General features: G+C 60.6%; 216 protein-coding genes, 4 tRNA genes, 4 pseudogenes and 1 riboswitch (2 of these 225 cut by a window edge). Of the genes and pseudogenes, 99 read left to right on the top strand and 125 right to left on the bottom strand.

Translation table 11 applies throughout. From position 1 onward, the window contains the following. Together ACZRN6_RS04330 and ttcA are read right to left on the bottom strand one after the other, a co-directional pair. A protein-coding gene (locus ACZRN6_RS04330; RefSeq protein ID WP_322146893.1) for a DNA-3-methyladenine glycosylase I crosses the window boundary here: on the bottom strand, positions 1–449 show its 5' portion. Its footprint begins 223 nt before the window's first position; 449 of the gene's 672 nt are visible here — the first part of the coding sequence; the start codon lies at positions 447–449; the stop codon falls past the left edge of the window. Positions 450–516: 67 nt separating this feature from the next. Then, the gene (gene ttcA / locus ACZRN6_RS04325) at positions 517–1341 is read right to left on the bottom strand and encodes a tRNA 2-thiocytidine(32) synthetase TtcA (protein ID WP_464007286.1); all 825 of its coding nucleotides are present in this window, start codon (positions 1339–1341) and stop codon (positions 517–519) included. 257 nt (positions 1342–1598) lie between these two features. Between ttcA and ACZRN6_RS04320 the strand changes: the two genes are divergently transcribed. Beyond that, the gene (locus ACZRN6_RS04320; RefSeq protein ID WP_322146896.1) at positions 1599–2201 is read left to right on the top strand and encodes a Yip1 family protein; all 603 of its coding nucleotides are present in this window, start codon (positions 1599–1601) and stop codon (positions 2199–2201) included. Between the two features lie 128 nt (positions 2202–2329). Then, positions 2330–2824 carry a SprT family zinc-dependent metalloprotease gene (locus ACZRN6_RS04315; RefSeq protein ID WP_322146898.1) on the top strand — a complete coding sequence of 165 codons (495 nt, stop codon included), beginning with the start codon at positions 2330–2332 and terminating at the stop codon, positions 2822–2824. Positions 2825–2912: 88 nt separating this feature from the next. Here the strand turns inward: ACZRN6_RS04315 and ACZRN6_RS04310 are convergent, their stop codons facing one another. Both ACZRN6_RS04310 and ACZRN6_RS04305 read right to left on the bottom strand, forming a co-directional pair. Beyond that, positions 2913–4094 carry a CaiB/BaiF CoA transferase family protein gene (locus tag ACZRN6_RS04310; protein WP_322146900.1) on the bottom strand — a complete coding sequence of 394 codons (1182 nt, stop codon included), beginning with the start codon at positions 4092–4094 and terminating at the stop codon, positions 2913–2915. Positions 4095–4243: 149 nt separating this feature from the next. After that, on the bottom strand, positions 4244–5578 hold the full coding sequence (locus ACZRN6_RS04305) for a dicarboxylate/amino acid:cation symporter (protein ID WP_076015043.1): 1335 nt from the start codon (positions 5576–5578) through the stop codon (positions 4244–4246). A gap of 339 nt (positions 5579–5917) precedes the next feature. On the opposite strand from ACZRN6_RS04305, the gene ACZRN6_RS04300 reads away from it, so the two are divergent. Next, positions 5918–6916: an AraC family transcriptional regulator gene (locus tag ACZRN6_RS04300; RefSeq protein WP_464007285.1), complete on the top strand. Its 999-nt coding sequence runs from the start codon at positions 5918–5920 to the stop codon at positions 6914–6916. 130 nt (positions 6917–7046) lie between these two features. Here the strand turns inward: ACZRN6_RS04300 and ACZRN6_RS04295 are convergent, their stop codons facing one another. The 3 genes from ACZRN6_RS04295 to ACZRN6_RS04285 are packed head-to-tail and all read right to left on the bottom strand — an operon-like array spanning position 7047 to position 9394. Next, positions 7047–8393 carry an ATP-binding protein gene (locus tag ACZRN6_RS04295; RefSeq protein WP_322146904.1) on the bottom strand — a complete coding sequence of 449 codons (1347 nt, stop codon included), beginning with the start codon at positions 8391–8393 and terminating at the stop codon, positions 7047–7049. Then, the gene (locus tag ACZRN6_RS04290) at positions 8390–9067 is read right to left on the bottom strand and encodes a response regulator transcription factor (protein ID WP_322146906.1); all 678 of its coding nucleotides are present in this window, start codon (positions 9065–9067) and stop codon (positions 8390–8392) included. Before ACZRN6_RS04290 ends, ACZRN6_RS04295 begins: the two co-directional genes overlap by 4 nt. Before the next feature lie 18 nt (positions 9068–9085). Beyond that, positions 9086–9394 carry a hypothetical protein gene (locus ACZRN6_RS04285; RefSeq protein WP_322146908.1) on the bottom strand — a complete coding sequence of 103 codons (309 nt, stop codon included), beginning with the start codon at positions 9392–9394 and terminating at the stop codon, positions 9086–9088. A 180-nt stretch (positions 9395–9574) separates the two neighbouring features. Between ACZRN6_RS04285 and ACZRN6_RS04280 the strand changes: the two genes are divergently transcribed. Beyond that, on the top strand, positions 9575–10300 hold the full coding sequence (locus ACZRN6_RS04280) for a 4'-phosphopantetheinyl transferase family protein (protein ID WP_322146910.1): 726 nt from the start codon (positions 9575–9577) through the stop codon (positions 10298–10300). 87 nt (positions 10301–10387) lie between these two features. On the opposite strand, the gene ACZRN6_RS04275 is transcribed toward ACZRN6_RS04280, so the two are convergent. Continuing rightward, a complete protein-coding gene (locus ACZRN6_RS04275; protein WP_322146912.1) occupies positions 10388–12004 on the bottom strand; it encodes an ATP-binding protein in 1617 nt (538 codons plus the stop codon). After that, positions 12001–12726, bottom strand: a complete 726-nt coding sequence (locus ACZRN6_RS04270) for a response regulator (protein WP_322146914.1) — start codon at positions 12724–12726, stop codon at positions 12001–12003. The genes ACZRN6_RS04275 and ACZRN6_RS04270 overlap by 4 nt, the downstream gene beginning before the upstream one ends. A gap of 808 nt (positions 12727–13534) precedes the next feature. Here ACZRN6_RS04270 and ACZRN6_RS04265 point away from each other — a divergent pair. Next, positions 13535–16432, top strand: a complete 2898-nt coding sequence (locus ACZRN6_RS04265; protein ID WP_464007284.1) for a ribonucleoside-diphosphate reductase subunit alpha — start codon at positions 13535–13537, stop codon at positions 16430–16432. A gap of 80 nt (positions 16433–16512) precedes the next feature. Here ACZRN6_RS04265 and ACZRN6_RS04260 read toward each other — a convergent pair whose 3' ends face one another. From ACZRN6_RS04260 to ACZRN6_RS04230, 7 genes are all read right to left on the bottom strand, one after another. Beyond that, positions 16513–17571 (bottom strand): hypothetical protein, encoded by a 1059-nt coding sequence (locus ACZRN6_RS04260; RefSeq protein WP_464007283.1) that lies wholly within the window; start codon positions 17569–17571, stop codon positions 16513–16515. A gap of 169 nt (positions 17572–17740) precedes the next feature. Next, on the bottom strand, positions 17741–19063 hold the full coding sequence (gene flgE / locus ACZRN6_RS04255) for a flagellar hook protein FlgE (RefSeq protein ID WP_322146930.1): 1323 nt from the start codon (positions 19061–19063) through the stop codon (positions 17741–17743). 31 nt (positions 19064–19094) lie between these two features. Beyond that, a complete protein-coding gene (gene flgD / locus ACZRN6_RS04250; RefSeq protein WP_322146932.1) occupies positions 19095–19823 on the bottom strand; it encodes a flagellar hook assembly protein FlgD in 729 nt (242 codons plus the stop codon). A 16-nt stretch (positions 19824–19839) separates the two neighbouring features. Further along, positions 19840–20292 (bottom strand): flagellar basal body rod protein FlgC, encoded by a 453-nt coding sequence (gene flgC, locus ACZRN6_RS04245; protein WP_017475856.1) that lies wholly within the window; start codon positions 20290–20292, stop codon positions 19840–19842. Between the two features lie 3 nt (positions 20293–20295). Beyond that, positions 20296–20703, bottom strand: a complete 408-nt coding sequence (gene flgB, locus ACZRN6_RS04240; protein WP_003214246.1) for a flagellar basal body rod protein FlgB — start codon at positions 20701–20703, stop codon at positions 20296–20298. A gap of 232 nt (positions 20704–20935) precedes the next feature. Continuing rightward, complete coding sequence (gene cheR / locus ACZRN6_RS04235; RefSeq protein ID WP_322146935.1) at positions 20936–21763, bottom strand: protein-glutamate O-methyltransferase CheR; 828 nt, start codon at positions 21761–21763, stop codon at positions 20936–20938. A gap of 43 nt (positions 21764–21806) precedes the next feature. Continuing rightward, positions 21807–22739, bottom strand: coding sequence for a chemotaxis protein CheV (locus tag ACZRN6_RS04230; protein WP_322146937.1), 933 nt, complete (start codon positions 22737–22739; stop codon positions 21807–21809). Between the two features lie 80 nt (positions 22740–22819). On the opposite strand from ACZRN6_RS04230, the gene flgA reads away from it, so the two are divergent. The 4 genes from flgA to ACZRN6_RS04210 all read left to right on the top strand — a co-directional run bounded on the left by flgA (position 22820) and on the right by ACZRN6_RS04210 (position 25410). Beyond that, entirely contained in the window at positions 22820–23584 is a 765-nt protein-coding gene (gene flgA, locus ACZRN6_RS04225) for a flagellar basal body P-ring formation chaperone FlgA (RefSeq protein ID WP_322146939.1), read from the top strand. Positions 23585–23725: 141 nt separating this feature from the next. Further along, a complete protein-coding gene (gene flgM / locus ACZRN6_RS04220; RefSeq protein WP_003214254.1) occupies positions 23726–24049 on the top strand; it encodes a flagellar biosynthesis anti-sigma factor FlgM in 324 nt (107 codons plus the stop codon). Positions 24050–24097: 48 nt separating this feature from the next. Then, on the top strand, positions 24098–24565 hold the full coding sequence (locus ACZRN6_RS04215) for a flagella synthesis protein FlgN (RefSeq protein ID WP_464007282.1): 468 nt from the start codon (positions 24098–24100) through the stop codon (positions 24563–24565). Positions 24566–24660: 95 nt separating this feature from the next. Next, on the top strand, positions 24661–25410 hold the full coding sequence (locus tag ACZRN6_RS04210) for a flagellar brake protein (RefSeq protein WP_322146945.1): 750 nt from the start codon (positions 24661–24663) through the stop codon (positions 25408–25410). A 63-nt stretch (positions 25411–25473) separates the two neighbouring features. Here the strand turns inward: ACZRN6_RS04210 and ACZRN6_RS04205 are convergent, their stop codons facing one another. Beyond that, positions 25474–26856: an MFS transporter gene (locus ACZRN6_RS04205; RefSeq protein WP_322146947.1), complete on the bottom strand. Its 1383-nt coding sequence runs from the start codon at positions 26854–26856 to the stop codon at positions 25474–25476. Positions 26857–27196: 340 nt separating this feature from the next. Beyond that, positions 27197–27273 (bottom strand) — tRNA-Arg (locus tag ACZRN6_RS04200). A 337-nt stretch (positions 27274–27610) separates the two neighbouring features. Between ACZRN6_RS04200 and ACZRN6_RS04195 the strand changes: the two genes are divergently transcribed. The 3 genes from ACZRN6_RS04195 (at position 27611) to ACZRN6_RS04185 (ending at position 28793) form a co-directional block, all read left to right on the top strand. Next, on the top strand, positions 27611–27838 hold the full coding sequence (locus tag ACZRN6_RS04195; RefSeq protein WP_464007281.1) for a hypothetical protein: 228 nt from the start codon (positions 27611–27613) through the stop codon (positions 27836–27838). A gap of 20 nt (positions 27839–27858) precedes the next feature. After that, positions 27859–28038, top strand: a complete 180-nt coding sequence (locus ACZRN6_RS04190) for a PA3371 family protein (protein WP_464007280.1) — start codon at positions 27859–27861, stop codon at positions 28036–28038. A gap of 428 nt (positions 28039–28466) precedes the next feature. Next, the gene (locus tag ACZRN6_RS04185) at positions 28467–28793 is read left to right on the top strand and encodes an Arc family DNA-binding protein (protein ID WP_003175643.1); all 327 of its coding nucleotides are present in this window, start codon (positions 28467–28469) and stop codon (positions 28791–28793) included. Positions 28794–28896: 103 nt separating this feature from the next. Here the strand turns inward: ACZRN6_RS04185 and mgtE are convergent, their stop codons facing one another. The 8 genes from mgtE to ltaE all read right to left on the bottom strand — a co-directional run bounded on the left by mgtE (position 28897) and on the right by ltaE (position 36645). Next, the gene (mgtE, locus tag ACZRN6_RS04180) at positions 28897–30339 is read right to left on the bottom strand and encodes a magnesium transporter (RefSeq protein ID WP_323571039.1); all 1443 of its coding nucleotides are present in this window, start codon (positions 30337–30339) and stop codon (positions 28897–28899) included. A gap of 338 nt (positions 30340–30677) precedes the next feature. Beyond that, positions 30678–30754: transfer RNA gene (locus ACZRN6_RS04175), tRNA-Arg, on the bottom strand. A 72-nt stretch (positions 30755–30826) separates the two neighbouring features. Further along, a tRNA-Arg gene (locus ACZRN6_RS04170) sits at positions 30827–30903 on the bottom strand. A gap of 108 nt (positions 30904–31011) precedes the next feature. Beyond that, positions 31012–31102, bottom strand: a tRNA-Ser gene (locus ACZRN6_RS04165). Positions 31103–31164: 62 nt separating this feature from the next. Then, positions 31165–31353, bottom strand: coding sequence for a carbon storage regulator CsrA (gene csrA, locus ACZRN6_RS04160; protein ID WP_002554426.1), 189 nt, complete (start codon positions 31351–31353; stop codon positions 31165–31167). 185 nt (positions 31354–31538) lie between these two features. Further along, complete coding sequence (locus ACZRN6_RS04155) at positions 31539–32780, bottom strand: aspartate kinase (RefSeq protein WP_010165647.1); 1242 nt, start codon at positions 32778–32780, stop codon at positions 31539–31541. Positions 32781–32875: 95 nt separating this feature from the next. Continuing rightward, positions 32876–35494 carry an alanine--tRNA ligase gene (gene alaS, locus ACZRN6_RS04150; RefSeq protein ID WP_322146959.1) on the bottom strand — a complete coding sequence of 873 codons (2619 nt, stop codon included), beginning with the start codon at positions 35492–35494 and terminating at the stop codon, positions 32876–32878. A gap of 146 nt (positions 35495–35640) precedes the next feature. Continuing rightward, positions 35641–36645: a low-specificity L-threonine aldolase gene (gene ltaE / locus ACZRN6_RS04145; RefSeq protein ID WP_464007279.1), complete on the bottom strand. Its 1005-nt coding sequence runs from the start codon at positions 36643–36645 to the stop codon at positions 35641–35643. A gap of 190 nt (positions 36646–36835) precedes the next feature. Further along, positions 36836–37005: riboswitch (FMN riboswitch) on the top strand. Between the two features lie 114 nt (positions 37006–37119). Between ltaE and ACZRN6_RS04140 the strand changes: the two genes are divergently transcribed. After that, complete coding sequence (locus tag ACZRN6_RS04140; protein ID WP_322146961.1) at positions 37120–37629, top strand: 6,7-dimethyl-8-ribityllumazine synthase; 510 nt, start codon at positions 37120–37122, stop codon at positions 37627–37629. A gap of 118 nt (positions 37630–37747) precedes the next feature. On the opposite strand, the gene astE is transcribed toward ACZRN6_RS04140, so the two are convergent. From astE to acs, 14 genes are all read right to left on the bottom strand, one after another. After that, positions 37748–38752, bottom strand: a complete 1005-nt coding sequence (astE, locus tag ACZRN6_RS04135) for a succinylglutamate desuccinylase (protein WP_464007278.1) — start codon at positions 38750–38752, stop codon at positions 37748–37750. 11 nt (positions 38753–38763) lie between these two features. Further along, positions 38764–39054, bottom strand: a complete 291-nt coding sequence (locus ACZRN6_RS04130; RefSeq protein WP_322146963.1) for a topoisomerase II — start codon at positions 39052–39054, stop codon at positions 38764–38766. Positions 39055–39077: 23 nt separating this feature from the next. Further along, entirely contained in the window at positions 39078–40424 is a 1347-nt protein-coding gene (gene astB, locus ACZRN6_RS04125; RefSeq protein WP_464007277.1) for an N-succinylarginine dihydrolase, read from the bottom strand. A gap of 165 nt (positions 40425–40589) precedes the next feature. Further along, complete coding sequence (gene astD, locus ACZRN6_RS04120) at positions 40590–42059, bottom strand: succinylglutamate-semialdehyde dehydrogenase (protein WP_322148737.1); 1470 nt, start codon at positions 42057–42059, stop codon at positions 40590–40592. Further along, entirely contained in the window at positions 42056–43081 is a 1026-nt protein-coding gene (gene astA, locus ACZRN6_RS04115; protein WP_322146965.1) for an arginine N-succinyltransferase, read from the bottom strand. The genes astD and astA overlap by 4 nt, the downstream gene beginning before the upstream one ends. A 47-nt stretch (positions 43082–43128) precedes the next feature. Then, positions 43129–44148, bottom strand: a complete 1020-nt coding sequence (aruF, locus tag ACZRN6_RS04110; RefSeq protein ID WP_322146966.1) for an arginine/ornithine succinyltransferase subunit alpha — start codon at positions 44146–44148, stop codon at positions 43129–43131. Positions 44149–44391: 243 nt separating this feature from the next. Then, positions 44392–45612, bottom strand: a complete 1221-nt coding sequence (locus ACZRN6_RS04105; protein ID WP_322146967.1) for an aspartate aminotransferase family protein — start codon at positions 45610–45612, stop codon at positions 44392–44394. Between the two features lie 223 nt (positions 45613–45835). After that, complete coding sequence (gene argR / locus ACZRN6_RS04100) at positions 45836–46816, bottom strand: transcriptional regulator ArgR (RefSeq protein ID WP_322146968.1); 981 nt, start codon at positions 46814–46816, stop codon at positions 45836–45838. A 246-nt stretch (positions 46817–47062) separates the two neighbouring features. Further along, positions 47063–47827, bottom strand: coding sequence for an ABC transporter ATP-binding protein (locus tag ACZRN6_RS04095; RefSeq protein ID WP_003214336.1), 765 nt, complete (start codon positions 47825–47827; stop codon positions 47063–47065). A gap of 27 nt (positions 47828–47854) precedes the next feature. After that, positions 47855–48967: a succinylglutamate desuccinylase/aspartoacylase family protein gene (locus ACZRN6_RS04090; protein ID WP_322146969.1), complete on the bottom strand. Its 1113-nt coding sequence runs from the start codon at positions 48965–48967 to the stop codon at positions 47855–47857. 1 nt (position 48968) lies between these two features. Beyond that, on the bottom strand, positions 48969–49667 hold the full coding sequence (locus tag ACZRN6_RS04085) for an ABC transporter permease (RefSeq protein WP_322146970.1): 699 nt from the start codon (positions 49665–49667) through the stop codon (positions 48969–48971). Further along, positions 49664–50353: an ABC transporter permease gene (locus ACZRN6_RS04080; protein WP_088426868.1), complete on the bottom strand. Its 690-nt coding sequence runs from the start codon at positions 50351–50353 to the stop codon at positions 49664–49666. The genes ACZRN6_RS04085 and ACZRN6_RS04080 overlap by 4 nt, the downstream gene beginning before the upstream one ends. Before the next feature lie 91 nt (positions 50354–50444). After that, the gene (locus ACZRN6_RS04075; protein ID WP_322146971.1) at positions 50445–51236 is read right to left on the bottom strand and encodes an ABC transporter substrate-binding protein; all 792 of its coding nucleotides are present in this window, start codon (positions 51234–51236) and stop codon (positions 50445–50447) included. Positions 51237–51993: 757 nt separating this feature from the next. Continuing rightward, positions 51994–53949: an acetate--CoA ligase gene (acs, locus tag ACZRN6_RS04070; RefSeq protein ID WP_464007276.1), complete on the bottom strand. Its 1956-nt coding sequence runs from the start codon at positions 53947–53949 to the stop codon at positions 51994–51996. A 394-nt stretch (positions 53950–54343) separates the two neighbouring features. Between acs and ACZRN6_RS04065 the strand changes: the two genes are divergently transcribed. The 4 genes from ACZRN6_RS04065 (at position 54344) to ACZRN6_RS04050 (ending at position 57926) form a co-directional block, all read left to right on the top strand. After that, positions 54344–54613 carry a DUF2790 domain-containing protein gene (locus tag ACZRN6_RS04065; RefSeq protein ID WP_178902594.1) on the top strand — a complete coding sequence of 90 codons (270 nt, stop codon included), beginning with the start codon at positions 54344–54346 and terminating at the stop codon, positions 54611–54613. 485 nt (positions 54614–55098) lie between these two features. Further along, on the top strand, positions 55099–56349 hold the full coding sequence (locus ACZRN6_RS04060) for a ribonucleotide-diphosphate reductase subunit beta (protein WP_167663725.1): 1251 nt from the start codon (positions 55099–55101) through the stop codon (positions 56347–56349). Positions 56350–56494: 145 nt separating this feature from the next. Further along, positions 56495–57208 (top strand): HNH endonuclease, encoded by a 714-nt coding sequence (locus ACZRN6_RS04055; RefSeq protein ID WP_322146975.1) that lies wholly within the window; start codon positions 56495–56497, stop codon positions 57206–57208. 73 nt (positions 57209–57281) lie between these two features. Further along, on the top strand, positions 57282–57926 hold the full coding sequence (locus tag ACZRN6_RS04050; RefSeq protein ID WP_322146976.1) for an HAD-IB family hydrolase: 645 nt from the start codon (positions 57282–57284) through the stop codon (positions 57924–57926). Positions 57927–58038: 112 nt separating this feature from the next. Here ACZRN6_RS04050 and ACZRN6_RS04045 read toward each other — a convergent pair whose 3' ends face one another. Beyond that, the gene (locus tag ACZRN6_RS04045) at positions 58039–58998 is read right to left on the bottom strand and encodes a LysR family transcriptional regulator (protein WP_464007275.1); all 960 of its coding nucleotides are present in this window, start codon (positions 58996–58998) and stop codon (positions 58039–58041) included. 261 nt (positions 58999–59259) lie between these two features. Between ACZRN6_RS04045 and argH the strand changes: the two genes are divergently transcribed. The 6 genes from argH to ACZRN6_RS04015 all read left to right on the top strand — a co-directional run bounded on the left by argH (position 59260) and on the right by ACZRN6_RS04015 (position 65680). Then, positions 59260–60687 (top strand): argininosuccinate lyase, encoded by a 1428-nt coding sequence (gene argH, locus ACZRN6_RS04040; protein ID WP_464007274.1) that lies wholly within the window; start codon positions 59260–59262, stop codon positions 60685–60687. A 120-nt stretch (positions 60688–60807) separates the two neighbouring features. Continuing rightward, the gene (locus ACZRN6_RS04035; RefSeq protein ID WP_063027828.1) at positions 60808–61686 is read left to right on the top strand and encodes an amino acid ABC transporter permease; all 879 of its coding nucleotides are present in this window, start codon (positions 60808–60810) and stop codon (positions 61684–61686) included. 24 nt (positions 61687–61710) lie between these two features. Beyond that, a complete protein-coding gene (locus tag ACZRN6_RS04030; protein WP_003211502.1) occupies positions 61711–62475 on the top strand; it encodes an amino acid ABC transporter ATP-binding protein in 765 nt (254 codons plus the stop codon). Positions 62476–62500: 25 nt separating this feature from the next. Continuing rightward, the gene (locus ACZRN6_RS04025) at positions 62501–63322 is read left to right on the top strand and encodes an ABC transporter substrate-binding protein (RefSeq protein ID WP_219406042.1); all 822 of its coding nucleotides are present in this window, start codon (positions 62501–62503) and stop codon (positions 63320–63322) included. A 176-nt stretch (positions 63323–63498) separates the two neighbouring features. Next, positions 63499–64668, top strand: a complete 1170-nt coding sequence (locus tag ACZRN6_RS04020) for an MFS transporter (protein ID WP_464007273.1) — start codon at positions 63499–63501, stop codon at positions 64666–64668. 64 nt (positions 64669–64732) lie between these two features. Continuing rightward, on the top strand, positions 64733–65680 hold the full coding sequence (locus ACZRN6_RS04015) for a hypothetical protein (RefSeq protein WP_464007272.1): 948 nt from the start codon (positions 64733–64735) through the stop codon (positions 65678–65680). On the opposite strand, the gene ACZRN6_RS04010 is transcribed toward ACZRN6_RS04015, so the two are convergent. Further along, complete coding sequence (locus tag ACZRN6_RS04010) at positions 65677–66483, bottom strand: sulfite exporter TauE/SafE family protein (RefSeq protein ID WP_464007271.1); 807 nt, start codon at positions 66481–66483, stop codon at positions 65677–65679. The genes ACZRN6_RS04015 and ACZRN6_RS04010 overlap by 4 nt on opposite strands. Positions 66484–66598: 115 nt before the next feature. Here ACZRN6_RS04010 and ACZRN6_RS04005 point away from each other — a divergent pair, with 115 nt between their 5' ends. Both ACZRN6_RS04005 and ACZRN6_RS04000 read left to right on the top strand, forming a co-directional pair. Next, positions 66599–67369: an AraC family transcriptional regulator gene (locus tag ACZRN6_RS04005; protein ID WP_464007270.1), complete on the top strand. Its 771-nt coding sequence runs from the start codon at positions 66599–66601 to the stop codon at positions 67367–67369. Positions 67370–67472: 103 nt separating this feature from the next. Continuing rightward, complete coding sequence (locus tag ACZRN6_RS04000) at positions 67473–67853, top strand: helix-turn-helix domain-containing protein (protein WP_464007269.1); 381 nt, start codon at positions 67473–67475, stop codon at positions 67851–67853. Between the two features lie 16 nt (positions 67854–67869). Here the strand turns inward: ACZRN6_RS04000 and ACZRN6_RS03995 are convergent, their stop codons facing one another. Then, positions 67870–68808: a GlxA family transcriptional regulator gene (locus tag ACZRN6_RS03995; protein ID WP_322146986.1), complete on the bottom strand. Its 939-nt coding sequence runs from the start codon at positions 68806–68808 to the stop codon at positions 67870–67872. A 115-nt stretch (positions 68809–68923) separates the two neighbouring features. Between ACZRN6_RS03995 and ACZRN6_RS03990 the strand changes: the two genes are divergently transcribed. Continuing rightward, positions 68924–69718, top strand: a complete 795-nt coding sequence (locus ACZRN6_RS03990) for an SDR family NAD(P)-dependent oxidoreductase (protein WP_464007268.1) — start codon at positions 68924–68926, stop codon at positions 69716–69718. A 6-nt stretch (positions 69719–69724) separates the two neighbouring features. Here ACZRN6_RS03990 and ACZRN6_RS03985 read toward each other — a convergent pair whose 3' ends face one another. The 3 genes from ACZRN6_RS03985 to ACZRN6_RS03975 all read right to left on the bottom strand — a co-directional run bounded on the left by ACZRN6_RS03985 (position 69725) and on the right by ACZRN6_RS03975 (position 73278). Continuing rightward, positions 69725–71107: an amidase family protein gene (locus ACZRN6_RS03985; RefSeq protein WP_464007267.1), complete on the bottom strand. Its 1383-nt coding sequence runs from the start codon at positions 71105–71107 to the stop codon at positions 69725–69727. Between the two features lie 216 nt (positions 71108–71323). Beyond that, positions 71324–72106 (bottom strand): hypothetical protein, encoded by a 783-nt coding sequence (locus ACZRN6_RS03980; RefSeq protein ID WP_322146989.1) that lies wholly within the window; start codon positions 72104–72106, stop codon positions 71324–71326. Positions 72107–72219: 113 nt separating this feature from the next. Continuing rightward, positions 72220–73278, bottom strand: a complete 1059-nt coding sequence (locus ACZRN6_RS03975) for an MBL fold metallo-hydrolase (RefSeq protein ID WP_464007266.1) — start codon at positions 73276–73278, stop codon at positions 72220–72222. Between the two features lie 124 nt (positions 73279–73402). Here ACZRN6_RS03975 and ACZRN6_RS03970 point away from each other — a divergent pair, with 124 nt between their 5' ends. From ACZRN6_RS03970 to ACZRN6_RS03955, 4 genes and pseudogenes are all read left to right on the top strand, one after another. Continuing rightward, entirely contained in the window at positions 73403–74023 is a 621-nt protein-coding gene (locus tag ACZRN6_RS03970) for a TetR/AcrR family transcriptional regulator (RefSeq protein ID WP_322146991.1), read from the top strand. 187 nt (positions 74024–74210) lie between these two features. Next, positions 74211–75269, top strand: coding sequence for a diguanylate cyclase (locus ACZRN6_RS03965; RefSeq protein WP_464007265.1), 1059 nt, complete (start codon positions 74211–74213; stop codon positions 75267–75269). A gap of 51 nt (positions 75270–75320) precedes the next feature. Further along, positions 75321–76142: pseudogene (locus ACZRN6_RS03960) on the top strand (methyl-accepting chemotaxis protein); the annotation flags it as partial. 79 nt (positions 76143–76221) lie between these two features. After that, positions 76222–76737, top strand: a complete 516-nt coding sequence (locus ACZRN6_RS03955) for a DUF1003 domain-containing protein (RefSeq protein ID WP_464007264.1) — start codon at positions 76222–76224, stop codon at positions 76735–76737. 20 nt (positions 76738–76757) lie between these two features. Here the strand turns inward: ACZRN6_RS03955 and ACZRN6_RS03950 are convergent, their stop codons facing one another. Then, positions 76758–77642, bottom strand: a complete 885-nt coding sequence (locus tag ACZRN6_RS03950; RefSeq protein ID WP_464007263.1) for a LysR family transcriptional regulator — start codon at positions 77640–77642, stop codon at positions 76758–76760. An 80-nt stretch (positions 77643–77722) separates the two neighbouring features. Here ACZRN6_RS03950 and ACZRN6_RS03945 point away from each other — a divergent pair, with 80 nt between their 5' ends. Next, positions 77723–78418 carry a CTP synthase C-terminal region-related (seleno)protein gene (locus tag ACZRN6_RS03945; RefSeq protein WP_464007262.1) on the top strand — a complete coding sequence of 232 codons (696 nt, stop codon included), beginning with the start codon at positions 77723–77725 and terminating at the stop codon, positions 78416–78418. Next, positions 78415–78738: an antibiotic biosynthesis monooxygenase family protein gene (locus tag ACZRN6_RS03940; RefSeq protein WP_464007261.1), complete on the top strand. Its 324-nt coding sequence runs from the start codon at positions 78415–78417 to the stop codon at positions 78736–78738. The genes ACZRN6_RS03945 and ACZRN6_RS03940 overlap by 4 nt, the downstream gene beginning before the upstream one ends. Positions 78739–78938: 200 nt before the next feature. On the opposite strand, the gene ACZRN6_RS03935 is transcribed toward ACZRN6_RS03940, so the two are convergent. Beyond that, positions 78939–79262, bottom strand: coding sequence for a DUF2025 family protein (locus tag ACZRN6_RS03935; RefSeq protein ID WP_322146997.1), 324 nt, complete (start codon positions 79260–79262; stop codon positions 78939–78941). A gap of 232 nt (positions 79263–79494) precedes the next feature. Here ACZRN6_RS03935 and ACZRN6_RS03930 point away from each other — a divergent pair, with 232 nt between their 5' ends. Further along, a complete protein-coding gene (locus ACZRN6_RS03930; RefSeq protein ID WP_464007260.1) occupies positions 79495–80652 on the top strand; it encodes a glycerophosphodiester phosphodiesterase in 1158 nt (385 codons plus the stop codon). Further along, entirely contained in the window at positions 80612–81292 is a 681-nt protein-coding gene (locus ACZRN6_RS03925; protein ID WP_464007259.1) for a helix-turn-helix domain-containing protein, read from the top strand. Before ACZRN6_RS03930 ends, ACZRN6_RS03925 begins: the two co-directional genes overlap by 41 nt. Here the strand turns inward: ACZRN6_RS03925 and ACZRN6_RS03920 are convergent. After that, a complete protein-coding gene (locus ACZRN6_RS03920) occupies positions 81284–82162 on the bottom strand; it encodes a sterol desaturase family protein (protein WP_464007258.1) in 879 nt (292 codons plus the stop codon). The genes ACZRN6_RS03925 and ACZRN6_RS03920 overlap by 9 nt on opposite strands. A gap of 140 nt (positions 82163–82302) precedes the next feature. On the opposite strand from ACZRN6_RS03920, the gene ACZRN6_RS03915 reads away from it, so the two are divergent. The 4 genes from ACZRN6_RS03915 (at position 82303) to ACZRN6_RS03900 (ending at position 86924) form a co-directional block, all read left to right on the top strand. Beyond that, positions 82303–82608 (top strand): PepSY domain-containing protein, encoded by a 306-nt coding sequence (locus ACZRN6_RS03915; RefSeq protein ID WP_322147001.1) that lies wholly within the window; start codon positions 82303–82305, stop codon positions 82606–82608. 186 nt (positions 82609–82794) lie between these two features. After that, on the top strand, positions 82795–83970 hold the full coding sequence (locus ACZRN6_RS03910; RefSeq protein WP_322147002.1) for a GAF domain-containing sensor histidine kinase: 1176 nt from the start codon (positions 82795–82797) through the stop codon (positions 83968–83970). 100 nt (positions 83971–84070) lie between these two features. Continuing rightward, complete coding sequence (locus ACZRN6_RS03905; protein ID WP_464007257.1) at positions 84071–85093, top strand: transporter; 1023 nt, start codon at positions 84071–84073, stop codon at positions 85091–85093. Positions 85094–85307: 214 nt separating this feature from the next. After that, entirely contained in the window at positions 85308–86924 is a 1617-nt protein-coding gene (locus ACZRN6_RS03900) for an inorganic phosphate transporter (RefSeq protein WP_322147004.1), read from the top strand. A 90-nt stretch (positions 86925–87014) separates the two neighbouring features. On the opposite strand, the gene ACZRN6_RS03895 is transcribed toward ACZRN6_RS03900, so the two are convergent. The 3 genes from ACZRN6_RS03895 to ACZRN6_RS03885 form a co-directional block, all read right to left on the bottom strand. Further along, entirely contained in the window at positions 87015–87989 is a 975-nt protein-coding gene (locus tag ACZRN6_RS03895) for a 5-oxoprolinase subunit C family protein (RefSeq protein ID WP_464007256.1), read from the bottom strand. Beyond that, positions 87986–88864 carry a 5-oxoprolinase subunit B family protein gene (locus tag ACZRN6_RS03890; protein WP_322147006.1) on the bottom strand — a complete coding sequence of 293 codons (879 nt, stop codon included), beginning with the start codon at positions 88862–88864 and terminating at the stop codon, positions 87986–87988. The genes ACZRN6_RS03895 and ACZRN6_RS03890 overlap by 4 nt, the downstream gene beginning before the upstream one ends. A 76-nt stretch (positions 88865–88940) precedes the next feature. Then, positions 88941–89699, bottom strand: coding sequence for a 5-oxoprolinase subunit PxpA (locus ACZRN6_RS03885; RefSeq protein ID WP_464007255.1), 759 nt, complete (start codon positions 89697–89699; stop codon positions 88941–88943). 106 nt (positions 89700–89805) lie between these two features. Between ACZRN6_RS03885 and ACZRN6_RS03880 the strand changes: the two genes are divergently transcribed. Further along, on the top strand, positions 89806–90723 hold the full coding sequence (locus ACZRN6_RS03880; RefSeq protein ID WP_322147008.1) for a LysR family transcriptional regulator: 918 nt from the start codon (positions 89806–89808) through the stop codon (positions 90721–90723). Here the strand turns inward: ACZRN6_RS03880 and ACZRN6_RS03875 are convergent. Further along, the gene (locus tag ACZRN6_RS03875) at positions 90720–91616 is read right to left on the bottom strand and encodes a LysR family transcriptional regulator (RefSeq protein ID WP_464007254.1); all 897 of its coding nucleotides are present in this window, start codon (positions 91614–91616) and stop codon (positions 90720–90722) included. The genes ACZRN6_RS03880 and ACZRN6_RS03875 overlap by 4 nt on opposite strands. Positions 91617–91728: 112 nt before the next feature. On the opposite strand from ACZRN6_RS03875, the gene ACZRN6_RS03870 reads away from it, so the two are divergent. Together ACZRN6_RS03870 and ACZRN6_RS03865 are read left to right on the top strand one after the other, a co-directional pair. Beyond that, positions 91729–92487, top strand: coding sequence for an SDR family NAD(P)-dependent oxidoreductase (locus ACZRN6_RS03870; RefSeq protein WP_464007253.1), 759 nt, complete (start codon positions 91729–91731; stop codon positions 92485–92487). Positions 92488–92544: 57 nt separating this feature from the next. Beyond that, positions 92545–93453: a LysR family transcriptional regulator gene (locus ACZRN6_RS03865; protein ID WP_464007252.1), complete on the top strand. Its 909-nt coding sequence runs from the start codon at positions 92545–92547 to the stop codon at positions 93451–93453. A gap of 146 nt (positions 93454–93599) precedes the next feature. Here the strand turns inward: ACZRN6_RS03865 and ACZRN6_RS03860 are convergent, their stop codons facing one another. Further along, entirely contained in the window at positions 93600–94043 is a 444-nt protein-coding gene (locus tag ACZRN6_RS03860) for a multidrug/biocide efflux PACE transporter (protein ID WP_464007251.1), read from the bottom strand. 89 nt (positions 94044–94132) lie between these two features. Here ACZRN6_RS03860 and ACZRN6_RS03855 point away from each other — a divergent pair, with 89 nt between their 5' ends. Beyond that, positions 94133–94987: a LysR family transcriptional regulator gene (locus ACZRN6_RS03855; protein WP_464007250.1), complete on the top strand. Its 855-nt coding sequence runs from the start codon at positions 94133–94135 to the stop codon at positions 94985–94987. A 69-nt stretch (positions 94988–95056) separates the two neighbouring features. Here ACZRN6_RS03855 and ACZRN6_RS03850 read toward each other — a convergent pair whose 3' ends face one another. Beyond that, entirely contained in the window at positions 95057–95929 is an 873-nt protein-coding gene (locus ACZRN6_RS03850) for a LysR family transcriptional regulator (protein WP_464007249.1), read from the bottom strand. A 111-nt stretch (positions 95930–96040) separates the two neighbouring features. Here ACZRN6_RS03850 and ACZRN6_RS03845 point away from each other — a divergent pair, with 111 nt between their 5' ends. Beyond that, a complete protein-coding gene (locus ACZRN6_RS03845; protein ID WP_322147015.1) occupies positions 96041–96766 on the top strand; it encodes an SDR family oxidoreductase in 726 nt (241 codons plus the stop codon). A gap of 197 nt (positions 96767–96963) precedes the next feature. Here ACZRN6_RS03845 and ACZRN6_RS03840 read toward each other — a convergent pair whose 3' ends face one another. Both ACZRN6_RS03840 and ACZRN6_RS03835 read right to left on the bottom strand, forming a co-directional pair. Further along, entirely contained in the window at positions 96964–97446 is a 483-nt protein-coding gene (locus ACZRN6_RS03840) for an SRPBCC family protein (protein WP_464007248.1), read from the bottom strand. A 30-nt stretch (positions 97447–97476) separates the two neighbouring features. Next, a pseudogene (locus tag ACZRN6_RS03835) lies at positions 97477–97752 on the bottom strand (YciI family protein). Positions 97753–97931: 179 nt separating this feature from the next. On the opposite strand from ACZRN6_RS03835, the gene ACZRN6_RS03830 reads away from it, so the two are divergent. Next, a complete protein-coding gene (locus tag ACZRN6_RS03830) occupies positions 97932–98426 on the top strand; it encodes a GNAT family N-acetyltransferase (RefSeq protein ID WP_464007247.1) in 495 nt (164 codons plus the stop codon). Positions 98427–98489: 63 nt separating this feature from the next. On the opposite strand, the gene ACZRN6_RS03825 is transcribed toward ACZRN6_RS03830, so the two are convergent. Beyond that, entirely contained in the window at positions 98490–98975 is a 486-nt protein-coding gene (locus tag ACZRN6_RS03825; protein WP_464007246.1) for a GyrI-like domain-containing protein, read from the bottom strand. 196 nt (positions 98976–99171) lie between these two features. On the opposite strand from ACZRN6_RS03825, the gene alaC reads away from it, so the two are divergent. After that, entirely contained in the window at positions 99172–100398 is a 1227-nt protein-coding gene (gene alaC, locus ACZRN6_RS03820) for an alanine transaminase (protein ID WP_177078647.1), read from the top strand. A 77-nt stretch (positions 100399–100475) separates the two neighbouring features. On the opposite strand, the gene ACZRN6_RS03815 is transcribed toward alaC, so the two are convergent. Continuing rightward, complete coding sequence (locus ACZRN6_RS03815) at positions 100476–101831, bottom strand: GntP family permease (protein ID WP_322147019.1); 1356 nt, start codon at positions 101829–101831, stop codon at positions 100476–100478. An 84-nt stretch (positions 101832–101915) separates the two neighbouring features. Beyond that, positions 101916–102449: a gluconokinase gene (locus tag ACZRN6_RS03810; protein WP_322147020.1), complete on the bottom strand. Its 534-nt coding sequence runs from the start codon at positions 102447–102449 to the stop codon at positions 101916–101918. A 213-nt stretch (positions 102450–102662) separates the two neighbouring features. On the opposite strand from ACZRN6_RS03810, the gene gntR reads away from it, so the two are divergent. The 7 genes from gntR to ACZRN6_RS03775 all read left to right on the top strand — a co-directional run bounded on the left by gntR (position 102663) and on the right by ACZRN6_RS03775 (position 108581). Continuing rightward, positions 102663–103694, top strand: coding sequence for an HTH-type transcriptional regulator GntR (gntR, locus tag ACZRN6_RS03805; RefSeq protein ID WP_464007339.1), 1032 nt, complete (start codon positions 102663–102665; stop codon positions 103692–103694). A gap of 340 nt (positions 103695–104034) precedes the next feature. Then, positions 104035–104271 (top strand): DUF6124 family protein, encoded by a 237-nt coding sequence (locus ACZRN6_RS03800; RefSeq protein WP_275964773.1) that lies wholly within the window; start codon positions 104035–104037, stop codon positions 104269–104271. A gap of 166 nt (positions 104272–104437) precedes the next feature. After that, positions 104438–105070 carry a glutathione S-transferase family protein gene (locus tag ACZRN6_RS03795; RefSeq protein ID WP_322147022.1) on the top strand — a complete coding sequence of 211 codons (633 nt, stop codon included), beginning with the start codon at positions 104438–104440 and terminating at the stop codon, positions 105068–105070. A gap of 16 nt (positions 105071–105086) precedes the next feature. Beyond that, positions 105087–105824 (top strand): NAD-dependent epimerase/dehydratase family protein, encoded by a 738-nt coding sequence (locus ACZRN6_RS03790; protein ID WP_464007245.1) that lies wholly within the window; start codon positions 105087–105089, stop codon positions 105822–105824. Between the two features lie 114 nt (positions 105825–105938). Then, positions 105939–106385, top strand: a complete 447-nt coding sequence (locus ACZRN6_RS03785) for a hypothetical protein (RefSeq protein ID WP_464007244.1) — start codon at positions 105939–105941, stop codon at positions 106383–106385. A gap of 144 nt (positions 106386–106529) precedes the next feature. Further along, complete coding sequence (locus tag ACZRN6_RS03780; protein WP_464007243.1) at positions 106530–107939, top strand: MFS transporter; 1410 nt, start codon at positions 106530–106532, stop codon at positions 107937–107939. A 135-nt stretch (positions 107940–108074) separates the two neighbouring features. After that, entirely contained in the window at positions 108075–108581 is a 507-nt protein-coding gene (locus ACZRN6_RS03775; RefSeq protein WP_322147026.1) for a hypothetical protein, read from the top strand. 262 nt (positions 108582–108843) lie between these two features. Here ACZRN6_RS03775 and ACZRN6_RS03770 read toward each other — a convergent pair. The 3 genes and pseudogenes from ACZRN6_RS03770 to ACZRN6_RS03760 form a co-directional block, all read right to left on the bottom strand. Beyond that, positions 108844–109272: pseudogene (locus tag ACZRN6_RS03770) on the bottom strand (methyl-accepting chemotaxis protein); the annotation flags it as partial. Positions 109273–109434: 162 nt separating this feature from the next. Next, positions 109435–110058, bottom strand: a pseudogene (locus ACZRN6_RS03765) (PAS domain-containing protein); the annotation flags it as partial. A 272-nt stretch (positions 110059–110330) separates the two neighbouring features. Continuing rightward, positions 110331–111200: a LysR family transcriptional regulator gene (locus ACZRN6_RS03760; protein ID WP_464007242.1), complete on the bottom strand. Its 870-nt coding sequence runs from the start codon at positions 111198–111200 to the stop codon at positions 110331–110333. A 96-nt stretch (positions 111201–111296) separates the two neighbouring features. Between ACZRN6_RS03760 and gstA the strand changes: the two genes are divergently transcribed. After that, positions 111297–111899 carry a glutathione transferase GstA gene (gene gstA / locus ACZRN6_RS03755; RefSeq protein WP_464007241.1) on the top strand — a complete coding sequence of 201 codons (603 nt, stop codon included), beginning with the start codon at positions 111297–111299 and terminating at the stop codon, positions 111897–111899. A 106-nt stretch (positions 111900–112005) separates the two neighbouring features. Here the strand turns inward: gstA and ACZRN6_RS03750 are convergent, their stop codons facing one another. From ACZRN6_RS03750 to ACZRN6_RS03710, 9 genes are all read right to left on the bottom strand, one after another. Beyond that, entirely contained in the window at positions 112006–113400 is a 1395-nt protein-coding gene (locus ACZRN6_RS03750; RefSeq protein ID WP_464007240.1) for an aromatic amino acid lyase, read from the bottom strand. Beyond that, entirely contained in the window at positions 113397–114401 is a 1005-nt protein-coding gene (locus tag ACZRN6_RS03745) for an ornithine cyclodeaminase family protein (RefSeq protein WP_464007239.1), read from the bottom strand. Before ACZRN6_RS03745 ends, ACZRN6_RS03750 begins: the two co-directional genes overlap by 4 nt. Positions 114402–114730: 329 nt before the next feature. After that, positions 114731–115657, bottom strand: a complete 927-nt coding sequence (locus ACZRN6_RS03740; protein WP_464007238.1) for an aliphatic sulfonate ABC transporter substrate-binding protein — start codon at positions 115655–115657, stop codon at positions 114731–114733. Next, on the bottom strand, positions 115657–116670 hold the full coding sequence (locus ACZRN6_RS03735; RefSeq protein ID WP_464007237.1) for an ABC transporter substrate-binding protein: 1014 nt from the start codon (positions 116668–116670) through the stop codon (positions 115657–115659). The genes ACZRN6_RS03740 and ACZRN6_RS03735 overlap by 1 nt, the downstream gene beginning before the upstream one ends. A 146-nt stretch (positions 116671–116816) precedes the next feature. Beyond that, positions 116817–119456 (bottom strand): TonB-dependent receptor domain-containing protein, encoded by a 2640-nt coding sequence (locus tag ACZRN6_RS03730; RefSeq protein ID WP_464007236.1) that lies wholly within the window; start codon positions 119454–119456, stop codon positions 116817–116819. A 259-nt stretch (positions 119457–119715) separates the two neighbouring features. Then, positions 119716–120651: a FecR domain-containing protein gene (locus ACZRN6_RS03725; RefSeq protein ID WP_464007235.1), complete on the bottom strand. Its 936-nt coding sequence runs from the start codon at positions 120649–120651 to the stop codon at positions 119716–119718. Next, positions 120648–121157, bottom strand: coding sequence for a sigma-70 family RNA polymerase sigma factor (locus tag ACZRN6_RS03720; protein WP_464007234.1), 510 nt, complete (start codon positions 121155–121157; stop codon positions 120648–120650). The genes ACZRN6_RS03725 and ACZRN6_RS03720 overlap by 4 nt, the downstream gene beginning before the upstream one ends. Before the next feature lie 108 nt (positions 121158–121265). Beyond that, on the bottom strand, positions 121266–122045 hold the full coding sequence (locus ACZRN6_RS03715; RefSeq protein ID WP_464007233.1) for a phosphate/phosphite/phosphonate ABC transporter substrate-binding protein: 780 nt from the start codon (positions 122043–122045) through the stop codon (positions 121266–121268). Between the two features lie 9 nt (positions 122046–122054). Beyond that, the gene (locus ACZRN6_RS03710) at positions 122055–122996 is read right to left on the bottom strand and encodes a fatty acid desaturase (protein WP_322147038.1); all 942 of its coding nucleotides are present in this window, start codon (positions 122994–122996) and stop codon (positions 122055–122057) included. 334 nt (positions 122997–123330) lie between these two features. On the opposite strand from ACZRN6_RS03710, the gene ACZRN6_RS03705 reads away from it, so the two are divergent. Together ACZRN6_RS03705 and ACZRN6_RS03700 are read left to right on the top strand one after the other, a co-directional pair. After that, positions 123331–123768: a GNAT family N-acetyltransferase gene (locus ACZRN6_RS03705; RefSeq protein WP_322147039.1), complete on the top strand. Its 438-nt coding sequence runs from the start codon at positions 123331–123333 to the stop codon at positions 123766–123768. 60 nt (positions 123769–123828) lie between these two features. Next, positions 123829–124647 (top strand): class I SAM-dependent methyltransferase, encoded by an 819-nt coding sequence (locus ACZRN6_RS03700; RefSeq protein ID WP_464007232.1) that lies wholly within the window; start codon positions 123829–123831, stop codon positions 124645–124647. 291 nt (positions 124648–124938) lie between these two features. Here ACZRN6_RS03700 and def read toward each other — a convergent pair whose 3' ends face one another. The 3 genes from def to ACZRN6_RS03685 form a co-directional block, all read right to left on the bottom strand. Continuing rightward, complete coding sequence (gene def, locus ACZRN6_RS03695) at positions 124939–125478, bottom strand: peptide deformylase (protein WP_322147041.1); 540 nt, start codon at positions 125476–125478, stop codon at positions 124939–124941. A gap of 3 nt (positions 125479–125481) precedes the next feature. Further along, positions 125482–126426: a YihY/virulence factor BrkB family protein gene (locus tag ACZRN6_RS03690; RefSeq protein WP_322147042.1), complete on the bottom strand. Its 945-nt coding sequence runs from the start codon at positions 126424–126426 to the stop codon at positions 125482–125484. A 181-nt stretch (positions 126427–126607) separates the two neighbouring features. Then, on the bottom strand, positions 126608–126793 hold the full coding sequence (locus ACZRN6_RS03685; RefSeq protein ID WP_322147043.1) for a CsbD family protein: 186 nt from the start codon (positions 126791–126793) through the stop codon (positions 126608–126610). 211 nt (positions 126794–127004) lie between these two features. Between ACZRN6_RS03685 and ACZRN6_RS03680 the strand changes: the two genes are divergently transcribed. Further along, complete coding sequence (locus ACZRN6_RS03680; RefSeq protein ID WP_464007231.1) at positions 127005–127382, top strand: hypothetical protein; 378 nt, start codon at positions 127005–127007, stop codon at positions 127380–127382. A 186-nt stretch (positions 127383–127568) separates the two neighbouring features. Here the strand turns inward: ACZRN6_RS03680 and fadD1 are convergent, their stop codons facing one another. After that, positions 127569–129260 carry a long-chain-fatty-acid--CoA ligase FadD1 gene (fadD1, locus tag ACZRN6_RS03675; protein ID WP_464007230.1) on the bottom strand — a complete coding sequence of 564 codons (1692 nt, stop codon included), beginning with the start codon at positions 129258–129260 and terminating at the stop codon, positions 127569–127571. A gap of 445 nt (positions 129261–129705) precedes the next feature. Beyond that, on the bottom strand, positions 129706–131394 hold the full coding sequence (gene fadD2 / locus ACZRN6_RS03670) for a long-chain-fatty-acid--CoA ligase FadD2 (protein ID WP_464007229.1): 1689 nt from the start codon (positions 131392–131394) through the stop codon (positions 129706–129708). A gap of 210 nt (positions 131395–131604) precedes the next feature. On the opposite strand from fadD2, the gene ACZRN6_RS03665 reads away from it, so the two are divergent. Both ACZRN6_RS03665 and ACZRN6_RS03660 read left to right on the top strand, forming a co-directional pair. Next, complete coding sequence (locus ACZRN6_RS03665) at positions 131605–132549, top strand: alpha/beta hydrolase (protein WP_464007228.1); 945 nt, start codon at positions 131605–131607, stop codon at positions 132547–132549. A gap of 58 nt (positions 132550–132607) precedes the next feature. Next, the gene (locus ACZRN6_RS03660) at positions 132608–133078 is read left to right on the top strand and encodes a MaoC family dehydratase (protein WP_322147051.1); all 471 of its coding nucleotides are present in this window, start codon (positions 132608–132610) and stop codon (positions 133076–133078) included. A 55-nt stretch (positions 133079–133133) separates the two neighbouring features. Here ACZRN6_RS03660 and ACZRN6_RS03655 read toward each other — a convergent pair whose 3' ends face one another. Beyond that, the gene (locus ACZRN6_RS03655; protein WP_076015853.1) at positions 133134–133601 is read right to left on the bottom strand and encodes a ferritin-like domain-containing protein; all 468 of its coding nucleotides are present in this window, start codon (positions 133599–133601) and stop codon (positions 133134–133136) included. Between the two features lie 205 nt (positions 133602–133806). Between ACZRN6_RS03655 and ACZRN6_RS03650 the strand changes: the two genes are divergently transcribed. Beyond that, complete coding sequence (locus ACZRN6_RS03650; RefSeq protein WP_003213031.1) at positions 133807–134043, top strand: DUF3820 family protein; 237 nt, start codon at positions 133807–133809, stop codon at positions 134041–134043. 12 nt (positions 134044–134055) lie between these two features. Next, entirely contained in the window at positions 134056–135231 is a 1176-nt protein-coding gene (locus ACZRN6_RS03645) for an aminotransferase class V-fold PLP-dependent enzyme (protein ID WP_464007227.1), read from the top strand. 924 nt (positions 135232–136155) lie between these two features. Here ACZRN6_RS03645 and ACZRN6_RS03640 read toward each other — a convergent pair. From ACZRN6_RS03640 to zwf, 3 genes are read right to left on the bottom strand one after another with little or no spacing between them, the layout of a single operon-like run. Then, positions 136156–136821, bottom strand: coding sequence for a bifunctional 4-hydroxy-2-oxoglutarate aldolase/2-dehydro-3-deoxy-phosphogluconate aldolase (locus tag ACZRN6_RS03640; protein WP_076015855.1), 666 nt, complete (start codon positions 136819–136821; stop codon positions 136156–136158). A 17-nt stretch (positions 136822–136838) separates the two neighbouring features. Continuing rightward, positions 136839–137552 carry a 6-phosphogluconolactonase gene (pgl, locus tag ACZRN6_RS03635; protein WP_322147056.1) on the bottom strand — a complete coding sequence of 238 codons (714 nt, stop codon included), beginning with the start codon at positions 137550–137552 and terminating at the stop codon, positions 136839–136841. Then, the gene (gene zwf / locus ACZRN6_RS03630) at positions 137539–139005 is read right to left on the bottom strand and encodes a glucose-6-phosphate dehydrogenase (RefSeq protein ID WP_464007226.1); all 1467 of its coding nucleotides are present in this window, start codon (positions 139003–139005) and stop codon (positions 137539–137541) included. The genes pgl and zwf overlap by 14 nt, the downstream gene beginning before the upstream one ends. A 218-nt stretch (positions 139006–139223) precedes the next feature. Between zwf and ACZRN6_RS03625 the strand changes: the two genes are divergently transcribed. Further along, a complete protein-coding gene (locus ACZRN6_RS03625; RefSeq protein WP_176438791.1) occupies positions 139224–140084 on the top strand; it encodes a MurR/RpiR family transcriptional regulator in 861 nt (286 codons plus the stop codon). A gap of 183 nt (positions 140085–140267) precedes the next feature. Here the strand turns inward: ACZRN6_RS03625 and ACZRN6_RS03620 are convergent, their stop codons facing one another. From ACZRN6_RS03620 to ACZRN6_RS03575, 10 genes are all read right to left on the bottom strand, one after another. Next, positions 140268–141113 (bottom strand): D-hexose-6-phosphate mutarotase, encoded by an 846-nt coding sequence (locus ACZRN6_RS03620; RefSeq protein WP_322147058.1) that lies wholly within the window; start codon positions 141111–141113, stop codon positions 140268–140270. Positions 141114–141291: 178 nt separating this feature from the next. Next, the gene (locus ACZRN6_RS03615) at positions 141292–142638 is read right to left on the bottom strand and encodes a carbohydrate porin (protein WP_464007225.1); all 1347 of its coding nucleotides are present in this window, start codon (positions 142636–142638) and stop codon (positions 141292–141294) included. Between the two features lie 104 nt (positions 142639–142742). Continuing rightward, positions 142743–143903: an ABC transporter ATP-binding protein gene (locus tag ACZRN6_RS03610; RefSeq protein ID WP_322147060.1), complete on the bottom strand. Its 1161-nt coding sequence runs from the start codon at positions 143901–143903 to the stop codon at positions 142743–142745. 2 nt (positions 143904–143905) lie between these two features. Continuing rightward, positions 143906–144751 (bottom strand): carbohydrate ABC transporter permease, encoded by an 846-nt coding sequence (locus ACZRN6_RS03605; protein WP_088426457.1) that lies wholly within the window; start codon positions 144749–144751, stop codon positions 143906–143908. Beyond that, positions 144744–145652, bottom strand: coding sequence for a carbohydrate ABC transporter permease (locus ACZRN6_RS03600; protein WP_010169866.1), 909 nt, complete (start codon positions 145650–145652; stop codon positions 144744–144746). Before ACZRN6_RS03600 ends, ACZRN6_RS03605 begins: the two co-directional genes overlap by 8 nt. Positions 145653–145740: 88 nt before the next feature. Beyond that, positions 145741–147027: an ABC transporter substrate-binding protein gene (locus ACZRN6_RS03595; protein WP_322147061.1), complete on the bottom strand. Its 1287-nt coding sequence runs from the start codon at positions 147025–147027 to the stop codon at positions 145741–145743. A 106-nt stretch (positions 147028–147133) separates the two neighbouring features. Further along, positions 147134–148393, bottom strand: a complete 1260-nt coding sequence (locus ACZRN6_RS03590; protein WP_464007224.1) for a D-mannose isomerase — start codon at positions 148391–148393, stop codon at positions 147134–147136. A 228-nt stretch (positions 148394–148621) separates the two neighbouring features. Next, on the bottom strand, positions 148622–149428 hold the full coding sequence (locus tag ACZRN6_RS03585; protein WP_322147065.1) for an ATPase: 807 nt from the start codon (positions 149426–149428) through the stop codon (positions 148622–148624). 118 nt (positions 149429–149546) lie between these two features. Next, positions 149547–150545 (bottom strand): NAD-dependent epimerase/dehydratase family protein, encoded by a 999-nt coding sequence (locus tag ACZRN6_RS03580; protein WP_177090617.1) that lies wholly within the window; start codon positions 150543–150545, stop codon positions 149547–149549. Positions 150546–150597: 52 nt separating this feature from the next. After that, positions 150598–151491, bottom strand: coding sequence for a LysR family transcriptional regulator ArgP (locus tag ACZRN6_RS03575; RefSeq protein ID WP_464007223.1), 894 nt, complete (start codon positions 151489–151491; stop codon positions 150598–150600). A 99-nt stretch (positions 151492–151590) separates the two neighbouring features. On the opposite strand from ACZRN6_RS03575, the gene ACZRN6_RS03570 reads away from it, so the two are divergent. The 6 genes from ACZRN6_RS03570 (at position 151591) to ACZRN6_RS03545 (ending at position 157444) form a co-directional block, all read left to right on the top strand. Continuing rightward, positions 151591–151992: an ACT domain-containing protein gene (locus tag ACZRN6_RS03570; protein WP_322147067.1), complete on the top strand. Its 402-nt coding sequence runs from the start codon at positions 151591–151593 to the stop codon at positions 151990–151992. A gap of 5 nt (positions 151993–151997) precedes the next feature. Continuing rightward, positions 151998–152600 carry a LysE/ArgO family amino acid transporter gene (locus ACZRN6_RS03565; protein WP_322147068.1) on the top strand — a complete coding sequence of 201 codons (603 nt, stop codon included), beginning with the start codon at positions 151998–152000 and terminating at the stop codon, positions 152598–152600. A gap of 175 nt (positions 152601–152775) precedes the next feature. Further along, positions 152776–153372, top strand: a complete 597-nt coding sequence (locus ACZRN6_RS03560) for a superoxide dismutase (RefSeq protein ID WP_322147070.1) — start codon at positions 152776–152778, stop codon at positions 153370–153372. Between the two features lie 127 nt (positions 153373–153499). Further along, a complete protein-coding gene (locus ACZRN6_RS03555; RefSeq protein WP_322147072.1) occupies positions 153500–153730 on the top strand; it encodes a hypothetical protein in 231 nt (76 codons plus the stop codon). Between the two features lie 162 nt (positions 153731–153892). Beyond that, positions 153893–155944 carry a putative bifunctional diguanylate cyclase/phosphodiesterase gene (locus tag ACZRN6_RS03550; RefSeq protein WP_322147073.1) on the top strand — a complete coding sequence of 684 codons (2052 nt, stop codon included), beginning with the start codon at positions 153893–153895 and terminating at the stop codon, positions 155942–155944. Positions 155945–156106: 162 nt separating this feature from the next. Then, complete coding sequence (locus ACZRN6_RS03545; RefSeq protein ID WP_322147074.1) at positions 156107–157444, top strand: imelysin family protein; 1338 nt, start codon at positions 156107–156109, stop codon at positions 157442–157444. 56 nt (positions 157445–157500) lie between these two features. On the opposite strand, the gene ACZRN6_RS03540 is transcribed toward ACZRN6_RS03545, so the two are convergent. After that, positions 157501–161634, bottom strand: a complete 4134-nt coding sequence (locus tag ACZRN6_RS03540; protein WP_464007222.1) for a dermonecrotic toxin domain-containing protein — start codon at positions 161632–161634, stop codon at positions 157501–157503. Positions 161635–161809: 175 nt separating this feature from the next. Here ACZRN6_RS03540 and ACZRN6_RS03535 point away from each other — a divergent pair, with 175 nt between their 5' ends. Then, positions 161810–163264 carry a TrkH family potassium uptake protein gene (locus ACZRN6_RS03535; RefSeq protein ID WP_322147078.1) on the top strand — a complete coding sequence of 485 codons (1455 nt, stop codon included), beginning with the start codon at positions 161810–161812 and terminating at the stop codon, positions 163262–163264. Here the strand turns inward: ACZRN6_RS03535 and ACZRN6_RS03530 are convergent. Further along, positions 163221–164276, bottom strand: a complete 1056-nt coding sequence (locus ACZRN6_RS03530) for an AraC family transcriptional regulator (RefSeq protein WP_322147079.1) — start codon at positions 164274–164276, stop codon at positions 163221–163223. The genes ACZRN6_RS03535 and ACZRN6_RS03530 overlap by 44 nt on opposite strands. Before the next feature lie 161 nt (positions 164277–164437). Between ACZRN6_RS03530 and ACZRN6_RS03525 the strand changes: the two genes are divergently transcribed. Both ACZRN6_RS03525 and ACZRN6_RS03520 read left to right on the top strand, forming a co-directional pair. Continuing rightward, on the top strand, positions 164438–164749 hold the full coding sequence (locus tag ACZRN6_RS03525) for an Mpo1-like protein (protein ID WP_322147080.1): 312 nt from the start codon (positions 164438–164440) through the stop codon (positions 164747–164749). Positions 164750–164782: 33 nt separating this feature from the next. Further along, positions 164783–165367: an HD domain-containing protein gene (locus ACZRN6_RS03520; RefSeq protein ID WP_322147081.1), complete on the top strand. Its 585-nt coding sequence runs from the start codon at positions 164783–164785 to the stop codon at positions 165365–165367. Here the strand turns inward: ACZRN6_RS03520 and ACZRN6_RS03515 are convergent. Then, on the bottom strand, positions 165364–166638 hold the full coding sequence (locus ACZRN6_RS03515) for an MFS transporter (RefSeq protein WP_464007338.1): 1275 nt from the start codon (positions 166636–166638) through the stop codon (positions 165364–165366). The two genes, ACZRN6_RS03520 and ACZRN6_RS03515, sit on opposite strands and share 4 nt — an antisense overlap. Positions 166639–167000: 362 nt before the next feature. On the opposite strand from ACZRN6_RS03515, the gene ACZRN6_RS03510 reads away from it, so the two are divergent. The 3 genes from ACZRN6_RS03510 (at position 167001) to ACZRN6_RS03500 (ending at position 168663) form a co-directional block, all read left to right on the top strand. Then, on the top strand, positions 167001–167129 hold the full coding sequence (locus ACZRN6_RS03510) for a hypothetical protein (protein WP_322147082.1): 129 nt from the start codon (positions 167001–167003) through the stop codon (positions 167127–167129). 74 nt (positions 167130–167203) lie between these two features. Further along, on the top strand, positions 167204–167377 hold the full coding sequence (locus ACZRN6_RS03505) for a hypothetical protein (RefSeq protein WP_322147083.1): 174 nt from the start codon (positions 167204–167206) through the stop codon (positions 167375–167377). A gap of 86 nt (positions 167378–167463) precedes the next feature. Next, a complete protein-coding gene (locus ACZRN6_RS03500) occupies positions 167464–168663 on the top strand; it encodes an MFS transporter (RefSeq protein ID WP_464007221.1) in 1200 nt (399 codons plus the stop codon). Here ACZRN6_RS03500 and arfB read toward each other — a convergent pair. Further along, positions 168660–169073 (bottom strand): alternative ribosome rescue aminoacyl-tRNA hydrolase ArfB, encoded by a 414-nt coding sequence (gene arfB, locus ACZRN6_RS03495; protein ID WP_322147085.1) that lies wholly within the window; start codon positions 169071–169073, stop codon positions 168660–168662. The two genes, ACZRN6_RS03500 and arfB, sit on opposite strands and share 4 nt — an antisense overlap. Positions 169074–169620: 547 nt before the next feature. Then, on the bottom strand, positions 169621–171033 hold the full coding sequence (locus ACZRN6_RS03490) for an amino acid permease (RefSeq protein WP_464007220.1): 1413 nt from the start codon (positions 171031–171033) through the stop codon (positions 169621–169623). A gap of 420 nt (positions 171034–171453) precedes the next feature. Between ACZRN6_RS03490 and ACZRN6_RS03485 the strand changes: the two genes are divergently transcribed. Then, entirely contained in the window at positions 171454–171591 is a 138-nt protein-coding gene (locus tag ACZRN6_RS03485; RefSeq protein WP_003175756.1) for a hypothetical protein, read from the top strand. A gap of 77 nt (positions 171592–171668) precedes the next feature. Further along, positions 171669–172628, top strand: coding sequence for a M29 family metallopeptidase (locus tag ACZRN6_RS03480; RefSeq protein WP_464007219.1), 960 nt, complete (start codon positions 171669–171671; stop codon positions 172626–172628). Positions 172629–172837: 209 nt separating this feature from the next. Here the strand turns inward: ACZRN6_RS03480 and rluB are convergent, their stop codons facing one another. The 6 genes from rluB to ACZRN6_RS03450 all read right to left on the bottom strand — a co-directional run bounded on the left by rluB (position 172838) and on the right by ACZRN6_RS03450 (position 177832). Next, positions 172838–174085, bottom strand: coding sequence for a 23S rRNA pseudouridine(2605) synthase RluB (gene rluB, locus ACZRN6_RS03475; RefSeq protein ID WP_322147089.1), 1248 nt, complete (start codon positions 174083–174085; stop codon positions 172838–172840). A gap of 143 nt (positions 174086–174228) precedes the next feature. Then, on the bottom strand, positions 174229–174420 hold the full coding sequence (locus ACZRN6_RS03470) for a DUF1289 domain-containing protein (RefSeq protein ID WP_322147090.1): 192 nt from the start codon (positions 174418–174420) through the stop codon (positions 174229–174231). 126 nt (positions 174421–174546) lie between these two features. Further along, on the bottom strand, positions 174547–175494 hold the full coding sequence (gene scpB, locus ACZRN6_RS03465) for an SMC-Scp complex subunit ScpB (RefSeq protein WP_464007218.1): 948 nt from the start codon (positions 175492–175494) through the stop codon (positions 174547–174549). 12 nt (positions 175495–175506) lie between these two features. Beyond that, positions 175507–176205 carry a segregation and condensation protein A gene (locus tag ACZRN6_RS03460; protein ID WP_173406103.1) on the bottom strand — a complete coding sequence of 233 codons (699 nt, stop codon included), beginning with the start codon at positions 176203–176205 and terminating at the stop codon, positions 175507–175509. Positions 176206–176325: 120 nt separating this feature from the next. Further along, entirely contained in the window at positions 176326–176955 is a 630-nt protein-coding gene (locus tag ACZRN6_RS03455; protein ID WP_322147093.1) for an L-threonylcarbamoyladenylate synthase, read from the bottom strand. 13 nt (positions 176956–176968) lie between these two features. Next, a complete protein-coding gene (locus tag ACZRN6_RS03450) occupies positions 176969–177832 on the bottom strand; it encodes a PHP domain-containing protein (protein WP_322147094.1) in 864 nt (287 codons plus the stop codon). A gap of 87 nt (positions 177833–177919) precedes the next feature. On the opposite strand from ACZRN6_RS03450, the gene ACZRN6_RS03445 reads away from it, so the two are divergent. The 7 genes from ACZRN6_RS03445 (at position 177920) to ACZRN6_RS03415 (ending at position 183550) form a co-directional block, all read left to right on the top strand. Beyond that, positions 177920–178516 (top strand): septation protein A, encoded by a 597-nt coding sequence (locus ACZRN6_RS03445; protein WP_464007217.1) that lies wholly within the window; start codon positions 177920–177922, stop codon positions 178514–178516. A gap of 1 nt (position 178517) precedes the next feature. Next, positions 178518–178817: a YciI family protein gene (locus ACZRN6_RS03440; protein WP_322147096.1), complete on the top strand. Its 300-nt coding sequence runs from the start codon at positions 178518–178520 to the stop codon at positions 178815–178817. Between the two features lie 106 nt (positions 178818–178923). Continuing rightward, complete coding sequence (locus ACZRN6_RS03435; RefSeq protein ID WP_464007216.1) at positions 178924–179331, top strand: SH3 domain-containing protein; 408 nt, start codon at positions 178924–178926, stop codon at positions 179329–179331. Positions 179332–179338: 7 nt separating this feature from the next. Further along, positions 179339–180016 carry a response regulator transcription factor gene (locus ACZRN6_RS03430; protein WP_322147098.1) on the top strand — a complete coding sequence of 226 codons (678 nt, stop codon included), beginning with the start codon at positions 179339–179341 and terminating at the stop codon, positions 180014–180016. Between the two features lie 270 nt (positions 180017–180286). Next, the gene (locus tag ACZRN6_RS03425; RefSeq protein ID WP_464007215.1) at positions 180287–180751 is read left to right on the top strand and encodes an LTXXQ domain protein; all 465 of its coding nucleotides are present in this window, start codon (positions 180287–180289) and stop codon (positions 180749–180751) included. Positions 180752–180816: 65 nt separating this feature from the next. After that, positions 180817–182160, top strand: coding sequence for a sensor histidine kinase (locus ACZRN6_RS03420; RefSeq protein WP_464007214.1), 1344 nt, complete (start codon positions 180817–180819; stop codon positions 182158–182160). A gap of 40 nt (positions 182161–182200) precedes the next feature. Further along, on the top strand, positions 182201–183550 hold the full coding sequence (locus tag ACZRN6_RS03415) for a CoA transferase (RefSeq protein ID WP_464007213.1): 1350 nt from the start codon (positions 182201–182203) through the stop codon (positions 183548–183550). A gap of 178 nt (positions 183551–183728) precedes the next feature. Here the strand turns inward: ACZRN6_RS03415 and arcD (ACZRN6_RS03410) are convergent, their stop codons facing one another. Beyond that, positions 183729–185156 carry an arginine-ornithine antiporter gene (gene arcD, locus ACZRN6_RS03410; RefSeq protein WP_464007212.1) on the bottom strand — a complete coding sequence of 476 codons (1428 nt, stop codon included), beginning with the start codon at positions 185154–185156 and terminating at the stop codon, positions 183729–183731. 412 nt (positions 185157–185568) lie between these two features. Between arcD (ACZRN6_RS03410) and arcD (ACZRN6_RS03405) the strand changes: the two genes are divergently transcribed. The 12 genes from arcD (ACZRN6_RS03405) to ACZRN6_RS03350 all read left to right on the top strand — a co-directional run bounded on the left by arcD (ACZRN6_RS03405) (position 185569) and on the right by ACZRN6_RS03350 (position 200074). After that, positions 185569–186996 (top strand): arginine-ornithine antiporter, encoded by a 1428-nt coding sequence (gene arcD / locus ACZRN6_RS03405; RefSeq protein ID WP_464007211.1) that lies wholly within the window; start codon positions 185569–185571, stop codon positions 186994–186996. A 24-nt stretch (positions 186997–187020) separates the two neighbouring features. Beyond that, positions 187021–188277, top strand: coding sequence for an arginine deiminase (gene arcA / locus ACZRN6_RS03400; RefSeq protein ID WP_017475703.1), 1257 nt, complete (start codon positions 187021–187023; stop codon positions 188275–188277). A gap of 11 nt (positions 188278–188288) precedes the next feature. Continuing rightward, positions 188289–189299: an ornithine carbamoyltransferase gene (locus ACZRN6_RS03395; RefSeq protein WP_322147104.1), complete on the top strand. Its 1011-nt coding sequence runs from the start codon at positions 188289–188291 to the stop codon at positions 189297–189299. A gap of 196 nt (positions 189300–189495) precedes the next feature. Then, complete coding sequence (gene arcC / locus ACZRN6_RS03390) at positions 189496–190425, top strand: carbamate kinase (RefSeq protein WP_322147105.1); 930 nt, start codon at positions 189496–189498, stop codon at positions 190423–190425. Between the two features lie 18 nt (positions 190426–190443). Then, positions 190444–190806: a DUF5064 family protein gene (locus ACZRN6_RS03385; protein ID WP_322147106.1), complete on the top strand. Its 363-nt coding sequence runs from the start codon at positions 190444–190446 to the stop codon at positions 190804–190806. A gap of 200 nt (positions 190807–191006) precedes the next feature. Beyond that, positions 191007–192515: a sigma-54-dependent transcriptional regulator gene (locus tag ACZRN6_RS03380; protein ID WP_464007210.1), complete on the top strand. Its 1509-nt coding sequence runs from the start codon at positions 191007–191009 to the stop codon at positions 192513–192515. A gap of 402 nt (positions 192516–192917) precedes the next feature. Beyond that, positions 192918–193301 carry a glycine cleavage system protein GcvH gene (gcvH, locus tag ACZRN6_RS03375; RefSeq protein WP_322147108.1) on the top strand — a complete coding sequence of 128 codons (384 nt, stop codon included), beginning with the start codon at positions 192918–192920 and terminating at the stop codon, positions 193299–193301. 10 nt (positions 193302–193311) lie between these two features. Then, positions 193312–196158, top strand: a complete 2847-nt coding sequence (gene gcvP, locus ACZRN6_RS03370) for an aminomethyl-transferring glycine dehydrogenase (RefSeq protein ID WP_464007209.1) — start codon at positions 193312–193314, stop codon at positions 196156–196158. A 189-nt stretch (positions 196159–196347) separates the two neighbouring features. Then, the gene (locus ACZRN6_RS03365; RefSeq protein WP_087692646.1) at positions 196348–197724 is read left to right on the top strand and encodes an L-serine ammonia-lyase; all 1377 of its coding nucleotides are present in this window, start codon (positions 196348–196350) and stop codon (positions 197722–197724) included. 39 nt (positions 197725–197763) lie between these two features. Further along, the gene (gcvT, locus tag ACZRN6_RS03360; protein WP_322147112.1) at positions 197764–198888 is read left to right on the top strand and encodes a glycine cleavage system aminomethyltransferase GcvT; all 1125 of its coding nucleotides are present in this window, start codon (positions 197764–197766) and stop codon (positions 198886–198888) included. 389 nt (positions 198889–199277) lie between these two features. Then, positions 199278–199490: a cold-shock protein gene (locus tag ACZRN6_RS03355; protein WP_003220045.1), complete on the top strand. Its 213-nt coding sequence runs from the start codon at positions 199278–199280 to the stop codon at positions 199488–199490. A gap of 95 nt (positions 199491–199585) precedes the next feature. Then, complete coding sequence (locus ACZRN6_RS03350; protein WP_322147113.1) at positions 199586–200074, top strand: RDD family protein; 489 nt, start codon at positions 199586–199588, stop codon at positions 200072–200074. Between the two features lie 185 nt (positions 200075–200259). Here ACZRN6_RS03350 and ACZRN6_RS03345 read toward each other — a convergent pair whose 3' ends face one another. Next, complete coding sequence (locus ACZRN6_RS03345) at positions 200260–201042, bottom strand: class I SAM-dependent methyltransferase (protein ID WP_322147115.1); 783 nt, start codon at positions 201040–201042, stop codon at positions 200260–200262. Positions 201043–201138: 96 nt separating this feature from the next. On the opposite strand from ACZRN6_RS03345, the gene ACZRN6_RS03340 reads away from it, so the two are divergent. Beyond that, positions 201139–201759, top strand: a complete 621-nt coding sequence (locus tag ACZRN6_RS03340) for an energy transducer TonB (protein ID WP_322147116.1) — start codon at positions 201139–201141, stop codon at positions 201757–201759. Between the two features lie 3 nt (positions 201760–201762). On the opposite strand, the gene ACZRN6_RS03335 is transcribed toward ACZRN6_RS03340, so the two are convergent. The 7 genes from ACZRN6_RS03335 to ppc form a co-directional block, all read right to left on the bottom strand. Continuing rightward, the gene (locus tag ACZRN6_RS03335) at positions 201763–202446 is read right to left on the bottom strand and encodes an extensin-like domain-containing protein (RefSeq protein WP_416152139.1); all 684 of its coding nucleotides are present in this window, start codon (positions 202444–202446) and stop codon (positions 201763–201765) included. 21 nt (positions 202447–202467) lie between these two features. Beyond that, positions 202468–203295 (bottom strand): isocitrate lyase/PEP mutase family protein, encoded by an 828-nt coding sequence (locus tag ACZRN6_RS03330; protein WP_464007208.1) that lies wholly within the window; start codon positions 203293–203295, stop codon positions 202468–202470. Between the two features lie 27 nt (positions 203296–203322). After that, on the bottom strand, positions 203323–204183 hold the full coding sequence (locus ACZRN6_RS03325) for a DUF72 domain-containing protein (RefSeq protein WP_464007207.1): 861 nt from the start codon (positions 204181–204183) through the stop codon (positions 203323–203325). Continuing rightward, positions 204183–204494 (bottom strand): hypothetical protein, encoded by a 312-nt coding sequence (locus ACZRN6_RS03320; RefSeq protein ID WP_322147124.1) that lies wholly within the window; start codon positions 204492–204494, stop codon positions 204183–204185. The genes ACZRN6_RS03325 and ACZRN6_RS03320 overlap by 1 nt, the downstream gene beginning before the upstream one ends. Before the next feature lie 160 nt (positions 204495–204654). Next, positions 204655–205341: a tRNA (adenosine(37)-N6)-threonylcarbamoyltransferase complex dimerization subunit type 1 TsaB gene (tsaB, locus tag ACZRN6_RS03315; protein ID WP_464007206.1), complete on the bottom strand. Its 687-nt coding sequence runs from the start codon at positions 205339–205341 to the stop codon at positions 204655–204657. A 100-nt stretch (positions 205342–205441) separates the two neighbouring features. Then, positions 205442–206089: an adenylate kinase gene (gene adk, locus ACZRN6_RS03310; protein WP_322147127.1), complete on the bottom strand. Its 648-nt coding sequence runs from the start codon at positions 206087–206089 to the stop codon at positions 205442–205444. 267 nt (positions 206090–206356) lie between these two features. Further along, positions 206357–209002 (bottom strand): phosphoenolpyruvate carboxylase, encoded by a 2646-nt coding sequence (gene ppc, locus ACZRN6_RS03305; protein WP_464007205.1) that lies wholly within the window; start codon positions 209000–209002, stop codon positions 206357–206359. A 187-nt stretch (positions 209003–209189) separates the two neighbouring features. Between ppc and ACZRN6_RS03300 the strand changes: the two genes are divergently transcribed. The 4 genes from ACZRN6_RS03300 to ACZRN6_RS03285 all read left to right on the top strand — a co-directional run bounded on the left by ACZRN6_RS03300 (position 209190) and on the right by ACZRN6_RS03285 (position 211333). Then, positions 209190–209534: a pilin assembly protein gene (locus tag ACZRN6_RS03300; protein ID WP_322147129.1), complete on the top strand. Its 345-nt coding sequence runs from the start codon at positions 209190–209192 to the stop codon at positions 209532–209534. A gap of 300 nt (positions 209535–209834) precedes the next feature. Beyond that, positions 209835–210251, top strand: coding sequence for a DUF4398 domain-containing protein (locus ACZRN6_RS03295; RefSeq protein WP_464007204.1), 417 nt, complete (start codon positions 209835–209837; stop codon positions 210249–210251). 55 nt (positions 210252–210306) lie between these two features. Continuing rightward, the gene (lptF, locus tag ACZRN6_RS03290) at positions 210307–211092 is read left to right on the top strand and encodes a lipotoxin F family OmpA-related protein LptF (protein ID WP_322147132.1); all 786 of its coding nucleotides are present in this window, start codon (positions 210307–210309) and stop codon (positions 211090–211092) included. A gap of 58 nt (positions 211093–211150) precedes the next feature. Further along, the gene (locus ACZRN6_RS03285) at positions 211151–211333 is read left to right on the top strand and encodes a hypothetical protein (protein ID WP_322147133.1); all 183 of its coding nucleotides are present in this window, start codon (positions 211151–211153) and stop codon (positions 211331–211333) included. Between the two features lie 183 nt (positions 211334–211516). Here the strand turns inward: ACZRN6_RS03285 and ACZRN6_RS03280 are convergent, their stop codons facing one another. The 14 genes from ACZRN6_RS03280 to ACZRN6_RS03215 all read right to left on the bottom strand — a co-directional run. Further along, complete coding sequence (locus ACZRN6_RS03280) at positions 211517–211843, bottom strand: hypothetical protein (RefSeq protein ID WP_076017482.1); 327 nt, start codon at positions 211841–211843, stop codon at positions 211517–211519. Next, a complete protein-coding gene (locus ACZRN6_RS03275; protein ID WP_464007203.1) occupies positions 211840–212745 on the bottom strand; it encodes an alpha/beta hydrolase in 906 nt (301 codons plus the stop codon). The genes ACZRN6_RS03280 and ACZRN6_RS03275 overlap by 4 nt, the downstream gene beginning before the upstream one ends. Before the next feature lie 157 nt (positions 212746–212902). Further along, positions 212903–214180, bottom strand: coding sequence for a flavohemoglobin expression-modulating QEGLA motif protein (locus tag ACZRN6_RS03270; protein ID WP_177047400.1), 1278 nt, complete (start codon positions 214178–214180; stop codon positions 212903–212905). A gap of 21 nt (positions 214181–214201) precedes the next feature. Next, the gene (locus tag ACZRN6_RS03265; RefSeq protein WP_464007202.1) at positions 214202–214750 is read right to left on the bottom strand and encodes a hypothetical protein; all 549 of its coding nucleotides are present in this window, start codon (positions 214748–214750) and stop codon (positions 214202–214204) included. 126 nt (positions 214751–214876) lie between these two features. Next, entirely contained in the window at positions 214877–215593 is a 717-nt protein-coding gene (locus tag ACZRN6_RS03260; protein WP_322147137.1) for a TetR/AcrR family transcriptional regulator, read from the bottom strand. 109 nt (positions 215594–215702) lie between these two features. Beyond that, the gene (gene lysS / locus ACZRN6_RS03255) at positions 215703–217205 is read right to left on the bottom strand and encodes a lysine--tRNA ligase (RefSeq protein WP_464007201.1); all 1503 of its coding nucleotides are present in this window, start codon (positions 217203–217205) and stop codon (positions 215703–215705) included. Between the two features lie 80 nt (positions 217206–217285). Continuing rightward, positions 217286–218381 (bottom strand): peptide chain release factor 2 gene (gene prfB, locus ACZRN6_RS03250; protein ID WP_322147140.1). Its coding sequence is split into 2 segments (ribosomal slippage): positions 217286–218308 and positions 218310–218381, totalling 1095 coding nucleotides; the frame shifts between segments, so codons are not numbered across the junction. A 291-nt stretch (positions 218382–218672) separates the two neighbouring features. Beyond that, on the bottom strand, positions 218673–219674 hold the full coding sequence (locus tag ACZRN6_RS03245) for a diguanylate cyclase (protein WP_322147141.1): 1002 nt from the start codon (positions 219672–219674) through the stop codon (positions 218673–218675). A gap of 51 nt (positions 219675–219725) precedes the next feature. Then, on the bottom strand, positions 219726–220736 hold the full coding sequence (gene cheB, locus ACZRN6_RS03240) for a chemotaxis response regulator protein-glutamate methylesterase (protein WP_322147142.1): 1011 nt from the start codon (positions 220734–220736) through the stop codon (positions 219726–219728). Further along, positions 220733–223018, bottom strand: a complete 2286-nt coding sequence (locus ACZRN6_RS03235) for a response regulator (RefSeq protein WP_464007200.1) — start codon at positions 223016–223018, stop codon at positions 220733–220735. The genes cheB and ACZRN6_RS03235 overlap by 4 nt, the downstream gene beginning before the upstream one ends. After that, positions 223015–223701, bottom strand: coding sequence for a chemotaxis protein CheW (locus tag ACZRN6_RS03230; protein WP_464007199.1), 687 nt, complete (start codon positions 223699–223701; stop codon positions 223015–223017). The genes ACZRN6_RS03235 and ACZRN6_RS03230 overlap by 4 nt, the downstream gene beginning before the upstream one ends. Beyond that, positions 223698–224960 (bottom strand): CheR family methyltransferase, encoded by a 1263-nt coding sequence (locus ACZRN6_RS03225; protein ID WP_464007198.1) that lies wholly within the window; start codon positions 224958–224960, stop codon positions 223698–223700. The genes ACZRN6_RS03230 and ACZRN6_RS03225 overlap by 4 nt, the downstream gene beginning before the upstream one ends. Further along, entirely contained in the window at positions 224960–225472 is a 513-nt protein-coding gene (locus ACZRN6_RS03220) for a chemotaxis protein CheW (RefSeq protein WP_464007197.1), read from the bottom strand. The genes ACZRN6_RS03225 and ACZRN6_RS03220 overlap by 1 nt, the downstream gene beginning before the upstream one ends. Continuing rightward, positions 225472–225951, bottom strand: the end of a protein-coding gene (locus tag ACZRN6_RS03215; protein WP_322147148.1) for a methyl-accepting chemotaxis protein. The gene runs 1143 nt beyond the window's last position; 480 of the gene's 1623 nt are visible here — the last part of the coding sequence; the start codon falls outside the window, past its right edge — the gene reads right to left on this strand; the stop codon is at positions 225472–225474. Before ACZRN6_RS03215 ends, ACZRN6_RS03220 begins: the two co-directional genes overlap by 1 nt.

Here is a 225951-nt window from a genome sequence, read left to right as displayed (position 1 = left end):
CCCAACTGGTGGCCGTGCTTGCTCAGGTATTTCCACAAGCCAACGATATCCGTCACTGGCCAGTCGGCAATAAACGCCGCGAAGCTACCCTTTTCCTGCTCGATATCCAGAATCATCTGCGCATTGCGCGGCACGCTCTTGAGCTTGCCAAGGTGGCGGATGATGCGCGTGTCCTGCATCAGCCGCTCCAGATGCTCGGCGCCCATCAGCACGACTTTTTCCGGGTCAAACCCAAAGAACACCTGCTCGAAGGCCGGCCACTTGGCGTCCACCACGCTGTGTTTGAGGCCTGCGCGAAATACCCGCAGTGACAGGGTCGACAAGTAGCGATCATCACTGATCTTGCGCAGTTTCGCCGGGGTCAGGGGCACAGGCAGGTGGGCTTCCAGCTCGGCCGCCGAACCAAACCGGTTCAGACAATATTCGTGCAGCCACTTGTAATCGCGCATGCCCTCTCCTAAGGATTGAAATGAAAACGGCGCCCAGGAGCGCGGTCTGTCAGAGCGGTGAAAGTGCTCAGAGGTTCACTACGTTGACGAAGCGCGATGCCGCGGTTTCGTCGATACGCAGGCTGGTGAAGTCGAACAGGTTACGGTCGGCCAACTGCGACGGCTGCACGTTCTGCAAGCTGCGGAAGATGCTGTCGACGCGGCCCGGGGTCTTGCGGTCCCAGTCCTGGAGCATGTCCTTGACCACCTGGCGTTGCAGGTTTTCCTGGGAGCCGCAGAGGTTGCACGGGATGATCGGGAATTGCTTGAGGTCGGCGTACGCCTGGATGTCCTTCTCGTGGCAGTACGCCAATGGGCGAATCACCACGTTGCGCCCGTCGTCGGCCCGCAGCTTGGGCGGCATGGCCTTTAGGCTGCCGTTGAAAAACATGTTGAGGAAGAAGGTTTCGACGATGTCATCGCGGTGGTGACCGAGGGCCATCTTGGTTGCGCCGATTTCATCGGCAAAGGTGTAGAGCGTGCCTCGGCGCAGGCGCGAGCACAGCGAGCAGGTGGTCTTGCCTTCCGGGATAAGCTCCTTGACCACCGAATAGGTGTCTTTTTCGACGATGTGGTACTCGACCCCCAATGCCTTGAGGTAGGCCGGCAGCACGTGCTCGGGGAAACCCGGCTGCTTCTGGTCCATGTTCACGGCGACAATCTCGAACTTGATCGGCGCGACCTTTTGCAGGTGCATCAGTACGTCAAGCAGGGTGTAGCTGTCTTTGCCGCCAGACAGGCAGACCATGACCTTGTCGCCCTCCTCGATCATGTTGAAATCGGCGACTGCCTCACCCGCCTGGCGACGCAGGCGTTTTTGCAGTTTGTTCTGGTTGACCGTAAGAGTGCCCATGGCGCTTGGATCCGCGAAAGGTGTGTGACGAAAAGCCGGGCATTTTAGCGGGATGGACGACCGAGTTTCAATTAACAGACCCCGCCGCGATTAAGCCCAATGTTTACAGCGCAATTTGCTCTAAAGCCCTACAGTTTTTCCGGTCATCACTTTCTATACTGCGACATAAGGTCGCACATATATCCAGACCTTTCAGGCCAATTGGCCCGTGGGCGCTCCGCTGGGGGGCGATGGTAATAACAACAGGAGTGACTGGCATGATCCATCACGTCGTGGGACTTTTCACCCACCCCGATCAGGAATGGCGGGAAATTCGTGGCGATAAAGAAGAAAGCATCAGCCACATGTACCTCACCCACACACTGATTCTCGCAGCGATCCCCGCGGTATCAGCCTTTATCGGGACCACGCAGGTGGGTTGGGTAATCGGCAGCCGCGCCCCGGTGATGCTCACGGTGGAAAGCGCGTTGTGGATGACCATCATGTCTTACGCCGCGATGCTCGGCGGCGTGGCGGTGATGGGCGCGTTCATTCACTGGATGGCCCGTACCTATGACGCCAACCCCAGCATGGCGCGCTGCGTGGCGTTTGCCACCTACACCGCGACGCCGCTGTTCGTCGGCGGGCTGGCCGCGCTGTACCCGCATATGTGGCTGGGCATGGTCGTCGGTACGGCCGCCATCTGCTACACGGTATACCTGCTGTATGTAGGCCTGCCGACCTTCATGAACATCAACCCGGACGAGGGCTTCCTGTTCTCCAGCTCGGTGCTGGCGGTAGGCCTGGTGGTGCTGGTGGCGATCATGGCCTTTACCGTGATCGTCTGGGGGCTGGGCGTAGGCCCGATCTACACCAACTGACGCGGTGTACCCGCAGGAAAAGCCACCGCACGGTGGCTTTGTGCGTTATGCATCACCATTCGGCGCCTGACAGATTCGGATACACCGTTGTTTGCGGCATACTGGACATCTCTGGAGATATGTACAGCATGCCCGAGCAACTCAATACCCGCGTCGAAGATTGTTTCCAACAAGCCGAATCCTTTTTCAAACGAAGCTTCAAACGCCCCCAGGTCAGCCTCAAGCTGCGGGGCCAGAAGGCCGGTGTCGCGCATTTGCACGAGAACCTGCTGCGCTTCAACCCGCAGCTGTACCGTGAAAACAGCCAACACTTCCTTAAACAGACAGTCGCCCATGAAGTGGCCCACCTGATTGCCCACCAATTGTTCGGCGAGCGCATCCAGCCCCATGGCGAGGAATGGCAGTTGATCATGCGTGGGGTTTACGAACTGCCGCCGGATCGCTGCCACACCTATGAAATCCAGCGGCGGCGCGTAACCCGGTATATCTACCGCTGCCCGTGTGCCGACAGCGACTTCCCGTTTTCGCCCCAGCGTCACGGGTTGGTGAGCCAGGGGCGGCGGTATTTGTGCCGCAGGTGCCGGCAGACGTTGGTGTTTACCGGCGAAACCCGGGTGGAGTGAGGGCCTCATCGCAGGCAAGCCAGCTCCCACAGTTGAAATGCATTCCCCTGTGGGAGCTGGCTTGCCTGCGATAGCGTCAGCCCAAGCGCTACTGAATCACCTTGGCACGCCGCAAATCATCTATTTGTTGAGGACTGAAGCCTAACCCCGCCAACACCTCATCCGTGTGGGCGCCCACCGCCGCGCCGATGTGCCTGGCCGCCGGCAAACCCTCGGAAAACTTCAACGGGCAAGCGATCTGCGCCTGGGCCGAACCATCGCCCCGCGGCACCTGGCTGACCAGCTCCCGGGCTTTCAACTGCGGGTGTTCAACCGCCTCGCTCAGATTCAGCACCGGCTCGACACACGCATCGATCCCGGCAAACAACGCACACAGCTCATCAAAGCTGCGCTTCTCGAACTCGACCTGCAACGCCAGCTTGAGGGCTTTCTGCTGCTCGGGCTTGGGCGACAAACCCTGCGCCGCCAACTCGGGGCGCCCAAGCGCTGCACACAACTGCTGCATAAAGGCCGGCTCCAGGCTTCCTACCGACAACCACCGCCCCTCCCGAGAGCGGTAATAGTCATAGAAGCTGCCACCATTGAGCACCTGGTTCTCCCACGCAGGTTCCACGCCACACGCCAGGTAACCCGCGCCGGCCATCGCATTCAGGCTGAAGGCGCAGTCAGTCATGCTCACATCCAGGTATTGCCCCACGCCGCTGTGCTGCCGGGCGATCACCGCCGCCAGCAAGCCGATCACCGCGTGCAACGAGCCACCGCCCACGTCCGCCAACTGCACGCCCAAAGGTAACGGCCCGCTGTCCTGGCGCCCGGTGTAACTGGCAATGCCCGCCAGGGCCAGGTAGTTGATGTCGTGGCCGGCGCGGTCCCTGTAGGGGCCGGTCTGGCCGTAGCCGGTGATGGAGACGTAGATCAACTTCGGGTTGATCGCCTTCAAGGCCTCGTAACCCAGGCCCAGGCGCTCCATCACCCCGGGGCGGAACTGCTCCAGCACGATGTCGTAGTCCGCCACCAACTGCCGCACGATCGCCACCGCCTCGGCCTGCTTGAGGTCGAGCGCCAGGCTGCGTTTATTGCGGTTGAGGTAGGCATGGCTGGCCGACACGCCCTGGTCATGGGGCGGCAACACCCGCAGCAGGTCCATGCGCGTGGGGGACTCGATGCGCAACACCTCGGCGCCCATGTCGGCCAGCAGCAACGAGGCGAACGGCCCCGGCAGCAAGGTAGAGAAATCCAGTACTTTGAGGGACGCCAAGGGGCCTGACATGCAAACTCCGATTCCGATTCGATTGGCCACAGAGTAGGCAAACCTGGCCGCAAGCGGCAATCACATAAAGCATCATCTGCAGTGACTGATGCTTCCCGCAGGTATAAAAAAACCCATCCGGAGATGGGTTTTTCACAAACGGTGCAGCCTTACTTGACGGCGGTTGGCGCCGGGCCTTCGGCCACGCCCAGGTCGTCTTCTTCACGGGTCTCGGAGATACCGCGACCACCGGAAGCCAGTTCGACTTGCAGCTTGTCTTCGTCCAGTTCCTTGACCCACTTGGCCACAACCAGGGTAGCAACAGCGTTGCCTACCAGGTTAGTCAGTGCGCGGGCTTCAGACATGAAGCGGTCGATACCCAGGATCAGCGCCAGGCCGGCAACCGGCAGGTGGCCAACAGCCGACAGGGTAGCGGCCAGTACGATGAAGCCACTACCCGTCACACCAGCAGCGCCCTTGGAGGACAGCAGCAGTACCAGCAACAGGGTGATCTGGTGGGTGATGTCCATGTGGGTGTCAGTCGCCTGGGCGATGAACACGGCAGCCATGGTCAGGTAGATCGAAGTACCGTCCAGGTTGAAGGAGTAGCCAGTCGGGATAACCAGGCCGACTACCGACTTCTTGGCGCCCAGGCGTTCCATCTTGATCAGCATGCGCGGCAGTGCGGATTCGGATGAGGAAGTACCCAGTACGATCAGCAGTTCTTCACGGATGTAGCGGATCAGTTTCAGCACGCTGAAGCCGTGTGCGCGGCAGATGGCGCCCAGCACCAGCACCACGAACAGGATGCAGGTGATGTAGAAGCAGATCATCAGCTGACCGAGCTGCACCAGCGAACCTACGCCGTAGGCACCGATGGTGAACGCCATGGCGCCCAGGGCACCGAGTGGCGCGAGCTTCATGATCATGTTGATGATGTTGAACATCACGTGGGCGAAGCGATCGATGAAGTCCAGCACCGGCTTGCCGTAGGCACCCAGGCGATGCAGGGCGAAACCGAAGATCACAGAGAACATCAGCACTTGCAGGATGTCGCCGGTAGCGAACGCGCCAACGATGGTGTTGGGGATCACGTTCAGCAGGAAGCCAACGATGCTCTGGTCTGCACCGGCAGTCACGTAGGCAGCTACTTTAGAGGCGTCCAGGGTAGCCACGTCGATGTGCATGCCGGCGCCCGGTTGCACAACGTTGACCACGATCAGGCCGATCAGCAGGGCGATGGTGGAGACGACTTCGAAGTACAGCAGCGCGTAGCCGCCGGTTTTGCCGACCGATTTCATGCTTTGCATGCCAGCGATACCGCTGACAACGGTGCAGAAGATGATCGGGGCGATGACCATTTTGATCAGCTTGATAAAGCCGTCACCCAGTGGCTTGAGGGCCACGCCGGTCTGCGGGTAGAAGTGACCGAGCAAAATACCGATAACGATTGCAACGATCACCTGGAAATACAGGGATTTGTACAGTGGCTGACGAGTCGTCATTGCAAAGTTCCTCAATCGTCCCGTGTGGCAAATATCCGCCATTGCCCACGACACTTGAATTGCGAACCCTCCTGCACTGGAGGGATTTGTTGTTTGAGAGCCTGCTCAAGGCCGGTCTCCCTGCGCTCTGTATCGCAAGCGTCGTGCCACTTTTGCCGAAAACCGCTGAAGGCCTTTAGACATCAGCCTTCGGGGTAGCTTTCGGCTTCAGGCTGCGCCTGCACAAGGTGGCGACTTTCCGCCACCCTCTCTGATCTCGTCCTACAATTTGGCGGATATCCGCCTTGTCGCACCCACTCAGGGTGGCTACCATCCGCCACTCAATGGACGAGGCCCCTCATGCGCGAACGTACCATCGCCAGTCATTACGCCCGGGCCGCCCTTGGCGGTGCGCGCCGGGCCGGCTACGACTATTCGGGCCTGCTGCCGCAAGTGGGCATCACCCCCGAACTGCTGAACGAACCCCGCGCCCGTATCGCCCCGGAGCAATTCACCCGGCTGCTGCAAATGCTCTGGCTGGCGCTGGATGACGAATACCTGGGCTTCGCCGAAGGCCCGAGCAAGCGCGGCACCTTCGCCATGATGTGCCACGCGCTGATTCACTGCCGCACCCTGGAGAAAGCGCTGGAACGCGGCTTATTATTTTATAGCCTATTCCCGCAGGGTCCGCGCTGGCGCCTGACACGCGAAGGGGAAATGGCCCGCCTGAGCCTGGACGATTCGCAGCTCTGGGACCCGGATCACTTCCTCAGTGAATGCCTGCTGGTGATCTGGCATCGCCTCGGCAGTTGGCTGGTCGGCCAGCGTATCCGCCTGGACCAGGCCACGTTCAGCTACCCAATGCCGCCCCACGCCGCTGAATATGATTTGCTGTTCCCCTGCCCGCAGGTATTCGCGGCGCCCAGCAGCAGCCTGGTGTTTCCCAGCCGTTACCTGAGCCTGCCGCTGTTGCAGGACGAGCGCACGCTCAAGCACTTTCTCGAACGCTCACCGGCCGACCTGTTGTCGCGGCCAGATGAAGGCGACAGTTTGAGCAGCCAGTTGCGCCGTTTATTGAGCCGCGACCGCACACCCTGGCCCGACCTGGAAGCCGTCGCCCAGCACCTGCATATCAGCCCGCAGACCCTGCGTCGGCATTTGCGGGAGGAAGGCACCAGCTTTCAGGCGCTCAAGGATGAATTACGCCGGGACATTGCGATTTATCATCTGGGGCGGGCGGATTTGTCGTTGCAGGAGATCGCCGAGCAGTTGGGGTTTTCCGAACCGTCGGCGTTTCATCGGGCGTTCAAGAAGTGGACCGGGTTGACGCCGGGGGCCTATAGAGCACAAGAAACCTAACCGTAGCAGCTGTCGACCCTTGGCGAGGCTGCGTTGGGCGCGCCGCCAATATCGAGCCAGGCGCAAGGCCGAGTGGGGGCCCTACGCAGCCTCGCTAAAGCTCGACAGCTGCTACGGGGAGATAGCGGAATCAGACAGCCGGGAAATGGATCTTGAACGCGGCACCACCCAGCGGTGAATCCCCCAGGGTCAGCCGTGCGCCGTAGCTTTCAATGATGTCCTTGACCACCGCCAGGCCAATCCCCTGCCCCGGGTGCTGGCGGTCCAGCCGCTCGCCCCGTTGCAGGATGCGCGCACGCTGGTCTGGTGGCACGCCGGGGCCGTCGTCTTCGATGCACAGTTCGGTGCCTTCCAGGCTTTCCTGCAAGGTAATGCGCACTTTGCTCAGGCACAGGCGGTAGGCGTTTTCCAGCAGGTTGCCGAGCAACTCGAGCAAGGCGCCCTTCTCGATCGGTACGTCGCACTCGTCCGGCAAATCGAAGGCGACCTTCACGCCTTTGTCGCGGTAGACCTTGTCCAGGGTGTCGCACAAACTTTGCAGCACCGGTTCCAGCCGGACCTGGTGACGCACCAGGCCGCTTTTACGCAGGCTGGCGCGCTGCAACTGGTAGCTGATCTGCTGGCTCATGCGTTCGATCTGCGATTGCAGCACCCAAGCCTGGTCACGGTCTTCGGGGCGCTGCGCCATGTCTTCGCTCACGCCCTGGAGCACCGCCAACGGGGTTTTCAGGCTGTGGGCCAGGTCGTCCAGGGAGTCACGGTAACGGGTACGTTGCTCGCGTTCGCTATGGAGCAACCGGTTGAGGGAGCCGGTCAGGCGCAGCAGTTCGCGGGGGTGTTGCTCGCTGAGGCTTTCCCGGGTGCCGCCTTCGATTTCATCCAGTTCCTGGCTCAGGCGGCGCAGCGCTTGCAAGCCCCAGGTCAGGCCCAGCCACAACAGGGTCAGCAACACCAGCAATGCGGCGCCAAAGCCCAGGTAGAGGTTTTCGCGCAGGCCTTCGAGGGTCAGTTGGTATTCACGCACCGGTTGCAGGGCGACGATACTGAACGCCGCGCTCTTGCCGCCCAGCAGCTTGACCTCGACGTCATAGACAAAAAATTCCTGGCCGTTGGCCTCGCGAATTCGCGCAAATTCGTTGCCGCGCCCGTCATAGCGCGGTTTGTAGTTGATGTTCTCTTCCTGGGTCGCGCGCGAACGCCATACCAGGTGGCCTTCGCGGTCATAGATGTAGCCCAGCAGGCGGCTGTCGGTGAGGTTGAAGCGCTCATCCGGCAACTGCGCAGGCATCAGCAGGCGATTGTTTTCAACCCGGGCAGCCGAAATCAGCGTGGTGACATCCGACGCCAGGCGCTGCTCGATGGAGTCCTGCAGGGCCAGGCTGAAGGCGCCCTGCATGGCCGGCAACAAGGCCAGCATAAACAGCACGGCCAGGGTGGTGGCCGCGAGCATCAAACGCACACGTAACGAGCGAATCAACGGCAGCGCTCATTGAACAGGTAGCCCAGGCCACGCACGGTGTCGATCGGCTTGAACCCCGCCGGGCCTTCCAGCTTGCGGCGCAAGCGGCCTACCAGCACCTCGATGACGTTCGGATCGCGCTCGTCGTCGTCGGGGTAGAGCTGTTCCATCAGGCGGTCCTTGGCGACCACTTGCTGGTGGTGACGCATCAGGTATTCGAGGATGCGGTATTCGTAGGCGGTCAGCGCCAGCGGCTGCTCGTCGAGGGACGCCTGCTTGCGATTGAGGTCCAGCAACAAAGGCCCGGCGACGATGGTCGATTGGGTGAAACCGCTGGAGCGGCGCAGCAGTGCGTTCATCCGCGCTTCCAGCTCTTCGAACTGGAACGGCTTGACCACGTAGTCGTCGGCACCCGCGGCCAGGCCTTCGACCTTGTCCTGCCAATTGCCGCGGGCGGTCAGGATCAGGATAGGGAACGTCTTGGCCTGGGCGCGCAGTTGGCGGATCAGGTCCAGGCCGCCCATGCCGGGCAGGCCCAGGTCGATGATCGCCAGGTCGTGGTTGAATTGCCCGGTCTGGTACAGCGCCTCTTCGGCATTGCCCACGGCCTCGACCACGTGACCGCTGTCGGTAAGGCGGGTCAACAGGTGATGACGCAGCAACGCCTCATCTTCGACAACCAGCAATTTCATAAAGCTCTCCACGGCAAATCAACTTTCCGACTGGGGTATATCATAGCGGCCTTGCAGGTCTTGCTGGCGCAGTTTACTGCCGTTGAAGTGACCTGACAGGTTTTCATTGCCCACGCGATAGTCCGACTGCGGGGTTCGCTGACCCAGGGATTCGCCCCAAGGCGCGGCCTGTTCCCCCGCATCCTCGAAGCTCACCCGCTGAAGCAGGCTGTAGGGCTTTTTGCTCTTCTCTTTAGTGAAACCCGCGAAACTCGCGTCAGAGGCCTGGACACCAGCAGTGGCGCTGAGCATGGTTAACGCCAACATCAGCTTCTTGATCGCAGTCATGGTGCTACCTCACACGCTTTGGCTTTGGGTACAGGGCCAGACTACGCAGACGCCCCTGAACTCCCCCTGAACACTCTCTGAACCTGGGCTGAACCGAAGCCGGCTACTGTGTAACAAGTTATTTACGTGCCCCTGGACGCAGGCTATCCAGCAGCCCTGCAACTCGGCAAAATACCCGGCATGAATTCCCTACCCGCCTGCTGCACCCCACTTGACGCCCATTGGCCGTTGCCCGTCGCCTTGCCCGGCACGGTATTGCTGCGTACCCGTTTTGACCCGGCCTTGCTGGCCAACGGCGACTTCCAGCGCAGCGCCGTGCCGCCACCCGCGAGCATCCAGCGTTCGGTGGCCAAGCGGCAGGCGGAGTTTCTTGCCGGTCGCCTGTGTGCCCGCGCAGCGTTGCAACTACTGGATGGGCTCGATTGCGTGCCGGCGATTGGCGAGGACCGCGCACCGGTCTGGCCAGCACACATCAGCGGTTCGATCACCCACAGCACCGGGCATGCGGCAGCCATCGTCGCGCACAAGGCCCAGTGGCGCGGGTTGGGGATGGACCTTGAGAACCTGCTGACCCTGGAGCGGGCGGAACGCCTGGCCGGGGAAATTTTGACCGCAGATGAATTGCAGCGCATGGCCGCCGGGCCGCGGGAGCAAATTGCGCAGTTGGTGACGTTGACGTTTTCGGCGAAGGAAAGCCTGTTCAAGGCGCTCTACCCGATTGTGCACAAGCGCTTTTATTTTGAGCATGCCGAGTTGCTGGAATGGTCGGATACCGGCCATGCGCGGCTGCGGTTGCTGACGGATTTGTCTGCAGAGTGGTGCCATGGCAAGGAGCTGCAAGCGCAGTTTGCGGTGGATGACGGGCAGTTGTTGAGCCTGGTGGCCGTAGCAGCTGTCGAGCCTTAGCGAGGCTGCGTCGGGAGCGCCGCCGATGTTGAGCCAGGCGCGAAACCGAGTTGGGTCCAACGCAGCCTCGCCAGGGCTCGACAGCTGCTACGGGCGGGGTTTCTCTTGGTCTCTTGGCCAGCTCAGGCTGAAACACGCACCCCCCAGGTTGTTGCTCTTGCTGATCAACGCCCGCCCGCCGTGCCAATGAATGATCCGCCGCACAATCGACAACCCCAACCCGTGCCCGCCCGACGCACGGGTGCGGCTGTCATCCAGGCGCAGGAACGGGGTGAAGATGCGCTCCCAGGCACTTTCCGGTACTCCCGGCCCGTCGTCTTCCACGTCGATGCGGCAACGCACCTGGCCCACCTGGTAACTGATCAGTACCTGGCCCTGGGCATGGCGCATGGCGTTGCTCACCAGGTTTTGCAGGGCACGGTGCAAGTAGCGCGGCTCGGCCTCCACCCATGCGTCGTCCCAATGGGCTGAAGACAGGCAGATGCCCCGCGCTACGGTTATTTGCGGGCGTAGCGGGGAGAGTTCATCAATCACTTGGTCGAGCAACGCGCTGAGGTCGACCCGCTGGAAGTTCAGTGCCGGCGAACCCTGCTCCAGCCGTGCGTAGGTGAGCATCTCGTCCACCAGGCCATCGAGGTCCTGGATGTCGCTGTCCATGCCTTCCATGTACTTGCGCCGCGCCTCAGGCGTGGCCGCGTCGCTGATCATCTCCAGGCCGAACCGCAGGCGCGCCACCGGCGTGCGCAGCTCGTGAGACACCGCGCGCACCAATTCGCGCTGGATCGCCAAGAGGCGTTGCAGGTGTTCGGCCATGCCATTGAACGCTGCTGCCAGGCGCCCCACCGAATCAGCACCGCGGGCCGGCACACGTACTTCCAGGCTGCCTTTGGCGATGCGCGTGGCGGCGGCTTCCAGGCCACTCAAGCGCCGCTCCAGCTGGCGCACCAATAGATAGACGATCAAGCCGATCAGGGTCAGGCTGATCAGTGCAATCAAAATCAGCCATTGCGGCGGGTATGGGTTCATCTGGTACAGCGGGCCGATTTCCAACACCCACGGCGTGCCGACCATGCCGGCAAACACCCGGATCGAATCGCCGCCCTTGCCCAGGGCCATCACCGTGTCGCCCTCGGACACGCGACGGCGCTGGTCGTCGTCCATATCAGCCTGGTCGAGCATCATCAGGTGCATCTCGAAGCCAAAACCCTTGGCCTGCTTGAGGTCTGCAAGCTTTTGCGGTTGCTCGGCCACCGGGAAACGCACCAGCTCATCGGCCAACAGGTAAATGGTCGCCCGTGCCAGCTGTTCGCTGATTTGCTGCACTTCACCGGTAAGCAGCAGTTGCTCCTGATCACTGACCAGCCTCAGCACCCTGGCCGCGTGAGGGCCGGTTTGCTCCACCAGCACCTGCCCGCGTTGCAGGCGGGTACGCTGGCTCAGGTCCAGGTGCGCCTCGGCCACGGTTTGCAACTGCAGCGGGATGCCCAACAAGCGCTCCCACACCGCCAGCGCTCGGCGGCGTTCGATGGCGCTCATGGGTTGCAGGTTGTCGCCCATCAGCGCGAAGGTGCCATGGGCCAGGCGCTCGCGGTACTGGCCACTGCGCACTTCATTGAGCAGGTGCAAGGCCAGTACGCCGAGCAACGCCACCAGAATCAGTGCCGCGCACATGCCGCCGTAAATGCGCAGGAAGATCGAGTTCACGGCGTAAGGTCAGCGGCAGCTTCGGGGACGAACAGGTAGCCTTTGCTGCGAATGGTCTTGATCAGGCGCGGGTGGATCGGGTCGTCACCGATTTTCGGACGGATTCGCGAAATACGCACGTCGATGGAGCGGTCCTGGCCGTCATAGCCAATGCCGCGCAAGGCGGTGAAGATTTCCTCCCGGGACAGGATCCGCCCGGCATTCGCCACCAGCAGCCACAGCAGGTCGAACTCGGCGCTGGTCAGTTCGATGCCGCCTTCGTGCAGCCAGGCTTCGCGCAAGGCGTTGTCCACCACCAGCGGGCCAAATTGCAGGCGTCGCTGTTTTTCGGGGCTGGCCGGTTCGACACTTTCGCTGCGCCGCAGCAATGCCTGGATGCGCGCCAGCAGCAGGCGTGGGCGTACGGGTTTGCACACGTAGTCGTCGGCGCCCATGTCCAGGCCCAGCACCTGGTCCATGTCGTCGGTACGCGCGGTGAGCATCAGGATTACACCGTCGTAACGCTCGCGCACCTTGCGGCAAATGCTCAGGCCGTCTTCGCCGGGCAACATCAGGTCGAGGATCACCAGGTCGGGCTGTTCGGCGATGATTCGCGCCGCTGCCAGGGCGCCGTTGCCTTCCACCGATACCTGAAGGCCGTTGCCCTCCAGGTAATCACGGGTCAACTCAGCCAGTCGTTCGTCGTCCTCGACAATCAATACCTGCCAGGCTTCATGCTCCATGCGCTACCTCGGTTCTCATTATTGTAGGAGCGGGCTTGCCCGCGAAAACTCAAGGGCACCGCGTTTATTCAAGTTTCCAGCGTTATCGTTGACGTCGTTCGCGAGCAAGCTCACTCCTACGGTTGTCATGTGGAGTGAACAAGATATCGCGTGAATTAAAGGACGATTGTAGCAACGGGCCAGCCCTCTAGCACAAGCGCGCAAATGCGTTCGGACATGGTGTTTTTTTGTGATAGGGTTCGCGCCCGCAAAAATCCAACCGGGGGGTTTCACCTCGGAATATTCAGTGACAAACGGTGCAATGCAGCAGTAATGCGGCCTACACGCCTGTTCCACGTTTCATACACATTTTACCCACAGCGTTATCCACAGATAGTGCGTTGCCATACCCCCCAAAACGCATTATCTTGTAGGTCGTCGCCAAAAAAACCCTACATGTAGGGTTTTCAGCGAAAAGACCAAACACAAATCAGACAAGAAACTCAAGTCCTTTCTTGCTCCTGCTTGGTTGAACTTAAGCCTTTTTCACAAGACCAAACCGCGTACGCGGATGGCAGCCGTTTTTAGCCCCGATCAGGCAAAAACGGTACGGGTGTTGCAGTACGAAACTGTCACCCACCAGGAATACGGTAAAGAGCCCCCAAGGCTTGTAACCGAAGACTTCGGCATGGAAGCGGCGCGAACAGCTCCCTTCCTCCTGTCCCGAAGTTGTTATGCCAGGCCCTTGGCCTGTTGTAAGTGCTTCAGGACGGAACGGTGGGCACCGTGATGGTGCCCAAATAAATATAGAATGTGGAGACAACCCCCCATGCAAACCGACACAACTCGCGAGAACCCGCAAGGCTCCGTGCCGCAGGCCGCTGATTCGAATATGGATCTGTCTGCCACCGCGCCGGGCCAACTGCGTGTGATCAAGCGTAACGGCACTGTCGTTCCTTACACCGATGACAAAATCACCGTCGCCATCACCAAAGCGTTTCTTGCAGTTGAAGGCGGCACCGCTGCCGCCTCGTCGCGCATCCACGACACCGTTGCCCGCCTGACCGAACAGGTCAGCGCAACGTTCAAGCGTCGCATGCCATCGGGCGGCACCATCCACATCGAAGAAATCCAGGACCAGGTTGAACTTGCCCTGATGCGTGCCGGCGAGCAGAAGGTTGCACGCGACTACGTGATCTACCGTGACGCCCGTTCCAAGGAACGTGCTGTACGCACCCCGGCCGAAGAAGCCGCCGTGCAAGCTCACCCCTCGATCCGTATTACCCTGGCCGACGGTACGTTTGCACCGCTGGACCTGGGCCGCCTGAACACCATCATCACCGAGGCCTGCGAAGGCCTGGAAGAAGTCGACGGCGACCTGATCCAACGCGAAACCCTGAAGAACCTGTACGACGGCGTGGCCCTGACCGACGTCAACACCGCCCTGGTGATGACCGCCCGTACCCTGGTTGAACGTGAGCCGAACTACTCGTTCGTGACCGCGCGCCTGCTGATGGACACCCTGCGCGCCGAAGGCCTGGGCTTCCTCGGCGTCGCCGACAGCGCCACTCACCACGAGATGGCCGACCTGTACGCCAAGGCCCTGCCTGCCTACATCGCCAAGGGCATCGAATTCGAATTGCTGAACCCGATCCTGGCCACCTTCGACCTGGAAAAACTCGGCAAGGCGATTAACCACGAGCGCGACCAGCAGTTCACCTACCTGGGCCTGCAAACCCTGTACGACCGTTACTTCATCCACAAGGACGGTATCCGCTTCGAACTGCCGCAAGTGTTCTTCATGCGCGTGGCCATGGGCCTGGCGATCGAAGAGAAGCACAAGGAAGACCGTGCGATCGAGTTCTACAACCTGTTGTCGTCCTTCGACTACATGTCGTCCACTCCGACCCTGTTCAACGCCGGCACCCTGCGTCCACAGCTGTCGAGCTGCTACCTGACCACCGTGCCGGATGACCTGTCGGGCATCTACCACGCGATCCACGACAACGCCATGCTGTCCAAATTCGCAGGCGGCCTGGGCAACGACTGGACGCCGGTGCGTGCACTGGGTTCGTACATCAAGGGCACCAACGGCAAGTCGCAAGGCGTTGTACCGTTCCTCAAAGTAGTGAACGACACCGCTGTGGCCGTGAACCAGGGTGGCAAGCGCAAAGGCGCTGTATGTGCCTACCTGGAAACCTGGCACATGGACATTGAAGAGTTCATCGAGCTGCGCAAGAACACCGGTGATGACCGTCGTCGCACCCACGACATGAACACTGCCAACTGGATCCCGGACCTGTTCATGAAGCGCGTCTTCGATGACGGCCCGTGGACCCTGTTCTCGCCATCCGAAGTGCCAGACCTGCACGACCTGACCGGCAAGGCCTTCGAAGAGCGCTACGAGTACTACGAAGCCCTGTCCCAGTACCCGGGCAAGATCAAGCTGTTCAAGACCATCCAGGCCAAAGACCTGTGGCGCAAGATGCTGTCCATGCTGTTCGAAACCGGCCACCCATGGCTGACCTTCAAAGACCCGTGCAACCTGCGCAGCCCGCAGCAGCACGTGGGCGTGGTCCACAGCTCGAACCTGTGCACCGAGATCACCTTGAACACCAACAAGGACGAGATCGCCGTTTGCAACCTGGGCTCGATCAACCTGCCGAACCACATCACCAACGGCAAGCTGGACACCGTAAAGCTTGCACGTACCGTGAACACCGCCGTTCGCATGCTCGATAACGTTATCGACATCAACTACTACTCGGTGCCACAGGCGCAGAACTCCAACTTCAAGCACCGTCCGGTTGGCCTGGGGATCATGGGCTTCCAGGATGCGCTGTACCTGCAGCACATTCCTTACGGTTCGGACGCTGCGGTCGAGTTCGCCGACAAGTCCATGGAAGCGGTCAGCTACTACGCGATCCAGGCTTCCTGCGACCTGGCCGACGAGCGCGGTGCATACGAGACGTTCCAGGGTTCGCTGTGGTCCAAGGGCATCCTGCCGCTGGATTCGCAACAGATCCTGATCGAGCAACGTGGCCAGAAGTACATCGACGTTGACCTGAACGAATCCCTGGACTGGGCGCCGGTACGTGCCCGTGTGCAGAAAGGCATTCGTAACTCCAACATCATGGCCATCGCACCGACCGCTACCATCGCCAACATCACCGGCGTATCGCAGTCGATCGAACCGACCTACCAGAACCTGTATGTGAAGTCGAACCTGTCGGGCGAATTCACCGTGATCAACCCGTACCTCGTTCGCGACCTCAAAGCCCGCGGCCTGTGGGACTCGGTCATGATCAACGACCTGAAGTACTACGACGGTTCGGTGCAGCAGATCGAGCGCATCCCGCAAGAACTCAAAGAGCTCTACGCGACTGCCTTCGAAGTGGACACCAAGTGGATCGTCGACGCAGCCAGCCGTCGCCAGAAGTGGATCGACCAGGCTCAGTCGCTGAACCTGTACATCGCCGGCGCATCGGGCAAGAAGCTCGACGTGACCTACCGCATGGCTTGGTACCGTGGCCTGAAAACCACTTACTACCTCCGTGCCCTGGCCGCTACCAGCACCGAGAAGTCGACCATCAACACCGGCAAGCTGAACGCTGTTTCCAGCGGCGGCAACCACGGTGATGATTCGGTTCTCGCCGCACCAGCCGGCCCGGCGCCAGTGCCTAAAGCCTGCGCGATCGACGAGCCGGATTGCGAAGCTTGCCAGTAAGCTGAGCCCACCCTGGGTGTAACCACCCAAGGTTGAAAAACCCCCGATAGGCCCATGGCGTATCGGGGGTTTTCTTTTGCCTAGAACAACACCGTCGCGGTACCTGACTGAGGCACGCTGCCTCGCCTCCCCCACAACTCGATCCGGCCATCGATCACGGCCATCGAATGGCCGTCGTATTCAACCGTCCCCACTTTGCTGTTTCTCAAGTCGGCATCAGTGGCGGGCCTGTAACGCCCTCTCAAGCCCAAACGGTCCAAGCCCTCCCGCGAGTATTCCCCGTCGTTGAGACTGCTCATCGCCGCCTGGAAACTGCGCCCGGCCGAGCCGTCGTTGTTTTCAATCTGCGCCCGCTTGGCACTCGCGGCGTACATGAAATTGGCGTCGGTCATCATGGCCGGATCATCGCCCTTGAACCGTGCATGCGTAGCCGCCTGCTGCAATTCGTTCTGCGACAGGGAGAGCTTGAATCCATCGCGCATGGTCACGTCGAAACCACTGCCGTTCTGCTTCACTTCCTGGAAAACGTCGGTGGGCTTCTGGCCAAACTGCATCATCGCGGCCTTTATCGCCGAAACAGTGACGCAGTTGCCATCAGGGCCCTGGCTGAAACCGCTCCAGATATTGTCCGGTTTTTTCCCGGGGTTACTGTTGTCGGGTTTGTAGTTGAAGTGCTTGGCGCCTTCGGTAATCGGCTTGTTGCTCATGGACTCGGTGGGACCGAACCCGCCACCACGGCGCCCCCCTCCACCTCCTCCACCGCCAGGCGAAGGTGTGGGCGCTGGCGAAGGGGAAGGCGCATCCGGGAACAAATCCGGAAACAGGGCCTTCAACAGCGCCAGCCACTGCTCGGACAGCTCCTTTTTCAGCTGCTCGAGGACCTCCTTGAACGCTTCCTCGCCAAGCTCTTTTCGCGTCTCATGAAGCTTGTCACGCAGTTCCTGAACAGTCTGGCTCTTGGAGGTTTTTTCGGCGTCGTCCAACTCTCTGAGCAGCTTTTTGACCGTCTCAGCATTGGCAACAACGCTATTTTTCGGGTCTCCCGTGCGGTCCGATCCCCCGATGCCCTGACTTGCAACTGCATTGTCATACCGTAACCGCCTTGCAGCACTGCTACCTGAAACTGATACGTTCGCCATTCCGTTCTCCCCACCAGATGCTCCAAGGTCTTGGTTCCATGGTGGTAAGGCAGGCGTAGGTCGTTCCGCCCAAGGCATGTCATCTCGTAACAGGCCTGGGCGAATCAACAGGCAAAAAAAAGCCCCTCGTTCGAGGGGCTTTCCGGTAAAGCGGCTTAAAGCGACAACGTCAGGTCATCTGAATGATGGTCTGCATGATGGTGCTTTGGGTGGAGATCGTCTTGGCGTTCGCCTGGTAGTTGCTCTGGGCCTTGATCAGGTCCACCAACTCGTTGGTCAGGTTGACGTTGGAGTTTTCCAGGGAGTTGGCCACGATCGAACCCAGGGTACCGACTTGCGGGGTATCAAAACCCGGCTGGCCCGAAGCAAAGGTTTCTTTCCAGGTGGTGCCGCCGGCTGGCTGCAGGCCCTGCTCGTTGTTGAAGCTGGCCAGGGAAATCTGGCCGATGGCCTTGCTCTGCTGGTTGCTGAACGTGGCGAACAGTACACCGCTGCCGTCGATTTTCAGCCCGGTGATTTGGCCGGTGGCGTAGCCATCGGTGGTCGGCGGGTTGCGGTAGGTGGCCGAGTTGTACTGGGTGATGCTCGCCATGTTGACGGCTACGCCGTCGGTATTGGCGGCCGCGCCGTTAGGTGTCCAGACGCCATTGACCAGGCCGCCCGGCTTCCAGTCGGAAATGGTCAGGGTGGTATTGGAAGCGGTGGCTGGCGGGGTAATGATCCCCGAGAGCTTGCCGGAAGTGTCAAACGACAGCGTCGAGGCAACAGGTGCCTTGACGTCAGTGCCGGAGCCACTGATGGGCGAGCCGTCAGGGTTGCGCCCATCGATCAGGGTGTAGGACTTCCACGTGTTGGAGTCTGTCTTCACCAGGTACTGCACCATCGGATGCGCGTTACCCTGCGTATCGTAGAGCGTGGTGGTGTACTGAGTGGTGAAGCTGTCCGATTTGGTCGGATCAAACGGGTGCGCCGTCTGGTCGATCGCCGTCTCGGAGGAGTTCAGGTTACTGGTGGAGTCCACCTTGCTCGAAGCCTGCGGCGGCAGGTACGACAGGTTGAGCTGCAGGTCGGTCAAGCCGCCCTTCTGAATGTTGCCATCGGCATCCGCTGCGTAGCCTTGCAGGCGCGAGGTGCCGGTGTTGTTGGTGATGTAGCCGTCCTTGTCTGCACGGAAAGCACCGTTACGGGTGTATTCCAGCGAACCGTCGCTGCCCTTCTGCACGAAGAAGCCACCGCCCTGGATCGCCATGTCCAGCGTGCCGCCGCTGTTGTTGACGTCACCCTGGGTGAACTGCTGGGACACAGCCGCCAGGTTTACGCCGTTGCCGACGCTGTTCTGGCCGGTACCCAGCTTGGAAGCCGCGTAGATATCCGAGAATTCGGCACGGGACGACTTGAAGCCGGTGGTCGCGACGTTGGCGATGTTGTTGCCGGTCACGTCCAGTTGTTTGTTGGCCGCATAGAGACCGCTAAGGCCGATATTAAAAGACATTGTTCTCTCCTTTTGCCGTATTTAGCCGGCTCTATGTACCGATAGTCTGAATTTGCGACAGCTTGATACTGCCCATGCCGCCCGCCAGGTTGAGCACCATTTCACCGCCGGTCTGGCTCAGGGTTACGCTGGTCACTGTTGCCGGCAACGAGGTGGCGAGGGCCACCGAGTCGCCTTTGTCATTCTTGGTGGCGGCATTGAAGGTGTAGGTGCCGGCAGGCGCCGTCTCACCCGCATCGGTCTTGCCGTCCCAGACAAAGCTGGAACTGCCGGCGCTCTGGGCGCCCATGTCGAGGGTGCGAACAACGTTGCCGTCCTTGTCAGTGATCTTGACGGAGACGTTGCCCGTCGCCGCTGTCACCGCCACGGAACCGGTCATGCTCTTGCTGGTATCGACCATCGCCTTGTCGGTCTGGGTGATCACCGAGCGGCCCACCAGCGATGAAGCCTGCAGCGCCTGGGAGGAGCTGAAGTTGCTGGAAATCGCATTTACCGAGTCATTCAGGTTGTTGATGCCTTCCAGACTGCTGAACTGCGCCAGTTGTGCCACGAACGCGCCATTGTCCTGGGGCGACAGCGGGTCCTGGTTTTTCAGCTGGGTCACCAGCAATTGCAGGAACGCGTCCTTGCCCATCGCCTGGTTGCCCGTCGCCGACTTGGCGGCGTCACCGACGCTGGTGTTATCTGTAGCCGTCTTGACCTTGGTGTTGAAAAGATCCTGGACCGCCGTGTTCGTCGAACTGGTATCAACAATGGCCATTATTTGGCGCCCCTTTTCACTGACCCAGGGTCAGGACTTTCTGCATCATGGTTTTGGCGGTGTTCATCATTTCCGCGTTGGTCTGGAACGAGCGGCTGGCGGAAATCATGTCTGCCATTTCCTCGACCACGTTGACGTTGGGGTAGTAAACGTACCCTTTGGCGTCGGCAGCCGGATGGTTCGGTTCGTAGCGGGCGTCGAGGTTGCTTTGGTCTTCGACCACACCGAGCACCTGTACACCTTGGCCTGCGGCATCCTGGTTCTGGAACAGCGAATCGCCGCTGCCGCTCTGGCCGCCTTGGCCGCCCTGGAACATGGTGGCGAACACCGGGTGCCGGGCGCGGTAGGTCTGGTCAATGCTCGACGACACGGTCTCGGCGTTGGCGATGTTACTGGCGACGGTGTTGAGGCGCGTGGTCTGCGCGCTCATGCCACTACCGGCAATATTAAAAACACTGGCGAGGGACATGGCTTACTCTCCACGCAGGGCAGACATCAGCCCTTTGAATTTACTGTTGAGCAGGGTGAAGCTGGCCTGGAAGTTCACCGAGTTCTCGGCGTAGGCGGATTGCTCCAGCTGGGCGTCCACGGTGTTCTGGTCGATCGACGGTTGCATCGGCGTGCGATACAGCAGCGACTCGTCACCATTACCCAGGCCTTGCGCTTCGATATGACGGCTGTTGGTCATGTTCAGGGCGAAGGTGCCGTTCTTGGTCTTGTCTTGCTGGGCGGCGAGCACGGCAGAGAAGTCCAGGTCCCGAGCCTTGTAGTTCGGGGTGTCGGCGTTGGCAATGTTGTTGGCCAGGACTTCGGCACGCTGGGCGCGGAAGCCCAGGGCTTGTTCGTGGATACCGAGCGCTTTATCGAAGCTGATGCTCATGGCGGAAACCTTTAGGCTGACCTGCTTTTCGTAACAAGGGTTTTAGCAAGGGCCATGCCAAGTTGCTTGAGCGCCGTAAATCAAGGGTTTGCGAGGACATTGCCGGCGGCAATGCCAGAAAAGCGGCAAAGGGCTTCCGCGAAACGCCAGTAAAGCGGCAATAAGGGCTTGCCGCTTTACCGCCATAAAAAAGGGAGGCCTGTGCGGGCCTCCCTTTTTGTTCATGCATTCATCACTTGGCCTGGTAAATGATCCCGGGGCTGCACTGCACCATCTGGTAATGATCCGGCAAACCGTTCAGCGCCTCGGAAGCGCCCAGGAACAGATAGCCGCCACGCTTGAGGGTGCCGTGGATGCGCAACAAGATGTCTTTCTTCACTTCTGCCGAGAAGTAGATCAACACGTTGCGGCAAAACACCATGTCGAACTTGCCGAGGCTGGCGTAGCTGTCCAGCAGGTTGAACGAGCGAAACTCAACCCGGCTCTTGATCGGTGCCTTCACCGCCCAGCGCCCGGCGCCCTTGGGATCAAAGAAGCGTTGCAGGCGCTCCTGCGACAACCCGCGCCCCAGCGCCAGGCTATCGTACTCGCCGGTCTTGCAGTTGGTGAGCATGGTGCCGGACAAGTCAGTGGCCACGATTTGCGCACCGGCCTTTAACTGGCCCAGGTTGGTCCGCTCGAACTCATCGATGGACATCGAAATCGAATACGGCTCCTGCCCCGACGAACACGCGGCCGACCAAATGCGCAAGCGCTGGCCGGGCGCAGCCTTGATCGCCTCGGGCAGCACCTTGCTCTTAAGCACTTCAAACGGATAGGTATCACGAAACCACAAGGTTTCATTGGTGGTCATGGCATCGACCACCATTTCCTTGAGCCCGCTGCGCGGTTGGCCCTGGATCCGTTGCACCAACTCCCCGAGGGACTTGATGCCTTGCTGCTCCATCAGTTTGTTGAGACGGCTGGATACCAGGTACTGCTTGTTTTCACCGAGCAATATGCCACAGGCTTTTTCCAGGAAGACCCGGAACTGTTCGAAATCCAAATTACCCGTAGACAATGATACCGCCTCTTAAATCGTGTGACCGCCAGGGAAAAAGCCCCTAGCCGTGATCTGCTGCCTTGATCCGGTCGACTACCCGGGATGCCAGGTCATCAGGGCGGAACTTGGCCAGGAAGTCATCGGCACCGACCTTCTTGACCATCGCCTGATTGAATACACCCGACAACGAAGTATGCAGGATGATATGTAGTTTTTGCATGCGTGGGTCGTTGCGTATCTCGGCCGTGAGGGTGTAGCCGTCCATTTCCGGCATCTCGATGTCGGAGATCATCATCAGGAATTCTTCTTCCGGCTTCTTGCCCTCATCCACCAGCTTGCGCAGGTAGTCCAGGGCCTGGCGCCCGTCATTGAGCGCCACCACTTCAACGCCCACCGTCTGCAGGCAACGAGACACCTGCTTGCGCGCCACCGAGGAGTCGTCCACCGTCAGCACCCGCAGCGAGATCGCCTTGTGTGCGGTTTCGGCGTCTACTACGCCGACCGAGATCGCCTCCGAGGTCGGGGCCACTTCGGCGAGGATTTTCTCTACGTCGATGATCTCCACCAACTGGTTGTCGACCCGCGTCACCGCCGTGAGGTAGTGATCGCGCCCCGTGCCCTTGGGCGGCGGATGGATCTCTTCCCAGTTCATGTTGACGATGCGTTCCACCGAGCGCACCAGGAAACCCTGGGTCTTGGTGTTGTACTCGGTGATGATCACAAACGGATTCTCACGGTCCTGCAAACCGGCCGAACCGGTTGCCATTGCCAGGTCAAGAATCGGGATCGTCGCGCCACGGATGCTGGCCACACCACACACCACCGGGCTGGACTTGGGCATTATTGTCAGCTTGGGACATTGCAGCACTTCCCGAACCTTGAAGACGTTAATCCCGTACAGCTGCTTGCCGTCCAGACGAAACAGCAGCAACTCCAGGCGATTCTGCCCTACCAGCTGTGTGCGCTGGTTTACTGAATCCATTACACCGGCCATGCCCAGACTCCTACGCTAAAACTTAGGGGTACGACGCGCACCCAACACTAAACGGCACGAGCTTTGCTTTTTTATTGGCCATGGATATCAAAACGACAGTTTCCCGACGCCTCCGATCCCCACAGTACCGCAGATTGCTCTGCGCCTCGATGGCGTTGCTTGTCTTGGCCACAGGCCAAGCAACCCGCGCCGATAACGTCACCTTGCCTGATCTGCTTATCGGCGTCACTCAAGGCTTTCTTGAGTTCACTGTAGAAGATTATCTGGCTACCACGCAGACACCCGGGCGCTATGAAATCCAGGTCAACCAACTGGATCCGCGCCTGCGCATGCCCATGTGCGACAAGGAATTGACAGCCAGCCTGGAAAGCCCGGCCCAACCCATCGGGCGTGTGACCGTAAAGGTACGCTGCGAAGGCGCATCGCCCTGGACAGTGTTCGTGCCGGCCCAGGTCAAGTTGTTTCGCGACGTAGTGGTGGTTACCCGCCCCCTGAAACGTACCGGGATCATTGGCTATGAAGACGTTGCGATGCGCGAGCGGGACATCAGCCTGATCAACCAGGGCTACCTCACGACCCTTGACCAGGCGATCGGGCAAAAACTTACCCGACCAATGGTGGCCGACCAGGTGATTACCCTGGTCCATCTTGAACAGGCCGAAGTGGTGCGAAAAGGTGACCAGGTGGTGATTTCCGCCAGCAGCGGCGGCCTGAATGTAAAAATGCCGGGGGAAGCCCTGTCCAATGGCGGCATGAGTGAACAGATTCGCGTCAAGAACCTGAACTCCAACCGAGTGATCAAGGCCCGGGTAACTGCACCGGGGCAGGTTGAGGTGGCGTTATAGATCACTGGCATAGGACGCCAGCTTTTCCTACACTGTGCGCAAAGCAGCATCGCGCATAGGTTTATTGTCAATCGAGCCTAAAGTTTGTCCGGGTATGGCCGAAAACATGGCAAGCGTCCAAATACCCAGAGGTTTTTTAACATGGTCATCGATTTCAGTCGTTTGAATAACGCCCTGCCAACGCCCGGTTCTTCGCGCACCAACGGTGCCAAAGACAGCGTTGAAGCCAAGTCCCAGCCTCTGCCTGCCAAGACAGAACAGGCCGGTGCCAGCCAAAGCGGGGAATCGGTACACCTGAGCAATGAGGCTCAACAGTTGCAGAAGGTCACTGACTCGCTGAGCGATCAACCGGTTGTCAATAAAGCCCGCGTGGCTGAATTGAAGCAGGCGATTGCTGATGGCAGCTATAAGGTCGACAGCAACCGTGTAGCCAGCAAGCTGCTTAACTTCGAAGCCGAGCGCTAGGCAAAGGCCTGCGCCAGGCTTTTGGACGCTTAAACCCCAAGGCCAGCCATGCACGACGAAAACTTGCTACAACTGATCATTGAAGATTTGGCTCCCGCACAGCACTTGCTGGAGTTACTTCGGGAAGAGTCCCTGGCCCTGTTCGGCCGCGACATGCTTACGCTGGAAGAAATTCTGGCGCGCAAGCAATCGCTGATCGTCCTGCTGGAACAGCACGGCAAGAAGCGCAGCCAGATTCTCGTCAGCCTGGGCCTGCCGGCCGACCACAAAGGCCTGGAGCAACTCGCCAGCCACTCTACAGTGGGCGACCAGTTGCTGGCCCAGAGCAAAGAACTCAACCAGTTGCTGACCCTGTGCCAGGAAACCAACACCCTCAACGGCCAGGCCATCCAGCGTCAACAAGCCACGACCGCCAATCAGTTGCGTATCCTCCACGGCGGCGAGCCTCCGGCCCTCTACAACGCTCAAGGCTCCACCTCGCGCCTGGCCAAGCCAAGCACCCGCAGCCAAGCCTGAAACCAGTTTAAGCGCGCCCTATCCAAGGCGTGCCACATACTGGCAAAATGACAGCGCTTGCGTGTAGTCGTATTTTGTCTGGAGATGGAAGAACCGTGTTCAACGCCCTCAACGCGGAAGATGCTCCGCAGCCACCCAAGGTACTCACCACGCCTCTGGAAATCGCCGGCACTTTGCGGATGCTGCAAGAAAGCCACGACCCGCTGATCATCACCTTCCACGAACGCAACCAGCGCTTCCAAAGCTACCTGGTCGAAGTCGACCGGGACAGCCAGTCACTGGCCCTGGACGAAATGATTCCGCGCGACGGCGAACGCTACCTTGAGAATGGCGAAGCTTTCCGCATCGAAGGTTTTCATGATGGCGTGCGAGTGGCCTGGGAAAGCAACGGCAACCTGACCCTCGATGAAGCCAATGGCCACCGCGTGTACCGCGGCAGCATGCCCGACGAAGTGATTTACCATCAGCGCCGCAATGCCTTCCGCGCCGCCCTCAAACTGGCGCAACTGGTCAGTGTCGAGCTGGGTGGTGAAAAACTCAAGGCGCCGATCAGCGGCAAGCTGCTGGACATTTCTGCCACTGGCTGCAAATTGCGCTTTGAGGGCGATATCTCCGAGCGCCTGCAATTGGGCCAGGTCTACGACCGCTTTATTGCCGCCCTGCCCTTCGGCAGCATGACCACTGCGGTGGAACTGCGTTACCTGCACTTCGAAGAAAGGATCAATACGACGTTTGCCGGCGTACGCTTTCACAACATGAGCGGGCTGGTACAGCGCCAGGTCGAACGGTTTGTGTACCAGCTGCAGCGTGAAGCGCGGCGGTTTGACAAGGACGACGACCTTTAAGCAGTAAAAGGTCGCGATAAAAAAACGGGCAGCTCCTCAAGGGAGCTGCCCGTTTTTTTGTTTTCAGGGGCGCGCCCTGCTCAAGTCGTGAGGGTGATCATCCGGGTCTGGATGCTCCGGGGGCTCCGTGACCGGTGCTGGCTCTTCCACTTCGGGGCCAACCTCAGGCTCGGGATCCGGGACGGCGGTTTGCATCTGCTCCTGCACTACCTGCTCATCCACGCGCGGGTCGAGGCACGCCACCAACGGCGAGCTGGACATGCTGTCGGGCATTGCCACGTGATGCAGCGGTGCGTCGTCCACCTGATGCAGATTGGTGACCGCCTTGGGCCGGATACGCCAGACCAGGATCAACGCACACAGGCTGAAAAACGCATACAGCATGTGGCTGCCGAACAGCTTCATCACCACACCGGCCAACAGCGGGCCGATACTGGCGCCCACACCGTAGGTCACCAGCAACATCGCCGTGAGCGACACCCGGCGATCCCCCTCGACGTGATCGTTGGAAAACGCCACAGCCAACGGGTACAGGCAGAACTGCACCAGGGAGCAAAGGAAGCCCGCCACAAACAGCACCTCCAGCGGCACCTGGGTCATGATCGCCAACGGCAGCGCGGCCACTGCCAGGCACAAGGCAAAGCAGCGGATCAACAATGCGCGGTCGTAACGATCAGACAACCAACCCAGCGGCCACTGCACCAGCAGCCCGGCAAAAATGCAGCTACCCATGAACAGACCGACCTGCTCGGTGGTGAGCCCCTGCTGGGACGCGTAGAGCGGCGCCAAACCATAGAACGAACCCACGATCAGCCCGGCGCCCAACACCGTACTGAGGGACTGCGGCACCCGCTTGATAAAGAAGCGTGGTTCCATCGGCGCCGGATGCAGCGGCGCCGGGTGAATGCGCCGGGTCATGGCCACCGGCACCAGGCACAGCGCAAAACACAGCGCGACCAGCATCAGCAACTCAAGCCCCAACTCGGGGTGCATCACAAGAATCAACTGGCCCAGCACCAGGCCCAGGTAGGACGCGATCATATAACCGCTGAACACTACACCTCGCTGCTTGGCGTCGGCCTGTTCGTTGAGCCAGCTCTCGATGACCATGTACTGGCACATCATGCCAAGGCCGACGATCATCCGCAGCACGATCCAGGCCGGCAGCCAATTGATCAGGCCATGCCCGAGCACCGCGGCGCCGACGATCCCGGCGCAGGTGGCATAGGCGCGGATATGCCCGACCCGGGCAATCAGGCGGTGACCGATCTTGCCCCCCAATACCAGGCCAAAATAGTTGGCGGCCATCAACGCACCGACCCACAGGCTGTCGACGTGGTCTGCCGCCAGGCGCAAGGCCAGGTAAGTACTGAGCAGGCCGGAGCCGATCAGCATCATCAAGGAAGCAAAATAAAGGGCTCGAAAAGATTTCCAGATCTGGCGCATCGGCGTTCCGAGCGGCTCCTTGCAGTGGGGGGGTCAGGGCTACCGGAATGATAGTCCCGCGTCGTCGGGTCCGGACAGCCAAAACACGCGATTGCCGGGGATTATTTTGCTCAAGTTAACTGGCTACGTGTCAGACGCTCGACAGCGACCTGCGAGGTACACGATGCGGACGAATACTTGCGCCCGGCCCTTGCCTCCCGTGTGAACCTCAAACGCCGGCAAGGTTCGGTTGGTGTTTGAAAAGACTGCTACGCCAGGCGACCGGCCACAAAAAAGCCCCGCCAGATAAATCTGGTCGGGGCTTCCTGGCGCCTCGCCCGCTTGGGCAGGAACGGTTATGTGGTGTCCCAGGGCCGGTTCGAACGGCCAACCTTCCCCTTAGGAGGGGGATGCTCTATCCAATTGAGCTACTGGGACTAATGACATCCATCGGGCCAGAGGCACCGCGACGGACGGCGTGCATGTTAACGGCGCGGGTGAATTTTGTCATGTCGTCCGTGGGCTTTTTAAGCGTAGGCCCATGCCCGCGGCAGCACGTCGCGTTCCACTCAACGATTACGGGAGCTTTGCACCCATCGTGCAAAATGCACTCCCCCAAAATGCCATCATTGCAAATTGCAACACCACAGTGGTTTTGTAAGTATTTAACTAGCTGATTTTAAAGGATTTATTTACAAATAAAGACTGGCACGGCGCCTGCAATCCATTATCCTACAAATACAGTCCGGCCCAGCCACCTGCGGAGAACATGCACATGAACAGCGCACTTCTACTAGCCCTCAATACCGTTGCACTGGCTGCGCTGGTGATGTTCCATTTTCAATCCAGCAACTCGGATGATGCGGCGCAGGTCAGCCAGGCGATTCCCCACCACCTGCAGCAACGCCCGCAGTTGGCGGTCATGAAACCGAGCATGCAATCACCGCTGCAATTGACCCAGGGCACCCAAGCCGCCCCTGCAACTGAACACTGGGTTTTCTGAACCGCTTAACGGAGTATTTCATGACCAAGTCCGCCTGGCTGTTGTTGACCCTGGCCCTGTGCGCTGCCTGCCTCGGCTTGAACGTGTTGTCACAAGACGTACAGACGGTTTCGTTTGTTGCCGCCGGCGTATTTGGCAGCCTGTGGGTACTGGCCATCATTATTGGTCGCCGTATCAAGTTTGATCCTGTACTGCGCTGAACCACCCCCGCTTGTCACCCCCCCTTGCAGATAGCCGCGACGCCCGTCCGAACGGCTGACCATATGTCGCTTCGCCCTCGTAAATTGGCAATTTGCCACTAATCTTAAAGTTAAGGGCAAAAGGCCATATTGCTATACGATATGCCGCCGAAAAGCCTTTTTCGCCCAGGGCCTGCGGCCTCCACACCCATTTGGATGTGCCCGCGGAAATTTTTCCAACCAGTCCGCAAATTTTGAAATGAGTACTGGCATAAAGCCGGTAGCCGGTTCAATATTTGTCACAGAATTGACGCCAAGGAACTGGCAAATCTAAGGCATGATGCGGCCTCTTTGCAATTCAGGTTGAACATTTGGCAGCAAGTCTTGTCCTAACATGCATCTTGCGGCCAATTCCAAAAACCGCTCCCCTGAACTAACCGGTTAAATATATGCGCCCATTGAAACAGGCAATTTATTCCAGCCGTACGGCTGACAAGTTCGTCGTACGTCTGCCAGACGGAATGCGGGAACGCATTGCCGAAGTGGCTCGCAATCATCATCGCAGCATGAACTCCGAAATCATCGCACGCCTGGAACAAAGCCTGATTCAGGAAGGTGCGCTGGGCGACGAGCTGAGCATGCGCCTGGACAGCCCCGAACTGTCACTGCACGAACGCGAACTGCTGCAGCGTTTTCGTCAGCTTTCCCACCGCCAGCAAAATGCTCTCGTCTCGCTTATCGCACACGACGTTGAGGCAGCTGCAGAAGCCAACTGATTGGCAACCGAAAGCTGAAAGCCAGCCATGCGCTGGCTTTTTTTTGCCTGGGATTTGATAAAGAGAGAGCCAAGGGGCAAAAGCCCCTGGCCGAAAGAAAGGATCAAAGCAGGAAGATAGTGGCCAGGCCAAGGAAGATAAAGAAGCCACCACTGTCGGTCATGGCCGTGATCATTACACTGGCGCCCATGGCCGGGTCTCTCCCAAGGCGCACCAGGGTCATTGGAATCAGAACCCCCATCAGGGCCGCCAACAGCAGGTTAAGTGTCATGGCCGCAGTCATCACCACCCCAAGCGACCAACTGCCATACAGCAGGTACGCCACGATACCGATGACACCCCCCCACACCACGCCATTGATCAACGCAACCGCCAGCTCCTTGCGCATCAAACGCTTACCGTGGCCGGTACCCACCTGGTCCAACGCCATGGCGCGCACGATCATGGTGATGGTCTGGTTACCCGAGTTACCCCCAATGCCCGCCACAATCGGCATCAGTGCGGCCAAGGCCACCAGCTTCTCGATGGAGCCTTCAAACAGGCCGATGACCCGTGAAGCAATAAACGCAGTAATCAGATTGACCGCAAGCCAGGCCCAGCGGTTACGCAGGGACTTCCAGACCGACGCAAAAATATCTTCTTCTTCGCGCAGGCCGGCCATGTTGAGGACTTCGCTTTCGCTCTCCTCACGAATCAGGTCGACCATTTCATCGATGGTCAGACGGCCGATCAGCTTACCGTTCTTGTCGACCACCGGGGCCGAGATCAAGTCATAACGCTCGAACGCCTGGGCAGCGTCGTAAGCATCCTCGTCGGGATGGAAACTTACCGGATCACTGGCCATGACGTCCGCGACTTTCTTGTCCGGGTCATTTACCAACAGGCGCTTGATCGGCAGCACACCCTTGAGGATGCCTTCGTAATCCACCACGAACAGTTTGTCGGTGTGGCCTGGCAGCTCCTTGAGGCGGCGCAGGTAACGCAGAACCACTTCCAGGCTGACGTCTTCGCGGATGGTGACCATCTCGAAGTCCATCAACGCACCGACCTGCTCCTCGTCGTAAGACAACGCCGAGCGCACACGCTCACGCTGTTGGCCGTCGAGGGTTTCCATCAGCTCATGGACGACGTCACGCGGCAGCTCGGAAGCCAGGTCAGCGAGTTCGTCGGCATCCATGTCCTTGGCGGCAGCCAGGAGCTCATGATCGTCCATGTCGGCGATCAAGGTCTCACGGACCGAGTCGGATACTTCGAGGAGGATGTCGCCGTCGCGATCAGCCTTGACCAACTGCCACAGCGTCAGGCGGTCATTCAGCGGCAAGGCTTCGAGGATATAGGCGACGTCGGCGGAGTGCAGGTCATCGAGTTTGCGTTGCAGCTCGACGAGGTTCTGCCGGTGGACCAGGTTCTCGACCCGATCATTGTTCGCGCCTTCCTGGCGGTGCGTCAGGTCTTCGACCACGCGCTGGCGCTGCAGCAGCTCGACGACTTGAGCCAGGCGATCCTGCAGGCTTTCTTGTGTTTTCTTTACTTCAACTTCGGTCATAGGCGAACTCCACTCCCAGCAGCGGGGCACGCCGGAAGGATCAATCAGTCAATTCATGATTGGTAGAACGGGGTACTGAGTCACTACTGGGTAAGTCCATGGAGGTGTTCCATAAGCCCCGGCGGGGCTGACGGGCGCAATGATACACCGGCGGGCGCTTTTAACGTCAAAAAACTGGAAAGAACAAGCGCTTGCGACATAAAGCTGAGTAGTGGCCACACATAAGAACTGCGACGACGCAGCTTGAGAGGAAAACACATGGGCGGGAGAAAAAGGCGCCCAGGAAAATAAAAACCCCAGACGGCAAAAAGCCCGCACTAGGCGGGCTTTTTGTTGTTTGGTGCACTCGACAGGATTCGAACCTGTGACCGCTCGGTTCGTAGCCGAGTACTCTATCCAGCTGAGCTACGAGTGCAGATTGTGTTTTTAGACCAGATCACAACTGGTTGAAGCCAAGCTACCTGCATTGCTGCAACTAACTCTTAAATGGTGCACTCGACAGGATTCGAACCTGTGACCGCTCGGTTCGTAGCCGAGTACTCTATCCAGCTGAGCTACGAGTGCATTTGTTGCCGCGCATTATAGGCCGTTCAATCTCTATGTAAAGCTATTTTTTCGTTTAGTTTCAACAACTTAGCGAAAAAACCAGATTGCAACGTACTAAGCAAATAATGGCGGAGAACGGGGGATTCGAACCCCCGACACCCTTTTGAGGTGTACTCCCTTAGCAGGGGAGCGCCTTCGGCCACTCGGCCAGCTCTCCGCAACACGGGGCGTATATTAACCAGCTTCATCCCCGTTTGCAAACATAAAAAACGATAAAAATTAATGGCTTGGTTCTTCGTCCTTCTCTTTCTTGATCCGCAGGTAAATTTCCTCGCGGTGGACAGCCACCTCTTTCGGAGCGTTAACCCCAATACGCACTTGATTGCCTTTGACGCCGAGCACGGTCACGGTGATTTCGCCATCACCAATAATCAGGCTTTCTGCGCATCGACGAGTCAGAATCAGCATACCTTTCTCCTCACGCATTTCATTTCGGGAACAACAGTCTGCAAAAAAAGGCATTCGATCTACCACCAAACGGTCGTAGCCCTACCCGCCTAAGTATTGTCGAGCACAGGCAAAAGAACAGGCCTCTACCACGCACCCGACAAAAAAATGAAAGGCGCGGTTAACCGCGCCTTCCTGGTAACGCATCACTCGCCCTGTCGGGCCGGAGCGTCCAGCTCAAAAGCGGTATGCAGTGCGCGTACAGCCAGTTCCAGGTACTTCTCTTCGATCACCACCGACACCTTGATTTCCGACGTGGAGATCATCTGGATGTTGATGCTTTCCTTGGCCAGGGCTTCGAACATGCGGCTGGCAACGCCCGCATGGGAACGCATACCCACGCCCACGATCGACACCTTGGCAATCTTGGTATCGCCAACCACTTCACGGGCGCCAATCTCGCTCGCAGTGTTGAGCAACACCTTCTGCGCCGCATCGTACTCGTTGCGGTGCACGGTGAAGGTGAAATCGGTGGTGTTATCGTGCGCAACGTTCTGCACGATCATATCGACTTCAATGTTTTCGCCACTGATTGGCCCGAGAATCTTGAAGGCCACGCCCGGGGTGTCTGGCACGCCACGGATGGTCAGCTTGGCTTCATCGCGATTAAAAGCGATGCCGGAAATGATCGGCTGTTCCATGGATTCCTCTTCATCAATAGTAATGAGGGTGCCCGGACCCTCCTTGAAGCTGTGCAGTACGCGCAGCGGAACGTTGTACTTGCCGGCGAACTCAACGGCACGGATCTGCAACACCTTGGAACCGAGACTGGCCATTTCCAGCATCTCTTCAAAGGTGATCTTGTCCAGGCGTTGAGCCACGGACACAACCCGTGGGTCGGTGGTGTAGACGCCGTCCACATCGGTGTAGATCTGGCATTCGTCAGCCTTCAGGGCTGCCGCCAGCGCCACGCCGGTGGTGTCGGAACCGCCACGCCCGAGGGTCGTGATGTTGCCGTGCTCGTCGACGCCCTGGAAGCCGGCAACAACAACTACACGCCCGGCCTTCAGGTCTGCGCGAATCTTCTGGTCATCAATCTGCAGGATGCGCGCTTTTGTGTGTGCGCTGTCTGTAAGAATGCGGACCTGGTTGCCAGTGTAGGACACCGCTGGCACACCACGTTTATTCAGCGCCATGGCCAGCAACGCGATGGTCACCTGCTCACCAGTGGAGATGATTACGTCCAGCTCGCGGGGAACCGGTTGTTGATCGCCACTGATTTGCTTGGCCAGATCGATCAGGCGATTGGTCTCGCCGCTCATCGCCGACAGCACCACCACCAGGTCGTCGCCAGCATCGCGGAATTTCTTAACCTTGTCGGCAACCTGCTCGATTCTTTCGACGGAGCCGACCGAGGTGCCTCCAAATTTCTGTACGATCAAAGCCATTTCTAAGCCGCCTCAGCCCGTAAAGGGGCGCCTATTATTCAATCAACCAGCACTGACCGAGCCCGCGACTAGACCACGGGCTCATTAACAGCGTCTTAAATACCTGCCTCGACAAACGGCACGGTCAGGGCCAGGGCCGCGTCCAGGGCACCGGCATCAACACCACCGCCTTGCGCCATGTCCGGACGACCACCGCCCTTCCCGCCCACTGCCGCAGCGGCTTGTTTCATCAAATCACCGGCCTTGAGTTGGCCAGTCAGGTCTTTGGTTACACCGGCAACCAGAACGACCTTATCCTCATGGACACTGCCGAGCAGGATCACTGCGCGGCCGAGCTTGTTCTTCAACTGATCGACCAAGGCCAACAGCGCCTTGCCATCCTGACCGTCCAGGCGCACGGCCAAGACCTTAACGCCCTTGACGTCCAACGCCGAAGCCGACAGATCGTCGCCCGCCGCACTGGCAGCCTTGGCCTGCAACTGCTCCAGCTGTTTCTCCAACTGACGGTTGCGCTCCAGTACGCCTGCAAGCTTGTCGATCAGGTTGTCGCGGCTGCCCTTGACCAGGCTGGCCGCTTCCTTGAGTTGTTCTTCAGCCGCATTGAGGTAGGCCAGGGCCGCAGCACCGGTGACCGCTTCAATACGACGTACACCAGATGCCACGCCGCCTTCGCTGATGATTTTCAGCAGGCCGATGTCGCCGGTACGGCTGGCGTGGATACCGCCACACAGTTCCACCGAGAAGCTGCCGCCCATACTCAGTACGCGCACTTCGTCGCCGTACTTCTCGCCAAACAGCGCCATGGCGCCTTTTTGCTTGGCTGTCTCGATGTCGGTCTCTTCGGTTTCAACCGGAGTGTTCTTGCGGATCTCGGCGTTGACGATGTCTTCCAGGGCCTTCAACTGCTCAGGCTTGATCGCCTCGAAATGACTGAAGTCAAAGCGCAGGCGCTGGCTATCGACCAACGAACCCTTCTGCTGCACATGCTCACCCAACACCTGACGCAACGCGGCGTGCAGTAAGTGAGTGGCCGAATGATTCAAAGCAGTTGCATGCCGTACGTCGGCATCTACCTGAGTGTCCACCGGCGCGCCGACGGTCAGGTTGCCCAGCACCAGCACGCCGTGGTGAAGGAAAGCACCGCCGGTCTTGGTGGTGTCGCGCACTTCAAAACGGCCGGAGGTCGAACTCAGGAAACCACAGTCGCCAACCTGGCCACCGGACTCGGCGTAGAACGGGGTCTGGTCGAGGACCACAACGGCCTCGTCACCTTCGTTCAGCACGTCGACCGACTTGCCGTCCTTATAGATAGCCACGATCTTGGCCGAGCCAACGGTGGCTTCATAACCAATGAACGAAGTCGCCACATCAACCTTTACCAGGGTGTTGTAGTCCAGGCCAAAGGAGCTGGCGGAACGGGCACGGACGCGCTGGGCTTCCATCTCACGCTCAAAACCTGCTTCGTCGACGGTCAGCTCGCGTTCGCGGGCGATGTCGGCGGTCAGGTCCATCGGGAAACCGTAGGTGTCGTACAGCTTGAACACCACGTCACCCGGCACCACCGTGCCTTTAAGCTCGGCCAGGTCCTGCTCGAGGATTTTCAGGCCGTGTTCCAGGGTCTTGGAGAACTGCTCTTCTTCGGCCTTGAGCACGCGCTCGATGTTGGCTTGCTGCTGCTTGAGTTCCGGGAAGGCTTCGCCCATCTCGGCCACCAACGCGGCAACGATCTTGTAGAAGAAGCTGCCGGTAGCTCCCAGCTTGTTACCGTGGCGGCAGGCGCGACGGATGATACGGCGCAGCACGTAGCCACGGCCTTCGTTCGACGGCAGCACGCCGTCGGCGATCAGGAAGCCGCAGGAACGGATGTGGTCCGATACAACCTTGAGCGAGGACTGATTGTCGTTGGCGCAACCAATGGCCGCGGCAGACGCACTCAGCAGGTTGGTGAACAGGTCGATCTCGTAGTTGGAGTGAACGTGCTGCATCACCGCACTGATCCGCTCCAGGCCCATGCCGGTGTCGACCGATGGGGCTGGCAACGGGTGCAACACGCCATCGGCGGTGCGGTTGAACTGCATGAACACGTTGTTCCAGATTTCAATGTAGCGGTCGCCGTCTTCTTCCGGCGAGCCCGGTGGGCCGCCCCAGATGTCGGCGCCGTGGTCGTAGAAAATCTCGGTGCATGGGCCGCACGGGCCGGTGTCGCCCATGGTCCAGAAGTTGTCGGAGGCGTAAGGCGCGCCCTTGTTGTCGCCGATGCGAATCATGCGCTCGGCCGGCACCCCGATTTGCTGGGTCCAGATATCGTAGGCTTCGTCATCGGTAGCGTAGACAGTGACCCAGAGTTTTTCCTTCGGCAGCTTCAGCACGCCGGTCAGGAAGGTCCAGGCGAAGGTGATCGCATCTTTCTTGAAATAGTCGCCGAAGCTGAAGTTGCCGAGCATTTCGAAGAACGTGTGGTGGCGGGCGGTGTAGCCGACGTTTTCCAGGTCGCTGTTCTTGCCGCCGGCGCGTACGCACTTCTGGCTGCTGGTGGCGCGGGTGTAGGCGCGCTTTTCCTGGCCCAGGAAGCAGTCCTTGAACTGGTTCATCCCCGCGTTGGTGAACAGCAGGGTAGGGTCATTGCCTGGGATCAAGGAGCTGGAGGCGACACGGGTGTGACCTTGCTCTTCGAAGAAGCGAAGGAAGGCTTCACGGATTTCTGCGCTTTTCATTAGGTTCTTCCACGGAGGCTGCGGCCAAAGGCCAGTGCTAAACGTCATCAGACGGAGCGACGGCAAAGGGCCGCATTATATCGGCCCTTTGCCCGTGGTACAGCGTGTTTATGTGATAGAAACAGTCAATTAGACGGTCTGCACGGTCATTTCCGGGAAAACTCGACAAATGTTGCCAGCACTTGCTCGATCTGCGCCCGGCTGACGTCCAGGTGAGTGACCATGCGCAGGCGCGGCGCGGCGCTCAACTTGATCCCGCGCTCGGCGGCAAACGCCTTCAAGGCCTGGGCCCGATCGCCGATATCGACGTAGACCATGTTGGTCTGCACCGGCTCCACGGTATAACCCGCGTTGCGCAATTCATCCCCCAGCCATTGGGCGTTGGCGTGGTCGTCGGCCAGGCGCTGAACCTGATGATCCAGCGCATACAGCCCCGCCGCCGCCAGCGAACCGGCCTGGCGCATGCCACCACCGACCATCTTGCGCAAACGGCGGGCCTTGGCGATCAACGCCGTGGAGCCGCACAACACCGAGCCGATCGGCGCCCCCAGGCCTTTGGACAAGCACACCGAGACCGAATCGAAGTGCTGGGCAATCTCCCGGGCATCCACACCCAGCTTGACCGCCGCGTTGTAGATACGCGCGCCGTCCAGGTGCAAAGCCAGGCCGTGTTCGCGAGTAAACGCCCGCGCAGCCGCCAGGTACTCAAGCGGCAGGACTTTGCCCTGCATGGTGTTTTCCAGCGCCAGCAAACGGGTACGGGCGAAGTGGAAGTCGTCCGGCTTGATCGCCGCCAGCACGTGTTCAAGGTTCAGGGAACCGTCGGCCTGCACTTCCAGGGGTTGCGGCTGGATCGAGCCGAGTACTGCCGCCCCGCCACCTTCGTATTTGTAGGTGTGGGCCTGCTGGCCGACGATGTATTCCTCGCCACGCTCGCAGTGCGCCATCAACGCCAGCAGGTTGCTCATGGTGCCGGTGGGCACGAACAACGCGGCGGCAAACCCCAGGCGCTTGGCCAGTTCGGCTTCCAGGCGATTCACGCTTGGGTCTTCGCCGTACACATCGTCGCCGCTGGCGGCAGTGGCCATCGCGTCGAGCATGCCTGGGGTCGGTTGGGTCACTGTGTCGCTGCGCAGGTCAATCACGGTCATCAAACTAGCCTCTAACGGATTGGGGCATTTCTTGTGTTAACGATTACTGCGGGCAAACCCGCGGAATATCAAGCCCCGGGCGTGCACAATCGAATACCAACCAAACAAACCGATATAGGTTATCGATAAACCAACCGTGCAGTTTCTGAAAAACCATGATAAAAACTCTCCGCCGCCAGGGTTCTGGTGGCAACGTTCTCAGGGCGGGGTGTAATTCCCCACCGGCGGTAATTGCACGCAACGTGCATAGCCCGCGAGCGCTTGGCGCCTCGAACTGCCTCGGCAGGACGGCGACAAGGTCAGCAGACCCGGTGTGATCCCGGGGCCGACGGTCATAGTCCGGATGAAGAGAGAACGGGATTGGCACCTAAGGGCCGAACGCCGGGGTTCATGCTCGCATGACCAGGCTGTCCGCACCCTTAAATCCCATTCGATTCATAACGCCCTGTTTTATTCTTAAACAGGAGTCAGAACATGCAACCCACCGCAATCGACAGCAAAAGCAAAAACCATCACGGCGAGCGTGTCGCGTTTATCCAGGCCTGCTGGCACAAGGATATTGTCGATCAAAGCCGTAAAGGTTTCCTCGCCGAAATGATCGCCCAGGGCTACCAGGAATCGGACATCGATTTCTTTGAAGTCGGCGGTGCCTTTGAAATGCCCCTGCACGCCAAGCTGCTGGCCAAGTCCGGCCGTTATGCCGGTATCGTCGCGGCCGCCCTGGTGGTGGACGGCGGGATCTACCGTCACGAGTTCGTTGCCCAATCGGTGGTCAGCGGCCTGATGCAGGTTCAGCTGGAAACCGAAGTGCCGGTGTTCTCGGTATCCCTGACCCCGCATCACTTCCACGCGGGCAGCGAGCACCATGCGTTCTTCCACGACCACTTCGTGCACAAGGGCCAGGAAGCGGCACGCACCTGCGCCGACACCCTGCACAAGGTTCGCGCGCTGCGTCGCAATGAGCCACGGGCGGTAGCGGTTTAAGCAACATTGTAGGAGCTGGCTTGCCTGCGATGGCATCACCTCGGTGCACCTGACAGACCGAGTTGATGCCATCGCAGGCAAGCCAGCTCCTACATTTTGGCCGAGTCAGTCTTGAGATTTATGCCAGGCCCGCATCCGTGGTCGGCACAATCAATATCCCGGCGCGCAAGCCGTTCTTGACCTTCGGGTTCGGGAAGATGATGCGTGCGCCCTCCTCCTCGATGACCCAGCGGGTCTTGGCAATGTCCTCGGCCAGCAGATAACCCTTTTCCAATTCCGAAAAGTTTTCCACGTCGGCCGGCAAATGCAGGACGAAGGCATCGCTGTGCTTGATGACTTCCCGGGCGACGCTGAACAGCTTCAGGCCGTCGAGGCTCTCGGTGGCCGGCTCGTTGCCTTCGATGATCTGCGTAAGGCGGCTTTCCAGGCGGGACACGTCCACGCCCTGGTTCTGCCCAAACGGGCGGGCCTTGCCCAACTCGAGGGTGAAGGACTCGGCCTCCAGTTGTTCATAGGTAAACGCGGTGAAGGTGATCGAGGTCTTGTTCTGCAACAGCACCGCTTCCATGCCGGCGGCGCGCAGGCGCGCCAGTTCATGGCGCGAATGCTGGCGACCGTCTTTCCACGGGTACAGCGCAAACTGCTCGATCTTCGAGCCCCGAATGGCGGTGTGCAGGTCGTAGTGCAAACGGCTACGCCCAGGCACGCTGAAGAACGTGCGGGCCAACTGCTCAAGCTCGGCAGCACGCATGGCTTCGGGGCCAATGTTTTGTTCGTGGCGGCCGTTGAACAGCCGGTTGACGTCCAGCTCGAGGTAACGCTCGCCGCGGCGCATGGCCTCGGGGTTACCGAACAGGAACAGCATACGGGTACGGGGCTTGATCTCCCCACGGGCAATGCCCTGCAGCAAGCGGTCGGCCAATTCGATTGGCGCGGTTTCGTTGCCATGGATGCCGGACGACAGCAGCACGTCGCTACCGTTGTCCCGCGCCTCAGGAGGGCGCACTTCCAGCGCGCCCTCACTGAGCCAGCGCAATTGCACGCCATCGACAGTCAGTTGAATTTTTTGCGCCGGTTCGCGACCGGCGAGGGTCAGTTCAAGCAGTTTGCCGAGGGCGAGCATAAGCAGCTTCCTTAGTGGTTGCAGCCAGGACCGTGGACGTGGTCGTCGTCATCACCTTCAACGTCGGCCGGTTCCATTTCCAGTTGCAGGCTCATCAGGTTGGTCGCCAATGGACGCATCAGCAGGTTGGCGTATTCCGAGTCGCCCTCTTCCACGTCAACGCCGATCAGCAGTTGGCCACGGCCGTCGTGCTGGATCCAGATCTCCTTGCCCTGCCAGACCACGGCGACGCGGGTGCAGGAGGTTTCCAGCTGGGTGCCGTCGGTGTCTTCAAGGATCAGTTTCAGGGTGTCGGTGGTCATAAATAGTTCTCAGCCGTGCGGCGTTAATTGATCTGGAAAGGATAAACCGAGCCCAGTTTAAGGATTTGCGTCAGTTCATCCAGTGCCGTCCGGCACTCAAGCAGCAATTGCGGGTCAGCCAGGTCGGTTTCCCGCAGGCTGTCGCGGTAGTGCTTGTCGACCCATTGGGTGAGCGTGTCGTACAACGGCGCCGTCATGATAACCCCTGGGTTGACCGCCGCCAGTTCGGTTTCATTCAAGGCTACGCGCAAGCGCAGGCACGCCGGGCCCCCGCCATTCTGCATGCTTTGCTTGAGGTCGAAGACTTTCACTTCGCGGATCAGCCCACCGGAAGACGTCAGGCCTTGCAGGTACTGCCAGACACGTTCGTTGGCGCGGCACTCTTCCGGCACGATCAGCAGCATCGAACCGTCGGCGCGGGTCAGCAACTGGCTGTTGAACAGGTAGGAGCGCACAGCGTCTTCAACGCCAACCTGGGCACGAGGCACGCAGATCGACTGGAAATTGCCGCCGAGTTTGCCGAGTTTTCCCTGCAATTCGCCGAGCATCTGTTCGGTATTGAGGAACGCATCCTCGTGATAGAACAGCACTTCGCCGTTGCCCACCGCGATCACGTCGTTGTGGAACACACCGGCATCGATCACCGCCGGGTTCTGCTGGGCGAACACCACGCCGTCATCCCGCAGGCCGTGCAGGCGCGCGACCGCTTGGGAGGCTTCCAACGTCTGGCGCGCCGGGTACTTTTGCGGCGCCGGGTAACGGGTGTCGAACGCACTGCGGCCGAACACGAAAAACTCTACGCCCGCCTCGCCATAGTCACGGCAGAAACGCGTGTGGTTGGCCGCGCCTTCGTCGCCGAACTGCGCCACCGCCGGCAACGCGGCGTGGTGGGCGAAGTGCTTGCCATCGGCAAACATCGCCCCCAGCACGCGGCTGGTGGTCGGGTGTTCGATGCTGCGGTGGTATTTGCAGTTGAGGTTGGCGGCGGTGAAATGCACGCGGCCATCGGCCGTGTCGGCGCTCGGGCTGACGGTGGCGGCGTTGGCCACCCACATGCTCGATGCCGAGCAGCTCGCCACCAACAATGGCATGGCCTGCCTGGCGGCTTGCTGGATGACCTGTGCGTCGGTGCCGGCAAACCCGAGGCTGCGCAAGGCGGCCACATCCGGACGTTCCTGGGGCGCCAGCACCCCTTGCACAAAGCCCATTTCCATCAGGGCTTTCATCTTCGCCAGGCCTTGCAGCGCCGCTTCCTTCGGGTTGGAAGACTGCTGGCTGTTGCTCTGGGACGCGACGTTGCCGTAGGACAAACCGCCGTAGTTATGGGTCGGCCCCACGAGACCGTCAAAATTGACTTCACAGGATTTCATCGGCGAGGCTCCACGAACATCTGTATTTTTATAGGCATCAATAACATGGCTCTCTGTGGCGAGGGAGCTTGCTCCCGCTGGGCTGCGCAGCAGACCCAAAAATCTTGGGGCCGCTTCGCGCCCCAGCGGGAGCAAGCTCCCTCGCCACAGGGTTTCATTGCACCTTTAAGACAACCGCACACCGGGCGTCAATGTGGCAGGCAACACCAGGCTTGGGGCCTCAAGCGAGGCCACCGGGTAGGCGCAATAATCCGCCGCGTAGTAGGCGCTGGCGCGATGGTTGCCTGAAGCCCCTACGCCGCCAAACGGTGCGCTGCTCGCGGCACCCGTCAGCTGTTTGTTCCAGTTGACGATCCCGGCACGGCTCTCCAGCCAGAACTGCTGGTAACGCGCTTCGGAGTCCGACAGCAAACCTGCCGCCAGGCCGTATTGGGTGTTGTTGGCCTCGGCAATTGCTCCCGCGAAATCTGCGTAGCGGATCACTTGCAGCAGCGGACCGAACAGCTCTTCGTCAGCGCGATCCGCGACCTCGGTCACATCGATAATCCCCGGCGTCAGCAACGCAGCCTGGGCCTGAGGCTGAGTCATTTCCAACAGCGCCACGGCGCCATTGGCCAACAGCAACTCCTGGGCATCCATCAACGCCTTGGCGGCACCGAGGGAAATCACCGAGCCCATGAACGGCGCAGGCGTTTGGTCGAACGCGCCGACTTCAATGCTCGAACTCACCGCTACCAGGCGTGCGAGCAACGCATCACCCCAGGCGCCTTCCGGCACCAGCAAGCGCCGGGCACAGGTGCAACGCTGGCCGGCCGAGATGAACGCCGACTGGATAATGGTGTACACCGCCGCATCCACATCGGCCACTTCGTCCACCACCAGCGGGTTGTTGCCGCCCATCTCCAGCGCGAGGATCTTGTCCGGGCGCCCGGCGAATTGCTGGTGCAGATGGTTGCCGGTGCGGCTGGAGCCGGTGAAGAACAAACCGTCGATACCCGGATTCGCCGCCAGGGCGATCCCGGTTTCCCGTGCGCCTTGCAGCAGGTTCAACACGCCCGCCGGCAGGCCGGCGTCGATCCAGCATTGCACGGTCAGCTCGGCGACTTTCGGGGTCAGCTCGCTGGGTTTGAACAGCACGGTATTACCCGCCAGCAAGGCCGGCACGATGTGCCCGTTGGGCAGGTGACCCGGGAAGTTATAAGGGCCGAACACCGCCACCACGCCGTGGGGTTTGTGGCGCAACACAGCGGTGGCATCGCCCAATGGGCCGCTCTTCTCGCCGGTGCGTTCACGGTAGCTTTGCACCGAGATCGCAACCTTGTTGACCATGCTGGTGACTTCGGTGGCAGATTCCCACAAAGGCTTGCCGGTTTCCTCACCGATGCAGCGGGCGATATCGTCAGCGCGGCTTTTCAGATTCGCGGCGAAAGCTTCCAGCACGCTCAGGCGCTCTTCCAGGGAACGCTTGGCCCAGGCAGGAAACGCCTGGCGCGCAGCCTGGACAGCTGACTCAACCTGCTCGACGGTGGCGCCGTTACCCGACCACACCACCTGCTGGGTCACCGGGTTCAGTGATTCAAACACTTCACCCTGGCCAGCCAGCCATTCACCTGCGATGTATAACGAATTCATTATTTCGACTCCCGGGCAGCGGACAACGGTACAGCGCGCACCTGATCACCGGCGATCAGTTGCAGGCGCTTGGCAGTCTGTTGATCGACCACCAGGGTGCCCGCAGCCAACCGCGCCGGCGCTGCGGTGATACGGCAATCTTCGCGTTTGCGGTTATGGATCAAAAACGGCGTGGCGTCGTCACCCGGCGTGCCAATGGCCAACACCAGCGCTTCGCTGTCGCGCACGGCGCGGATTTTGGAGGTTTCGCACTCCACCGCCGGGCCCGCGTCGAAGATGTCGACGTAACCCTGGTAGCTGAAGCCTTCGCTCTTGAGCATGCTCAGGGCCGGTTCGGTGTCGGTGTGGACCTTGCCGATTACGTTGCGCGCATCTTCAGACAGGAAGCAGGTGTACAGCGGAAACTTCGGCATCAGCTCGGCGATAAACGCCTTGTTGCCCACGCCGGTGAGGTAGTCGGCCTGGCTGAATTCCATCTTGAAGAAGTGCCGGCCCAGGCTTTCCCAGAACGGCGAGCGCCCGGCTTCGTCGGACATGCCACGCATCTCGGCGATGATCTTGTTGCCGAACAGCTGCGGGAATTCTGCGATAAACAACATGCGCGCCTTGGCCAGCATCCGGCCGTTGAGGCCGTTGCGGTAATCGGCGTGCAGGAACAACGAACACAACTCGGAGTTGCCGGTCAGGTCGTTGGCCAGAAACAGCGTCGGGATTTCACGGTAGATGTTCAGCTCCTGGGAGGCGCTGACCGTCAGGCCCACCCGGAAGTTGTACCAGGGCTCACGCAGGCCGACGGCACCGGCGATGGCGGAAATCCCGACCACGCGGCCTTCGTCGTTTTCCAGCACGAACAGGTAGTCTGCATCACCGCGCCCGGCCTCGCCGCGAAAGGTCTTCTCAGCCCAGCCGACCCGGTGGGTCAGGCGCTCTTCGTTGGCCGGCAAGGTGGTGAGGCCGGTGCCGGTGCTGCGCGCCAGATCAATCAGGGCCGGTAAATCGCTGCTGCGTACGGGACGAACGATCATGCTATCTCCTCAAACGGGCCGCTTGCAGCCACCCGCGAAACTCATTCTTAAACCGCTACCAAACGAACACTGGCACCTTCGCCGACGCCCAGGGCCTCGGCGGTTTCCAGGTCCAGGGTCACTGGCTTGCCCGGCGCGTAGTCCAGTTCCAGCATCACCGCACGGTAATCCTGCAACTGGCCGTTGCTGACCAGGTACTGACGGCCGACGCCCTTGGCCATCTCGCCGATCTTCACCGGCACCACACGGCTTTGGGCGATCGAGCGAATGCCCGAAACCCGCGCATGCAGCGTTGGGCCGCCGTCGAAAATGTCGATGTAATGGTCGGTCTCGAAGCCTTCGCGCATCAGGATGTCGAAGGTGATCTGCGCCCGTGGATGCACCTGGCCCATGGCCTCCTGGGCTTCGTCCGGCAACAGCGGCACGTAGATCGGGTAGTGCGGCATCAGTTCGGCGAGGAACGTCCGGCTCTTCAACCCGCACAGACGCTCGGCGGCGGCGTAGTTGAGGTCGAAGAAGTTGCGGCCAATCGCGTCCCAGAACGGCGAATCACCGTTCTCGTCGCTGTAGCCCACGATCTCGGTCACCACCGAATCGGCAAAGCGCTCCGGGTGACCGGCCACGAACAGCAGGCGGCCCCGGGAATTGAGTTCCGACCACGGCGAACCCACCAGTTCCGGCACCACGTAAAAACTGGTCAGCAAGCTGTTGCCGGTCAGGTCGTGGCACTGCGAAAGCACGTGGATCTTGTTGTGGATCTTCAGCTCGCGGGAGGCGTGCACGAAGGTTTCGTTGCGGAAGCTGTAGAACGGTTCCGAGTAGCCGGCCGAAGCGACGATGGCCGAGCAGCCCACCAGCTTGCCGGCGTCGGTGTCTTCAAGGACGAAGAAATAGCTTTCTTCACCGTTGAAGCTGACCTCGGCCGCGAAGGACGCTTCGCTTGCTGCGATCTTGTCGCTCAAGCGTTCGACATCATCCGGCAAGGAGGTGACACCAATCGGGCTGTCCGCAGCCAGACGCTGTACCTCGCCCAGATCAGCCATTTGCGCGGGGCGCATCACCAGCATGGTGTCACTCCTTAACTCGAAAAACTCACAGGAAAAAATGCCGGACAGGGGAACTGCCTACACAGGACTTATTGTGTAAGCAGATCCATGTGGGAGCCGGGCTTGCCCGCGATGACGGTGTGTCAGTCAGCACAGATGTTGCCTGTGGCACCGCCATCGCAGGCAAGCCAGCTCCCACACTTGATCCGGTCCGGCCTTGAAATTTTTGTTCGACGCCAGGATCGCCAGGCGCCAAACGGTCTATCAGGCTTGCGTCAGCTTTTTAACAGCACGCTCGAAGCGGTCCAGGCCTTCCTGGATATCGGCATCTTCCACCACCAGGCTCGGGGCGAAACGCACTACATCCGGGCCGGCTTGCAGGATCATCAAGCCTTCGCGTTCGGCGGCGTTGAAGATGTCCTTGGCCTTGCCTTTCCAGGCATCGCTCAACACGCAACCGAGCAGCAGGCCCAGGCCACGCACTTGGGTGAAAATGCCATATTGCTGGCCGATCTTCTCCAGGCGGGCAACGAACAGGTCGTGCTTGGCATTAACGCCGGCCAGCACTTGCGGGGTGTTGATCACGTCGATTACCGCTTCCGCCACCGCGCACGCCAGCGGGTTGCCGCCGTAGGTGGTGCCGTGGGTGCCAACGACCAAATGCTTGGCCAGGGCCTCCGTAGTCAGCATGGCTGCAATCGGGAAACCGCCGCCCAGGCTCTTGGCGCTGGTGAGAATATCCGGCACGACGCCGTAATGCTGGTAGGCGAACAGCTCGCCGCTGCGGCCCATGCCGGTTTGCACTTCGTCGAACACCAGCAGCGCGTTGTTCGCGTCGCACAGGTCGCGGGCACCTTGCAGGTATGCAAGCTCGGCCGGCAATACGCCGCCTTCGCCCTGGATCGGCTCGAGCACCACGGCGCAGGTCTTGTCCGAAATCGCCGCTTTCAGCGCTTCCAGATCGTTGAAGGGCACGTGGGTGATGCCAACGATTTTTGGACCGAAGCCGTCGGAATACTTCGACTGGCCACCCACGTTCACAGTGAACAGGGTGCGGCCGTGGAAGCTGTTCAGCGCGGCGATGATTTCGTATTTCTCGGTGCCAAAACGGTCGAACGCGACGCGACGGGCCAGCTTGAAGGCGGCCTCGTTGGCTTCGGCGCCGGAGTTGCAGAAGAACACGCGCTCGGCAAAGGTGGCGTCGATCAGCTTATGGGCCAGGCGCAAGGCCGGCTCATTGGTGAAGACGTTGGACACGTGCCACAGCTTGTTGGCCTGTTCGGTCAGTGCACCGACCAGCGCCGGGTGGGCGTGGCCCAATACGTTGACCGCGATGCCGCCGGCAAAGTCGATCAGCTCTCGGCCCGCCTGGTCCCATACGCGCGAACCTTCGCCACGCACGGGGATGAAAGCGGCAGGTGCGTAGTTGGGAACCATGACCTGGTCGAAATCGGCACGTTGCACCGGGGCTTGCTCAACGGACATCGGAGTCTCCTGAAGAGGAACGCCTGCCTGAAACTGGCGGGCGATGCAGGGATTGTAAGGACAGTTTTCAGCGCGGCCTTGCCGCCAAGCGACAACTTCTTATAGCGCCAACCCGCGATTTTCGCGGGTTTACGCCAATGCGACAAATAGCATCGCAATGGCGCAGTTTAAACGCTGGCGCGGGGTTTGCGGCGCTCCGGGCGCTAAATGAATGACCGAGGCCTCAACCGCGCTCGGAAGGCACCGACGACAATTCGAATGGGCTGCTGCTGCGCCGCTGGTTGCGGTCTTCGCGAGGGGTGGCGCCGAAGAAGTTGCGATAGGCGCTGGAAAAGTGCGGCCCCGAGGAGAAGCCGCAGGACAGGCCGATCTGGATGATCGACTTGCTGGTTTGCATGAGCATCTGGCGGGCCTTGTTCAGGCGCAGTTCCAGGTAATACTGGCTGGGGACACGATTGAGGTATTGCTTGAAGATCCGCTCGAGCTGTCGTCGGGACACGCATACGTGCTGGGCAATTTCGTCGGTGGTCAGCGGCTCTTCAATATTGGCTTCCATCAGCAACACGGCCTGGGTCAGCTTGGGATGGCTGGAGCCCAGGCGGTTTTGCAGCGGGATACGCTGGCGCTCGCCGCCTTCGCGGATGCGCTCCACCACCAGTTCTTCCGAGACGGCGCCCGCCAGTTCAGCGCCGTGGTCACGGGCCAGCACCGCCAGCAACAGGTCGAGTACCGACATGCCACCGCAGGCGGTCAGGCGGTCACGGTCCCAGTCAAACAGATGGCTGGTGGCGATGACCTTGGGGAAACGCTCGGCGAAATCATCCTGCCAGCGCCAGTGCACGGCGGCGCGATAACCGTCGAGCAAACCCAGTTGCGCCAACGGATAAACACCGGCTGACAAACCGCCAATCACGCAACCTGCCCGAACAAGCTGCTTGAGCGCCGTGCTGAGTTGGGAAGCGATGACGGCAGGCGGCTCATCTGCCAACAGGAACAGCTTTTGAAAACCTTCCAGCTTGCCCGCCCAAGGTTCACCGGGCAGTTGCCAGGCGCCTTCGATCGGCGGTTCAGCCTGCAAAAACGACAGTTCGTACACCACGTCCGGATGCACCCGCTGAGCAACGCGCAAGGCCTCCTCAGCCAGCGCAAGCGTCAGTGCTTTAGTGCTGGGCCAAATCAGGAAACCAATTCGATGGGCAGTCATGGAGTGCTATCCGAAGCGAAAAACAGTAATGAAGACAAAGGCCAATGCTAGCCCGTAAACCAACACAAATCTCAAAACATATAGAGATCTAATGTGGGAGCTGGCTTGCCTGCGATGGCGGCATGTCTGTGCCAGAGAGGCAAACTGCCCCACCGCCATCGCAGGCAAGCCAGCTCCCACAGGGGATCGGGGCCAGCCTTAAAGCTGTGAAGCTTGCACTAATTCAGTGCATAAAAGCAGTTCTGTTTACTTCAAGCTGCCGGAGAGAAACTGCTGCAAACGCTCGGACTGCGGGTTGACCAGCACTTCGCGCGGGTTGCCACGTTCCTCGACAATGCCTTTGTGCAGGAACACCAACTGGTTGGAGACTTCACGGGCAAAGCCCATTTCGTGAGTCACCACCACCATGGTCCGGCCTTCCTGGGCCAGGTCCTGCATCACCTTGAGCACTTCGCCTACCAGCTCCGGGTCGAGGGCCGAGGTGGGCTCGTCAAACAGCATCACCTCAGGCTCCATCGCCAGGGCACGTGCAATCGCCACGCGCTGCTGCTCGCCGCCGGACATATGGCCGGGGAACGCATCCTTACGATGGCCCACACCGACTTTAGCCAGGTAGTGCTCGGCCTTTTCCCGGGCGTCTTTTTTCGACATACCGAGCACGTGCACCGGCGCTTCCATAACATTTTCCAGAGCCGTCATGTGCGACCACAGGTTGAAGTGCTGGAACACCATCGACAGTCGCGAACGCATGCGTTGCAGCTGTTTAGGGTCTGCGGCCTTCATGGCGCCGTCCTTGTTGGCCACCAGCTTCAGCTCTTCGTTATTGAGCAGAATCTTGCCGGCGTGGGGTTGCTCCAGCAGGTTGATGCAGCGCAAAAAGGTACTTTTGCCCGAACCGCTGGACCCGATGATGCTGATCACATCACCGGCCGCGGCGGCCAGGGAAACACCTTTGAGCACTTCATGACTGCCATAGCGTTTATGCAGGTCTTGGACTTCAAGTTTGTACATGCGGTCGGTTCTCACAAAAACAGTTGGTCAGTCGTTGAGCAAGCGCCCGTGCCGCAGCGCGTCGCGCCCCGCCACCTTGGCCAGCCAGAAACCCGCTTGGGCATAACGTAGCCGTTCAACGGCAAACAACACCCCAGGCGTACCCGCGCACACAATGCTGACGCGGTCGGACAAGGGATCGATCACTTCAAATATCGGGTCGCCGGTTTCCACCACATCACCGGCTTTACGCAGGTAACTGATCACGCCGGCGTGGGGCGCAAACAACAATTCGGTGCCTTCAAAGGGCAGGCCTTCGCAGGGTTCGTGTTGCGGCGCGGGCCATTCACCACGGATCAAGCCTTGCTCGGCAAGAAACGCCAGGATGCCCTCGGCGTGGAAAATCGCTTCGTCACGCCCCGTATCGGCCTGGCCGCCCAGCTCCAGCGTCGTGGCCAGGCATGCCAACGGAACCTGCGCCTCGGGGAACGCCCGGGACAAGCGCAACCACGGCAGCGAACAGGCTTCGTCAAACGAGCTGCCGCCGGAGTCTTCCGCCAGCAGGCCGACCTTCACATTCAGGTGCGCCGACAGCGAACGCCACTGCGGCCAGTGTTGCGGCAGCGCGTACATGTGCAGCGCGGCCTCAGCATCGCAATGCAAGTCGAGGACCACGTCGGCGGTGCACGCATGGTTCAGCAACACCCGCTGCATACCTTGCATCTGGCTGCTTGGCGCCGGCAAGGCGTTAAGCGCATCGGTCATGGCCTGGCGGATCAGCCGGACGTTGGCATGGGGATCATCCCCAAGCTTATCCTTGAGCAACTCGGCAACCGGCTCGCTCAACTCGACGAAATCCCGGTTGAAATTCTTGCCACTGCCGATCTCGAAACGGCCCTGGTGACTGCCTTGCAGCAGTTGCCCCAGGCCCATCGGATTGGCGACCGGCACCAACTCGATAACGCCGTTGAGGGCGCCCTGCTGCTCCAGTTCGGCCAGGCGTTTTTTCAGCTCCCAGGCGGCGCGCATGCCGGGCAACTCGTCGGCGTGCAGGCTGGCCTGGATATAAGCCTTGCGCTCGCCGCTGCCGAAACGGAACACCGTCAGTTGGCGCTCGCAACCCAGGTGACCCCAGGGCAACAGGTGATCGATACGTTCCATATCAATGCTTCCGTGGAGCCAGGTAGCTCAACCAGCGGCCTTCGGCCAGCTTGAACAGGCGCACCAGGATAAAGGTCAGGCACAGGTAGAACGCACCGGCGGTGATATAGGCTTCGAACGGCAAGTAATACTGGGCGTTCACCGTGCGCGCGGCGCCGGTGATATCGATCAGGGTAACGATGGAGGCCAGGCTGGTGGTCTGGAGCATCATGATCACTTCGTTGCTGTATTGCGGCAGCGCCCGGCGCAGGGCCGACGGCAGCAAAATCCGGCGATACAGCTTGTAGCGCGACATGCCCATGGCCTTGGCCGCTTCGATCTCGCCATGGGGCGTGGCCTTGAGGCTGCCGGCGATGATTTCAGCAGTGTAGGCGCTGGTGTTCACGGCAAACGCCAGGCACGCACAGAAAGTCGCGCTGGACAGCAGCGGCCACAGGAAGCTTTCACGCACCGCTTCGAACTGGGCCAGGCCGTAGTAGATCAAAAACAGCTGCACCAGCATCGGCGTGCCGCGAATCACGTAGGTGTAGAGCCAGGCCACACCGTTGACGACCGGCTGCTTGGACACGCGCATCAGGCCCAGGGGCAAGGCTGCGAGCAAGCCGAAGAACAGCGAAATGGCCAGCAGTTTCAAGGTGGTCAGCAAGCCGCCGAGGTACAGCGGCATGGCCTCCCAGATGACGTTGTAGTCGAAGATCATAGATCAGCCGCCTTTACGCCTACCGAGTAGCGCTTCTCAAGATGACGCAGGGCCAGTAACGACACGCTGGTGATCACCAGGTACATCGCCGCCACTGCGAGGAAGAAGGTAAAAGGCTCGCGGGTGGCGTCTGCCGCCTGCTTGGCCTTGAACATCATGTCTTGCAGGCCCACCACCGAAATCAGTGCGGTAGCCTTGGTCAGTACCAGCCAGTTGTTGGTAAACCCGGGGATCGCCAGCCGAATCATCTGCGGCACCATCACCCGGAAAAACACCTGGAACGGGCTCATGCCATAAGCCATGCCGGCTTCGGCCTGGCCCTTGGGAATGGCCATGAAGGCGCCACGGAAGGTTTCCGAAAGGTAGGCGCCAAAGATGAAACCCAGGGTGCCGATACCGGCGGCCAAGGGGTTCAAGTCAATATAGTCGTCGTAGCCCAGCAGGGGCGCGACGCGGTTAAGCAGGTCCTGACCGCCGTAGAAAATCAGCAGGATCAGCACCAGGTCGGGGATCCCGCGGATCACCGTGGAGTACAGGTCGCCCAGCCAGGCCAACCAGCGCACCGGCGAGAGGCGCAACGCGACCCCGATCAGACCCAGAACAATGGCCAGGGCCATGGACGACAAGGCGAGCTGAAGCGTCAACCATGCGCCATCGAGGATGACAGCCCCGTAGCCTTTCAACATGATTCAGGTCCTCGAAAAGGGGGATGAAAAAATGGCGCAAACTTCAGAGACCCTGTTGCTTGCGCCATTGCGGACAGACAGCTGCGACGATTTACTTGGCGGCAGTTTCCGGGCCGTAAATGTCGAAGTTGAAGTACTTGTCCTGGATGGCCTTGTACTTGCCGTTGGCACGGATCGCAGCGATGGCTGCGTTGATGCGGTCCAGGTTTTCCTTGTCGCCTTTGCGTACCGCGATGCCGATGCCGTCGCCGAAGTACTTGGCGTCGGTGAAGGCCGGGCCGGTGAACGCGTAGCCTTTACCGGCTGGCGTGTCGAGGAAGCCTTCCTGCAACAGGGTAGCGTCGGCTACGGTGCCATCAAGGCGACCGGCTTCCACGTCCAGGTAGATTTCGTTCTGCGAGCTGTAAGGAACGATGGTGGCGCCTTTAGGGGCCAGGACTTCCTTGGCGAAACGGTCGTGGATCGAACCACGTTGCACGCCGATCTTCTTGCCCTTCAGTTCATCCAGGCTGTCAGTGACCGCAGTGCCTTCCTTCAACACCAAGCGAGCCGGGGTGAGGTAGTAACGGTTGGTGAAGTCCACGGACTTCTTGCGGTCTTCAGTGATGGACATCGAAGACAGGATGGCGTCGATCTTGCGCACTTTGAGTGCCGGGATCAGGCCGTCGAATTCCTGTTCGACCCAGGTGCACTTGACCTGCATCTGCTCGCACAGGGCGTTGCCGATGTCGTAGTCAAAACCGACGATGCTGCCATCCGGCGCCTTGGAGGCAAACGGAGGGTAAGCCGCTTCAATACCAATCTTCAGTGGCTTGCCTTCGGCGAAAGCCTGCATGGACAGCACGGACAGCGCCAGGGCGCCCAACAGCACGAGTTTCTTCATCTTGGGACTCCATCGGTATAGGGCAAAACAGCAGTATGAGCCAGAGCCCACGATGCGACTGAGTGAAACCGAATAGCGTTGCTGCGTCCTGCGCCAGTTTCACATCGGCGACGACGAGCGAGTGATCGGCATTCTAACGACAGGCCGGAAGCCGATATTTCCTCAATGCGACAACAATTTACAGATGCACCAAGAAAGCGGTTCCAGCACATTGACAGCCCCTGGATTTTATGCAGAGGCAAAAGATATTAAACCAGTTAACGCTGCAAATTGCGGGCCTATTATTCGCAAACCCTTCTAGCACGGCAAGTGTAGCGTTTGATCTAATTTTACAGGGTGTCTAAAACGCGGGTTTTAGGGGCACCGGCGTAGCACTTTGTCTCATGTTTGGGCGTGGGGTTACACATTTGCAGGGGTGGGTAACATTCTGAAACTTCCTACGACACAATCCGATATTTATTGGCCTTGTGTAAGTCGCTCCATTGGATGAACGGCGGTGGAATGCAGTCGGCTGTGGGAGCGGGCTTGCTGGGGTGAGGGGGGGGGCTTGCTGTGGTGAGGGGGCTTGTCCCCCGCCGGGTTCACCATAGATTGATGGGGCTGCTTCGCAGCCCAGCGCGGGGCAAGCCCGCTCACCACAGCAAGCCCGATCACCACAGCAAGCCCGCTCCCACAGTTGATTTTTGGTGTTTTTGTGGGCGCACAAAAAAGCCCCACCCGGCCTACGCCGAATGGGGCTCTGCCCCACAAACCCGCCTTACGCGACGTTCATGGTCTTGTGCGTCTCAATCAAATGCGCCACCACTCCCGGGTCTGCCAGGGTGGAGATATCCCCCAACCCGTCGTACTCAGCGGTCGCAATCTTGCGCAAAATCCGGCGCATGATTTTCCCCGATCGGGTCTTCGGCAAACCCGGCGCCCACTGGATCACATCCGGCGAGGCAATCGGACCGATCTCTTTACGCACCCAGTTTTTCAGCTCCAGACGCAACGCTTCATTCGGCTCTTCGCCGTTTTTCAGCGTCACATACACATAGATACCCTGGCCCTTGATGTCGTGCGGCACCCCCACCACCGCCGCTTCCGCGACTTTCGGGTGGGCAACCATGGCGCTTTCAATCTCGGCAGTGCCCATGCGGTGGCCGGACACGTTGAGCACGTCATCCACCCGACCGGTGATCCAGTAGTAGCCATCCTCGTCACGACGCGCACCGTCTCCGGTGAAGTACATGCCACGGAAGGTCTTGAAGTAGGTGTCTACAAACCGGTCATGGTCGCCATACAGCGTGCGCGCCTGGCCCGGCCACGAGTCGAGAATCACCAGGTTGCCCTCGGCGACGCCCTCGATCAGGTTGCCCAGGTTATCCACCAGCGCCGGCACCACCCCAAAGAACGGGCGTGCCGCCGAACCCGGCTTCAGCGCATGGGCGCCGGGCAACGGGCTCATCATGTTGCCGCCGGTCTCGGTCTGCCACCAGGTATCCACGATCGGGCAACGGGATTGGCCGACGTTCTTGTAGTACCAGTCCCACGCTTCCGGGTTAATCGGCTCACCCACCGAACCCAACAGGCGCAAGCTGCTACCGTCGGCGCCTTCCACGGCGGCCTTGCCGGACGCCATCATTGCGCGGATCGCAGTAGGAGCGGTGTAGAGGATATTGACCTTGTGCTTGTCGACGATCTTCGCCACCCGGGTGATGTCCGGGTAGTTCGGCACGCCTTCGAACAGCAGCGTGGTCGCACCGTTGGCCAGCGGGCCGTAGACGATATAGGTGTGGCCAGTGACCCAGCCGACGTCGGCGGTGCACCAGTAGATTTCGCCCGGGCGGTAGTCGAACACGCGCTCGTGGGTCAGGGCTGCGTACAATAGGTAGCCGCCGGTGGTGTGCTGCACGCCCTTCGGCTTGCCGGTGGAGCCGGAGGTGTAAAGGATGAACAGCGCTTCCTCGGCGCCCATCTCTTTCGGCGCGCACACGGTACCCGCCACTTTCATCAGGTCTTCGTACCAGATGTCGCGATGCTGGTTCCACTTGATGTTGCCGCCGGTGCGCTTGCACACGATGACTTTCTGGATGCTGCTGGTTTCCGGGTTGGTCAGGGCATCGTCGACGTTGGCCTTCAGGGAAATCTTCTTGCCGGCACGAATGCCTTCGTCGGCGGTGATCACCACCTTGGATTTGCAGTCAATGATCCGACCGGCCAAGGCCTCTGGCGAGAAACCGCCAAACACCACCGAGTGAATCGCACCGATCCGGGTACAGGCCAGCATGGCGACCACGGCTTCGGGAATCATCGGCATATAGATAGTCACCACGTCGCCGCGGTGCACATCCTGGCCGCGCAGGGCGTTGGCGAACTTGCAGACTTCTTCATGCAGCTCGCGGTAGGTGATGGTGCGGCTTTCGGCAGGGTCGTCGCCCTCCCAGATGATTGCCGCCTGGTCGCCGCGCTCGGCGAGATGACGGTCCAGGCAGTTGTAGGAAACGTTGAGGGTGCCGTCGGCAAACCATTTGATGTCGACATGGTGATCGTCGAAGGAGGTCTGCTTCACAGTGGTGAAAGGCTTGATCCAGTCAAGGCGCTTGGCTTGCTCGCGCCAGAAACCGTCGGGGTTGACCACCGACTGCTGGTACATGGCCTTGTAGGTCGCCTCATCGGTCAGCGTGTTGGCTGCTACTTCGGGGCGAACGGGGTACAGAGAAGCCGCACTCATCTTTCTTACCTCGGTGACATAGTTGTTGTTGTATGGCCCTGTTGTAGCCGGGCCGGGCCTATAGAACCATTCGACGATGGTAGTAACAAGCCCCTACAAATTGCCCTCCTATACCTCGGCGGCGCTCTGGCCCGCGGCCTGTGGCGCTTTGCAGGTTTCTGAAAAAACCTTCATTTCGCGATTGTTACAAAAACCACCAATAGTGTTTATCAAAAGCACGGGTATATGAATATAACCCGCACGCCTAAAATCAACCTCGCCATCAAGGCACCGTGATTAACAACGTAACAGCCCCCACGAAGGCATCGTTAATCCGAACTTCCCAATCAAGTTACACACGTGGCCTCACAAGGGCCCCGTGACCCCTTTCGACCACCAAAAGGTAAATAGTCAAATGAAAGCGTTATTAGTTATGGCCCTTAGCAGCTTGTGCGCCACCGCCGCCCTGGCCGACGAAGCCCCGACTGACGTAGCCAGCCAGAGCACTCCGATTGTTGAAGACTACACCTACAGCACCCACCTGGACGTTGCCAAAGTATTGTCCATGAGTGAAGTTCCGGATGTATGCCAAGTTGTACCGGTAAAAATGGAATATGAAGACTCGCAAGGTCAGCGTCATATTCTTCAATATCAAGTGATGGGTAACGGTTGCTCTAACGGGTAATAACTTCGTTAGTTGCCATTCACTCAGATCTTATTCGCCGCAAGAAATCGTTCTTGCGGCAAAGAGCCGGCCTCACCGTCACCCCGCTTCACCCCCTCGAAAAAAATCCTACCGCTCGTCCCTCCAGCCAACCCCAATAAACCCGCGCTCTGGCTTGAAAAGCAGGCTTTTTGTCCGCTCACCGAGACCATCCGCCGCAACACAAAGTCGATTTTTTCCCTATAATGCGCGGGTAAATCGGGCCTGCAATATCCCTTTACACTGGGATGAAGAGCCAGACCTGAGGCCCCCGCTGGAGCTCGCAAGCATCGCTCCGCCCCTCAAGCCTCAAGCAGAACACCCGTAACCCCTGATTCCGTTTAATGCGTGCGCTAGCTGCAACAAACGATTCCTTAAGATCCACCGCGGCCTTTGGGCCGTGTGAACACCCAACCATCCGGTTTCACACGGGCACCTTAGAGCCCTCACGCAGGAGACGACACGTCATGCTGAGCTGGGACGAATTCGACAAAGAAGAAGACGGCGAAGTAGTTGCCAAAGGCGCCAACGCCGGCCACGCCACCGAAGCCAACATGGACCGCCTCGACGGTGCCGGCGCTGCTGCCGCCATCGAAGCCCGCGCCGTCACCGCCAATGACTCCGCCGCCATCGTGCGCGCCAAGGCCGCCCTCGACAAACTCGACGTCGCCGAAGGCCTCGCCGAGCTGGAAGGCTCCGCTGCCCGCGTCGCCGTAGACGAAAAGCGCATGATCAACTGCCGCGCCGACCTCAACCAACTCGTGCCTTTCAAGTACGACTGGGCCTGGCAGAAATACCTCGACGGCTGCGCCAACCACTGGATGCCGCAAGAGGTCAACATGACCGCCGACATCGCCTTGTGGAAAACCCCCGAAGGCCTGACCGACGACGAGCGCCGCATCGTGATGCGCAACCTCGGCTTCTTCTCCACTGCCGACTCGTTGGTCGCGAACAACCTGGTACTGGCTGTTTACCGCCTGATCACCAACCCGGAGTGCCGCCAGTACATCCTGCGCCAGGCCTTCGAAGAAGCGATCCACACCCACGCCTACCAGTACTGCATCGAATCGCTGGCCATGGATGAAGGCGAGATCTTCAACATGTACCACGAGATTCCTTCGGTCGCCAAAAAGGCTGCCTGGGGCTTGAAGTACACCCGTTCGATCTCCGATCCAAAGTTCGAAACCGGCACCGTCGAAACCGACAAAGAACTGCTGCGCAACCTGGTCGCCTACTACTGCGTACTGGAAGGCATCTTCTTCTACTGCGGCTTCACCCAGATTTTGTCCATGGGCCGCCGCAACAAAATGACCGGCGTGGCGGAACAGTTCCAGTACATCCTGCGGGATGAGTCGATGCACCTGAACTTCGGCATCGATGTGATCAACCAGATCAAAATCGAAAACCCGCATTTGTGGGATGCCGAGATGAAGGAAGAAGCGACCCAGATGATCCTGCAAGGGACTCAGCTGGAGATTGAATACGCTCGCGACACCATGCCGCGTGGGGTGTTGGGTATGAACGCGGCGATGATGGAGGATTACCTCAAGTTCATCGCGAACCGTCGTCTGTCGCAGATTGGTTTGAAGGAAGAGTATCCAGGGACGACGAATCCGTTCCCGTGGATGAGCGAGATTATGGACTTGAAGAAAGAGAAGAATTTCTTTGAGACTCGGGTTATCGAGTATCAGACCGGCGGGGCGTTGAGCTGGGACTGATTCTTGAGTTAATTAAAAAGCCCTGACTTGTTCAGGGCTTTTTTATACACGCAAAATGCCAAATCCTACGCCGCTGTAGGAAATTTCGTGGACGTGCTAATGGCCACTCAGTATCGTCCGAGGACTTTCTACCCTCGGCGATTGTATGGATATCACAAAAGACAGCATTGACTGGAGCGACGAGGAACTAGCCGCGGCAGTCGAGACTTACTTGAAGATGTTGGCGTGGGAGAACAGCGGCCAACACTTTAATAAAGCCCATGAAAACCGCTTGCTACGTCAGGGAGCAATCGCAGGGCGTACAGAAGGCTCCATCGAATTTCGTATGCAGAATATTTCTGCAGTTCTGGTCCAAATGGGCCGGAATCGGATCAAGGGATACAAACCTGCAAATAACGTGGGCTCGGGAGTAGAACAACAGATTCGCAAAGCCCTCGCTGCCCTTCGTATATTTGAATCAGATGAAACAGCCCAAACTGCAGATGAGCAAACCCTCGTCCGCCGCGCCTCCAAGCTACTGCAGCAGCCCATCGAAAAGGTGCCGGACGGAATTGCGAAGCCACAGAAAGTATCCATCGTCGGTACGGCTTTTGTTCGTGATCCCAAAGTACGCGCTTGGGTACTGAAAGAAGCCAATGGCATCTGCGAAGGCTGCGGCTCACACGCGCCTTTCGAAGTCGATGGCCAGCCATTTCTTGAAGTACATCACGTCAAGCACCTCGCCCAGAAGGGTTCGGATCGCATCACCAATGCTGTAGCCTTGTGCCCCAATTGCCATCAGCGGTGTCATCGGTCGAGCGACCGGGATATTTTCACCAAAGGGCTTTACTCCAAAATCAACAGATTGATACCGGAGTAAACTCTTGCTGTCAGAGCAGATGCACCTTCCAAAAAATAGTAGATAGGACCGAGACCCGCCCGTGAACCCAGACATGCTCGAATCCGGCCCCTTGGATGCCAAAGTACTCTCCGTCTTTGACTTCGACGGCACCCTGACCCACCACGACAGTTTCGTGCCATTCCTGAAGTTCGCCTTTGGTAAAGGCGAGTTCATGCGCAGGATGGTGAAGCTGGCGGTGCCTGGCGCGCAGTTTCTGTTGCGCGTCATTAGCCGTGATGAGCTCAAGGCGCAGTTGATCCGCACCTTTATGACCGGCGTGGACAGGGCGTGGGTTCAGCAGAAGGCTGAAGAATACTGCCAAGCGTATTGGAACAAGTTGATGCGGCCGACCGGGCTGCAATCGGTGGCCGATGAGGTGAAGTCCGGGGCGGTGGTGACGCTGTGTTCGGCGTCGCCGGCGTTGGTGTTGCAGCCGTTTGCGGATCGGCTTGGGATCAAGCTGATTGGCACTGAGCTTGAGGCGGTTGACGGGGTGTTGACTGGCAAGCTCACGGGGAATAATTGCCGGTGTGAGAATAAGGTGCTTCGGCTTGAGGCGGTTTATGGGGATCTGGGGGAGTATCGGCTCAGGGCCTGGGGTGATACTCGCGGGGATCGGGAGTTGTTGGCGGCGGCGCAGGATGCGCATTTTCGGCATTTTCATGCGAAGAAAAAGCGGGCCAAGTTGCAGCGGTGATGCGGGTGGATGGGGTCTGCGGGTAGACCGAGTTGATCCCATCGCAGCCTCGCTGGGGCTCGACAGCTCCTACAGGTGAGCTCTGTATATCCTTAAGGTGGGTGGGAATTCGTTAGATTGGCGCTTTGAGATCCACACCCAGCGCCGTCGCGAAGGCTTTGACCAGCGGGCTACGCGGGGTGTTGTGTTTGAGGATGACGTTGAACGGAGTGCTCAGGTGGATCTGCTCCGGGCATAACACGCGCAGGCGCCCTTCACTCACCAGCGGCGTGGCGTAGTGTGTCGGGAGGAAGCCCAGGAAGCGGCCAGTAAGGATGAGGATGGCCACGGCTTCTACCTGTGAGGCCGACGCGGACTGGCTGTCGTAGCTGACGAAGTTGGCTTTGTCGCTATGGATCGCGTACCGATGATTGACCACTTCATGCTGGCGCAACACATCTGCGTTGATCTCGCTCGCTTCAAACAGCGGATGCCCGACGGCGCAGTAGGCGTGAGACTTTTCTTCGTACAACGGGAAATAATCGAATTCCTCTCGCCGCTGGTACACCGGCACGATGCCGACAATCAGCCGCCCTTCCACCACGCCGCGTTCAACTTCGTCCAATTGCGAGGCATGTAGGCGCAATCTTATTTTTGGTGATTCGGTATGTAATTTCCCCAGCGCTTTAATCAGCGGGGAATTAACGTCCGACACGGTGTTATCAATAACGCCCACACTAAGGTCGCCGATCAGTTCATTCTGCGCCGAACTAAGCTTGTCTCTGAAACTGTCCACGGAGGCGAATAATTCGATGGACGCCTGGTAGACCAACTTGCCTTCTTCGGTCAGGCCAAACCCTTCCCGGCCCCGCGTACACAGGCGCATGCCGATGCGGATTTCGAGGTCGGAAATCTGTTTGCTGATCGCTGCCAAGCCCACATTCAGTTCATTCTGCGCCGCGCTGAAGCCGCCCGCTTCGACCACAGCCTTGAACACCCGCAGCAATTTGAAGTCCAGCCCGCTGAGTTGCAGGGGCGGTCTTGTGCCGGGTTTTGGCGGTATGTTTCCAGAATTGGAAAGTGGGGTTTCCATAATACGTGTTGACCTCAAGTGCCATATTCAACAGGCTTTGACCTACTCCATGAACATCGCCGGGCGGCAATAATGAACATACTTAACCGCCCTTGGCAACCTTGAATATAGCGGGTTGAACAGCTTTACCGGCTGATTTAACGCCCCTGAAAACCTGACACTTCGATCAGGACTTTTCGTTTTGCTACTGCCCTCCGAATTCATAAGGCCAAGCCACGTCCATCGGGCTTGTCACTTCTAAAAACAAGCGTGAGGAACACCATGTCTCAGCCCACCGATCGCCTCTGGGGTGCTCGTTTCAAGTCCGGCCCATCTGCTGCTTTGGCCGCGCTGTCGCGTTGCCCCGAGCGCTATTTTCGCCTGACGCCTTACGACCTGGCCGGCTCCCGGGCCCATGCCCGTGAGTTGCAGCGCGCCGGGTTGCTGGATGAGTCGGAAACCTTGCGCACTCTGGAAGCGCTGGATCGGATTGGCGAAGACTTTGCCGCTGGCCGCCTGCACCCGACGCTGGATGACGAGGACGTGCACACCTTCATCGAGCGCGTGTTGACCGAGCGTTTGGGCGCCCTGGGCGGCAAGTTGCGCGCCGGGCGTTCGCGCAATGACCAGACGGCCAACGATTTGCGCCTGTTCCTGCGGGACCACGCGCGCACCATCACCACTGAGGTGTTGGGGTTGCAGCAGGCACTGGTGGAGCAGGCCGAGCAGCATATCGAGAGCATTTGCCCAGGCTTTACCCACTTGCAGCAGGCCCAACCGATTGTGTTCGCCCATCACTTGTTGGCTCACGCGCAATCGATGCTGCGGGACGTGCAGCGCTTGGTGGATTGGGATGCGCGTACGGCGCTGTCACCGTTGGGCGCAGCGGCGATGGCGGGTTCGGCTATTGCGCGCCAGCCAGAGCATTCGGCCAAGGAGATGGGTTACACCGGGCCGTGCGAAAACTCTATCGACGCTGTAGCCAGCCGTGACCACGTGGCGGAGTTTCTGTTTGTGGCGGGCATGCTCGGGGTGAATATTTCGCGGCTGTCGGAGGAGTTTTGCCTGTGGTCATCGCGGCAGTTTCGCTGGGTGCAGTTGGACGATGCCTACGCCACCGGGAGCTCGATCATGCCGCAGAAAAAGAACCCGGACATTGCCGAATTGGCGCGGGGCAAGGCTGGGCGCTTGATTGGCAACCTGACCGGGTTGATGTCGACGCTCAAGTCCTTGCCACTCTCGTACAACCGCGATTTGAGTGAAGACAAGCACAGCGTGTTGGACAGCGTGGATACGTTGCTGTTGGTGCTGCCGGCAATGGCCGGGATGGTCGCGACGATGAAGGTGCAGGTGGAGGAGCTGCGGCGCCAGGCGCCAATGGGTTTCACCCTGGCAACCGAGGTGGCGGATTGGTTGGCCACCCGCGGCGTGCCGTTCAAGGAGGCCCATGAGATTACCGGCGCCTTGGTCCAGGCCTGTGAGAAGCATGAGATTGAATTGTGGGAAGCCTCGCCGGCGTTGTTGGCGGAGGTGGATACGCGGCTGACACCTGAGGTGCGTGAGTGCCTGACCCTGGAAGCGGCGATTGCGGCGCGCAGTGGTTGGGGCGGTACGGCGCCGGAACGGGTAAGAGAGCAGATTGGGCGGTTGAAGGTGGCGTTGGCAAGCCAACAGAAGTGGGCCGAGAGTTACACCGGCTTTCGAATTTAACGCGCACCTTGTAGGAGCCCGGCTTGCCGGCGATGGCGCTTTTAAGAACGCCATCGCCGGCAAGCCGGGCTCCTACAAGGACGTTGGTGTCCAGTTAGATCGTTGTTTTGGAGAGTCACCATGAAGCAAACCCCGGCAGAGCGCTTGCAAGCCGAGCGCCAGCAGACCGAAAACCAGTTCGATATCACGAAGTACGAGCACGTGCCCCGTCGCTACTACGGCCGGATGGTGTTCGCCACCCTGATCGTGGTCGCCCTGGCCGCCTTGTTGCGGGCGTTTGCCAACGGTCAGATCGAATGGTCCTACATCGGTCAGTTCCTCACGTCCGAGGCGATCATCTGGGGCCTGGTGAACACCATCATCATGTCGATCCTGGCCATGGCGCTGGGCGTGGTGATCGGGGTGATCACGGCGATCATGCGCATGTCGGCCAACCCGATCCTGCGCTACGTGGCCATCACCTACACCTGGCTGTTTCGGGGCACGCCGCTGATTCTGCAACTGCTGTTGTGGTTCAACCTGGCGCTGATTTTCCCGGTGATCGCGATTCCCGGCCTGTTCAGCATCGACACCGTGGACCTGATGACGCCGTTCGTGGCCGCCCTCCTCGGCCTGAGTATCAACCAGGGCGCCTACACCGCTGAAGTGGTGCGCGCCGGCCTGTTGTCGGTAGACACCGGCCAGTACGAAGCCGCCAAGTCGATCGGCATGCCAAGCCTTCAGGCGCTGCGTAGGGTGATTCTGCCCCAGGCGATGCGGGTGATCATTCCGCCTGTAGGCAACGAGTTCATCAGCATGGTGAAAATGACCAGCCTGGCGAGTGTGATCCAGTACTCGGAGCTGTTGCACAACGCGCAAAACATCTACTACGCCAACGCCCGGGTGATGGAGCTGCTGATTGTTGCCGGCATCTGGTACCTGGCGGTGGTGACTGTTCTTTCATTCGGTCAGAGCCGCCTTGAGCGTCGTTTTGCCCGCGGCGCCGGCAAGCGCTCGTAAGCCCTGACTGAGGAGATTTGCCCCATGAGAAGCATCGTCAAGGCCGTGAACCTGAACAAGTATTACGACCAGTATCACGCGTTGCAGGACATCAACCTGGAAGTCGAACAAGGCGAAGTGCTGTGCATTATCGGCCCGTCGGGTTCCGGCAAAAGTACCCTGCTGCGCTGCGTCAATCAGCTGGAAAAAATCGACAAGGGCGGCCTGTGGGTCGATGGCGAACTGGTGGGTTACCGGGTCGTCGGCAACAAGCTGCATGAGTTGAATGAATCACAGATCGCCCGTCAGCGCTTGGCCACCGGCATGGTGTTTCAGCGCTTCAATTTGTTCCCGCACATGACCGTGTTGCAGAACATCATCGAAGGCCCGTGCCAGGTGCTCAAGCGCTCGCCCAAGGAAGCCACCGAAGACGCGTTGGAGTTGCTGGCCCGCGTCGGCCTGGCGGACAAGCGCAATGCCTACCCGGTGGAATTGTCTGGCGGGCAGCAACAACGAGTGGCAATTGCCCGTGCGTTGGCGATGCGCCCCAAGCTGATGTTGTTTGACGAACCCACGTCAGCCCTCGACCCGGAGCTGGTAGGAGAAGTGCTGTCGGTGATGCGCGACTTGGCCACCACCGGCATGACCATGATTGTGGTCACCCATGAGTTGGGCTTCGCGCGCGAAGTGTCCAACCGCATGGTGTTTATGGACGCCGGCCAGATTGTGGAAGCCGGCAGCCCTGAAGAAATTCTAATAAGCCCACAAAACCCGCGTACCCAAAGCTTTATTTCTGCCGTTCGCACTTAACTAAAAAACTAACGAGAACGCCCCCATGAAAAATCTGTTTCTTCCAAGTTTGCTCGTAGGCCTGATGGCCTCCACGTCGGTTTTGGCGGCATTGCCGGCAGCGATCAAGGACAAGGGTGAGATCAGCGCGGCCATCGTGCCGAACTACCCGCCGATGGATTTCAAGGACACCGCCACCAACAAACTCACCGGCCTGGACTTTGACCTGGGCAACGCCCTGGCCGAGCGCCTGGGGGTGAAGATCAAGTGGCAGGAAACCGGCTTCGAACAGATGCTCAGCGGCCTGACCACCAAGCGCGTGGACATTGTGCTGTCGGGCATGAGCGACACGGCCGAGCGCCAGAAGGCGGTGACCTTTATCGATTACTTCACCAGCGGCCCGCAGCTGTACACCCTGGCCAAGCGTGAAGACCTCAAGGAATTGACTGACCTGTGCGGCAAGAAAGTCGGCACCAGCCGACGCACTACCTGGCCGTCGGAAATTGCCGCCTGGAGCAAGGAAAACTGCGAGAAAGCCGGTAAGCCAGCGATCGTAGTCATTGGCACTGAAGGTTCTGCGGATGCTCGTGCGCAGTTGCAGCAAAACCGTCTGGATGCGGCGATGCAGGGCAGTGAAACCATTCCTTACCTGATGTCGCTGGACAAGGGTAAGTACAAGCCGGTGGGCCTGGCGATTTCCAAGCAGTTCACGGGGCTGGGGATTGAGAAGAGCAATACCGAGTTGGTCACAGCCATCAGCGAAGCGCTGCAGGGCATGATTGATGATGGGACGTACGGCAAGATTCTGCAGAAGTGGGACCTGGAACAGGGTGCGGTGGAAAAAATCAGCATCAATGCTGGCCAGTAACACCGCGTAACCCTGTGGGAGCCGGGCTTGCCCGCGATGGCGGTGAGTCAAGCGACGAATATAAAAGCTGACCCACCGCCATCGCAGGCAAGCCAGCTCCCACATTTGATCTTCATTGATTTGTAGAACAATGCTCGGCTTGACTACGCATTTATGACAAGGACATCCGCCCCACCGTGGCCACCTACTCCCTGGTAATCCGCCGCCTGATGATCTGCTCGGTGACCATCGTCGTCAGCCGCGCCATGACCAGCCCATTGCTCGCCCTATTACTCAGCACCCGCCTGGGTCTAAACCAGCAAGACATTGGCTTGCTGATGGGCATCGCCGTATTCATCGCCACGCTGCTGGGCCTGTACGGCGGCTACATCATCGACCGCCTGGAAAAACGCAAACTGTTGATCCTGGCGATGCTCTCCAGCGCCATCGGTTTTCTGTTGCTGACCTTTGCCAACAACCTGTACCTGACCACCCTGACCCTGGTGATCACCGAAGCCGCGTCGGCGCTGTTCCTGATCGGCTCCAAGGCGATCATCAGCGAGAACCTGCCGGTGGGCCAGCGCGCCAAGGTGTTTTCCCTGCGCTACACCCTGACCAATGTGGGCTACGCCACCGGCCCCATGCTGGGCGTGGTGATCGCCGGCCACATGCCGCTGGCGCCGTTCCTGATCGCCAGCGCGATTGCCTTTGGCAGCCTGTTCTTGATGATCGGCATCCCACCGACCCAACGCGATGACAGCAACAAACCCTTAAGTTTTCTCAGCACCCTGAGGACGCTGCGCAGCGATCGCACCTTGATCCTGTTTACCAGCGGCAGCCTGTTGAGCACCATTGTCCACGGGCGCTACACCCTGTATCTGTCGCAGTTCCTGCTGGTGGCCTACAAGCCAGAGAGCGCGCTGAAAATTCTCTCGGCCGTGCTGGCGTGCAACGCCATCACGGTAATTCTGATGCAGTACCAGATCGGCCGATTCCTCAAGCGTGAACAACTGCGTTACTGGATCGTGCTCGGCACCTCGCTGTTTATCGCCGGGTTGATCGGCTTCAGCATGGCGGACAGCCTGGTGTCGTGGTGCATCGCGATGTTTGTGTTCACCCTGGGGGAGATGATCATCTACCCTTCCGAATTCCTGTTTATCGACACCATCGCCCCGGACGCCCTGCGCGGCAGTTATTACGGCGCACAAAACCTGGCGGCATTTGGCGGGGCATTGAGCCCGGTGATCTGCGGCTACCTGCTGATAAACGCCTCGCCGGCCTCGATGTTCTATGTGCTGAGTGGCCTGACCGCGGTAGGCGGCACCTTGTGCTTCCTGAGTGGCCGGCGGGTGACGGTTCGTACCTGATTTCTGCTGATATTTGCGCCATATCCCGCTATTAATAGCGAAATCTCTCACGGACCCGAGCCCCATGAAATTCGACACGGCCTACAGCCTGAGTCTCGACGACAAGCTGTCGATCTACGACGTGCGCGACCTGAATTTCGACGAAACCGCCGCCTTCGATTCCGACAAGGACAGCTTCCTGTGCCCCAACGACGAGTGCCGGGCAGCGTTTGAGGCGGGCAATGTGCTGGGTACGTTCAACGCGAAAAACGTCAATTACCTGCGCACGCCGCACTTCAAGAATATCCCCAGCACCCGACATATCGAGGGTTGCCGTTACGCCAGCCGCCATGTCGGAAAAGGTGAAGCAGAGGATGGGCCGGAGGAAAATTTCCCGTCGGAATTTGTCCTGACCCGACGCCAGTACCCACGCAAGACACCGCTGATCGGTGCCGAGGGCGGCACCCCGCAAGAACCACCGAAAACGCCGACAACCCGCAGCACCTTGTCTCACAGTTCAAGCGAGACCACTCCGGACAAGACCAGCGTCTTCGCCCATCCGGTGGAGTGCTACGTGTCCAATATCGATGACAAGGAAAAGCTTAAAAGCATGCCCTTGAAGATCGGCGATCACACCGCGACCTACTGGACGTTTTTCAAGAAGATCGAATACCTGCAAGACAACAAAGGCCTGATCTATTGGGGCAGGATCAAGGAGATCAAGGACTACACCAGCAGCTTTCGCATCGACTTCGAAAAGAAGGCCTGGCTCGACAAGAAGCCCTACTCGGTCAACGTTTACCTGAGCAAAAAACTGATCGAGAACTACCGCAAGCGCAACGCATTCCTGGAGCAGATCAAGGCGGCAGTGGGCAGTGAGCGGGCGTTGTATTGCTTCTTCTACGGCGTGACGCCGCAGCTGAAACAAGTGCCGAGCAAGAAGAACCCCGAGCAGACGTTCGGGGTGTTCAGTGCCAATATCGAGAACCTGGACCACCTGATTATCCGCGAGGCGCCGGGGCTGGAGAGCTAGAGCAGCATGCTCACCATCACCACGCCCAACAACCCGATATACACCCGCGCATGCAACGCATCCGGGATGCGACCGATCCACGGCGTGGCCAGGCGAATGCCCAGCAGCGAGCCCAAGGTGAGGATGGCAAACGCCAGCAAGTCGATATAGCCGACAAACCACGCGCCCAATTCCACGTTGGCGAATCCTGCCATGACCATGTAGGTAAACGTACCGGCCAGCGCCACCGGCACACTCAACGGGTTGGCCATGGACGTGGCCTGGGACATGCTCAAGCCGCAACGGCGCAACAGCGGCACGGTCATCACGCTGCCGCCCACCCCCAGGAAAGTCGCGATCGCACCAATGACGATGCCACCGCCCGTCACTTCCGTGCCGCTCAGGCGTCGTGGATGGAGCGTGTCGTCCTGGCTGAGAAAGCCCCCGCGCAACAGGCAATCGACGATGGTGACCGCCAGGTACGCGATAAAGGCGTAGCGGATGAAATCGCCGGTGGCGAACATCGCAGCGCCGGCTCCCAGCACGGCGCCGACCCCGATAAACCCGCCCAACGGCCACAGGTAATGGCGAATCAGATTACCTTTGCGACGGTGTTTTCCGGTGGCGATCAGCGCATTGACGATCATCACGCACGTGGAAGTGGCGACTGCAATATGCATCGCTGATTCACTCACGCCCGCGTCGTGGCTGAGGGTGAGCATGCCGTACAGTAACGGCACCACCACGAACCCGCCGCCGAATCCGAACAGCACCGCCGTCACGCCGGTCATGCAGCCAAACAGCGCCAGTAATAGATAGAACATCCAGTATCGCCTTCAGCATCGGGGAGAGCTGACGACAATAGAGAATCAAGGCTTGGCCCGCTTGCGCAAGTCGGCCAATAATATGCGAGATATTGCCACTGCCGGAAGCAGCCCCATGCGCAACGTTTCCATCGCTCAACTGGACCTGACGCCTCGTACGGTAGTGGCGATCGGCACCGACTATCCCCACGGCTATCTGCTCAAGCGCCACAGCCACCGGCGCGGACAGTTGTTGTATGGCGCCACCGGGGTGATGCAAGTCGGTACCCATGAAGGCAACTGGGTTGTGCCGCCGCAACGCGCAGTGTGGATTCCCGCCCATGTGCCCCACGAAGTGCTGATGCTCGGGGTGTCGACGCGCAGCCTGTATATCGAACCGCATGCCATCACCGACTTGGGCGCCAGTTGCCAGGTCATCAGCGTTTCGCCATTGATGCGCCAGTTGCTTATTGAAGCGGTGGAGATGCCCCTTGAATACGACACTGCCGGGCGCGACGGTTCCTTAGTCAGCCTGCTGCTGCATGAACTGGCCCGCGCCACGCACTTGCCGCTGCATATCCCGTTGCCGGAGGAGCCACGCTTGCTTGCCTTGTGCCTGGCGTTTCTGCAGCAGCCGCACGTGCACCAGTCACCTGTGCAATGGGCGGAACAATCGCACCTGAGCCTGCGCACTTTCAGCCGGCATTTTCGCCAACACACCGGCCTGAGTTTCGTGCAGTGGCGCCAGCGCGCCTGCGTGGTGCAAGCCCTGGCACGGTTGGCCAGCGGTGAAAGCGTCACCCGCATCGCCCTGGACTTGGGCTACGAAAACCCCGCGGCTTTTTCCAGCATGTTCCGACGGGTGCTCGGCCACTCACCGAGTACCTATCTGGAAGGCGCGAAATAGAGCGGCGGGTACCTTATCGAAAAATCCAGTTGATGAGCGGTCAAAACAACTGTACAAAAACACAGTATAGTTAGTCCTCCCCCGTCGAACCTGGAGAACCCCCATGTCCTCTCTGGCAATGAGCAGCACCGTAGAACAGCAGATCGTCCTTCACCAATTCACCCCACGCCACAGTGTGCAGGCGCGCCTGATGCTGGGCTGGAGCCGGGAAGACCTGGCCCGGGAAGCGGAGGTGGACGTGGACGCCCTCCAGCGTCTTGAAAGCCATGGCGATGTGGACGATGAGGTCCGCCTGAGTGTGGCGTTTCGTCTGGAGGCTGAAGGGCTGGTGTTTTTCCCGGGGTTTGCGCCGGGGTGGGGGATGAGTGTGCGGGGTGGCGCCAGCGCCGCAGCACAACCCACTCCTAAAGGGATCATCTCCCGGTTTCTGGATTCAACAGCGGCATCGATTGATCCAACAACACCTCAGCCCAATGGTGCGTAGCGTCCAGGCCCTGCATTCATGCCTGCAGCTGCAACGCCCGGCGGATCATTTGTGGCGGCTGGCCAAACGCCCGTAAAAAGGCCCGACGCATGCGCTCTGGGTCACCGAAACCCGTCTCTCGGGCGACGACGTCGATGGAGTGGCTGCCAGACTCGAGCATCAGGCGCGCCGCTTCAATGCGCAGGTGTTCAACCGCCTTGGCCGGAGACTGACCGGTTTCGGCGCGAAACAGCCGGCTGAACTGACGCGGGCTGAGGTGCGCCGCTTCGGCCAGTTGTTCTACCGAGAGGTCTTCACGCAAGTGCCCCTTGGCCCAGGCAAGGGCGGTTTGAACACGATCGGATTTGGGGTCCAGTTCCAGCAGCGCAGAAAACTGCGACTGGCCACCGGCACGGCGATGGTAGACCACCAGTTTTTTCGCCACATCGCGAGCCACTTCCACGCCCAGGTCATGCTCTACCAGGGCCAGGGCCAGATCGATGCAGGCGGTCATCCCGGCGGACGTCCACAGGGGACCATCGACGGTGAAGATCCGGTCTTCCTCCAGCTTCACATTGGGGTAGCGCTGGCGAAACGTCATGGCGTGGTACCAGTGGGTGGTTGCCTTGCGCCCCTCCAACAGCCCGGCCGAGGCCAGGTGGAACGAGCCGGTACAGGTCGACGTGACCCGACGCGATGCCGTCAACGACTCCTGCAAATAAGCCACCATGCCGGGTGTGGGCTCAAGTAATTCGTTGTCTCCCAGCACCACGATCGTGTCATAGGCCTGCTGCCCAAATGCCAGGCTATCAATGGCAAAGCCCATGGAGCTTTTAATCGGCCCACCCTGCTCCGACAGCAAGTCCACTCGGTAGAACGGATGCCCCACCACGAAGTTGGCAAATTCGAACACGCTGCTGGTGGACAGGCTGAGCACCTGGAAACCTTGAAACAGCAGAATACCGACGGACACCATGGCCAAACCTCATGTCTTTAAAAGAGGGATATATGACATTGCGGCCACCACATTACACCCATAATCTTGGTTGCAACAAGGCCGATCCTTTGCCCGGCCATTTGGAGCAACTGCCATGTCACAACACAAAGGTTATGCCCTGATCACCGGCGCCTCGTCGGGAATAGGCGCGGTGTATGCCGACCGCCTGGCGCACGCGGGCTACGATTTGATCCTGGTGGCCCGCAATCAGCACCGCCTGGAGCAACTGGCAACTCGCTTGAAGGCCAGCACCCAGCGTGACGTTGAAGTGGTTGCAGCCGACCTCAATCTGCCAGCCGACCTGGCGCGCATCGCCCAGCTCGTGCAAAAAGACAGCCGCATCAGCCTGCTGGTAAATAACGCCGGGGTGGGGGCCACGGCGTCGCTGCTGGAGTCGGATGCCGACAAAATGGACGCGATGATCCTGCTTAACGTACTGGCGTTGACTCGCCTGGCCAAGGCGGCGGCAACCAATTTTGTGGCTCAGGGTCGCGGTACGATTATCAACATTGGCTCGATTGTCGCCCTCGCTCCCAAAGTGCTCAACGGTGTATATGGCGGTACCAAGGCCTTCGTGCAGGCGTTCAGCGAATCGTTGCAGCATGAACTGAGCGACAAGGGCGTGGTGGTGCAGGTGGTGCTGCCAGGCGCCACTGCCACGGAGTTCTGGGACATTGCCGGCCTGCCCGTGAACAACCTGCCCGAAACCATGGTAATGACCACCGAAAACCTGGTAGACGCCGCCCTGGCGGGCCTGGCCCTGGGGGAAACCGTGACGATCCCGTCACTTCCAGACAGCACTGATTGGGCTGACTACGAAAGCGCCCGGCTGGCCCTCGGTCCGAACCTGTCGCACCGTGAACCTGCCGCTCGTTATGGGCTGAAGTGATATGGATTAGCGCAGGCCAGCCATAAATGCAGGCTTCCTGATTGCCTGGGAGGCCTGCTCATACCCGTAGGCGACCGAAAGCAACGTAGGCTCGCTCAAGCTCGCGCCATAAAAGTGAACCGCGGTCGGCATACCGTCATCATCCATGCCCGATGGCACGGATATACCGGGGTAACCGGCTGCCGCGCCGTAGTAGTAACTGTGCGAGAGGAAGTTCGACACGATGGCGTCGAGCCTGTGTTCGGTCAGTGGTGTGTTGATGGTGCCCTTGAAGATCGGGCCAATGTCAGCCCACAATTCTTCCCGCACGTGTTCGCTGACATCAAGGTCTCTAATCATGGTGAGAAGCCTTTGGTCGGGAACACCTGGACCGTTGTTGCGCTCATTGAAGTCAATCAGCTCAGACAGCGATTTCACCGCAAGCCCCTCGCGCCCGGCGAGGTAATCCTCGAGCTTTTGCTGCACATCCGCGTACAGGGCCAGCCCATAACTGTCATAGGTGTCGTCCGACACCCCCTCGGCCAACCGCCCTACCGGCACCATTGTTGCGCCGTTGGCCTGCAGCAACTGGATAGCGTCTTCAAAGTGCTGACGGTCTGCTCTTTTAGCCGGGTCGCTGGCGTCATCAGCCGATAACTCGGGCAACGGCGTGTAGCCAATGCGTTTGCCCACCAGGGAATCAGGCCCGAGCCCAACGGTGTAGAGGTTCGTCTGGGTCATGGCATTGAGTGCTTGCGCAGCGTCGCGCACGTTACGGGTAAAGGTGCCCACGGTGTCCTGGCGTGAACTGGTCATCACCCCTTCAGTACTCACCAGGCCTTCGGTGGGCTTGAAACCAACGACACCGTTATAGGCCGCCGGTGTAATGATCGAGCCGTTGGTTTCGACGCCCAGTGCCAAGGGCACAATCCCTTGGGCGACTGCTACCGCCGAACCGGTACTGGAACCCGCCGCCTGGCCACTTAACCGATGAGGGTTGAGTGTTTGACCGCCCCTGGAACTCCACCCGTCAAGCGGCGTGTCCGAGCGAAAGTTGGATAACTCGCTCATGTTGGTTTTTCCAATAATCACCACGCCGGCCTTCAGCAGGTTGTCCACCACCTTGGCATTCTTTGACGCGGGCCTGCCCACCAGCGCCATTGAGCCACCACTGGTCTGCATCTTGTCGCCCGTTTCGAACACATCTTTAAGCGCTATCGGAACGCCGTGCAGGGGCCCGCGCACTTTGCCTTCGGCACGTTCCTGATCCAGTTCACGGGCTTTTTCACGAGCGTCAGGGTTGATTTCAATGAACGCATTAGCGCCCTGCAAACCCTTGTCCATGCTAGCGATCAGTTTCAGCGAATCCCGCACTACCGAGCCCGAATTGGCACCATTGGGCCGGTTCATGTCCGCCGCCAGGTCCTCGGCGCTCCTATAGGCCTGCGGCGGGTTTGTCACCGCATCGAAAAGGCCGGCTCCCCATCCCGCCCCCACACTGGGTCCTATCATAAATGCCCCTAACCGTCTGAATATTGGAGATACCGGACGATATCCTCGGTTAAGTCTAAGAAGCGGATCATTCAATGACTCGGGGTTAGTTCTTGCAGGCGCGTACGATCAATCTCACGGTGGAGTAGGCATTTGAAGGTGCCCTAAAACATTGCGGCAGCCCAGCACCAGCGCCGCCAGACGCTCTGCGGACCAATGCGCACCATAGAACCAGATAACCGTTGAAACCCCATCGGCGCCCATGCCAACCGGCACACGAAAGCTTGGGTTGCCTGCCGTGGATGCTTGATGAAAGGCGGTACTTTGGGCATCGGACACCAACCCATCCAGCCGATTTTCCGCGACCCGGTCGTTAATCTCGTTGCTCGAGTCCAGGGTGAAATGACGGGCGTTATCCGTGACAAGCGCCTGCACCGGCACTAGCTCCGCACCGGCCATGCGCAGTGCGTTGAGTACGCGGGCAAACTGCGCGCTGTGCTGGATCGTTTCCCGAACACCACCGGCCACACACTCGCAGGCAAACCCGATACGGCTGCCTGCCAACGACAGTGTGCTTCTCCATTGCCCCGCATCAGCGACCGGCGGGACCTGCACCATCACCGGCCCCTCGGGGTCAACGCCGTTGAGCGCGATCAGTGATAACGAGGGGTCGCGTACGGTGCGCATCATTGGGCCGGGCATCTCGAACCTGGGCCCGTAACCGTTGATGGCACCAAACTCAAGGCTGCCTGAGTACGCAGCAGAATTTACGATTGCACCGTCGGCGTCGCTACCAAATACCACGCCCTTGCTGACTGTTGGGGCACAAGGCAGAGGAACAGAACTGTCCCCCAAGACTGATTGTTTGAACAGGCACGGCGCGCCCGACGCTGTGACCTTCCGACTCTTTTCGTCCATACGCTCCCACGCCTCGAAACAGATTTTCGAAGAATGATTGCATCCTTTCACCGCAACTGATGTAGGACAGAAACGCCTTGCAACTCAGCGCCGGGGTTGCAGCTAAATAGCTATCACCCGCCGACGTGCTGCTCGTTACCGGCATGCTCCACTTCCAGCCACCAGGCGTGCCCGCGCTCCGGTTGATTGAGCATGAAGGCCTGCCCCATCGCCGGCGTAGTGATCGATACATTGCGCTCCCACGCCAACGCCATGATGCGGTCGAAGGGTTCGTGCCACGCGTGAAACGCCAGGTCGAACGTGCCGTTGTGGATAGGCAGCAGCCAGCGCCCCTTCAAGTCGACGTGCGCTTGCAGGGTTTCTTCCGGTTGCATGTGAACGTGAGGCCAATCGACGTTGTAAGCACCGGTTTCCATCAGGGTCAGGTCGAACGGGCCATACTGTTCGCCGATACGCTTGAAGCCTTCGAAATAGCCGGTATCACCGCTGAAAAAAATCCGCCGTGCACCGTCGATCATCACCCACGAGCACCACAGCGTCTGGTTGCCATCGAACAGGCCACGCCCGGAAAAATGCTGGGCCGGGGTTGAGACAAACCGAATGCCGTCGACTTCAGTGCCCTGCCACCAATCCAGCTGCCGCACCTTGCTGGCGTCCACGCCCCACTTCACCAACGTATCGCCCACGCCCAGCGGCGCGAGAAAGTAGCGGGTCTTGTCCGCCAGTTGCACCACCGCCTTGTGGTCCAGGTGGTCGTAGTGATTGTGGGAAAGGATCACCGCCTCGATCGGCGGCAGGTCCTCAAGGCTGATGGGCGGCTGGTGGAAACGCTTGGGGCCGGCCCAACTGAACGGCGATGCGCGCTCGGCGAACACCGGGTCGGTCAGCCAGAACTTGCCGCGCATTTTCAGCAGCACCGTGGAATGCCCGAGACGAAAAACGCTGTGGTCGGGGGCGGCAAACAGTTGCTCGCGCGTCAGCGGTTGCACCGGGATCTCACCCACTGGCCGCGTGCTGCGGGGCTTCTGGAAGAGCATCTTCCACATGATGCCCAGGGTCTTGCCGAAGCCGCCATGCTGGATGGGCTGTTGATTGGTGAAGTGACCTTGCTGCTGTTCTGAAGACTTGGGCGCTGTAGAAGAACTGTCGAGACGGGTTGAGATCGTGGCCATTACCGAGGAACTCCTGCAGACTGCTCAAAAAATTACACTGCACAGTGTAGTTTCTAGATTGCAACAAAACCGGGAGCAAGTAAACTACCGAGTGTAAGTTTCCCCTCAGAGCCGAAATCGCCCCATGACTGCACCTCAGCGCCTCACCGACCGTAAACGCGAAGCCATCGTGGCTGCCGCCATCACCGAGTTTCGCGACAACGGTTTCGAGGTCACCAGCATGGACAAGATCGCCGCCACCGCGGGCGTTTCCAAGCGTACGGTGTACAACCACTTCCCCAGCAAGGAAGAGCTGTTTGCTGAAATCCTGCACCAGTTGTGGGCCAGCAGCGTCGCGCAACTGGACGTCAGCTACGCCAGCGACCGCCCGCTGCGCGAGCAACTGCGCGGGTTGCTGCAGGCCAAGATGACGATGATGTCGGACGCCAACTTCCTCGACCTGGCCCGTGTGGCGATCGCCGCCACCATCCACTCGCCGGACCGCGCCCAAGACATGGTCAACCGCCTGAGCAAACGCGAAGAAGGCTTCACCCAATGGGTGCGCGCCGCCCAGGACGACGGCCGACTGAGCTGCACCGACCCATGCTTCGCCGCCCACCAAGTGCAAAGCCTGCTCAAGGCCTTTGCCTTCTGGCCCCAGATCACCCTCGGCCAGCCGACCCTGGACGCCGACGCCCAAGCGAACGTCATTGAGTCGGCCATCGACCTGTTCCTGGCAGGCTACGAGGTCGTGCCGCAACACTGACCTGTTGCAGGAACGACATCCAAGGTCGTTTTTGTCTGATTCGCCACGTGTCCTTTGCAAATGGCCTCGAAGGACACTGATTATTCCTACGCGAATAACTGACAATATTCACACGTATTATCCGCCCAGTGGTTTTCTCGATCACGTGTGCCGTCGCACCTGCAAAAAAGAATCGACCCAGGAATCTATGGAAAACCAACGAGGCAAAGGGCTGTCATTTGCCAGGCGTATCTACAGGCCAAGGATCATCGGCCTGGGCATCGGCTGCATCAGCGTCACCGCGGCGCTTTACCCGCTGCAAATGCCAGGCTGGGTCTGGGCGTTGCTGCTGTTCAATGGTTTTGGCTGGGCCCACCTGGCGTACCAACTCTCGACCCGCTCCAACTTCCCCTACAAGGCTGAACGGCGAAACCTGCTGTACGACTCGTTGCTTGGCGGGTTCTGGGCGGCTACCACTCAGTTCACGCCTCTCACGGCCGTGACCATCCTGTCGATGATGACCATGAACAACGTCGCCGCTGGCGGCAAACGCCTGTTCCTGCATGGCATCGTGGCGCAATTGGTGGGAGTCGGCGTGTCATGGCTGTTGTTCGGGGTCACGTTCAACCCCGACGTCAGCCTGGTCCAGGTCTACGCCTGCCTGCCGATGCTGACTTTGTACCCGATGGCGCTGGGCATGGTCTGCTACCGCCTGGCGATCAAACTGTCGGAGCACAAGCGCGCCCTGAGTGCCCTGAGCCGCACCGACAGCCTCACCGGCCTGCTCAATCACGGTTCGTGGAAAGACCTGCTGCACCTGAAATTTCACAAGTGCCAGCAGCAACACGTCCATGCCACCATCGCACTGATCGATATCGACCACTTCAAGCAGATCAACGACCGCTACGGGCACATCATCGGTGACCAGGTGCTGCGCCAACTGAGCCTGGAGCTGCGGCGCAACCTGCGGGAAAACGACCTGGCCGGGCGTTACGGCGGCGACGAGTTCTGTGTGATTCTTCCGGACATGCCCCTGGAACAGGCCGCGCAAGTCATGGAGCGTATGCGCGAGGTATTCAACAACCACCGTAACCCGCAAATCCCCGAGCTGCGGGTCAGCCTGAGCATCGGCCTGGCCTCGTTCCAGAGCGCCTTCACCGACGCGGCCATGTGGCTCAACGCAGCGGACCGCGCGCTGTACGCGGCCAAGGACACCGGCCGCAACCGGGTCAATATCAGCTACTACGGGGTAGCCCATAGCGCCTGAATCCTGCCGGCTGCACCTCGTCTGTATTAAACGCGACCGTCGGTCCTACGGGCCAACGATAATTTTCTCAAGGCCATGGGCTATAACGCCGACCAAGTCGTGAGCCAGTCCCACCGCCTGTTTTGCACCCCCGCATTCACCCGCAGCGCCGAGTACGGTCAGCTGTGGACGCAACTGCGCAACGGCCAATTCCAGTCGGGCACCTTCGAGCGGGTGACCAGCAGCGGCCAGCCAATCTGGCTGGAGGCCAGCTACAACCCGGTGTACGACGCCAGCGGGCGCCTGTGCAAGGTGGTCAAATACGCCTCCGACGTCAGTGCCATGGTGGAGAAACACGCCGCCGACGCGCACAGCGCTACACAGGCCTATCACATCTCCCTGCAAACCCGGAACATCGCCGAAAAAGGCGCCGAGGTGATCCAGCAAACCGCCACGGGCATGCGTGAGATTGCTACCAATATCGACGGTTCTTGCGCGCTGATCGCCAAGTTGGGCGAGCGTTCGCAGCAGATCACCGCCATCGTCAACACCATCCGCGCGATTGCCGACCAGACCAACCTGCTGGCCTTGAATGCTGCCATCGAAGCCGCGCGAGCAGGTGAACAGGGGCCCGGGTTTGCGGTGGTGGCCGATGAAGTACGGCAGTTGGCGGCACGCACCAGCGGTTCAACGGCGGAAATTTCCTCGATGATCGAGATGATCCAGGCCGAAACCCGCCTGGCCATCGACAGCATGGACGGCACTCGCGACCGCGCTGCCCAGGGCGTGGAGCTGGCCGACCAGGCCGGCACAGTCATCCTGCAGATTCGCACAGGCGCCAGCGAGGCAGTACAGGCCGTCAGTGCGTTTGCCAATGAGCAGCGCAACAGGTAAGCGACAGGCTTCTTCATGTGCCTGGTCGAGGGCTCGGTCTATAGTGGTGCCTGTCTTACGCCACGGACTCGAGCCCGCCATGACCCCGGATAAACCTGAAGCCAACGTTGACCACCTGCGTTTTCACCGTAAACACGCCCACCTCGGGCCGACCTTCGGCAACGATACGTTTGCGCTGAAAGCCGAAGCCTTCGCGCGCTTCTTTGGCACGCCGACGTTTCTGGGGGCGCAAACGGCGATCGTGATTTTGTGGGTCGTGCTCAACATGACCGGCGTCACGCACTTTGACGTCTACCCGTTCATCCTCTTGAACCTGGCGTTCAGCCTGCAATCGGCCTACGCCGCGCCCTTGATTTTGCTGGCCCAAACCCGCCAGGCCGCTCGGGACAAGGCCCAGTCCGACGCCGACGCCCAGCACCGCGAAGCCCTGGCCGTGGCCAACACCGAACGCCAGGCCCAGGCGGCGCAGACCACCAGACAGCTGCTGGAATTGCTGGAACAGAACACCAAACTCACCGAGATGACCAAGCAACTGACCGAGCGCATCGAAGGGCTGACCACCGAAATGCACGAACAGTTCGTGCGCAAATCCTAGCCCTCCACCAGCGCCTGCCGTTAGTGCTGCGGCAAGCACACATGCTGGCCCAACTGATCAAATAAAGTGACCACCGAGCGCAACGCCCGGCAATCGGGGCGCGTCAGCAGCCACAATCCCGTGTCGTGCCCCGTAAGCGGCAGGCTTAACGGTTGCAGGCCCGCGCCCAGCAGGTAATCCGGCAACGCGGCTACGCCAAGCCCCGCGCGCACCAGTTCGGTCACCGAGACCATGCTGTTACAGCGATAGGCCGGCAACACTCCCGGCAAATGCTGGCGCCGCCACGTGACAGTGGGATGATCCGGCAGGAACTCATCCGGCGCGATCCAGCTCTGGGTGGCCAACTCCTCGTCCTGATGCTGGCGGGCATAGTCGGCGCTGGCGCACACCCGATACGACACGGTGCCCAGGCAACGCCCTACCAGATGCTCAGGCGGTGCCTTGGTCAGGCGCAGGGCAATATCCGCGTCGCGCCGGCTGAGGTTGGCAAAGTCATTGGAGGTGCTCAGTTCCAGGGTCAACGCCGGATAATTGGGCATGAACTGCGCCAGGGCGGGCAGCAACAGAGCTTGCAACACCGAATCGGTACAGGTCAGCCGCACCGTGCCACTGATCACTTCACCGCCCAGCTCCACTCCCACACGTGCCGCTTCCAGCGCCTGTTCGGCACGCTCGGCCTGCTCGGCGAGGGTGGTGGCCAAGGTGGTGGGCAGGTAGCCGGCGCGGCTTTTTTCGAACAGCGTCTGACCCAGCGCCGTCTCCAGCCGCCGCACCGCGCGAAACACGGTGGACACATCCACCCGCAACAACGCCGCCGCCCGTGCAAGCGTGCCGCCCCGCACCAGCGCGAGGACCAGGGAAAGGTCGGGGTAGTCGACTTGATAGTGCGTGGCTGCATTGAGCATGTGGGCTAACGCCAATATTGATTGCGCAGACGCCAATCTATAGTGAGCGCCAGGACTCAACAAGCCACGGAATAACCTCAATGAATAAAACCACCCTGCACCTGGCCTTGATCGGCGACTACGATGCGCAAGTCACCGCACACCAGGCCATCCCCTTGGCGTTGCAACAGGCCGGCGAGACGCTGGGCCGCACGGTGCGGTTCGACTGGCTGGCCACCGACACGATCAAATCCACCGAACAATTGCAGCACTACGACGGCTTCTGGTGCGTCCCCGCCAGCCCCTACCGCGACCTCGACGGCGCCCTGCTGGCGATCCGTTACGCCCGCGAACAACGGCGCCCTTTCCTCGGCACCTGCGGCGGTTTTCAACACGCGGTGCTCGAATATGCCCGCAACGTGCTGGGCTGGGCCGATGCCGAGCATGGCGAACTGGCCCCTGACTCGCCACGTGCGGTGCTCACACCGCTGACCTGCGCGTTGGTGGAGGCGACTGCCACCATCCGCTTGCTGGCCTTTACCCGCATCGCTGAGGCCTACGCCACCCTCGATATTCATGAAGGCTACCGCTGCCGCTATGGGATCAATCCCGAGTTCGCAAGCGCACTGCTGGAGGCCGACCTGATTGCCAGCGGCCATGACTCGGCGGGCGACTTGCGCGCGGTGGAATTGCTGGACCATCCGTTTTTTGTCGCGACGTTGTTCCAGCCGGAACGTGCGGCGCTCAAGGGCACCACTCCGCCGCTGGTGATTGCGCTGCTCAAGGCCTGCGTATGATCGCCGAGACACCCAAGCCGCCGTACTACGCGGTGATCTTCAGTTCCATGCGCACCGAAGGCGACCAAGGCTACGGGCAGGCCGCCAACCGTATGCTCGAACTGGCCCGGCAACAGCCTGGGTTCCTCGGCGTGGAATCGGCCCGTGGGGAAGATGGCTTGGGCATCACCGTGTCCTACTGGCAGAGCGAAGCCGCGATCCTGGCCTGGAAGCAACACGCCGAACACACGCAGGTGCGCGAACAGGGCCGCTCTACCTGGTACTCGGCGTGCCACACGCGGGTGTGCAAGGTAGAGCGGGCTTATGCGTTTGAACGCTGAAACATCAACCTATGTGCAACACTGGACAAGAGGGAGTCCAGAAGTGTGGGAGCTTCTGTGGCGAGGGAGCTGCTGTGGCGAGGGAGCTTGCTCCCGCTGGGCTGCGAAGCGGCCCTAAAAAAAACGGAAGCGCTGCGCACTCCAGCGGGAGCAAGCTCCCTCGCCACAAAAAGTGCTCCAGCCGCAGGGCAATGCGGCACTCAACTGACCAGACTGCGCACCGCACTGATCTGTGGAATCTCCACCCGGCGCATGTACACCCGCAGCGGTTCGGTGATGTTGATGCGATCGTCGATATTCTGGTCGAGCAATAACTGGATCCGCTCGCGCGACAAGGTCATGGTTTGCTCGTCAACCGGCTGCCAGACAAATTCTGCGGTCGGGATGATGCCGTCATCGGCCACGTCCATGCCAAAGGAGTCTTCGCTGAAACGGACAATGTAATGGCCAGTCTTGCGGTTCAAGCCGACAAACCCGTGCAGTTGGTCGGCGGCCTGGCAGATAAGCTCGGAGGTGATGCGCATGGTAAACCTCACTGAAAAGTCCTACTTGGACTGGAAAGATGGTTTACACGCGTGGCAGAAGAACCTGCCCTCTGATGGGGCAGCTGATGGCAAGAGTACTGCATAGCACAGCACAAAAGCGCAGAAAAATAGCCGGTGAACACGTTAATGTCGGTTTGGTGATAGCGCCTTTCGCATTCAATTGTTAAAAAGGAGCCCTTCTCAAAGTTACCTCCACGAAAGGACTTCGCATATGCCTGTCACGTTTACCAAGAGTGCCCTGCTGCTGGCCCTGATGCTGGGCCTTGGCCACGCACAGGCGGCAAGCCCGATCAGCCCTACCGAATTGGCCACCAACGAAGGCATTCCGCACCCCGCGGTCATCGCCCACCGTGGCGCCTCCTTCGATGCACCGGAGTCCACCGCAGCCGCCTACAAAGTGGCGCGTGACCTGGGTGCCGACTACCTGGAAATGGACCTGCAACGCAGCAAGGACGGCGTGCTGTTCGCCCTCCATGACAACAACCTGCAACGCACCACCGACGTTGCCACCAAGTTCCCCGAGCGCAAGGACAGCCCGGCCAACGAATTCACCTGGGCCGAGCTTAAAACCCTCGACGCCGGCAGCTGGTTCAACGCCGCCTACCCGGATCGCGCACGCCCTGGGTTCGTTGGCTTGAAAATCCAGAGCCTGGACGAAATCATCAAGATCGCCGAAGGCAACCCGCAGCACAAACCAGGCTTGTACATCGAAACCAAAGAGCCGAAGCAATTCCCGGGTATCGAAGCCGACCTCAAGAACAAGCTGCTGGATAAAGGCTGGCTGAGTTCTACCGGCTCCAACCAGGCCCAGAAAAACATCGGCGTCGGCCAGGGCAAGGGCCGCGTGGTGCTGCAGACCTTTGAGAAGGACAGCCTGAAAGAACTGCAAAAAGAGATGCCCAACACCCCGAAAATCCTGCTGCTGTGGGTGGGTGAAGGCAGCATCGAACCGAAATCCAAGGTGACCTTCGCCGAGTCCGGCGAGCCGAGCAAAGCCGCCTACTACGCCAAGCAGGAGCCCAAGGACGCCGCCGAGTTTGAAAAGTGGATCGACGAGGCCAAGAGCCTGGGCGCCATCGGTACCGGCCCTTCGGCACAGTTGACCAACTTGGGCGACCAAAGCTATTCCGACCTGGTCAAACCCGAGATGAACCAGTTGACCCACGACAAAGGCCTGCTGGTGCACGTGTACACCGTGGACGAGCCGGTGGACTTCGACAAGGTGATGAAAGCCGGCGTCGATGGGATATTCACCAACCGCGCCGCCGAACTGCTGAAGTACTACAAGCGCTGGCCGTCCTCGAGTGTTTCGGACCTTCTGCAGGACCATGGCTATGGAAAGCTTCAAGCACCTGTGGTTGGGTCGTGATTACGGCCTGATCCAGGGTACACCCGGGCCTACCGCGCCCCATGCACACTATGCCTATCAGTTGATGTTCTCTCAGGGCGGGCCGATCACGGCCAGCCTTGATGGCCGTGTCACCACGGCCCATCACCTGTTTATCCCCTCAAGAATGCCCCACGCCATCCTCCACACCGACGGTGAGGTGGTGACGGTGTTTGCCGAGCCCAGCGCGTTCGACCTCGCCCCCCTGCAAGCCGCCCTGGCCGATAGCGAACGGTCGCTGGAAGCACTCGACTGCACGCTGCGCCAACTGCCCAGGCGCGCACTGGAAGACGCCCGCGTGGAGCGCGCACTGTTGGCGCTGGACCAGCAACTGAGCGGCAAAGTCTCGGCCCACGCGCTTGCGCAGGCAGCCCATGTGTCGTTGAGCCAACTGGAGCGCTTGTTCGCCATTCAATTGGGGTTGCCGGTGCGCCGCCTGGTGCTGTGGCGGCGCTTGCGTGTAGCGCTGGGCCTGGCGCTCGGTGGCAGCACCCTGACCGAAGCAGCCCATGGCGCCGGGTTCGCCGATTCGGCGCATTTTTCCCGGACCATGAAACAGTTATTCGGCGTCACGGCCGGGGCGTCGTTGCGCAACCTGCAACTGACACCGCTGCTACAGTAGATCGGTGGGAACCGGCGGCTCCTTGCTCAACTGCACCGTCCTGAACGGATCGCGCAACTGGGCCATATACTCCAGCGGAAAATCCGGCCGGCTGCCAATTCCCAGGTCGCCCTGCGCCATTGAATAGTCGTGGCTGTAAAACGCCGTGCCCAACAGCCAATCCCACAGATTAAAAAACAAGCCGAAATTAACATCCCCAGCCCGGCCATATTTCATGTGATGAAAACGATGCACTGGTGCCCAGGCGAACACCCAGCGCAACGGTCCCAGGCGCATGTCGACATTGGAATGCTGCAACAGCAACTGCACGGCAATCGCCAGGGCCAGCAGCAGCGCCACCTCCGTGGGAATGCCCAGCAGGATCAACGGTGCCAACCCGGCCGTGGCTTCAAGCATCTGGTGCAATGGATGCTTCATCAAGCCATTGAAACCGTACAACCGCTGCACGCTGTGATGCACCGCATGCAGGCGCCACAATGCGGCGACTCGGTGGCTGGCGTAATGCATCAGGGTAATGCCCGCGTCAGCGATGAAGATCGCCAGCAGCAATTGCGCCCAGAGCGGCCATGCACGCGGCCATACGCCGTCGAAGGCGAGCAGTGCGGTCAATACCGGCAAGATCAACAAGCCCAGCGCATTCAGGGCTTCATTAACCAACGCGTGAATCATGTCGCGCCGACGATCACCCTGGTTGCGATTCCACTGCGGTTCATAGGGCAAGCACCACTCCGCGATAAACGACACCGCCACCGCCGCGACAAACACCAGCCCCAGCCATAGGGGTGCGTCCATCTGAACCAGCCACAGCGCCCACCCGATAAACCCCAACCAGAACAAAGGTGCATACACCCAGGCCATTATCTTTTTCATCTGTGCCTCCCATGATTGAGACGCCAGCATGAAACCCCGCACTCGTCGCCGATTGAACAAACGGCGCAATTTTAAGGGTGAGTTAAGTTGCGCTGGTTAACCTGATCCCACTTAAACAGCTCACCCCAAAGGATCACCCGATGAAAAACCTGACCGCTCTGTTCGCCGCTGCCGCCCTGACCGTCACCGCCGGTTTCGCCCAGGCCGATGTTCGCCCGGACCAGATCCCAAGCCTGCTCAAGTCCGGCGCCGTGATGGACTTTGAAAAACTCAACGCCAAGGCAGTGGCCCAGCACAAAGGCGCGACCATCGTAGACACCGAACTGGAAGACAAGGCCGGCCGCCTGGTCTACGAGACCGAACTGCGTGACACCAGCAACGTGAAGTGGGACGTGAAGCTGGACGCCAAGACCGGTGAAATCCTGGAAAACAAGCAAGACACCTGAGTTGAACCGTAAAAATGCCGCGCCGCCTTCGGGCCGCGCGGCTTTTTTTATGCGCGTTGGTCGCCTTCAAGAGTAATTAGTCTAATTACCGTGAACGAATTTGTACCTTGGGCCGCCAAGCTCGCTAGAATCCCATCCATCAGCCAAGGCACATCGCCAGCCGCATCAGGATCGAGACCGTTCGCCATGGGGCAAAAAGCCGTCGACATTGCCACCATTGGCCGAATCAGCGCTGTACCGGCGATTCTCCAGGTGATCAGCGAAATGACCGGCCTGCGGTTTGCCGCCGTAGCACGGGTTACCGACGATACCTGGACCGCCTGCGCCGTGCTCGACCGCCTGGATTTCGGCCTGCCGGTCGGTGGCGAGTTGGACCTGACCACCACCCTGTGCCACGAAATCCGGGGTTCCCACATCTCGATCGTGATCGACAAAGCCAGCGAAGACCCGCTGTACCGCGACCACCACACGCCGCGCATCTACCAGTTTGAAAGCTACATCTCGGTGCCGGTGTTCCGCACCGACGGGCGCTTTTTCGGCACCATCTGCGCCCTGGACCCTAACCCGGCACAACTGCGCAACAGCACCATCCAGTCGACCATGGAGTCGTTTGCCCGGGTGCTGTCACTGCAAATCGAAGCGGAAGAAAGCTTCCAGCAGACCGAGGCCGACTTGCAGCAGGAGCGGGAAACCGCCGAACTGCGGGAACAGTTCATCGCCGTGCTCGGCCACGACCTGCGCAACCCGCTGTTCGCGATCAACGTCGGCGCCGAGCGGCTGTTGCGCAAACACCCGGACCCGGCCACCGACACCCTGGTACGGCACATGCTCGCCAGCGGCCGCCGGGCCTCGCAGTTGGTGGAAGATGTGCTGGACTTTGCCCGTGGCCGAATGGGCAGCGGCATCCCGGTGAACATCGGTGAATGCTCGGGGCTGGAAGCCACCTTGCAGCACGTGGTGGATGAAGTGCAGAACGTGCATCCAAAGCGGCTGATACGCGCCCTCATCGGCAACCTCCACGGGGTGCATGGCGACCGCGAACGGCTGGGGCAATTACTCTCCAACCTGGTGGCCAACGCCATCAGCCACGGCAGCCCCGAAGGCCCGGTTGAAGTCAGCGCGCAGGTCAACGCCGGCACTTTCGAACTGACGGTGAAAAACCGTGGGCTAATCAGCGACCAAGCCATGCCCCTGCTATTCCAGCCCTACTCCCGACCGACGGGCGCCCTGCCGCAAGCCGGGCTGGGCCTGGGTTTGTACATCGTCAAGCAGATCGCCGACGCCCATGGCGGGAGGCTGGACGTCTCTTCCCACGAGCAGCACGGCACGGTGTTTACCTTCAGTTTGCCCGCCGGCGATTGACGCCCAACTCAAACGGTCACAAAACCGTCAAATCCAGTTGCCATGATGCGCTCAAGTGAACCTGTGAAATCTCCTACAGGCACTTTCCCTGCGAGCCTCCATGAACCACAGCATCGACCACGGCCACCAGGACTCCGACCTGTTTGGCTTGCTTTACGGTTTTCGTTTTCGCCCCGGTGAAAAGGCCGAACAGATTGACTCAGCCACCGCCTTGGCGGCCTTGCAGCAACCCGGTGACCCGGAAGAATTCCTCTGGTTGCACTTGAACCTGGCCCACGCCGCCTGCGAGCGCTGGATGCAGGCACACCTGAACCTGCCGGAAGAGTTCTTCGAAGCCTTGCACGAAGGCTCACGTTCCACCCGCATCGAACACGTGGATTCGGCCTTGCTGGCGGTGGTCAACGACGTGGTGTTCAACTTCAGCAGCATGGTGTCTTCAGACATCTCCACCTTGTGGGTGTGTGCCCGCAGCCGGCTGCTGATCAGCGCGCGCCTGCAACCGCTGCACTCGGTGGACAAACTGCGCTCTTCAGTGAAGGCCGGCGAACGCTTTCGCTCGCCGCTGGAACTGCTGGTGCATTTGCTGCGCGACCAGGGCGAAGTACTGACGCAAATCGTGCGCAAGACCAGCCTCAGCGTTGATCAAATCGAAGACCAGTTGCTGTCGTCGCGCCTGTCTACCAACCGCGCCGAACTGGGCGCCGCGCGCCGGGTACTGGTGCGCCTGCAACGGCTGCTGGCGCTGGAGCCCGGCTCGTTGCTCCGGTTGCTCAACCGCCCGCCCCAATGGTTGCAGAAGGAGGACGTGAAGGAGTTGCGCAAATCCACCGAGGAATTTGCGCTGATCATCAACGACCTGATGGCCCTGGGGGAACGGATCAAACTGTTGCAGGAAGAGATCGCCGCCAACCTCAACGAACAGAGCAACCGCACACTGTTCACCCTCACGGTGGTGACGGTGCTGGCGTTGCCGATCAACATCATTGCCGGCTTTTTCGGGATGAACGTCGGTGGTGTGCCGCTCTCCACTGACCCGGAAGGTTTTTGGATTCTGGTGGCACTGGTGGCAACCTTCACCCTGATCGCCGGACGCTGGGCGTTCCGCAAGCGCAAGGATTATTGAATTTGAAATGCGATCAATCTGGGAGCTGGCTTGCCTGCGATAGCGGTGTATCAGTCACCACCGCTATCGCAGGCAAGCCAGCTCCCACATTTGATCGGCGGTGGTTTATAGACCAGCGGCCATCTCAATTCCGTAAACACTGATTTACCGCAGCATCTCTGTAACATTCTGCAACGATCATGACCGACATCCTCCCCACACTGGATGCTCCGGCATGGCCACCCCTTCCCTGACTGCCTCCGCACACGCTTCCACCGCCGATCCCAAACCGCGCCTGGACAAGAAACCCGGCCTCGTGACCGTGATCATTTTCTTCGCTGTGCTCGCCATGGGCCTGCTATTCACCGCCTACAGCCTGATGCACGACATGCACGAACTGGGCACGGTGGTCACTACCTGGACCCCGTTCCTGCTGCTGGGCGTGGCGCTGTTGATCGCCTTGGGTTTTGAGTTCGTCAACGGCTTCCACGACACCGCCAACGCCGTGGCCACGGTGATTTACACCAACTCCCTGCCACCGCATTTCGCGGTGGTGTGGTCGGGCTTTTTCAACTTCCTCGGCGTGCTGCTGTCCAGCGGCGCGGTGGCGTTTGGCATCATCGCCCTGCTGCCGGTGGAGTTGATTTTGCAGGTCGGCTCCTCCGCCGGGTTTGCGATGATCTTCGCGCTGTTGATCGCCGCAATCCTGTGGAACCTCGGCACCTGGTGGCTGGGTTTGCCGGCCTCCTCCTCCCACACCTTGATCGGCTCGATCATCGGCGTCGGCGTGGCCAACGCACTGATGCATGGCCGTGACGGCACCAGCGGGGTGGACTGGGGCCAGGCGATCAAGATCGGTTACGCACTGCTGCTGTCACCCCTGATTGGCTTCGCCTTCGCCGCCTTGCTGTTGCTGGCGCTGCGGGCCTTCGTGAAAAACCGTGCGCTGTACAAGGCTCCCAAGGGCGACACCCCGCCGCCATGGTGGATTCGCGGCATGTTGATCGCCACCTGCACCGGCGTGTCGTTCGCCCACGGTTCCAACGACGGCCAAAAAGGCATGGGCCTGATCATGCTGATCCTGGTGGGCACCCTGCCAATGGCCTACGCGTTGAACCGCACCATGCCGGCCGGTGAGTCATTGCAGTTTGCCGCCGTGGCCGAAGTGACCCAGGCCGCCCTGGTAAAAGCTGCGCCGCAACTGGCCCCCGCCGACTCGCGCGCCACCTTGTCGACCTATGTGCGCACCAAGGAAGCCACGCCAGAACTGCTGCCCGCCCTGGCCAATATCACCGGGCATATCGGTGAAGAAGTGAAGAGTTATGGCTCCCTCGCCGCCGTCCCCGCCGAGGCCGTAGGCAACGTGCGTAACGACATGTACCTGACCAGCGAAACCATCCGCCTGATGGACAAGGGTAAGGTCGGCAACTTCGACGCCGACACCCAGAACAAGCTGCAACTGTTCAAGCAACAGATCGACAACGCCACGCGGTTTATCCCGCTGTGGGTCAAGATTGCGGTGGCCATTGCGCTGGGCCTCGGGACCATGGTCGGCTGGAAACGCATCGTGGTGACGGTGGGCGAGAAGATCGGCAAGACCCACCTGACCTACGCCCAGGGCGCCTCGGCCGAGATGGTGGCGATGCTGACCATTGGTGCAGCGGATATGTATGGCCTGCCGGTGTCCACCACCCATGTGTTGTCCTCGGGTGTGGCCGGGACCATGGTGGCGAACGGAGGTGGCTTGCAGATGAAGACCATCCGCAACTTGCTGATGGCCTGGGTGCTGACATTGCCGGCGGCGATCCTGTTGTCGGGCAGCCTGTACTGGCTGTTTACCAAGCTGTTCTAGCGCCCTGTAGGAACCGGCCTGCCGGCGATGGCGGTCTTAAGGTCTATACAAGACTCAAGGGCCTCATCGCCGGCAAGCCGGCTCCTACAATTAATCGGCGAACAGCCCGCCCATCACCTTCAACCGCTTCTTGTACACCCGCCGCGCCTCCAGCGCTTCCTCCAGCGTCACCGCGACAAACCCCGCCCGCTGGTTCGGTTGCATCTGCCCGATCAGATCCAGGTCGGCGCTGATCACCGTGCCAATCATCGCGTAGCCGCCGCCCGATACCGCGTCCCGATGCAGCACGATCGGTTCCAACCCTGCCGGTACTTGGATCGAACCAATGGGGTAGCAACTGTCGACGATATTCGACGGATCAGACCCGGCACCAAACGGCTGCTCCCGTGGTTGAAAACTCAACGCGCTGCCGCCCTTGAAGCGATAGCCAATGCGGTCGGCCTCTGAACCAACCGTCCAGGGTTCGGCAAAAAAGCTGTTCTTGGCACCCGGTGTCAACCGCTCGTAATACAGCCCCGGCACCACCCGCAGCGTCACGTCCCCGCCCACCGATTGGCGCAACGCCATGGGCAAACTGTTGCCCGCCCGGCCTTTGCCGCTGGCCTCGCCCACGGGCAATTCATCGCCCTCCACCAGCCGCCGCCCCTGAAACCCACCCAACGCACCCAGGGTGTAAGTGGAGCGACTGCCCAACACCACCGGCACGTCGATACCACCGGCCACCGCCAGGTAAGTCCGCGCGCCGGCCTTGGGAAATTCAAAACGCAGCACTTGCCCGGCACGCACTTCAAACGCGGTGTCCTGATGCACCACCACACCGTCCAGGCGCGGCGACATCAATGCGCCACACAGCGCCACAAGTGCGTCCTGCTGAAACTCCAGTTCCGGCCCGATCAACGTACATTCCAACCCGGCGGCACCGGCCGGGTTGCCCACCAGGTGGTTGGCCGCGCTCAACGCGTATTGGTCCAGCGCGCCGGACGGCGGGATGCCGAGGTGGTAATAACCTTCACGGCCCAGGTCCTGCACCGAAGTGGCGAGGCCGGGTTTGAGTACCTTGATCATGCCAGCGCCTCCTGCAGGGTTTTCGGGTAACCGATGGGGTCGGCGAGAAAGGCGTCGAGAGAAAACTCCACCGGGCGGATGCGCAGGTCAAAACGTCCGGCGTCCACTTCTGCGACCGCCAGGTCATAGGCGTCGCGATCCATCGGTTTGAACTGCACGATATCGCCGGGGCGGAAGAACACCATGTGCTCTTTCAGGTAAGCCAATTGCTGTTGCGGGTCGTAGATCGGTGCCGGGGTGACGCCAAACATCTGGTAACCGCCAGCGCCGCGTACCGAATAGATACAACCGAAACAGCCGCCGTGGCCGAGGGTCAACTTCGGCGTATCCGTGCGCGGGCGCAGGTACTTGGGCACCTGCAACTGCCGCTCGCGCTCGACCATCTGGAACATGAACGGCAAACCCGCCACAAACCCCACCATCGAGACAAACCACGGCGCGCCACTGTGGGCTGCGATAAACGCCTCCACATCCGCCAGGCCGTTGATGCGCGCTGCGTATTCCAGGTCGGTGCCGGTCGGGTCCTGATGGCGGTCGCGAAAGCGCATCAGGGTCTCCAAGGTCCAGGGGTCGTTGTACAGCACCGGGATTTCGATGATGCGGGTGTGCAAGGTGCGCTCGGCCACAGCCAGAGCTTCGGCGCTTTGCACAGCGTCGAGCAGCACGTGGGGCGCGATGCGGTCCGGGTCGAAGCGAATCTGGAACGAGGCGTTCGCCAGGCAGACGTCCAGTACACCGTTCAGGGCCAGGCGTTCCACCGCGCGGGTGACGGCCATGCCCTTGAAGAAAGCCTCCAGGGACATGCTCTCGCTGACCTCGGCAAACAGGTGTTCATCACCGCCAAAGCTGTAGCGGATCGGGGAAGATTCAGCCATGTCTGTTCCTCTTGGAATCATTGTAGAAAGGCAGGCAAAAAATCAATCAGACCCGGTGTCTGGCCACCGGTGTCGGTCAGCGGTGTGTGTGCACTTCGATGCCCGCCTGATCCAGCGCTTCACGGGTGGCTTCCACCAGTTCAAGGGCGCCGGGTGTGTCGCTGTGCAGGCAGATGGAATCGAATTCGATAAACAGGTCTTCGCCTTCGACGGTACGCACCAGCCCGGTCTGGCAAGCCCGCAGCACCCGCGCCGCGACCGTCGCCGGATCCAGCGCCCGTACAGTGCGGGTAAACACGATGGACCCCGACAGATCGTACTCACGGTCGGCGTAAAACTCCCGCACCACCGGCTGGCCGAGTTCCTTGGCAATACGCCAGATCACCGAATTCGGCATGCAGTACAGCAATAACGTGGGCTCCAGCCGTTGCAGGTTTTCCACCAGCAGCCGCGCCGCTTCTTCGTCCCGCGCCAGGTGCATGTACAACGCGCCGTGGGGCTTGATGTGTTGCAGCGTGAGGCCCTGGGCCCGGGCGATTTCCCGCAGGGCGCCGAGTTGGTAGAGCATGTCGTCCACCAGCTCCTGGGCCGGGGCGTTGATATGGCGACGACCAAAACCCACCAGGTCACGAAAGCCCGGATGCGCGCCAATCGCCACGCCCAGTTGCTTGGCCCGCTCGACCGTGCGGCGCATGGTGCCCGGGTCGCCGGCGTGAAAGCCGGTGGCGATGTTGGCCGAGCTGATGTAGGCCATCAGTTCACTGTCGACGCCATCGCCAATGGTCCAGGGGCCGAAGCCTTCGCCCATGTCCGAGTTGAAATCCACTGCCTGCATCAGGGTCGCTCCGTTGAAGTTCATCCCATGGAAATTAGGCTGCGGCTTGACCCCTTGGGAAGATCTATTATCAGATGGGTCATCTTCTGAAAATCAGATACCTGCCATGTCCCTGACCCTGCGCCAAATCCGCTACTTCGTCGCCACCGCCGAAATCGGCCAGATCTCCCAGGCGGCGATTCACCTGAACATCTCCCAATCGGCGGTGACCACCGCGATCAAGGAGCTGGAAGCGATGCTCGGCGCCCAACTGTTCGTGCGCTCGGCCCAGGGCATGAGCCTGACCGACGCCGGGCGGCATTTTCTGAACCGGGCCTACGTGATAGTGCGCAGCGTCGACGATGCGCTGAACAGCCCGCTGCCGGACTACCGCGCCAGCGGCGTATTGCGGGTAGCCGCCAGCTATACCGTGCTCGGCTACTTCCTGCCGCACCACTTGCAGCGCATGGAACACTGGCACCCGGACGTGACCATCGAGGTCTTCGAACAGGAACGCCAGGCCATCGAACACGGTTTGCTCAACGGCCAGTTCGACATGGCCGTGGTGCTCACCGCAAACCTTACCCACCCGGATATCGTTTCAGAAATTCTCTTCAACTCCGAACGCCGCCTGTGGCTGCCCAGCCATCACCCGTTGTGCGAACGCCCCGCCGTCAGCCTCGCGGATGTAGCCCGCGAGCCGTACATTTTCCTCACCGTCGACGAAGCCGAACAAAGCGCCATGCGTTACTGGGAACAGGCCGGGCAAACGCCCACGGTGCGGCTGCGCACCAGTTCGGTGGAGGCGGTGCGCAGCATGGTTGCCAACGGCAGCGGCGTGGCGATTTTGTCGGACCTGGTGCATCGCCCGTGGTCACTGGAGGGCAAGCGCATCGAAACCGTGAGCGTCACCGACAAGGTCACGCCCATGAGCGTCGGCCTGGCCTGGCACCGCGAGCGTGACTTCACCCCGGCGATGCAGGCGTTTCGGGATTACTTCCATGATGCATTCCTGGCGCCGCAGCAGTTGTCGGCCCGGCGTTAAAGCTGGGACTGCAACGTGGCGGCCAGCCAGTCCATGAACACCCGCACCCGCAGCGGCAAATGCCGTTGGCCGGCGTACAGCAAGGACACGTCCAGCGCGGGGGCCGGGTAGTCCGGCAGCACTGCCACCAACTCGCCACTGGCCAATTGCTCGCGAATGCCCAGCGCAGGCACCTGGGTCAAGCCGAACCCACCGATACACGCCGCCCTGTACGCATCCGTGCTGTTGACCGTGACCCGGCCGGCCATCGGAACCCGGTGCACCTTGTTGCCGATTTGGTATTCGAACCCCGCAGAACGTGAGCCCAACGGGCGTACGTAATGCACCAATTGATGGTCGGCCAAATCGGCAAGGGTCTTGGGCACGCCATGGCGTTGCAGGTAAGCCGCACTCGCGCAGTTGATCATCGGCATGCTGCACAACAAGCGGGCTACCACCGACTGGTCCGGCTGTGCACCGACGCGCAACACGCAGTCAAAACCTTCTGCCAGCAGGTCAACCTGGCGGTCGGTGCTGCTGATTTCCAGCTCGATCAGCGGGTGTAGGTCCATGAATTCCGGCAAGCGCGGCAGGATCAATTCCCTCGCCATCACGTTGGGCATGTCCACCCGAATTCGCCCCGCCAACTGCGCTTCATCCTGGCGAAACAAACCTTCCAGCTCTTCCATGTGCGACAGCAAATCCTTGCTGCGCTCGTACAGCACGCGGCCGTCCTGGGTCGCCTGGACCTTGCGCGTGGTGCGCTGCAACAGGCGCGCGCCCAGCAACTCTTCCAGCGCCTGCACATGCTCGGACACCGTGGAGCGCGGCAAGCCCAGGCTCTCGCCCGCCTGGGTAAAACTCGACAGTTCGGTGACGCGCACGAAGGTACGCAGCAACTCTAGTTTGTTCATGGGATTGTTCGCCTTATCCGGCCAGTGATTCCGGTATAGCGCTGTTTATCATGTTATGGCCGGACAAATACACTCAGTCCCACGAACAATCACACACTCCGAGGACTTGACCATGACCCGTAAAATCGCACTGATCACCGGCGCCAGCCGCGGCCTGGGCAAAAGCGCTGCGCTGCATCTGGCCGCGCAAGGCGTCGACATCATCGGCACCTACAACCGCGCGGCGGACGAAGCCCAGGCGGTGGTCGCCCAAGTTGAAGCGCTGGGCGCCAAGGCGGCCATGCTGCAACTGGACGTGAGCCAGAGTTCGACCTTTGATGCGTTCAGCGCCCAGGTCGGCTCGGTGTTGCAGAACGTGTTCGGCCAGGCGCACTTCAACTTCCTGATCAACAACGCCGGGATCGGCGCCCACGCCAGCTTCGCCGAAACCACCGAAGCGCAGTTCGACCAACTGGTGGCGATCCACTTCAAGGGCCCGTTTTTCCTGACCCAGAAACTGCTGCCGCTGATCAGCGACGGTGGCCGCATCATCAACATCTCCAGCGGCCTGGCACGCTTCAGCCTGCCGGGTTACGCGGCGTACGCCTCGATGAAAGGCGCGGTGGAAGTGCTGACCCGCTACCAGGCCAAGGAACTGGGCGCCCGCGGGATTAGCGTCAACACCCTGGCCCCCGGCGCGATTGCCACCGACTTCAGCGGCGGCGTGGTGCGCGACAATCCGGACGTGAACGCCATGGTCGCCAACAACACCGCCCTGGGCCGCGCGGGCTTGCCAGACGACATTGGCGGGGCGATTTCCACCCTGCTGGCCGACGGCAGCAACTGGATCACCGGGCAGCGGGTCGAGGCCTCGGGCGGGATGTTTCTGTAACGCGCTCAGATTCTCCGCTAGCATCAATGCTTTCGGATACCTGACAGGCAATCACCCATGAGTTTTGACCCAGGACTGGCCGGTGGCATGGGCGTACTCGCCGCTGTGGTCGACAGCGGCAGTTTTGCCCGCGCCGCCGATAGCTTGGAGATGACGCCTTCGGGCGTCAGCCGGGCCATTTCCCGGCTGGAAAAACGCTTGGGCATTCGCCTGTTCGACCGCACCACCCGCTCCGTGCAATTAACCGACGAGGGCCGGCGTTTCTACCAGGAAATCGCCCCGCTGCTGGCCGGCCTGGAAGAGGCCGCCAGCTCGGCGGCAGACAGCGCCCTGACGGTGCGCGGGCGGCTGCGGGTGAACATCGACCCGTACTTCTCGCGGCTGGTGCTCGGGCCGGTGCTCGGTGAATTCATGAGCCAATACCCGCAGTTGCAGTTGGACCTGCACACGCGGGATCAACTCGGGGACCTGGTAGCGGATGGCTTTGACCTGGCGATCCGTTTTGGCATTCCGCAATCATCCTCGTTGATCGCCCGCAAACTGATGGACGTGCGAGTGCTGACGTTGGCCTCGCCTAAGTATCTTGAACGGCATGGCCGCCCCTCCCACCCACTGGACCTGGAAGACGGCCAGCACGTGTGCATCGACTTTCGCGACTCCCAGACCGGCCGGCCGTTTGGCTGGGAATTCCACCGGCGCGGCGAGCAGGTCAACGTCACCACCCGCGGGCGGCTGGTGGTCAATGATGCCGGGACCTTGTACAGCGTGTGCGAACACGGACATGCAGTGGCGCAAATGCTCGACCTGGGGCTTGCACCTGCGCTCAAGTCGGGCGCGTTGGTCGAGCTGTTTCCCGACTGGCCCGACGAGCGCTTCCCGTTGTACGCCTTCTACCCGTCGCGGCATTTGCCGGCGGCCAAGGTGCGCGCATTCCTCGACTTTGTCAGCGCGTTAAAACTCACCTGACTTCCCCCCGGTAGCAGCTGTCGAGCCCAAGCGAGGCTGCGTAAGCCGCGCCGCCGATCCCGATAGCTGGCTCGGAACCGAGTCGCTCCCGACGCAGCCTCGCCTAGGCTCGACAGCTGCTACGCAAGTTGTTTAGCCGGGATTTTCTAGGCGAGTTGTTTCGCCTCGCGTTTTTGCATGATCCGCTCCCGCACTGCGTCATACCCCCAGTGATACACGTAGGTATACGGCAGGAAAAACAACAGCACGCCGATGTCGAGGATAAACGCCTGCATCAGGCTGATGTTCAACCACCAGGCAATCAGCGGCACGCAGATCGCCACCAGCCCGCCTTCAAACATCAGCGCATGCAGCACGCGTGTCCACGCCCCGCCAGACAATTGCAGGCGCGCCTTGAGACGGTCGAACAGGCCGTTGAAAATCACGTTCCAGGCCAGTGCCATAAGGCTGATGGCCAGTGTCACCATGCCCATCTCCAGCGCCGGCTTATCCATGATCCACGCCAGCAGTGGCGTACAAATCAGCAAGGCCAGGCCTTCAAACCCAATGGCTTGCCAAACGCGTTCAGTAATCGACTTGGTGGGTGTCATGACCCGTTCTCCGTGAGTGACGATGGTTGCCATCATTACCCTTTGAATCGATACTTCATAACCAATAACCATCGATAAAGGCGATAGTCATGGCTTCCCATGAAGTGCTCCAGGCGTTTGTACAAGCGGCGACCCAGGGTTCGTTTTCAGCGGCGGCGCGCAAGCTGGGCAAGAGCCAGTCCACCGTCAGCGCGGCGGTCGCGAGCCTGGAGATTGACCTGAACGTGGTGCTGTTTGATCGTAGCAGCCGCAAGCCAAGGCTGACCCCGGCCGGGCATGTGCTGCTGCAACGCGCCGAGCAGGTGCTGGAAGCCAGCAGCCGCCTGGAGTTGGCAGCCAGCCAGCTGTCCCAGGGGCTGGAGCCGAAGCTGAGTATCGCGATGTCCGATACCTATCAGTCGGACCGTTTCGAAACTGCCCTCAGCGCGTTTGAGCAGCGCTACCCGGACCTGGAACTTGAATGCCTGATCGCCGAATGCGAAGACTTGATCGCCCTGGTGCAAAGTGGCCGGGCGCACATTGCGTTTATCGAGATGCAGGAAATTTACCCGCCGGACCTCACCAGCACCGCCGTGGAAGAACGCACGGAAATCGCGCTGTTTGTCGCGCCCAAACACCCGCTGGCGAGCCTTACCGACATCGACCAGCAAACCCTGGAACAACACCGCGAACTGCGCTTGGCGAGCATCATCAACCCGAATGAAACCCGGGGCCTGGGCCGCGTCTGGTCGGCGCCCAGTTACCTGATGCTGATGGAAATGGCGCAATTGGGTTTTGGCTGGGCACCGCTGCCGCGCTGGCTGGTGGAGCGGTTTGGCGGCGGCCACCTGCGTGAGATCAAGGCCCGGGGCTGGCCGCGCTCGGTGGCGGTGGATGCGTTGTGGTCACGCCAGCATCCGCCGGGCCCGGCTGGCAGCTGGTTGCTGGGCAAGATGCTGGAGTAACGCCGGAACACAATATTCGGAACAATGAAGACCCAATGTAGGAGCTGGCTTGCCTGCGATAGCGGTGTGTCAGTCGCCACCGCTATCGCAGGCAAGCCAGCTCCCACATTGAATTTGCGGCGGGCGGTTGTTCTGGAAGTACTCATGCAGCGCCCGCAACGCTGGCAATTCCAGCGCCTGCGCGGCAAAGCACAAGCCCACCCGGCGCGTTGGTGCCGGCAAATGCCAGGGCCGAATCACCACCCCGGCCCGCTCTGCCGCCAGTGACTGCGGCAACATCGCCACACCCACACCGGCCGCCACCATGTGCAAGGCCTGGGTCAACGAACCGGCATGCCCGGCCACCGCTTGGGGCGAGCGACCGTACAAAGCCATCAGCCGCTGGTGGGAATCATGCTGCGGGCAAGTGATCCAGTCTTCGATCGGCGCCCACGCCTGTTCTTTGCCACCGACTGCCATCGGGTGTGCAACCGGCAGCGCCATCACGTAGGACTCTTCCCAAAGCGGCAGGAACAATTCGTCCTCACAGCACATTTCCTCAACGGCCAGGCGCCCCTCGCCTTCGCACCCTTCCTGCAAGGTCAGCAGCAAACCGGGCAGGCCTTGGTGCGCCATGCGCAGGAAGGTTTCGATCTGGCTGTCGGCAATATCGCCCTCCACGCCCAGCTCCAGCGCGATGCGGTTTTCGCGCCCGCGAAACAGCCGGCTCAACGCATCGGCCTCAGCCACCATGCGCCGCGCTTGTGGATACAGCACCCGCGCTTCATCGCTCACCTCAACCCCACGGGGCTGACGCAAAAACAGCGCCACACCCAACTCTTCTTCCAGTTGCTTGATGGTCACCGACAACGTCGGCTGGCTGACGAACAGGCGCTGCGCGGCGGCGGTGATATTGCGCTCTTCAAACACCGCAAGAAACGCCTTGAGATGACGCACATCCATAGTTAATACCGATGACAGACAGAGGAATAAGGCATTTTTCAGCCATTCAAGGGCTAAATATACTGCGACCCAGGTTTAGTTATTTGTTTTTCTTATCTCAGGAGTTTCACCATGAGCAAGCCATTGATCATCATCACCGGCGCCAGTTCGGGCATTGGCGAGGCCACTGCACGCTTGCTGTCGGCCGCCGGCCACCCGCTGTTGCTGTTGGCCCGCCGCATCGACCGGCTCAACGCCCTGGACCTGCCGAACACCTTGAATCGCGGTGTCGACATCACCGACCGCGCCGCCCTGGTAGCGGCGGTGAAAGAAGCCGAGGCCCGATTCGGCCCGGCCGATGCGCTGATCAACAATGCCGGCGTGATGCTGCTGGGCGCGGTCAGCGAACAGGACCCGGCGCAGTGGGAGCAGATGCTCGACGTCAACGTGAAAGGCCTGCTCAACGGCATTCATGCGGTGGCCGGCAGCATGGTCGAGCGCAAGGGCGGCACCATCATCAACGTCAGCTCGGTGGCCGGGCGCAAGACCTTCCCCAACCACGTTGCGTATGTGGGCACCAAGTTTGCGGTGCATGGGATTTCGGAAAACCTGCGGGAAGAGTTGTCGCCGCACAATGTGCGCGTAGTCACCATTGCCCCGGGCGCGGTGGAAACCGAGCTGTTGAGCCACACCACCGATGAAGCCATCAAGACCGGCTACCAGGCGTGGAAACAGGACATGGGCGGCACGGTGCTGAGTGCCGATGACGTGGCCTCGGCGATTGCCTATGCCTACCAGCAGCCACAGCACGTATGCATTCGCGAAATCGTGCTGGCGGCGACGCGTCAACAACCGTAAGAAGCCAAGGCAGACAACACAAATCCAATGTAGGAGCTGGCTTGCCAGCGATAGCGGTGTATCAGCCATGCATCTGTTGCTCATACACCGCTATCGCAGGCAAGCCAGCTCCCACAGTGGACCGCATTCCAGTCTCACGGGCTATTTGAGTTCGGCCAGGCGCCGCTCGATAAAGCGCTTCAACCCGGCCTGCACCGTCAATCGCGCATGCCTTCGGTCACCAGCGTCACCAACCGGTCGAGGCTTTGGCCCCAGCCTTCGTGAAAGCCCATGGCTTCGTGCGCCTGCTTGGTTTCGGCGCTCCAGTGCATGGCGCGGGCGGTGTAGAGCGTCTTGCCGTCGACATCTTCAAAGGTGACTTGGGCGGTCATGAACGGCTGGCCCGAAGGAATCCAGGCGGGGGTGAACGCGTCGGTAAACACCAGCCGGCTGGGGGCGGTAATTTCGAGGAATACACCTTGCGTCGGGTATTCGCTGCCATCGGGCGCGCGCATCAGCGTACGAAACTGCCCACCCACCCACAGGTCCATTTCGCACTCGGGGGTGGTCATGCCGTGTGGGCCCCACCATTGCTGCAATAAAGCCGGCTCGGTCCAGGCGCGGAACACGCGACGGCGAGGGGCGTCGATCAAGCGGCTGATGGACAATTCAAATTCGGCGGGTTTGGGTTGATGAGTCATGGGTAAACCTCCTGGATTTTATTGTTGTGTTCAGAGATTCAATTCACGCACCGGGCGTACTTCCACACTGCCGACCCGGGCGGCCGGAATGCCACCGGCCACCTGGATCGCTTCGTTCAAGTCCTTGGCCTCGATCAGGTAAAACCCAGCGAGCTGCTCCGTGGTTTCGGCCAACGGTTCGGCGGCGAGCATCCGCCCGCAGGCCATCACGGGCTCGGCATAGGCCAAACATTACTGGGCCTTGGGGCTGTCGGGCGAATCATGCAGCACCTGTTCGTTGCTAGAGATCAGGCAGAGGTGTTTCATCGAATTCTCCGTTTTCGGACACTCAACTATAGTCCCCGGCGACCAGGGTTCCAGCTCGAACATCGTGGTGCCATTGGCGGTGGGTGCGCTGGTAACCGACAGCCCCCCGAAAAATAATTGCGAATAGTGCAAACCCGCTAGAATCCGCGCTTCTTTGTAGGATTTCGGATGCTACGCCGATGGAAACCCGCCTCGTCGCCTATCAGACGTTGACTGCCCTGCAACAACAGCAACTCAACGCCCTTGAAGTGCATCCCGAACAACTGGGTTTTTCCGGCGATATCTACTGTGCGCTGAACACCCTGCTGGTCAATCCGAATCCCGGCGTGGCAGGCTTTGCGTTACTCGCCGACGACATTCCCGTCGCCTTCCTACTGCTCAAACGCCCACCCTGCCTGCCCCATTGGGCGGATGAACACAGCGCCACGCTGCATGCGTTGCAAGTCGATCGCCATCAGCAAGGCCTGGGGTTTGGCAAAGCCTGCCTGCAAGCCCTCCCGGCCGCCGCGCGCCTGGTTTGGCCGCAGATCAAGGCGCTGGAACTGTCGGTGGACACCGACAATGTGGCGGCGATGGGGCTGTATTTGCAGCAGGGCTGGGTGGACAGCGGGGAGGCGTATAAGGGGCGGATCGGGTATGAGCGCCGGTTGGCGTGGGCATTTGATAAGGACTAACGATTACGCGGTATCGAACGGCTGTTGCAGGAGCGAACGTGCTCGCTCCTGCCAGTGGTGCGGTCAGGCGGATTCGGCTTCGATCGGGATCCAGATTTCGACTGAACCCGTGCCTCTGTCCACATTGAAGTCGGCGCTGTAGCGCTCAAAATCAGCCCCGACCACCTTGTACCCGGAGCCCGGCAGCCACTCGAACATGATGCGTTCATAGGTCTGCGCCAGCGCCTGCACCGGGCCGTAGTGCGGGAACACCGCATAACGATGGGCCGGGATTTCAATCGACTGGAAGTTGCTCGGCACATCGCCCTTGGCCGGTACTTCAACGCCCGCCAGGTAGTCGAATTCATCGTGTTTGGCGTTGTAGCACACGCCGTAGGTCACACCGCCTACACGCTTTTTGATTTCTTTGACGCAGCTGTCGAACAATTCCCACAACTTGGGAATATCCCCCAGCGTGGCCTTTGAATAACGCCCGTGCACCCCCGCGATCACCAGGGCCTTGCCCTCTTCCATGCGTGGCTGTAACGGCAGTTTTGTCTGCTGATCCATCTGAACAGTCTCCTTCTTATGAGGGAACAAACCCGCGTCGAGTATAGGGGCATATCCCCGCCGTACTCCAAGCAGAAATTTTTGCAGCAGCATCTGGACAATTGGCCATCACCGACCGTATTGTCTGCCCCGCAGGCCACCGCAGTGGCCGACGTCGCTCGGACGGTTCCGGGCGCTTACGTATTTCGAGGCAACCATGGCCGAACCCAGTTCGCCGCGCCGCTTTGCGCGCATAGATCGACTCCCCCCTTACGTTTTCAATATCACTGCCGAGCTGAAGATGGCTGCGCGTCGGCGCGGCGAAGACATCATCGACTTGAGCATGGGTAACCCGGACGGCGCCACGCCACCGCACATCGTGGAAAAAATGGTCACCGTCGCCCAGCGTGAAGACACCCACGGTTACTCCACCTCCAAAGGCATTCCGCGGCTGCGCCGGGCGATTTCGCGCTGGTACAAAGACCGCTACGAAGTGGACATCGACCCGGAAACCGAAGCGATCGTGACCATCGGTTCCAAGGAAGGCCTGGCGCACTTGATGCTGGCCACCCTGGACCAGGGCGATACCGTGCTGGTGCCCAACCCCAGTTACCCGATTCACATCTACGGTGCCGTGATTGCCGGCGCCCAGGTGCGCTCGGTGCCGCTGATTCCGGGCGTGGATTTCTTCGCTGAACTGGAACGCGCCATTCGCGGCTCGATCCCCAAGCCGAAGATGATGATCCTCGGCTTCCCGTCCAACCCCACCGCGCAGTGCGTGGAGCTGGACTTCTTCGAGCGGGTGATCGCCCTGGCCAAGCAGTACGACGTGCTGGTGGTGCACGACCTGGCCTACGCCGACATCGTCTACGACGGCTGGAAAGCCCCCTCGATCATGCAAGTGCCGGGCGCCAAGGACATTGCGGTGGAGTTTTTCACCCTGTCCAAAAGCTACAACATGGCCGGCTGGCGCATTGGCTTCATGGTCGGCAACCCGGAACTGGTCAACGCCCTGGCGCGCATCAAGAGTTACCACGACTACGGCACCTTCACCCCGCTGCAAGTCGCGGCGATTGCGGCGCTGGAAGGCGATCAGCAGTGCGTGAAAGACATTGCCGAGCAGTACCGCCAGCGTCGCAACGTGCTGGTCAAAGGCCTGCATGAGCTGGGCTGGATGGTTGAGAACCCGAAGGCGTCGATGTACGTCTGGGCGAAGATTCCCGAGGCGTATGCCGCGATGGGTTCACTGGAATTTGCCAAGAAGCTGCTGCTTGAGGCGAAGGTGTGTGTATCGCCGGGCATTGGCTTTGGTGAGTATGGCGACGACCACGTGCGCTTTGCGCTGATCGAAAACCAGGACCGGATTCGCCAGGCGGTGCGCGGCATCCGGGCGATGTTCCGGGCAGATGGGCTGGTTAAAAAGCAGACGCCTGACCCGATCTAACGGCAGGAACCCAATCAATGTGGGAGCTGGCTCCCACATTTGACCAGGTACACACATTTTGTTTTGCGGTGTGCCTGTTAGACCACCAGCGACAGCAACATGATAAAGCCCAACGCCACCACCGACAGAATGGTCTCCATCGCGGTCCAGGTCTTGAATGTTTCAGCCACGGTCATATTGAAATACTGCTTCACCAGCCAGAACCCCGCATCGTTGACGTGAGACAACACCAACGAGCCCGCCCCCGTCGCCAACACCAGCAACTCGCGGTTCACCCCCGGAATCATCCCCACCACCGGCACCACAATGCCTGCACCGGTAATGGTCGCCACGGTCGCGGAACCGGTGGCCACGCGAATCACCGCCGCCACCAGCCAGGCCAGCAGGATCGGGTTGATCTGCGCGGTCACCGCCATATGGCCGATCACATCACCCACGCCGCTGGTCACCAGCATCTGCTTGAAGCCACCACCGGCACCGATGATCAGGATGATCGCTGCGGTTGGCGCAAGGCTCGCGTCGAGCAACTTGAGGATCTGCTTGGAACCGATGCCCTGGCGATGGCCGAAGGTGTACAGCGACAGCAGCAAGGCCAGCAGCAAAGCGGTGATCGGGTGACCGATCATGTCCATCCAGTTGCGGATCGCGTGGCCGTCCGGCAGGGCGACGTCGGCGAAGGTTTTGAGCAGCATCAGGAACACCGGCAGCAGCACGGTGATCAGGGTGACACTGAAGCTCGGCAGGGTCTTGGACTCCGGCTGCTCACGGGCCAGTTGGTCCACCAGTTCCTGGGACGGGTTGCCCGGGATGTACTTGGCAATGAACGAACCGTAGAGCGGCCCGGCGATGATCGCTGTAGGCAACGCGACGATCAGGCCGTAGAGAATGGTCTTGCCGATGTCGGCACCGAACACGCCGATCGCCAGCAACGGGCCCGGGTGCGGTGGCACCAGGCCGTGCACCGCCGACAGGCCAGCCAACAGCGGAATGCCGATCTTGATCAGCGACACGCCGGTGCGACGCGCGACGATAAACACCAGCGGGATCAGCAGTACAAAACCGATCTCGAAGAACAGCGGGATGCCCACCAAAAACGCGGCGAACATCATGGCCCACTGCACCCTCTCCTTGCCGAAGGCGCGCACCAGGGTTTGGGCGATCTGATCGGCACCGCCGGAATCGGCCATCATCTTGCCGAGCATCGTACCCAGCGCCAGGATAATCCCGACAAAGCCAAGCACCCCGCCAAAGCCATCCTGGAAGGCCTTGATGATCTTGTCCACGGGCATGCCCGAGGTCAGGCCGAGGAAGCCGGCGGCGATGATCAGTGCAATGAACGGGTGGACTTTGAACCGGGTGATCAACACGATCAGGCCGATGATGGTCACCACTGCATCGAGTAGCAGGTAGGTATCGTGGGACAAGCCAAACATGGGGGTCTCTCCTGTTTGTTGTTGTTATTAAAGCCGGTAAAAAATTCAGTGCAGGCGGACAGCGCTATCTTGTCCGGCAAAAAATTATTTGGTTGGTTCAAAACCGTGTTCAAGCCACCAGGCATTGGTTTGCTCGGCCAGGTCTTCAACGCTGTCGACGCTGGCGTTGAGGGCCAGGGTCAGCGGCTCGCCCACTGGCGATTCAAGGGTGGCGAACTGGCTGTCGATCAGGCTGGCCGGCATGAAATGGCCGGGGCGATGGGACACACGGTCGGCGGCGACTTCGCGGGTCAGTTCCAGGAATACAAACCCCAGGCCCGGTGCGGCTTCGCGCAGGTGGTCGCGGTATTTCTTTTTCAGGGCCGAGCAGGTGAGCACGGGATGCTCGCCGGCCTTGAGCGAACGGCGCAGTTCATCGCACAGGATGTCGAGCCAGCCGGCGCGGTCGTCGTCGTTAAGGGGATGGCCGGCACTCATCTTCTCGATGTTCGCGGCGGGGTGAAAGCTGTCGCCTTCAATGGCCGTGGCGCCGTTCAGCAGGCACAGGGCCTCGCTGACGCTGGACTTGCCACAGCCGGAAACGCCCATGATCACGAGGGCAGTAACAGGTTGACTCATGAAACACCTCAAGACGCAGATAGCGCTACCTTTGCACGCTGTAAGGCTAGTGCAAAAACAGGCTTTTCCCGCGCCGTCTTGTCATTTTTATGGAGTGACGCGTGCATCCTCTCCAAAAGGCTTGAGTCGGAACAGGCATCCCAACGTTCAAGGATTTGCAGGGTCTTGGAGACAGCGCTACCTTAGTGCCTCGATTTTTGTTTGGCAAGCCGCCTGATGACCCCCAAGAACGATAAAAATACCCGCACCACGGGCCGCCCTACCCTCAATGAAGTAGCCCGCCTCGCCGGCGTGAGCCCGATTACTGCCTCCCGCGCCTTGCGCGGCATCAGCACCGTGGCCACCGAACTGGTGGAAAAAGTGCAAAAAGCGGCGGCCGAACTGAGCTACGTGGTCAACCCGGCGGCCCGCGCCCTGGCGTCGGCCCAGAGCCAGTCGGTGGTGGTGTTGGTGCCGTCGCTGTCCAACCTGCTGTTTATCGAAACCCTGGAAGCCATCCACCAGGTGCTGCGGCCCAAGGGCTTTGAAGTGCTGATCGGCAACACCCACTATTCGCGCGATGAAGAAGAAGACCTGTTGCGCAACTACATGGCCTACCAGCCTCGGGGTTTGCTGCTGACCGGGTTTGACCGTACGGAAAGTGCCCGGCGCATGGTCGAATCCAGCAACGTGCCGTGTGTGTACATGATGGATCTGGACCCGGGCGCCGGCCTTAACTGCGTAGGATTTTCGCAGTTGAACGCCGGGGAAACAGCGGCGGCGCATTTGATCTCACGGGGGCGCAAGCGCCTGGCCTACATTGGCGCGCAACTGGACCAGCGCACGTTGTTGCGCGGTGAAGGTTTTCGTCGCGCATTGCAGCAAGCGGGGTTGTATGACCCGGCGCTGGAAGTGCTGACGCCACAGCCGTCATCGCTGGGCCTGGGTGGCGAGTTGTTCCTGCAGTTGCTGGCCAGCCATCCGGACGTGGACGCGATCTTCTTTGGTAACGACGACCTGGCCCAGGGCGCGCTGCTGGAAGCGTTGCGCCATGGCATCAAGGTGCCGGAGCAGATTTCGGTGCTGGGCTTTAACGACCTGCCCTCTTCCTCGTTCATGGTGCCGCGTTTAAGCAGCATCAGTACGCCGCGTGAAGCCATTGGCCGGCGTGCGGCGGAGCATCTGTTGACGGTGATGGCCGGCAACAAGATCGCCCGGCCGGTGGTGGACATGGGGTTTGAGTTGAAGGTGCGCGAGAGTACCTAGGCGGTAGCTGTAGGAAGTGGCTGGTCTTGATGGCAGCGCCTTGCTCCGTTGCCTACAGGTACGTCAGAATCCGCCGGCTTGTGCGCCTGGGTAGGGCTCTCTAAGGTTGCCCGGTCGCTGAATTTCTCAGTGATCGGGTTTAGTAGCCCGAGCTGTCACATAAAGATGCATGAGCGTCATCTATCAGACTTACCTGTCTGTGCTTGATGGTGGCTGTGCGCAGGGCGCCCTCGTGGCGCGCCGGATTTTTGTGTGACTTTGCCGGTCTACTAACCTGCGTGCAGCCGCCACCCTTTCGTTTAGTAGCGATCAGGTGATGGCCCAGATAGAGGTCACGCTTATGTTCAAAGTTACTCCCAATCCTCCGTCCTTATTCACCGTCAGCACTGACGTCAGTAGCGAAAGCCTGATCGCCAACAGCTACGAGACGTTTTCCTCGGTCAGCACATTATTGCTCGACCTGTCTGATGAACTCACCGGCAAAGACCGCGACACGGCATTGGCGATTCACCAACTGAGTGAGTTGGGCGTATTGCTGATGGGCAAGCTGATGGACCAGGAATCACCGCGCTGCTAAGGGCCCATGTGGGAGCTGGCTTGCCTGCGATAGCATCACCTCGGCATGCCTGATACACCGAGGTGCCTGCATCGCAGGCAAGCCAGCTCCCACATTTTTAGTCGTCGTTGGCCCATGCCCCTGCTAAATTGCCCACCTGCCTTCTCACCCTCGCAAGGAAAGCACCATGAGCCATTCGCTGAAAATCCTCGGTCGAGCTTCCTCCATCAACGTGCGAAAAGTGCTGTGGACCTGCCAGGAACTGGGCATTTCCTACGACCGCGAAGACTGGGGCATCGGCTTCGCCTCCACCCAGTCTCCCGAATTCCTGGCCCTGAACCCCAACGCCCAAGTCCCGGTACTCATCGATGACAACGGCGTGCTGTGGGAGTCCAACACCATCTGCCGCTACCTCGTGGGCCTGCACCAGCGCCACGACCTGCTGCCCGTCGAGCCGGCAGCCCGGGCCAGAGTCGAGCAATGGATAGACTGGCAAGCCATCGAACTCAACCGTTCCTGGGGTGATGCTTTCACCGCGTTGGTGCGCAACAACCCCGACAACCTGGACGCGCACGCCATTGCCGTCGCGGTAAAGGCCTGGAACGACAAGATGGGCCTGCTGGAACAACAACTCGTCAAAACCGGTGCCTACGTGGCCGGTAACGCCTTCACACTGGCCGACATCCTCATCGGCCTGTCGGTGCACCGCTGGCGGATTACGCCCATGGAGCATCCACCGTACCCCGCGATCAGCGCCTACTACGCAACCCTCAGCCAACGCCCAGGCTTCCAAACCTTCGCCCTCGACGGGCACAACTAAAAACAAGGACTCCACCATGAACGGACTCAACGTACTACTCACCGGCGCCTGCGGCCGCATCGGCAAGACGTTTTTCGAAGCCTCGAAAGACCGCTACCGCTTCACCCTCACCGACCGCATCGAGCCGGATTTCGCCCTCGGCGAACACCGTTTCGTGCACGCCGACCTGAGCGACAAAACCAGCCTCGCCGCCTTGCTCGACGGCATTGACGTGATCGTGCACCTCTCGGGCATCCCCCACGCCAGCGCGACCTTCGACGAGTTACTGCCCAACAACATCCTGGCCACCACCTACCTGTTCGAAGCCGCCGTTGCCGCCGGGGTAAAACGCCTGGTGTTCGCCAGCAGCGCCCAGACCATCGAAGGCTACCCGGTCGACCGCCAGATCACCCCCGGCATGCCGGTATTGCCCGCCAACCTGTATGGCGTGAGCAAATGCTACGGCGAAGCCCTGTGCGGTTTTTACGCGGCCAAAACCCCGCTCTCCACCATCGCCTTGCGCATTGGTGCGTTTGAATTCCCCGAAACCCACGACCTGAACAACGCCCGCGACCTCAGCGCCTGGCTCAGTCCACGCGACGCCGTGCAACTGCTGCAACGCTCGGTGGAAACCATCGGGGTGAAATACCTGATCGCCCACGGCATTTCCAATAACCGCTTCAAACGCCTGGACCTCAGCGAAACCACCCGTGTGCTGGGTTACCAACCAGTGGATGACGCGTTCCAAACATTCGAGATCCCGATCACTTACTGAGCGCCTTAACACACTACCCGTGGCTGTCTACTGTCATAAGTGACAGTAGACAGCTACAACCGCAGAGCACTAAATAAAACTCCACCTGTTCCGCTGACAGACAAGGAGTTCGCGATGACCGCCGACAACCTCTTTACCCACCACGCCCCCCACGGCCGGCTGGTGGCGCTCAAAGCCTATGAAGGCCCCATTGATACCACCCATGTCACCTACCGTGAAACACCGACAGGCACAAGAATCATCAACCTTGATGGTCGAGAGCTACTCGACGACAACAGGTCTCGGGGCATTCAAATCAGCTTTTCCAGCAACTTCCTTCCCGGCGAGCACCCGGTCCCGCAAGACACGTCTACTGCCTTTGCTCAGTTGGCGTATTTCCGTCAGGTCGGCGATCACAGAACATCGAGTCGGGCGAAAAGCGGCGTTCTTGAGCTAGTGACCTATGACCGGGAAAGAACCTTCGCCACCGGTATCTACCATGTTGTCGCCGAGGTAGATGGCGCCGATCACGAGTTCATCGGCAGCTTCGCAATTCGCTATATCCAGGACGATAAAAGCTAAGTGCGTTGCATCTCGCAATAAAACCTTGAAATACCAAGCTCCCAGCAATAAATCAGCGGATGTGCCGATAAATCCTCAATTTTCACAAACGCTGATTTCCGATAGCAGGCTAAGATTCCAGGTCTCTGCCCCTGGACGACTCCCATGCCTTCACTTTCTGCTGCAGACGGCATCGACCCAATTCGCGCCGCGCACATCAGCGCACGCATCGATCGCCTGCCCGCCGTTGCCACCATTTGGCGTTTGGTAGCCCTGTTGTCGATCGGCGGTTTTTTCGAGCTGTACGACTTGTTCCAGACCGCCTACATCAGCCCCGGCTTGATCAGCGACGGAATTTTTCACACCGGTAGCCAAGGCGTATTCGGTTTCTCCGACCAGGCAGCCTTTGCCTCGGCGACCTTCCTCGGCCTGTTCCTCGGCGCCAGCCTGCTCAGCCCGATTGCCGACCGCTACGGGCGCCGGGCGATCTTCACCTTTGCGTTGATCTGGTACACCGTCGCCACCGTGCTGATGGGCATCCAGACCTCAGCCTTGGGGATTATCTGCATGCGCTTTCTGGTAGGCATTGGCCTTGGGATCGAGCTGGTGACCATCGACGCCTACCTCTCGGAACTGGTGCCCAAGCGCATGCGCAGTTCGGCGTTTGCCTTTGCGTTTTTCATCCAGTTCCTGTCGGTGCCGGCGGTGGCGCTGATGTCGTGGTGGCTGGTGCCGCAGGCGCCGTTCGGGGTTTCGGGCTGGCGCTGGGTGGTGTTGAGCAGTGCGGTGTTTGCGCTGTTTATCTGGCAACTGCGCAAACGCCTGCCGGAATCACCGCGCTGGCTGGCGCAAAAAGGCCGATTCGACGAGGCCGGGCAGATCATGCACAGCCTGGAGGCACGCTGCCAGAAGGACCACGGCAAGCCACTGGATGAGCCGGAACCGCAAGCCGTCAGCGTGCAGGGCCAAGGGCGGTTTGCCGATATCTGGCAACCGCCGTACCGGCGCCGGGCGTTGATGCTGATTGTGTTTCATGTGTTCCAGGCCATCGGCTTTTTCGGCTTCGGCAACTGGCTGCCGGCGCTGCTCTCGGGCCAGGGCGTGAGCGTGACCCACAGTTTGGGTTATGCCTTTATCATCACCCTCGCCTACCCGCTGGGGCCGCTGCTGTTTGTGAAGGTGGCGAACCGTTTTGAAAACAAATGGCAGATTGTCGGCTCGGCGCTCGGCGCGGTGATCTTCGGCAGCTTGTTCGCGCTGCAAACCACCGCCGTAGGGCTGGTGATTTGCGGGGTGATGATCACGTTTTGTAACGCCTGGTTGAGCTTCAGTTACCACTCCTACCAGAGCGAACTGTTCCCCACCAACATCCGCGCCCGGGCGGTAGGTTTCTGCTATTCGTTCAGCCGCTTGTCAACGGTGTTCAGCAGTTTGCTGATTGGCGTGATCCTCGAACACCTCGGCACGCCGGGCGTGTTGGCGTTTATTGCCAGCAGCATGTTGATCGTGATGATCACCATCAGTTGGTTCGGCCCGCGTACCCGCAACCTGGCGCTGGAGAACATTGCCCACTAGCGGCAAACAATCGCCGTCGGCACGCCAACGTTTGCCGACGGTGGCGGCCAAAAGCCCCGTAAACACGGGGCTATACCACTGGGCACGCTAATTGCTCCACCAGAGGCACCGCTCACATCCACAGGTGTCCTGATCATGCTGATCAACAACAATCCCCAGGCTCAGTCGACGATCCAACGCATCAAGCGCGCCGACATGGACCCGGCCAACGCCGCCGCCAGCGCGCTGTACAGCGGTGCCGCGCAAAACGCGCAGGGCGCCGCGGGGGTGACCACCACCCAGGCAGCCGCCGACGCCACCGCCGACAACATCAACGCGGCCTTTGCCAAGACCCGCGTGCAGTTGCAGGCCACTACGGCGACCACGTCGACCACCGATGTGCCCAAGACCGATTCCACCTCGTCGGCTCGCAGTGATTTCACCGACTACATGAAGAAGAGCCCGGCCGAGCGCATCCGTGAGCAACTGCTCAAGGAACAGGGTTTGACCGAGGCCGATGTGAAGAACCTGCCTGCGGATAAACAGGATGCTATTTCCAAGGAAGTGGCAGAGCGCCTGAAAGAGCAGCAGACGCAGCAAGTAGCGGCGAAAACCGCAGACCCGCAGGCGCAGACGGTGAAAGAGACCCTGGCTGCGATCTAAACCCAGACAATACAAACCCTGTGGTCAGGGAGCTTGCTGGGGTGAGGGAGCTGCTGTGGTGAGGGAGCTTGCTCCCGCTGGAGTGCGCAGCGCTCCCGGGATTTTGGGGCCGCTTCGCAGCCCAGCGGGAGCAAGCTCCCTCACCACAGCAAGCCCCCTCACCACAAAAGCTCCCTCACCACAGCAAGCCCCCTCACCACAAAAGCTCCCTCACCACAGCAAGCCCCCTCACCACAGGTCATGTGCCAGTCATGAATACCGGTTACTGCAGTTGCAACGTGGAGTTGAACTGACTGATCGCATCCACCACATGCCGTGACCCTTCCTGAATCTCCAGGATCACCTGCCCCGCCTCATTCGCCAGCTCTACCCCAAGCCCCGTACGACTCAAGCTCGACTGCATGCTCGACACCGCGCTGATCGACAGGTCGTGGTTTTTGCGCACCACGTCCACAATCTCGATCGTCGCCTGGCTGGTTCGCGCCGCCAAACTGCGTACTTCATCCGCCACCACCGCAAACCCCCGCCCATGCTCACCCGCTCGGGCCGCTTCGATCGCGGCGTTCAGCGCCAGCAGGTTGGTCTGGTCGGCGATGCCGCGAATGGTCTGCACGATGCTGCCGATGATGTCCGACTGCTTGCTCACCGCATCAATGCTGATGGCCGCCTGGTTCAGGTCGCGGGAAATCTCTTCGATGATCTGTACGGTCTGCTGCACCACTTGCGAACCCTTGCGGGCACAGGCGTCGTTCTGCACCGAGGTGGCGTGGGCCGAGTCGGCGGCGGTGCGCAAGGTGGTGACCTGGTCGGTGATGTCACTGGCGAACTTCACCACTTTGTACAGGCGCCCGTTGGCATCGAAGATCGGGTTGTAGGAAGCCTCCAGAAACAGCGTTTGTCCGAATTTGTCTTTGCGCTCAAACCGGTGAGAGTGATATTCGCCGCGATTAAGCGAGGCCCAGAATGCTTTGTAGGCCGGCGACTCGGTCTCCCCGCGATGACAAAACAGGCTGTGGTGCTGGCCAACGATTTCACTGAGGGAATACTTCACCGTCTTCAGGAAGTTGTCGTTGGCATTCAGGATCTGGCCTTGCGGGGTGAACTCGATCACCGCCATGGAGCGGCCAATCGCGTCGATCAGGCTCTGGTTTTCATGCTCGCGGTGTATCCGCGCCGAGATGTCCGAGGCGACCTTGATCACGCTTTTCACCTGGTTGTCGGCACCGAGCACCGGCATGTAGCTGGCTTCCAGCCACACTTCCTGGCCATGTTTATTCAGCCGCATGAAGGTGCCACTCAGGGCCTCGCCCCGCGCCAGGTCGCGCCATAGCTTGGCGTAGGCGTCGGTGTGGGTGTAGGCCTCTTCGCAGAAAATCCGGTGATGCTTGCCGCGAATTTCTTCGGCGCTGTAGCCCATGGTCTTGCAGAAGTGTTCATTGGCATCCAGCACGATGCCGTCGCGGTCAAACTCGATCATTGCCATGGAACGGCTGATGGCGGCCAATTTGGCCTTGGCTTCGGTGAGGGCGCAGGAGAAACGTTCGATTTCCAGCAGGTCGGATTTGTGTTGGCGGTTGAACATGTCGGATCACCCTTTATTTTCCCGTCGCCCACGCGGGCGCATTCCATTCACGGCTTGAATCTTGATTGCAGACCTTTATGGGGAAAACCATCCGAAACGCTTTATATGCAATGCGTCATCAACGGTTCTGGATGAGCATAGTCAGGCGTTGGCGCTATGCAAGGCCACTAGTCAGCGAGCATTTTCAACAAGGCATTCACCGCAGGGGAAGGTGAACGGCTGGTTGAACCGACCAAGGCAAATTCGCGATAAACCGGAACGCTCAGGGGCATCACGCACAGGCCCTGGCGCTGCGCCGGGAGGGTGATTTCCGGCACCAGCGTCACGCCTACTCCTTCACGTACCAGGCTGAAGGCGCTGCTCCATTCACGCACTTCCACCCGGATGTCCTGGATGACCAAACCGACTTCAGCGCTGAGGCTGCGGGCATTGGCCGTGCAACCGCCGGTAGCCAGCACAAAAGGTTGTTGCAGCAACTCTTCAAACGTCACCGAATCCCGGCCCGGGCGAGCGGCCAGTGCATGCCCGGCCGGCAGCACCGCCAGCCAGTTGTCCCGCCCCAGCAGCGTGGCATTGCGCTCGGGCTTAGGGTTGAGCACCACGCCCAGGTCGATCAGGCCGGCATCGAGCAAGGTGTTCACCTCGTTGTCCGTCACCTCCAGGGTGGTCACTTCAATACCCGGATACAGCTGGTTGAAACGCCGCAGCAGCGGCGCCAGGAACGCTGCCAGCACCATGGGAAAGCTGGCGATACGAATCGTCCCACGCAGCATGGGGCGTGCTTCATCCACGGTGCTGCGAATAGCCTGCAACGCCCCCAACATCACCCGCGCCTGCTCGATCACCTGCAAGCCCAAGGCCGTAGGCAAGGTTTGGCGGGCCTCACGCGTGAACAATTGCGCACCGAGGTTGGCCTCGATGGCCGCCATCGCCTGGCTGGCGGCAGACTGGGTCATGCCCACGCGCTCAGAGGCCGCGGTGATGCTGCCGTTGTCCGCCACGGCCACCATCAGGCGCCAGTGCATCAGGTTCATCATGGCAGTAGCTGTCCTTATGGGTGGTTCTGAAAGTTTAATTTTACCCAAGGTGTCATGCCATTGAGACTGGCGCAAATGTCCAACGGAGCTGCCTTGATGAAGCTGTATTTTTTGCCGAATGCCTGTTCCCTCGCTGCCCATATCGTATTGCTGGAAGCGGGTTTGCCGTTTGAACTGAATCGCATCGACAACCAGAAAAAAACCACCGCCGACGGCGAAGATTTCCTGCTCATCAACCCCAAGGGCTACGTGCCTGCACTGCGCCTGGATAAGGGTGAGGTGCTGACCGAAGGTGCCGCCATCCTGCAGTACCTGGCCGATCTTGCGCCGCGGGCCAGCCTGGCGCCGGTGAATGGCAGCTGGGAGCGGATACGGTTGCAGGAGTGGCTGAATTTTGTCGGCAGCGAGATCCATGGCGGGCTGGCTGTGTTGTTCAAAGACGCGATCGCGCAGGAAGTAAAAGCACTGTTCAAGGCCACGCTGTTCAAGCGGTTTGCGATTCTGGTGCAGACGCTGGAGCGTCAGGATTACCTGCTGGGCGCACAGTACTCGGTGGCGGATGCGTACCTGTTTGTGGTGCTGCGTTGGGCGCGATTGTTTGATATCGATTTGCAGCAGTGGCCGGCGCTGGCAGAATTTCAGCAGCGGGTAGGCGAACGGCCGGCGGTGATTGCCGCCCTTGCCGCTGAAAATCCATGACCTGAAATGCGATCAACCTGTAGGCGCTGGCTTGCCTGCGATAGCGATGGTGAATCCAACACCGCTATCGCAGGCAAGCCAGCTCCCACATGGGTTCTTCGTTGGTTTAGAGAATGGGGTTCAAGCCATCGTTTTCGATGAATGCACTTAACGCCAACACATCCACCGACCCCGAGCGATCCTGATCCAGGTGCGCCACCTGGCTGCGTACCGCCTGATGAATGCGCCGGGTGCCCTGCCCCAGCTGCAGCGTGCCGCGCAGGTCCACCGCCTGCGCGGCCACGATTAACTCAATACTGGCCAGCCACACCACGCGCTGTACCAGTTGCCGGGTTTTCTCGACAACCGCCAGCGCCTGTCCCGCATAATCTTCCACGCGATCGGCCACCGGCACACTCACCGCCGGAATCGGATTGGCCAAATGCCCGATCTCTGCCATCAACGCCGAACTGGTGCGCTGCAAGGCCGCCATGCCCACGTGCCCGGGCTGGTTGATCAAAAAGCGCGGCAGTTCACTGGAAGCCGGCGACAACAGTTTGGCAATCCGCTCGGCGCTGCACACCGCCAAGCGGCTCAACGCCAGGCCCAAGCATTCCGCCGCCAGTGCCAGGTGCGTGCTGTCGAAATTCGCCGTGGCCAGCACCCGCGCGTCTTCACTGATCAACGCCGGATTGTCCGCACCGCTGGCCAGTTCCAGTTCGATCAACTCGCGCAACGCCTGCACTGCCTGCTGCGCCGCGCCCTGAACCACGGTGGCACACCGAAAGCTCAACGGGTCTTGCAAGCGACGCGGGTGATCGGCCAATTCGCCGCCATCGACTAACCGCAGCAACGCCGCTGACTGTTCACTCTGCCCCGGCGCCGGGCGCAACCGCGAAGCCCAAGGCTGGAAAGGACTGAGGTTGGCCCGATAGCCTTCACACGACAACGCCAGCCCCGCCATCACGGCCTGCAATGCCTGTTCGGCCTCGGCCACCAGCAACGCCCCGAGGCCGATGCTGGCGGCGTTGGCCGACACCAGCGCCAGGCCATCCTTGCCCGTCAGTGGCACGTTGAGCGCCAGGCTCAAATGCGCCAGTGGGGCAAGGTCGCTCTCGCCCAACGAACCGAGCAATGGCACCTCAGGCTCGATGCCAGAGTTGAGCAAATCCATCAGCGCCTGCGCCGCCCTCGGCGAAATCCCCGAACGCCCTTGGGCCAAACCTGCCAAACGGGCGGCGGTGATCGCGCGTAATTCCTGTCGATTGGCCAGGCGCCCCACGCCCACCGCACGCCCCAAAGGAATGCTTGCCTGCACGGGCGCTACCGGCGTGTCCACCGCCGCACCGAGGCCGGTGGTCACGCCGTAAATCGGCGCGCCTTGCGCCACCAGCCGCAGCAACAGTTGATGCCCTTCGTCGATACGCTGGCGGGCGGCAGCGCTGAAGTCAGCCGGCGCGTCTTGCCGGGCAATCAACAGCAAACCCTCAATCGTCAAACCACGGGGGTCTAAGTGAATCATGCCCAGCGCAACCGTTGGCCGATGCCCAGGCGTTTGGATTTTTCCAGCAGCGCATGGCCCAGGGCGATATCGCTGAGGCTCAAGCCGCGGTGCCAGAACAGGATGGTTTCTTCGGGAGTTTCCCGGCCGCTTTTCAAGCCGGCCACGATCTGCCCAAGCTCGGCATGCAAGGTCTCGGCGCTGAGTTTTCCGGCGTCGACATGGGCGCGCAATGCGCCGAACATCCCGCCCTTGCACTGGCCCCAATCGTCCACCACCAGCTTGTGCATGATGTCGGTCAACGACAACTCCACCGCGCTCATGGTGCCGTAGGGCACGACGAACGCGCCGGGTTTGATCCACTCGGTACGCAGCAACGGTTGCGGCTGATCCAGGCGTGAAGCCTCGACCACGATGTCGGCGTCACGCACCGTGGACTCCCAATCGTCGGTGACAATCACCGGCTTGCCGAGGTCGCGGCGCAGGCGTTCGGCAAAGGCTTCGCGGCTTTCACTGCGGCGTGAGTGCACGCGAATTTCGTCGAAGTCGAACAGGTGGTCCAGCAGCCGCACGTTCCAATACGCGGTGCCACGGGCACCGATGTGCGCGAGGACTTTACTGTCGGGCCGGGCCAGGTATTTGGCACCGATGGCGGTGACCGCGCCGGTACGCATGTCGGTGATCGCCGAGGCGTCGAGGATGGCTTTGGGGATGCCGGTGGCCGGGTCCAGCAGGTTGAGAATCGCCAGTTCCGAGGGCAGGCCCTTGCGGTAGTTGTCGACAAAATCGCCCACCACCTTGACCCCGGCGTAGCCGATTGCGCCGCCCAGCACACCGCGCAGCACGTTGAAGTGGCCGTTGATTTCACCGCCGGGAATCAGGTGCATGCGCGGCTCGATCACCGCCTCGCTGCGGCCCTGGATGGCCAGGCTGGCTTCGATGGCGTTGAGGATTTCGTCGTTGGTCAGGGCCAGTTCGTCGATGTCCAGGCCGTTGAGGAAGTCGATGTAGATCGGTTGCATGGTCTGCTCACTGATGGGTTGCGATGGGGCCTTGAGTAAGGACCTTTTTGTGGCTGGGAGGTTTTTTGTGGCTGGGAGGTTTTTTGTGGCTAGGAGGATCTTTGTGGCTGGGAGGATCTTTGTGGCTGGGAGGATCTTTGTGGCTGGGAGGGTTTTTGTGGTGAGGGGGCTTGTCCCCCGTTGGGCCGCGAAGCGGCCCCAATGAAGTCGCCGAGGGTTTCAGGCAGAGCGGGGTGACAGGTTTCAGGGCTGCTTCGCAGCCCAGCGGGGGACAAGCCCCCTCACTACAAAAGCCTTCTCTGCACAGGGGTGTTTGCATAGCGGAAACGTTAGGGGGCCTTGAACACGACTTGCTGCACATCGACCTTTTTCGGAATCAGGCCGTTGGCGAAAAACGCGTCGGCCGTGCCTTGTTGGGTGGCGATGTCCGTCGCGTTCAAAGGTCGGCTCGGGGTCGGTGAGCGGTGCTGGAAGTAGCTTTCTACCACCGCCGGCTGCAAGCCCAAGGTCTTGGCCATCAGCGCGACGCTTTGATCATGCTGGTCCAGCGACAACCGTTGGGCCTGGGCAAACACCTTGAGAATCGCGGCAATCGCTTGCGGGTGCTGCTGGGCAAACGGGCCGCTGGCAATAAAGAAACTGCCTGCCGGGTTCAGCCCCTGGCCATCTCCCAGCACCTTCGCCGAACCGTCCACCACAGCCGCCGAGTAGTACGGGTCCCACACCACCCAGGCATCGACCTTGCCTTGTTCAAACGCGGCGCGGCCGTCGGAGGGCGACAGGTACACCACGTTCACGTCCTTCCACTGCAAGCCGGCACGCAGCAGGCTTTTGAGGAACAGGTTGTGGGCGCTGGAGCCCTTGAGCAGCGCCACGCGCTTGCCCTTGAGCTCGGCCACGCTGTGCACGGTGCTGTCCTTGGGCAATAGGATGGCTTCGGTGCGGCCGTCATTCGGTTCGACGCCGATGTAGCGCATGTCGATGCCGGCGGCCTGGGCGAAGATCGGCGGGATGTCGCCGATATTGCCGATGTCGATGCTGCCGCCGTTCAAGGCTTCGATCAGCGGTGGGCCGCCAAGGAACTCGATCCACTCGACCTTGGTGCCCGGCAGCCCCTGTTCGAACAGGTGATGCTCACGGGCGAGCACCATGCTCACCGAGCTTTTCTGGTAACCGACACGCAGGGTGGCGGGCTCTGCTGCCAGCAGTGGCCCGGCGCACAGCGCCAACAGTGTGGCTGCGATGAGCTTGCGCATCAGAGACTCCCTTTAACCTTGGCCGCGACGTCTGCCGGCACCCATTGCTGCCAGACCTGCGGTTGTTCTTTCAGGAACGCTTCGGCCACTTGACGCGGCGCGGTGCGTTTCTCGGCCATTTGCGCGAGGATGCCGTTGAGCAGGTCAATCGGCAGGTCGACCTTTTCAAAGAATGTGACCAGTTGCGGGTACTGCGCCTTGAACGGCGCCGACACGCCAATCGCCAACCGCGCCGGCATCGAACGGGTGCCGATGGGGTGCGGGTTGTTGGCGTCGGCCAGGGTCTTCCAGGCGTCGGCGTTGAACGGTGGTTCTTCCAGTTTGATCAGCTTGAAGCGACCCAGCAGCGGCGTCGGCGACCAGTAGTAGAACAGCACCGGCTTGCCGCGACGGATCGACGAAGCCACCTCGGCGTCCAGCGCCGCGCCGGAACCGGTGCGGAAGTTGACGAAGCTGTCGGTCAGGCCGTAAGCCTTGAGTTTCTGGCTGTTGACGATCTCGGAGGTCCAGCCGGTGGGGCTGTTGAGAAAGCGCCCACGGGTTGGGTCTTCGGGGTCGCGAAACACGTCTTTGTAGCGGGCCAGGTCGGCCACCGATTTAAGCTCCGGGGCCAGGGGCTTGATGCCACGCTCGGCGGCGCCCTTGATCACGTATTCGGGCACCCACCAGCCTTCGGTGGCGCCTTTGACGGTGTCGCCCAGGCCAAACACTTTGCCTTCGTTTTCGGCCTTGACCCAAGCAGGGCTGCGCCCGGCCCATTCTTCGCCGATCACCTGGATATCGTCCTTGGCCAGGGCGGCCTCCAGGCTCACGGTGCTGCCGGGCAAGGTGTCGGTGGGCAGGCCGTAGCCTTTCTCGACGATCAGGCGCAGCACCTCGGTGATCAGGCTGCCGCTTTCCCAAGTGATGTCACCGAAGTGGATCGGCTTGGCAGGTTCGGCGGCCGTGGCTGATTGTGCCAGGACGGTGAGTGCCAATAGCGAGCCACCGAGCAGGTTCTTGATTGTTTTCATGTGTTACCTCTTGGTGATTCCATGAAGAGTGCTCTTGTGGCGAGGGAGCTTGCTCCCGCTGGACTGCGCAGCAGGCCCAAAGTTCTTGGGGCCGCCACGCGCCCCAGCGGGAGCAAGCTCCCTCGCCACAGGTTTTGCATCAGGGTTTAAAAGTCATAACTGAGCCGCGTGTAGTAGAACGCCCCTTCCGGCGCCGTCGGCGACAGGTAGCTGTATTGCTGGCCCGGGGTCTGGCGCAAACGGGTGTTGTAGTCGTCAGGTTTGCTGTCGAACAGGTTGTTGACGCCCACCGACACCCGCAGTTGTTTGGTGAAGGCGTAGTTCACGTCCAGGTCGGTGGTCCATTGCGCACCAAAGGTCTGGTCGTACTGCGCGTTGGCCTCGCTGGAGGCATATTTGCGGTACTTGCCGTAACGGGTTTCGTTGAGGGCGATGGTCCATTGGTTGAGCTTGTGGATCGCGCCAAACACCAGTTTGTCTTCCGGGTAGCCGTGCTCCAAAAAGCCTCGGGACTCGCGAGTCAGCACTTCAAAGCCGTTGGGGTTTTCGTGGATTTTCTCGATGGTGGTGCGGGCCTTGGTGTAGCCCGCCGACAGGTTCAGGTTGCCGAACTGTTCAAGGTCCAGGTTGTACTTGCCCACGATGTCGACGCCGCGGGTGCGGGTATCGGCGGCGTTGGTCATGAACTGCGCCCAGGAGTACTGGCCGTAGCCGGCGTCCTTGAGGATCTGCTCGGCCAGCGGCCCGGAAATACCGCCGCTGAACAGCAGGCGATCACGAATCGAAATCTGGTAGGCGTCGATGGTCAGGGACGCCTGGTCGGTTGGGCGCAGCACCAGGCCCAGGGAGTAGTTGGTCGACTTCTCGGGCTTGAGCGGCTGGGCACCCAAGGCGCGGGCGGCCGGGTTATCGGCCGGCAGCATGCGGGTCAACACCGGGTTGCCGTTGGCGTCGAGGTTGGTGGTGGTGGTCCATGAGGTGCCGATCTGCCCCAGGCTGGGCGCGTGGTAGGCGTTGTTGACCGTGGCCCGCAGGCCGACTTTGGGGGTGAAGTCATAACGCGCCGAGAGCTTGCCGGTGGTGGCCGAACCGAAGTCCGAGTAGTGCTCGGTACGCCCGGCAATGCCGACCTGGAGCTTGTCGGTAACCTGGTTTTCGAGGCCGAAGTACACGCCGCCCACATCACGCTTGAAGGTGCCGGCGTCGTCCGGGGTCAGGCCTGACGCCTGCACCGCGCCGACCTGCACGCCATCAATGCCGCCGTAGGAGTAGGAATCGTAGTCGCCCGCCTCCAGCCGGTATTGTTCATGCCGGTAGGCAACGCCTGCCGACACGGTGAGCGGGTGGGTCGACCAGTCGACGTTCAAGTCCTTGGCGTAATCCAGGGTGATGTTGGTCTGGTCGTTGACCAGCGTGGCGACGTTGAACTTGGTCGGGCTGTTCAGGCCATAGCTCGGGTTGACGGTGTTGAATGCCAGTTCGTCGTGCTCGTCGCGGCCGTAGGTGGCGCTCAAATCGAAGCGGCCGATGCTCTCGTCTTCATAGCGGGTGCCGACAGTGATGGCGCCGTCTTCATAGCGATAGCGGTATTTCGGGATGGTGCCGTTAGGGTAGATCCCGGCCACGTTGTTGGGGCTGCTGGCCAGCAGCGGCGGCGTGTTGTTGACCGAGGTGTCCTGGCCGAAGGTGGCGAAGCTGTAGAGGCGCCATTGGTCGTTCAGGCCGATTTCGGCGTTGGCCGCCAGGTTGTATTTGTCACGCCCGGCACCGCCCCAGCGCGGGTCTTGTACCTGGCCGTCGGCGACGTATTTATCGCCGATGTCATCGGGTTTGTTGTTCAGGGTGTTGAAGCTCAGGGTAAGAAAGCCGTCGCCCGGCAAGCCGATGCCGTACCAGCCGTCGGTGGTTTTGCTGAAGCCGTCGCCCTGGGCGTATTTGCCCAGTTGGGTGTTGATGCCGCCACCGCTGTCACGCTCCTTGAGCACGATGTTGACCACCCCGGCGACCGCGTCAGAACCGTATTGCGCCGAGGCGCCATCGCGCAGCACTTCAACGTGGTCGATGGCGCTGATGGGGATCATGTCCAGGTCCACCGGCTGCGCCCCAATGAACGGCACGCCGCCGGAGATGTTCACCACCGCCGAGGTGTGCCGGCGCTTGCCGTTGATCAGCACCAGGGTCTGGTCGGGCGACAGGCCGCGCAGGGATGCGCCTTTGGGGTCTTGCCCACGGGTGGCGCTGTTGTTCTGCGGAAAGTTGAACGAGGGCAGTAACTGGAACAGCGCCTGGTTAAGGCTGGTGGCGCCGGTTTGCTTGAGTTCTTCGGCGTTGATCACATCCACCGGGGCACTGCTGGTCAGGGCTGTGGCGTCGCTGCGACGGGTGCCGATGGCAACCACGCGGTCGAGGGTCGGGGCTTGGGCGGCAGCGGTTTGTGCCTTGATGCTGTTGCTGGCAGGCAGCGCCTTGGCGCCTTCCTTGATGATGAAGGCACCGTCCGGGCTGACCTGGACTTGCAGGCCGGTGCCCTTGAGCGCGGCGTCTACGGCCTGTTGCGCCGACAGTGAGCCGTCGACGCGGGCCGAGGAATAGTTGCCCAACTGCGGCGTAAAGGAAATCACCTGGCCGCTCTGGCGGCTGATGTTCAGCAGCACCTCGTCCAGCGGGCCGGGGGCGATGTGGTAGACCTGGCGCGCGTCTTCGGCACTGGCAGCGAACGACAGGAACAGGCTGGCCAACGGCACCAGGGCAAAGGTTCGAAGCGGTGTACGGTTGAATGGGCTCATGTTGGCTCCCCCCAAGGAAACTCCTGAACGCTGCTCCCCGCAGCGCCTACGGGAGTGATGTGGGATGGCCAGGGCAAAACTTGCAGATCGTTTGGTTATGTCGTTAGAACTACAATCCCGTCCCCCCCGTAGGAGCTGTCGAGCCTCGGCGAGTCTGCGATGGCAGCACCGCAGTTCCGACGGGATACCGAGGCGATCCTGACGCAGCCTCGCTAAAGCTCGACAGCTGCTACGGGGGATGCTACTGGCCTTGGGGTTTTCAGGCGGCACTGACGGTCACCCACAAGCCGGTCCGGCGGGTGATGTGGATCGGCAGCGTGCGTGCCAGGGTGTCGAGGATCTGGTCCGGGTTGTCGAGGCGGTACAGGCCGCTGACCCGCAGCCCGGCCACTGCCGGATCGAGGCGCAGCACGCCGTTGTGGTAAGGCCGCAGCGCGTCGATCACCTCCACCAGCGGGCGGTCGCGCACTTGCAGGAAGCCGTCGATCCACGCGGTCGCACCCGAGGAACTGGCCAGCACCGGGCCGAAGCCGAAGCGGTCGTAAGTCACCTCGTGCCCGGCCTCCAGTTGCAGGCGTTCGCCGTTCTGGCCGTCGATCTCCAGCGCGCCATTGAGCGCGACAACGTGGCCCTGCCCTTTGCGCTCGCGCAGCAACAACCGATTGCCATAGGCCCGCAGCCGGGCTTGATCGGTCTGGATGAAAAACGCTCGGTTGCTGTCCTTGGCAATCTTCGCCAGTAACTCGCCGTCGCGCAGGCGTACCACGCGCCGTCGTGGGTCGAACTGGATATCGGCGGCACTGCGGGCATTGAGCAGTAACTCACTGCCATCGGCCAATTCCACGGTGCGCCGCTCACCGGTGCCGGTGCGTATGTCGGCGCTGAGATCCTCCACCATAGGCCGCGCCAGCCAGCCGGCGCCCAGCATCAGGCCGGCACCCACCAAGGCCCCGCGCAACACGGTACGGCGGCTGGACGGCGCATCCAATGCTTGCTGCAAGACTTTGCCGCTGACGCCTTGGGCCTGCGGGACCTGAAACACGCCGAGGCGGGTTTCCAGTTGTTGGCACAACGCTTCGTGGCGCGGGTCTGCGGCGCGCCATTGGTGGTAACGCTGCCAGTCGGCGGCACTCGCCTCGCCGGAGCGCAGCAACACCACCCAGCGCGTGGCACTGTCGAGCAGTTCGTCGCTCATTCCAGGCACAGCCGCAGGCAACGGTTGACGGCGCGGGTCATGTAGTCGCTGACCGAGCGCTGGGAGATGCCCAGCTCTGCGGCGATTTGCGGGTAGGTCAGGCCATTGAGTTGCGACAGCAAAAAGGTCGCCTTGACCTTGGCCGGCAAGCCGTCGAGCATCAGGTCGATGGCCTGCAGCGCTTCGAGCATTTGCGCCAAATCCTCAGGCGAAGGTGCGGGCGAGGTTTCATCCCGGTCGAGAGCGTCGAGGTAAGCGCGCTCCAGGTCACGGCGGCGCCACAGCTGGTACATCAGGCGCTGGGCGATGGTGGTGAGCAAGGCGCGTGGCTGGCGAATCGGCGTCACGCCCGGGGAACTCAGGAGCTGGACGAAGGTGTCGGCGGCAATGTCTTCGGCATGGGCGCGGGAGTCGAGGTGGCGGTGCAAACGGCTGCACAGCCAGTCGTAATGACTGCGGAATAATCCGCCCACGTAGTCGCTGTGAGAAGTGTCGGCGCCGGACATAGTGGCTCCATCTGAGTAGGTTGCGCGTTATGTCCGGTGTTCCGGTGGAGCGATCCTAGCAAGGCTGCTTATTCTTTAATAATATTTAAAAGGTATTTTTATATAACCTTATTGAAGCCTCGGGTAACCCAAGGCGTCGGCCTGTTGCCGGTAATCCAGCAGCACTTGGTAATCAGCTTCGGTGGCGGGCAGCACTTCGTGTACGCCGAGGGTTTGCACAACCTCGGGCAGATCCTGCAAGGCGCGGTTCATGGCCTCACGCAGGTGTTCACTTGAGCCTGACGCGCTGATGTACGGCAACGTCGGGCTGGATGCACTGCGGGTGACAATCCGCAGCCCCGCGACTTCATCCGGCGCATAGCGTGCGAGGTAGTCGAAGGTCACGCTGTCGATGGCGGCAAGGTCGGCACGGCCTTCGCGCAGCCAGCGCAGGCTTTCGCGATGGGCACCACTGATGCCCACCTCGGCAAAGAACCGGCCGCCCTGCTGCAGTGGCGCCAGGCGTTCGCGCAGCAGGTTCATGCCGCTGTTGGAGTCATGGCCATTGATCACGCCACGGCTGTTGTAAAAGTCGGCCAGGGCGCTGCGCGGATTGTCGCCGCGGGTCAGCAGCAGGCTGCAATGGGTGCCGGCACTGCTGTGGGGCAGTTCGTAGCGCGGGCGGCCGATCACCTGGACTTGCCCGCGCAGCTCGGTCATCAGCGGGTAGCCGCAGGTTTGCGTCAGCAGCAATTCGGGGGCACGCCACAGGGCGCGCAGGTCGAGGTGCTCGGCAGTGCGGCGGGTCGCGCCCAGGCGTTCCAGAATGCGCGACAGCCAAACTTCGTTGGCCTGTTGCACCTGCTGCGGTGCCACGTACATCAGCAGTTCGGCGTAGCGGTCAGTCATGATCGTCTCTCAAGCAAAAGGGTGCCGTGGGCTGTCGATGGCCTTGAGCCCATGACGGCCGATCAACTGGCCGTAACCCTGCACCAGGAACCCGCCGCTGCGCGCCACCCATTGTTCACGGCGTGCGCGGTAGACGGTGGGCAGCAAATACCACGGCAGTTTCGGCAAGTCGTGGTGCACCAGGTGCAGGTTGTTGTTGAGGAACAACCAGGTCCACGGCCAGGCGGCTTCGTTAAGCACCGTGCGCTGTTCCGGTTGTGGGTGCGGGCGGTGTTCATAGTAGGAACGGATCGCCGCCACCGACAAGGCCGGCAGGCTGACCAGTGCCACGTAGTGCCACACCGGCAGTGCGCTGTAATGAGCGATGAACGTCAACATCAGCAGGGTCACGGCGCCATGGCTGAACCACATCAGCCAGGCTTGGCGCTGGCCTTGGCGCAGGCGCCTGAACTCGTTGCGCGCCAGCTTCCACAGCGCCAGCGGCGAACCCAGCAGGAAGCGCCCGAGGACGGTCTTGGTCAGCCAATGCAACGTGCGCTCGAACAGCGAACTGGCGTCCCACTGTCGCTGATTCAGGTAGCGGCTTTCCGGGTCGATGCCGGGCACCGTCAGGTCTTCGTCGTTGTGGTGCACAAGGTGGCAGTTGCGGTACAGCGTGTAGGGATACCAGACGGCAAACGGGGCGTAGCCGAGGAGTTTGTTCAGCGCATTGAAACGGGTGGGATGGCCGTGCAGGAGCTCGTGTTGCAGGGACATCCACAGCGCCACGAGCGGGATCAGCAGCGCGGTACTCAGCCATACGCCAAGCCAGTGGCTGGCAAACATCACGGCAAACCAGCCGGCATACACGCCCATCAACAGCAGCCAGGTCGGCCACTCGGTACGGGCGGTAAACGTGCGGGCCAGGGCGTCGATTTCGAGGCTGTGGGTTGCATCTAGGTAGTTGGACATCGGCAGCTCAGGGCAGGCGTGGCCGACGAAAAAGTCGGCTTCATCCTGCTCTGTGCAATGAGGCGGGAAAATCTTGCAGATCGTTTGGTGCTTACCTTAGAACTTAATGGCCGAACAGGTTGCTGTCGGTTTTCTTGGCCTTTTTGTCGGCGCGTTTTTCATCGGCGGTCTTTGCCGGTTTCTTCTTGTCAGCTTTCTTGGAATTCAGACCTTTGGCCATGATGCGTGCTCCACTTACAAGGGATGTAACATTGGGTATACCACCGATTGGCCAACAGAAGGCGCTTTGCCCGACTTATAATCCGCAGCCCCAGAACCTGCGTGTTTGAAAACCATGCCCGAGTTGCACATCGATCGACTGGCAGAGCCTTTGTGGCCGCTGCTGAACAAGTTTTACCGCCGCCACAACTCACCGATGAAGGCTCTAAAGGGCGGCCAGTTGTGGGTGGCCAAGGGCAGCGAGATTGTCGCGGGCCTGTGCCTCACGCCCGTGGTGGGCGGGCAATGGCTGACCGGGCTGTTTGTCGACCCGGCGATGCGTGGCCAAGGGCTGGCGGCGCGGCTGATCCGGGACGCCGCTGCCAGCGTCGAGGGGACGCTGTGGCTGCTGTGCCATCCGGAGCTGGAAGGCTTCTACCAGCGCCTCGGTTTTACCCAGGACACGCTGCTGCCGCAGTCGTTGTCCGAGCGCCTGGTGCGATACAAACGCAACAAGCCCATGATCGCCATGGGCTTAGAACCGTTGGTGAGGTCGACCGTCGATAATGTGTAAACCGCGTTTATGGGCCCCGTGCTAGCCTCGGCTTTACCGTGGCCCATTACCTGGAAGATCATGAAAGCGACCCTTGCAGCTTTGTCCCTTGCCGCCCTCCTCGCCCCGGCCTTGAGCCAGGCAGCCCAAGCGCCGGTTTCTGCCGAGCAGTATGCAACCGTGCTCGCCGGCAGTTGGCGTGTGCCGGCCAACAGCGCGCGCGATGTGTATCGTCATCCGCAACAGACCCTGGAATTCTTTGGCCTGCGGGCCAACCAGACGCTGATCGAAATCACCCCGGGTGGCGGCTGGTACAGCGAAGTGCTGGCGCCGCTGCTCAAGGATAACGGCCATTACATCGCCGCCGTGCAGGCGCCGAGCAGCAGTGCTTATGCGCGCACTTCAGAAGAGAACCTGAAAAAGAAATTCGCCGCAGACCGGGTGCATTACGCCAAGGCCGGCTTTGCCGAGTTCGACCCCAAGGCGCCGGTGCTGGGCACGCCTGGTTCAGCAGATACGGTGCTGACCTTTCGCAACGTGCATAACTGGGTGATGGCAGATACAGCGCCGGCGATGTTCGAGGCGTTCTTCAAGGTGCTCAAACCGGGCGGCGTGCTGGGGGTGGTGGATCACCGGGCCAAGGATGGAGCGTCGCTGGAAGACATCAAGCACAGTGGTTACCTGACTACTGCGTATGTGGTGAAACTGGCGACGGATGCGGGGTTCAAGCTTGAGGGGCAGAGCGAGGTGAATGCCAACCCGAAAGATACCAAGGACTACCCGGACGGGGTCTGGACCTTGCCGCCGGCGCTGACGTTGGGGGAGAAGGATAGGGCGAAGTATGTGGCGATTGGCGAGTCGGACCGGATGACGTTGCGGTTTGTTAAGCCCGCAAAATAAACCATCTGTGATGAGAGAGCTTGCTGTAGAGCAGGAGCTTGCTGTGGGGAGCGAGCTTGCTATAGAGCAGGAGCTTGCTGTGGGGAGGGAGCTTGCTGTAGAGCAGGAGCTTGCTGTGGCGAGGGAGCTTGCTCCCGCTGGAGTGCGAAGCGCTCCCAGAATTTTGGGGCCGCTGCGCAGCCCAGCGGGAGCAAGCTCCCTCGCCACAGCAAGCTCCCTCGCCACAGCAAGCCCCCTCACCACTGCTAGCTCCCTCGCCACAGCAAGCCCCCTCTCCACAGGAATCGCCGGTTACTCGTCGGCGGTGGGGTCCATGTCCGGGAACATCACCTCGATAAACCCGAACTTGCTGAAATCGGTAATCCGCGACGGGTATAGCCGGCCGATCAGGTGATCGCACTCGTGCTGTACCACCCGTGCATGGAAGCCTTCGGCAATCCGCACAATCGGCTCGCCCTTGGGGTCGAAGCCTTCGTAACGAATCTGCTGGTAACGGTCCACCGCCCCACGCAAGCCAGGCACCGACAGGCAACCTTCATAGCCTTCTTCCAGCACCGGAGCGAGCGGCGTGATCAACGGGTTGATCAGGATGGTCTGGGGCACGGCAGGTGCGTCCGGGTAGCGTTCGCTGCTCTCGAAACCGAAGATCACCAGTTGCAGGTCCACACCAATTTGCGGCGCGGCCAGGCCCACGCCGCCTACGTGCTCCATGGTCTGGAACATGTCATCAATCAATTGCCACAGTTCGGGGCTGTCGAACATCTCTGGTGGCACCGGCGGGGCAACACGCAGCAGGCGCTCATCGCCCATTTTCAGGATTTCACGGATCATCGATCAGACTTCATCGGTAGTGGGCTTGAGTGAGTGGTCCCGGCCAAGGCCTGAGACATGTTGTTTGTCGTCGTGCTCCTCAAAGTCCTTTTCACCAGGATCCTTGCCTTCGGCCGACATATGTTCGATCACCGCATTCATCTCCGCCCCCAGCAACAGCACAGCAGCCGAAATGTAGAAGTACAGCAGCAACACGATGATCGCGCCGATACTGCCATACATGGCGTTGTAGTCGGCAAAGGTTTTGACGTAGTAGCCAAAACCCAGGGAAGCGATGATCCAGACCACCACGGCCAGCACCGAACCCGGGGTAATAAAGCGAAATTTCTGCTTCACGTCGGGCATCACGTAGTACATCAAGGCCACGGAGAACATCAACAGGATGACAATCAAGGGCCAACGCAGGATGGTCCACAGCGTGACCACGAACTCCTGCATGCCGATCTGCCCCGCCAGCCACTCCATCACTTGCGGCCCGAGCACCATCAACGCGGCGGCGGCCAACAGCATGCCGGCGATGCCGACGGTGTAGAAGATCGACAATGGGAAACGCTTCCAGATTGGCCGGCCTTCTACCACGTCGTAGGCGGCGTTCATCGCGCTCATCATCAGGCGCACGCCCGCCGAGGCGGTGTACAGCGCGATCACGATACCCACCGACAGCAGGCCACCCTTGGATTGCTGCAACTGGTCGATCACCGGGTTGACCTGCTCCAGGGCCTGGGGCGGCAGCACCAGTTCCGACTGCATGCGCAGCCAGGTGAAGAAGTCCGGCAGGTGCAGGAAACCGATCAGGGCAATCAGGAACAGCAGGAAGGGAAACAGCGAGAACAGCATCTGGTAGGCCAGTGCCGAGGCGTACGTAGGCATCTCGTCATCGACGAACTCCTTGACGGTGCGTACCAGCACTTTGTGCAGGGGCAAGCCTTGTAATACCGGAAAAATCATAGCGTCTCCTTTCGCCGCAAAAGGTTGGGTTCGTGGGCGACTCAGGGGCCGTTTTCTACATCAAGGTAGCCCATTTGGCGACCTTGAAACAATTTCCAAAGTTTAATCACTGTCAGCGACACAAAAACGGCCATCCGTGGATGGCCGTCGGGCTGCTCGATTGCAGTCAGCCGGGGAAGGCCTATTTGGTCGCTTTCTTTACCGCGTCCTTGGTGTCGCCGACTGCTTTTTGCACGTCGCCTTTCTTTTCCTGAACCACGCCTTCAGCCCGCAGCTTGTCGTTGCCGGTGGCTTTGCCAACGCCTTGCTTGATGTTGCCGACGGCCTCGTTCGCTAAACCTTTTGCCTTATCCGATGTGCTACTCATGGTATTTCTCCTGGGAACAATCAAGGATTTTGGTCACTACGTAGGGGTTGACCCTTGGCCTTTCCCGAGAGTTTCAATTATTTTTTGCCCGGCATTTCATCGCTCATTTACTCACCCGCAGCAGGTTGGGCTTTATGTTTTGCGGCCAACCCACGAGAATGCCGGGCACATCCGGGCGCAAGCGCTGGATAACAGATCCCGTAGGAAGGTTATGAAACTCAATAAAGCACAGGCCATCGCCCGCAGAAACCTGGAACTGGGCGGTGCCGTACTCGGCGTCAACAACTGCCATTTCACCGACCTGGACCGCAAACGCAACATCTGGTGGTTCGACCTGCCAGTGGGCCGGATTGCCGTGGGCCAGTACGAGTGGATTCACTTGTTGATGCACAACGCTGAAAGCGACCAGTTGCTGCACTTGAAAGTGCCAACCGTGTTTTTGCGCGAGAAGCTCGAAGGCCTGGTGGTGCGCAATGCCGGCAAGCGCAAGCCTGAGATCACGCTGGAGCTGAGTGCCGACAAGGATTCGTTCCTGAAAGATGTACGCCCAACCGGCGCTGGCGTGAGTTTCGCGCAGTTCGCACTGTAGGAATACGGTTTAAACCTGTGGGAGCTGGCTTGCCTGCGATAGCGGTGGGTCAGCTCACACTGCTGTGACTGGCCCACCGCTATCGCAGGCAAGCCAGCTCCCACATTTGGATTGCATTCCAAGTTGCGGAATCAGCGTTCAACAAAAAAGCCCCGCATCTGCGGGGCTTTTTGTTGTGGGGGCCGGTTACTTCTTCAAGCCGGCTTTCTTCAGCTCTTCGTCACGCAACTCACGGCGCAAAATCTTGCCCACGTTGGTAGTCGGCAGTGCATCGCGAAATTCCACAGCCTTGGGCACTTTGTAGCCGGTGACGTTCGCGCGCATGTGTTCCATCACCTGGTCTTTGGTCAGGGTGGCACCCGGCTTGACCACGATGAAGATCTTGATGTGTTCCCCGGACTTCTCGTCCGGCACACCAATGGCCGCGCATTGCAGCACGCCCGGCAGGGTCGCCAGCACGTCCTCAAGCTCGTTGGGGTAGACGTTGAAGCCGGAGACCAGAATCATGTCCTTCTTGCGGTCGACAATGCGCATGTAGCCATCGGGCTGGATGATCGCGATGTCACCGGTCTTCAGCCAGCCTTCGCTGTCGAGGATCTCGGCAGTGGCGTCTTCACGCTGCCAGTAGCCCTTCATCACTTGCGGGCCCTTGACACACAGCTCGCCCACTTCGCCCAGCGCCAGCTCGACGCCGTCATCGGTGATGACCTTGCACAAGGTCGACGGCACCGGAATGCCGATAGTGCCGATCTGGATGTGCTGGATCGGGTTCACAGTGGCCACCGGGCTGGTTTCGGTCATGCCGTAACCTTCGCAGATGGAGCAGCCGGTGACCGCTTTCCAACGCTCGGCCGCTGCCAGTTGCAGGGCCATGCCGCCGGACAGGGTGACTTTCAGCGCCGAGAAATCCAGATTGCGGAAGGCCTCGTTGTTGCACAGCGCAACAAACAGGGTGTTCAGGCCGACAAAGCCGCTGAACTTCCACTTCGACAGTTCCTTGACCATCGCCGACAGGTCGCGCGGGTTGCTGATCAAAATGTTGTGGTTGCCGATCAACATCATCGCCATGCAATGAAAGGTGAAGGCATAGATGTGGTACAGCGGCAGCGGGGTGATGAGGATCTCGCAGCCTTCATTGAGGTTGGAACCCATCAGCGCCTTGCATTGCAGCATGTTGGCCACGAGGTTGCGGTGGGTCAGCATCGCGCCCTTGGCAACGCCCGTGGTGCCGCCGGTGTATTGCAGCACCGCGACTTCGTCGCTGGCAGGGCTGACTTCGTTGACCGGCTGGCCGTGACCCTTGGCCAATACGTGGTTGAACTTGATCGCCTTGGGCAGGTGGTAGGCCGGGACCATCTTCTTCACGTACTTGATGACGCTGTTGATCAGCAGGCGCTTGAGCGGCGGCAACAGGTCGGCGACTTCGGTGACGATGACGTGCTTGACGGCGGTCTTGGGCACGACTTTTTCAGCCAGGTGCGCCATGTTGGCCAGGCAGACGAGGGCCTTGGCACCGGAGTCGTTGAATTGGTGTTCCATTTCCCGCGCGGTGTACAGCGGGTTGGTGTTGACCACGATCAGGCCAGCACGGATAGCACCGAACACGGCGACCGGGTATTGCAGGACGTTGGGCAGTTGCACGGCGATTCGATCACCGGGCTGCAAGTCGGTATGCTGTTGCAGGTACGCGGCAAACGCGCCAGACAGCTCGTACAGTTCACCGTAGGTGAGTGTCTTGCCCAGGTTGCTGAAAGCCGGTTTGTTGGCGAAGCGCTGGCAGGACTGTTTCAGTACCGCCTGAATATTTGGATACTCGTCTGGATTGATTTCTGAAGCAATCCCGGCGGGGTACTTATCCTTCCAAAAGTCTTCGATCATGGAAGCCCACTCCTCAGCGACGCGAATTCATTCATCGCATTTGATGCGATTATTATTTATTTGTTTTTTAGGTGAGTCTGGCGCTTAAAAGCAGGCCAAGAGGTCACAAAGCGCGCCGAGAGTAGCAGCTTTGCCAAGGGCCGCCTAGAGCCAAAAGAGGCCCCTACGGTCATAAACATGACTCAAGAATATCTAATAGTCATTTTTAGAGCAAAGATTCTATAAGCCTGGAAAAGGCTCTGGAATGGGCTTTAGCACGATTAAGCCGAATGAATAAAAACCAAATGTGTGTGCGGGCTTGCTGTGGTGAGCGGGCTTGCTGTGGTGAGCGGGCTTGCCCCGCGCTGGGCTGCGAAGCAGCCCCATCAATCGGTAGTGAACCCGACGGGGGGCAAGCCCCCTCACCACAGCAAGCCCGCTCCCACATTTTTGACCTTATTTCGAATCAGGCGATGTCGCGCAATTCCCTGCGCAAGATCTTGCCCACCGGCGTCATCGGCAACGACTCACGCAGCACAATGTGCTTGGGCACCTTGTAGCCGGTGAAGTTGGCCTTGCAGTAGGTCTTCAGCTCTTCAAGACTTACCCCTTGCGCACGGGCCACCACAAACAGTTTCACCGCCTCGCCGGTACGCTCGTCCGGCACGCCGATCACCGCGCAACTGGCCACCGCCGGATGCGCCATCACCACGTCTTCGATTTCGTTGGGGTACACGTTGAAGCCCGAAACGATGATCAGGTCCTTCTTGCGGTCTACGATGCGTACGAAGCCGTCCGGGTCGATCACCGCGATATCGCCGGTCTTCAGCCAGCCTTCGGCGTCCAGGGTCTCGGCGGTCGCGACCGGCTGCTGCCAGTACCCCTTCATCACTTGCGGGCCCTTGATACACAGCTCGCCCCGCTCGCCCAGTGGCAACTCAATGCCATTGTCATCAACAACCTTCATCGCCGTGCCCGGCACCGGAATGCCCACGGTGCCCAGCTTCGATTTGCCGCCATACGGGTTGGTGCTGGCCACCGGCGAGGTTTCGGTCAGGCCGTAGCCTTCGCCAATCGCACAGCCGGTCAGTTGCTGCCAGCGCTCGGCCGTGGCCTTGACCAATGCAGTGCCGCCGGAGTTGGTGAGTTTGAGGTGGGAGAAATCCAGGCTCTTGAAGTCCGGGTGGTCCATCAAGGCCACAAACAGCGTGTTGAGCCCCAGCAACCCGGTGAAGCGCCACTTCTTCAGTTCCTTGATAAAGCCGCCAATGTCCCGAGGATTGGTGATCAGCACGTTATGGTTGCCCGACACCATCATGCACATGCAATTCGCGGTGAAGGCATAGATGTGGTACAGCGGCAGCGGCGCGACCATCACCTCCTGCCCTTCCTTGATCAGCGGGTGGCCATCGTCGCCCAGTTGCGACATGCATGCGCGCACCTGCTGCATGTTCGCTACCAGGTTGCCGTGGGTGAGCATCGCGCCCTTGGCCAGGCCGGTGGTGCCGCCGGTGTATTGCAGCACGGCGATGTCATCGAGGCTTACCGGGTGGCGGTTGAGTGCCTGGCCGGCGCCCATGCGCAGAGCGCGCTTGAAGGAGATGGCCCGCGGCAGGTGGTAGGCCGGGACCATCTTCTTGACTTTGTCGACCACGGTGTTGATCAGCCAGCCCTTGGCGGCAGGCATGAAGTCGCCCATCTTCGCCTCGATCAGGTACTCGATCTCGGTGTCTTTACTGACTTCCTCGACCCGCGAACCAAACAGGTTCAGGTACACCAGCGCGCGAATGCCGGCGTCCTTGAACTGGTGGCGCATTTCACGCGGGGTGTACAGCGGGTTGGTGTTGACCACAATGAGCCCGGCGCGCAGTGCGCCGAACACGGCAATCGGATAATGCAGGACGTTGGGCATCTGCACCGCAATGCGGTCGCCCGGCTTGAGGTCGGTGTGCCACTGCAGGTAACCGGCAAACGCTGCGCTGCGCCGGTCCAGCTCGGCGTAGGTCAGGGTGATCCCCATGTTGCTGAACGCCGGACGGTCGGCAAAGGTCTTGCAGGAACGCTCGAAGACTTCAATCACCGACTTGTAGGCCGTCAGGTCGATTTCGTTGGGAACCCCGGCCGCGCGTTTGTCATTCCAGAAATCAGGTTGCATTATTCTTGTCCTCTTACCTGAGTGGTCCGGCCGCTTTTGATACTGCGATGAAAGCGGAGCTTTGGGGACGTTAGCAGTTATGGTCAATCAGGCAAATACAACAAGATGCGTCATTGATTGTGTGAATCTCCTCGCTGAGGCCAGCGCTGATCCCAACGGCTACAGCCGATTGAGCTATACACTGCAACGACCCTGAGCAAAGGAAGCGCCATGAACCACACCACTTTCTGGCTGACCGCGAATGACCGCAGTCGGGTGTATGTCAACCAATGGCTGCCGGATGGGCCGCCCAGGGCGTTGATCATGCTGGCCCACGGCATGGCCGAGCACAGTGGCCGCTATGCACGCCTGGCCCAGGCCTTGTGCAACGCCGGTTACGGCCTGTATGCCCCCGACCAGCGCGGCCACGGGCGTACCGCCGACGAGGGCACGCTGGGGTTGTTCGCCGAGAAAGACGGCTGGAACAAAGTGGTGGGCGACCTGGCAAGCCTCAACCAGCACATCGGCCAGCAGGCGCCGGGCGTGCCGATTATCCTGCTGGGCCACAGCATGGGCAGCTATATCGCCCAGGCGTACCTGCTGCATCACAGCGCGAGCCTCAACGGGGCAATTCTCAGTGGTTCGAATTTCCAGCCGGTGGCGTTGTACGGCGCGGCCAAGGTGATTGCCCATGTCGAACGCCTGCGCCAGGGTTTGCGTGGGCGCAGTGCGCTGATTGATTTCCTGTCGTTTGGATCGTTCAACAAGGCGTTTAAACCCAATCGCACCGCTTTCGACTGGCTCAGTCGCGACCCGGCCGAGGTCGACAAGTACGTCAGCGACCCGCTGTGCGGCTTTCGCTGTACCAACCAGCTGTGGATTGACCTGCTGGGTGGCTTGCAGCAAATCAGCAAAGCGTCCAATCTCGCGCAGATCGATCCGGGCCTGCCGATCCTGATAATGGGCGGAGAATGTGATCCGGTCAGTGAGGGCAAGCGTCTCAAAAGCCTGGCCAACGCGTTGCGTGAAGCCGGCTGCCAGAACCTGGAGCTGAACATTTACCCGCAGGCGCGCCACGAATTATTCAACGAAACCAACCGTGATGCGGTCACAGCCGATGTGCTGGCGTGGCTTGCTCAGGCTGAAGTACTGCGCCGCCCTACTCGCTGCGAATGATTTTTCGTTTAAAATCAATATATTAAGATTATCGATTAGCCACAGGATGCACCATCTGATGACCCAGGTTACCAACACGCCTTACGAAGCCCTAGAAGTCGGCCAGACCGCCAGCTTCAGCAAGACCGTTGAAGAGCGCGATATCCAGCTGTTCGCGGCGATGTCCGGCGACCACAACCCGGTGCACCTGGACGCCGAATTCGCCAAGGCGACCATGTTCAAGGAGCGCATTGCCCACGGCATGTTCAGCGGCGCCCTGATCAGCGCGGCAGTCGCGTGCGAGCTGCCTGGGCCCGGCACGATCTACATCGGCCAGCAAATGACCTTTCAGAAGCCGGTAAAAATCGGCGACACCCTGACCGTGCGTCTGGAAATCCTGGAGAAGCTGCCCAAGTTTCGGGTGCGCATCGCCACCCGTGTGTTCAACCAGCGCGATGAGTTGGTGGTGGACGGTGAAGCCGAGATCCTCGCGCCGCGCAAGCAGCAAACCGTAACCCTGACCGAGTTGCCGGCCATCAGCATCGGCTGAACCAACGCGCATGAAAAAGCCCCGCATCGGCGGGGCTTTTTTATTCAGGCGGGGCTCAAGACTGAGCGCGGGCCTGGTTACGCAGGGCTTTCACCTGGTCGTGGTTACGTTGCGCGCCGTGGAACTGGCGCTCTACCAGGTCACGAATGCCCAGCAGGTTGTGCTTGTTGATCTTCTCGATCGCTTCTTTATAAGCCTTCAGTGCGTGGTCTTCACCGCGCTCGGCTTCGTTCAGCACCGCTTCTTCGTCCTTGCCGGTGACCATCGATTTCACGTCAACCCAACCACGGTGCAGGGCACCGGCGACGCTGCCGGATTTTTCCGGATCGCCACCCAAGGCTTTCACGGCCGTTTGCAGTTCAGCAGCGGCGGTGGCGCAATCAACGGAGCGTTTGGCAAACAGGGCTTTGAGTTCTGGATGCTTGATGTCTTCTGCGCAGGTCTTGAAGCCTTCCTGGCCGTCTTTGCTGGTTTCGATCAGGTCATTGAGTACGGAGATCGATTCTTTGTTGATGTCAGTCATTTTTCAATTCCTTCGCGGGTTAAGAAACGTGCATTAGTAATTGCAGCGCCCGTGCCAGCTTTTGAAAAATAAATTAATCCTTATATTTCAACAAGTTAAATATCAGGCAAAAAACTGTATCCGCTTTATTTGCATGATCTGTCATTTGGCCTCCATGCAGAATGCCTGTATTTTCCAAGGCATCACTCAAACACCTGAAGCGCCGATGAATCCTGAAAAACTTGAATTGCTGATCACCCGCGAGATGCCCTTCGGCAAGTACAAGGGCCGGATCATTGCCGACCTGCCTGGCCCCTACCTGAACTGGTTTGCCCGTGAAGGTTTCCCCCACGGCGAATTGGGTGGGTTACTGGCCCTGATGCAGGAAATCGACCACAACGGTTTATCCGAACTGCTGGAACCCCTACGCGCCAAACACGGCAAGCCCGCCCCTCGTCATTAATAGAGCACGCACATGGACAGTACCCGCGACGAACAACACTGGCATGAAATCGCCCAGCGCTATGACCTGGAACCCGGCCCGATCAACCTCGAAAACGGTTACTTCGGGCGTATGAGCCGCGCGGTACTGGAGCAATATCAGGACAACGTAGCCTTCATCAATCGCAGCAACTCGATCTACGTGCGCCAGCGTTTCGAACAGGGCGAAAACCTCGAGATTCGTAACCAGTTGGCACAATTGCTGGACGCTGATCCCGAAGCTGTCGCCCTCACCCGCTGCGCCTCGGATGCGTTGCAATCGTTGATCCGCAACTACAACCGCTTGCAGCCGGGCGACCAGGTGCTGATCAGCGACCTGGAGTACGACACCGTCAAGGGTGCCATGCGTTGGCTGGCGCAGAATCGTGGGGTGGAGGTGATAGAAATTGCCCACGAACACCCGGCCAGTTTCGACAGCCTTGTGCAGACGTATCGCGATGCGTTCGTGCGTTACCCGCGTCTGAAACTGCTGGCGTTGACCTACGTGACCCACCGCACCGGGTTGGTGATGCCGGTGGAGGCGATTGCCGGCGCTGCCAGGGAACACGGGATTGACGTGATCCTCGATGGCGCGCATGCGCTGGGGCAGATCGACTTCAACCTGGCGCAGATGGGCATCGCGTTTGCCGGCTTCAACCTGCACAAGTGGATTGGGGCGCCGTTGACCCTGGGCTTTATCTATATCGACCCGCAGCGCCTGGCAGACATTGATCCGGACATGGGTGAGTTTCACTACCCGGCCACCGATGTGCGCGCTCGTACGCCGTACAGCACGCCGAATTTCCCGGCGTTGATGACCTTGCCACTGGTGTTTGAAGAGCATCGGTTGTTGGGGGGCTCGAAGGCCAAGGGTGCGCGGCTCAATTACCTGCGGGATTTGTGGGTGAGTGAAGTGCGGCGGTTACCCGGCATTGAAGTGCTGACGCCGGATGACCCACGGCTGTACTGCGCGATCACCTCGTTCAAGTTCACCGATCAGCCGGATCAGCAGGTGATGGCGGATCGGTTGCTCAAGGAACATGACCTGTTTACCACGACCCGCAGCGGGGCTTCGTTTGGCAGTTGTATCCGGGTGACGCCGGGGTTTTTGACGTCAGCGGCGGACATTCATGTGCTAATCAAAGCCATCACTGAACTGAGTGCTAACTAGACATTGTTAGAGCGTGTATATCCGTTGTTTGGGTGATGGCTTGTATGGGTTCCGCCCTTACGGTGGGTCACTTTTGAAAGGAGCCCAAAAGTAACCAAAAGGCTCTTGCCCCACCACTCGGCACCTCGCTTAGGCTCGGTGTGCCCTCACTCCGGCATTACTCCGCGGGCCGCCGCGACGGGGCGTCCCTGCCCCGTCGCGGCTAAACCGGCGTCCTGCCGGTTTACCCGCTCCGTACTACCTGCGTTCGGCCAGCGTGGTTGACGGGGCGCCTAAGATCAAGATCACAAGCAGATCAAGAACACAGCGGCCTACAGGCCGGCTTGAGTGTTAAAAGCCAGATCAAAAGCTAAAGCGGGCACGGTTCAAATGTAGGAGCTGGCTTGCCTGCGATGGCATCGCCGCGGGGTGTCTGAGAAACCGAGTTGCCTGCATCGCCGGCAAGCCAGCTCCTACAGCTTTTGCCTTGGCTTTTAACACTCAGGTCGGCTTTCAGGCCGCCGTGCCCTTGATCTTGCTGTTGATCTTGATCTGACTGCCCCATTCAGCCCGAGGCCGAACGCAGGGATTGAGGAGCGGGTAAACCGGCAGGACGCCGGTTTAGCCGCGACGGGCCAGGGACGGGCCGTCGCGGCGGCCCGCGGAGCAATGCCGGAGTGAGGGAACACCGAGCCTAGGCGAGGTGCCGACAGGCGGGGCAGAGCGTTTTGGTTACTTTTGCGCTTTTCAAAAGTGACCCGCTGTAAGAGCGGAACCCTAGGCGGCCGTTACCTAAATAACGGATATGTACTCAGTCCCCCCCACAACACGTGCCCCCCCCCTATAAACCTGAACCCTTTCCAACAGGCAAAAAAAAGCGGCACACCGACCAAGTGCACCGCAAAAATGCCGTAGAACACAGCAACAACGATTCGCTAAATCCAATCAGTCCAGCAGAGCCAGCGCCTCGGCGGTGGTTTCCTGGATACGTGCCCAGTCGCCGTTCTTGACCCACTCCGGGTCCAGCATCCAGCTACCGCCCACGCACATCACATTCTTCAAGGCCATATAGCTCTTGATGTTGGCCGGACCAACACCACCAGTCGGGCAGAATTTCACTTCGCCAAACGGCCCGCCCAAGGCTTTAATGGCCGCCACACCCCCACTGACCTCCGCCGGAAACAGCTTGAAGCGCCGATAACCCAGGCCATAACCCTCCATGATCCCGGACGCATTGCTGATACCAGGCAACAGCGGAATCGAGCTGTGTACCGACGCCTCCAGCAGATCACGGGTGATCCCAGGGGTGACAATAAATTGCGAACCAGCCACTTCGGCCGCTTCGAGCATCTGGCGATCCAGCACAGTACCAGCACCGGTACACAGCTCCGGGCGCTGCTCACGCAACACCTGGATGGCCTTGAGGCCGAACTGCGAACGCAGCGTCACTTCCAGTGCGGTCAAACCACCGGCAGCCAAGGCATCGGCCAGGGGCAGAATGTCCTGTTCACGGGCAATGGTGATCACCGGCAGGATCCGCGCTTTTGCGCAGAGGCTGTCGATCAAGGCAACTTTGTCCGCCATGGAAACGGTAGGTTGAGGGCTGTTCATCGCGGCTGATCCTTGGCTCATGGGCACCAGTAAATCTCTAAAGTAGGTTGCAAAAACGCGCGTATCGGCATGGCAGCAACGTCGTCACTGGCCAGCGCGGCGCTCAAGGTGGTCAATTTCGAACTGCCGGAAATCGACAGTACGGTGTAGTGGGCGGTGGCCAACAACGCGCGACTCATGGTCAGGCGCTGGTGCGGCACGGTCGGCGCCAGCATCGGCCAGCAACGACGGCTGCCATCGGGCTTCAAGGCGTCAGCCAGGTTCGGGCTGTTGGGGAACAGCGACGCGGTGTGGCCGTCGTCGCCCATGCCCAATACCAGCACGTCAATCGCCGGCAACTCAGCCAGCAGGCGATCGGCCTGCTCGGCCGCCTGGTCAAGGGTGGCGGCGACGCTGTACAGGCTCAAAAACTTCGCCTTGGCCGCCGGGCCTTGCAGCAAATACTTTTTCAGCAGGCCGGCATTGCTGTCGGCATGTTCCACCGGCACCCAGCGCTCGTCGGCCAGGGTGATGGTCACCTTGGACCAGTCCAGGCCTTGCTGGGCAAGGTTCTGGAAGAACGCCACCGGGCTGCGCCCACCGGACACCACCAGGGTCGCTTCACCGCGGGCACTGATGGCCGTGCGCAGTTGTTCTGCCACGTCGTTGGCCAAGCCATCGGCCAGCAGCACCGGGTTGCGGTACTCATGGGCCGTCACGCCCTGAGGCAGTTTCAAATCAGATATCGCCATACCAAGACCTCCCGTCCCGCGTGATCAGTGCAATCGAGCTCATCGGCCCCCAGGACCCCGCCGCGTACGGCTTGGGCGCATCACCGGATTTTTTCCACCCGGCAATCAGCTGGTCACACCACTTCCACGCGGCTTCGATTTCATCTTTGCGCACAAACAGGTTCTGGTTGCCACGCATTACTTCCAGCAACAACCGCTCGTAGGCATCGGGAATCCGTGCGCTGCGATAAGTGTCGGAAAAATTCAGTTGCAGCGGGCCGCTGCGCAGTTGCATGCCCTTGTCCAGGCCCTGCTCCTTGGTCATCACGCGCAAGGAAATACCTTCGTCCGGCTGCAGGCGAATGATCAGTTTGTTGCTGATCTGCAAACGCTGCTCGGGGGCGAAGATGTAGTGGGACGGTTCCTTGAAGTGGATGACGATCTGCGACAGCTTTTGCGGCATGCGCTTGCCCGTACGCAGGTAGAACGGCACCCCGGCCCAACGCCAGTTACGAATGTCGGCACGCAGGGCGACGAAGGTTTCGGTGTCGCTCTGGGTGTTGGAGTTCTCTTCTTCCAGGTAACCCGGCACCGGCTTGCCGGCGCTGTAGCCCGCAATATATTGGCCGCGCACAACCTGGGTGGTCAGGCCGTCCGGGCTGATGGGCGCCAGGGCCTTGAGCACCTTGACCTTCTCGTCACGGATACTGTCGGCAGACAGGTCGGCCGGCGGGTCCATGGCGATCAGGCAAAGCAGCTGCAGCAGGTGGTTCTGGATCATGTCGCGCAGTTGCCCGGCCTTGTCGAAATAGCCCCAGCGACCTTCGATGCCTACCTGCTCGGCCACGGTGATTTCCACGTGGGAGATGTAGTTCTGGTTCCACTGGGTTTCAAACAGGCTGTTGGCAAAACGCAGGGCGATCAGGTTCTGGACGGTTTCTTTGCCCAGGTAGTGGTCGATGCGGTAAGTGCGGTTTTCCGGGAAAAACTGCGCCACGGCGTCGTTGACCTTGCGCGAGGAATCCAGGTCCGAGCCGATGGGTTTTTCCAGGACAACCCGGGTGTTTTCCGCAAGACCGACCTTGGACAGGTTCTCGCAGATCGCCCCGTACACCGCCGCCGGGGTGGCGAAGTAGGCAATCAGGCGTTGCACGGTGCCGGCTTTTTCCGCCAGGGCGACGTAATCGTCGGCCTTCAGGAAGTCGACGTGCAGGTACGTCAGGCGTGCCAGGAAACGCTGGGCGACGGTTTCGTCGAGTTCCTCGCCAACGTAGCTGCGCAATTCTTTTTCGATGTGGGCCAGGTGCTGTTGTTCGGAACCAGCCTCACGGGCCAGAGCCAGGATGCGCGTGTCTTCGTGCAGGAGGCCCGCGCCATCGAGTTGATAGAGGGCAGGAAATAACTTGCGCAGCGCCAGATCACCCAAGGCGCCAAACAGGGCAAAGGTGCAGGGTTCCACGGTTATCGAAGGCATGATGTTTGTTCTTTTATCAAGTTAAGCTACAAATACCTTTTTTTAAGGCATCACTCAAGGAAAAATGTAGTAATAACCACAACATTTTCCCGAAAAACGTATTCCGAGTGGTGGTGTTCAACTACCCTCAGTAGGATAGGCCACCGCAAAGGGCCGCTCGTCGATTGGTTGACGACCCTTATTTGCATCGTCGCCCTAAGGAAACATGAATGGACCGCGTGCGAAATCTACTGGAACAGATCCAGAAACGCCTCGAAGAACTGAACAAGGCTGAACGTAAAGTCGCCGAGGTCATCCTGCTCAACCCGCAGCAGGCGACCCGCTTCTCTATCGCCGCCCTCGCCCAGGCCGCTTCGGTCAGCGAACCTACCGTGAACCGCTTCTGCCGCTCGTTCGGCGTGAGCGGTTACCCTGAACTTAAATTGCAGCTGGCGCAAAGCCTGGCCAGTGGCGCGGCGTACGTCAGCCGTGCGGTGGAGGCCGATGATAACCCTGAGGCCTACACCCAGAAGATCTTTGGCAGTGCCATCGCCTCCCTCGACAGCGCCTGCCAGGCCCTGGACCCGAACCTGATCAGCAAGGCCGTCGACCTGCTGATCCAGGCCCGGCAGATCCACTTCTTTGGCTTGGGGGCTTCGGCGCCGGTGGCCATGGACGCGCTGCACAAGTTTTTCCGTTTCAACCTGTCGGTCACGGCGCATGCCGATGTGCTGATGCAACGGATGATCGCCTCGGTGGCGCACACCGGGGAGTTGTTCGTGATCATTTCCTACACCGGGCGTACCCGTGAGTTGGTGGAAGTGGCGCGTATCGCGCGGGAAAATGGCGCGTCGGTACTGGGTGTGACCGCCGAGAACTCACCGCTGGCCAAGGTCAGTACCGTGAGCCTGAACATTCCGCTGCCGGAAGACACCGACATCTACATGCCGATGACTTCGCGGATCATCCAGTTGACGGTGCTGGATGTGCTGGCCACCGGCATGACCTTGCGCCGCGGGGTGGATTTCCAGCCGCATTTGCGCAAGATCAAGGAGAGCTTGAACGACAGCCGGTACCCGGTTGGGGACGAGCTCAACTAGTTCGGAATCTACAGCGACTGTGCCGGCCTCTGTGGTGAGCGGGCTTGCCCCGCGCTGGGCCGCGCAGCGGCCCCAAAATCAGCCATCTAAATCTGTCTGAAAGATCGCATCGATCTTACTGGGGCTGCTGCGCAGCCCAACGGGGGACAAGCCCCCTCACCACAAAAAGCCATTGCCATACCGCTAAATCCCGGCCCGCGCCTGCAAACTCAAATGCGCCCGTTCCCCCGGCGCCAAACTCGCCCCGGCCATCGCCGACTCCACGCACACAAACCCCGAAGCCTCGTTGAAACTCACCCCCAGCAGCGGCCGGCTTCCCGGGTGCCACACCACCGTGTCGGCGCTGTCGCCAGTGTCGATGCACAGCTCGCGCTGCCAGGCATGGTCTTTAAGGTGCAATTCACCGTCGTGCTGGAACACCCGCTGGCAGCCGCCATCGACCCGCAATTCACCTTCCTGCTGGCAAGCCTGGCGATTTAGCTGGTCGTACCCTTGCGCCCCGTCCAGCCCAGACAGCGCTATCTCACCGACGTTGCCAATCCGCCAGTAGGCGTGCAAAGCATGACTGAGCTGGCACGGCAGTTCGTCCTGATGCTCGGTGGCCAGGCGCAGTTCCAGGGTTTCCCCCAGGTGTGCATGCAGGTCCACTTGCCAATCGCATAGCTTCAATTGCCAGTGCAAACGCACGCCGTCGTCGTCGGTGCTGCTGTCGAGCAGTTTCCAGTCGATCAGCCGCGCCCAACCATGGGACGGCCAGGCGTTTTCGCTGGGATGGCGGCCATACCATGGCCAACACACCGGCACGCCGCCACGAATGGCGCCGACCTGCGGCCACTTGGCCGCGCACCACAGCCAGGGTTTCTGGCCCGTGGGCTGGAAGTGCAGCAGTTGCGCACCCTGGCGACTGAACACCGCCTGGCACAGCGGATGATCGATCACCAGCACATCGCGCATCTGAAAGCGCTCCCAGGCGAATACCGGCCGCTCGCGCAGGGATTTGAAAAAGCGTTGCAGCGGATGCTCATGCATGTGCCACGGTCCTGAATAACTTTGCAGGAGCTGGCTTGCCTGCGATGGCATCGCCTCGGTGTGCCAGAAACACCGCGGGGCTCGCATCGCAGGCAAGCCAGCTCCCACACAAAAAAAAGCGGATAGCCATGGCTATCCGCAAAATGCGCACAGAGAGAAGGAGCTTATCGCAACAGCGTTAGAACGTAGACTGAATTTTCAGGCCCGCTACTACCGCGTTGTCGACTTGCTTAACACCACCTGGGTTGGCGATGTATTGCAGGTTAGGACGCACAGTCAGCCAGTTGGTAACGTGGAAGCCGTAGTTGAGTTCGACGTTGTATTCGGTGTTACGCAGTGGTGCGTAGCCCGATTGGTCGTAATCGGTGAAACCGCCAGCCGCGTTGAGCAACTCAGCGTTTTTCTTCACGTCACTGTTGGCGTGGATACGGGACACACCGATGCCCACGTCATCTTTTGCACGGACGTCGAATGGGCCTTTATACACAAGCATCAGCGACTGGTAGTTGTCGACCAGGTTGGTGTCTTTGTCGTGGAAGGTCACGTTGGCCGCAATGTTCAAGCCGCGGGTAGCGTCGCCATTGTGCGTGGTGAGTTGCTGTTGCAAAACGCCCCAGTAACCGCTTTTGCTGCTGCGAACGCGGAAGGCTGCGCCCGTGGTGCCAGCATCGTTACCGTTGACGTCTTCACGTACGTCGGTAGCGTCGGCGGTGCTCTTGTAGTAACCCACACGGTATTCGCCCGGCAGGCCATTGACCTTAGGCGACCAGACCAATTCCACCGGCAATACGGTGCCCTTGGTGCCGCTGCCGCTGAGTTTGAAGCCGTTGCCGTGCTCCAGTTGCGACGGGTTCTGGTTGTACGCACCGATTTGCGCATACAGCTCAGGCGTGATGTTGTACTTCACGCGGATAGCCGCCTGGCTGACGGGCCAGTTGTACCAGGTGTTTACATAGTTACCGACCTGCGAGCCACAGAACGACAGGTTCTGGAAGTCGCACGGGAAGGTATTGAAGTCTTCGCCTTCACCGAAGTAACCGAGTTTCACATCCAGCTTGTTGTCGAACATCTGGTGCTGGATCCAGAACTGGGTCAGACGCACCATGTGGCCTCGGCCGTCGACTTCTTGAGACGAACTCAAGGTGCCGGCACGCGGGTCACCGATACGGTCGTTGGAGATGTTCGCACCATTACGATTGGTCAACTGGATCTTGGCCTGGGTGTTATCCCAGCCCCACAGTTTTTGCAGGTCCAGTGCCACGCCCAGACCGAATTGGTCGGCGTAACGGGCAGTCTTGTCGTTGTTGTAGCCACCGCTGAGGTTGCCACCGACTTCACCGACGTAATCCGCCTTGATGTCGATACCTTGCTCGATCAGCTTGGTACGCTCGCCGCCCCAATCACCGGTCATCCATTTGGAATCGGCGCTGAATGCGTCGTCCGCCATCGCATTGGCGGACAGTACCAGGGCTGCTGCTGCTGACAGTTGGCAGATCAGCCGGGTGTTGTTGTGTTGCTTTTTCATCCCTACATCCTCGTCTTTATTGTTATTAACTGTTTTTATCTAACGCGGTTTACTTCTTTGTGGGAGAGCACTCCCACAAAAGCCCCTACACATCATTTGAATCTTCAGCGTCCCTTGAATTGAGCAACGTTGTCGGCACGGTCCTGTGCGGGCAACGAAGTGGCAGTGCCCAGGCGCTCGCCGGTCTTGGCGTCGAACAGCAACACCTTGGCCGGGTCGAACTGCAAGGTCAGGGTCTCGCCCACTTGCGGCGCCACATCGGGCGCCAGGCGGCAGCAGACCTTGGTTTCATTGATTTGCACAAACACCAGGGTGTCCGGGCCAGTCGGCTCGGTGACTTGCACCTCGGCCCGAATGGTCGGCGCGCCGGTGGCTTCGGCGGCGGCCAGCACGATCTGCTCCGGGCGCAGGCCCAGGATCACTTCGCGGTCTTCAAGGCCGGCATCGGTCATGTTCAGCGGCAATTCACAGCGTGCCTGGCCGCTGTCCAGCAACGCCACCAGGCGGCCATCCTTGCGTTGCAGGCGCAGTGGAATGAAGTTCATCGGCGGCGAACCGATAAAGCTCGCCACGAACAGGTTGGCCGGGTCGTTGTAGATCTCTTTCGGCGTGCCGAACTGCTGGATGATGCCGTCCTTCATCACCGCTACTTTGTCGCCCAGGGTCATCGCTTCGATCTGATCGTGGGTGACGTAGACGGTGGTGGTTTTCAGACGCTGGTGCATCAGCTTCATTTCGGTACGCATCTCGACCCGCAGCTTGGCGTCGAGGTTGGACAGCGGTTCGTCGAACAGGTAGATCTTCGGCCGACGCGCCAGCGCACGGCCCATGGCCACACGCTGTTGCTGGCCGCCGGAGAGCTGGCCCGGCTTGCGATTGAGCAGGTGCTCGATCTGCAGCAGCTTGGCCACGCGCGCCACTTCTTCATCGATCGCCGCCTGGGGCATCTTGCGAATCTTCAGGCCGAACTCGATGTTCTCGCGCACGCTCATGGTCGGGTACAGCGCGTAGGACTGGAACACCATGGCGATGTCGCGATCCTTGGGGCTCATGCCGCTGACGTCCTGGTCACCGATCATGATCGCGCCGCCGGTGATGTTTTCCAGGCCCGCGATGCAGTTCATCAAGGTCGATTTGCCGCAACCCGAAGGCCCGACCAGGATCAGGAACTCACCTTCCTTGATCGACAGTTCGATGTTCTTCAAGGTGTCCGGCAGGCCGGCACCGTAGGTCTTGTTTACGTTACGAAGTTCAAGCGTTGCCATGATTACCCCTTGACCGCGCCGGCCGTCAGGCCGCGCACGAAATACTTGCCTGCGACCACATAGACCAGCAGGGTCGGCAGCCCGGCGATCATCGCCGCCGCCATATCAACGTTATATTCCTTGACCCCGGTGCTGGTGTTGACCAGGTTGTTCAGCGCCACTGTGATGGGCTGCGAATCACCGCTGGAGAACACCACGCCGAACAGGAAGTCGTTCCAGATCTGCGTGAACTGCCAGATCAGGCACACCATGATGATCGGTGTCGACATCGGCAGGATGATCAGGCGGAAGATCGTGAAGAACCCCGCGCCATCCAGGCGTGCCGCTTTCACCAATGCATCGGGAATGCTCACGTAGTAGTTACGGAAGAACAGTGTAGTAAACGCCAGCCCGTAGACGATGTGCACGAACACCAGGCCCGTGGTGGTGCTGGCCAGGCCCATCTTGCCGAGGGTGAACGAGGCTGGCAGCAGCACGGTCTGGAACGGCAGGAAGCAGCCGAACAGCAACAGGCCGAAGAACAACTGCGAACCGCGAAAACGCCACATCGACAGCACGTAGCCGTTCAACGCACCGATGGCGGTGGAGATGAGTACGGCCGGCACGGTGATCTTGATCGAGTTCCAGAAGTAACCGTCAACCGTGGCCCAGGCTTTCACCCAGCCGATGCCGGTGACCACGGTGGGCCAACTCAACAGGTTGCCGGTGCTGATGTCTTCCGGGGTCTTGAAGCTGGTCAGCAACATGACCACCAACGGCACCAGGTACAGCAGGACAGCGAGGATCAGCACCGCGTAGATCGCGATGCGGCTCAGGCTGATGGCAGGTTTGCCGGCGAGACTAGTCATTACGCTTGGTCCTTAGCTCGGAGTACAGGTAAGGCACGATGATTGCGAGAATCGCACCGAGCATCAGAATCGCACTGGCCGAACCCATGCCCATCTGGCCACGGCTGAAGGTGAACGAATACATGAACATCGCCGGCAGGTCGGAGGAGTAACCCGGACCACCCGCGGTCATGGCCGCCACCAGGTCGAAACTCTTGATCGCGATGTGCGCCAGAATCATCACCGCACTGAAGAACACCGGACGCAGGCTTGGCAGCACCACTTTCCAGTAGATGCGCGGCATGCTCGCGCCGTCGATCTGCGCAGCACGGATGATCGATTGGTCAACACCGCGCAGGCCGGCAAGGAACATCGCCATGATGAAGCCCGAGGCTTGCCACACAGCGGCGATCACCAGGCAATACACCACACGGTCCGGGTCGATCAGCCAATCCAGGCGAAAGCCTTCCCAGCCCCAGTCACGCAGCAATTTGTCCAGGCCCATGCCCGGGTTGAGCAGCCATTTCCAGGCGGTACCGGTGACGATCATCGAGAGCGCCATCGGGTACAGGTAAATGGTGCGGATAAAGCCTTCACGACGGATTTTCTGGTCGAGGAAAATCGCCAGGGTCACGCCGATCACCAACGTGATGCCGATGAACATGCCACCGAACACCGCCAGGTTCTTGCTCGCGACCCACCAGCGGTCGTTGTCGAACAAGCGCGCATATTGAGCCAGGCCTACGAACTTGTAGGTCGGCAAGAAAGTCGAGTTAGTGAACGACAGCACGAACGTCCACAGGATGTAGCCATAGAAGCCCACCAGAACGATGAACATGCTCGGCGCCAGCACCAGTTTGGGTAGCCAGCGCTGCAGTGCATCGAACGGCGAGGCTTTGCTGAACACAGCAACAGAACTCATGGGAAAATCCAGTACAGGGAAATAGGACTACAGGAACATGCCTTGCAGGGGTTAGGGGTCCCCCCACAAGGCCATTCAGTACTAACCGTTACTTGGCCGACTTGACCGCGCTGTACAGTTGCTTCGCGGTGGTTGCAGGATCAGCATTCGGGTTGTTGATGTAGTTGGTGACAACGTCAAAGAACGCGCCTTGCACGGCCAGGGTAGTGGCCATGTTGTGCGCCATGCTTGGTTGCAGGCCGCCGGTCTTGGCGTCAGCCAGGAAGTCTTTGGCTGCGGTCTGGGCGCAGGAGTCGAAACCGTACTTGCCCATGTCTGCCAGCATGTCGACCCGAACAGGGATCGAGCCTTTGTTGATGCTGAAGACTTTCTGGAAGTTTTCGCTCAACACGACTTTGGCGATGTCCTGCTGGCCAGCAGCAGTGCCTTTGTCTTTCTGCTTGAACACGGCGAGGGAGTCGATGTTGTAGGTGAACGCCTTGTCGGTGCCCGGGAAGGCTACGCACTCGTAGTCTTTGCCGGCGACTTTCTTGGCGGCGGTCCATTCACTCTTGGCCCAGTCACCCATGATCTGCATGCCGGCCTTGCCGTTGATGACTTTGGCCGCTTCCAGGTTCCAGTCCTGGCCTTTGCCGTCGACGTCCATGTAGGTCGCGACTTTCTTCAGCTCGGTCAGGGACTTGATCATTTCTGGGCCGGTCAGGGCTTTTTCGTCCAGGTCGACCAGGGCTTTCTTGTAACCGTCAGCCCCCATGACCGAGAGCACGACTGCTTCGAAGACGGTGCTGTCCTGCCAAGGCTGGCCACCGTGGGCGAGCGCAATGAAGCCGGCTTTTTTCAGCTTGTCGCCAGCGGCGTAGAATTCTTCGAGGGTGGTAGGCGGTTTTTCGATGCCGGCTTTCTTGAAGACTTCCGGGTTGATCCACAGCCAGTTGACGCGGTGGATGTTCACCGGCACGGCGACGTAATCACCTTCGTACTTCACGGTATCGGAGACTTTCTTGTCCAGCAGGGTGTCCCACTTCTCTTGTTTGGCGGGTTCCTTCAGGACGTCGGTATCGAGCAGCCCGGTGGACGCCCATTCCTGGATGTCGGGGCCTTTGATCTGGGCCATGCCTGGCGGGTTGCCAGCAACGGCGCGGCTTTTCAGTACGGTCATGGCAGTCGAACCACCACCGCCGGCGACGGCACCGTCTTTCCAGGTGAAGCCGTCTTTTTCTACTTGAGCCTTCAGGACATCTACTGCCGCTTTCTCGCCACCCGAGGTCCACCAATGCACAACTTCAACCGTCCCTTTCGAGTCGGCGGCAAAAGCATTGAGGGGAAACAACGAGGCAACGGAAATAGCTACGGCGAGGCGACTGATCGCTTTCATCTGAGTACCTTTTTTCTTGTTGTTATGCATGCAAGTCGGTGCTTGCGCTGCAAACGAGTTTAAACAGGGATTTTTCAGGTGCAGGTAACAAAGGGACGCCAAAATGTCACCACTTGGTGACATAACGTCCGGTGGCCACGGCACTGGCCATGCTCGGTGATAACGGCAGACACGGCAGCAATACAGACTGCCAGGCGTGGTACAGGTCCGGTTTGCCACCCCAGATCTTGCTGCTGGGCTGGTTTTTCGGGCTCAGTTCGTGGTGCCAGCTGCCGTGGGTGCGGTCGATGAAATGGTTTTCACAGAACTCCCAGAAGCGCCGGTACCAGGTTTCGTAATGCAGCTCGCCCGTGCGTTTGAGCAGCGCCTGGGCAGCGGCGCTGGCTTCGCAATGAGTCCAGTGCAGACGCTCGTGCACCACGGGGCGCTGGCTCCAGTCGAGGGTGTAGACAATGCCCGGGGCGCCGTCGACGGCCCAGGCGTATTCGCAGGCACTGGCAAACAGGCCCTTGGCGTCGGTCACCAGCCAGTCAGGCGTGACAAGCCCGGCGTCCAGCCGCGCCGCTTCAAGGTGCAGTACCAGCCGCGCCCATTCGAAGCCGTGGCCAGGGGTGATGCCGTAGGGGCGAAAGCCGTCGGCCGGGTTGTCTTCGTTGTAACCGCGCAAGGGTTGCCAATGGCTGTCGAAATGCTCGATGACGCTGTACTGGTTTTGCGCCGCATGGCGATGGATCACGCGCTCGACGATGCGCAGTGCGCGGTCCAGCCAGCGGGTTTCACCAGTCACATCGGCCAGGGCCAGGAACGCTTCGGTGGCGTGCATGTTGCTGTTGGCGCCGCGATAAGCCTCTACGCCACTCCAGTCCTGGGCAAAGGATTCGAGCATCGCGCCCTCCTCTTCGCTCCAGAAATACTGGTCGATGATGTGGGTCGCGTCGTTAAGTAGGGTTTGCGCGCCGGGAGCGCCAGCCACTACCGCAGAGCTGGCCGCCAGGGCCACGAAGGCATGCAGGTAGGCGGCCTTGCCGGTGTTGCCATCGCGGGCACCGGGCGTGGCAAACCAGCCGCCGTGCTGGGCATCGCGCAGCGGGCCGCTGAGGGCGGCAACCCCGTGCTCTACCAACTCGGCGTAACCGGGCAAACCCAGGCCGTGGGCCATGGCGAAGCTGTGGGTCATGCGGGCGGTGTTCATGGTTTCGGCGACGGCATCAGGCGGTAAAACGCCGTGATCGTCGAGGTTGCCGAAGCCTTCAGGCAGCCTGGAAGCCTTGGCGAAGGCCAGCAGGCGCTGGCCTTCAGTGGCAAGCCAGGCGTGATGGGCAGGTGCGTTCAGCCAACTACTGGCAGGCAGTGGTTGCGTGGTCATGATTAGCCCTTTTTATTATGTGCGGGATGCCCGGAGTCTAAACAAGGGCGGGGCGAGGGCAAGTAACGAAGGAGGTGGGAAATGTCACCAGATGGTGACATTGATTGTGCCTCTTCCTGTGTAGGAGCCGAGCTTGCTCGCGAAGAACGGCAAAACAACCCGTTTATTCAGAATAAACACGTCATCGTTAACGACCTTCGCGAGCAAGCTTGCTCCTACAGGACGGGCTTACGGCCGTGGCTGGTTGATCTGCTGCTGCAAGTTCTGCACCTGGCTTTGCAAGGTGGTGACGTTGCGCGTGGTCTGGATGCGGAACACGTCGAACTCCTTGTTGGACGGGCCGTCGGAGGCCGCCGGGCGGCTATCCTGCTCGCTCTTGAGCACCACAAGGTCCTGCTCCAGGCGGGCGATGGCAGCCGTGGGGTTGCCCTGTTTTTTCAGGGCAGCGACGTCGGCAGACAGTTCCTTGAACTCGGTGTCGCGGGACTTGAGGGTTGCCACGGCATCGGTCAGTGCCTGCACCTGGCCTTGCAGTTGCGCGTTTGCGCCGGACAGTTGGGCGGTGCTGGCGGTCATTTGCTCAAGGCGTTTATCCAGGTCCGTCGCCTGGCCGGCCACGCCCAGTTGCTGCTTGCCCTGCTCCAGCAATTGGGTTTCCAACTGCTTGATCTGAAGCTTCAAGGCTTCGCTGCCGTTATTCACACTGGCTTCGCTTGCCACCACCTTGCCGGAAATGTCCTGCAGGCGCCCCGCCGCTTCCTCACTGATGCGCGCGAAGCTTTCCTGGGTCGCGACCAGTTGCTGGCCCATCAGGGAGATTTGCTGGAAGCTCCACCAGGCAAGGCCGGCAAAGGCAAACAGCAGCGCGCCGACCAATGCCCACAACGGCCCGGTGCTGGCGCTCTTGACCTTGACCGCAGGCGCTGGCCGCGAGCGCACGGACGTGGCCGCGGTAGGCTCAAAATCATCGTCGTCCGAGGTGTCAGCCCGCAGGCTGGGAACGTTGTCAAAGTCGTCGTTAGCATCGTTACGCATGAATCAACCTTCAAACCTTTGAGGTGGCATATGAATAGCCAAGCGCCGGAGTATAAACCCCTGGCCTGCCGCACTGATCGACCCTGGGCCGCAAATTCGGTTCCCGGTGTGTTGCCGGTTATTTAAGCCCCACGTCCTGGGCTTTCCACCAACTGCAAAACTCGTCCAGGGCCGCCCACAGGCTGACCTTGGGCTGGTAGTCCAGATAATGCCGTGCGCGGGTGATGTCGAGGGTGAAATCTTTGTTCATTACCTGCATGCCCAAGCGTGACAACGACGGTTCCGGACGCCCCGGCCACATCGCGCAAAACGCCTCATTGAGCGCCGCAACACTGTAGGACAAGCCGTAGGACCGGTAACGGGTGACCTGAGGCATGTCCATCTGGCGCATTACATAGTTCACCACATCCCACACCGGCACCGGGGTACCGTTGCTGATGTTGTAGGCCTTGCCCAACGCCGAGCCGGTCGCGAGCAAACTGCTCAACAGGGCTTCATTGAGGTTGTGCACGCTGGTGAAATCGACCTTGTTCAGGCCGTCGCCGACAATTGCCAGGCGGTTCTTGCGCTGCATTTTCAACAGGCGCGGGAAGATGCTCATGTCGCCGGCCCCCGTGACAAACCGCGGGCGCAGGGCCAGCACCTCGAGGCCGAACTCCTGGGCGCCGAACACCTTTTGCTCCGCCAGGTATTTGGTGGCCGCATACGGATGCTTGAAGCGCTTGGGCACTTGCTCCTCGGTAAGCCCCAGGTGGTCGCGGCCATCGAAGTAGATCGATGGCGACGACAGGTGCACCAGGCGCCCCACCCGTTGTTTCAGGCAGGCCTCCACCACGTTTTCAGTGACCAGCACATTGCCCTGGTGAAAATCCTGATATCGCCCCCACAGGCCCACCGCCCCGGCGCAATGCACCACGGCTTCGACGTCACGGCACAACTCGCGCACCAGGTCCGGATCATTCAAATCACCCTGGATAAACTCGGCGCCGCGCCGTACCAGGTGCTCTACACCTTCGGCCCGCCGCCCGTTGACCCGCACGTCCAGGCCCTGCTCCAGGGCGAAACGCGCAAAGCGCCCGCCGATGAAGCCGCTTGCGCCGGTGACCAGAATTTTCATGACTTACTCCGCATTCTTTCGTTTTTCATCGCTGTTGCCTTGACGCTGGCCATCACTCCAACGGCACCAACCATTGCCCGGTTGTGTGTGCCAGATGATCCGTCAACAAGCCCAGCAATTGTCCACCACTGCGCCAATGATGCCAGTACAGCGGCACATCGATCGGCTTATCTGGCAATAACTCCACCAGCACGCCCCTTTCAAGCTGGTCGCGCACCTGCAATTCGGGCACCAGGCCCCAGCCCAACCCGGCTTCTGTCAGGCGGATAAAACCTTCGGACGATGGGCACAAATGGTGCTCGAAACCACCGTCGACGCCCAGGGAAGCCAGGTACCGATGCTGCAGGAAATCATCCGGGCCGAACACCAGCGCCGGGGTGCGGGTCAGTTGATCGGCGCGTACGCCATCGGGAAAGTGCCGTGCGACAAACGCAGGGCTGGCCAGCGCCCGATAGCGCATGGCACCGAGCAACAGGCTGCGGGCGCCGGCCACCGGGCGTTCGCTGGCGCAAATGCAGGCGGCCACTTCACCGGCACGCATGCGTTTGAGGCCGACGGTCTGGTCTTCCACGACCAAATCCAACAGCAGATGCTGCTCGGCGCAGAAGTCGCTGACGGCCTCGGCCCACCAAGTGGCCAGGCTGTCGGCATTCAAGGCGATGCGCAGGCGCTCGGGCATGCCTTCTTCATCCAGCGCGGGCACCTGGCTTTGCAGGTCGCGCTCCAGCAACCGCACCTGTTGCACGTGGTTGAGCAGCCGGCGGCCGATTTCGGTGGGCGTCGGCGGCGTGGCGCGCACCAACACCGGCTGGCCAACCCGCGCCTCCAGCAACTTGATCCGCTGGGAAATCGCCGATTGCGAGATTCCCAGTACCTGGGCGCCCCGTTCAAAACCGGCCTGTTCCACCACCGCCGCCAGGGCGGAAAGCAATTTATAGTCGAACATCAGTTTTCCTAATGAGCGATCAGCAATATTGGTTTTTCTTATACAGCCTGGGACCGGAGAATAGCCAGCATCGCTTCTTCTTATTCAAGGACCTTCCACATGGCTGGCGAAACCGCCCTGGCAACCCTGCTGCGTAGCATGAGCCCACAGCTCAATGACGGTGACTACGTGTTCTGCACCCTGGCCGACGGCCGAATTCCCGAGGGTTGCGAAGCTGTCGGCAGCTTTCGCGAGCAGGAAGGCCTGACGCTGATCGTCGAGCGCCAGCAAGCCGAGCGGGCCGGGCTGGTTTTCGACTACGTGGCGGCGTGGATCACCCTTAACGTGCACTCGGCCCTGGAAGCCGTCGGCCTGACCGCCGCGTTTGCCACGGCCCTGGGCAAGGCCGGGATCAGTTGCAACGTGATTGCCGGCTACTACCACGACCACCTGTTTGTCGGCCGCGCCGATGCCGAGCGCGCCATGACGGTGTTGCAGCAATTGGCGGCGGGCGCGGAGTAAATCCTATGTGGCAAAGCTATACGAACGGCCTGTTGGTGGCCTTTGGGTTGATCATGGCGATCGGCACGCAGAACGCCTTTGTGTTGGCACAAAGCCTGCGGCGTGAACATCACCTGCCCGTGGCGGCCTTGTGCGTGGTGTGTGATGCAATCCTGGTGGCCGCTGGCGTGTTCGGCCTGGCCACGGTGCTGGCGCATAACCCGATATTGCTGGCGGTTGCCCGTTGGGGCGGCGCGGCGTTCCTGCTGTGGTACGCCACCCTGGCGCTGCGCCGGGCCTGCTCGAAGCAGAGCCTGGGCGAGGGCGAAAACCTCAAGGTGCGCTCGCTGAAGGCGGTGATGCTCAGCGCCCTGGCGGTGACCTTGCTCAACCCCCACGTGTACCTGGACACGGTCTTGCTGATCGGCTCCCTCGGCGCCCAGCAAACCGAACCCGGCGCTTATGTGGCCGGTGCCGCCAGCGCTTCACTGCTGTGGTTCATGACCCTGGCGCTGGGCGCCGCATGGCTGGCACCGTGGCTGGCGCGCCCCGCCACCTGGCGTATTCTGGACTTGTTAGTAGCCGCCATGATGTTCAGCGTGGCCTATCAATTAATCAGCGCAGCGTAGATATTCCAAAACGCTCTGGAACCTCTATCCCACACAGTTGTTGCGTGGTTTTGCCGCACCCCCGGTGCTATGATCCAGCCCCTGCGCCGCAAAGAGTACAAACTCCCCGGCGCTTGTTTGGCCGCCCGTGATCGGCCTTGCGCTCACCGCAACTGACCTGATTAGGAGAATCATCATGGCTTTCGAATTGCCGCCGCTGCCCTACGCACACGATGCCCTGCAGCCGCACATCTCCAAGGAAACCTTGGAGTATCACCACGACAAGCACCACAACACCTATGTCGTGAACCTGAACAACCTGGTGCCTGGCACCGAGTTCGAAGGCAAGACCCTGGAAGAAATCGTCAAGTCTTCTTCGGGCGGCATCTTCAACAACGCCGCTCAGGTCTGGAACCACACCTTCTACTGGAACTGCCTGGCGCCAAACGCTGGCGGTCAACCGACCGGCGCACTGGCTGAGGCGATCAACGCTGCCTTCGGTTCGTTCGACAAGTTCAAGGAAGAGTTCACCAAGACGTCCGTCGGCACCTTCGGTTCCGGTTGGGGCTGGCTGGTGAAAAAGGCTGACGGTTCCCTGGCCCTGGCCAGCACCATCGGCGCCGGCAACCCGCTGACCAGCGGCGACACCCCGCTGCTGACCTGCGACGTCTGGGAACACGCTTACTACATCGACTACCGCAACGTGCGTCCAAAATATGTGGAAGCGTTCTGGAACCTGGTCAACTGGAAGTTCGTGACTGAGCAGTTCGAAGGCAAAACCTTCACCGCTTAAGTACCGCTTGCAGTAAAAAGAGCCCGGCGATTGCCGGGCTTTTTTATGCCCGGTGGAACTCGGTGAGCCGCTGATGCCACCCAGACAGGCGAGGACTATGCCTCTTATACCTGTCGGAGAAATGACGATGTCTATCGCAGCATTAGCCGCCGCAGTACCCCTGGTTGGCCAAGTGGCCACCGCCGTGGGTGATGTCACCAAGGCCGTTGCACCGCTCCTCCAGCCCTTTGCCGATCTGGCCGCAAAATCCCTGGGGGATGTGTTGAAAAAAAATGACGCCGAGCCCAATAAGTCCGTTGAGTTTGCCAGCCTGGAGGTCAACAAGAAGCAAACACTGACCTTCGGCAACAACGCCTGACGCGCCACGCCCACCCACCTGCACTCCAGGCAGGCGGATGCAAATCCGCCTCGCCCCCGCCGCCAAACCAGCACACCCCGCAATGTCCCTTTGACTGCCCTCACTGGATTGCCAATACTCATGGCATATTGAGGCTACCCGCATGGAACAAGGAATAACCCTTTGAAGCTGGAACTCAAAAACAGCTTGTCGGTGAAGTTGCTACGGGTGGTGCTGCTTTCGGCATTGGCAGTGGGCGTGGTACTGAGCGCGGCGCAGATCGTCTTTGATGGCTACAAGACGCGCCAGGCCGTGGCCGGCGATGCCCAGCGCATCCTCGACATGTTTCGCGACCCCTCCACCCAGGCCGTCTACAGCCTGGACCGGGAGATGGGCATGCAGGTCATCGAAGGCCTGTTCCAGGACGATGCCGTGCGCATGGCCTCCATCGGCCATCCCAACGAAACCATGCTCGCGGAAAAAACCCGCGACCTGCAACAATCCCCGACCCGCTGGCTGACCGACCTGATTCTGGGCCAGGAGCGCACCTTCACCACCCCGTTGGTGGGGCGCGGGCCTTATAGCGAGTACTACGGCGACCTGAGCATCACCCTCGACACCGCCACCTACGGCAAAGGGTTTCTCGTCAGCTCGGTGATCATATTCATCTCCGGGGTACTGCGGGCGCTGGCCATGGGCCTGGTGTTGTACCTGGTCTATCACTGGCTGCTGACCAAGCCGCTGTCGCGCATCATCGAGCACCTGAGCTCGATCAACCCCGACCGCCCCAGTGAGCACAAGATCCCGCAACTCAAGGGCCACGAGAAAAACGAACTGGGGGTATGGATCAACACCGCCAACCAGTTGCTCGAATCCATCGAGCGCAATACCCACTTGCGCCATGAGGCGGAAAACAGCCTGTTGCGCATGGCCCAGTACGACTTTCTCACCGGCCTGCCGAACCGCCAGAAGCTGCAGGAGCAATTGGACAAGATCCTGATCGACGCCGGCCGCCGGCAACGCCGGGTCGCGGTGTTGTGTGTGGGCCTGGATGACTTCAAGAGCGTCAACGAGCAGTTCACCTACCAGGCCGGCGACCAGTTGCTGCTGGCCCTGGCCGACCGCCTGCGCGCTCACAGTGGCCGCCTCGGCGCGCTCGCCCGCCTGGGTGGTGACCAGTTCGCCCTGGTCCAGGCCGATATCGAGCAACCCTACGAGGCCGCCGAGCTGGCGCAAAGCATCCTCGATGACCTGGAAGCCGAATTCGCCCTCGACCACGAACAGATCCGCCTGCGCGCCACCATCGGCATCACCTTGTTCCCGGAAGACGGCGACAGCACCGAGAAGCTCCTGCAAAAAGCCGAACAGACCATGACCCTGGCCAAGAGCCGTTCGCGCAACCGCTACCAGTTCTATATCGCCAGCGTCGACAGCGAAATGCGCCGCCGCCGCGAGCTGGAAAAGGATTTGCGCGACGCCTTGAGCCGCGAGCAGTTCCACCTGGTGTACCAGCCGCAGATCAGCTATCTAGACCATCGCGTGGTGGGTGTGGAGGCCTTGATTCGCTGGCAGCACCCGGAACATGGCCTGGTGCCGCCCGACCTGTTTATCCCGCTGGCTGAACAGAACGGCACCATCATTGCCATCGGCGAATGGGTGCTGGACCAGGCCTGCCGGCAACTGCGCGAATGGCACGACCTGGGCTTCACCGAGCTGCGCATGGCGGTCAACCTGTCGACCGTGCAGCTACACCACGCCGAGCTGCCGCGGGTGGTCAACAACCTGCTGCAGATCTACCGCCTGCCGCCCCGCAGCCTGGAGCTGGAAGTCACCGAGACCGGCCTGATGGAAGACATCAGCACCGCGGCCCAGCACCTGTTGAGCCTGCGCCGTTCCGGGGCGCTGATTGCCATTGACGACTTCGGCACCGGCTATTCGTCCTTGAGCTACCTGAAAAGCCTGCCGCTGGACAAGATCAAGATCGACAAGAGCTTCGTCCAGGACCTGCTGGACGACGACGACGATGCAACCATCGTGCGGGCGATCATCCAGCTCGGCAAAAGCCTGGGCATGCAGGTGATCGCCGAAGGGGTGGAAACCGCCGAGCAGGAGGCCTACATCATCTCCGAAGGCTGCCACGAAGGTCAGGGCTACCACTACAGCAAACCCCTGCCGGCCCGGGAGTTGGTGGCTTATTTGAAACAGGCCCAGCGCAATAACGCGGCCATTCTCTGAAGCCATGCCGGCCACCGGGAACGCGCATACCGGCGGCCAGCAAATCGATACTAAATATTTCCTACTTATAACCCTTTACACAAAATGCAAATCTTTCGCATTATGTCGCAGTTTTGCGCACCCCCCGCGTGCCCCATCAACAACCGAAGCAGGATGTTCGCCATGATTCGTATGCCCCTGGCCACCGCCAGCCTTCTCGCCATTGCCATTTCGCTTGCCGGTTGCGGTGAAGGCAAAGACAAGGCCGCCGCGCCTCAAGCGCCGGCCGCCGCCAGCACTACCGCCCCCGCGGCTGCCCCGGCAGGCCAGGTTGACGAGGCCGCCGCCAAGGCCGTGGTCGCGCATTACGCAGACATGGTGTTCGCGGTGTACAGCGACGCCGAGTCCACCGCAAAAACCCTGCAAACCGCCATCGACACCTTCCTCGCCAACCCGAACGACGACACCCTGAAAGCGGCCCGTACCGCCTGGATCGCGTCCCGTGTGCCGTATTTGCAGAGTGAAGTGTTTCGCTTTGGCAACACCATCATTGACGACTGGGAAGGCCAGGTGAACGCCTGGCCACTGGACGAAGGCCTGATCGACTACGTCGACAAGACCTACGAACACGCCCTGGGCAACCCTGGCGCAACCGCCAACATCATCGCCAACAACGAGATCCAGGTCGGCGAAGACAAGGTCGATGTGAAAGACATCACCCCGGAAAAACTCGCCAGCCTGAATGAGTTGGGCGGTTCCGAAGCCAACGTTGCCACCGGCTACCACGCGATTGAATTCCTGCTCTGGGGCCAGGACCTCAACGGCACAGGCCCAGGCGCCGGCAACCGCCCTGCCTCGGACTACATGACCGGTGATGGCGCCACTGGCGGCCACAACGAGCGTCGCCGCACCTACCTGCGCGCCGTAACTCAACTGTTGGTCAGCGACCTGGAAGAGATGGTCGGCAACTGGAAGCCGAAGGTTGAAGACAACTACCGCGCCACGCTGGAAGCCGAGGCGCCTACCGATGGCCTGCGCAAAATGCTGTTCGGCATGGGTAGCCTGTCTCTGGGCGAACTGGCCGGTGAACGCATGAAGGTTTCCCTGGAAGCCAACTCGCCGGAAGACGAACAGGATTGCTTCAGCGACAACACCCACAACTCGCACTTCTACGACGCCAAGGGTATTCGCAACGTTTACCTGGGCGAGTACACCCGCACCGACGGTACCAAGATGACCGGCGCCAGCCTGTCGTCCCTGGTGGCCAAGGCGGATCCGACTGCCGATGCAACGCTCAAGGCCGACCTGGCGTCGACCGAAGCGAAGATCCAGGTGATGGTGGACCACGCCAACAACGGTGAGCATTACGACCAGTTGATCGCTGCCGGTAACGATAAAGGCAACCAGATTGTGCGCGATGCAATCGCCGCATTGGTGAAGCAGACCGGTTCGATCGAACAGGCGGCCGGCAAGCTGGGCATCAGTGACTTGAACCCGGACAACGCTGATCACGAGTTCTGATCAAGCAGGTGCCGGGCGCTGTCAGGCGTCCGGCACCACGGTCAACATGCCAGGCCTCACTGTTTGAGGATGAACACCGTCGGATAGCCGCTCCTGAGAATAACCCCACCGTGCAGCATCGAAAAATCTCCACGTGCCTGGCTCTGGCTGACGACTGCCTGGGTCGGCCCATCCAGAACGCTCAGGTCAAGGCCGGGACCCAGTGGGTGCAGCATTTTGGGTGATCGTCCCAGGATGGGGTGCGGGCTGAGGCAATAGACGGCGCTGCCCGACGACCATTTGAATAACAATTCAGGGCCGGGGCCTCCATTTCCGATCAGTCGATAGCCAAGTCCGGTCACCACTTTATGCAGCGCCCCCCTAAGCGCAACAGCGTCCATCGACGCCGTAACCGCCAGCCCCAAGCGGATGATTTCATGGATCCCAAAGTTCATTTGCAAAAATGCCGGGCTGACAACATTCAGCCTGACTCTACCTGCCGTGTTTTTTGGCGACGCAGAAAGGAACTGCAACGGGTCCAGTCCTCGACTCAAGACCAAACGCCAAGTGTTCAATTGACCGAGGAATGTGGTCAGCCCACCTGACGTCACTACCCCGCCAGGGTTGAAGTGATCAAACATCGCATTGGCCAGCTTTCGCCTCGATACATGCGACATCGTCGGGAACGCCCCGACAAGGAACCGACTGGTGTCCCCCCACAGCATCGGGCCTTCATCTACCTGCCACTTGCCGGTTGCCGGATCGTGGATTGCGATGCGTGGCTGGCGCTTGAAGTCAAACGCCAGTTGATCGTTAAAGTTTGCAGCGTTGAGTGGCGGCCGACTTGGGTCATACAGATGCGCCAGGGCATCAGGGCAGTTTTCACCCTTGGGCAGCACCGGATAATAGTGCTGCCCAATCGCAATCACATCTCCCCTCAGGCCTGCCGATGGATCGCTTACGGTAAAGGTGTAGGCGCGTGAAGGATTGGGCGCAATCTGCGAAGCCGGTATCGTCTTGCCCCATTCAGCCCATACCGGCTGGGGGCCTGGTCGCAGTGCCAGCCTGACGGGGGGCAGGACCGGAATGCGACTGGGACCGGCAACCGCTGCCGTTGGGTCGATAGGTTCATATCCACTCATGCGTAGCCGTATATGGTCCAGGGGCTGGTTCAGGTATTGGTGAAACCGTCCAGGAATATCGCTCCATACGCTCATCTCGCGTGCCAGTTCCAACTCAAGCTCCAGGACCCGGCCTGGCGGAAAGCTGAAGGCGTCGAGGATTTTTCGCGCGCCGGTTCGGGTGAGATTGGGAAAGGCGTTCATCAGCGTTTGTTCAACGGGGTAACCACCTTTCAAACCGATCCCCGGGGAAGCCACTTCCCAGTGCCCCGACGCATCGCGCCGCAGGGGCGCATGATGATAGGCAAAGGGCTTGCGCGCGTCCCTTACCCTCCAGACCTCGACATCAGGGTCATACTTGATCGAATACCAATGCTCTTTGTCCCTCAGAAAATGTCGCGCGAAACCGCCTTCACCCGCTGACTGGCTGAAAATCCCGTGGAGTTCCCAACCAGGCAAAGGCGTCAACCCCGACGGTTTCTTGCTCAAGGCCATGTTACTGCTCAAGCCGGTTTTTTTGCCCACGGCACCCGCCGATACCGAGGCGCTCCCGACAAAGCCGTCCACTGCTGCCCCGACCAGCTCGGCAAAGGCCCTTACAAAACTATGGGCGGCCAGCTCACGATCGCCTGCCTCTGCTGCCTGGATGGCCCGCACGAGGGAAAAAAGACTCCTGGCCATACCGATCACCATCGTGATCTTGACCGGCAAGACCAACGTGATGATATCCAGGCTTGCCTCAATCAACGTGAACGTCGTATCAATATTGGTCTCATGGGTGCTAGTGGTGCGTTGCGCGGCCATATTGATCGCTGCACTGGCCTCAAGCTCATAAGCCTCCATCAATACGTTCTCGGAGATGCGCGGCAGATGCACCATTTCGCCGCGCACCCGGCCCTTCAACATCCTGCGGATCAATGCTTGATCCTCAAGGCTCACACGGCTGACGAGATACTCATGCCACGAGCTGTGGTCAATCAGCTCGCGCGCCAGTTGCGCGCTGTCGGCGAACTCGTAGAACACTCGGCCAGAAGGTGCCTGGGGCATATAAGCAACCAAGGACCCGACAGATTCCGATGCGGTACTGAACACAAGCACCCCGCGCACACGCACCCCACGTAGCTGCAGGCCGCGGACCAGAATCCTGTGCCCCTCGACTTCAGCCCTCTCGCTGGTGTCCTGCGGGTGGTTCAAAACACTATTGACCCATTGAAACCCGCGGTCCAAACGGTCGGGCAAAAAGTCGCCGGCGATCTTGGCTTCCAGCGCGTCTACACGCATCTGCAGAGCGGTGATCCTGGCGTAGCTGGTTTTTTGCACCAGCGCCTCAGGAGAGGTCAATAAACGATGTTTCAGGAAGTCTGGATAACGCCCGCCGATATTGACGCTTCGTACCAGGTCCTTGACCTGCGCGGTGGTCAGGGCCGAATACGCCTGGTCTTGCACATCAGTGAGGCGCGAAAAGTTGACGAAATTAAGATCGATACCTCCAACGTTTTCCAGTGCCAGTTGGGTCAATGTCCGCTTGCGCATATGGTAGCGCCGCCCTTCAGGCACCAGGGGCGACGCACTCGGCACGTAGCTGCCGACCGGCTTGCGCGTCTCCCTGGTGTGAACAAGGATGTGGTCCGGGTCCACGTCCAGGCCGTACTCAGACTCCAGTGCCGTACGCAGTTGTTCGTTGCTGTAGGTCAGCAATGTCGCGGTATCACCGAACTGCAGGAGAGAAGGTAAAGTCGCCCATTCGGGGAGTTCACCGAGTGCCGCCCGGTAACGCTCGACCGCACGCCTCCAGGCCTCCCGGTCGGCCTGGGAGGCAGGCTTCAAGAAGTCACTCAACGTTCTCGCCAGCCGCTTGAGCTCACGCGCCAGCAATACGCTGTCGAGCGCGAAGGCATGTCTCAGGTCGGTTGCCCGATCAAGGCTGGCGGGCAGGTCCCCCATGCGGCTCGACACGCCCCGATTGCGGTACAGCTCGACCTGCGTACTGAAATCCCTGTGCAAGCGCGTACATTGCGCCTCGACACTTTCGGCAAATGCCGACGCATTCAATTCGCCGTAGCGAAACCCGCCCTGTGTTTTAGCCGCCAGATGCCTACCCATTGCCCTCGTTTGATCGTTTTGCGCAACCAGCATAAGCAGCCCTGAAAACTCGGAAGAAACCTTCAAGCGTCGGTGCAGTTCTTGATCCAGAAGCGCCAGGGAGTCAAAACACTCCAGCCCCTGAGTCGGGGTAAACAACACCACGGTTCCTACATCCGCATCGCTTTCCAAGGGGCGCACCGATGGCTCAGGCACTTGCGCGTCTTCCCATACCACGGCGTGGTCCGGGTCTTTGGCGGTCATCACAAGCGCGCCATGCAACGCCAGATGGGGCGCAGCCCCTTCACCGGCAAGCGCCACGCTATAGACGCAAGGACAATAGCCGAGCAGGTTTTTCCGCCTGGCCGGGGCGTCGCGATAGCGCAAAACCTTAGTCAACAGTGCATAGGCGCCATCACTCATCAGGCCATCGGCCTTGAGCAACTCGGCTTCAAGACGCAGATGCAAGGCCCGTTGGTCAATCAGCCATTGCTTGCGCGAGCGGGTGTCCGTGAGGCTGACCGAGGTGTCCCAGAAGGCTTGCAGGTAAGACGCGTAGCGACTGACTAGCCCAGTGGCCAACTGATCGAGAAAACGGTCAAATTGCGCGGCAGTGATCGCACTTACCGCCTGCGTTTCATCCCCAGCCGTGGTCGAGCGCTCGAAATGCGCTTGGCGGGTGGCGTAGTCGGCGGGCTGCTGCTCGACTATCCGGCGAACCACCGCCTCCAGGATATGGGGCTCCAGCGGCGCCGTTGAGGGGTGATCCGAGGGGGTAGATGAACGGATAAAAATCTTGTCCGGATCGCCGTCCTGCGCCAGCTCGGGAAATGCCTGGCGCAACTCCCTTTGCACAAATCCGTGGAAGGTGGGCTGGCGTTCAAAGTGTTCAGCTATCTCCCGGTTCAGTGCGCCGAACCGCTCTCGCTGCATGACTTGATGCGGGCTGTCACTGGAAAACAACAGGCGCCTGAACGAAGGCGGCAAGGGTGTATGAGCTGATTGCATGAAAGAACCTCAAGGATGAGTCGTTGACACTCATGCTGCTTTGAGGCGTCCTCGCAGGTGCATTACATAGTTGCCCACGTTCCGTCAGGTCGGTCCTGCCGCGTGCAGTCCCCGGTTTACTTGCCCTGCACCGCAGGTAGAATGGCGCCTTTCCCTGTCACCCCGAGCGGACCTCATGGCGTTGCCGACCTTACGGATTATCGGTTTCATTATCGGCATCTTCCTGATCACCCTGGCGATTGCCATGGTCATCCCCATGGCGACCCTGGTGTTTTTCGAACGCACCAGCGACCTGCCATCGTTCCTCTGGGCCAGCCTGATCACCTTCATCGCCGGCCTGGCGCTGGTGATTCCCGGCCGCCCGGAACACGTGCATTTGCGCCCACGGGACATGTACCTGCTGACCGTCTCCAGCTGGCTGGTGGTGTGTATCTTCGCCGCCCTGCCGTTCCTGCTGACCCAGCACATCAGCTACACCGACTCCTTTTTCGAAAGCATGTCCGGCATCACCGCCACCGGCTCCACCGTACTCAGCGGCCTGGACACCATGTCCCCGGGCATCCTCATCTGGCGCTCGTTGCTGCACTGGCTCGGCGGCATCGGTTTTATCGGCATGGCGGTGGCGATCCTGCCGCTGCTGCGCATTGGCGGCATGCGCCTGTTCCAGACCGAATCTTCGGACCGCTCGGAAAAGGTCATGCCCCGCTCGCACATGGTGGCGCGCCTGATCGTGGCGGCGTACGTGGGCATCACCATCCTCGGCAGCCTGGCGTTCTGGTGGGCCGGCATGGGTTTGTTCGATGCGATTAACCATGCGATGTCGGCGATTTCCACCGGCGGGTTCTCCACCTCCGACGAATCCCTGGCCCACTGGAAACAACCGGCGGTGCACTGGGTAGCGGTGGTGGTGATGATCATGGGCAGCCTGCCGTTCACCCTGTATGTGGCCACGATGCGTGGCAACCGTCGGGCGCTGATCAAGGACCAACAGGTGCAAGGCATGCTGGGGTTGCTGGTGGTGACCTGGCTGGTGCTGGGCACCTGGTATTGGTGGACCACCAACCTGCCCTGGCTGGACGCACTGCGCCACGTCGCCGTGAATGTCACTTCGGTGGTGACCACTACCGGCTTTGCGTTGGGGGACTACAGCATCTGGGGCAATTTCTCGTTGATGCTGTTCTTCTACCTGGGCTTTGTGGGTGGTTGCTCCGGCTCCACCGCCGGCGGGATCAAGATCTTTCGCTTCCAGGTGGCCTACATCCTGCTCAAGGCCAACTTGAACCAGTTGATTCACCCGCGGGCGGTGATCAAGCAGAAGTACAACGGCCATCGCCTCGATGAAGAAATCGTGCGTTCGATCCTGACCTTCTCGTTTTTCTTCGCCATTACCATCTGCGCCATTGCCCTGGCCTTGTCGTTGCTGGGCCTGGACTGGATGACCGCACTGACCGGCGCGGCCAGCACCGTGTCTGGCGTAGGCCCGGGCCTGGGGGAAACCATCGGCCCGGCCGGCAACTTCTCCACCCTGCCGGACGCCGCCAAGTGGATCCTGTCGTTCGGCATGCTGTTGGGCCGGCTGGAGATCATCACGGTATTTGTGCTGTGCATTCCGGCATTTTGGCGTCACTGACCGGCAGCGCCTGCAACCGCGCCCGGTACTCGCCGGGCGTGGCATCGAACCAGCGGCGGAACGCTCGGAAGAAGTTGCTCGGGTCGGCAAACCCCAACAGGTAGGCAATTTCCAGCAGGGTCATGCTTGGCTGCGCCAGGTATTGCTCGGCCAATTCGCGGCGGGTGTCATCCAGGAGGGTCTGGAAACTCGTGCCTTCCTCCTGCAAGCGGCGCTGCAAGGTGCGCTGGGACAGGTGCAACGTCTGCGCAACCACCTCGCGCTTGGGCTCGCCCTGGGGCAGTAACCGGCACAACACCTGCCGCGCCTTGTGGGTCACCCGGCTCTCGGAAAACCGCGCCAGGTACTCCCCGGCAAAACGATCATGCAACAACGCCATCGCCTCGTTCGCCGTAGGCAACGGCGCTTCCATATCTGCCCGCTCGAAGATCAGCGCGTCATAGGGGGCGTTGAACACCAGCGGTGCATGGAAGGCTTGTTTGTAAGGCCCAAGGTCCGCCGGCTGATCGCCCTGCACCAACACCTTGCGTGGTTGCAACGTGCGCCCGGTCAGCCAGCCGCATAACGCCAGGGCGCTGGCCAGGGACGCTTCGGCGCTTTGCCGGGTAGGTGGCAGGTGGTCACCGTGCACGGTAAGAATCAGCGCATAACCTTCGGGTAACAGGCGAAAACTCAGGTCGGCGCTTTCAGCAATGATCCGCTGATAACGCACCAGGCGCATAAAGCCTTCGGCCAGGGTGTTGCTGGACATCAACGCATAGCCGGCCACATGAAACGACGCCGGCCGCACCACCTTGCCCATGTTCAAGCCGATCGCCGGGTTGCCCGACAGTTCGACCGCGCGCTGCCAAAGCCGGGTTATGGAATCCTGGGGGAAGCGCGCATCGGGGTCATTCAGCGCGGCGTAATCCAGGCCAAGCTGCTTGAACAAGGCGCGGCAATCCAGGCCGTCCATCTCCAACGCCTTGACTATCCCCATCGCCCAGCTTGCAGAAGTCGTTCGTTCGCTCATGGCGTTTTCTTAACAAGGAAGGCTGAAACGACAGCCAGGAATCCGAAGGATACTAAAGTGGCATCTATTGTCACTGGCTGTTACCACTGATGACTCTAGACTCAAATAAGCTCCCCGCCGAACATCTGTCGGGCAGAACAATAACCAGAGGGCCGATCACCGTGGAAAATGTCAGGCAATTCAACAGCTTTGCTGATTTTTACCCCTATTACCTGAGCGAACACGGCAACAGCACCTGCCGTCGCCTGCATTTTATTGGCACCAGCCTCGTTATCTTCCTCCTGGCCTTCGCGGTCGGCAAAGGCGCCTGGTGGCTGCTGCTGGCAGTGCCGGTGGCGGGCTACAGCTTTGCCTGGGTTGGCCACTTCTTCTTTGAAAAGAATCGCCCGGCAACCTTCCAGCATCCGCTGTACAGCCTGTTGGGGGATTTTGTGATGTACCGCGACATGATTCTGGGCAAGGTGGCGTTCTAGCCCCGCCCCTCAAAAACAATAAGAGCGCCTTTGATGAACCAGCAGGCTCGATTCACCCATATGCAGGACGGCACCGAGGAAGACTGGGCCATTATCGCCAAGGATTTCAGCGCCTATGCCCGACAATTGCCGACCCGGATCGTGGCGCATCTGCGGCTGCTGGAGGGCGACTTCGGCGGCTTCCCGGTGGACCGCCTGACCCACTCGCTGCAAACCGCCAGCCGCGCCTGGCACGGTGGCCGTGATGAAGAGTACGTGGTGTGCGCGCTGCTCCACGATATCGGCGACACCCTGGGTTCCTATAACCACCCGGACATCGCCGCCGCCATTCTCAAGCCTTTTGTGAGCCCCGAGAACCTGTGGATGGTGGAGAAGCACGGAATCTTCCAGGGCTACTATTTCTTCCACCACCTGGGGATGGACCGCCACCTGCGCGAGCAATTTGGCGACCACCCGCAGTATCGGCAAACCATCGAGTTCTGCGCCGAGTACGACGCCGCGGCGTTCGACCCGGCCTACGACACCCTGCCGTTGAGCTTCTTCGAACCGATGCTGGCGCGGGTGTTTGCCCAGCCGAAGAACTCACTCTACAAGGCGGCGATGGAGCGCCAGGGTTAAACCGGCAGCAACGTGCCGCCCTGACCTCTGTGGGCGGCCGGTTCCGGGTCTTTAACAATCTCCCGCGCCACCGTCAGGATCACGATGGCGGCGATGATGTCAAAAATCGCCAGCACCACAAACAGCGGGCTGTAGCCGACTTTGGTCACCAGCACGCCGAACACGGCGGTAAAGGCCGCAGCCCCGATAAACCCGCACATCTGCCCGCCGCCGGTCGCGGTGGCCACGTCGTTCTTGCCGAACGAGTCCGAGGCGATGGAAAACAGTGCGCCCGACAACGTCTGGTGCGCGAAGCCGCCGACGCACAGCAGGGCGATCGCGGTGTAGGCGCTGTCTACCAGGCCGATGCAGGCCGGGCCGATCATGCACAGGCAACCGAGCAACATCACCAACTTGCGCGAATTAAACAGCGAGACCTTGAAGTAGCGGTGAAACAGCGGGCTCAGGTAGCCACCCAGCACGCAGCCGATGTCGGCCGCCAGAAACGGCAGCCAGGCGAACAGCGCCATTTCCTTGATGTTCATGTGCCGCTCGGTCATCAGGTACAGCGGAATCCAGGCGTTGAAGGTTTGCCAGGCCGGTTCCGAGAGCATCCGCGCCGAGGCAATGGCAAAGAAGTTGCGACTTTTGAGGATGCGCTTCCAACTGGCTTTCTTCTGCACGCCATCCTTGAGGTGGGTTTCCTGGCCGGCTTCGATGTACTCCCGCTCGGCCTGGGCCAGCAGGCGTTGGTCACGCGGGTGCTTGTACAGCAACATCCATAGCCCGCTCCACACCAGGCCGATACCGCCGACGATCAGGAACGCCAACTGCCAGCCGCTGTGCAGAATCGCCCAGACCACCAATGGCGGCGCCAGCAATGCACCAAACGAGGAGCCGAAGTTGAACCAGCCGATCGCGACGGAGCGCTCCTTGGCCGGGAACCACTCGGTAATCGCCTTGACGCCACCGGGGAAGCCTGCCGATTCGGTCAGCCCCAGCGCGCCACGAGCCACTGCCAGGCTCTGCCAACCCGTGGCAAACGCAGCCAGCGCACACACGACCGACCAGGAAATGGCGAAGATCGCAAAACCCATCTTGGTGCCAATCGCATCGATCACATAGCCGGCGATCGGTTGCATCAGGGCGTAGCACACCTGCCAGGCAACAACGATGTGGGAGTACTGCTCTGTGGAGATGCTCAGGTCGGTCATCAGCGTGGGGGCTGCGACGGAGAGCGTGTTGCGGGCCAGGTAGTTAATAATCAGGCCGACCGTCATCAGCCCGACCATCCACCAACGGATGCCTTTGATTTTCATCGCTTCACCTTAATTATTTTTAGATTTGAGGCGTACGTTCTGCGACCAAGCACACCCGTATTACGGGCGTTATAAAACTGTAACGTCATATGTCGTCATACAACTGTTAGCGTTATATTCAGTCCGCGCGACGATGTCAATCCGTTAACCGTGAAGTTGTACGATGACAATGGATCCAACTGTGGCGCCATGTCACTTGTGCGGCGGGATGAAGACGCGTTCATTTTTTGAGATAAAATCTTTCTGTCATTTACAGTGCTGTATCCTGCCCAAGCTTTTTGAAAGCGCGGAATCACCTGCGATTGATAAAACAGATCTTGCGAGGAGCGACGACGATGCACGAAATCCCTAATCTCCCCTTCCCAAGCCTGCACGAAACTGAGCAGCCAACCCCGCAACAGGCCGGCGCCAGCAAGCCCGAGCCCAAAGAGGCAAAACCGGTCGATCGCAAAAGCGAAGACTGAGTGCCGTACCCAGACCGTGTGGAAAGCGTGACATTGCGCGCTTTCCACACCGCCTGAACACCGTGAGCCCCGCCATGACCGACACCACCCCCGATACCGCCCTGCTCGACACTGCCCTGCAGATGGTCGACATCTGGAACCGCCTCACCCCGGAAAAACAGGCGCTGCTGCTCAAGCGCTTCGGCACCCAGGAAAACGCCCTGGCCGCGCTGGTAACCACGCAGTTACTGAACCCCGCCGATCGCTGAAAGTTTGCTTTGCGGCCCCCGCATGCACCCAGCATCGGTATCATAAGCAGCCTATCTTTTCCTGCTGCGACAGTGGACCTCTCCCCATGCCCGATACCCAGCGCCCCATGGCGGTCACGCTGCAAGTTGTTTCCATCGTTCTATTCACCTTCATTGGCTACCTGAACATCGGCATTCCCCTGGCCGTATTGCCGGGTTACGTGCACAGCGACCTGGGCTTTGGCGCTGTGATCGCGGGCCTGGTGATCAGCGTGCAGTACCTGGCCACCCTCCTGAGCCGGCCCTATGCCGGGCGCATCATCGACAACCGCGGCAGCAAGCGTGCGGTCATGTATGGCCTGGCGGGTTGCGGCTTGAGCGGCGTGTTGATGTTGCTTTCGGCGTGGTTCTCACACCTTCCGGCGTTGAGCCTGACCAGCCTCTTGATCGGCCGCCTGGTGTTGGGCAGCGCTGAAAGCCTGGTGGGCTCGGGTGCCATTGGCTGGGGCATCGGCCGGGTGGGCGCGGCGAACACCGCCAAGGTCATCTCCTGGAACGGCATCGCCAGCTATGGCGCCCTGGCCATCGGCGCGCCGCTGGGGGTGTTGCTGGTCAGTCATTTCGGGCTGTGGAGCATGGGCGTCAGCATCATCTTGCTGGCCCTGCTCGGGCTGCTGCTGGCCTGGCCAAAAGTTGCCGCCCCCATCGTGGTGGGCGAGCGCCTGCCGTTCATGCACGTACTGGGTCGCGTGCTGCCTCACGGCTGCGGCCTGGCGCTGGGCTCAATCGGGTTTGGCACCATTGCGACTTTCATCACCCTGTATTACGCGACCCAGCACTGGGACAACGCGGTGCTGTGCCTGAGCCTGTTCGGGGCCAGCTTTATCGGGGCGCGGTTATTGTTCGGCAACCTGATCAACCGCATTGGCGGGTTTCGCGTGGCGATTGCCTGTTTGTCGGTGGAGACCCTGGGGCTGCTGCTGTTATGGCTGGCGCCGGACCCTCATTTGGCATTGGCCGGCGCGGCGTTGAGCGGGTTTGGTTTTTCCCTGGTGTTCCCGGCGCTGGGGGTGGAGGCGGTCAACCTGGTGCCGGCGTCGAGCCGGGGCGCGGCGGTGGGGGCGTATTCGCTGTTTATCGACTTGTCGCTGGGGGTCACCGGGCCGTTGGCCGGGGCGATTGCGGCGGGGTTCGGGTTTGCCTCGATCTTCCTGTTTGCCGCGATCGCGGCGTTTTGCGGGTTGCTGTTGAGCCTGTACCTGTACCGGCAGGCACCTAAATACCGCGAGGAGCGCGGGGCGGCTTAGAAATCAACCTTGCCGCGGCCGGCCTTGATGCTGCCGCGTTTGGTCTTGGATTCGAGGCGGCGCTTTTTTGAGCCCAGGGTAGGTTTGGTGGGGCGGCGTTTCTTTTCGACCTTGGTGGCGCTGAGGATCAGCTCTACCAGGCGCTCGAGGGCGTCGGCGCGGTTCTGTTCCTGGGTTCGGTATTGCTGGGCCTTGAGGATCAGCACGCCTTCGCTGGTGATGCGAGTGTCGCGCAGGGCCAGCAGGCGTTCCTTGTAGAAGTCAGGCAGGGACGAGGCCGGGATGTCGAAGCGCAGGTGCACGGCGCTGGAGACCTTGTTGACGTTTTGACCGCCGGCGCCCTGGGCGCGGATGGCCGTCAGCTCAACCTCGGCGTCGGGGAGGTGCACGTTGTTGGAAATCACCAGCATTTTTTGATCGGGCCTTGGGTTGGAGGGGTAAGGATACGCCAATGTGTTGGGCTGCTGGGGCCTGGGGCATATGCCCTCACGCAGGCTTTGGACCGTGGGCCGCCGTCCTGCCGAGTTACCCACGCTCCAAAGCCTGCGTTCGGCCAGCGTGGTTTAACGGGGCGCCTAAGATCAAGATCACAAGCAGATCAACAGCACAGCGGCCTACAGGCCGGCTTGAGTGTTAAAAGCAACAGCAAAATCAAAGGCTGGCACGGTTCAACTGTAGGAGCTGGCTTGCCGGCGATGGCATCACCTCGGTGTACCTGCCAGACCGAGTTGTCTGCATCGCCGGCAAGCCAGCTCCTACAGAAAAAGCAGCTCTGCTTTCGCTCTGGTTTTTGATCTGGCTTCTAACACTCAAGCCGGCTTTCAGGCCGCCGTGCTCTTGCTTTTGATTTGCGGGTCCCGCCTTCGTTCCGGCATGCCGGGCGTTTGCCAAAAGTGACCCGCTGTAAAAGCGGAACCATAAGCGGCCGTTACCGCAGCAACGGATATGTACCCGAGATCAACCCCGACTCAACACCACCCCCTCCCGAGCCTTACGCCTGTTCTTGATGCCGTAGCACACCCACATGAACGCCACCCAAACCGGAATCGCGTACACCGACACCTGGATCCCCGGGATCAGCAACATGATGCCAAGAATGAACACCACGAACGCCAGGCAGAGGTAATTGCCATACGGGTACCACAGCGCCTTGAACAATGGCACCTGCCCCGTCCGATCCATATGTTGCCTGAACTTGAAATGCGAAAAACTGATCATCGCCCAGTTAATCACCAGGGTCGCCACCACCAGCGACATCAGCAACTCCAGCGCATGCTGCGGAATCAGGTAATTCATCAACACCGCCACCAGCGTAATCGCCGCTGACGCCAGAATCGCCCTCACCGGCACCCCGCGCTTGTCGATCTTCGCCAGCACACGAGGCGCATCCCCCTGCTCGGCCATCCCCAACAACATGCGGCTGTTGCAGTAGGTACCACTGTTGTAGACCGACAACGCCGCCGTCAGCACCACAAAATTAAGAATATGCGCCGCCGCACTGCTGCCCAACATCGAAAAAACCTGCACAAACGGACTGCCGCTATACGCGTCACCCGAAGCATTCAGGGTTGCCAGCAGGCTGTCCCAAGGCGTCAACGAGAGCAGCACCACCAGCGCACCAATGTAGAAAATCAGGATCCGGTAGATCACCTGGTTGATCGCCTTCGGGATCACCGTGCGCGGCTGATCCGCCTCGGCCGCGGTAAACCCGAGCATCTCCAGGCCGCCAAACGAGAACATGATGATCGCCATGGCCATCACCAGGCCACTAACACCATGGGGAAAGAACCCACCGTGTTCCCACAGGTTGCTCACCGAAGCCTGCGGCCCGCCGGTGCCGCTCACCAGCAGATAACTGCCCAGGGCGATCATCCCGACGATGGCCACCACCTTGATAATCGCAAACCAGAACTCAGCCTCGCCGAAGACCTTGACGTTGGACAGGTTGATCACAGTGATCAGCACAAAAAACGCCGCCGCCGACACCCAGGTCGGAATCTCGGGACACCAGTAGTGCACGTACTTGCCAACCGCTGTCAGCTCCGACATGCCCACCAGGATGTACAAAATCCAGCAGTTCCAGCCCGACAGAAAACCGGCGAAACCGCCCCAGTATTTGTGGGCAAAGTGACTGAAGGAACCGGCCACTGGTTCCTCGACGATCATCTCGCCCAACTGGCGCATGATCATGAAGGCGATAAAGCCGCAGATGGCATAGCCGAGGATCATCGACGGGCCGGCGGATTTCAGCACGCCGGCCGAGCCCAGGAACAACCCGGTGCCAATCGCGCCACCGAGGGCGATCAGTTGGATATGGCGATTTTTCAGGCCGCGCTTCAGTTCACCTGAATGCGAGTTGGCTTCACTCATGGAAAGGGTCTCACGCAAGGTCTGATCTGTGACGAAATCGAAGCCGACTGGCTTGTGGCCAGGCGGAGTGCACGGGGCGGATAGCCCTGAATAGTGGGATCACAGTAAAACGCGGCGCATTGTACACCGCCAAACCTGTCTGGGCCGACAGGATGCGGTGCAGCAGATAGGAGGGACACCGGGAAAATTCTTTCAGAACACGGGAAGTTGACGGCAAGACGCTTCCTACAGAAACACGCAGCCAACTGTCTGTTTCACCGGCATAAACCAAATCGCCATCAAAACAGAATAAAAAATCCGAATGAAACCGTGTCAATAAAGATTTTGCATTCCCAAACACACTCTTCTAGGTTCATCCACTTGCCCGGCGCAGCCCGCTGGCAAGCTCGTTCTCAAACACCGTCATCTAGGAGATTCACCATGCAAGCACTGGAAAACGACCTGGAAACCGAACTGCAACTCGACGATTGGTTTGAAGCGCCGACCCACGAGGCCGCCGTTGAAATGATGCAAGCCGATGCCGTTGTGCCATTTGGCACCGCGATGTGGCCTTTCTAATCTGATCAGGCACCCCGGCAGGCGCGGGACGCCGCACCTGCCACTGCTCTTACCGAAGGCTTTGAAGGAAGGACGTCATGGACAAGGCCCGCGCCGTCGAACATTTTCTGTATTACCTCGCCCATCATCCGGCCCTTGCCGGCCTGCATCGCCCCAGCATTTTGCTCGGCCATACCGAACGCTACGACGCCATCGCCCAGTCGATCATCCAGGGCAGCGCCGCACGCTTCGATTTCCAGGTACAGCGCCTGGACCAAGCCCCCAGCGAAACGCTGGCCAAAGCCATCGAAGACTGCGACCTGTACCTGTTTCTCTACGATTCCTCGACCCTGCCCAACCCAAGCGCCGAAGGCCCGGACTTTATCCGCGCGCTGCAAGGCGTGATGGCCGAGCATTGGAAGAAGTCCCTGCTGCTCAAGGACTACGGCGACTATTTCTACGACACCTTCAGCGTTGCCCCACAACGGATTGCCGACCTCAACGCCACGTTGATCCGGCGCATGTCCCAGGCCAGCGTCTTGAGCTTCACCGACCAGCATGGCTCGCGCCTTGAAGCGCCCCTGAGCAGCATCAAGAAGTGGACCAATATCAACGGCGTCGGCAACCACGACCTGGCGCCCGGCGAGATCGCTACCCACAGCGAGGCCATCAATGGCCAGGTGCGGTTTGTCGGCACTTTCCTCAGCACCATTCCCTTTGCACGCAAATACGGCGTGCTGCAATCACCGCTGGAATTGTGGATCGAGAACTCGACCATCTGCACCGTGGCCAGTGAAGTGCCGGGGCTGGCGGATGACTTCAACAAATACCTGAATGCCAACCCGTCCAACCGCCGGGTGGAAGAATTGGGCATTGGCACCAACGAAGGCGTGAAGGATTTGTATGCGCGCAATGCCGGCTTTGAGGAGCGCCATTGCGGGCTGCACCTGGGCTTGGGCGGTGGGCAGAAAGGCAGCCATCACCTGGACCTCATCTTCGCCAGCGGCGTGTTGGCCCTCGACGATAAACCCGTGTTCGATGGGGCTTTCATGTTCTGACACGTTCGTTAAAACAATGGAGATCAAATGTGGGAGCTGGCTTGCCTGCGATGGCATCACCTCGGTATTGCCGATAGACCGAGCTGCCAGCATCGCAGGCAAGCCAGCTCCCACAGAAAATCAGGCCTGCTTGATAGAACACATTCCAAATCCAGACCAAAAAAAAACGCCAACCCGAGGGTTGGCGTTTTTGTGCAGCGCTTAGTGAATCACTGCGGCTTCTTGCGACCAAACCCTGGACGCTGGCCGGAACCGGCCGGTGCACCACGACGCTTGCCCGATGGCGCGTCATCGACCAGCTTCAGGCCCGGACGCTTTTTCGGCGATGGCTTGGCTGGGCGTTTGGTGCTGGCGCTGTCGTCGCTACGGCTTGTAGCCGGGGCACCACGGCCAGACTCACCCCGGTTACCGCGACCGCCCGCAGGGGCATCACCACGACCGGCCGGGCGCGGTGCGCGCGGAGCACGTTCACCGTCCTGACGAGCCGGTGCCGAAGGACGACGCTCGCCTTCGATGTGCGGCTCGCGGGAGATGCGACCGCCAGTGGCCGGGGCATCCAGCGCAGGGCGCAAGGTGCGGGCCACACGGTCGGTACGCGCCACCGGGCGCGACGATTTACGCTGCATACGCTCAAGCTTGTCTTTGCTCTTGGCGTTCATCTGCGGCATGGCGACCGGCGTCAGGCCAACTTCGGCACTCAGGATGTCGACTTCGAACTGGCTCATTTCGCGCCAGCGCCCCATCGGCAGGTCGGAGTTGAGGAACACCGGGCCGAAACGCACGCGCTTCAGGCGGCTGACCACCAGGCCCTGGGATTCCCACAGGCGACGGACTTCACGGTTACGGCCTTCCATCACCACGCAGTGGTACCAATGGTTGAAGCCTTCGCCGCCCGGTGCCTGCTTGATGTCGGTGAACTTGGCCGGGCCGTCTTCCAGCACCACGCCCGCCTTGAGGCGCTCGATCATTTCGTCATCGACTTCGCCACGTACACGTACCGCGTATTCACGGTCCATCTCGTAGGAAGGGTGCATCAGGCGGTTGGCCAGTTCACCGTCGGTGGTGAACATCAGCAAGCCGGTGGTGTTGATGTCGAGACGACCGATGTTGATCCAGCGGCCTTCTTTAGGGCGCGGCATCTTGTCGAATACGGTTGGACGGCCTTCCGGGTCGTCACGGGTGCAGATTTCGCCATCGGGCTTGTTGTACATGATGACGCGGCGCACCGATTCGGCGGCCTCTTCACGCTTGATGACCTTGCCATCAATGGTGATGGCATCGTGCAGGTCGACGCGCTGGCCAAGGGTAGCTTCAACGCCGTTGACCTTGATGCGCTTCTGGGTGATCCAGGCCTCTACGTCGCGGCGCGAGCCTACGCCGATACGGGCGAGGACTTTCTGCAGTTTTTCGCCTGCGGGGCCGATTTCCTGGCTGTCGTTCTGGTCTTGGTCACTCATCTTAAGCACCTCCCGGTGTGTCGATTCAGGCTTGGCCTGAAGATAGTAAAAGCTGGGCGTTTGGCGAACGCATCGCCAAAGGGTCGCGAATCATACGCGTAAGGCGCGCGTTGCGCATCAAAGACTAGTCGATAAGTGCAGGTTCATTGGCCTTTCCGCCGACCGGTGGCACCGAGCGCCAGCAGGCGCAGTTCAGCTTCGGCGAGTACCGTGCGCTTGTCGACCTTGTCGAGTTTCTTCCAGGCACGGATCTCACGCTTGCTGCGTCCGCAGCCCACGCAGATGTCATCGGTGAATTTGCAGACGCTGATGCAGGGGTCTTTGGTGGAGCTCATTGAAATCCTCCCAGGCATTGGTTTTCTGTGGGAGCTGGCTTGCCTGCGATGGCATCACCTCGGTGTAGCAGAGAGACCGAGCCGCCTGCATCGCAGGCAAGCCAGCTCCCACAATTTGAAGCGGCGTCAGTCTTCGAATTGGCGGCGTTCGTTTTCGATGGCTTCGGCCAGTGCCTGGGCTTCGGCCTCTTCGTCGCTCAGTTCGGGCTGTTCGAGAGCGGCTACAGCGGCCAGGAGTTTGGCGCGGGCTTCGGCCACACCGAGGATATCTTCCTCCGGTTCCGGTTCAACTTCGACTGGCAGCTCAACCTCAACGTTCAGTTGCAACGCAGGCTCCAGCTCACCGTCACTGACCCCACCATCTCGCAGCAAATCGTCGAAGTCGGTCTTGATGCCCTGCTCCATGTCGTCCAGTTCCAGCAACAGCGTATGGAAACTGGTTTCGTCCTTCGGCTCTTCCGGCTCGGCGCTGGCGTCGGCCAGTTCCTGCAACCCGGCGGGCACCGGTGCGTCGTCGAAGTCCAGCACCGGGTCCGGCTCCATCTCCCGCAGTTCGGCCAACGGCGGCAAATCGTCGAGGTTCTTAAGGTTGAAGTGGTCGAGGAACACCTTGGTGGTGGCAAACATCGCCGGCTTGCCGGGCACGTCACGGTAGCCAACGATGCGAATCCACTCACGCTCCAGCAACGTCTTGACGATATGGCTGTTGACCGCCACCCCCCGCACGTCTTCGATCTCGCCCCGGGTGATGGGCTGGCGATAGGCGATCAGTGCCATGGTTTCCAGCATCGCCCGGGAATAACGCTGCGGGCGTTCTTCCCACAGGCGGCCGACCCACGGCGAGAATTTCTCGCGGATTTGCAGGCGATAACCCGAAGCGACTTCCCGCAGCTCAAAGGCGCGGCCGTCGCAGGATTTGCGCAAAATTTCCAGGGCTTTCTTGAACACCGGCGGCTCGGGGCGCTCGGTTTCTTCAAACAGTTCGAACAGGCGCTCCAGGGATTGCGGCTTGCCCGAGGCCAGGAGAAAGGCCTCCAGCAGCGGGGCCAGTTCGCGGGGTTCAGTCAGATTCATCGATTCAGCTCTTTATTCGGCTCGCGCCCGCACGTGGATAGCCGCAAAAGGCTCATTCTGGACCAGCTCGACCAAGGATTCCTTGACCAGTTCGAGGATCGCCATAAAGGTCACCACCACCCCCAGCCGCCCTTCTTCCTTGGTAAACAGCTCGACAAAAGGCACAAACCCGCCGCCCTTGAGGCGGTCCAGCACATCACTCATGCGCTCGCGGGTAGACAATGCCTCGCGGCTGACCTGGTGGCTTTCAAACATGTCGCCACGGCGCAGTACCTCGGCCATCGACATCAGCAGTTCTTCCAGGCTCACGTCCGGCAACAGCTTGCGCGCCCGGGCTTCCGGGGCGTCGAGCTTGGGCACCACCACGTCGCGGCCCACGCGGCTCAGGCCGTCGATGCCTTCGGCGGCGGCTTTGAAGCGTTCGTATTCCTGCAGGCGACGGATCAGTTCGGCGCGTGGGTCATCCTCTTCCGCCTCGATGGTCTCCGAGCGCGGCAGCAGCATGCGTGACTTGATCTCCGCAAGCATCGCAGCCATCACCAGGTACTCGGCGGCCAACTCCAGGCGCACCGTCTGCATCAGCTCGACGTAGCCCATGTACTGGCGGGTGATTTCCGCTACCGGGATGTCGAGGATGTTGATGTTCTGTTTGCGGATCAGGTACAGCAGCAAGTCCAGCGGGCCTTCGAAGGCTTCGAGGAAGACTTCCAGGGCATCCGGCGGGATGTACAGGTCCAGCGGCATTTCCAGCACCGCCTGGCCGTAGACCATGGCAAAGGGCAGTTCCTGCTGGGCGCCCGCCTGGCTGTCGACGGGTTCGACGGCCGACATTCAGGCCTCGACCATGAACGGTGCCGGGTCGCCGCAACCCACGCGCACCACTTGTGGCTCGCCATCGGCAAGGTTGATCACGGTGGAAGCCTTGTTGCCGCCGTAGCCGCCGTCGATGATCAGGTCGACGTGTTTTTCCAGCAGGCGGCGCATTTCGTAGGGGTCGTACAACGGCTCGGTTTCACCCGGCAGGATCAGCGACACGCTCATCAGCGGCTCACCCAGCTCGGCCAGCAGCGCCAGGGCAATCGGGTGTTCCGGCACCCGCAGGCCAATGGTGCGCTTTTTCGGGTGCAGCAGCAGGCGCGGCACTTCGCGGGTGGCGTTGAGAATAAAGGTGTAAGGCCCCGGCGTGTGGGCCTTGAGCAGGCGGAAGGTGCCAGTATCGACCTTGGCGAACAGCCCCAGTTGGGACAGGTCGCTGCAAATCAGCGCGAAGTTGTGGTTCTTGTCCAGGTCACGCAGGCGTCTTACGCGCTCGACGGCATTCTTGTCGCCGATCTGGCAACCGATGGCGTAGGAGGAGTCGGTAGGGTAGATCACCACGCCACCGGCACGGATGATCTCCACGGCCTGTTTGATCAGGCGCGCTTGCGGGTTTTCCGGGTGAATCTGGAAGAATTGACTCACGTGTTCTACCTGTTCAGACGGTGGCAATAATGGGGTCATGTTTGAAGCGACACCAAAGGGGCGGCAAATCTTCCGGGACGGCGCGGTATTCGCCAATCTCGGACCAGCCGCCAGGGCCATGAAAGTCACTGCCGGCGCTGACCAGCAGACCAAATTCGCGGGCAAGAATCGCCAGGCTGCCGACCTGTTCGGCGGGTTGATGCCCGTTGACCACTTCGATTGCGTGGCCGCCCGCACCAATATAGTCGCCAATCAGCTTGCGGCGCTTGCTGCGGGTGAAATCGTAATGCCACGGGTGCGCGAGGCTCACCCAGGCACCCGCTGCGCGCAATGTGCCAACGGTGTCTTCCAGGGTCGGCCAGTGTTGCTTGACGTCCCCCAGCTTGCCGGCGCCCAGCCATTTGCGGAACGCCTCGGCGCGATCCTTTACAAACCCTTCACGCACCATCCAGTCGGCAAAGTGCGGACGGGCCGGGGCGTTGCCACTGTCGCCCAGTGCCTGCTGGATGGCGCGCGCGCCTTCCAGGCCGTTGGGCATGCCCTTGAGCGCCAGCTTGCGACTTATTTCTTCGGACCGCAGCCAGCGGCCATCGTGCAATTTGGCGATGGCCGCCACCAGCGCCGGTGCGTCGACGTCGAAACCGTAGCCCAGCACATGAATGGTTGCGCCGCCCCAGGTGCACGACAATTCAACCCCGTTGACCAGTTGCATGCCCAAGGCATTCGCCGTTTCGCGGGCCTCTGCCAGGCCTTCGAGGGTGTCGTGGTCGGTCAACGACAGGACTCGCACGCCTTTTTCAAACGCACGCGCAACCAGGACCGCGGGCGCCAGGGCGCCGTCGGAAGCTGTGCTATGGCAGTGCAAATCAACATTCACGGAAGTGTGTAACCTCAAGTCAGCTGGCGCTTTCGCTACCAAGGATGTTTGTTATTATGCCGCCACATCCAGCTTCTGGCTCTTACTGTGAAACAATTCATCGACTTCATCCCGCTGTTGTTGTTTTTCATCGTTTACAAAATCGACCCCCGCGTTATCGATATTGCCGGCCACGAGCTGACAGTCGGTGGCATCTACAGTGCCACGGCGGTGCTGATCATCAGCTCGCTGGTGGTCTACGGCGCTCTCTTCATCTCCCAGCGCAAGCTGGAAAAAAGCCAATGGCTGACCCTGGTCGCCTGCCTCGTCTTCGGCAGCCTGACCCTGGCCTTTCACAGCGAAACCTTCCTTAAATGGAAAGCCCCGGTGGTCAACTGGCTGTTCGCCCTGGCCTTTATCGGCAGCCACTTCATCGGTGACCGCCTGCTGATCAAGCGGATCATGGGCCACGCGCTGACCTTGCCGGACTCGATCTGGGTGCGCCTGAACATCGCCTGGATCGTGTTTTTCCTGTTCTGCGGCGCCGCCAACCTGTTTGTTGCCTTTACCTTCCAGAGCTACTGGGTGGACTTCAAGGTGTTCGGCAGCCTGGGCATGACCGTGCTGTTCCTGGTCGGCCAGGGTATCTACCTGTCGCGCCACCTGCATGACACCGACCCTACCACGCCGAAAACCGAGGACTGACATGCTCTACGCAATCATTTCCACCGACGTCGCCAACTCCCTGGAAAAACGCCTGAGCGTGCGCCCGGCGCACGTTGAGCGCCTTAAGCAGCTGCAGGCCGAAGGTCGCCTCGTACTGGCCGGGCCGCATCCGGCGGTAGACAGCAATGACCCGGGAGACGCCGGTTTCACCGGTAGCCTGGTAGTTGTCGAGTTCGCTTCCCTGGCCGCGGCACAAGCCTGGGCCGACGCTGATCCGTATGTGGCGGCCGGTGTCTACGCCCATGTGCTGGTCAAGCCGTTCAAGCAAGTCCTGCCTTGATTTGTTGCGCGCTGAACCAATTGGCTTCAGCGCACTCCTAAACGCTCATTATTCCCGGTAACCTGCCGACAACGTTCTGAATATTCGTGTGGAATCAGGAGTTCCGATGCGCTTACGTCAGTTGTGTCTGTTGGCAGTGTTAACGATCGGGGCTACGGCCCACGCTGAAGAAACCTCGAACACCGGCAGCTCCACGCCCCTGTCCTTGAGTGCCGGCAGCCAGATCACCGATTTGCAGCAACGGTTGAAAGAAAGCGAACGGCAGCGGGACGAACTGAGCAAGCAATTGCAAAGTGCCGACGCCACCCGCGAAAGTACCCAACTGAGTAAACTGCGCCAGGAGAACCAACGCCTGGCCCAGCAACTCAAAGAAGCACAGGGCAGTGCCTTGCCACGCTGGCTTACCGAACAACAGCAATGGTTCGTAACCGGCGGGGCCGTCGTACTGATCGCCCTGTTGTGCGGGATCTTCGCCAGTGGCGGGCACCGGCGCCGTCGACAATGGCTAAATTGAGTGAGTCATGAGCGAGCTGTTACTGATAGATGATGACCAGGAGCTCTGTGAGCTGCTGACCAGTTGGTTGAGCCAGGAAGGTTTCCAGGTGCGTGCCTGCCATGACGGCTTGAGCGCCCGCAAGGCATTGGCCGAAGCCGCCCCGGCGGCGGTAGTGCTCGACGTGATGCTGCCCGACGGCAGCGGCCTGGAGCTGCTCAAGCAATTGCGCAGCGACCACCCGGAGCTGCCGGTGCTGATGCTCTCGGCCCGCGGCGAACCGCTGGACCGGATCCTCGGCCTGGAACTGGGTGCCGACGATTACCTGGCCAAGCCTTGCGACCCTCGCGAACTCACCGCGCGCCTGCGCGCCGTGCTGCGCCGCAGTCACCCGGCCGCCGTCTCCACGCAGTTGGAGCTGGGCGACCTGTGCTTCAGCCCGGTACGTGGCGTGGTCACCATCGATGAACAGGAATTTGTCCTGACAGTCTCCGAAAGCCGCCTGCTGGAAGCCTTGCTGCGCCAGCCGGGCGAGCCGCTGGACAAGCAGGAGCTGGCGCAAATCGCCCTGGGCCGCAAGCTGACCCTGTATGACCGCAGCCTGGACATGCACGTCAGTAACCTGCGCAAGAAGATCGGCCCACACCCCGATGGCCGGCCACGAATCGTGGCGCTGCGCAGCCGCGGCTATTACTACAGCCTTTAAGCACAACACCTGTCCCCTGTGGGAGCCGTCGAGCCTTGGCGAGGCTGCGATGGCATCACCTCGGTGCAACGGATAGACCGCAGTGCCTTGCATCGCAGCCTCGCCTAGGCTCGACAGCTCCCACACATGATCTCCGCTGCCGGGATAGTTTTGTCAGCCCCGCTCAAAATCCTCTTTACCCAAGCTTTACCCTCTCCTGACTGCCGCTGACCTTGCTCTGCGTAATCTACTCACATCCGGACTCACCGGAATAGAGACAGGAGAATCACCATGCGCAAGACCCTTATCGCTTTGATGTTCGCTGCTGCCCTGCCAACCGTTGCCATGGCGGCGGCGCCTGAAGGCCAAGGCCCGATGGGCGGCCCCGAAGGCCATATGATGGGCGGCCCAGGCCACGGCGGTGAACACGGCATGCGGGGCAAAGGTGGCCCTTTCAGCCAACTGGACCTGACCCACGAACAGCGTCAGCAGATCGGCAAGTTGATGGGCCAGCAGTGGCACGCTCGCAAAGATCTGGTCAAGAAGTACCTGGATAAACTCCCGGCCGCTGACCAGAAAGCCATGCAAGACGAAATGGCCGCTGGCAAACAGAAAACCCAGGCCGACATCCGTGCCGTGCTGAAACCCGATCAACAGAAGAAATTCGACGAGATCGTGAAGAAACAAGCCGAGCGCCGTGCCGAGTGGAAGGAATTCCAGGCCTGGAAAGCCCAGCAGCCGCAAAAAGCGCAATAATGATCTAGCTTCACTCCCAGCCCAGTGGCCACCGCCGCTGGGCTTTTCCTGTTTGAGGATATCTTGTGCGTTCATTGTTCTGGCGCGTCCTTGCCAGCTTCTGGCTGGCCATCGCCCTGGTTGCCGGGTTGTCGATCCTGCTTGGGCATATGCTCAACCAGGACGCCTGGATTCTCAGCCGCCACCCCGGGCTCAATAACCTCGCGCAAGAATGGACGCAGCTCTATGAGGCGCAAGGCGAGGACGCCGCCCAGGAATTACTGCAGCAGCGCAAGCGCCAGTACCACATCGATGTGCAAGTATTGAACGAAAGCGGCGAGCCGGTGGTGCGTGGCACCTTCCCACGTCGCGCCGCCGCCCTCGAAGCCCGGCAAAACGACAGCCAGGACCGTCACCTGCCCTGGCGGCGCTTGACCGCCGAGTACACCAGCGAGAAAACCGGCGACACCTACCTGCTGATCTACCGCATTCCGCACCCGGAGCTGGACGCCTGGCACCGCAGCAGCCTGCTCTGGCCGTTGAGTGCCCTGGCGATCGCGCTGGTGGTGCTGACCTTGTTCAGCCTGCTCGTGACCCTGTCCATCACCCGCCCACTCAGCCGCCTGCGCGGCGCCGTGCATGACCTGGGCCAGACCACCTATCAGCAAAACAGCCTGGCGCGGCTGGCCAACCGTCGCGATGAGTTCGGCGTACTCGCCACCGACTTCAACCGCATGGGCGCCCGCCTGCAAAGCCTGATCGGCAGCCAGCGCCAGTTGCTGCGGGACGTTTCCCACGAATTGCGCTCGCCTCTGGCTCGCCTGCGAATCGCCCTGGCCCTGGCCGAACGTGCCACGCCCGAAGCACGGGAAAAACTCTGGCCGCGCCTGACCCGCGAATGCGATCGCCTCGAAGCGCTGATCAGTGAAATCCTGGTACTGGCCCGGGTAGACGCCGACAACGCCAGCGCCGAAGACATCGACCTCAACCCTCTGCTCAAGGCCCTGCAAAAAGACGCCCTGCTCGGCGCGCCCGACCAACCCGTGCGGCTTGATGCCGAGGCCGGGCTACAACTCAAGGGCTGGCCGACGATGATAGAGCGCGCCGTGGACAACCTGCTGCGCAACGCCCAGCGCTTCAACCCGCCCGGCCGGCCAATTGAAATGGACGCCAAGCGCCAGGGTGAGCGCATTGTGATCAGCGTGCGCGACCATGGCCCCGGTGTGGATGCCGAACACCTGAGCCAACTCGGCGAGCCGTTTTACCGGGCCCCGGGGCAAACCGCCCAAGGCCACGGCCTGGGCCTGGCCATCGCCCGGCGCGCCGCAGAACGCCATGGCGGCAACCTGATCCTGGCCAACCACCCTGACGGCGGTTTTATCGCCAGCGTGGATTTGCCGCTGGAGCCTGGGGTTGTCATTCAACCCTGATGATCTTCTATGATGGTCCTTCTCATAAGGAGGGCCTTTGATGACTGATCTGCTCACCCCCGTCCAGGAAGCACTCGACTTACCCATCACCCCGCTGGCCTTCACCGAGGCCGGCGCCCTGCCCTCGACCTTTGCCGTTACCGACCTGGCCAGCGCCAGCGTCGGTGCGGCGGGCCAGGCGATTGCCCGGTTACTGTTGCAGCAAACCGGGCGCCTGCCCTCGGTGACGGCGGACCGGCGCCTCGCCTCATTCTGGTTCTCCTCGTCCCTGCGTCCCGATGGCTGGACCACACCGCCGCTATGGGACCCGATTGCCGGCGACTACGCCTGCGCCGACGGCTGGATTCGCCTGCACACCAATGCGCCGCACCATCGCGCGGCTGCCGAGCGCGTACTCGGCCAGGTCGCGGACCGTGACGCGATGGCCGCGAAAGTTGCCCAATGGAACGCTGCCGAGCTGGAACAAGCGATTGTCGAGGCGAACGGCTGCGCAGCGCAGATGCGCTCGTGGCAAGACTGGCAAACTCATCCTCAAGGTTTGGCGGTCAACCAGGAACCACTGGTGCGTCGCCAGACTTTTGCAGCCTTCAGCGACAAACCCTGGCTGGGCTCGGTGGCAAGGCCGTTGGCCGGCATCAAGGTGCTGGACCTGACCCGCGTGCTGGCCGGCCCCACTGCCAGTCGGTTTCTGGCGGGGCTCGGCGCCGATGTACTGCGCATCGACGCCCCCGACTGGAACGAACCCGGCGTGGTGCCCGAAATGACCCTGGGCAAACGCTGCGCCCGCCTGGACCTGAAAAACGCCGACGACCGGCAAGTCTTCGAAAGCCTGCTCAAAGACACCGACATTCTGTTGCACGGCTACCGCGCCGACGCGTTGGCGCAGTTAGGTTACGGTGAGGGCGCGTTACAGACCATCGCCCCCGGCCTGATCGACGCCAGCCTCAATGCCTATGGCTGGAGCGGCCCATGGCGCAATCGCCGCGGGTTCGACAGCCTGGTGCAGATGAGCACCGGGATTGCCGAGGCCGGCAGGCAATGGAAAAAGGCCGAAAAACCGGTACCGCTGCCGTTGCAGGCGCTGGACCACGCCACCGGGTACTTGATGGCGGCCAGTGCGATCCAGGCCTTGAGTGAGCGATTGAAGACCGGGCGCGGTGGTTCGGCGCTGCTGTCATTGGCGCGCACCGCGAAGCTCCTGGTGGATGCGGGACAAGTGCCAGAACAACCGCCATTGCGCGCCGAAGCGCCGGAAGATCAGGGCTTGGTGGTGGAGCAAACCGCCTGGGGCCCGGCCCATCGGTTGCTGCCCCCGGTGACCATCAGCGGGACACCGTTGCAATGGGATTTGCCGGCTGGGGAGTTGGGCTCACATCGCGCGAAGTGGTGACTGGGTAACTTCTGATAGTGAAACGGCTTTTGGCTTTTGTGGTGAGCGGGCTTGCCCCGCGCTGGGCCGCAAGGCGGCCCCAATAAGGCAGTAATTTTCCTTCAGACAGTCCGAAGTGACAGGTTTAAGGGCTGCGTCGCAGCCCAGCGCGGGGCAAGCCCGCTCACCACAGGAATCTTCACAACGACAGTACCCCGCTGTACAACCCATACGCCGCCAGGCTCGCCCCGGCGATCACGCAGGCGAAAATGCCTTTTTCCAGGTGGGTAAACAAAGGCTGGCCCTGCTCACGTTTGGCCAGGGCAAACAGAATCACCCCGGGCGCATACAGCAGCGCCGACAACAGCAAGTACTTCAAACCACCGGCGTACAACAGCCACACCGCGTAGGCCAAAGCGATCAGGCTCACCAGCAAGTCCTTCATGCGTTCGCCATGGGCGCCTTCGTAGGTTTCACCGCGCCCACTCAACAACACCGCATACGCCGCCGACCACAGGTAGGGCACCAGAATCATCGACGACGCCAGGTAGATCAGGCTGGTGTAGGTGCTTTCTGAAAACAGCGTGATCACCAGGAACAGTTGGATCATCACATTGGTCAGCCACAGCGCATTGACCGGCACCTGGTTGAGGTTTTCCTTTTTCAGGAACGCCGGCATGGTTTTGTCATGGGCAGTGGCGTAGAGGATTTCGGCGCAGAGCAAGGCCCACGACAGCAGCGCACCCAGCAGCGACACCGCCAGGCCGATGCTGATCAACAACGCGCCCCATGGGCCAACGATATGTTCCAGCACGCCGGCAAGGGACGGGTTTTGCAGATTGGCCAGTTCCGGTTGGCTCATGATCCCCAGCGACAGCAGGTTGACCAGCACCAGCAACGCCAGCACGCCGAGAAATCCAATCACCGTGGCCCGCCCCACGTCCGAGCGTTTCTCGGCCCGCGCCGAGTAGACGCTGGCACCCTCGATGCCGATAAACACGAATACCGTGACCAGCATCATGTTGCGCACCTGGTCCACCACGCCGCCGAAGTTCGGGTTGCTCAGGCCCCAGATGTCGCGGGTAAAGATATCGGCCTTGAACGCCACGGCGGCGATCACGATAAACATCACCAGCGGCACGATCTTGGCCACGGTGGTGATCTGGTTGATAAACGCCGCCTCCTTGATCCCGCGCATCACCAGAAAATGCACGGCCCACAGCAGCACCGATGCGCAGCCTATCGCCACCGGCGTATTGCCCTGGCCGAAGATGGGGAAGAAGTAACCGAGGGTGCTGAACAGCAATACGAAGTAACCGACATTGCCCATCCACGCGCTGATCCAGTAACCCCAGGCCGACGAAAACCCCATGTAGTCGCCAAACCCGGCCTTGGCGTAGGCGTATACGCCGGAGTCCAGCTCGGGTTTGCGGTTGGCCAGGGTTTGGAACACGAAGGCCAGGGTCAGCATGCCCACGGCGGTAATCCCCCAACCAATCAGTACGGCACCCACATCGGCGCTGGCCGCCATGTTCTGCGGCAACGAGAAAATCCCGCCACCGATCATCGAGCCCACCACCAGGGCGATCAAGGCATTGAGGCGCAACTTTTCCGAAGATTGGGACATGAACACTCCTGAGCAAACAACAATCGAGCCAACAACCGTGCCCTCAAATAATTTATCAAGCCGGTTCAGCGTTTATTAGATATAGCTAATAAAGCCGCAAGCTTCATAACTTAAAGGCATGACAATAAACAGCGTTAAGGCAAATTTATAATTTAAATAACACTGCTCTGTAAAAGTTTGCATATCTGGAAATACGGGCTAGCTTCAAAGGTCCATGCCAATGAGAAAACCTTTTGTTTAAAACGCAGTAACGCTCTATCTCGAGCCTCTGCGGGGCACTTGAGCACCCGTACCTTTCATCATAAGTCATTAATTCACAATGGAATGTGCCAATGAAGTGATCTGAGTCAGCTGTTTGATTAGCGCACGGATTTATTCTGTGGTCTCTCTTCTCCTGCATTGGAGTCATGCAATGTCTGAATCTCCCGGAAAACTTCGACTTGGCGCACTGGTTGCACTTGTCGTGGGTTCAATGATTGGTGGCGGGATCTTCTCACTGCCGCAAAACATGGCGGCCAGCGCCGATGTGGGTGCCGTACTGATTGGTTGGGTGATTACCGCCGTGGGCATGTTGACCCTGGCCTTCGTGTTCCAGACCCTGGCCAACCGCAAGCCCAAACTCGACGGCGGCGTGTATGCCTACGCCAAGGCCGGGTTTGGCGACTACATGGGTTTCTCGTCGGCCTGGGGTTACTGGATCAGTGCCTGGCTGGGCAACGTCGGTTACTTCGTGCTGCTGTTCAGCACCCTCGGTTACTTCTTTCCCATCTTCGGCGAAGGCAACACCCCGGCGGCAGTGATCGGCGCATCGGTGCTGTTGTGGGCCGTGCACTTTTTGGTATTGCGCGGGATCAAGGAAGCCGCGTTCATCAACCTGGTGACCACCGTGGCCAAAGTGGTGCCTCTGGTGCTGTTCGTGTTGATCGCAGTCTTCGCGTTCAAGCTGGACATCTTCACCGCTGACATCTGGGGCGTGAAAAACCCGGACCTGGGCAGTGTGATGAACCAGGTGCGCAACATGATGCTGGTCACCGTGTGGGTGTTCATCGGCATTGAAGGCGCGAGCATCTTCTCGTCCCGCGCCGAAAAACGCTCCGACGTCGGCAAGGCCACGGTGATTGGTTTCATCACTGTGTTGCTGTTCCTGATGCTGGTGAACGTGCTGTCCCTGGGGATCATGACCCAACCGGAACTGGCCAAGCTGCAGAACCCGTCGATGGCCGCCGTGCTGGAGCACGTGGTGGGGCATTGGGGCGCGGTGCTGATCAGCGTCGGCTTGATCATTTCCTTGCTCGGGGCGCTGCTGTCGTGGGTGCTGCTGTGTGCAGAGATCATGTTCGCGGCCGCCAAGGACCACACCATGCCGGAGTTCCTGCGTAAGGAAAACGCCAACCATGTGCCGGTCAATGCCCTGTGGCTGACCAACGCCATGGTGCAGGTTTTCCTGGTGATCACGCTGTTCTCGGCGAGTACCTACCTGTCGCTGATCTACCTTGCCACCTCGATGATCCTGGTGCCTTACCTGTGGTCGGCGGCGTATGCGCTGCTGTTGGCGGTGCGCGGCGAGACCTACGAAAACGCCTTGGCCGAGCGCAAGAAAGACCTGTTTATCGGCGCCGTTGCGCTGATCTACGCGGTGTGGCTGCTCTACGCCGGCGGCACCAAATACCTGCTGCTGTCCGCCCTGCTCTACGCCCCCGGCGCGATCCTGTTCGCCAAGGCCAAGCACGAACTGGGCAAACCGATTTTCACCAATGTCGAGAAACTGATTTTCGCCGCAGTGGTCATTGGCGCCCTGGTGGCGGCCTATGGGCTCTACGACGGTTTCCTGACCCTGTAATTATTGTTCACTGGAGGATCTGTAATGACCACGGAAAAAGTGAAGTACGGCGTACATTCCGAAGCCGGCAAACTGCGCAAAGTCATGGTGTGCTCCCCCGGGTTGGCCCACCAGCGGCTGACCCCCAACAACTGCGATGAACTGCTGTTCGATGATGTGCTGTGGGTGGCCCAGGCCAAGCGTGACCACTTCGACTTCGTGACCAAGATGCGCGAGCGCGACATCGATGTGCTGGAAATGCACAACCTGCTGACCGACATCGTCGCCATCCCCGAAGCGCTGGACTGGATCCTTGCGCGCAAGATCACCGCCAACCAGGTCGGCCTGGGCCTGGTCAATGAAGTCAGCTCGTGGCTGCGCAGCCTGGAGCCGCGCAAGGTCGCCGAGTTCCTGATCGGTGGTGTGTCGGCCGATGACCTGCCGAGCAGTTTCGGCGGCAAGACCATCGAGATGTTCCGCGACTTCCTCGGGCATTCGAGCTTCATCCTGCCGCCACTGCCCAACACCCAGTTCACCCGCGACACCACGTGCTGGATCTACGGCGGCGTGACGCTGAACCCGATGTACTGGCCGGCGCGACGCCAGGAAACCCTGCTGGCGAGCGCCATCTATAAATTCCACCCCGAGTTCACCAACGCCGACTTCCAGGTGTGGTACGGCGACCCGGACCAGGAACACGGCAACGCCACCCTGGAAGGCGGCGACGTGATGCCCATCGGTAACGGCGTGGTGTTGATCGGCATGGGCGAGCGTTCCTCGCGCCAGGCCATCGGCCAACTTGCGCTGAACCTGTTCAAGCACAAAGCCGTGGAGCGCGTGATCGTCGCCGGCCTGCCGAAGTCCCGCGCGGCGATGCACCTCGACACGGTGTTCAGCTTCTGCGACCGCGACCTGGTCACGATCTTCCCGGAAGTGGTCAACCAGATCGTCGCCTTTACCCTGCGCCCGGACGAGACCAAGCCCGGCGGCATCGACATCCAGCGCGAAAAAACCAACTTCCTCGACACCGTCGCCGCGGCCCTGAACCTCAAGGCCCTGCGCGTGGTGGAAACCGGTGGCAACAGCTTCGCCGCCGAGCGCGAGCAGTGGGATGACGGCAACAACGTGGTGGCCGTGGAGCCTGGCGTGGTGATCGGTTATGACCGCAATACCTACACCAACACCCTGTTGCGCAAGGCCGGTGTGGAAGTCATCACCATCAGTGCCGGCGAACTCGGCCGCGGCCGTGGCGGCGGCCACTGCATGACCTGCCCGATCATTCGCGACCCAATCGACTACTAAGGAGATCCATCATGGCTTTCAACATGCGCAACCGCAGCCTGCTGTCGCTGATGCATCACACCACCCGCGAGCTGCATTACCTGCTGGACCTGTCCCGCGACCTCAAGCGCGCCAAATACACCGGCACCGAGCGTCCGCACCTGAAGGGCAAGAACATCGCGCTGATCTTCGAAAAAACTTCGACCCGCACCCGTTGCGCGTTCGAAGTCGCGGCCCACGACCAGGGCGCCCACGTCACCTACATCGACCCGGTGTCGTCGCAGATCGGCCACAAGGAAAGCATGAAAGACACGGCCCGCGTCCTCGGCCGGATGTTCGATGCCATCGAGTACCGTGGCTTTGAACAGGAGATTGTCGAAGAGCTGGCCAAGTTCGCCGGTGTGCCGGTGTTCAACGGCCTCACCGCTGAGTTCCACCCGACGCAAATGATCGCCGACACCCTGACCATGCGCGAACACAGCGACAAGCCGCTGCATGACATCAGCTACGCCTACCTGGGCGACGCCCGCTACAACATGGGCAACTCGCTGCTGATGATCGGCGCCAAGCTGGGCATGGACGTGCGCATCGGCGCGCCGAAAGCCCTGTGGCCGCATGCGGATTTCATCAAGCAGTGCCAGGCATTCGCTGAGGAAAGTGGCGCGCGCATCACCATCACCGAAGACCCTGTCGAGGCGGTTAAAGGCGTGGACTTCATCCACACCGATATCTGGGTGTCCATGGGTGAGCCCGTGGAAGCGTGGGACGAGCGCATCGAGCAACTGCTGCCGTACCAGGTCAACGCCAAGATGATGAAGGCCTCGGGCAACCCACGGGTGAAATTCATGCACTGCCTGCCGGCGTTCCACAACAGCGAGACCAAGGTTGGCAAGGACATCGCCGCGCGTTATCCGAACCTGGCCAATGGCGTGGAAGTGACCGAAGAAGTGTTTGAATCCCCGGCCAACATCGCCTTTGAGCAGGCGGAAAACCGCATGCACACCATCAAGGCAATCCTGGTGTCGGCGCTGGCGGATATCTAACCCGACACTGCTCCCACTGTCGAAACACAGTCAATGTGGGAGTGCTTTTGTGGGAGCTGGCTTGCCTGCGATGCACACGCCTCGGTGGTTCAGATGTACCGAGGTGATGCCATCGCGGGCAAGCCCGGCTCCCACACAAGCCCGCCCCCACATTTTGTTTTGTGTTCACAAAGCCGAATTTTAGAAGGATCGCATTATGCGTATCGTCGTTGCACTGGGCGGCAACGCCCTCCTGCGTCGTGGTGAGCCCATGACCGCAGACAATCAACGGGCCAATATTCGCATCGCCACCGAACAGATCGCCAAGATCCACGCCGGCAACGAGCTGGTGATTGCCCACGGCAATGGCCCGCAAGTGGGCCTGCTGTCGCTGCAAGCCGCGGCCTACACCCAGGTTTCGCCGTACCCGCTGGACGTGCTGGGCGCTGAAACCGAAGGCATGATCGGCTACATCATCGAACAGGAACTGGGCAACCTGCTGGACTTCGAAGTGCCGTTCGCCACGCTGTTGACCCAAGTCGAAGTCGACGCCAAGGACCCGGCCTTCCAGAACCCGACCAAGCCCATCGGCCCGGTCTACTCCAAGGCCGAAGCGGAACAACTCGCCGCCGAAAAAGGCTGGGCGATTGCCCCCGATGGCGACAAGTATCGCCGTGTGGTCGCCAGCCCGCGGCCGAAGCGAATCTTTGAAATCCGCCCGATCCAGTGGCTGCTGGAAAAAGGCAGCATCGTGATCTGCGCCGGTGGCGGCGGCATTCCAACGATGTATGACGAGAACGGCAAGCTCAAAGGCATTGAAGCCGTGATCGACAAAGACCTGTGCTCCTCCTTGCTGGCCGGGCAACTGGACGCCGATTTGCTGGTGATCGCCACCGACGTCAATGCCGCCTTTATCGACTTCGGCAAGCCCACCCAGAAAGCCATCGGCCAGGCACACCCGGACGAAATGGAAAAGCTCGGCTTCGCCGCCGGCTCCATGGGGCCCAAGGTCCAGGCGGCGTGCGAGTTCGCCCGCCAGACTGGCAAAACTGCAGTGATCGGTTCACTCTCGGACATCGAAGCGATCGTCCAGGGCAACGCCGGCACACGCATCAGTACCGCGAAACCTGGCATCACGTACCTGTGAAGTAGAGGAGAAACGCCTATGGCTACCTTTGAACCTGGTCACCTGCACATCGAACGCCACGCGCTGAACAAGGACGACTACAGCTACAACCTGTGCATCGACTACGAAGTCAGCCAGGACCCAAAGGAAGGCAAGGGCATGCTGTTCAAGATGCACGGCTCGGTGCAGGGCAAGGAGCTCAAGGAAGAGTTTTTCCTGCCCAAGGACCAGTCGTTCGATTTTGCCCGGCAAGCGATGAACATCGCGCAAAAATACGGCATGCCGAAGATTGCCGTGCTCAATGGTTCGATGCACAAGCAGTACGACTTGATGTTTGAGGATGTGCGGCATCAGTTGGATGTGAAACCCGGCGACCCGATCAAACCCGAACACCTCGGATAACCCGGTTTCATTAACGCCGGCGATCCCCTGTGGGAGCTGGCTTGTATGGGAGCAGGGCTTGCCCGCGATTGCATCACCTCAGTCCATCTGAATGACCGAAGTGTGTGCATCGCAGGCAAGCCAGTTCCCACATTTTTTGATCTCCATCACCCGTCAGGCATACTTGCCGCCTATCGCTCGCCAGAACCGCTAACCGCCCCATGCGTATCCACGTCAGCTTCATCGACCGCGTCGGCATCACCCAGGAAGTCCTGGCCTTGCTCGGTGGGCGCAATCTCAACCTGGATGCGGTGGAAATGGTCCCGCCCAACGTCTACATCGACGCGCCAACCCTGAGCGCCGAGGTGCTGGAAGAACTGCGCGATGCGCTGTTCAGCGTGCGCGGCGTGCAAGCCGTGACCGTGGTCGACATCCTCCCCGGCCAGCGCCAGCACCTGCAACTCGACGCCCTGCTCGCAGCCATGACCGACCCGGTATTGGCCCTGGACAGCGCCGGCAAGATCCTGCTGGCCAACCCGGCATTGATCGCGCTGTATGGCCGCGAGCCCGCTGGCGAAAGCATCAACGAGCTGTTCGACGACCCGACGCTGCAGGCCACCTTGCTGGAACACGGTTTTCGCCTGGCCCTGCGGGAAATCAGCGTCAACGGTCAGACCCTGCTGCTGGACGCCACGCCGATCACCGACGCCGGCGCCCTGCTGACCCTGTACCAACCCAACCGCATCGGCGAACAACTGTCTGCGTTGCACCACGACCACGCCGAAGGCTTCGATGCACTGCTGGGCGAGTCCCCGGCGATCCGCACCCTCAAGGCGCGGGCGCAACGGGTGGCGGCGCTGGATGCACCGTTGTTGATCCAGGGCGAGACCGGCACCGGCAAGGAACTGGTCGCCCGCGCCTGCCATGCCATCAGCGCGCGCCACAGTGCGCCGTTCCTGGCATTGAACTGCGCGGCGCTGCCGGAGAACCTCGCCGAAAGCGAGCTATTCGGCTACGCCCCCGGCGCCTTTACCGGCGCCCAGCGCGGCGGCAAGCCGGGGCTGATGGAACTGGCGAACCAGGGCACGGTATTTTTGGATGAGATAGGCGAGATGTCGCCGTATTTGCAGGCCAAATTGCTGCGCTTTCTGAATGACGGCAGCTTCCGGCGGGTGGGCGGCGACCGTGAGGTGAAGGTCAATGTGCGGATCCTCAGCGCCACTCATCGCGACCTGGAAAAGATGGTCAGCGAAGGCACCTTTCGCGAAGACCTGTTCTACCGCCTGAACGTGCTCAACGTCGAAGTGCCGCCCCTGCGCGAACGCGGCCAGGACATCCTGCTGCTGGCCCGCTACTTCATGCAGCAAGCCTGCGCGCAGATCCAGCGCCCGGTCTGCCGCCTGGCGCCGGGCACTTACCCGGCGCTGTTGGGCAACCGCTGGCCGGGCAACGTGCGGCAGTTGCAGAACGTAATCTTCCGCGCCGCCGCCATTTGCGAAAGCAGCCTGGTGGACATCGGCGACCTGGACATCGCCGGCACCTCGGTGGCGCGCCAGAGCGATGGTGAAGTCGACAGTCTGGAGCAGGCGGTAGAAGACTTCGAACGCGGGTTGCTGGAGAAGCTGTACGCCAGCTATCCGTCCACCCGCCAGTTGGCCAGCCGCCTGCAAACCTCCCATACCGCCATTGCCCATCGCCTGCGCAAATACGGCATTCCCAACAAGCCGTGACTGCACACAGTAAAAATGTGGGAGCTGGCTTGCCTGCGATAGCGGTGTCGACTGACCCAACGCTATCGCAGCGGTGCGACGTTTCGAAAAACCAGCTCCCACATTGATTGCGTTCCAACGTGGCTAGCAAAAGCGACCTCCGCCTGTACTGAAAGCGCTACAGCGGAACGATATCGATACAGTCCGCTTCAACCGTCGCCATGCAAGGCTTTGATCCTCATAGGCTTTTTTTCAACGGCCCAGCTGTATCGATATCGCTACAGCAAACTTTCGGACATCACCCGCCATAATCAGTAACCACCTGTTTTATAACAATAAAAAAACATTGGCCGCGTTTTTGCTAAGTAACTCCCCATTATTCCAATCCCGTCCACCAGACGAATCTGGCCCTGAGGAGTTTCCATGAGCGAGTTGCGCTTTACTGAAGATCACGAATGGCTGCGCGCCGAAGCCGACGGCAGCGTGACCGTGGGCATTACCGCTTTTGCGCAGAACGCGCTGGGTGATGTGGTTTTCGTGCAACTGCCTGAGCTGCAGGCTTACGACAAGGGTGCAGAAGCCTCCACCGTTGAGTCGGTCAAGGCCGCCAGCGGCGTGTACATGCCGCTGGACGGCGAAGTGCTCGAAGTGAACGACAAGCTCGACGCCAGCCCCGAGCTGGTCAACGAAGACCCGATGGGCGAAGGCTGGTTTTTCCGCTTTAAACCGGCCGACGCCGATGCAGTAGCCAGGCTGTTGGATCAGGATGCGTACGACCGCCTGATCAAAGCCAACGCTGAAGCCTGAGGAGCGCGCCATGACTAACCTGACCACCGCCAACGAATTCATCGCCCGCCACATCGGCCCGCGCCAGGACGACGAGCAACACATGCTCGCCACCCTGGGCTTTGATTCCCTCGAAGCCCTGAGCGCCAGCGTGATCCCGGAGAGCATCAAGGGCACCGCCGTGCTGGGCTTGAGCGACGGCCTGAGCGAAGCCGATGCACTGGCTTCGATCAAGGCCATCGCCGCCAAGAACGAGCTGTTCAAGACCTACATCGGCCAGGGCTACTACAACTGCCACACGCCGGCGCCGATCCTGCGCAACCTGCTGGAAAACCCGGCCTGGTACACCGCCTACACGCCTTACCAGCCTGAGATTTCCCAGGGCCGCCTGGAGTCGCTGCTGAACTTCCAGACGCTGATCAGCGACCTCACCGGCCTGCCGATCGCCAACGCATCCTTGCTGGACGAAGCCACCGCCGCCGCCGAAGCCATGACCTTCTGCAAACGCCTGAGCAAGAACAAAGGCAGCAATGCGTTCTTCGCCTCCGTGCACAGCCACCCGCAAACCCTCGACGTGCTGCGCACCCGTGCCGAGCCGCTGGGCATCGACGTGGTTGTGGGCGACGAGCGTGAACTGACCGACGTCAGCAGCTTCTTCGGTGCCCTGCTGCAGTACCCGGCGAGCAACGGTGACGTGTTCGACTACCGCGAACTGACCGAGCGCTTCCACGCCGCCAACGCACTGGTAGCCGTGGCCGCTGACCTGCTGGCCCTGACCCTGCTGGCCCCGCCGGGCGAGTTTGGCGCCGACGTGGCCATCGGCAGCGCACAACGCTTTGGCGTACCGCTGGGCTTCGGTGGCCCGCACGCGGCGTACTTCTCTACCAAGGATGCGTTCAAGCGCGACATGCCGGGCCGTCTGGTCGGCGTCTCGGTTGACCGTTTCGGCAAGCCGGCCCTGCGCCTGGCCATGCAGACCCGCGAGCAACATATCCGCCGCGAGAAAGCCACCAGCAACATCTGCACCGCTCAAGTGCTGTTGGCCAACATCGCCAGCATGTATGCCGTGTACCACGGCCCTGAAGGCCTGACCCAGATCGCCAATCGCATTCATCACCTGACCGCGATCTTCGCCAAAGGCTTGAGCGCATTGGGCCTGACGGTTGAACAAGCCAACTTCTTCGACACCCTGACGATTAAAACCGGCGCGCAAACCGCCGCCCTGCACGACCAGGCCCGCGCCCAGCGCATCAACCTGCGTGTGGTCGATGGTGAGCGTGTTGGCCTGTCGGTGGACGAAACCACTTCACAAGCCGATATCGAAACCCTGTGGAGCGTGTTCGCCGGCGGCAAAGCCCTGCCCGACTTCGCCGCACTGGCTACCAGCGTTGAAAGCACCTTGCCGGCCGCGCTGCTGCGCCAGTCGCCGATCCTCAGCCACCCGGTGTTCAACCGTTACCACTCCGAAACCGAGCTGATGCGCTACCTGCGCAAGCTGGCCGACAAGGACCTGGCCCTGGACCGCACCATGATCCCGCTGGGCTCGTGCACCATGAAGCTCAACGCCGCCAGCGAAATGATCCCGGTGACCTGGGCTGAATTCGGTGCCCTGCACCCGTTCGCGCCAGCCGCGCAAAGCGCCGGCTATCAGCAACTGACCACCGAGCTGGAAGCCATGCTCTGTGCGGCCACCGGTTATGACGCGATCTCCCTGCAACCGAACGCCGGTTCCCAGGGCGAGTACGCGGGCTTGCTGGCGATTCGTGCCTATCACCAGAGCCGTGGCGAAGAACGCCGCGACATCTGCCTGATCCCCTCGTCGGCCCATGGCACCAACCCGGCCACCGCCAACATGGCCGGCATGCGTGTGGTGGTCACCGCGTGCGATGCACGCGGTAACGTCGACATCGAAGACCTGCGCGCCAAGGCCATCGAGCACCGCGAGCACCTCGCTGCGCTGATGATCACCTACCCGTCCACCCACGGCGTGTTCGAAGAAGGCATCCGCGAAATCTGCGGGGTCATTCATGACAACGGCGGCCAGGTGTACATCGACGGTGCCAACATGAACGCCATGGTCGGCCTCTGCGCGCCGGGCAAGTTCGGCGGCGACGTGTCCCACCTGAACCTGCACAAAACCTTCTGCATTCCCCACGGTGGTGGCGGCCCGGGCGTTGGCCCGATTGGCGTCAAGTCGCACCTCACGCCGTTTTTGCCGGGCCACGCGGCCATGGAGCGCAAGGAAGGCGCGGTATGCGCCGCACCGTTCGGCAGCGCGAGCATTTTGCCGATCACCTGGATGTACATCAGCATGATGGGCGGCGCGGGCCTCAAGCGCGCTTCGCAGCTGGCGATCCTGAATGCCAACTACATTTCCCGTCGCCTGGAAGAGCACTACCCCGTGCTGTATACCGGCAGCAATGGCCTGGTGGCCCACGAATGCATCCTCGACCTGCGCCCGTTGAAAGACAGCAGCGGCATCAGCGTGGATGACGTGGCCAAGCGTCTGATCGATTTTGGTTTCCACGCCCCGACCATGTCGTTCCCGGTGGCTGGCACCTTGATGATCGAACCGACCGAAAGCGAATCCAGGGAGGAACTGGACCGCTTCTGCGACGCGATGATCGCCATCCGCGAAGAGATTCGCGCGGTGGAAAATGGCGCGCTGGACAAGGACGACAACCCGCTGAAAAACGCGCCACACACTGCCGCGGAACTGGTTGGCGAATGGAGCCACCCATACAGCCGTGAACAAGCGGTGTACCCGGTAGCGTCGCTGATCGAAGCCAAGTACTGGCCACCGGTTGGCCGGGTCGACAACGTGTTTGGCGATCGCAACCTGGTGTGCGCGTGCCCGTCGATCGAAAGCTACGCGTAACCTGACCGGTAGAATGCGATCAATGTGGGAGCTGGCTTTTGTGGGAGCTGGCTTGCCTGCGATGCAAGCACCTCGGTCTATCCGGTAGACCCGGGCGATGCTATCGCAGGCAAGCCAGCTCCCACACAAGCCCGGCTCCCACATTGGACCGCGTACACCCGATCAATAATAAGAAACCGGAGAACAACCATGTCTTTAAGCGTGTTCGACCTGTTCAAGATTGGCATCGGCCCTTCAAGCTCCCACACCGTCGGCCCGATGCGCGCCGCCGCTCGATTCGTCGAGGGGCTCAAGCGCGATAACCTGCTGGGCGCCACCACCTGCGTCAAGGTGGAACTCTACGGCTCCCTGGGCGCCACCGGCAAAGGCCACGGCAGCGACAAGGCCGTATTGCTGGGCCTGGAAGGCGAACACCCAGACACCGTGAACACTGAAACCGTCGCCGCACGCTTGTTGGAAATTCGCGGCAACGCACGCTTGAACCTGCTCGGCGAACACAGCATTGCGTTCAACGAGAAAGAACACCTGGCGATGATTCGCAAACCCCTGCCCTATCATCCCAACGGCATGATCTTCCGTGCTTTCGACGCCGCCGGTTTGCAGATCCGCAGCCGCGAGTACTACTCGGTGGGCGGCGGGTTTGTGGTGGATGAAGACGCCGCCGGCCACGACCGGATCGTCGAAGACGCCACGCCCCTGACCTTTCCGTTCAAAAGTGCCAAGGACTTGCTCGGCCATTGCGCCACCTACGGGCTGTCTATCAGCCAGGTGATGCTGACCAATGAAAGTGCCTGGCGCCCAGAAGCCGAAACCCGTGCAGGCCTGCTGAAGATCTGGCAGGTGATGCAGGATTGCGTGGACGCGGGCTGTCGCAATGAAGGGATTTTGCCGGGCGGCCTGAAGGTCAAGCGGCGCGCCGCCGCGCTGCACCGCCAGTTGTGCAAGAACCCGGAATCGGCGCTGCGCGACCCGCTGTCGGTGCTGGACTGGGTCAACCTGTACGCCTTGGCGGTCAACGAAGAAAACGCCAATGGCGGGCGCGTCGTAACAGCGCCCACCAACGGTGCGGCCGGGATCGTGCCGGCGGTGTTGCACTACTACATGCGCTTTATCCCTGGTGCGAGCGAAGACGGCGTGGTGCGCTTCCTGCTCACCGCCGCAGCTATCGGCATTCTGTACAAGGAAAACGCCTCGATCTCCGGCGCCGAAGTCGGCTGCCAGGGAGAAGTCGGCGTGGCCTGCTCCATGGCTGCCGGCGCCCTGTGCGAAGTGTTGGGCGGTACGGTTTCCCAGGTCGAGAACGCCGCCGAGATCGGCATGGAACACAACCTGGGGCTTACCTGCGACCCCATCGGCGGCCTGGTACAGGTGCCCTGCATCGAGCGCAACGCCATGGGTTCGGTCAAGGCCATCAATGCGGTGCGCATGGCCCTGCGCGGCGACGGGCAACATTTCGTCTCCCTAGACAAGGTCATCCGCACCATGCGCCAGACCGGCGCCGACATGAAAAGCAAATACAAGGAAACCGCCCGTGGCGGTTTGGCGGTCAACATTATCGAGTGCTGACGCCCACAAGCGCGCCAGCACGTTTTTCAGGAGCTGAATATGTCCACCGAAACCCTGTTGAAAACCCCGTTGCACGCCCTGCACATCGAGCTGGGCGCGCGCATGGTGCCGTTCGCCGGCTACGACATGCCGGTGCAATACCCACTGGGCGTGATGAAGGAGCACCTGCATACCCGTGAACAGGCCGGGTTGTTCGATGTGTCGCACATGGGCCAGATCCGCCTGACCGGCGCCGGTGCCGCCAAGGCCCTGGAAAGCCTGGTGCCGGTCGACATCATCGACCTGCCGGTGGGTATGCAGCGCTACGCGATGTTCACCAACGAGCAAGGCGGCATCCTGGATGACCTGATGGTCGCCAACCTGGGTAACGACGAACTGTTCCTGGTGGTCAACGCCGCGTGCAAAGACCAGGACCTGGCCCACCTGCGCCAGCACATCGGCGAGCAGTGCACGATTGAGCCGCTGTTCGAGGAACGCGCACTTCTGGCCCTGCAAGGCCCGGCCGCCGTCAGCGTACTGGCGCGGCTGGCACCGGAGGTCAAGCACATGACCTTCATGCAATTTGCACCAACCCGCCTGCTGGGCGTGGACTGCTACGTCAGCCGCTCGGGCTACACCGGCGAAGACGGTTTCGAAATCTCGGTGCCGGCCGCCAGTGCCGAAGCCCTGGCCCGCAGCCTGCTGGCCGAAGCCGAAGTACAGGCCATCGGCCTGGGCGCCCGCGACTCCCTGCGCCTGGAAGCCGGCCTGTGCCTCTACGGGCATGACATGAACACCGAGACCACGCCAATTGAGGCCAGCCTGTTGTGGGCGATTTCCAAGGCCCGTCGCGCAGACGGCCCACGTGCTGGCGGCTTCCCGGGCGCCGATGTGATCTACACCCAGCAACAAACCGGTGTCAGCCGCAAACGCGTGGGCCTGTTGCCGCAGGAACGCACGCCGGTCCGTGAAGGTGCAGAAATCGTCGACGCACACGGCACTGTGATCGGCAGCGTGTGCAGCGGCGGCTTTGGCCCAAGCCTCGGGGGCCCGCTGGCCATGGGTTACCTGGACAGCGCATTTATCGCGCTGGACACCGAAGTATGGGCATTGGTACGTGGGAAAAAGGTACCTCTTCGTGTAAGTAAAATGCCATTCGTGCCACAACGTTACTACCGAGGTTGATTGACTGTTCCTATAAGTAACGCGGTTGCGTTAACGTGCACTAATCTGTAACGCAACCGCCACATTAAAGTGCACTGTCGATAGTCAATGTTATGTTCCATCACCTATAACAAGTGACGGAAACTATCGAATAAACAGGATCCACATTGTGCGCTTAAGTGTCATGAAGCCGAGCAAAACCAGGGCTTTTGCCGGGGCTTGTTTTTTCGGTCTTAGTTGGCGTAGAGTTTGCTCACTGTGTTTGCATGGGTCGCTTTGAACCTGGACCTGGGCAGTAGCCAAAGTTTGCTACAACCCGTTCGACGTCTCTTACTTTCCTGCAACCCAGCCCAGTACTCTTTCATGTGAAAGGGGCTGTCATTAATTTTTTGCGTCAAGGAAACAAGAAAATGGCTGATCGTCAGAGCGGTACCGTCAAGTGGTTTAACGACGAAAAAGGGTTTGGTTTTATCACTCCAGAAAGCGGTCCGGATCTGTTCGTCCACTTCCGCGCTATTCAGGGCAACGGCTTCAAAAGCCTGAAAGAAGGCCAGAAAGTGACCTTCATCGCGGTGCAAGGCCAGAAAGGCATGCAGGCCGACGAAGTACAAGCAGAAGGCTGATCCTTGCTGCGACAAAAAGCCTCTGATATGACATCAGGGGCTTTTTTATGCGCGTTCTTCCGTAAAATGGCGTTTTTCCTGCCGAGAGCCATGCCATGTCGAAACACCTGCTGAGTCCCCAAGGCGAGTTTCCCGCCGTAGGGCTGGGCCGTCGCCTGGCAGCGATGTTCTATGATTTTTTGTTGTGCACGGCCTTGCTGATTGTCACGGCCTTTATCTACAAGCTGGTGTGGATGGGGTTTGTCGGGGAGGCCAAGCTGCGCGCGCTTTCTGAATCGGGTGCGCTGGATGGTGACCCGCTGTTGTCGACGATTTTGTTTTTTGTGTTGTTTGGTTTTTTTGCCAAGTTCTGGACGCATTCGGGGCAGACCCTGGGCATGCAGGTTTGGGGGGTACGGGTGCAGAACGCGGATGGGTCACGGATCAGTTTGTGGCAAGCGCTGCTACGGTTCGTGGTGTCGATTGCGTCTTGGTTATGCGTGGGGTTGGGGTTTATCTGGTCGTTGTTCGACAAGCAGAAACGCAGTTGGCATGACCTGTATTCCGACACGCAGTTGGTGCGGGTTCCGAAGAAAAAGAAGTAGGTTTTGGGCGTTGCTGTGATCAGGGCTGATAGGGGTTGCGCCCACAAGCCCACTGTAGGAGCTGGCTTGCCGGCGATGGCATCAACGGGGTGTACCTGATACATCGAGGTGCCTGCATCGCCGGCAAGCCAGCTCCTACAGCTTTCGCTCTGGATCTTGCCCTGTTGATCGGCCCCAAACCCGCCTCAAGACTTCAGCGCTTTCTTCGGATAAATGTCATAACGGCTGGACTTCCCATCCAACGCATGGCTTGGCTTGGGTCCGTCAATACACGGCGCCTTACGCGGCCGCTTCACCACCACCCGGTGACTGGCAAGCGCCAATGCAGCCGCAAGCAAGGCCGGCGCATCAGGATCATCCCCCACCAAGGGCCGAAACAACCGCATCTCTTTCTTCACCAGCGCGGTCTTCTCCCGATGCGGAAACATCGGGTCCAGATAAATCACCTGAGGCGGCTCCCCCTCCCAATCACGCATCACCTCGATCGAATTGCCCTTGAGCAACCGCATCCGCGCCACAATCGGTGCCACCTCAAAATCCTCGGCCCCGCGCGCCAAGCCGTCTTCCAGCAACGCTCCAATCAACGGCTGCCGCTCAATCAGGCTCATCTCACACCCAAGGCTGGCCAGCACGAATGCATCCTTGCCCAGCCCCGCCGTAGCGTCCAACACCCGCGGCCGCACGCCCTGAGCCACGCCCACCGCCTTGGCAATCATCTGCCCACTGCCACCACCGTACAAACGCCGATGCGCCGCACCACCTTCCACAAAATCCACCCGCACTGGCCCTGGCGCATCAGGCCCCAGCTGCTGCAGCTGCAAGCCCTGCTCACCGACCTGCAAGGCAAAGTCCGCCTCATCCAGCTGCAAAGGCAACCCGAGCTGCTCGGCCCAGTGCTGGGCACGGGCCTGGAAACCGTCCGCCAAGGCCTCGACCCGGATGCGGCTGGCCGCTGGTTGTTCACTCATCTGTCACTTCGCTCAAAAATATTAAGGATCGGCGAAAAGCGGCCGATAAAAAAAAGGATCAGGCATTTTGCCAGAGCTGAGCGACGATCGAGAGAAATGTCAGACATTCCTTCGCTATTTACCGGTGTACTGCCGACCCACAACCACTTCGGCCTGCGCAATACCCAAGCGCTGGCCGGCGTCAGTCATGTGTGGCAGGATTTTTTTGCCCAGGCGTTGGCCGAACAGCTCGGCGATACGCCAGGCGCGCTCGCCACATCGGTGGCAAAACCGGTAGACCCGTCGGTCGAGCCGAGCGAAGGCAGTGACCTGCTGTCACAGATCGTCACCCAGCGCGCATGTGATGTGAAAGACACCGAAATAGCCCCGCCAGAGCCGCTGTTCCTGCCTATTGCCGAATTCGAAATGGAGCTGCTGCCACCGGCGCCGCCGCCATTCCCGGCGCAAGAAGTGCTCGCCCAGCAAACGCAGCAAAACTTCGAGAGCGGCTGGGTACGCCCTATCGTCCTGACCGCTGGCCAACCGCTGCCTGTTCCAGGCCCGGCTCCGCAACCACGGCCGCTGCACCTGCCAATTGCCGAATTCGAACTGGACCTGCTGCCACCGCCACCGCCGCCATTCCCGGCGCAAGAGCTGGTTGAACAACAAAAAGCCCTGGACTTCGACAGCCGCTGGGCTCGCCCGCTGATCCTGCATAACCTGCGCCTGGCAGCCTGACACTCAGCGACACAGCCACCAGCGCCCCATATCCACATGAAAGTGGTTCCGGTGGGCCGCGTTGTAATCCGGGCTCAACACCACGTTGAAATCCTTGCAGGCGCCATCGCGGACTTGCCGCAGAAAACGCGCGCCCTCGCCGTCACCCGGCCAATCCTTGAGCACGCTGATGGTGCGACCGTCCGCCAAGCGAAACCCGGCGATGTCCAAGGCATTGGCCGACGCGTGCTGGCTGAGTCGCCCGTTGGCGCGATTGTAGATGTTGCGACAGGCAAAGCTGCCCAGGTGATCAACCCGCGTCACCGCCTGGCCAAACACCGCCTGGGCCGCCGGTTGCAGGCTATGACGCTCAAACAGGGCGAACGCCACGGCCAGCGGGCAACTGGCGAGAAAGCTGCTGCTCAAGCCAACGTCCGCACCTTGAACCCGCAAGGTATTGCGCAGCGGGCAGGCGGCATCGGCAGGGCCGTCCGCCTGATGAGTGACCCGCAGCCCGGAGCTTTTGAGCACCTGGTCACACAACGCCGGGTCATCCTGCAGGCGCCCCAGCTTGAATCGGGTCAGCAGGTTCGGGCTTGCACGCACATCCAGCGGCGCCCAGGGGTTCCACTCATCGGGCAGCGGCAGCCAGCCCCGCCACACACCCACAAGCAAACCGCCCGCCAACACGAGCAGTACGCCCAGCATCTTGAAGAAGCGCACGACGCCTCAACCCTTGAACAGCTGATTGGCCTGGTTGAATGGCATCGAACGCTCGGTAAAGGTAAACGTACCCAACTCATGAATTTCCTGGGCAGCCCTGAAGAACTCGCCATACGCCGCCAGGGCCATGGCCGAGCCAACACTGATGCGTTTGACGCCCATCTCGCTCAATTGCGCCACGCTGAGTTTCAGGGCGCCGGACATCAAGACATTCACCGGCTTGGGCGCGACCGCCTTCACCACCGCCAACACTTCCTCGGCACTGCGTAGCGCCGGCGCATAGAGCACGTCGGCACCGGCTTCGGCGTAGGCCTGCAGGCGGCGGATGGTGTCGGGCAAATCCAACCGGCCATGCAGGAGGTTTTCTGCGCGAGCGGTCAGGGTGAAGGGGAACGGCAAGCTGCGGGCAGCGGCGACAGCAGCTTCGACGCGCTCGACAGACAAGTCGAAGGGGTAGATCGGGTCGACCGCAATTGCGGTCGCGTCTTCGATGGAACCACCGACAATGCCGGTAGCGGCGGCGCGCAGGATAGTTTCGGCACAACCTTGCGGCGTGTCACTGAAGCCGTTTTCCAGGTCGGCGGCGACGGGCAGCGAAGTCGCCTGCACAATCGTCCCGGCATTACCCAGGGTATCTTCCAGGGACAGCGCACCTTCGGCGTCCGGACGGCCGAGGCTGAAGGCGAAACCGGCGCTGGTAGTGGCCAGGGCTTCGAAACCCAGGCTGGCAAGCATTTTTGCGGAACCGGCATCCCACGGATTGGGCATCACAAAAGCACGGTCACGCTCATGCAAGGCCTTGAAGGTTTCGGCGCGAAGGGTTTGAGCATCCATGACTGACTCCTGTCGGAAAAAGGAGCCTTAGAGTAACCCCAGTTGCTCTGCTGCGGGTTCTCGATGCAGCGTGGGCAATGCCGGCAAGCCGGGCAATCGCACCATCAACTGCTCATGAAAGCGCAAGGCCAGTTGGGCGGCCAGGCGATTGTCGGACGTGTGCAAAAACACGTAAGGCGTACGCCCCTCTTCGATCCAGCCGGCGACCTTTTCAATCCAGGGCGCCAGGAACGGGTCATTGGCTTCCAACTCGGGATGGCCAATAAAGCGCACTTGCGGAAACTGCGTTAACGCCGCCGGGCGAGGCGGCACCTTGGGCTTTTTCGATTGGGCGTGCAGCACCGCTGCCGAGGTGGAGGTGCAACTGAACAGCGCGCGCGGGTCCAGGCAGATGCGCTCGACACCTCGGTCGCGCAGCAAGCGGTTAAGCCCGCGCTCGGCGTCGCCCTTGGCGAAGAACTCCGAGTGACGCACCTCCACCGCCAACGGTCGCTCCAGCCCGTCGATAAACCCGGCCAACTCACCCAGGCGTTGCGGGGTGAAACTGGCCGGCAATTGCAGCCATAACGGCGAAATACGCTCGCCCAACGGGCTCATCAACCCCAGAAAACTTTCCGCCGCCGGCAACTGCTCAATCAAGTTGCCGCTGTGGCTGATATCACCCGGAAACTTGGCGGTGAACCGAAAATGCTCGGGCATGATTTCAGCCCAGCGTTGCACGGTGGCGACAGCGGGACGGGCATAGAACGTGGTATTGCCTTCAACGGCATTGAAGACCTGGGAATACAGGGCAAGGTAATCGCTGGAGGGTGCGTCGGCGGGATACAGGTACTCGCGCCAGGCATTTTCACTCCAGGACGGGCAACCGAGGTAGTAAGGCAGCAGCATCAGATATGGATATCGAGGCCCAGCACTTCCATATCCCATTCGACAAAGCCGGCGGTGGTCAGGTAGCTGGCCAGGGCAGTGGCGACGTTTTTGCTCATGGAGCGCGGGAAGACCATGTCTTGCTGGCGAGCAGGAACACCGCTGATGCGTTCGCCGCTGGAGCCTTGGGAACGAGCAGAAACTGCCGTTGAGTCGGAGTGGATTTCAACAAAGTCGGGCGAGTCTTCGACGGATTCGTCTACCGTCACGTTCGCCTTGCGAGGCTTGCGCTTGAGGGGGTAGGACTGTGATGAAAAGCCGTCTATGCGCATACATGCGAACTCGGTATCGGTGATGGCATTTTAGTGGCGCTTTCCATGGCGCGCAAATGCTCTGGTGATAACTAGAACACATAATTTGAAAAAGGTTTAAAAGCGCGGGCAAATTCTGACGATTGGCGATTTTTGCCTGACGTTGCCCGCATTGTTGACGTCAAATAATCCCGCGTTCGGCCTTGGTTTGCGCGACTTTATCGCGCAAGTACACGGGGGCAGCCTGGTCGGCGGGAATGGCTTCGCCCCGCGCCCAGGCAAAGCGTGCCAAGGTCAGCAGGTCTTCGGCATGAGGCAACATGCTGGCCGCCTGGCCCGCAAGCGTCACGCCAATGCGCTCGCCGTAACCCCAGCCAGTGCCTGCACCGAACCAGTCGCCAGTGGCATCACTCGGCAAGGCTGCGGCCTCGGGCGGCAGTACCGCTTCCGCGCCGACCAAGCACATTTCGCCAGCGGTTTCGCGGTAGCAGCCCCAATACACTTCGTCCATACGCGCATCGATAGCGGCCGCGACCTGGCGGGCGCCGTGTTCGCGCAACGCCCGCTGCGCCAACACTGCCAGGTTGGAGACCGGCAACACCGGACGCTCCAGCGCAAATGCCAGGCCCTGGACCACACCAATAGCGATGCGCACACCGGTGAATGCACCCGGGCCACGCCCGAACGCGATGGCATCCACCGCCGACAAGGTAGTGCCCGCCTCCAGCAGCAGTTGCTTGATCATCGGCAACAGCTTCTGCGCGTGCAGGCGCGGGATCACCTCGTAGTGGCTTGTAACCTTGCCATCGTGCAGCAGGGCAACGGAGCAAGCTTCAGTCGCGGTGTCCAGGGCCAGCAAGGTGCTCATCGGTGTATGCGTCCACGTTGAAAAAAAGTGCGCCAGTATAAACAACAACGGCCCGCAAGCGGGCCGTTGTGTAGGAGCAAGCTTGCTCGCGATTTAAGCATCAGCTCAACGCTTGCAGTACCTTGCCGGTGATGGACTCAACCGAGCCAACGCCTTCGATGTGGCTGTACTTCGGCTTGCCCTGGGCATCGGCCAGCTTCTGGTAGAAGTCTACCAGTGGCTTGGTTTGCGAATGGTAGACCGACAGGCGATGACGCACGGTTTCTTCGGTGTCGTCTTTACGCTGCACCAGGTCTTCGCCGGTGACATCGTCCTTGCCAGCCACTTTTGGTGGGTTGTAGACGATGTGGTAAACGCGGCCCGAGGCCTCGTGAACGCGACGACCGGCAATACGTTGCACAATCTCTTCGTCTTCAACGGCGATTTCTACCACGTTGTCCAGCTCGACGCCGGCCTTCACCAGGGCTTCAGCCTGGGGAATGGTGCGCGGGAAACCGTCGAACAGGAAACCGTTCTTGCAGTCGTCCTGGCTGATGCGTTCCTTGACCAGGTTGATGATCAAGTCATCGGAGACCAGGCCGCCGCTGTCCATCACGCTCTTGGCGATCAGGCCCAGCTCGGTGCCAGCCTTGACGGCCGCACGCAGCATGTCGCCGGTCGAGATTTGTGGAATGCCGAATTTTTCAGTGATGAACTTTGCCTGAGTACCTTTACCGGCCCCGGGAGCTCCCAGCAGAATGACGCGCATCGATGTGCTCCTCAATTTTTTATAGAGATGACGCTCGGATTCGCCGCGTGGGGCCAATCTCGGAAATTTGGGTCCAGGCCGCACAAACGGCCAAAGGCTGATCAAGATACACAGCAGGCCCAAACCACACAAGCCGCCGAAAGTAGGAGAAACCCGCGCCGCGCTGGCTTTATAGGGCGGTGCAACCCTGGCAGCAAAACGCCGGTCGCCAATTTTACGGCGACCGGCGTGGTGTGTCTGCAAGCTATTGAGAACACGCCATAAATGTCAGCCGGTGTTGCGCAACCCGGCAGCGATACCGGCCACAGACACCAGCAGCGCCTGTTCCAGAGGGCTGTCCTGTGCCGCTTCCTGCTGCCGCGAACGGGCCAGCAATTCGGCCTGCAACAGGTGCAACGGGTCCAGGTAGGTGTTGCGCAGGCGGATGAACTCAAGGGTGTCGGGGCTATGGGCCAGCAGCTGCGACTGGCCGGTCAGGCCAAGCACCACACTGCATGCCTGCGACAATAGGTCGCGTAAGTGCGCGCCCAATGGCAGCAGATCGGGCTGCACCAGACGCTCGTCATACAGCCGGGCGATGTCGGCGTCGGCCTTGGCCAGCACCATTTCCAGCATATCGATACGCGTACGGAAGAACGGCCACTGCTCGCGCATCTGCCCCAGCAACTCGCCTTCGCCGCGCTCCAGGGCCTTGCTCAACGCTGCTTCCCAGCCAAGCCAGGCCGGCAGCATCAGGCGGGTTTGGGTCCAACCGAAAATCCACGGGATCGCCCGCAGGCTTTCAATACCGCCGGCACGGCGCTTGGCCGGGCGACTGCCCAGTGGCAAGCGGCCCAACTCCTGCTCCGGAGTGGACTGGCGGAAATACTCGACGAATTGCGGGTTTTCCCGCACCACCGCGCGGTAAGCACTGACACCGTCGGCCGCCAATTCGTCCATCAAATGGCGCCAGGCCGGTTCCGGTGGTGGCGGTGGCAACAACGTTGCCTCCAGCACCGCCGCCAGATACAGGTTGAGGTTTTGCTCGGCGATGTCCGGCAGGCCGAACTTGAAGCGGATCATCTCGCCTTGCTCGGTGGTGCGGAAACGCCCCGCTACCGAGCCCGGTGGCTGCGACAGAATTGCCGCGTGGGCCGGGCCGCCGCCACGGCCCACGGTGCCGCCGCGACCGTGGAACAACAGCAGTTCGACTTGCTGTTCGCGGCAGATTTCCACCAGCCGTTCCTGGGCCCGGTATTGCGCCCAGGCGGCCGCGGTAGTGCCCGCGTCCTTGGCCGAATCCGAGTAGCCGATCATCACTTCCTGCGGGCCTTGCAGGCGCGCACGGTAACCCGGCAACAGCAGCAGCTTTTCGATCACCGGGCCTGCATTGTCCAGGTCAGCCAGGGTCTCGAACAACGGCACCACACGCATCGGCCGTTGAACGCCGGACTCCTTGAGCAGCAATTGCACGGCCAACACGTCCGACGCGGCGCCGGCCATGGAGATCACGTAGGAACCCAGGGAAGCGGCAGGCGCTGCGGCGATTTCCTTACAAGTATTCAGCACTTCGGCGGTGTCGGCCGAGGGTTTGAAGTAACCCGGCAGCAACGGTCGACGGTTGGCCAGTTCCTTCATCAGGAAACTGATGCGCGCCTCTTCGTCCCAATCTTCGTAACGGCCAAGGCCCAGGTAATCGGTGATTTCGGTCATCGCCGCACAATGGCGGGACGAATCCTGGCGCACATCAAGGCGCACCAGGAACAGGCCAAACGTGACCGCCCGACGCAGGCAATCCAGCAGCGGGCCGTCGGCAATCACGCCCATGCCACAGGTGTGCAGCGACTCGTAGCACAGCTCCAGCGGGTCGAGCAGCTCACGGTTGTTCTGCAGCACTTCGGCAGTCGCCGGCGTGGTGGCAGTCAACGAGGTGTGGGCCCATTGGCGCGTAGCCCGCAGGCGTTCACGCAGTTGCTTGAGCAGCGCCCGGTAAGGCTCCACGCTGTCACCGACCTTGGCCTGCAACGCCGGGCTGGCCTGTTGCATCGACAGCTCGGAGGCGAGATGGTCGATATCGCGCAAGTACAAGTCAGCCGCCATCCAGCGCGCCAGCAGCAAGACTTCGCGGGTGACCGGCGCGGTGACGTTGGGGTTGCCGTCGCGGTCGCCGCCCATCCAGGACGCGAAGCGAATCGGCGCAGCTTCCAGCGGCAAGTGCAGGCCGGTGGCGGCGTGCAAGGCATGATCGGCCTTGCGTAGATAATTCGGGATGGCGTGCCACAGCGAATGCTCGATCACCGCAAAGCCCCACTTGGCTTCGTCTACTGGCGTGGGACGGGTGCGGCGGATTTCTTCGGTATGCCACGCTTCGGCGATGAGGCGTTGCAGGCGATCGCGGATCTGTTCGCGCTCGGCGCTGGTGAGGTCGCGGTGGTCCTGCAGGGCCAGTTGTGCGGCGATGGCGTCGTATTTCTGGATCAGGGTGCGGCGGGCAACTTCGGTGGGGTGCGCGGTGAGCACCAGTTCGATTTCCAGCCGGCCCAACTGGCGCGCCAGGGATTCGCTGCTGTGGCCTTCGCTCTGCAAGCGTGCCAGCAGTTCCGGCAGTACCCGTGACTCGAACGGTGCAGGCGTCGATTCATCACGGCGGTGGATCAATTGGTATTGCTCGGCGATGTTGGCCAGGTTGAGAAACTGGTTGAAGGCCCGGGCCACTGGTAGCAGTTCGTCTTCCTTGAGTTGATTGAGGCTGGCGCTCAGTTCTTCGCCGGCGACCTGCTCCGAGGCCGCGCCACGGCGGTCGGCCTTGGCGCCTTTTCGGATCTGCTCGATCTTGTCGAGGAATTCATCGCCGTACTGCTCTCGAATCGTGTTGCCCAACAGCTCACCCAGCAGGTGAACGTCCTCACGCAAACGTGCATCGATATCGCTCATCAGCCAATCTCCAGCAGAAAATCCGGGACGCTTTGATGCTCAAGAGTGCCGCCCACGGCGAAGTCTTACAAGGAACTTTAAACCTTGTGAGTTGCAGCTAGTCTCAACAGTAAGCCGCAGCGTTATCCGCGCTGGTCGGCTGGTCACTCATCATCGCCCGCCGAGCGCGGGCTCCATTGAGGTTGCCATGAAAATCCGAGAACTGGCCCAACATTGGGAAGAGAACGCCAAGGGGCGCCTGACCGAAACCGAATACGCCATCCATCTGGACGTAGAAGCCGCTGCCAGGCTGGCGGCCATCTGCGAGATGTACCCCAAACGCCATCCCCAGGAATTGCTTGGCGAGCTGATTGGCGCAGCCCTTGAAGAACTGGAAGCCAGCTTCCCCTACATCAAGGGCAAGCAGGTGATTGCCACCGACGAAGAGGGCGACCCGTTGTACGAAGACGTGGGCCCGACGCCGCGTTTTCTCACATTGTCACGGCGCCACCTGCATGATTTGTCAGCCCAGCCTGACAAGCAGAAACACTGATCAACCTGCCCTAAAAAACCCGCCACCCTAGCTATTCCGGGCCTTCCAGGGGCTCGGAATACCGCTGCGCCATACAAAAGTTCCAACTTTTAAGCGCTGACCGTTCAGTCAGATATTTTTTTAGGCAATTCGCCATCTTCGCTGAACTATTCAAAAAAGCCTCCGGTCACAGCCAGTAAGCCATCACTTGGAACAGCCGTTTGAATAGGCGCCATGAGCGTTACCGCCGGGCCCCGCAGACACTGCAAGCCGGAGATGGATTTGATGTTTTTCAGGAGTTACCTAATGGAGTTGAAGACGATGAAGACCAGCACTGCCAAAACCACGTTTAACCACCTGCGCGGGCTTAAATTGGCCGCGCTGGCAATCGGCACCAGCTTCGTACTGGCTGGCTGCGCCGGCAACCCGCCGACCGAGCAATACGCTGTGACCCAATCTGCGGTGAACAGCGCCGTCAGCGCCGGTGGTACCGAATACGCCGCAGTGGAAATGAAGTCGGCTCAGGACAAACTGAAACAAGCCGAAATCGCCATGCACGACAAGAACTATGACGAAGCCCGTCGCCTGGCCGAGCAAGCCGAGTGGGACGCTCGCGTTGCCGAGCGTAAAGCCCAGGCTGCCAAGGCCGAACAGGCTGTGAAGGATTCCCAGAAAGCTGTTCAGGAGCTGCGTCAGGAAGGCATGCGCCCGGCTGCTGTGGTCAAGCCACAGCAATAAGGCGTCTCCACTGATTGCATTGCACCCGAAACCGAATTGAAAGGACGACACGACTATGCGTAAACAATTGATGATCCCTGCCCTGCTGGCGATGAGCGTTGCTCTGGCGGCTTGCTCCACCCCGCCGAACCAGAACCTGGAAAACGCTCGCACCAACTTCTCGGCCCTGCAAGCCAACCCGCAAGCGACCAAAGTCGCGGCGCTGGAAACCAAAGACGCCAGCGACTGGCTGGACAAGGCTGACAAGGCCTACCGCGACAAGGAAGACCAGAAGAAAGTCGACCAACTGGCCTACCTGACCAACCAGCGCGTTGAAGTGGCCAAGGACACCATCGTCCTGCGCGACTCCGAAGCCAAGCTGAAAAACGCTGGCGATGAACGCGCCCGTGCCCTGCTGGACGCTCGCGATGCGCAGATCAAGCAACTGCAAGACAGCTTGAACGCCAAGCAGACCGATCGCGGCACGCTCGTGACCTTCGGTGACGTGTTGTTCGCCACCAACAAGTCCGACCTGAAGTCGAGCGGCCTGGTGAATATCACCAAACTGGCGCAGTTCCTGCGCGATAACCCAGACCGTAAAGTGATTGTCGAAGGCTACACCGACAGCACCGGTTCCGATTCGTACAACCAGAGCCTGTCCGAGCGCCGCGCCGCTTCTGTACAGCGCGCGCTGGCCAACCAGGGTGTGGATATCTCGCGCATCGTGACCCAGGGCTATGGCAAGGAATACCCGGTTGCCGACAACAGCAGCGTTTCGGGCCGTGCCATGAACCGCCGCGTTGAAGTGACCATCTCCAACGACAACCAGCCGGTCAAGCCACGTTCGTCGATGGCTAACTGATCGCCTGCTGCACCTGAAAAACCCCGCCGATTGGCGGGGTTTTTTGTTTGGGGCACCGGTGGATCAGCTCGATATCCTCAGGGCCGGGGCACATTCAACTAAACCGAATCTGCCCGCCGCTACCGCTGCCAGCCTGCCCACCGGCGCCTTGCTCCTGGCTGCCTGGTTGCTCGGCTTGTGCCAGCAACTTCCTGAGCAACTCCAGAAGATCCTCGCCTCCCGCGCCCTGGCCGGCACCTGACCGGGGTGCGGCCGGACCCTGAATGCCTTCAGTGCCAAAATTGCCAAAGCTCTGTATCGAAGATGAATCGTTAACTTTCATTTCTATGACCCCACATTAAGTAACCGAATCAGCGACGCTGGTCAGTTCGAAATCTGTGGTAATCAATCCAGAATGGTTCCAGCGTTTCTTACACGGCCTGTCCTACTGTTCCAGTTGCGGTGTTTCCTGGCCCATGCAGCGCACCGCCTGTTTCTTGCCATTGACCAGCACACCGGTCAGGCCTTTTTGTTCGGTGTCGAACAACACCAGCACGCCATCGACACACTGCGCCACTTGGGCGGCCGGAGTCAGGGAGATTTTGTAGTCCTCGCCCGGTACGGTCTTGAGCATGGTGAAGTCGCTGAGCAACAACGCGTCCTCGGGCTTGGCAAAGTGCAAATAGCCGTAGTACCACAAACAACCGACCGTACCGATGATGGTGCCAATGCCGGTGAGGATCAGGGGGATCATGTTGCGCTCTTCGCTCATTGCGGGTTCTCTGCGTTGGAATTCGGGGCTGGCGGGTAATTGGGGATTTCCCCCAGGCGGCGCAGCCCGTTGAAATGCTGCGGGTCGTCAAGATAGCGCAGCATCACGGTTTGCCAGGTTTTGTCGGCAAAGGTCTGCACGTGGCCGCCCCGGGTCAGTTGCAGCACCCTCGGAGGCGGCGCAGCCTGGTACAGGCGAATGCCGTTGGACAGCGGCACGATCGGATCATCGAGACTGTGAAACAGCAATTTCGGCACGCCGGTGAGTCGGGGCATGGCGTTGATCGCACTGTCGGCGTCCGGCACCAGCCACGACAACGGTACCTGGAACGGCCATGTTAGCCAGGAGGTACTGAGTGCAAATTGTCCTACGTCACGATAACTGGCCGGCACACCGTCGAGCACCAGCGCCTTGAGCTTCGGCTGTCGCTCGGGATGCTCCGCCAGGTAGTGCACCACCAGCGCGCCGCCCAGGCTTTGGCCCAGCACAATCAGCGGCTGGCCCTGGGTTTCGGGGGCGCTGTCGATCCACTTGAAGGCGGCGTCGATGTCTTGATAGACCGCCGGCAGCGAAGGTTCGCCTTCGGAAAGGCCGTAACCGCGATAGTCCAGCAGCAGCACTTGATAGCCCTGCTCGGGCAGCCACCAACTGCCACCGAGGTGCCAGGCAAGGTTGCCGCCGTTGCCGTGCAGGTGCAGCACCGTGCCCTTGAGCGGCACGCCGGCCTTCGCCGGCAGCCACCAGGCGTGCAGCTTGACGCCGTCGGCGGTGGTCAGCGTGACATCACGGTAGTGCAGGTGGGCTTTTTCCGGGGTGAACGGCAAGCCGCGCTCCGGGTAAAACAACAGGGAGCTGCAGCCGTTCAGGGTCAGTAGCAGGCAAAGAATGCCGAGGATTCTCATCCGTTGAAACCTCGTAAATGGGTTGGAACAGAGCCCCATGGCTGATGAAGATCAACTGTGGGAGCTGGCTTGCCTGCGATAACGGTGTTGGATTCACCATCGTCATCGCAGGCAAGCCAGCCCCCACATTTTGACCGAGTTCTTTCAGGGAAATCCCTCAAAGGATATTGGAGTAATCCGCCTCGATCCGGTCCAGGCTCAAATGGTTGAGGAAGTTGGAGAAACACATCCAGGCCGCCAACGCATTCATGTCGCGGAACTGGTCCGGCAGGTATTTGGGCGGCACCACCAGGCCTTCGTCCACCAATTGGCGCAGGGTGCGCATGTCTTCCAGGGTGGTCTTGCCGCAGAACAACAACGGCACTTGCTCCAGCTTGCCTTTGCGCACGGCCAACTGAATGTAGTTGTAAACCATGATAAAGCCCTTGAGGTAGGACAAATCCTTGGTAAACGGCAGGCCCGTAGGCGTCGAGCCACGGAAAACCCGGCTGGCATTGCCGTAGCTTTCCGCCATCTCAAAGCCCTGCTCACGGAAAAATTCGAACACCTGCAAAAAGTCGGCGCCCTGCTCCACCATGTGAATGGCGCGAGTGCGGTTGGTCAGCTTGCGCAAGCGGCTGGGGTAGGAGGCAAAGGTGATGATCTCCATCAGAATCGCCAGGCCTTCCTGGGTCACCGTCGACGAGGGCGGGCCCTTGGACAGGAAGGTGCAGATAGGCTGGTTCTGGCCATTGAGGGTGGTGCCCACATGCACCAGGCCTTCATGGACTTCCAGGGCGCGCACGTCGCGGTCATTGAACATCGCGTCGGCGCGGATCTTGATGTAGTCGGCACCCGCCGCCGCATCCGCCACGATACCGTCGGACTCAAACACCCGAATGGTTTCCTCGGCCTCGCCGAATACCTTGTTCAGGCGGCTTTGCAGCAGGTTGACGGCGTCCTTGGCGGTCAGGGTCTTGGCTTCGTCCTTGAGGTCGCCACGGCCATCGATATTGTTCAAGTAGTCCGACATCATCAGGCCGAGGTCGGCCAGGGTCGGGTCACCGGCGTGGAACGCATCGGAGGCGGCGCCGTACAGTTCCTGGGAAATCAGGCCGAAGTCCTCGGTGCCGCGCGCTTCGAGCATGCGCACCACCATGCGGTATTCCTTGCACATGCGCCGCATGATCTGCCCCACCGGGTTGAACTGGCCGAGCTGGCGGGTGATGTCACGCTCTATGTTCTGGAACTCCAGCTTCACTGCGCTGGAGTCGAACGAGAGCGGGCGCGTCAGGTAGTAGTCGCGGTTTACCGCCGGCATTTCCTTGCCCTTGGCCTTGAGGAATCCCTGGCGAATGTTCTCGTCCCACTTCACGGCGTCGAGGACGCGAATCGGTGTTTGTGCCAGCACAATGCGATCGGACAAGGTGCGTATCGTCTGCTGGTAATCGTCCACCCGGTGCTTCCTCTTTAAACGTTATTTGCCAGCACGCTGGTAGCGCACGGCTTCGACGAACACGTCGGCATTGGCCGGGTCATCCAGGTACGCAAATACCCGGGCCATGGAACTGTCGATCAACACGCCGTCGCCTTCGACGGTTTCGACGGTGCTGCCACTCAAGACTTTCTGGCCGACGGCCTGGTGGACCTGATCCAGGTCGAGGTTGTAGACCACCAGTTCGTGTTCATCATTGAGTTCGAACCCGGCGAGGATGTAATGCCCGCCGAATTTGGCCGGCAACGGCGCCGACAAATACCAGCGGCTGCCATGGCGGGAAACCGTGAACAGGTATTCATCACGCTGGCCCGGCTTGGCTTTAGGGTAGCTCACGGCTTTGTAGCGATGCTCGCCCACGCGGCTGATGTGCAGGTTGAGCGGCTCGCCCCAGGCATTTTTGCTGGCCCATTTACCCAACAGGGCATCCGGCGCCGCCTCACTGGCCGGCAACGGGTCCTTGAAGGTCACCAGGCAACCGCTGAGTAACAGGAACGACAAGGCGATCACACACAGACGCCAGGCTTTCATTGCACACTCCGCACTCGATTTTCTGTGAGAGCTGGCTTACCTGCGATGCTCACAACTCGGGCCCTTCAGATACACCGAGATGATGCCATCGCAGGCAAGCCAGCTCCCACAATTGATTGGTGTCGCCTACACGGAAGCCAACACCAGATGCATGTAACGCTTGAGGATCTCAAGCATTTCGTCGCTGGTCAGTGGCTCTGCACCACCCAGCAGGCCCTGATATTCCATCCGACCGATAATCGCCGTCAACACTTTGGCATCCTGTTGCGGCTCGCGCGAACCCAATACCTGGAAAAACTGGCATGTGCCCTGCAACAGGATTTGCTGGTGGGAGCGCACCAACTCGGCCAGGCGCGGGTTCAAAAGCGCCTCCTGGCGAAACGCCTGCTCGGCCATCAGGTGTTCGCGGCGGTTGAGCAATTGGCGCTGCACGTAATCGGCGGTCAGGCGCGCGATGTCATCGGCCAGTTGCGAGCGCGACTGCGGGCTGCCGTCGCCATACGCCACCATCTCACGCAGCAGGCCTTCGTTACGCACCCACAACTTGCCCATGAACGCAGCACTGCGCTCCACGTATTGGGCAAAGGTATCGGTGAGCAGGTCGTCGATGTCCTTGAAGTAATAGGTGGTAGCCGACAACGGCACCGAAGCTTCTGCCGCCACCGCACGGTGACGCACGGCGCGCACGCCTTCGCGCACCACGATGCGCATCGCCGCATCGAGAATATCCTGCCTGCGTTGCTCACTGCCCCGGCGACTGGCCTTGCGGCCCTGGTACTGAACACTTTCAGCCACTGCAGCGGCAATGCCGGCGGCGCCCTTTTGAGCCATTACGCGGTTCACGACGGATTGTCCTCTCACATCAATGAAAACCTGGCGCTGTAAGCTTGACGCTTGTGCAGGCCACATAAAAAAGCCGCCTTATAAAAGGCGGCTTCAGAGTTCGCTACGGTTACGCTTGTGGCCGCATGTGCGGGAACAAGATCACATCGCGGATCGACGGTGAGTTGGTCAATAACATCACCAACCGGTCGATACCGATGCCTTCACCGGCCGTTGGCGGCATGCCGTACTCCAGGGCGCGAACGAAGTCGGCGTCGTAGTGCATCGCCTCGTCGTCGCCAGCGTCCTTGTCGGCCACCTGGGCCATGAAGCGCTCGGCCTGGTCTTCTGCGTCGTTAAGCTCGGAATAGGCGTTGGCGATTTCGCGGCCACCGATGAACAGTTCGAAACGGTCAGTGACGTTCGGGTTGTCATCGTTGCGACGGGCCAGCGGCGACACTTCAAACGGGTACTGGGTAATGAAGTGCGGCTGTTCCAGCTTGTGCTCCACCAGTTCTTCGAAAATCATCACCTGCAATTTGCCCAGGCCTTCGAAGCCCAGCACCTTGGCCCCGGCTTTCTTGGCGATGGCACGGGCCTTGTCGATGTCGGTCAGGTCGCCGGCAGTCAGCTCAGGGTTGTACTTGAGGATCGAGTCGAACACCGACAGGCGCACGAACGGCTCGCCGAAGTGGAACACCTTGTCGCCGTACGGCACGTCGGTGCTACCCAAAACCAGCTGCGCCAGTTCACGGAACAGTTCTTCGGTCAGGTCCATGTTGTCTTCGTAGTCGGCGTAGGCCTGGTAGAACTCCAACATGGTGAACTCAGGGTTGTGCCGAGTCGAAACGCCTTCGTTACGGAAGTTGCGGTTGATCTCGAACACTTTCTCGAAGCCGCCAACCACCAGGCGCTTGAGGTACAGCTCCGGCGCGATGCGCAGGTACATGCCCATGTCCAGCGCGTTGTGGTGGGTTTCGAAAGGCTTGGCTGCGGCACCACCGGGGATGGTTTGCAGCATCGGCGTTTCCACTTCCAGGAAGTCACGCTGCATCAGGAAGGCGCGGGTGTGGGCAATCACTTGCGAACGCACGCGGAAGGTGTGGCGCACGTCTTCGTTGACGATCAGGTCAACGTAGCGCTGGCGATAACGCTGCTCGGTGTCGGACAGGCCGTGGTGCTTGTCCGGCAGCGGGCGCAGGGATTTGGTCAGCAGGCGCACGTTGGTCATTTCAACGTACAGGTCGCCCTTGCCCGAACGGGCCAGGGTGCCTTCGGCTGCAATGATGTCGCCCAGGTCCCAGGTTTTCACCGCGGCCAGGGTTTCTTCCGGCAGAGTCTTGCGGTTGACGTAGACCTGGATGCGGCCGGACATGTCCTGGATCACCATGAACGAGCCACGGTTGAGCATGATGCGACCTGCCACCTTGACCGGGATCGCAGCCTCTGCCAGCTCTTCCTTGGTCTTGTCGGCGTACTGTTTCTGCAAGTCTTCGCAGTAGGCGTCGCGACGGAAGTCGTTGGGGAAGGCATTGCCCTTGGCGCGCTCGGCAGCAAGCTTTTCCTTGCGCAGGGCGATCAGGGAGTTTTCTTCCTGTTGCAGGGCTTGCGGGTCGAGTTGTTGGTCGCTCATGTCTTTTGAAATTCCATCACAGGTACGTTTTCCCAAGCCTTCGGCTGGGGATCGCCGGCAAGCCGGCTCCTACAGAGTCTTTACAGGCCAGATTTCAGGCTGGCTTCCAGGTATTCGTCGATATCGCCGTCGAGCACCTTGTCGCAGTCGCTGCGTTCGATGTTAGTGCGCAGATCCTTGATCCGCGACGCATCAAGCACATACGAACGGATCTGGTGACCCCAGCCGATATCCGACTTGGTGTCTTCCAGCGCTTGGGACGCGGCGTTGCGCTTCTGCATTTCCTGCTCGTACAACTTGGCCCGCAGCATTTTCATGGCGGTGTCCTTGTTCGCGTGCTGGGAACGTTCGTTCTGGCAGCTGACCACGGTGTTGGTCGGTACGTGGGTAATACGTACGGCCGAGTCGGTGGTGTTTACGTGCTGGCCACCGGCACCGGAGGAACGATAGGTGTCGATGCGCAGGTCTGCCGGGTTGATCTCGATTTCGACCTTGTCGTCGATCTCTGGCGAGACAAACACTGCACAGAACGAGGTGTGGCGACGGTTGCCGGAGTCGAACGGGCTCTTGCGCACCAGGCGGTGCACGCCGATCTCGGTGCGCAGCCAGCCAAAGGCGTATTCGCCCTTGATGTGCACGGTCGCACCTTTGATGCCAGCCACTTCACCGGCCGACAGCTCCATGATGGTTGCGTCGAAACCGCGTTTGTCAGCCCAGCGCAGGTACATGCGCAACAGGATGTTGGCCCAGTCCTGGGCTTCGGTGCCGCCGGAACCGGCCTGGATATCCAGGTAGGCGTTGTTCGGGTCCATCTCGTGGCTGAACATGCGGCGGAATTCAAGCTTGGCGAGGTTCTCTTCGAGACGGGCCAGCTCGGCGACGACATCGCCCACTGCGCCTTCGTCATCTTCTTCGACGGCCATGTCCAGCAGGTCGCGGCAATCGCCAAGGCCGATGTTCAATTCGTCGAGGGTCTCGACGATCTGCGCCAGCGCAGCGCGCTCGCGGCCCAGTTCCTGGGCGTATTCAGGTTTGTTCCAGACAGCCGGATCTTCAAGCTCGCGATTGACTTCGGTCAGACGCTCATGCTTTTGATCGTAGTCAAAGATACCCCCGAATAGTTTCGGAGCGCTCGGACAGGTCCTTGATGGTGTTAAGGATCGGGTTGATTTCCATGGCGGGCAGCACTCGTTGGCGAACTTTTGAAAGCCGACGAGTATACCGACAAACGGCTGATAACGGCAGTCCGCTTGGCCGAAAAGGCGGGGTTGCATCAGCAAATGCGCGTTCAAGAGCACCCTGTGGCGAGGGAGCTTGCTCCCGCTGGGCTGCGCGGCAGCCCCTTGCAATGTCACTGTGGTGTGTCAGGCGGTACTCGGTGATGGTTTGGGGCTGCTCCGCAGCCCAGCGCGAGCAAGCTCCCTCGCCACGGCAAGCGCTCTCCAGACAACCCGCGTTTTGCCGTCGTTATTCGATCCCCACCTGATTGCGCCCATTGTGCTTGGCCAGGTACAAGCCCTTGTCCGCCGCCGAGATCAGTTGCCGGCAATCGGTGCCTTGCACCGGGGTCATGGTCGACAGGCCAATGCTGATGGTCAGGCTCGCCCCTTGTGCCGGGCTGATGTGCGGGATTTTCAGGCCAGCCACCGCCTGGCGCAGCTTCTCGGCCACCAGCCGTGCACCGCCGTGTGAAGTGTTGGGCAGCACCAGGGCAAACTCCTCGCCGCCGTAACGCGCCGGCAAATCCGAAGGGCGGCTGCTGGCATCACGAATGGTCGCAGCCACCTTGCGCAACGCTTCGTCACCTTCCAGGTGGCCGAAACTGTCGTTGTAGGTCTTGAAGAAATCCACATCAATCATCAACAGCGACAGCTGGGTCTGGTCACGCATGGCACGGCGCCATTCCAGTTCCAGGTATTCGTCGAAGTGCCGGCGGTTGGACAGCCCGGTCAGGCCGTCGGAGTTCATCAGCCGTTGCAACACCAGGTTGGTGTCCAGCAACTGCTGCTGGCTGACCCGCAGCGCGCGATAAGCCGCATCCCGCTGGAGCAGGGTCATGTAGGAGCGCGAGTGGTAGCGGATGCGCGCCACCAGCTCGATGTTATCCGGCAGCTTGACCAGGTAATCGTTGGCCCCGGCGGCAAACGCCGCGCTTTTGATCAGCGGGTCTTCCTTGGTGGAGAGCACGATGATCGGGATATTCTGCGTCGCCGGGTGGTTGCGGTATTCGCGCACCAGCGTCAGGCCATCAAGGCCCGGCATCACCAGGTCCTGCAGGATCACCGTCGGCTTGATACGAATCGCCTGGGCGATGGCCTGGTGCGGGTCGGCGCAAAAGTGGAAGTCGATGTTGTCTTCATGGGCCAGGCCCCGGCGCACGGCTTCGCCGATCATCGCCTGGTCGTCGACGAGCAATACCATCGCGGCGTTTTCGTCGGTCTTGAAGTCGTCGAGCTGTAAATCATTCATTTGCAGTCACCTGAATTACTACCTGCAGGCCAGGACAGCGTGTGATATCGGTCATTTTGCGAATACCTCCAGCAATCGTGGCGCAATCCTGTCCAGTGGGCGAATTTCAACAGCCGCGTCGATCGCCGCTGCCGCTTTTGGCATACCGTAAACCGCACAGCTTTGCTGGTCCTGGGCGATGGTCAGGTAGCCTTGCTGACGCATCAATTTAAGTCCCTGGGCGCCGTCACGGCCCATGCCCGTGAGCAGTACACCGACGGCATCGCCGTTCCAGTAACTGGCGACGCTCTCGAAAAACACGTCGATGGACGGCCGGTAAATCTCGTTCACAGGCTCTGCCGTGTAGGCCAGCGTGCCGTTCTTCAGCAGACGAATATGATGGTTGGTGCCTGCCAACAGCACCACGCCGCTTTGTGGCGGCTCACCTTCCCGGGCCAGGCGCACCGGCAGGCCCGAGGCGCTACTGAGCCACTCGGCCATGCCGGCGGCGAACACCTGGTCCACATGCTGCACCAGCACAATGGCCGGCGAAAAGTCCCGGGGCAAGCCCTTGAGCAAGGATTCCAGAGCCGCCGGGCCACCTGCAGACGACCCGATGGCCACCAGGCTCTGGCGTTTGCCCGTACTGCGCTGCGGCGCAGGCTCGGCACGCACTCGACTACCGCGCTGGCCGATCAGCCAGCCGATATTGAGGATCTTGCGCAGCAGCGGCGCTGCCGCATCCTTCGGATTACCCACGCCCAATGCGGGCGTGTCGACCACGTCCAGGGCGCCATGGCCCATGGCTTCGAACACCCGGCTGACATTCGCCTGGCGGTCGACCGTAACAATCAGAATCGCACAAGGACTCTCGGCCATGATCTGCCGGGTCGCTTCCACGCCGTCCATTACCGGCATAATCAGGTCCATCAGGATCAGATCGGGCGTGAGTTCGGCGCAGCGCTGCACCGCCTCCAGCCCGTTACCGGCGACCCACACCACTTCATGGGCGGGCTCGAAACTCAGTGCCCGGCGCAAGGCCTCCACGGCCATGGGCATGTCATTGACGATCGCAATCCTCATGCCCGGGCTCCTCCAATCAGCTCTACCACTGCGTCCAACAACGCATCGTCGTGGAAGCTGGCCTTGGCCAGATAATAGTCGGCGCCGGCATCCAGTCCACGACGGCGGTCTTCTTCCCGGTCCTTGTAGGAAACAACCATCACCGGCAGCGATTGCAGGCGAGTATCACGACGCAAGAGTGTGACCAATTCAATACCGTCCATGCGAGGCATATCAATGTCAGTGATCAGCAGGTCGAAGTCTTCGGAGCGCAACGCGTTCCAGCCATCCATGCCATCGACCGCCACGGCCACTTCATAACCGCGATTAAGTAACAATTTGCGTTGCAACTCGCGCACGGTGAGCGAGTCATCCACCACCAGAATACGCTTGCGCGGGGCTTCCAGGGTTTGCTGGGTGCGTCGGGCGATGCGCTCCAGACGGCCGGTATTCAGGAGTTTATCCACCGAGCGCAGCATGTCTTCGACGTCGACGATCAGCACCACCGAGCCATCATCGAGCAGGGCACCGGCGGAAATGTCCTGGACCTTGCCCAGCCGGTCATCCAGGGGCAACACCACCAACGTACGCTCGCCGATAAAACGCTCTACGGCGATCCCGTAAACCGCGTCGCGCTCGCGGATCACCACGACCTTGAGGGTTTCCTCGGCGCCTTGTCCCGGCGGGCGCTGCAACAACTGGCTGGCGGCGACCAGGCCGACATGCCGGCCTTCGTGCCAGAAATGCTGGCGGCCTTCCAGTTGCACAATGTCGTCAGGCGCCAGGTCACACATGCGTTCGATGTGGGCCAGCGGGAAAGCGTAGGCCTCCTCGCCGACTTCCACCACCAGGCTGCGCACCACCGACAGGGTCAAGGGCACTTCCAGGTGGAAGCGACTGCCCTGCCCCGCCGTCTGCTCCAGCACCACCGCGCCGCGCAATTGGCGAACCATATGCTGCACCGCATCCAGGCCGACACCGCGCCCCGAGACCTCGGTGACCTTGTCCCGCAGGCTGAACCCGGGCAGGAACAGGAACGTCAGCAGCTCCTCTTCACTCAGGCGCAGGGCGGTTTCCACCGGCGACAAATGCCGGTCGACGATAGTGCCGCGCAGCCGCTCCAGGTCGACGCCGTTGCCGTCGTCGCTCAATTCCAACACCAGCAGGCCGGCCTGGTGAGAGGCACGCAAGCGGATCAAACCTTCGGCCGGCTTGCCCGCCAGTAGACGTTGCTCGGGCATTTCGATGCCGTGGTCGACGGCATTGCGCAGTAAATGAGTCAGCGGCGCTTCGAGCTTTTCCAGTACGTCGCGGTCGACCTGGGTTTTCTCGCCTTCGATTTCCAGGCGCACCTGCTTGCCAAGGCTGCGGCCCAAATCGCGGACCATCCGCACCTGCCCGGCCAGCACATCGGCAAACGGGCGCATGCGGCACGCCAGCGCGGTGTCGTACAAGACTTGGGCACGCTGCCCGGCCTGCCAGCCAAACTCATCGATTTCGGCGGTTTTTTCCGCCAGCAGCGCCTGGGCTTCACTCAGCAGGCGGCGGGTATCGGCCAGGGCTTCCTGGGCTTCCAGGTTCAGGTCGACCGTCTTAAGGTGGCCGTCGAGGCTCTCCAGCGCCCGGGCGCTGTTGCTCTGGATACGTTTGAGGCGTTGCAAGCTGGCCAGGTAAGGCTTGAGCCGCTGGGTTTCCACCAGTGATTTGCTGGACAGGTCCAACAGGCTGTTCAAGCGTTCGGCGGTGACCCGCAACACCCGCTCGCCGCCTTCGGTCATGCGCTTGTTCGGGCGTGGCAGCTCAGTGCTGACCGGCGGCGCAGGCGCAGGCTCCGGCGGCAACGTCAGCAACGCTTGCATCGACAACTCGGGTTCCGGCGCGGGGACTGGCGCAGTGGGCGGCGCGACTTTTTGCGACGGGTCGAGCAAACGTTCCATCAGCGCCACGTACGACTCAATGTCCGCCAGGCTCACGGTGTTGGCCGGCGTGGCGATACGCATCAGCAAGTCAGTGCCTTGCAGCAACGCGTCGATATGTTCCGGCAGCAGGTACAGTCGGCTTTCCTGGGCACTGACCAGGCAATCTTCCATTACATGGGCGACGCTCACACCGGCGTCTACCCCGACAATCCGCGCCGCACCCTTCAGGGAGTGGGCCGCGCGCATGCAGGCTTCGAGCTGGTCGGCCTGGGTGGGGTTGCGCTCCAGGGCCAGCAGGCCGGCACTGAGCACCTGGGTCTGGGCGTCGGCCTCCAGGCTGAACAACTCCAGCAGCGAGGCGTCGCGCATCTGGTCGGGGGTCATGAGAGGCTCCGGGTCACGGCAGACAACAATTGCGCCTCATCCAGCCAGCGCAGGCTGCGGCCTTTCCACTGCAACACGCCCTGGGTATAGCGGGCGCTGGCCTGGGTGCCGGAGGCAGACGCCGCGCTCAAGGTGCGCTCATCAATGGCATGGATACCGTCCACTTCGTCCACCGGCACGACCACCGGGCCGTCCTGCGCCGCGATGATCAACATGCGCGGCATGACCCGCCCCCCGCTTGGGCCGCTGCTGGTACCGTCCAGCCCCAGCAACTCCACCAGCGACAGGCATGCCACCAGCGCGCCGCGCACATTGGCCACGCCCAGCAACGCCCGGGAACGCTGATGGGGCAGAGAATGGATAGGTTGCAGCGGCGCCACTTCCACCAGGCAACGCGTGGCGATGCCCAGCCACTCTTCGCCAAGACGGAACATCAACAGCGAACGGGTGACCACATCACCCTCTACCTCCGGCGCCGCCACCGGCCGGCGATCGTCCTGCTGCAAGGCGTAGCGGTCGAGCAGGCGCGTGGCGGCGGCGGAATACACCGAGCAATTGCGACAGTGAATGTGTTCAACCAACAACGGGCAGGACTTGTCACCGTGGATGCCGATGCGGTTCCAGCAGTCGTCGATGGCTTGGGTGTCGGCCAGGGTCAGGTTCAGCGCGGGGTCCATGGTCATGATTTACGCTCATTGTCAGCGCGCTCGCTGCGCGCGGCACGGGCCTGCAAACGGCGGGCGCCGGCGACATCGCCCTGGGATTCGAGCAACGCGGCCAGGTGCATCAAGGCCTGCGGGTGCTGGGGTTCCAGGTACAAGGCTTTGCGATAATAACCCTGGGCTTCCAGGGCGCTGCCGGCCACATCACTGAGCAGGCCCAGCCAATAAAACACCTGCGCCGCCGGCGGATGGCTTTGCAAATAATGCTCACACGCAGCACGCGCCTCCAGGCTTTTTCCTTCGTTGGCCAGGGTCGCGATCTGGCTTAACAGGTCGGCTGCGTCCGACTGCACGAGCGGCGGCTGGATCGACACCACCTGGGCGCTGGTCGTACTGAACGGCCGGGGCCTGGTCGGAATTGGCGCGGCACTGCGCTGCGGGATTGGCGCGGGCATCGGCACAAAGACCGGCTCAGGCACAGGTGTTTCATGGCGACTGAAGGCAAACGACTGCGGCACACCAATTGAACGCATGCCCAGGCGGCCCAGCAGGCTGCCTTCGGCAGGCCCGATAAACAGCACACCGTCGACGTGAGTCAGGCCCTTGAGCACTTCAAACACCTGTTTCTGGGTCGGCTGGTCGAAGTAGATCAGCAGGTTGCGGCAGAACACAAAATCGTAGGTGGGCTCGTTGGCCAGCAGCTTGGGGTCCAGCAGGTTGCCCACTTGCAACCGCACCTGCTCGCGTACACGTTCGGCAATCCGGTAGCCGTCGCTTTGTTCGGTGAAGTGCCGCTCGCGAAAATCGATGTCTTGGCCACGAAACGAATTCTTGCCATACACCCCACGCCGGGCGCGCTCCACCGACAGCGGGCTGACGTCCATGCCCTGCACCTTGAACTGATGCGGCGCGAGCCCCGCGTCGAGCAAAGCCATGGCGATCGAGTAAGGTTCTTCGCCGGTGGAGCACGGCAAGCTGAGGATGCGCAGGGCACGCATCTGCTTGATTTCGGCCAGGCGCGCCACGGCCAGCCGGCCCAGAGTGGCAAAGGATTCGGGGTAACGAAAAAACCAGGTCTCGGGGACGATCACCGCTTCGATCAGCGCTTGCTGTTCGTCGGTGCAGGCTTGTAACTGCTGCCAGTACTCATCTGCCGTCTGCGCGCTGAGGGCCATGCTGCGCTGGCGCACGGCGCGTTCGATGATCGCTTCACCCACCGAGGCAACGTCCAGGCCGATGCGGTCTTTAAGGAAGTCGAAAAAGCGCTGATCACTGCTCATCAGTCCTCCTCGCCAGCGGCAAACAGCAACGCCTGCACGTCGGCTGTCAGCAGCTCGGCCACGCCGATCCATTGCATCAGCCCGCGTTCGTCTTCGCGCACCGGGCCCAGGTAGCGGGCCTGGGAATTGTCCAGGCCGTAGGGCTTGAACTCTGCCGGGTCACAGCGCAGGGTGTCGGTGGCTTGTTCGAGCACCAGCCCCAGCCAGCGCGCCGGGGCACGTGCATCCGGCTGGTAGGTGACCAGCACCAGGCGCGTGCTGGTGCGGGCCTGGGCCGGAGTGCCGAAGGTCAAGGCGCTGAGGTCGATCACAGGCACCATCGCCCCACGATGGGCAAAGATTCCGGACACCCAGGCAGGCGCATGGGCGATGGGTTTGAGCGGCAGGCGCGGCAGCACTTCGGCCACTTCCGTGGCCTTGAGGGCATACCGTTCGTTGCCGATGTGAAACACCAGGAACAGCGCTTGTTTCACTGCCGCAACGGCACCGCGTTTAGCCGCGAGGTCGTTCATCAGACTTTGAAACGCGACACGCCGCTGCGCAGGCCGACCGCGACCTGGCTCAGTTCATCGATGGCAAAGCTGGCCTGACGCAAGGACTCCACGGTCTGGCTGCTGGCATCGCCCAACTGCACCAGCGCATGGTTGATTTGTTCAGCGCCGGTGGCCTGGGCCTGCATGCCCTCGTTGACCATCAACACCCGTGGCGCCAGTGCCTGCACCTGATGGATGATCTGCGACAGTTGCTCGCCCACTTGCTGCACTTCGAACATGCCACGGCGTACTTCTTCAGAGAACTTGTCCATGCCCATCACCCCGGCCGACACCGCCGACTGGATCTCGCGCACCATCTGCTCGATGTCGTAGGTGGCCACGGCGGTCTGGTCAGCCAGGCGCCGCACTTCGGTGGCGACCACAGCAAACCCGCGACCGTATTCACCGGCCTTCTCGGCCTCGATGGCAGCGTTGAGGGACAACAGGTTGGTCTGGTC

It is taken from the genome of Pseudomonas sp. A125, from assembly GCF_055409485.1.
This window is presented reverse-complemented; position numbering and strand designations above follow the sequence as displayed.

Bases quoted from the DNA above. Each gene is read 5' to 3' on its own strand.
- ACZRN6_RS03220 (WP_464007197.1), bottom strand. From the start codon at position 225,472: ATGAACGACCTCGCGGCTAAACGCGGTGCCGTTGCGGCAGTGAAACAA.
- ACZRN6_RS03815 (WP_322147019.1), bottom strand. From the start codon at position 101,831: ATGTTTGGCTTGTCCCACGATACCTACCTGCTACTCGATGCAGTGGTG.
- gstA (WP_464007241.1), top strand. From the start codon at position 111,297: ATGAAGCTGTATTTTTTGCCGAATGCCTGTTCCCTCGCTGCCCATATC.
- ACZRN6_RS04105 (WP_322146967.1), bottom strand. From the start codon at position 45,612: ATGTCCGTTGAGCAAGCCCCGGTGCAACGTGCCGATTTCGACCAGGTC.
- arcD (WP_464007211.1), top strand. From the start codon at position 185,569: ATGTCTGAATCTCCCGGAAAACTTCGACTTGGCGCACTGGTTGCACTT.
- ACZRN6_RS03990 (WP_464007268.1), top strand. From the start codon at position 68,924: ATGTCACAACACAAAGGTTATGCCCTGATCACCGGCGCCTCGTCGGGA.
- ACZRN6_RS03505 (WP_322147083.1), top strand. From the start codon at position 167,204: ATGACCGACACCACCCCCGATACCGCCCTGCTCGACACTGCCCTGCAG.
- ACZRN6_RS03905 (WP_464007257.1), top strand. From the start codon at position 84,071: ATGAACCACAGCATCGACCACGGCCACCAGGACTCCGACCTGTTTGGC.
- ACZRN6_RS04080 (WP_088426868.1), bottom strand. From the start codon at position 50,353: ATGTTGAAAGGCTACGGGGCTGTCATCCTCGATGGCGCATGGTTGACG.
- ACZRN6_RS03840 (WP_464007248.1), bottom strand. From the start codon at position 97,446: ATGACTCATCAACCCAAACCCGCCGAATTTGAATTGTCCATCAGCCGC.
- ACZRN6_RS03950 (WP_464007263.1), bottom strand. From the start codon at position 77,642: ATGCTCAATGCAGCCACGCACTATCAAGTCGACTACCCCGACCTTTCC.
- ACZRN6_RS03515 (WP_464007338.1), bottom strand. From the start codon at position 166,638: ATGGTCGGGCTGATGACGGTCGGCCTGATTATTAACTACCTGGCCCGC.
- ACZRN6_RS03785 (WP_464007244.1), top strand. From the start codon at position 105,939: ATGACCGCCGACAACCTCTTTACCCACCACGCCCCCCACGGCCGGCTG.
- ACZRN6_RS03580 (WP_177090617.1), bottom strand. From the start codon at position 150,545: ATGAAAATTCTGGTCACCGGCGCAAGCGGCTTCATCGGCGGGCGCTTT.
- ACZRN6_RS03225 (WP_464007198.1), bottom strand. From the start codon at position 224,960: ATGAGCAGTGATCAGCGCTTTTTCGACTTCCTTAAAGACCGCATCGGC.
- ACZRN6_RS04270 (WP_322146914.1), bottom strand. From the start codon at position 12,726: ATGGAGCATGAAGCCTGGCAGGTATTGATTGTCGAGGACGACGAACGA.
- ACZRN6_RS03615 (WP_464007225.1), bottom strand. From the start codon at position 142,638: ATGAAAAAGCAACACAACAACACCCGGCTGATCTGCCAACTGTCAGCA.
- alaS (WP_322146959.1), bottom strand. From the start codon at position 35,494: ATGAAAAGCGCAGAAATCCGTGAAGCCTTCCTTCGCTTCTTCGAAGAG.
- astE (WP_464007278.1), bottom strand. From the start codon at position 38,752: ATGCTCGCCCTCGGCAAACTGCTTGAACTGACCCTCGCCGGTCGCGAA.
- arfB (WP_322147085.1), bottom strand. From the start codon at position 169,073: ATGCTGGTGATTTCCAACAACGTGCACCTCCCCGACGCCGAGGTTGAG.
- ACZRN6_RS03795 (WP_322147022.1), top strand. From the start codon at position 104,438: ATGAGCCATTCGCTGAAAATCCTCGGTCGAGCTTCCTCCATCAACGTG.
- mgtE (WP_323571039.1), bottom strand. From the start codon at position 30,339: ATGACCGAAGTTGAAGTAAAGAAAACACAAGAAAGCCTGCAGGATCGC.
- ACZRN6_RS04085 (WP_322146970.1), bottom strand. From the start codon at position 49,667: ATGATCTTCGACTACAACGTCATCTGGGAGGCCATGCCGCTGTACCTC.
- ACZRN6_RS03585 (WP_322147065.1), bottom strand. From the start codon at position 149,428: ATGCGTAACGATGCTAACGACGACTTTGACAACGTTCCCAGCCTGCGG.
- ACZRN6_RS03780 (WP_464007243.1), top strand. From the start codon at position 106,530: ATGCCTTCACTTTCTGCTGCAGACGGCATCGACCCAATTCGCGCCGCG.
- ACZRN6_RS03345 (WP_322147115.1), bottom strand. From the start codon at position 201,042: ATGAGTGAACAACCAGCGGCCAGCCGCATCCGGGTCGAGGCCTTGGCG.
- ACZRN6_RS04035 (WP_063027828.1), top strand. From the start codon at position 60,808: ATGAAGCAAACCCCGGCAGAGCGCTTGCAAGCCGAGCGCCAGCAGACC.
- ACZRN6_RS03330 (WP_464007208.1), bottom strand. From the start codon at position 203,295: ATGGATGCTCAAACCCTTCGCGCCGAAACCTTCAAGGCCTTGCATGAG.
- ACZRN6_RS03940 (WP_464007261.1), top strand. From the start codon at position 78,415: ATGATCGCCGAGACACCCAAGCCGCCGTACTACGCGGTGATCTTCAGT.
- ACZRN6_RS03245 (WP_322147141.1), bottom strand. From the start codon at position 219,674: ATGAATGATTTACAGCTCGACGACTTCAAGACCGACGAAAACGCCGCG.
- ACZRN6_RS03510 (WP_322147082.1), top strand. From the start codon at position 167,001: ATGCACGAAATCCCTAATCTCCCCTTCCCAAGCCTGCACGAAACTGAG.
- ACZRN6_RS03910 (WP_322147002.1), top strand. From the start codon at position 82,795: ATGGGGCAAAAAGCCGTCGACATTGCCACCATTGGCCGAATCAGCGCT.
- adk (WP_322147127.1), bottom strand. From the start codon at position 206,089: ATGCGCGTCATTCTGCTGGGAGCTCCCGGGGCCGGTAAAGGTACTCAG.
- csrA (WP_002554426.1), bottom strand. From the start codon at position 31,353: ATGCTGATTCTGACTCGTCGATGCGCAGAAAGCCTGATTATTGGTGAT.
- ACZRN6_RS04005 (WP_464007270.1), top strand. From the start codon at position 66,599: ATGCGCAACGTTTCCATCGCTCAACTGGACCTGACGCCTCGTACGGTA.
- ACZRN6_RS04055 (WP_322146975.1), top strand. From the start codon at position 56,495: ATGGATATCACAAAAGACAGCATTGACTGGAGCGACGAGGAACTAGCC.
- arcA (WP_017475703.1), top strand. From the start codon at position 187,021: ATGACCACGGAAAAAGTGAAGTACGGCGTACATTCCGAAGCCGGCAAA.
- ACZRN6_RS03735 (WP_464007237.1), bottom strand. From the start codon at position 116,670: ATGAAAACAATCAAGAACCTGCTCGGTGGCTCGCTATTGGCACTCACC.
- ppc (WP_464007205.1), bottom strand. From the start codon at position 209,002: ATGAGCGATATCGATGCACGTTTGCGTGAGGACGTTCACCTGCTGGGT.
- ACZRN6_RS04060 (WP_167663725.1), top strand. From the start codon at position 55,099: ATGCTGAGCTGGGACGAATTCGACAAAGAAGAAGACGGCGAAGTAGTT.
- ACZRN6_RS04075 (WP_322146971.1), bottom strand. From the start codon at position 51,236: ATGAAGAAACTCGTGCTGTTGGGCGCCCTGGCGCTGTCCGTGCTGTCC.
- arcD (WP_464007212.1), bottom strand. From the start codon at position 185,156: ATGTCCCAATCTTCGGAAAAGTTGCGCCTCAATGCCTTGATCGCCCTG.
- ACZRN6_RS03920 (WP_464007258.1), bottom strand. From the start codon at position 82,162: ATGAAAAAGATAATGGCCTGGGTGTATGCACCTTTGTTCTGGTTGGGG.
- ACZRN6_RS03275 (WP_464007203.1), bottom strand. From the start codon at position 212,745: ATGAGAATCCTCGGCATTCTTTGCCTGCTACTGACCCTGAACGGCTGC.
- cheB (WP_322147142.1), bottom strand. From the start codon at position 220,736: ATGAGGATTGCGATCGTCAATGACATGCCCATGGCCGTGGAGGCCTTG.
- flgE (WP_322146930.1), bottom strand. From the start codon at position 19,063: ATGTCTTTTAATATCGGCCTTAGCGGTCTCTATGCGGCCAACAAACAA.
- ACZRN6_RS03535 (WP_322147078.1), top strand. From the start codon at position 161,810: ATGGCGTTGCCGACCTTACGGATTATCGGTTTCATTATCGGCATCTTC.
- ACZRN6_RS03865 (WP_464007252.1), top strand. From the start codon at position 92,545: ATGAGTTTTGACCCAGGACTGGCCGGTGGCATGGGCGTACTCGCCGCT.
- ACZRN6_RS03875 (WP_464007254.1), bottom strand. From the start codon at position 91,616: ATGAACAAACTAGAGTTGCTGCGTACCTTCGTGCGCGTCACCGAACTG.
- ACZRN6_RS03480 (WP_464007219.1), top strand. From the start codon at position 171,669: ATGGACAAGGCCCGCGCCGTCGAACATTTTCTGTATTACCTCGCCCAT.
- ACZRN6_RS03430 (WP_322147098.1), top strand. From the start codon at position 179,339: ATGAGCGAGCTGTTACTGATAGATGATGACCAGGAGCTCTGTGAGCTG.
- ACZRN6_RS03880 (WP_322147008.1), top strand. From the start codon at position 89,806: ATGTCCCTGACCCTGCGCCAAATCCGCTACTTCGTCGCCACCGCCGAA.
- ACZRN6_RS03380 (WP_464007210.1), top strand. From the start codon at position 191,007: ATGCGTATCCACGTCAGCTTCATCGACCGCGTCGGCATCACCCAGGAA.
- ACZRN6_RS04010 (WP_464007271.1), bottom strand. From the start codon at position 66,483: ATGTTCTATCTATTACTGGCGCTGTTTGGCTGCATGACCGGCGTGACG.
- ACZRN6_RS03485 (WP_003175756.1), top strand. From the start codon at position 171,454: ATGCAAGCACTGGAAAACGACCTGGAAACCGAACTGCAACTCGACGAT.
- scpB (WP_464007218.1), bottom strand. From the start codon at position 175,494: ATGAATCTGACTGAACCCCGCGAACTGGCCCCGCTGCTGGAGGCCTTT.
- flgC (WP_017475856.1), bottom strand. From the start codon at position 20,292: ATGTCCCTCGCCAGTGTTTTTAATATTGCCGGTAGTGGCATGAGCGCG.
- aruF (WP_322146966.1), bottom strand. From the start codon at position 44,148: ATGCTGGTGATGCGCCCCGCGCAAATGGCTGATCTGGGCGAGGTACAG.
- ACZRN6_RS03715 (WP_464007233.1), bottom strand. From the start codon at position 122,045: ATGACTGACCGCTACGCCGAACTGCTGATGTACGTGGCACCGCAGCAG.
- ACZRN6_RS03925 (WP_464007259.1), top strand. From the start codon at position 80,612: ATGGCTATGGAAAGCTTCAAGCACCTGTGGTTGGGTCGTGATTACGGC.
- ACZRN6_RS03560 (WP_322147070.1), top strand. From the start codon at position 152,776: ATGGCTTTCGAATTGCCGCCGCTGCCCTACGCACACGATGCCCTGCAG.
- ACZRN6_RS04155 (WP_010165647.1), bottom strand. From the start codon at position 32,780: ATGGCTTTGATCGTACAGAAATTTGGAGGCACCTCGGTCGGCTCCGTC.
- ACZRN6_RS03860 (WP_464007251.1), bottom strand. From the start codon at position 94,043: ATGACACCCACCAAGTCGATTACTGAACGCGTTTGGCAAGCCATTGGG.
- gcvH (WP_322147108.1), top strand. From the start codon at position 192,918: ATGAGCGAGTTGCGCTTTACTGAAGATCACGAATGGCTGCGCGCCGAA.
- ACZRN6_RS04185 (WP_003175643.1), top strand. From the start codon at position 28,467: ATGCGCCCATTGAAACAGGCAATTTATTCCAGCCGTACGGCTGACAAG.
- argH (WP_464007274.1), top strand. From the start codon at position 59,260: ATGTCTCAGCCCACCGATCGCCTCTGGGGTGCTCGTTTCAAGTCCGGC.
- ACZRN6_RS03830 (WP_464007247.1), top strand. From the start codon at position 97,932: ATGGAAACCCGCCTCGTCGCCTATCAGACGTTGACTGCCCTGCAACAA.
- ACZRN6_RS04280 (WP_322146910.1), top strand. From the start codon at position 9,575: ATGAATTCCCTACCCGCCTGCTGCACCCCACTTGACGCCCATTGGCCG.
- ACZRN6_RS04090 (WP_322146969.1), bottom strand. From the start codon at position 48,967: ATGGAACGTATCGATCACCTGTTGCCCTGGGGTCACCTGGGTTGCGAG.
- ACZRN6_RS03760 (WP_464007242.1), bottom strand. From the start codon at position 111,200: ATGATGAACCTGATGCACTGGCGCCTGATGGTGGCCGTGGCGGACAAC.
- def (WP_322147041.1), bottom strand. From the start codon at position 125,478: ATGATCCGTGAAATCCTGAAAATGGGCGATGAGCGCCTGCTGCGTGTT.
- ACZRN6_RS03720 (WP_464007234.1), bottom strand. From the start codon at position 121,157: ATGTCCGGCGCCGACACTTCTCACAGCGACTACGTGGGCGGATTATTC.
- ACZRN6_RS03680 (WP_464007231.1), top strand. From the start codon at position 127,005: ATGAAACTCAATAAAGCACAGGCCATCGCCCGCAGAAACCTGGAACTG.
- ACZRN6_RS04310 (WP_322146900.1), bottom strand. From the start codon at position 4,094: ATGTCAGGCCCCTTGGCGTCCCTCAAAGTACTGGATTTCTCTACCTTG.
- ACZRN6_RS03710 (WP_322147038.1), bottom strand. From the start codon at position 122,996: ATGTCCAACTACCTAGATGCAACCCACAGCCTCGAAATCGACGCCCTG.
- ACZRN6_RS04230 (WP_322146937.1), bottom strand. From the start codon at position 22,739: ATGGCCGGTGTAATGGATTCAGTAAACCAGCGCACACAGCTGGTAGGG.
- ACZRN6_RS03470 (WP_322147090.1), bottom strand. From the start codon at position 174,420: ATGAGCTCCACCAAAGACCCCTGCATCAGCGTCTGCAAATTCACCGAT.
- ACZRN6_RS04305 (WP_076015043.1), bottom strand. From the start codon at position 5,578: ATGACGACTCGTCAGCCACTGTACAAATCCCTGTATTTCCAGGTGATC.
- ACZRN6_RS03970 (WP_322146991.1), top strand. From the start codon at position 73,403: ATGACTGCACCTCAGCGCCTCACCGACCGTAAACGCGAAGCCATCGTG.
- ACZRN6_RS04290 (WP_322146906.1), bottom strand. From the start codon at position 9,067: ATGAAATTGCTGGTTGTCGAAGATGAGGCGTTGCTGCGTCATCACCTG.
- ACZRN6_RS03740 (WP_464007238.1), bottom strand. From the start codon at position 115,657: ATGCGCAAGCTCATCGCAGCCACACTGTTGGCGCTGTGCGCCGGGCCA.
- ACZRN6_RS03230 (WP_464007199.1), bottom strand. From the start codon at position 223,701: ATGACCATGGACCCCGCGCTGAACCTGACCCTGGCCGACACCCAAGCC.
- ACZRN6_RS03975 (WP_464007266.1), bottom strand. From the start codon at position 73,278: ATGGCCACGATCTCAACCCGTCTCGACAGTTCTTCTACAGCGCCCAAG.
- astB (WP_464007277.1), bottom strand. From the start codon at position 40,424: ATGAAATCCTGTGAAGTCAATTTTGACGGTCTCGTGGGGCCGACCCAT.
- ACZRN6_RS03775 (WP_322147026.1), top strand. From the start codon at position 108,075: ATGCTGATCAACAACAATCCCCAGGCTCAGTCGACGATCCAACGCATC.
- ACZRN6_RS03660 (WP_322147051.1), top strand. From the start codon at position 132,608: ATGACCCAGGTTACCAACACGCCTTACGAAGCCCTAGAAGTCGGCCAG.
- ACZRN6_RS03985 (WP_464007267.1), bottom strand. From the start codon at position 71,107: ATGAACCGGCCCAATGGTGCCAATTCGGGCTCGGTAGTGCGGGATTCG.
- ACZRN6_RS03655 (WP_076015853.1), bottom strand. From the start codon at position 133,601: ATGACTGACATCAACAAAGAATCGATCTCCGTACTCAATGACCTGATC.
- ACZRN6_RS03415 (WP_464007213.1), top strand. From the start codon at position 182,201: ATGACTGATCTGCTCACCCCCGTCCAGGAAGCACTCGACTTACCCATC.
- ACZRN6_RS04065 (WP_178902594.1), top strand. From the start codon at position 54,344: ATGAAAGCGTTATTAGTTATGGCCCTTAGCAGCTTGTGCGCCACCGCC.
- ACZRN6_RS04215 (WP_464007282.1), top strand. From the start codon at position 24,098: ATGCACGACGAAAACTTGCTACAACTGATCATTGAAGATTTGGCTCCC.
- gcvT (WP_322147112.1), top strand. From the start codon at position 197,764: ATGTCCACCGAAACCCTGTTGAAAACCCCGTTGCACGCCCTGCACATC.
- ACZRN6_RS03965 (WP_464007265.1), top strand. From the start codon at position 74,211: ATGGAAAACCAACGAGGCAAAGGGCTGTCATTTGCCAGGCGTATCTAC.
- ACZRN6_RS03555 (WP_322147072.1), top strand. From the start codon at position 153,500: ATGTCTATCGCAGCATTAGCCGCCGCAGTACCCCTGGTTGGCCAAGTG.
- fadD1 (WP_464007230.1), bottom strand. From the start codon at position 129,260: ATGATCGAAGACTTTTGGAAGGATAAGTACCCCGCCGGGATTGCTTCA.
- ACZRN6_RS03930 (WP_464007260.1), top strand. From the start codon at position 79,495: ATGCCTGTCACGTTTACCAAGAGTGCCCTGCTGCTGGCCCTGATGCTG.
- ACZRN6_RS04140 (WP_322146961.1), top strand. From the start codon at position 37,120: ATGCAACCCACCGCAATCGACAGCAAAAGCAAAAACCATCACGGCGAG.
- arcC (WP_322147105.1), top strand. From the start codon at position 189,496: ATGCGTATCGTCGTTGCACTGGGCGGCAACGCCCTCCTGCGTCGTGGT.
- ACZRN6_RS03605 (WP_088426457.1), bottom strand. From the start codon at position 144,751: ATGACTAGTCTCGCCGGCAAACCTGCCATCAGCCTGAGCCGCATCGCG.
- ACZRN6_RS04300 (WP_464007285.1), top strand. From the start codon at position 5,918: ATGCGCGAACGTACCATCGCCAGTCATTACGCCCGGGCCGCCCTTGGC.
- ACZRN6_RS03745 (WP_464007239.1), bottom strand. From the start codon at position 114,401: ATGCAACCGATCTACATCGACTTCCTCAACGGCCTGGACATCGACGAA.
- ACZRN6_RS03650 (WP_003213031.1), top strand. From the start codon at position 133,807: ATGAATCCTGAAAAACTTGAATTGCTGATCACCCGCGAGATGCCCTTC.
- ACZRN6_RS04015 (WP_464007272.1), top strand. From the start codon at position 64,733: ATGAAATTCGACACGGCCTACAGCCTGAGTCTCGACGACAAGCTGTCG.
- ACZRN6_RS04260 (WP_464007283.1), bottom strand. From the start codon at position 17,571: ATGGCGAACGTATCAGTTTCAGGTAGCAGTGCTGCAAGGCGGTTACGG.
- ACZRN6_RS03725 (WP_464007235.1), bottom strand. From the start codon at position 120,651: ATGAGCGACGAACTGCTCGACAGTGCCACGCGCTGGGTGGTGTTGCTG.
- ACZRN6_RS03520 (WP_322147081.1), top strand. From the start codon at position 164,783: ATGAACCAGCAGGCTCGATTCACCCATATGCAGGACGGCACCGAGGAA.
- ACZRN6_RS04320 (WP_322146896.1), top strand. From the start codon at position 1,599: ATGATCCATCACGTCGTGGGACTTTTCACCCACCCCGATCAGGAATGG.
- ACZRN6_RS04195 (WP_464007281.1), top strand. From the start codon at position 27,611: ATGAACAGCGCACTTCTACTAGCCCTCAATACCGTTGCACTGGCTGCG.
- ACZRN6_RS03730 (WP_464007236.1), bottom strand. From the start codon at position 119,456: ATGAGCCCATTCAACCGTACACCGCTTCGAACCTTTGCCCTGGTGCCG.
- ACZRN6_RS03545 (WP_322147074.1), top strand. From the start codon at position 156,107: ATGATTCGTATGCCCCTGGCCACCGCCAGCCTTCTCGCCATTGCCATT.
- ACZRN6_RS03265 (WP_464007202.1), bottom strand. From the start codon at position 214,750: ATGAAAGCCTGGCGTCTGTGTGTGATCGCCTTGTCGTTCCTGTTACTC.
- fadD2 (WP_464007229.1), bottom strand. From the start codon at position 131,394: ATGCAACCTGATTTCTGGAATGACAAACGCGCGGCCGGGGTTCCCAAC.
- pgl (WP_322147056.1), bottom strand. From the start codon at position 137,552: ATGGCGATATCTGATTTGAAACTGCCTCAGGGCGTGACGGCCCATGAG.
- ACZRN6_RS03980 (WP_322146989.1), bottom strand. From the start codon at position 72,106: ATGGACGAAAAGAGTCGGAAGGTCACAGCGTCGGGCGCGCCGTGCCTG.
- ACZRN6_RS04045 (WP_464007275.1), bottom strand. From the start codon at position 58,998: ATGGAAACCCCACTTTCCAATTCTGGAAACATACCGCCAAAACCCGGC.
- ACZRN6_RS04000 (WP_464007269.1), top strand. From the start codon at position 67,473: ATGTCCTCTCTGGCAATGAGCAGCACCGTAGAACAGCAGATCGTCCTT.
- rluB (WP_322147089.1), bottom strand. From the start codon at position 174,085: ATGAGTGACCAAGACCAGAACGACAGCCAGGAAATCGGCCCCGCAGGC.
- ACZRN6_RS03590 (WP_464007224.1), bottom strand. From the start codon at position 148,393: ATGACCACGCAACCACTGCCTGCCAGTAGTTGGCTGAACGCACCTGCC.
- ACZRN6_RS03645 (WP_464007227.1), top strand. From the start codon at position 134,056: ATGGACAGTACCCGCGACGAACAACACTGGCATGAAATCGCCCAGCGC.
- ACZRN6_RS03300 (WP_322147129.1), top strand. From the start codon at position 209,190: ATGAAAATCCGAGAACTGGCCCAACATTGGGAAGAGAACGCCAAGGGG.
- flgA (WP_322146939.1), top strand. From the start codon at position 22,820: ATGGATATCAAAACGACAGTTTCCCGACGCCTCCGATCCCCACAGTAC.
- ACZRN6_RS03620 (WP_322147058.1), bottom strand. From the start codon at position 141,113: ATGCATGAGCATCCGCTGCAACGCTTTTTCAAATCCCTGCGCGAGCGG.
- ACZRN6_RS03355 (WP_003220045.1), top strand. From the start codon at position 199,278: ATGGCTGATCGTCAGAGCGGTACCGTCAAGTGGTTTAACGACGAAAAA.
- ACZRN6_RS03935 (WP_322146997.1), bottom strand. From the start codon at position 79,262: ATGCGCATCACCTCCGAGCTTATCTGCCAGGCCGCCGACCAACTGCAC.
- ACZRN6_RS03575 (WP_464007223.1), bottom strand. From the start codon at position 151,491: ATGTTCGACTATAAATTGCTTTCCGCCCTGGCGGCGGTGGTGGAACAG.
- astA (WP_322146965.1), bottom strand. From the start codon at position 43,081: ATGATCGTTCGTCCCGTACGCAGCAGCGATTTACCGGCCCTGATTGAT.
- ACZRN6_RS03365 (WP_087692646.1), top strand. From the start codon at position 196,348: ATGTCTTTAAGCGTGTTCGACCTGTTCAAGATTGGCATCGGCCCTTCA.
- ACZRN6_RS03335 (WP_416152139.1), bottom strand. From the start codon at position 202,446: ATGCTGGGCGTACTGCTCGTGTTGGCGGGCGGTTTGCTTGTGGGTGTG.
- ACZRN6_RS03850 (WP_464007249.1), bottom strand. From the start codon at position 95,929: ATGGATGTGCGTCATCTCAAGGCGTTTCTTGCGGTGTTTGAAGAGCGC.
- ACZRN6_RS03800 (WP_275964773.1), top strand. From the start codon at position 104,035: ATGTTCAAAGTTACTCCCAATCCTCCGTCCTTATTCACCGTCAGCACT.
- ACZRN6_RS03325 (WP_464007207.1), bottom strand. From the start codon at position 204,183: ATGCTGCTGCCTTACTACCTCGGTTGCCCGTCCTGGAGTGAAAATGCC.
- flgM (WP_003214254.1), top strand. From the start codon at position 23,726: ATGGTCATCGATTTCAGTCGTTTGAATAACGCCCTGCCAACGCCCGGT.
- argR (WP_322146968.1), bottom strand. From the start codon at position 46,816: ATGACTGCCCATCGAATTGGTTTCCTGATTTGGCCCAGCACTAAAGCA.
- ACZRN6_RS03790 (WP_464007245.1), top strand. From the start codon at position 105,087: ATGAACGGACTCAACGTACTACTCACCGGCGCCTGCGGCCGCATCGGC.
- ACZRN6_RS03855 (WP_464007250.1), top strand. From the start codon at position 94,133: ATGGCTTCCCATGAAGTGCTCCAGGCGTTTGTACAAGCGGCGACCCAG.
- ACZRN6_RS03295 (WP_464007204.1), top strand. From the start codon at position 209,835: ATGAAGACCAGCACTGCCAAAACCACGTTTAACCACCTGCGCGGGCTT.
- ACZRN6_RS03705 (WP_322147039.1), top strand. From the start codon at position 123,331: ATGCCCGAGTTGCACATCGATCGACTGGCAGAGCCTTTGTGGCCGCTG.
- ACZRN6_RS03700 (WP_464007232.1), top strand. From the start codon at position 123,829: ATGAAAGCGACCCTTGCAGCTTTGTCCCTTGCCGCCCTCCTCGCCCCG.
- ACZRN6_RS04315 (WP_322146898.1), top strand. From the start codon at position 2,330: ATGCCCGAGCAACTCAATACCCGCGTCGAAGATTGTTTCCAACAAGCC.
- alaC (WP_177078647.1), top strand. From the start codon at position 99,172: ATGGCCGAACCCAGTTCGCCGCGCCGCTTTGCGCGCATAGATCGACTC.
- ACZRN6_RS03955 (WP_464007264.1), top strand. From the start codon at position 76,222: ATGACCCCGGATAAACCTGAAGCCAACGTTGACCACCTGCGTTTTCAC.
- ACZRN6_RS03885 (WP_464007255.1), bottom strand. From the start codon at position 89,699: ATGCAGGCAGTGGATTTCAACTCGGACATGGGCGAAGGCTTCGGCCCC.
- ACZRN6_RS03825 (WP_464007246.1), bottom strand. From the start codon at position 98,975: ATGGATCAGCAGACAAAACTGCCGTTACAGCCACGCATGGAAGAGGGC.
- ACZRN6_RS03810 (WP_322147020.1), bottom strand. From the start codon at position 102,449: ATGAGTCAACCTGTTACTGCCCTCGTGATCATGGGCGTTTCCGGCTGT.
- ACZRN6_RS04095 (WP_003214336.1), bottom strand. From the start codon at position 47,827: ATGTACAAACTTGAAGTCCAAGACCTGCATAAACGCTATGGCAGTCAT.
- ACZRN6_RS03845 (WP_322147015.1), top strand. From the start codon at position 96,041: ATGAGCAAGCCATTGATCATCATCACCGGCGCCAGTTCGGGCATTGGC.
- ACZRN6_RS03995 (WP_322146986.1), bottom strand. From the start codon at position 68,808: ATGGTGTCCGTCGGTATTCTGCTGTTTCAAGGTTTCCAGGTGCTCAGC.
- ACZRN6_RS03640 (WP_076015855.1), bottom strand. From the start codon at position 136,821: ATGAACAGCCCTCAACCTACCGTTTCCATGGCGGACAAAGTTGCCTTG.
- ACZRN6_RS03425 (WP_464007215.1), top strand. From the start codon at position 180,287: ATGCGCAAGACCCTTATCGCTTTGATGTTCGCTGCTGCCCTGCCAACC.
- ACZRN6_RS03595 (WP_322147061.1), bottom strand. From the start codon at position 147,027: ATGAAAGCGATCAGTCGCCTCGCCGTAGCTATTTCCGTTGCCTCGTTG.
- lptF (WP_322147132.1), top strand. From the start codon at position 210,307: ATGCGTAAACAATTGATGATCCCTGCCCTGCTGGCGATGAGCGTTGCT.
- ACZRN6_RS03870 (WP_464007253.1), top strand. From the start codon at position 91,729: ATGACCCGTAAAATCGCACTGATCACCGGCGCCAGCCGCGGCCTGGGC.
- ACZRN6_RS03570 (WP_322147067.1), top strand. From the start codon at position 151,591: ATGGCTGGCGAAACCGCCCTGGCAACCCTGCTGCGTAGCATGAGCCCA.
- ACZRN6_RS03385 (WP_322147106.1), top strand. From the start codon at position 190,444: ATGGCTACCTTTGAACCTGGTCACCTGCACATCGAACGCCACGCGCTG.
- ACZRN6_RS03665 (WP_464007228.1), top strand. From the start codon at position 131,605: ATGAACCACACCACTTTCTGGCTGACCGCGAATGACCGCAGTCGGGTG.
- ACZRN6_RS03395 (WP_322147104.1), top strand. From the start codon at position 188,289: ATGGCTTTCAACATGCGCAACCGCAGCCTGCTGTCGCTGATGCATCAC.
- ACZRN6_RS03565 (WP_322147068.1), top strand. From the start codon at position 151,998: ATGTGGCAAAGCTATACGAACGGCCTGTTGGTGGCCTTTGGGTTGATC.
- ACZRN6_RS04025 (WP_219406042.1), top strand. From the start codon at position 62,501: ATGAAAAATCTGTTTCTTCCAAGTTTGCTCGTAGGCCTGATGGCCTCC.
- gcvP (WP_464007209.1), top strand. From the start codon at position 193,312: ATGACTAACCTGACCACCGCCAACGAATTCATCGCCCGCCACATCGGC.
- ACZRN6_RS03685 (WP_322147043.1), bottom strand. From the start codon at position 126,793: ATGAGTAGCACATCGGATAAGGCAAAAGGTTTAGCGAACGAGGCCGTC.
- ACZRN6_RS03530 (WP_322147079.1), bottom strand. From the start codon at position 164,276: ATGAGCGAACGAACGACTTCTGCAAGCTGGGCGATGGGGATAGTCAAG.
- ACZRN6_RS03540 (WP_464007222.1), bottom strand. From the start codon at position 161,634: ATGCAATCAGCTCATACACCCTTGCCGCCTTCGTTCAGGCGCCTGTTG.
- ACZRN6_RS03890 (WP_322147006.1), bottom strand. From the start codon at position 88,864: ATGGCTGAATCTTCCCCGATCCGCTACAGCTTTGGCGGTGATGAACAC.
- ACZRN6_RS03435 (WP_464007216.1), top strand. From the start codon at position 178,924: ATGCGCTTACGTCAGTTGTGTCTGTTGGCAGTGTTAACGATCGGGGCT.
- ACZRN6_RS03490 (WP_464007220.1), bottom strand. From the start codon at position 171,033: ATGAGTGAAGCCAACTCGCATTCAGGTGAACTGAAGCGCGGCCTGAAA.
- ACZRN6_RS03235 (WP_464007200.1), bottom strand. From the start codon at position 223,018: ATGACCCCCGACCAGATGCGCGACGCCTCGCTGCTGGAGTTGTTCAGC.
- flgB (WP_003214246.1), bottom strand. From the start codon at position 20,703: ATGAGCATCAGCTTCGATAAAGCGCTCGGTATCCACGAACAAGCCCTG.
- lysS (WP_464007201.1), bottom strand. From the start codon at position 217,205: ATGAGCGACCAACAACTCGACCCGCAAGCCCTGCAACAGGAAGAAAAC.
- ACZRN6_RS03280 (WP_076017482.1), bottom strand. From the start codon at position 211,843: ATGAGCGAAGAGCGCAACATGATCCCCCTGATCCTCACCGGCATTGGC.
- ACZRN6_RS03895 (WP_464007256.1), bottom strand. From the start codon at position 87,989: ATGATCAAGGTACTCAAACCCGGCCTCGCCACTTCGGTGCAGGACCTG.
- ACZRN6_RS04285 (WP_322146908.1), bottom strand. From the start codon at position 9,394: ATGACTGCGATCAAGAAGCTGATGTTGGCGTTAACCATGCTCAGCGCC.
- tsaB (WP_464007206.1), bottom strand. From the start codon at position 205,341: ATGAGCACCTTGCTGGCCCTGGACACCGCGACTGAAGCTTGCTCCGTT.
- ACZRN6_RS03750 (WP_464007240.1), bottom strand. From the start codon at position 113,400: ATGATTCACTTAGACCCCCGTGGTTTGACGATTGAGGGTTTGCTGTTG.
- ACZRN6_RS03500 (WP_464007221.1), top strand. From the start codon at position 167,464: ATGCCCGATACCCAGCGCCCCATGGCGGTCACGCTGCAAGTTGTTTCC.
- ACZRN6_RS03600 (WP_010169866.1), bottom strand. From the start codon at position 145,652: ATGAGTTCTGTTGCTGTGTTCAGCAAAGCCTCGCCGTTCGATGCACTG.
- ACZRN6_RS03945 (WP_464007262.1), top strand. From the start codon at position 77,723: ATGAATAAAACCACCCTGCACCTGGCCTTGATCGGCGACTACGATGCG.
- flgD (WP_322146932.1), bottom strand. From the start codon at position 19,823: ATGGCCATTGTTGATACCAGTTCGACGAACACGGCGGTCCAGGATCTT.
- ACZRN6_RS04050 (WP_322146976.1), top strand. From the start codon at position 57,282: ATGCTCGAATCCGGCCCCTTGGATGCCAAAGTACTCTCCGTCTTTGAC.
- zwf (WP_464007226.1), bottom strand. From the start codon at position 139,005: ATGCCTTCGATAACCGTGGAACCCTGCACCTTTGCCCTGTTTGGCGCC.
- ACZRN6_RS03440 (WP_322147096.1), top strand. From the start codon at position 178,518: ATGCTCTACGCAATCATTTCCACCGACGTCGCCAACTCCCTGGAAAAA.
- ACZRN6_RS03610 (WP_322147060.1), bottom strand. From the start codon at position 143,903: ATGGCAACGCTTGAACTTCGTAACGTAAACAAGACCTACGGTGCCGGC.
- ACZRN6_RS04205 (WP_322146947.1), bottom strand. From the start codon at position 26,856: ATGCGCCAGATCTGGAAATCTTTTCGAGCCCTTTATTTTGCTTCCTTG.
- ACZRN6_RS03350 (WP_322147113.1), top strand. From the start codon at position 199,586: ATGTCGAAACACCTGCTGAGTCCCCAAGGCGAGTTTCCCGCCGTAGGG.
- ttcA (WP_464007286.1), bottom strand. From the start codon at position 1,341: ATGGGCACTCTTACGGTCAACCAGAACAAACTGCAAAAACGCCTGCGT.
- ACZRN6_RS04190 (WP_464007280.1), top strand. From the start codon at position 27,859: ATGACCAAGTCCGCCTGGCTGTTGTTGACCCTGGCCCTGTGCGCTGCC.
- ACZRN6_RS03690 (WP_322147042.1), bottom strand. From the start codon at position 126,426: ATGATTTTTCCGGTATTACAAGGCTTGCCCCTGCACAAAGTGCTGGTA.
- ACZRN6_RS03340 (WP_322147116.1), top strand. From the start codon at position 201,139: ATGTCAGACATTCCTTCGCTATTTACCGGTGTACTGCCGACCCACAAC.
- ACZRN6_RS03320 (WP_322147124.1), bottom strand. From the start codon at position 204,494: ATGCGCATAGACGGCTTTTCATCACAGTCCTACCCCCTCAAGCGCAAG.
- ACZRN6_RS04265 (WP_464007284.1), top strand. From the start codon at position 13,535: ATGCAAACCGACACAACTCGCGAGAACCCGCAAGGCTCCGTGCCGCAG.
- acs (WP_464007276.1), bottom strand. From the start codon at position 53,949: ATGAGTGCGGCTTCTCTGTACCCCGTTCGCCCCGAAGTAGCAGCCAAC.
- ACZRN6_RS04130 (WP_322146963.1), bottom strand. From the start codon at position 39,054: ATGACCACCGACACCCTGAAACTGATCCTTGAAGACACCGACGGCACC.
- ltaE (WP_464007279.1), bottom strand. From the start codon at position 36,645: ATGACCGTGATTGACCTGCGCAGCGACACAGTGACCCAACCGACCCCA.
- ACZRN6_RS04030 (WP_003211502.1), top strand. From the start codon at position 61,711: ATGAGAAGCATCGTCAAGGCCGTGAACCTGAACAAGTATTACGACCAG.
- ACZRN6_RS03915 (WP_322147001.1), top strand. From the start codon at position 82,303: ATGAAAAACCTGACCGCTCTGTTCGCCGCTGCCGCCCTGACCGTCACC.
- ACZRN6_RS03900 (WP_322147004.1), top strand. From the start codon at position 85,308: ATGGCCACCCCTTCCCTGACTGCCTCCGCACACGCTTCCACCGCCGAT.